Annotated in this window: 150 protein-coding genes and 1 riboswitch (1 of these 151 cut by a window edge); of the genes, 84 read left to right on the top strand and 66 right to left on the bottom strand. The window is 61.5% G+C overall.

The genetic code is table 11. From position 1 onward, the window contains the following. Positions 1-326: 326 nt before the first annotated feature. Entirely contained in the window at positions 327-1,631 is a 1,305-nt protein-coding gene (locus tag H559_RS20920; RefSeq protein ID WP_051279693.1) for an ATP-binding protein, read from the bottom strand. Positions 1,632-1,720: 89 nt separating this feature from the next. After that, positions 1,721-2,440: a two-component system response regulator RstA gene (rstA, locus tag H559_RS0116575; RefSeq protein ID WP_028453595.1), complete on the bottom strand. Its 720-nt coding sequence runs from the start codon at positions 2,438-2,440 to the stop codon at positions 1,721-1,723. Positions 2,441-2,666: 226 nt separating this feature from the next. Here rstA and H559_RS21980 point away from each other — a divergent pair, with 226 nt between their 5' ends. Continuing rightward, the gene (locus tag H559_RS21980; RefSeq protein ID WP_028453594.1) at positions 2,667-3,629 is read left to right on the top strand and encodes an AraC family transcriptional regulator; all 963 of its coding nucleotides are present in this window, start codon (positions 2,667-2,669) and stop codon (positions 3,627-3,629) included. Between the two features lie 36 nt (positions 3,630-3,665). Here the strand turns inward: H559_RS21980 and H559_RS0116565 are convergent, their stop codons facing one another. Further along, on the bottom strand, positions 3,666-4,592 hold the full coding sequence (locus tag H559_RS0116565; protein WP_028453593.1) for a LysR family transcriptional regulator: 927 nt from the start codon (positions 4,590-4,592) through the stop codon (positions 3,666-3,668). A 170-nt stretch (positions 4,593-4,762) separates the two neighbouring features. On the opposite strand from H559_RS0116565, the gene gshA reads away from it, so the two are divergent. The 7 genes from gshA to ptsP all read left to right on the top strand — a co-directional run bounded on the left by gshA (position 4,763) and on the right by ptsP (position 11,085). Beyond that, positions 4,763-6,040: a glutamate--cysteine ligase gene (gene gshA / locus H559_RS0116560; RefSeq protein ID WP_028453592.1), complete on the top strand. Its 1,278-nt coding sequence runs from the start codon at positions 4,763-4,765 to the stop codon at positions 6,038-6,040. Continuing rightward, complete coding sequence (locus H559_RS0116555) at positions 6,037-6,369, top strand: DMT family transporter (RefSeq protein ID WP_028453591.1); 333 nt, start codon at positions 6,037-6,039, stop codon at positions 6,367-6,369. Before gshA ends, H559_RS0116555 begins: the two co-directional genes overlap by 4 nt. 130 nt (positions 6,370-6,499) lie before the next feature. After that, positions 6,500-7,447 carry a glutathione synthase gene (gshB, locus tag H559_RS0116550; RefSeq protein ID WP_028453590.1) on the top strand — a complete coding sequence of 316 codons (948 nt, stop codon included), beginning with the start codon at positions 6,500-6,502 and terminating at the stop codon, positions 7,445-7,447. Beyond that, positions 7,438-8,484: an FAD:protein FMN transferase gene (locus H559_RS0116545; RefSeq protein ID WP_028453589.1), complete on the top strand. Its 1,047-nt coding sequence runs from the start codon at positions 7,438-7,440 to the stop codon at positions 8,482-8,484. Before gshB ends, H559_RS0116545 begins: the two co-directional genes overlap by 10 nt. A 113-nt stretch (positions 8,485-8,597) precedes the next feature. After that, entirely contained in the window at positions 8,598-8,999 is a 402-nt protein-coding gene (locus H559_RS0116540; protein ID WP_028453588.1) for a PTS sugar transporter subunit IIA, read from the top strand. Positions 9,000-9,017: 18 nt separating this feature from the next. After that, positions 9,018-9,290 (top strand): HPr family phosphocarrier protein, encoded by a 273-nt coding sequence (locus H559_RS0116535; RefSeq protein WP_028453587.1) that lies wholly within the window; start codon positions 9,018-9,020, stop codon positions 9,288-9,290. 67 nt (positions 9,291-9,357) lie between these two features. After that, a complete protein-coding gene (gene ptsP / locus H559_RS0116530) occupies positions 9,358-11,085 on the top strand; it encodes a phosphoenolpyruvate--protein phosphotransferase (RefSeq protein WP_028453586.1) in 1,728 nt (575 codons plus the stop codon). 56 nt (positions 11,086-11,141) lie between these two features. On the opposite strand, the gene H559_RS0116525 is transcribed toward ptsP, so the two are convergent. From H559_RS0116525 to H559_RS21970, 6 genes are read right to left on the bottom strand one after another with little or no spacing between them, the layout of a single operon-like run. Further along, a complete protein-coding gene (locus H559_RS0116525; protein ID WP_051279692.1) occupies positions 11,142-11,567 on the bottom strand; it encodes a type IV pilin protein in 426 nt (141 codons plus the stop codon). A gap of 56 nt (positions 11,568-11,623) precedes the next feature. Next, positions 11,624-16,420, bottom strand: coding sequence for a pilus assembly protein (locus tag H559_RS20910; protein WP_051279690.1), 4,797 nt, complete (start codon positions 16,418-16,420; stop codon positions 11,624-11,626). 15 nt (positions 16,421-16,435) lie between these two features. After that, complete coding sequence (locus H559_RS22425) at positions 16,436-16,960, bottom strand: pilus assembly PilX family protein (protein WP_081413120.1); 525 nt, start codon at positions 16,958-16,960, stop codon at positions 16,436-16,438. Between the two features lie 11 nt (positions 16,961-16,971). Further along, positions 16,972-17,784: a PilW family protein gene (locus H559_RS0116515; RefSeq protein WP_028453584.1), complete on the bottom strand. Its 813-nt coding sequence runs from the start codon at positions 17,782-17,784 to the stop codon at positions 16,972-16,974. Positions 17,785-17,795: 11 nt separating this feature from the next. Further along, the gene (gene pilV / locus H559_RS21975; protein WP_028453583.1) at positions 17,796-18,476 is read right to left on the bottom strand and encodes a type IV pilus modification protein PilV; all 681 of its coding nucleotides are present in this window, start codon (positions 18,474-18,476) and stop codon (positions 17,796-17,798) included. Between the two features lie 9 nt (positions 18,477-18,485). Further along, a complete protein-coding gene (locus H559_RS21970) occupies positions 18,486-19,019 on the bottom strand; it encodes a GspH/FimT family pseudopilin (protein WP_211230961.1) in 534 nt (177 codons plus the stop codon). A gap of 312 nt (positions 19,020-19,331) precedes the next feature. Here H559_RS21970 and H559_RS0116500 point away from each other — a divergent pair, with 312 nt between their 5' ends. Together H559_RS0116500 and H559_RS0116495 are read left to right on the top strand one after the other, a co-directional pair. Then, positions 19,332-20,009, top strand: a complete 678-nt coding sequence (locus tag H559_RS0116500) for an energy transducer TonB (RefSeq protein WP_028453582.1) — start codon at positions 19,332-19,334, stop codon at positions 20,007-20,009. A 112-nt stretch (positions 20,010-20,121) separates the two neighbouring features. Further along, the gene (locus H559_RS0116495; protein ID WP_028453581.1) at positions 20,122-20,787 is read left to right on the top strand and encodes a class I SAM-dependent methyltransferase; all 666 of its coding nucleotides are present in this window, start codon (positions 20,122-20,124) and stop codon (positions 20,785-20,787) included. A 74-nt stretch (positions 20,788-20,861) separates the two neighbouring features. Here the strand turns inward: H559_RS0116495 and H559_RS0116490 are convergent, their stop codons facing one another. Then, positions 20,862-21,728: a lysophospholipid acyltransferase family protein gene (locus H559_RS0116490; RefSeq protein ID WP_028453580.1), complete on the bottom strand. Its 867-nt coding sequence runs from the start codon at positions 21,726-21,728 to the stop codon at positions 20,862-20,864. Continuing rightward, complete coding sequence (locus H559_RS0116485) at positions 21,725-22,591, bottom strand: lysophospholipid acyltransferase family protein (protein WP_028453579.1); 867 nt, start codon at positions 22,589-22,591, stop codon at positions 21,725-21,727. The genes H559_RS0116490 and H559_RS0116485 overlap by 4 nt, the downstream gene beginning before the upstream one ends. 80 nt (positions 22,592-22,671) lie before the next feature. Between H559_RS0116485 and metK the strand changes: the two genes are divergently transcribed. After that, a complete protein-coding gene (metK, locus tag H559_RS0116480; protein ID WP_028453578.1) occupies positions 22,672-23,841 on the top strand; it encodes a methionine adenosyltransferase in 1,170 nt (389 codons plus the stop codon). A gap of 79 nt (positions 23,842-23,920) precedes the next feature. After that, the gene (locus H559_RS0116475) at positions 23,921-27,154 is read left to right on the top strand and encodes a DEAD/DEAH box helicase (RefSeq protein ID WP_028453577.1); all 3,234 of its coding nucleotides are present in this window, start codon (positions 23,921-23,923) and stop codon (positions 27,152-27,154) included. Between the two features lie 93 nt (positions 27,155-27,247). Here H559_RS0116475 and modC read toward each other — a convergent pair whose 3' ends face one another. From modC to modA, 3 genes are read right to left on the bottom strand one after another with little or no spacing between them, the layout of a single operon-like run. Beyond that, complete coding sequence (gene modC / locus H559_RS0116470) at positions 27,248-28,318, bottom strand: molybdenum ABC transporter ATP-binding protein (protein ID WP_051279686.1); 1,071 nt, start codon at positions 28,316-28,318, stop codon at positions 27,248-27,250. After that, positions 28,315-28,989, bottom strand: coding sequence for a molybdate ABC transporter permease subunit (modB, locus tag H559_RS0116465; protein ID WP_028453575.1), 675 nt, complete (start codon positions 28,987-28,989; stop codon positions 28,315-28,317). The genes modC and modB overlap by 4 nt, the downstream gene beginning before the upstream one ends. Then, the gene (gene modA, locus H559_RS0116460; RefSeq protein WP_028453574.1) at positions 28,989-29,729 is read right to left on the bottom strand and encodes a molybdate ABC transporter substrate-binding protein; all 741 of its coding nucleotides are present in this window, start codon (positions 29,727-29,729) and stop codon (positions 28,989-28,991) included. The genes modB and modA overlap by 1 nt, the downstream gene beginning before the upstream one ends. A gap of 167 nt (positions 29,730-29,896) precedes the next feature. Here modA and H559_RS0116455 point away from each other — a divergent pair, with 167 nt between their 5' ends. Then, on the top strand, positions 29,897-30,220 hold the full coding sequence (locus H559_RS0116455; protein WP_028453573.1) for a rhodanese-like domain-containing protein: 324 nt from the start codon (positions 29,897-29,899) through the stop codon (positions 30,218-30,220). 79 nt (positions 30,221-30,299) lie between these two features. Here the strand turns inward: H559_RS0116455 and blaOXA are convergent, their stop codons facing one another. Beyond that, positions 30,300-31,097 carry a class D beta-lactamase gene (blaOXA, locus tag H559_RS0116450; RefSeq protein ID WP_028453572.1) on the bottom strand — a complete coding sequence of 266 codons (798 nt, stop codon included), beginning with the start codon at positions 31,095-31,097 and terminating at the stop codon, positions 30,300-30,302. 177 nt (positions 31,098-31,274) lie between these two features. Then, positions 31,275-32,237, bottom strand: coding sequence for a magnesium/cobalt transporter CorA (corA, locus tag H559_RS0116445; RefSeq protein ID WP_028453571.1), 963 nt, complete (start codon positions 32,235-32,237; stop codon positions 31,275-31,277). 236 nt (positions 32,238-32,473) lie between these two features. Between corA and mgtE the strand changes: the two genes are divergently transcribed. From mgtE to ahcY, 7 genes are all read left to right on the top strand, one after another. Further along, positions 32,474-33,910 (top strand): magnesium transporter, encoded by a 1,437-nt coding sequence (gene mgtE / locus H559_RS0116440; protein WP_028453570.1) that lies wholly within the window; start codon positions 32,474-32,476, stop codon positions 33,908-33,910. Between the two features lie 229 nt (positions 33,911-34,139). After that, the gene (locus H559_RS0116435) at positions 34,140-36,137 is read left to right on the top strand and encodes a ribonucleoside triphosphate reductase (RefSeq protein ID WP_028453569.1); all 1,998 of its coding nucleotides are present in this window, start codon (positions 34,140-34,142) and stop codon (positions 36,135-36,137) included. 287 nt (positions 36,138-36,424) lie between these two features. Next, positions 36,425-36,610, top strand: a complete 186-nt coding sequence (gene nrdD / locus H559_RS0116425) for an anaerobic ribonucleoside-triphosphate reductase (protein ID WP_028453567.1) — start codon at positions 36,425-36,427, stop codon at positions 36,608-36,610. A 73-nt stretch (positions 36,611-36,683) separates the two neighbouring features. Beyond that, positions 36,684-37,394 carry an anaerobic ribonucleoside-triphosphate reductase activating protein gene (locus H559_RS0116420; RefSeq protein ID WP_028453566.1) on the top strand — a complete coding sequence of 237 codons (711 nt, stop codon included), beginning with the start codon at positions 36,684-36,686 and terminating at the stop codon, positions 37,392-37,394. A 106-nt stretch (positions 37,395-37,500) separates the two neighbouring features. After that, the gene (locus tag H559_RS22950) at positions 37,501-37,956 is read left to right on the top strand and encodes a hypothetical protein (RefSeq protein ID WP_028453565.1); all 456 of its coding nucleotides are present in this window, start codon (positions 37,501-37,503) and stop codon (positions 37,954-37,956) included. A 7-nt stretch (positions 37,957-37,963) separates the two neighbouring features. Further along, positions 37,964-38,536 (top strand): GNAT family N-acetyltransferase, encoded by a 573-nt coding sequence (locus H559_RS0116410; protein WP_028453564.1) that lies wholly within the window; start codon positions 37,964-37,966, stop codon positions 38,534-38,536. Positions 38,537-38,583: 47 nt separating this feature from the next. Beyond that, positions 38,584-38,661, top strand: a riboswitch (S-adenosyl-L-homocysteine riboswitch). A gap of 68 nt (positions 38,662-38,729) precedes the next feature. Next, complete coding sequence (gene ahcY, locus H559_RS0116405; RefSeq protein WP_028453563.1) at positions 38,730-40,130, top strand: adenosylhomocysteinase; 1,401 nt, start codon at positions 38,730-38,732, stop codon at positions 40,128-40,130. A 109-nt stretch (positions 40,131-40,239) separates the two neighbouring features. Here ahcY and H559_RS0116400 read toward each other — a convergent pair whose 3' ends face one another. The 4 genes from H559_RS0116400 to rsmD form a co-directional block, all read right to left on the bottom strand. After that, complete coding sequence (locus H559_RS0116400; RefSeq protein ID WP_028453562.1) at positions 40,240-41,304, bottom strand: tetratricopeptide repeat protein; 1,065 nt, start codon at positions 41,302-41,304, stop codon at positions 40,240-40,242. 61 nt (positions 41,305-41,365) lie between these two features. Beyond that, complete coding sequence (locus tag H559_RS0116395; protein ID WP_028453561.1) at positions 41,366-41,617, bottom strand: YfhL family 4Fe-4S dicluster ferredoxin; 252 nt, start codon at positions 41,615-41,617, stop codon at positions 41,366-41,368. 87 nt (positions 41,618-41,704) lie between these two features. Next, complete coding sequence (locus H559_RS20895) at positions 41,705-42,148, bottom strand: ion channel (protein WP_051279684.1); 444 nt, start codon at positions 42,146-42,148, stop codon at positions 41,705-41,707. Positions 42,149-42,151: 3 nt separating this feature from the next. Then, positions 42,152-42,715 (bottom strand): 16S rRNA (guanine(966)-N(2))-methyltransferase RsmD, encoded by a 564-nt coding sequence (gene rsmD / locus H559_RS0116385; protein ID WP_028453560.1) that lies wholly within the window; start codon positions 42,713-42,715, stop codon positions 42,152-42,154. Between the two features lie 66 nt (positions 42,716-42,781). On the opposite strand from rsmD, the gene ftsY reads away from it, so the two are divergent. The 6 genes from ftsY to H559_RS23360 all read left to right on the top strand — a co-directional run bounded on the left by ftsY (position 42,782) and on the right by H559_RS23360 (position 49,320). Next, positions 42,782-43,888 carry a signal recognition particle-docking protein FtsY gene (gene ftsY, locus H559_RS0116380; RefSeq protein ID WP_028453559.1) on the top strand — a complete coding sequence of 369 codons (1,107 nt, stop codon included), beginning with the start codon at positions 42,782-42,784 and terminating at the stop codon, positions 43,886-43,888. A gap of 75 nt (positions 43,889-43,963) precedes the next feature. Continuing rightward, positions 43,964-44,506, top strand: coding sequence for a GNAT family N-acetyltransferase (locus H559_RS20890; protein WP_051279682.1), 543 nt, complete (start codon positions 43,964-43,966; stop codon positions 44,504-44,506). Next, positions 44,503-45,162, top strand: a complete 660-nt coding sequence (gene ftsE / locus H559_RS0116370; RefSeq protein ID WP_028453558.1) for a cell division ATP-binding protein FtsE — start codon at positions 44,503-44,505, stop codon at positions 45,160-45,162. Before H559_RS20890 ends, ftsE begins: the two co-directional genes overlap by 4 nt. A 32-nt stretch (positions 45,163-45,194) precedes the next feature. Beyond that, on the top strand, positions 45,195-46,097 hold the full coding sequence (gene ftsX, locus H559_RS0116365; RefSeq protein WP_028453557.1) for a permease-like cell division protein FtsX: 903 nt from the start codon (positions 45,195-45,197) through the stop codon (positions 46,095-46,097). 10 nt (positions 46,098-46,107) lie between these two features. Continuing rightward, entirely contained in the window at positions 46,108-46,656 is a 549-nt protein-coding gene (gene hemG / locus H559_RS20885; RefSeq protein WP_051279678.1) for a menaquinone-dependent protoporphyrinogen IX dehydrogenase, read from the top strand. 222 nt (positions 46,657-46,878) lie between these two features. Next, positions 46,879-49,320, top strand: coding sequence for a methyl-accepting chemotaxis protein (locus H559_RS23360; protein ID WP_051279676.1), 2,442 nt, complete (start codon positions 46,879-46,881; stop codon positions 49,318-49,320). Between the two features lie 4 nt (positions 49,321-49,324). On the opposite strand, the gene H559_RS0116350 is transcribed toward H559_RS23360, so the two are convergent. The 4 genes from H559_RS0116350 to H559_RS0116335 form a co-directional block, all read right to left on the bottom strand. After that, a complete protein-coding gene (locus H559_RS0116350) occupies positions 49,325-49,831 on the bottom strand; it encodes a DinB family protein (protein ID WP_028453556.1) in 507 nt (168 codons plus the stop codon). Positions 49,832-49,860: 29 nt separating this feature from the next. Next, positions 49,861-50,976, bottom strand: a complete 1,116-nt coding sequence (locus H559_RS0116345; protein ID WP_034641831.1) for a DUF4034 domain-containing protein — start codon at positions 50,974-50,976, stop codon at positions 49,861-49,863. An 83-nt stretch (positions 50,977-51,059) separates the two neighbouring features. Further along, on the bottom strand, positions 51,060-51,956 hold the full coding sequence (locus H559_RS20875; RefSeq protein WP_051279674.1) for a Rossmann-like and DUF2520 domain-containing protein: 897 nt from the start codon (positions 51,954-51,956) through the stop codon (positions 51,060-51,062). A gap of 4 nt (positions 51,957-51,960) precedes the next feature. Further along, positions 51,961-52,467: a hypothetical protein gene (locus tag H559_RS0116335; protein WP_028453554.1), complete on the bottom strand. Its 507-nt coding sequence runs from the start codon at positions 52,465-52,467 to the stop codon at positions 51,961-51,963. A gap of 503 nt (positions 52,468-52,970) precedes the next feature. On the opposite strand from H559_RS0116335, the gene H559_RS0116325 reads away from it, so the two are divergent. Further along, entirely contained in the window at positions 52,971-55,583 is a 2,613-nt protein-coding gene (locus H559_RS0116325) for an autotransporter outer membrane beta-barrel domain-containing protein (RefSeq protein WP_162143347.1), read from the top strand. Positions 55,584-55,764: 181 nt separating this feature from the next. Here the strand turns inward: H559_RS0116325 and H559_RS0116320 are convergent, their stop codons facing one another. From H559_RS0116320 to H559_RS0116310, 3 genes are all read right to left on the bottom strand, one after another. Then, positions 55,765-56,274, bottom strand: coding sequence for a ClbS/DfsB family four-helix bundle protein (locus H559_RS0116320; protein ID WP_028453552.1), 510 nt, complete (start codon positions 56,272-56,274; stop codon positions 55,765-55,767). Positions 56,275-56,365: 91 nt separating this feature from the next. Beyond that, positions 56,366-56,815, bottom strand: coding sequence for a hypothetical protein (locus H559_RS0116315; RefSeq protein ID WP_028453551.1), 450 nt, complete (start codon positions 56,813-56,815; stop codon positions 56,366-56,368). A 25-nt stretch (positions 56,816-56,840) separates the two neighbouring features. After that, positions 56,841-57,302 (bottom strand): hypothetical protein, encoded by a 462-nt coding sequence (locus tag H559_RS0116310; RefSeq protein WP_028453550.1) that lies wholly within the window; start codon positions 57,300-57,302, stop codon positions 56,841-56,843. 209 nt (positions 57,303-57,511) lie between these two features. On the opposite strand from H559_RS0116310, the gene H559_RS0116300 reads away from it, so the two are divergent. Beyond that, the gene (locus tag H559_RS0116300; RefSeq protein WP_028453549.1) at positions 57,512-57,886 is read left to right on the top strand and encodes a PDZ domain-containing protein; all 375 of its coding nucleotides are present in this window, start codon (positions 57,512-57,514) and stop codon (positions 57,884-57,886) included. Positions 57,887-59,162: 1,276 nt separating this feature from the next. Here H559_RS0116300 and H559_RS22850 read toward each other — a convergent pair. The 5 genes from H559_RS22850 to H559_RS0116280 form a co-directional block, all read right to left on the bottom strand. Further along, positions 59,163-59,657, bottom strand: a complete 495-nt coding sequence (locus tag H559_RS22850) for a hypothetical protein (RefSeq protein ID WP_155845469.1) — start codon at positions 59,655-59,657, stop codon at positions 59,163-59,165. 89 nt (positions 59,658-59,746) lie between these two features. Further along, on the bottom strand, positions 59,747-62,566 hold the full coding sequence (locus H559_RS0116295) for a valine--tRNA ligase (RefSeq protein WP_028453548.1): 2,820 nt from the start codon (positions 62,564-62,566) through the stop codon (positions 59,747-59,749). Positions 62,567-62,769: 203 nt separating this feature from the next. Further along, positions 62,770-64,251, bottom strand: a complete 1,482-nt coding sequence (locus H559_RS0116290) for a hypothetical protein (RefSeq protein ID WP_028453547.1) — start codon at positions 64,249-64,251, stop codon at positions 62,770-62,772. After that, positions 64,244-64,684 carry a DNA polymerase III subunit chi gene (locus tag H559_RS20870; RefSeq protein ID WP_051279672.1) on the bottom strand — a complete coding sequence of 147 codons (441 nt, stop codon included), beginning with the start codon at positions 64,682-64,684 and terminating at the stop codon, positions 64,244-64,246. The genes H559_RS0116290 and H559_RS20870 overlap by 8 nt, the downstream gene beginning before the upstream one ends. A 144-nt stretch (positions 64,685-64,828) precedes the next feature. After that, positions 64,829-66,301 carry a leucyl aminopeptidase gene (locus H559_RS0116280; RefSeq protein ID WP_028453546.1) on the bottom strand — a complete coding sequence of 491 codons (1,473 nt, stop codon included), beginning with the start codon at positions 66,299-66,301 and terminating at the stop codon, positions 64,829-64,831. Positions 66,302-66,447: 146 nt separating this feature from the next. Between H559_RS0116280 and lptF the strand changes: the two genes are divergently transcribed. The 15 genes from lptF to H559_RS0116205 all read left to right on the top strand — a co-directional run bounded on the left by lptF (position 66,448) and on the right by H559_RS0116205 (position 83,222). Then, positions 66,448-67,509, top strand: a complete 1,062-nt coding sequence (gene lptF, locus H559_RS0116275; RefSeq protein WP_028453545.1) for an LPS export ABC transporter permease LptF — start codon at positions 66,448-66,450, stop codon at positions 67,507-67,509. A gap of 184 nt (positions 67,510-67,693) precedes the next feature. After that, on the top strand, positions 67,694-68,773 hold the full coding sequence (lptG, locus tag H559_RS0116270; RefSeq protein WP_028453544.1) for an LPS export ABC transporter permease LptG: 1,080 nt from the start codon (positions 67,694-67,696) through the stop codon (positions 68,771-68,773). 83 nt (positions 68,774-68,856) lie between these two features. Then, a complete protein-coding gene (gene galE, locus H559_RS0116265; RefSeq protein WP_028453543.1) occupies positions 68,857-69,870 on the top strand; it encodes a UDP-glucose 4-epimerase GalE in 1,014 nt (337 codons plus the stop codon). A gap of 207 nt (positions 69,871-70,077) precedes the next feature. Further along, complete coding sequence (locus H559_RS0116260) at positions 70,078-71,364, top strand: flippase (protein WP_028453542.1); 1,287 nt, start codon at positions 70,078-70,080, stop codon at positions 71,362-71,364. Beyond that, entirely contained in the window at positions 71,361-72,389 is a 1,029-nt protein-coding gene (locus tag H559_RS20865; protein WP_051279668.1) for a glycosyltransferase family 2 protein, read from the top strand. The genes H559_RS0116260 and H559_RS20865 overlap by 4 nt, the downstream gene beginning before the upstream one ends. Continuing rightward, on the top strand, positions 72,386-73,477 hold the full coding sequence (locus tag H559_RS21965; RefSeq protein WP_028453541.1) for a glycosyltransferase: 1,092 nt from the start codon (positions 72,386-72,388) through the stop codon (positions 73,475-73,477). Before H559_RS20865 ends, H559_RS21965 begins: the two co-directional genes overlap by 4 nt. 232 nt (positions 73,478-73,709) lie before the next feature. Beyond that, positions 73,710-73,937, top strand: coding sequence for a TM2 domain-containing protein (locus H559_RS0116245; protein WP_028453540.1), 228 nt, complete (start codon positions 73,710-73,712; stop codon positions 73,935-73,937). Further along, entirely contained in the window at positions 73,909-74,241 is a 333-nt protein-coding gene (locus tag H559_RS20855) for a DUF2752 domain-containing protein (protein ID WP_051279665.1), read from the top strand. The genes H559_RS0116245 and H559_RS20855 overlap by 29 nt, the downstream gene beginning before the upstream one ends. A gap of 86 nt (positions 74,242-74,327) precedes the next feature. After that, a complete protein-coding gene (locus H559_RS0116235; protein WP_028453539.1) occupies positions 74,328-75,134 on the top strand; it encodes a glycosyltransferase in 807 nt (268 codons plus the stop codon). Then, a complete protein-coding gene (locus tag H559_RS20850) occupies positions 75,131-75,973 on the top strand; it encodes a glycosyltransferase (RefSeq protein WP_051279663.1) in 843 nt (280 codons plus the stop codon). The genes H559_RS0116235 and H559_RS20850 overlap by 4 nt, the downstream gene beginning before the upstream one ends. After that, positions 75,966-77,096: a glycosyltransferase gene (locus H559_RS20845; protein WP_051279661.1), complete on the top strand. Its 1,131-nt coding sequence runs from the start codon at positions 75,966-75,968 to the stop codon at positions 77,094-77,096. The genes H559_RS20850 and H559_RS20845 overlap by 8 nt, the downstream gene beginning before the upstream one ends. Next, positions 77,093-78,553, top strand: coding sequence for an undecaprenyl-phosphate galactose phosphotransferase WbaP (gene wbaP, locus H559_RS0116220; RefSeq protein ID WP_051279659.1), 1,461 nt, complete (start codon positions 77,093-77,095; stop codon positions 78,551-78,553). Before H559_RS20845 ends, wbaP begins: the two co-directional genes overlap by 4 nt. 4 nt (positions 78,554-78,557) lie before the next feature. Next, positions 78,558-78,884, top strand: a complete 327-nt coding sequence (locus H559_RS0116215) for a low molecular weight protein tyrosine phosphatase family protein (protein WP_028453537.1) — start codon at positions 78,558-78,560, stop codon at positions 78,882-78,884. Between the two features lie 110 nt (positions 78,885-78,994). Beyond that, on the top strand, positions 78,995-80,314 hold the full coding sequence (gene argA, locus H559_RS0116210) for an amino-acid N-acetyltransferase (RefSeq protein ID WP_028453536.1): 1,320 nt from the start codon (positions 78,995-78,997) through the stop codon (positions 80,312-80,314). A 94-nt stretch (positions 80,315-80,408) separates the two neighbouring features. Next, complete coding sequence (locus H559_RS0116205) at positions 80,409-83,222, top strand: EAL domain-containing protein (RefSeq protein ID WP_155845468.1); 2,814 nt, start codon at positions 80,409-80,411, stop codon at positions 83,220-83,222. Positions 83,223-83,319: 97 nt separating this feature from the next. Here the strand turns inward: H559_RS0116205 and H559_RS20840 are convergent, their stop codons facing one another. From H559_RS20840 to H559_RS0116175, 6 genes are all read right to left on the bottom strand, one after another. Beyond that, positions 83,320-84,285, bottom strand: coding sequence for a septal ring lytic transglycosylase RlpA family protein (locus H559_RS20840; protein ID WP_051279655.1), 966 nt, complete (start codon positions 84,283-84,285; stop codon positions 83,320-83,322). Positions 84,286-84,354: 69 nt separating this feature from the next. After that, entirely contained in the window at positions 84,355-85,467 is a 1,113-nt protein-coding gene (gene rodA, locus H559_RS0116195; protein ID WP_028453534.1) for a rod shape-determining protein RodA, read from the bottom strand. Then, a complete protein-coding gene (gene mrdA / locus H559_RS20835) occupies positions 85,460-87,460 on the bottom strand; it encodes a penicillin-binding protein 2 (RefSeq protein ID WP_081413114.1) in 2,001 nt (666 codons plus the stop codon). Before mrdA ends, rodA begins: the two co-directional genes overlap by 8 nt. Further along, complete coding sequence (gene mreD, locus H559_RS0116185) at positions 87,457-87,963, bottom strand: rod shape-determining protein MreD (protein WP_028453533.1); 507 nt, start codon at positions 87,961-87,963, stop codon at positions 87,457-87,459. The genes mrdA and mreD overlap by 4 nt, the downstream gene beginning before the upstream one ends. Continuing rightward, positions 87,963-88,856, bottom strand: a complete 894-nt coding sequence (mreC, locus tag H559_RS0116180) for a rod shape-determining protein MreC (protein WP_028453532.1) — start codon at positions 88,854-88,856, stop codon at positions 87,963-87,965. The genes mreD and mreC overlap by 1 nt, the downstream gene beginning before the upstream one ends. Before the next feature lie 69 nt (positions 88,857-88,925). After that, entirely contained in the window at positions 88,926-89,966 is a 1,041-nt protein-coding gene (locus H559_RS0116175; protein WP_028453531.1) for a rod shape-determining protein, read from the bottom strand. 235 nt (positions 89,967-90,201) lie between these two features. Between H559_RS0116175 and gatC the strand changes: the two genes are divergently transcribed. The 10 genes from gatC (at position 90,202) to H559_RS0116125 (ending at position 98,401) form a co-directional block, all read left to right on the top strand. Beyond that, the gene (gatC, locus tag H559_RS0116170) at positions 90,202-90,489 is read left to right on the top strand and encodes an Asp-tRNA(Asn)/Glu-tRNA(Gln) amidotransferase subunit GatC (RefSeq protein ID WP_028453530.1); all 288 of its coding nucleotides are present in this window, start codon (positions 90,202-90,204) and stop codon (positions 90,487-90,489) included. A gap of 79 nt (positions 90,490-90,568) precedes the next feature. Continuing rightward, positions 90,569-92,014 (top strand): Asp-tRNA(Asn)/Glu-tRNA(Gln) amidotransferase subunit GatA, encoded by a 1,446-nt coding sequence (gene gatA, locus H559_RS0116165; RefSeq protein WP_028453529.1) that lies wholly within the window; start codon positions 90,569-90,571, stop codon positions 92,012-92,014. A 21-nt stretch (positions 92,015-92,035) separates the two neighbouring features. Next, positions 92,036-93,463: an Asp-tRNA(Asn)/Glu-tRNA(Gln) amidotransferase subunit GatB gene (gene gatB / locus H559_RS0116160; protein ID WP_028453528.1), complete on the top strand. Its 1,428-nt coding sequence runs from the start codon at positions 92,036-92,038 to the stop codon at positions 93,461-93,463. A 53-nt stretch (positions 93,464-93,516) separates the two neighbouring features. Beyond that, a complete protein-coding gene (locus H559_RS22420) occupies positions 93,517-93,792 on the top strand; it encodes a hypothetical protein (RefSeq protein ID WP_081413113.1) in 276 nt (91 codons plus the stop codon). Beyond that, complete coding sequence (locus H559_RS22415) at positions 93,789-94,253, top strand: PIN domain-containing protein (RefSeq protein ID WP_081413112.1); 465 nt, start codon at positions 93,789-93,791, stop codon at positions 94,251-94,253. Before H559_RS22420 ends, H559_RS22415 begins: the two co-directional genes overlap by 4 nt. 878 nt (positions 94,254-95,131) lie before the next feature. After that, complete coding sequence (locus H559_RS0116145; RefSeq protein ID WP_028453526.1) at positions 95,132-95,668, top strand: CbrC family protein; 537 nt, start codon at positions 95,132-95,134, stop codon at positions 95,666-95,668. 11 nt (positions 95,669-95,679) lie between these two features. Continuing rightward, positions 95,680-96,570: a histone deacetylase family protein gene (locus tag H559_RS0116140; protein WP_028453525.1), complete on the top strand. Its 891-nt coding sequence runs from the start codon at positions 95,680-95,682 to the stop codon at positions 96,568-96,570. A gap of 85 nt (positions 96,571-96,655) precedes the next feature. Next, positions 96,656-97,366 carry a substrate-binding periplasmic protein gene (locus tag H559_RS0116135; protein WP_155845467.1) on the top strand — a complete coding sequence of 237 codons (711 nt, stop codon included), beginning with the start codon at positions 96,656-96,658 and terminating at the stop codon, positions 97,364-97,366. Positions 97,367-97,451: 85 nt separating this feature from the next. Beyond that, positions 97,452-97,904, top strand: coding sequence for a bacteriohemerythrin (locus tag H559_RS0116130; protein ID WP_028453523.1), 453 nt, complete (start codon positions 97,452-97,454; stop codon positions 97,902-97,904). Between the two features lie 161 nt (positions 97,905-98,065). Then, the gene (locus H559_RS0116125) at positions 98,066-98,401 is read left to right on the top strand and encodes a YkgJ family cysteine cluster protein (protein ID WP_028453522.1); all 336 of its coding nucleotides are present in this window, start codon (positions 98,066-98,068) and stop codon (positions 98,399-98,401) included. Positions 98,402-98,548: 147 nt separating this feature from the next. Here the strand turns inward: H559_RS0116125 and H559_RS0116120 are convergent, their stop codons facing one another. The 7 genes from H559_RS0116120 to H559_RS20825 all read right to left on the bottom strand — a co-directional run bounded on the left by H559_RS0116120 (position 98,549) and on the right by H559_RS20825 (position 107,310). Beyond that, on the bottom strand, positions 98,549-100,258 hold the full coding sequence (locus tag H559_RS0116120) for a putative bifunctional diguanylate cyclase/phosphodiesterase (protein ID WP_028453521.1): 1,710 nt from the start codon (positions 100,256-100,258) through the stop codon (positions 98,549-98,551). 62 nt (positions 100,259-100,320) lie between these two features. Beyond that, positions 100,321-101,085 carry a peroxide stress protein YaaA gene (yaaA, locus tag H559_RS0116115; RefSeq protein ID WP_028453520.1) on the bottom strand — a complete coding sequence of 255 codons (765 nt, stop codon included), beginning with the start codon at positions 101,083-101,085 and terminating at the stop codon, positions 100,321-100,323. A gap of 88 nt (positions 101,086-101,173) precedes the next feature. After that, positions 101,174-101,794, bottom strand: coding sequence for a response regulator transcription factor (locus tag H559_RS0116110; RefSeq protein ID WP_028453519.1), 621 nt, complete (start codon positions 101,792-101,794; stop codon positions 101,174-101,176). Beyond that, positions 101,778-104,087: an ATP-binding protein gene (locus H559_RS20830; protein ID WP_162143346.1), complete on the bottom strand. Its 2,310-nt coding sequence runs from the start codon at positions 104,085-104,087 to the stop codon at positions 101,778-101,780. Before H559_RS20830 ends, H559_RS0116110 begins: the two co-directional genes overlap by 17 nt. After that, the gene (locus H559_RS0116100; RefSeq protein WP_028453518.1) at positions 104,080-105,081 is read right to left on the bottom strand and encodes a 2-hydroxyacid dehydrogenase; all 1,002 of its coding nucleotides are present in this window, start codon (positions 105,079-105,081) and stop codon (positions 104,080-104,082) included. The genes H559_RS20830 and H559_RS0116100 overlap by 8 nt, the downstream gene beginning before the upstream one ends. A gap of 14 nt (positions 105,082-105,095) precedes the next feature. Further along, on the bottom strand, positions 105,096-105,347 hold the full coding sequence (locus H559_RS0116095; RefSeq protein WP_028453517.1) for an RNA-binding protein: 252 nt from the start codon (positions 105,345-105,347) through the stop codon (positions 105,096-105,098). A gap of 52 nt (positions 105,348-105,399) precedes the next feature. Further along, positions 105,400-107,310, bottom strand: coding sequence for a lytic transglycosylase domain-containing protein (locus H559_RS20825; RefSeq protein ID WP_051279650.1), 1,911 nt, complete (start codon positions 107,308-107,310; stop codon positions 105,400-105,402). A gap of 266 nt (positions 107,311-107,576) precedes the next feature. Here H559_RS20825 and glyQ point away from each other — a divergent pair, with 266 nt between their 5' ends. The 6 genes from glyQ to H559_RS0116060 are packed head-to-tail and all read left to right on the top strand — an operon-like array spanning position 107,577 to position 113,174. Next, positions 107,577-108,464 carry a glycine--tRNA ligase subunit alpha gene (glyQ, locus tag H559_RS0116085; protein ID WP_028453516.1) on the top strand — a complete coding sequence of 296 codons (888 nt, stop codon included), beginning with the start codon at positions 107,577-107,579 and terminating at the stop codon, positions 108,462-108,464. A gap of 32 nt (positions 108,465-108,496) precedes the next feature. Continuing rightward, complete coding sequence (locus H559_RS0116080; RefSeq protein WP_028453515.1) at positions 108,497-109,018, top strand: hypothetical protein; 522 nt, start codon at positions 108,497-108,499, stop codon at positions 109,016-109,018. A gap of 5 nt (positions 109,019-109,023) precedes the next feature. After that, positions 109,024-111,093 (top strand): glycine--tRNA ligase subunit beta, encoded by a 2,070-nt coding sequence (gene glyS, locus H559_RS0116075; protein ID WP_028453514.1) that lies wholly within the window; start codon positions 109,024-109,026, stop codon positions 111,091-111,093. 20 nt (positions 111,094-111,113) lie between these two features. Beyond that, positions 111,114-111,650 (top strand): D-glycero-beta-D-manno-heptose 1,7-bisphosphate 7-phosphatase, encoded by a 537-nt coding sequence (gene gmhB, locus H559_RS0116070; protein WP_028453513.1) that lies wholly within the window; start codon positions 111,114-111,116, stop codon positions 111,648-111,650. 59 nt (positions 111,651-111,709) lie between these two features. Beyond that, on the top strand, positions 111,710-112,462 hold the full coding sequence (locus tag H559_RS0116065) for a lysophospholipid acyltransferase family protein (protein WP_028453512.1): 753 nt from the start codon (positions 111,710-111,712) through the stop codon (positions 112,460-112,462). Beyond that, complete coding sequence (locus tag H559_RS0116060; RefSeq protein ID WP_028453511.1) at positions 112,449-113,174, top strand: M48 family metallopeptidase; 726 nt, start codon at positions 112,449-112,451, stop codon at positions 113,172-113,174. Before H559_RS0116065 ends, H559_RS0116060 begins: the two co-directional genes overlap by 14 nt. A gap of 82 nt (positions 113,175-113,256) precedes the next feature. Here the strand turns inward: H559_RS0116060 and H559_RS20820 are convergent, their stop codons facing one another. Continuing rightward, entirely contained in the window at positions 113,257-113,964 is a 708-nt protein-coding gene (locus H559_RS20820) for a glycine zipper 2TM domain-containing protein (RefSeq protein ID WP_051279648.1), read from the bottom strand. Between the two features lie 266 nt (positions 113,965-114,230). On the opposite strand from H559_RS20820, the gene H559_RS22845 reads away from it, so the two are divergent. Then, entirely contained in the window at positions 114,231-114,395 is a 165-nt protein-coding gene (locus H559_RS22845) for a hypothetical protein (RefSeq protein WP_155845466.1), read from the top strand. Positions 114,396-114,523: 128 nt separating this feature from the next. Here H559_RS22845 and H559_RS0116035 read toward each other — a convergent pair whose 3' ends face one another. From H559_RS0116035 to H559_RS20815, 3 genes are read right to left on the bottom strand one after another with little or no spacing between them, the layout of a single operon-like run. Next, entirely contained in the window at positions 114,524-115,846 is a 1,323-nt protein-coding gene (locus H559_RS0116035; RefSeq protein ID WP_028453510.1) for a deoxyguanosinetriphosphate triphosphohydrolase, read from the bottom strand. Between the two features lie 23 nt (positions 115,847-115,869). Next, entirely contained in the window at positions 115,870-117,510 is a 1,641-nt protein-coding gene (locus tag H559_RS0116030) for a putative bifunctional diguanylate cyclase/phosphodiesterase (RefSeq protein WP_028453509.1), read from the bottom strand. Positions 117,511-117,516: 6 nt separating this feature from the next. Further along, positions 117,517-118,896, bottom strand: a complete 1,380-nt coding sequence (locus tag H559_RS20815) for a cyclic di-GMP phosphodiesterase (protein ID WP_051279646.1) — start codon at positions 118,894-118,896, stop codon at positions 117,517-117,519. Positions 118,897-119,121: 225 nt separating this feature from the next. Here H559_RS20815 and H559_RS0116020 point away from each other — a divergent pair, with 225 nt between their 5' ends. The 6 genes from H559_RS0116020 to H559_RS0115995 all read left to right on the top strand — a co-directional run bounded on the left by H559_RS0116020 (position 119,122) and on the right by H559_RS0115995 (position 125,556). Next, positions 119,122-120,210, top strand: coding sequence for an ABC transporter ATP-binding protein (locus H559_RS0116020; RefSeq protein ID WP_028453508.1), 1,089 nt, complete (start codon positions 119,122-119,124; stop codon positions 120,208-120,210). 11 nt (positions 120,211-120,221) lie between these two features. Next, positions 120,222-121,163: an ABC transporter permease gene (locus H559_RS20810; RefSeq protein ID WP_034641813.1), complete on the top strand. Its 942-nt coding sequence runs from the start codon at positions 120,222-120,224 to the stop codon at positions 121,161-121,163. An 8-nt stretch (positions 121,164-121,171) separates the two neighbouring features. Further along, positions 121,172-121,951, top strand: coding sequence for an ABC transporter permease (locus H559_RS0116010; protein ID WP_028453507.1), 780 nt, complete (start codon positions 121,172-121,174; stop codon positions 121,949-121,951). Positions 121,952-122,078: 127 nt separating this feature from the next. Continuing rightward, positions 122,079-123,137, top strand: coding sequence for a polyamine ABC transporter substrate-binding protein (locus H559_RS0116005; protein WP_028453506.1), 1,059 nt, complete (start codon positions 122,079-122,081; stop codon positions 123,135-123,137). A 194-nt stretch (positions 123,138-123,331) separates the two neighbouring features. Then, a complete protein-coding gene (locus H559_RS0116000; RefSeq protein WP_028453505.1) occupies positions 123,332-124,390 on the top strand; it encodes a polyamine ABC transporter substrate-binding protein in 1,059 nt (352 codons plus the stop codon). 59 nt (positions 124,391-124,449) lie between these two features. After that, positions 124,450-125,556, top strand: a complete 1,107-nt coding sequence (locus tag H559_RS0115995; protein WP_051279644.1) for a VanZ family protein — start codon at positions 124,450-124,452, stop codon at positions 125,554-125,556. A gap of 23 nt (positions 125,557-125,579) precedes the next feature. On the opposite strand, the gene H559_RS0115990 is transcribed toward H559_RS0115995, so the two are convergent. Next, complete coding sequence (locus tag H559_RS0115990) at positions 125,580-126,173, bottom strand: 6-pyruvoyl trahydropterin synthase family protein (protein WP_028453503.1); 594 nt, start codon at positions 126,171-126,173, stop codon at positions 125,580-125,582. 190 nt (positions 126,174-126,363) lie between these two features. Between H559_RS0115990 and H559_RS0115985 the strand changes: the two genes are divergently transcribed. The 3 genes from H559_RS0115985 (at position 126,364) to H559_RS0115975 (ending at position 137,793) form a co-directional block, all read left to right on the top strand. Then, on the top strand, positions 126,364-132,219 hold the full coding sequence (locus H559_RS0115985) for an alpha-2-macroglobulin (RefSeq protein WP_081413108.1): 5,856 nt from the start codon (positions 126,364-126,366) through the stop codon (positions 132,217-132,219). 14 nt (positions 132,220-132,233) lie between these two features. After that, positions 132,234-134,570 (top strand): penicillin-binding protein 1C, encoded by a 2,337-nt coding sequence (pbpC, locus tag H559_RS0115980; RefSeq protein ID WP_211230960.1) that lies wholly within the window; start codon positions 132,234-132,236, stop codon positions 134,568-134,570. A 517-nt stretch (positions 134,571-135,087) separates the two neighbouring features. Beyond that, positions 135,088-137,793 carry a chitinase C-terminal domain-containing protein gene (locus H559_RS0115975; RefSeq protein ID WP_245579390.1) on the top strand — a complete coding sequence of 902 codons (2,706 nt, stop codon included), beginning with the start codon at positions 135,088-135,090 and terminating at the stop codon, positions 137,791-137,793. 374 nt (positions 137,794-138,167) lie between these two features. On the opposite strand, the gene H559_RS0115970 is transcribed toward H559_RS0115975, so the two are convergent. The 4 genes from H559_RS0115970 to phoB all read right to left on the bottom strand — a co-directional run bounded on the left by H559_RS0115970 (position 138,168) and on the right by phoB (position 142,541). Next, a complete protein-coding gene (locus H559_RS0115970) occupies positions 138,168-138,989 on the bottom strand; it encodes a hypothetical protein (protein WP_028453499.1) in 822 nt (273 codons plus the stop codon). A gap of 225 nt (positions 138,990-139,214) precedes the next feature. Beyond that, complete coding sequence (tal, locus tag H559_RS0115965; protein ID WP_028453498.1) at positions 139,215-140,297, bottom strand: transaldolase; 1,083 nt, start codon at positions 140,295-140,297, stop codon at positions 139,215-139,217. Positions 140,298-140,504: 207 nt separating this feature from the next. Then, positions 140,505-141,791: a phosphate regulon sensor histidine kinase PhoR gene (gene phoR, locus H559_RS0115960; RefSeq protein ID WP_051279640.1), complete on the bottom strand. Its 1,287-nt coding sequence runs from the start codon at positions 141,789-141,791 to the stop codon at positions 140,505-140,507. 63 nt (positions 141,792-141,854) lie between these two features. Then, complete coding sequence (gene phoB, locus H559_RS0115955) at positions 141,855-142,541, bottom strand: phosphate regulon transcriptional regulator PhoB (RefSeq protein ID WP_028453496.1); 687 nt, start codon at positions 142,539-142,541, stop codon at positions 141,855-141,857. Between the two features lie 177 nt (positions 142,542-142,718). Here phoB and H559_RS0115950 point away from each other — a divergent pair, with 177 nt between their 5' ends. The 9 genes from H559_RS0115950 to prfA all read left to right on the top strand — a co-directional run bounded on the left by H559_RS0115950 (position 142,719) and on the right by prfA (position 153,372). Continuing rightward, the gene (locus H559_RS0115950; protein ID WP_028453495.1) at positions 142,719-143,093 is read left to right on the top strand and encodes a gamma-butyrobetaine hydroxylase family protein; all 375 of its coding nucleotides are present in this window, start codon (positions 142,719-142,721) and stop codon (positions 143,091-143,093) included. Between the two features lie 64 nt (positions 143,094-143,157). Beyond that, entirely contained in the window at positions 143,158-143,895 is a 738-nt protein-coding gene (gene ubiE, locus H559_RS0115945) for a bifunctional demethylmenaquinone methyltransferase/2-methoxy-6-polyprenyl-1,4-benzoquinol methylase UbiE (protein WP_028453494.1), read from the top strand. Continuing rightward, complete coding sequence (locus H559_RS0115940; protein ID WP_034641809.1) at positions 143,895-144,476, top strand: ubiquinone biosynthesis accessory factor UbiJ; 582 nt, start codon at positions 143,895-143,897, stop codon at positions 144,474-144,476. The genes ubiE and H559_RS0115940 overlap by 1 nt, the downstream gene beginning before the upstream one ends. Beyond that, positions 144,476-146,005 carry a ubiquinone biosynthesis regulatory protein kinase UbiB gene (ubiB, locus tag H559_RS0115935; RefSeq protein ID WP_028453492.1) on the top strand — a complete coding sequence of 510 codons (1,530 nt, stop codon included), beginning with the start codon at positions 144,476-144,478 and terminating at the stop codon, positions 146,003-146,005. The genes H559_RS0115940 and ubiB overlap by 1 nt, the downstream gene beginning before the upstream one ends. 340 nt (positions 146,006-146,345) lie before the next feature. Next, positions 146,346-149,111 carry a phosphoenolpyruvate carboxylase gene (gene ppc, locus H559_RS0115930; protein ID WP_028453491.1) on the top strand — a complete coding sequence of 922 codons (2,766 nt, stop codon included), beginning with the start codon at positions 146,346-146,348 and terminating at the stop codon, positions 149,109-149,111. Further along, a complete protein-coding gene (locus H559_RS0115925) occupies positions 149,104-149,655 on the top strand; it encodes a hypothetical protein (RefSeq protein WP_155845465.1) in 552 nt (183 codons plus the stop codon). Before ppc ends, H559_RS0115925 begins: the two co-directional genes overlap by 8 nt. A 66-nt stretch (positions 149,656-149,721) precedes the next feature. Then, a complete protein-coding gene (gene murB, locus H559_RS0115920) occupies positions 149,722-150,738 on the top strand; it encodes a UDP-N-acetylmuramate dehydrogenase (RefSeq protein ID WP_028453489.1) in 1,017 nt (338 codons plus the stop codon). Between the two features lie 202 nt (positions 150,739-150,940). After that, positions 150,941-152,194: a glutamyl-tRNA reductase gene (gene hemA, locus H559_RS0115915; protein WP_028453488.1), complete on the top strand. Its 1,254-nt coding sequence runs from the start codon at positions 150,941-150,943 to the stop codon at positions 152,192-152,194. A gap of 101 nt (positions 152,195-152,295) precedes the next feature. After that, positions 152,296-153,372 (top strand): peptide chain release factor 1, encoded by a 1,077-nt coding sequence (gene prfA / locus H559_RS0115910; RefSeq protein WP_028453487.1) that lies wholly within the window; start codon positions 152,296-152,298, stop codon positions 153,370-153,372. 81 nt (positions 153,373-153,453) lie between these two features. Here prfA and H559_RS0115905 read toward each other — a convergent pair whose 3' ends face one another. After that, the gene (locus H559_RS0115905) at positions 153,454-154,650 is read right to left on the bottom strand and encodes a hypothetical protein (RefSeq protein WP_028453486.1); all 1,197 of its coding nucleotides are present in this window, start codon (positions 154,648-154,650) and stop codon (positions 153,454-153,456) included. A gap of 153 nt (positions 154,651-154,803) precedes the next feature. Here H559_RS0115905 and H559_RS0115900 point away from each other — a divergent pair, with 153 nt between their 5' ends. Continuing rightward, positions 154,804-155,682, top strand: a complete 879-nt coding sequence (locus H559_RS0115900) for an AEC family transporter (RefSeq protein ID WP_028453485.1) — start codon at positions 154,804-154,806, stop codon at positions 155,680-155,682. 9 nt (positions 155,683-155,691) lie between these two features. On the opposite strand, the gene yedF is transcribed toward H559_RS0115900, so the two are convergent. Together yedF and selD are read right to left on the bottom strand one after the other, a co-directional pair. Then, complete coding sequence (gene yedF / locus H559_RS0115895) at positions 155,692-156,042, bottom strand: sulfurtransferase-like selenium metabolism protein YedF (RefSeq protein WP_051279638.1); 351 nt, start codon at positions 156,040-156,042, stop codon at positions 155,692-155,694. Positions 156,043-156,055: 13 nt separating this feature from the next. Next, positions 156,056-157,099: a selenide, water dikinase SelD gene (gene selD / locus H559_RS0115890; protein WP_051279636.1), complete on the bottom strand. Its 1,044-nt coding sequence runs from the start codon at positions 157,097-157,099 to the stop codon at positions 156,056-156,058. Between the two features lie 49 nt (positions 157,100-157,148). Here selD and mnmH point away from each other — a divergent pair, with 49 nt between their 5' ends. Further along, positions 157,149-158,207 (top strand): tRNA 2-selenouridine(34) synthase MnmH, encoded by a 1,059-nt coding sequence (mnmH, locus tag H559_RS20805; RefSeq protein WP_034641807.1) that lies wholly within the window; start codon positions 157,149-157,151, stop codon positions 158,205-158,207. 67 nt (positions 158,208-158,274) lie between these two features. Here the strand turns inward: mnmH and phoU are convergent, their stop codons facing one another. The 3 genes from phoU to H559_RS0115870 all read right to left on the bottom strand — a co-directional run bounded on the left by phoU (position 158,275) and on the right by H559_RS0115870 (position 160,925). Beyond that, positions 158,275-158,982 carry a phosphate signaling complex protein PhoU gene (gene phoU, locus H559_RS0115880; protein WP_028453482.1) on the bottom strand — a complete coding sequence of 236 codons (708 nt, stop codon included), beginning with the start codon at positions 158,980-158,982 and terminating at the stop codon, positions 158,275-158,277. 282 nt (positions 158,983-159,264) lie between these two features. Further along, positions 159,265-159,921 carry a ribose-5-phosphate isomerase RpiA gene (gene rpiA / locus H559_RS0115875; protein ID WP_028453481.1) on the bottom strand — a complete coding sequence of 219 codons (657 nt, stop codon included), beginning with the start codon at positions 159,919-159,921 and terminating at the stop codon, positions 159,265-159,267. Positions 159,922-160,322: 401 nt separating this feature from the next. Continuing rightward, positions 160,323-160,925 carry a MarC family protein gene (locus H559_RS0115870; protein ID WP_028453480.1) on the bottom strand — a complete coding sequence of 201 codons (603 nt, stop codon included), beginning with the start codon at positions 160,923-160,925 and terminating at the stop codon, positions 160,323-160,325. A 151-nt stretch (positions 160,926-161,076) separates the two neighbouring features. On the opposite strand from H559_RS0115870, the gene H559_RS0115865 reads away from it, so the two are divergent. Further along, positions 161,077-162,153, top strand: coding sequence for a tetratricopeptide repeat protein (locus tag H559_RS0115865; protein WP_028453479.1), 1,077 nt, complete (start codon positions 161,077-161,079; stop codon positions 162,151-162,153). Between the two features lie 108 nt (positions 162,154-162,261). Here the strand turns inward: H559_RS0115865 and H559_RS0115860 are convergent, their stop codons facing one another. From H559_RS0115860 to gltB, 4 genes are all read right to left on the bottom strand, one after another. Beyond that, the gene (locus H559_RS0115860) at positions 162,262-163,356 is read right to left on the bottom strand and encodes a tetratricopeptide repeat protein (RefSeq protein ID WP_028453478.1); all 1,095 of its coding nucleotides are present in this window, start codon (positions 163,354-163,356) and stop codon (positions 162,262-162,264) included. Then, a complete protein-coding gene (locus H559_RS21960; protein WP_051279634.1) occupies positions 163,353-164,819 on the bottom strand; it encodes a sensor domain-containing diguanylate cyclase in 1,467 nt (488 codons plus the stop codon). The genes H559_RS0115860 and H559_RS21960 overlap by 4 nt, the downstream gene beginning before the upstream one ends. Before the next feature lie 240 nt (positions 164,820-165,059). Beyond that, a complete protein-coding gene (locus tag H559_RS0115850; protein WP_028453477.1) occupies positions 165,060-166,484 on the bottom strand; it encodes a glutamate synthase small subunit GltD family protein in 1,425 nt (474 codons plus the stop codon). 62 nt (positions 166,485-166,546) lie between these two features. Beyond that, the gene (gltB, locus tag H559_RS0115845; protein ID WP_028453476.1) at positions 166,547-170,980 is read right to left on the bottom strand and encodes a glutamate synthase large subunit; all 4,434 of its coding nucleotides are present in this window, start codon (positions 170,978-170,980) and stop codon (positions 166,547-166,549) included. 260 nt (positions 170,981-171,240) lie between these two features. On the opposite strand from gltB, the gene H559_RS0115840 reads away from it, so the two are divergent. From H559_RS0115840 to H559_RS0115830, 3 genes are all read left to right on the top strand, one after another. Further along, the gene (locus tag H559_RS0115840; protein ID WP_028453475.1) at positions 171,241-172,863 is read left to right on the top strand and encodes a methyl-accepting chemotaxis protein; all 1,623 of its coding nucleotides are present in this window, start codon (positions 171,241-171,243) and stop codon (positions 172,861-172,863) included. A gap of 95 nt (positions 172,864-172,958) precedes the next feature. Next, entirely contained in the window at positions 172,959-173,726 is a 768-nt protein-coding gene (locus H559_RS20795; protein WP_051279630.1) for a formate/nitrite transporter family protein, read from the top strand. Between the two features lie 137 nt (positions 173,727-173,863). Beyond that, positions 173,864-174,916: a tetratricopeptide repeat protein gene (locus H559_RS0115830; protein WP_028453474.1), complete on the top strand. Its 1,053-nt coding sequence runs from the start codon at positions 173,864-173,866 to the stop codon at positions 174,914-174,916. A gap of 214 nt (positions 174,917-175,130) precedes the next feature. On the opposite strand, the gene H559_RS0115825 is transcribed toward H559_RS0115830, so the two are convergent. Beyond that, entirely contained in the window at positions 175,131-176,594 is a 1,464-nt protein-coding gene (locus tag H559_RS0115825; RefSeq protein WP_028453473.1) for a glutamate synthase subunit beta, read from the bottom strand. Next, positions 176,595-178,713 carry the final stretch of a glutamate synthase-related protein gene (locus tag H559_RS0115820; RefSeq protein WP_028453472.1) on the bottom strand. The gene runs 2,528 nt beyond the window's last position, so 2,119 of the gene's 4,647 nt are visible here — the last part of the coding sequence; the start codon falls outside the window, past its right edge; its stop codon occupies positions 176,595-176,597.

The following is a 178,713-nucleotide window of genomic DNA, read 5'->3' as shown; positions in this document are numbered from 1 at the left end:
GCGGAAGCTACGGAAGCAGCGGAGGCCTTCTTGGCTTGAGCCTTCTGAGCAGCGGAAGCAACCGAAGCCTTCTTGGCGTGTTTTTCAGTCTTTACAGCGGAAGCATCGGCAGCCTGGGCGCCAACGGTTACGAACAGCGCGGCAACGAGTGCGGACAGCAGCTTGGTCATTTTTTATCTACTCCGAAAGAAACTGGGTAAGTTGTGTGGAGCGGATTATGGTGATTCGCTAATGTTTGTGTTGTCGTGCTTGGTACCGCGCTGTAACTGAATGTAGTTGAAAGACGTAGTTTGCTTAGGGTTTTAGCTTATAGGACTACGCAACGGTTACAGCTGGGTGCTGCCATCGGCCAGCGGCGTGGGCCAGGCCAGCGTAACGCGTGCGCCACCCAGTGGCGAAGTTTCGATGCGGACTTCGCCATTGTGCCCGCGCATGATCATGGCAACGATCGACAGGCCAAGCCCGAAACCGCCGGTCGCCAGATTGCGGCTGTTTTCCATGCGCTCGAAGGGCTGCAGCAGACGTTCGCGCGCATGATCGGGTATGCCGGGCCCATTATCGTCCACATGAATCTGCGCCACGCCTTCGGCCCATGCCAGCGTCACGGCGGTGGTGTCGCCGCCGTAGCGGTGCGCATTGGAAAGCAGATTGCTGACTGCGCGGCCGAGGTAATAGCCATCAAATTCCAGCATCGGCTCGCTGAAAGCCGTGGTATTGGTCAGTGCAGGGGCAGGGTTGTTCTGTGCGAATTCGTTACAAAGAACTGCCAGCCGTGCGTGGATGTTTTGCAGTTCCAGGTTCAGGCGCAGCTGCGCACGGTCGAGGGTAGACATGGTTAGCCACTCTTCCAGCAGGCGGTCAATCTGGCCAAGATCGCGTTCCATTGCCGCGATCTGCGCGTCCAGGCTGGCGCCGGCCTTGAGGGCTTCCATGCGGTAGCGGATGCGGGTCAGTGGTGTGCGCACGTCGTGCGATACGGCGTCGAGCATCGCGCGGCGCGAGGCGGTCAGTGTCTGGATGTCATTGGCCATGCGGTTGAAGGTCACGCCCAGTGGAGCCAGAGCCGAGCTGTCGGCCAGTTCGACGCGCGAGGTGAAGTCGCCATTGCCGAGCCGGCGGCTTTGCCGGATCAGCTGCAGCACGTCCCGCCAGAACGGACGCATCCACAGCCAGGTGGGCAGGCCGAGCGCCGCGCACATCAGCGCCATCGCCAGCCAGTCGATCCATGACATGCCGTCCAGCCGCGACAGATAGGGAATGGGCCCCAGCACCACCATCAGTTCGGTCTGGTGGATGCGGTGGATGTACAGTTCCTGGTCGGCAAGCAGAATGATGCCACCGCCCAGCAGCGTGGCCTTGTTCTCCGGCGACAGCAGATAGGTGTCGAGGCTTTCGATCTGTACCGGTACCGGCAGCTTGCCGCGCAGGCGGGCCGCTTCATCATGCCAGATCGAGCGCGGCAGATCGCCCAGCTCTTCTTCAATGATGGTGACCGTGGTCTTGAAAATGTCCGACAGGTAGCGCTGGTTGGTCCGGTCGATCAGATGCTTGTAGGCGCCGCCGATCAGCGTGGCGGAAATCAGGAAGCAGACTACGACGGTGAGGTAAAAGCGCAGGAATAGCTGGCGCATGGCAAGCCTCGATAGGGCCGGGGTTCCGGGGGATTGCAAAAACGGGGAGCCGGCAGGCTCCCCGTTCTAATACATGCAAGGGTACTGACTTACTCCTGCCACCAGACATCGGTCGCAAAGAGATACCCCTTGTGCCGGATGGTCTTGATCTTGCGTGGCTCGTTCGGGTCGTCGTCGAGTTTCTTGCGCAGGCGCGACACCGCAACGTCGATGCTGCGGTCCAGTCCGTCATATTCGATGCCGCGCAACTGCTTGAGCAGATGGTCGCGCGAGAGGATGTCGCCCGCGTGGCTGGCCAGCTCCCACAGCAGGTCGAAGTCGCCGGTCGACAGGCCCAGCGGCTCGTTGTGATAGGTGGCGGTGCGATTGCGGGCGTCGATCTGCAGTTTGCCGAAATTCAGCGTCGAGCGCTCCTGGCCACCTGCGCCTGCTGGTGTGACCGGCTGGGTGGTGGCGCTGCGCAGGTGTGCGCGGATGCGCGCCAGCAGCACCGAGGGCGGCGTGGTCTTGACCACGTAATCGGTCGCACCGATTTCGAAGCCCAGAATCTGGTTCATGTCGCTGTTGAGCGAGGTCAGCAGCACGATGGGGCCGCCCCAGAATTCGCGCAGCTCGCGACAGAGTGTCAGGCCATCCTTGCCCGGCAGCATGATGTCGAGCAGCAGCAGGTCAGGCGGATTCTCGCGCACCGAGTCGATCAGCTGGCTGCCATCGCCCTGCACGTCAACAGTGAATTCGAAGGAGCGCAGGAAATTGCTGATCAGCTCGGAAAGCTCGGGGTCGTCTTCTACAAACAGGATTCGGGTCATGGCTGCTACCTGGGTCGGTGGACGCGGCGGTACTCGTTGCCGTAATGCCGTCAGCTTGCCGCAGCCCGTCGCCAAGTGCAAGGCCGCAGCGCGTGCTTGCCGCATTGCAGCAGGCCGATGGCCGGAAAAACGTGCCGGACAGCCCGGCGGATGCGCAAGGCCGGAAAAGTCGACCCCGATGCCTTGTCCGATAATCGCGCAAGGAAACGACACCGGATACAAGCCCATGAGCTTTGCCACTGTACTGCGGCAGGACTGGAACCAGCCCGCGCTGCAATCCGCCCGGGCCCGGGCTACGCCGCTGCTCGACGGCTGCAATCCGCGCGGGCGCCGCATCCAGCGGGTGATCGATTACATCGAGTCACGGCTGGATGCCCCGCTGCAGCTCGACGAACTGGCGAGCCTGGCGTGTTTTTCCCCCTGCCATTTCGACCGCGTTTTTCACGCGGCTACCGGCGAGCCGCCGTTCGAGCACATCCGCCAGCGGCGCATGTTGCGTGCCGCCCAGCGCGTGCGGCACGAAACCGATACGCCGATTCATGTCATCGCGCGTGACTGCGGCTTTTCGTCCGACGCCGCCTTTGCCAAGGCGTTCCGGCGCCAGTTCGGCATGTCGGCGCGCGACTGGCGGCGTGGTGGCTGGCGCGGCTACATGGACGCCAAGCTGGGTATTGTGCGCGAGGGTAATGCCTGTGTGCCCCAGCCAAGCGAAGAGGGGCGTGCCGGGCTGGCCGCCCGCGTCCGTCTGCAGACGCTGGCGCCGCAACGCGTGGTGTACCGGCGCTGGATCGGCATGGACAAGAATGGCCTGGAAGCGCGGGTACGTGATTTTGCCGCCGAGTTGGCTGGCTATGGCCTGCTGCCGGATGGCGCGCACTGCCTGGGCGTGATGCAGGATGATTTCGGCCTGGTCGGACCGGAGCAGTTCGTGTTCGAGCTGGCCGTTCCCGCCGGGCCGGTGCCGGCCGGCCTGCCTTCGCGCGATCTGCCCGGCGGCCTGTATGCGGTGGTCGAGGCGCAGGGCTCGCCGGTCTGGTTCCAGTGGCTGTATGAAGACTGGCTGGAGCGCAGCCCCTATACGCTGGACTGCCAGCGCCCGCATCTGGAATGCCATGTGCGCGACGCAGACGGTCTTCATCTGCACTGGCTGGCATTGCCGGTACGACGCAGTGGCAGGGTATACGCCTGAAGTAATTTATTATGAATGGCTGCAGCTTTATATCCATCAGGGTATATAGGGGAGTGCCAGCTCGTCACTGCTGCGGGCGCTGCCGGTGAATTGCCGGCACTCATCCAGAAAGGCGCGCATGCCGGCGGTCTGGAATTTCTGCCGGTGCCACAGGAAGTGGAACTGGCGGCCGAGGTCCAGCTCCGGCGTGGCCAGCGCAACCAGGCTGCCGCGGCGGAAGGCTTCGCGCAGCGCCAGTTGTGAAATGCAGCCGATGCCAAGGCCGGATTCGACCGCGCGCTTGATCGCCTCCGTGTGCTCCAGTTCCAGCCGGATATTCAGCCGCGACAGATGATGGCGCATCGCCTGCTCGAAGGTGTCGCGTGTGCCCGAGCCGTGCTCGCGCAGAATCCAGGCCTCCTGCAGCAGCTCCTCGATGCTGGCGCTGCCCTTTTTGGCCAGCGGATGCTGCGGGCTGCAGAACACGACGAGCTGATCGTTGATCCACGGCTGCACGACCAGATCGGGGTGCTGGCAATCGCCCTCGATCAGACCGAGGTCCAGCTCGAAGCGCGCCACCTGCTGGATGATGGTGGCGGTGTTGTGTACCGCCAGCTGCACGCGGCTGTCGGCGTGCTGCTGCATGTAGTTGCCGATCATCAGTGTCGCCAGATAATTGCCGATGGTCAGCGTGGCGCCGATGCTCAGTGCGCCACAGTCGTTCTGGCCTAGTAGCAGGCCTTCGATTTCTGCAGCCTGATCCAGCAGCGCACTGGCGCGCGGCAGCAGTTGCAGGCCCAGCTCGTTGAGGCGCAGTGCTTTGCCCACGCGGTCGAACAGCTGGCATTGATACTGTTTTTCCAGCTCGCCCAGCGCGGTGCTGGTGGCAGACTGCGAAAGGCCAAGGTCTTCGGCGGCGCGCGAGACGCTGCCACGCCGGGCGACGGCAACAAATACCTGCAATTGGCGCAAGGTGTATTTCATATCTGCGTTTCCGCTGGAATCGAATAACTTATTCGATAATGCCGATATTCTAGGCAGTCTGGCGGCAGCTGCCAATCACTGACGCCGATTTGTGTCGACCTGCAAGCAAGCCTTGAATTTGCTGCGGTCGCCACAATCTAGCGAAAATTCCCAAGCCTACCGGAGCCGCCATGAGCGTGCCGCATCTGACCACCGCCCTGACCGGGCCGCTGCTTGATCTCGAACGCAAGATTCTGGCTGCCCAGCCGGAAATCGAACACTGGTTCCGCAATCAGTGGCAGGAGCACACGCCGCCGTTCTACGGTTCGGTCGACCTGCGCAACGCCGGTTACAAGCTGGCGCCGGTGGACATGAACCTGTTTCCGGGCGGCTTCAATAATCTGAACCCGGAGTTCCACCCACTGGCGGTGCAGGCGGCGATGATGGCGCTGGAAGGCTATTGTCCGGACGCGCGCCGCATCCTGCTGATTCCGGAGAACCACACACGCAATCTGTTCTACCTGCAGAACGTCGCCGCGCTGGCGAAAATCCTGCGCCAGGCCGGCATGGTCGTTCGTGTGGGCAGCCTGAACCCGGAAATCACTGCGCCTACCGAGCTGGATCTGCCCGACGGCGGCAAACTGACGCTCGAGCCGGTGGTGCGCAATGGCCGCCGGGTTGGCGTGGGTGATTTTTCGCCGTGCGTGGTGCTGCTGAATAATGACCTGTCTGCCGGCATCCCGGAAATCCTGCAGGGGCTGGAGCAGACGCTGCTGCCGCCCTTGCATGCCGGCTGGGCCGTGCGGCGCAAGACGACGCATTTTGCGGCCTACGACCGCGTGGTGGCCGAGTTTGCCGAGCTGATCGATATCGATCCTTGGGTGATCAATCCCTATTTCGAGCACGTCGACGGGCTGGATTTCCATGCGCGCGAAGGCGAGGAAAAGCTCGCCGCGACGGTTGACGCGATGATCGAAAAGATCGGCGCGAAATACGACGAGCACGGCATCGATCAGGAGCCCTTCGTGATCGTGAAGGCCAATGCCGGCACCTATGGCATGGGCATCATGAGCGTGAAATCCGGTGCCGAACTGGTGGGCCTGAACCGCAAGCAGCGCAACAAGATGTCGGTGGTGAAAGAGGGGCTGGAAGTGCACGACGTGATCGTGCAGGAAGGCGTGCCGACGTTCGAGAACATCAATGCGGCCGTTGCCGAGCCGGTGGTCTACATGCTCGACCGTTTCGTGATCGGCGGCTTCTACCGCGTGCACACGGGGCGCGGCATTGACGAAAACCTGAACGCGCCGGGGATGCATTTCGTGCCGCTGGCCTTTGCTTCGCCGCTGAGTACGCCCGATTGCGATGGCTCGCCCGATTGCGAGGCCAACCGTTTCTATGCCTACGGCGTGGTGGCGCGGCTGGCTCTGCTGGCCGGTTCGCTGGAGCTGGAAGAGGGTGAGCTGTTGTGAGTGTGACGCTGCAGGCGTGGCTGGCTTTGCTGGCGGCGGCCGTGTTTGAAATCGGCTGGCCGCTGGGCTTCAAGCTCTCGCAGACGACAGGCAACAAACTGCTATGGATTACGGTCGCCATCATCTGCATGGGGCTGAGTGGTGTACTGCTGTGGCTGGCGCAGCGCCAGATTCCGATCGGCATCGCGTATGCGGTCTGGACCGGCATCGGTGCGGCAGGCACGTTTGCGATCGGCGTGCTGTGCTTTGGTGACGCCGCCACGGCCGGCCGCATGGCCGGTGCGGCGCTGATTGTCGCTGGCGTGGTCTTGCTGAAAATTGCCGGGTAATACGTGTTTGGGTATTGCTGCTTAGTCGTTTAAATGAGATGGCTTCGGGCATATACCTTGTTATTTTTGTGGCTTGTCGCCCGCGCGTTGGTGCGAGGGAGCACCCGCAGCATTTGAAAAGGACCGCATCATGCGCATTCTGGTGGTCGCCGACCCGCTGGCCGGTTTCAAGATACACAAGGACTCCACGTACGCGATGCTGCGGGAAGCCGCCGCGCGCGGCCATGAGCTGTTTACCTGCGAAGCGCGGGAATTGTCGCTGCGTGACGGCGTGGTGCTGGCACAGGCTCATGCGCTGACCTTCACGGTCACGCAGGAATACAAGCACTGGTTTGCATCCGGCGCAGCGCAGCCGCTGGCGCTGCGCGATGTCGATGCGGTGATCATGCGCACCGACCCGCCATTCGATCAGCAGTATTACTATGCGACGCAGCTGTTTACGCTGGCCGAGATGCAGGGGGCGAGAGTCTTCAACCGCGGCCAGGCGCTGCGCGATTTCAACGAGAAACTCGCCATCCTGCGTTTCCCCGAATTCATTGCGCCAACACTGGTCAGCCAGGCAATAGAACAGATCCGCGACTTTGTGCGCGAGCAGGGCGACGTGATCGTCAAGCCGCTCGACGGCATGGGCGGCACGGGGATTTTCCGGGTGACCCCCACCGACCCGAATCTCGGCAGCATTCTGGAAACACTGAGCGATAACGGCCGCCGCACGATCATGGCGCAGCGCTATCTGCCGGCCATCAAGGATGGCGACAAGCGCGTGCTGCTGATCGATGGCAAGCCGGTGGACTGGTGCCTCGCGCGCATCCCGCAAGCCGGCGAAACGCGCGGCAATCTGGCTGCCGGCGGTACCGGCGTCGCCCGGCCTCTCTCCGCGCGAGATCGCGAAATCGCCGAGGCTCTGGGCCCGCAACTGGCGGCACAAGGGCTGCTGCTGGTTGGCCTCGACATCATTGGCGAGCATCTCACCGAGGTGAATGTCACCAGCCCGACGTGCTTTCAGGAAATCAGCGCGCAATCCGGCATCAATGTTGCCGGCCTGTTTGTCGACGCGCTGGAAGCCCGATGCGCCTGAGTGCGCTTCTCTGGCAAGGCCTGCTGCTGGGGCTGGCGCTGCTGCTGGCGGGGTGCGGCGGGCCCGAGCTTTACCAGCAGGAAAGTTATGTCTTCGGCACCCGCGTGCAGATCAGCATTTATGGCATGCCGAAAGCGGAAGCCAGCCGGCATGCCGCCGCAGTGCTGGCTGAACTGGATCGGCTGCACGCCAAACTGCATGCCTGGCAGCCTTCCGAGATTACCAGGCTGAACGCGGCGCTGGCGCAGGGCCAGGTCTATACGGTAGATGCCGAATTGCTGGACATGCTCAAGCGCGCGCAGGATATGGCGGGCCGTAGTGATCAATTGTTCAATCCGGCGGTCGGGCACCTGGTTGAGGCTTGGGGTTTTCACCGCGACAATTTTGCACCGGTACGCCCGGACCCTGCCCAGCTCGCCAGGCTGGTGGCGGCCAGGCCATCCATGGACGACCTGACTTTTGATGATTTGCAGGTGGGAAGCCGCAACCGGGAGGTTGCGCTTGATCTGGGCGGTTTTGCGAAAGGCTGGGCGCTTGATTTGGCGTCGTCCTATTTGCGGACGCATGGCGTCAAGAATGCACTGATCAATATCGGCGGCAATGTGCTGGCGCTGGGGAAAAAAGGTGACGAGTCATGGCTGGTCGGCATCCAGCACCCTCGCCAGCCCGGCGCAATGGCCAGCATCGCGCTGGGTGACGGTGAAGCCATTGGTACTTCCGGTGATTACCAGCGGTTTTTCGAGCAGGATGGCAAGCGTTATTCTCATCTGATCGATCCGCGCAGCGGCGAACCTGCACGTCAGCTGGCCGCAGTGACGGTCATTGCGCCGCCCTCACCGCAAGCCGGAACGGTGTCGGATGTTGCCGGCAAGCCGCTGTTTATCGCCGGGCGCGAGTCTGCCATGCGCTATGCCGGGCGCTTCGGCGTGAAAGACATTGTGCTGATGGATGTGGATGGTGCTGTTTTTTTGTCAGCCAGCATGCAGCAGCGAATAAAGTGGCTGATTGCACCTGATCGTGTCTATCTTTTGAAGTGACTGTGGCGTCTGGTTGTGTGTATTTTCCACGTCGGGTCTTGTGGATTGTCATTACTGGCGTGTGTATTAACGATATGATTGATAACAATAGGCTTACGCCAGAAGGGAAGTGAATGGTCGGCATTATCATCGTTACGCATTATGCGCTGGGGGAGGCTCTGATTACCTGTGCCCAGCACATCATGGGACGCCCATTGCCTCAGTTAAGACAACTGGCTGTCAGCAAGGCTGACGACCCGGATGAAGTCGTGCGCCGCGCCCGGGAATTGATCGCCGAGCTGGATGATGGCAGTGGCGTCCTGCTGCTGACCGATATCTTCGGCGGCACGCCCTCCAATGTGGCGAACCGGCTGATAGTTCCCGGCCGCATCGAGTCCGTGGCAGGGGTTAATCTTCCGATGCTGGTGCGAGCCCTTACTTACGGGCATCAACCCATCGAGATCGTGGTCAGCAAGGCTCTGACTGGTGGCCTGGAAGGCGTGCTCTACATGCTGCCGCCCAGCCCGCAGGAATAAGCAGACAGGAAACAAGCAATGCCGCAACAGGAAGTCGAAATCATCAACAAGCTGGGGCTGCATGCCCGTGCATCAAGCAAATTCACCCAGCTGGCGAGCCAGTTTCAGTGTGAAGTCTGGATCAGCCGCAACCAGAAGCGCGTGAATGCAAAATCGATCATGGGCGTGATGATGCTGGCCGCCGGCAAGGGTAGCCGCATTCTTATCGAAACATTCAATGGCCCGGATGAAGCCGATGCCTTGCTGGCGCTGACCGGGCTGGTCGCTGACCGCTTTGGTGAAGGCGAGTGATTGCTGTAACGGAAAACGTGTAAAGATCGGGACAACCCGGCATGCACAGTGCGCAGGAGGAGAGGGTATGAGCATTACCTTGCATGGTATCGGCATCGGGGGCGGCATCGCGATCGGGCGAGCACATCTGGTGAGCCATGCCGACATCGAAATTGCCCACTATCAGCTGCAGCCGGAAGAAATTCCGCAGGAGCAGGCGCGTTTCGACGAAGCAATTCGCACTACCCGCAAGGAACTGGAAACGCTCTGGGGCAGTATTCCCGAAAATGCGCCGGCCGAACTCGGTGCATTTCTGTCGCTCCATATCATGCTGCTGAATGATCACACCCTGTCGCGCGAGCCCCGGCAAATCATCGAGGTCCAGCGTTGCAATGCGGAATGGGCGCTGAGCCAGCAGCTGGAAATCCTGCTCGCGCAATTCGACGAAATCGAGGAAGAATACCTGCGCGAGCGCCGATCGGATGTCGAGCAGGTTGCACAACGAATTTTCAAAACGCTGGCTGGCTATGACGCGTCGGCCCATACCCCTGTCTCTGCCGGCGAAGATGCCATCCTGGTCGCCCATGACCTCAGCCCGGCCGACATGGTGCTCTTCAAGGACACCGAGTACCTGGCGTTCATTACCGATGTCGGCGGCCCGACTTCGCATACTGCAATACTGGCCCGTAGCCTTGATTTGCCTTCGGTACTGGCTCTGCGCCACGCCCGTGAGCTGATTGATGAAGACGAGCTGATCATTGTCGACGGGATCAACGGAGTGGTGATCGTCGATCCCGATGAATCCATTCTCGCCGAGTACCGTGTTCGCCAGCTGGAGTGGCAGGCGAAGCAAAAAGCCCTGCAGGATATCCGCACCCGCAAGCCGGTGACGGCTGATGGGGTTGAAGTCGAGCTGTTTGCCAACATCGAACTCCCGGAAGATTGTGCGCTTTCGATTGAAAATGGCGCGAGCGGAATCGGTCTCTTCCGCTCGGAATTTCTTTTTCTGCGTGAAGAAGACCTGCCGACCGAAGAAGAACAGTACGAAGCCTACCGTGCGGTGGCCGAGGCCATGCAGGGGCAGCCAGTCATCATCCGCACCGTCGATCTTGGCAAGGACAAGATTCCGAAATGGCAGGAAGAAAGTGACTCGCCCAACCCCGCACTGGGGCTGACCGGGATCCGCCTGTGCATGGCCGAGCCCCAGATGTTCCGTACTCAGCTGCGGGCATTATTGCGCGCATCGGCCCATGGCAAAATCAAGCTGTTGCTGCCCATGCTGTCCCATGTTGCCGAAGTGAAGCAGACCCGGCGACATCTGGACGAGGTGAAGGCCCAGTTGCGCGAAGAAGGCATTCCTTTCGATCAGGACATCGAACTTGGCGGAATGATTGAAGTCCCTGCTGCCGCGATTGCTGTGGCGCATTTCCTTGAACATGTCGATTTCATTTCCATCGGCACAAATGACCTCATCCAGTATTCGCTGGCGGTTGACCGCAATGATGATGCGGTTTCCCATCTCTACGACCCGCTGCACCCTGCGGTGTTGCAGTTGCTTAGGCACATCATCGAAACGGCTGATCGCCTTGGCAAGCCGGTGTCGATGTGCGGCGAAATGGCCGGGGATCCTCAGCTGACGAGGTTGTTGCTTGGCTTGGGCTTGCGCCGTTTTTCCATGCTGCCCATCCAGTTGCTGAAAGTGAAACAGCGCTTGCTGGATGTCAGCCTGAAAGATCAGGAGGCAGTTGTTGCAGAGATGCTGAAGGTTTCCGATAACGATACGCTCAGAGGCTTGCTGCAGCGGCTGAATGAATAGAAAAGGGGGCTTTGAAGCCCCCTTCATTTGGCAATGCTTGTTTGCCCGAGAAATTTTTACCACTTTTTCTCCGCATCGCTGATTGATCCATTGTCATCCTTGTCCCAGCCCTTGATTCCAGTGTGGGTGAGAGTGAGTATCCCATTGCCTGATTGAGGGCCCTTGGGGGTTGCTTGCAAAGTGAATGTGTTATCGTTGCAGGTTCCGTTGACAACCGCGATGTCGTAAAACTTGGTTGCGCCATCAATGGGGGATTCGGCGTAGAAAAGCGTACAGGTGCCACTGGGTTTGTAAGAGTTATTTTGCGTATAGATGCGCTCCAGCATCTGAGCGTTTTGCAGTAGAACACTTTGCGCATCGCCTCGGCGTGTTTTCTTCACGTGTTCCATATAACTGGGGACGGCAATGCCCGCCAAAATGCCAATGATGGCAACCACGACCATGACCTCAATTAATGTAAACCCTTGAGCATACGTTTTCATAATTATTATCCCTGTCAAATGTAAGCCGGCCGGTGCCCCGGCCGGCTTAATGGTACTTATTGAATGATTTCAGTCCAGTTGACCGGAATCACAACTCTTGAATCACACACATTGATTTCTCTTGCTTTGCCGGTTGGTTCGACATCAATTGCTTTTTCGCAGGGTGACTGTGATTTTTTGCCGTTGTAATTACGGCCAAAGCCTCGTTCGTCATTCAGCCCGGAAGGTTTGCTTCCCTTGACCGTCGTGGTGCCATTCGGTGCACTGGTTGTACTCAGAAGACCAACGTTTTTGATGCCGCTGAGCTTGTCCCCAGAGTTGTTTGCCATTGGGAAACGTTGTCTGCTCTGACCTCCGTCATCCAGATTCAGAACCATCACACTTGAGCGAGCAGTAAAGCCGCAGACGCTATTTGCTGCGTTTTCCGGTATCAGCGTGTTGAACAGCACTGTTCCACCTGCAATCCGGGGCATTCCGACATGGCGCTCTTCTAAAAGAGGGAAATCAGCGTACCAACCATATTCGACAGGTGGCGTCACAAATGAGTCTGAGTCAGTACATTTGCTGCCAAAAGTTCCACCTGCATTTCGCGGGAGTATGCAGCGGAAGTTCTCAACATCGCTCAACGCAACAGTTTTTCCGGTCAACGTTGTGAGTGCGGGTAAATCAGCGCTTCCATAAGAGGCGATTCGCTGCTCCAGCAACTGGGATTTTGTGATGGTGGTGAATGAAGATTGTGTAGCTGTCTCGGCGGTGCTGCCGTTGAATTGCTCTTCGGTATCAACGATGCCATAAAACGAAGCAGTATCCGATTGCCCAGTGCAGCTTGAGCCAGCCTTATCGCAGTCTTCAACAAACTTGCCTGTGCCAAAATAGACCATGAGGCGTTTGTTGTTAATACTCAAACCTGCTTCGGCCTTGCGTTCCCAAGAAACAGCCGGTGGCATCACGATGGGTTGTGCTCCATCTGGGCGTGTCGCCTTGAAAAGAGGCGTGTTGTTACGGCCTAGTTTCCAGTTGGCCGGGTTGGTGTCCCGCACGTCGAATTTCCAGAGGTTACCCAGCATATCGCCAGCATAGATGACATCGGCAGTGCCATTGTCATCAAGGTCCGCAGCAACAGGAGCTGACAAGCCATTGAATCCAGTGCCAGCCAGTGCAGCCGAAATAGTGATTTTTCGTGCTGTCGTTGAATCCCAGCCATTCGTGCCGGGGCCCGTCGCCTGCAAGAAGTACAACACAGCCACTCCACTTGCAGGAGAAGGCTCAATACCCTGGAATCCATTGCCGGTGATGGCATACCACTTGCCATCATTCATTTTAGTCAGCAGTGGGCTGCCCGGCTGATAGCCCATTTCTGGATCACCTTGACTAGTATCTGTACTGTTGAAATACTCCCAGCGCGTGACTTTGGGAATTTCGGAAGAGCCCACGTCGTTTGGCTTCGTGATGTCGAGGGCAAAAATACCTTTCCCGCCGAAGCCCGCGCTGGCCACAAGGTAAGTATGCCAGTCGCTGCCAGTCCAGCCGGTATCGGTTGTCTTGACATCCTGTACTGCGGCCCGTCCATTCAGATAGTACTCATGGCTGTACGCCGGATCTTCCAGCTTGCGCAGCTTGTCAAAAATGAACGAGGGAACATAGCCAAAGCGTTCCATTCCGTTCCATTGCTGGTTGATTCCAGGGGTTACATCGTCCAGAAAAGCATGGAATACACCGCCATTAGCTCCGGCGTAAACAAAATTCAGCCGATCTTTATACTGATTTGCAAATGCCTTATAACCCGCATCCTGATAGTAATCGGGATCGGGGACCGGGCCTACGCTATATGGTTGGGCATCAAGGATGTCGGCGATATAGTTGGACTGCGTACCACTCTGCTCACGCCGGCGCATTTTATTCGTGCCAGTTCCTTCGTTGGTATTGTCACCACGGATATAGTTGATGCGGTCAATCATGACCTGATCCGCTGTACGGGTGTCAGTTGCCGGGTAATTCTTGACTTTCAGCGCATCTTTCTGGCTGGCAGACATGTAGAACGAACCTGCGCCAGGCTCGAAAGCTGTTCCCTTGCGGGCGTATGGATCCGAACTCGGCCCAGGGTTCCAGGTTGCCAAGACGCGTGTGCCGCCAAAACCGGACCAAGGTTGCAACTTATCTGCGCTTGCGGCCTCCCAGTATGGAACACCCAAGGTTAGGTCATTCGTGCTGAGAGGCAATGCAGACAGGTTTCCGCTCCACTGATCAATTTTATAAGCAGTACGATAAATACGGAACTCCGTATCTTCCGATCCGCCACCAGATGAGCTGCCAACAGGTGCGCTGGAGCGACTGACAGCATCCAGGCGAGAGAATGCTCGATCAAGTTGTGACTTCAGGTTGAGTGGATTGGTTACCAGGAAGTAATTGTCTGGAATGCCATCACCATCGCTGTCCCACTCGCTTAGATTGTCCAGTTTGTCACGATTGACATTGCCTTCTGCCTCATCATCAACAAAGCCGCCGTATTTTGCGGCATACCAGAGTGGCGTTTTCAGGTCGGTGACGGTCGAGCCGGTGCTGCTGGGGCTGAAAGTGCGGGTGTCTGAAAGCGCTGTCAGGTTGCCTTGCGGGTTGATGGGATCGCCGGATGGATTGCCCGTTCCTGCCGGTTTGGCATCCATCCAGTATTTGACATCCTGGCCACCCTGGTCTTTCACGACTAGGTAGACGCCATCCTTGGTTGTACCGGAAATCACATAGCCCATGTGCTGATCAATTCCGCCTGCGGCATAAATCGAGTCAACAACGACCTTGATGGTGTTGTCGGCCTGCAGTGTAATGGTGTACTGGGCGATGGCATCCATGTCATGGTCACCACCGTATTCGACATCTTCAAAGTTGATGCGGAATACATACTGCGGCCGACCGCCATTAACGCTGGCGCTGAAGGGGAAGCCGGTAACGTTGTAAATATTGTCGATGTAGTAGTCGACAATCTGGTTGACAGGGCGGTAACTCGACGAGCTTCCTGTGCCGCTGCCGCCTTGGGATGGCGACTTGGCGAATGGAATGATTGTAACGATCTTGCCATTGACCGGAATCTTGATTGAAGGCAGAGGCGAGGCCAGCGCAATCGCCATGGTGTTAACAAGCTGCTTCTCGCCATCCGTGCCGCTGCTGCCTGCCGGATTGATGTCGTTGGTGCGGGCAAATTCGGCAACTGCGGCGGTCATGTAGCTGCCGAGTTTGGCTGGCTCATCGGGCAGGCCGCGTAAATTACTGAAAGTGGTGGCGGTTTTCGGGGTTGGTGCTCCATCGCTGGTGGATCCATTGCTGCCGATGATTACCGATCGTGCTCCGCCAAATTCAGCACTCCATTGGGCATCAAGCAGGCTGACCGGGCTGAGGGTTTTGCCGTTGATGCTGGTTGATGCCATGTAGTCACCATCCCAGTTCGGATTGATGTCCGAAATCAGGGTAATGGCAGGCTTGGCGCACACGCTGTTGCGCGCCTTGCCGGTGCCGGAGTCGATGCCGTATGGGTCTGCCCAGCTCGTAACCTCGGGCAATCCCAGTGTTGCACCTTTGGTGTCCGTTTTGAAAGCACTTGTTGGTGATGATGCACCCGACAAATAGCGCACGGCCTCTAGCATCATTTCGCCTATGGGGTTACCCCAGCCGCTACAATTTCCATTAGCCAACTGTTGTGCAAAGGCATTGCCATAGCTACACGCGTCATCTGCGCCACCGCTGACAAAATACTCGAACGAATCTCGGAAACCCTGGATCCGCAGCTTGTCGATGGTTTTGATGATGCCGTTCGTGGTTTTGAACGTGCCATTGTTCAGATCGATTTCATCGTCGATCTTGCCAATATTTTTGCGCAGCACACCGCCTTGCAGGTTGTTGGAGTAGCTACCAGTGAGTAGACCAAAGCGCATTGCATCAGAATCGCCATACTGTTGCAGTAGGCCGATAGGCTTGTAAGTGTTGCCATACTTCTTGCATTCATTTTCCAGCAGACCTGTTACGCAGGCCTGCACCCGTACGGTGTAGTCAGTTATGCTGCTGATGGTTGGTCCGTTATTACCATTGTCATACTTGCTGCCAGCAACCGGGCGTTCAATACTGACCCACTGCCAGATGCGACGGTCGCTGTTGATAATCTGGCGAAGCAACGGCGGGTTGTTGAAGCTGTTGGCGCAGCCACCCGGTGCGCAGAGTGTGGTGTTGGCAAACAGGTGCCGCCTGCCGCTGTTTGGTATACCTAGTGGTGTATAGTCCTGAATGTCATATCCGTCGTTGGATACATCCTTATACTCCTTGCCCCATGAGTGAGCATCCTGCGGGATGAAGGCTCGTTCAAGAATGGTATCAGTCGCAGTATCGGTCGAGCGCTTGCCACCATACAGTACGCGACGAATGGCATCCATTCGGGATGTGGTGAGGTAGTTCAGGTAGTCTCCACTCCAGGGGGCACCACTGTTATTCGGGCATTTCTTGTTATTGGTTTTCTCCACCGGTTCAAAGCGGCTGTTGTTGTAGCGATAGCATTTATAGCTGTCGAAATAGCCGTAATAATCGATCTTGAATTTGCCGGGGGCTGCGGTGGATTCACCCGGTTTCAGGATGTAGCCGCGGTAGCCGACGTCATAAATGCCATCGCCATCCAGATCGGAAGCGTCGTTGTAGGCCTCGTAGAACAGTTTGTGATCGCGGCTGAGTACCAGAAGATTGAGTGGCGGCTCATTGGACGATACATAGAGGGGGCGGAAAGGATCCCGGCCGCCTTGCGAGTATTGAGGTGCTGCCGCTACAGCCGAGCAAATCAGGAGGAGCGTCGGGCTGATGTATTTGATATGGTTATTCATGATGAAGTCTCCTGACTAGCTATCACAAGCGCGAACAACTGATCGCAATAAGACAGAACTCTCAGCGCTGCTGCCCACTCCATGCGACCAAACTTCGTAAAATGTACAGTCGGTACTGGTGCCTGCCGGGGGCGTCATTTCCTTTATGGCCCAGCGTGGTTGTACTGCTACGCCTGATATGTAGATTGTTTTTGTTAAATTGCTGCCTTCTTTGTCATTGCAATTGGCATCATCGATTGCGCATGTTGTTGTGCTGGTTGCAACCCAGTTTTCTCTCGGTTGCAAATTCGTTGTTATATTGACCCAGCCCGGTTTCGAACCAAAGGACAATGGGTCGTCGACCAGTCTTCCCTGGGCCCTGGTCATTGCCAGTTCTGCCATTTGAAATGCTTGACTGCGCACTCGTTCATTGCCGGCTAGTCGTTCACGCATGGTGGCACTGCGCACCGCGTAGACTACGGCTATCGTCATGGCCACTAGGAATATCAGGCTGGTTATGAGTACAAAGCCATTTGTTCGCGCGAATCGTCGATTTATCATGGTATGCCGCCTTATTTGATTTGGTTGCGTAAATACACGGCAGTTTTAAAAGTTCGATACAGGCGGGTGTCATTGGTGTTTAATGTGATTTGATTGTTGTCGCAATCAAGATAATTTCTCGCTGGCGTCGTTCCGTCTGCTTTTTTTCCAGCTTTAATAAGTCCTGCGTCATTGTTGCGGATTACCACGCACATTTTTACTGAGAAAACTTTACTGCCATCAAGATTTCCTGTTGTTGCGGGTGAGATGTATTGGTCCGCAATTTGATCGCCATTGTTGTCTATTCCGTATTCGAATTTTAAATTCTTCGCGCTGTAGTCACTGGGTATGTTTTCGGAAAGAACTTGCTCTTGTGATCCATCGCCTCCCAGTGGGGCACAGACTAATTTTGATTCTGAGTTGATGTAAATGCTGTATGCATATTCTTGTGATGTTTTTAGTTCTGGATAGCTGGCATTCCCGGTTGTGTCATTTGCACAGCTGAAGATATTACCTTGAGGGTCACCATAAAATCGGACATCCATGCTCTGCTCTGTTCCGTCAATGATTTCTCGATTCTGCATATTTCCTCGAGTCGTATTGAAGGTTTGCGTCATGTTTGCGCTGTCCCGATAGCCAGCCTGAAATGCCATTCGTTGTACCATGGCCATGATGAAGCGACCCTCATCGCCCAGCCTTGCTTGGGCTGCTTGGGTACGAAAAGTTGCTCGGGTTTCTATATATACATTGGCAACTGCCAGTGTAAGGATCATTGCAAGGGCAAGGCCTACCATTAACTCTGTAATTGTGAAGCCGGAGTGTTTCTTGAGAAGGAGCGATGTCATGGTGGTCTCCTTCACAGCGTGGTCGCAAAGCGGGTTAGGGGAGGGGCTTCTTCGTTTTCTGATGTTGCCGGGTCGTCTTTGCGGGCTTTTTCGTCTTCCCACCAGATTTTGATTACATAAGGGGCGGCTACATACATGGCATCGTTTGGCAAAAGGCAGCCTGGCCCGCCCTCTGTCGCGCTATATGCGGGGTCTTGTGGATCAAATATCGGCGTGGTGCCATCATCAGGTGAATTGTCCTTGCAAATTATGGCTCCGCCGGTTGACCCTATTGGTAATGATGCCTTTACAAGATCCAGCCAACGTGCGACGTCTATTTTTGCAATAGCCCGGTAGCTATCATTGAGTGGCGACATCGGATTGACATATCCGCTGGGGTCCGCGCAGCCATACTCACCCGGGTTAAGCAAAGCATATGAGCATTTAAGTTGAGCATAATCTGGCGCCAGTGGTATAGGATTGCCATTTTCGTCAAGGGCTTGCCCCCCTTCGATTTTTGCTGATTTGCTGTTGCGGTTTACCCGGATTTCTTCTGCGAGGCTGTTAGCCAGGTCAGTAGCCACTGAGCGTAAATAGGACGAATGTGCAGCCCTAAGCGAATAAGCTTGCAGCGATGCCAAGCCGAGGATGCCGAAAGCCAAGATGATCAAGGCAATCAGGACTTCAATCATGATGATGCCGTTTTGCTTCATGGCGGCCTCCTAATTGCACGTATTGCCTTGATTGCGGCTGATACTGCCAAGACGATCAACGATGACTTGCCTTTCTGTGGCGCCTTTGGTGCAGAAGCGTATGGTCACCGGCGAAGTTCCCTGGCTAATCGTAGAACGAAACGTAATCGAGGTGACTCCACTGGCCGTGGCGCTATCCATGCTGCCCAGGGCCTGGGTTGTGCGAAGGATATTCGCATCATCACCGCTATATGCAGGTGCTTTCCCATTGTCAAAATAAACGATCCAGCCAGTGCGCCAGTCTTCATTCCCGGCGGGGGTGCAGGTTGGCGTATCAGCCGCGGGGTTGGCGCTATTGCATACGGTGACCATCCTGCCGCGCTTGACTGCTTCGGATTTGGCGAGGCTCAGGCTGTTCATGAGCTCTTCGCTGGCCCCAGCTAGGCGTCCATTGCTGGTGAAGATGCTGTAGTTGGGAATGGCGATGCCCACTATGACGGCGATGATGGCAATTACTGTCATCACTTCCATCAGGGTAAAGCCTAGGGCGCTGGTTTTTCTCATGATCGTTCCTAGAACAAGCGGGGCATGCTGATCATTGTGCAGCCCAATGTGAGTAATCAGCTTCGAGTTAATCCAATAATTCATACACTTGCCCGGTATCGCAAGGTCATGCTGTTCAGTCGGGCTTGTGGGGCGGATGGGCGGTGCATGCCGGTTTTGCGAGGCTTGCAGCGCAAACATACCCCATTGTTAGTAAAGTAGAATATGTTGATTATTTGAGTGTTGTAGGTGACCACGCAAGTAAGGTAATAACCGGATGTGTGCCGAACTCTTCTGGCTATGCTTGGAAGGCAAATTGATTTATGGTGTGTTGTGGCTTCCGAATTAACCTCTGTCGACCCGTTTGTCGCGCAGCTCAATCCGCGCTGGTATATCCAGCCGCGGCAGCGGCTGGCGGTTGCATTGATCTGGGCACTGCTGCTGCATCTGCTGCTGTTTTCCTGGCTGGAATTCGGTAACTGGACAGCCCAGTCTGCAGACTTTATCCAGACTGTACGACTTGCTCCAGCGCGCGCCGGGCAGGGCAGCAAGGAGCCTCTCCCTTTTTCCATTGTTCAGCCTTTTCCGGTTCCTGCCCTGCTTTTGGGGCGTGCCGAATCCTTGGCGACTGAGGCGCCAGCAGAAACCGGGCTGGCTGTTGTTGCCTGGTCCGGTAGCCTTGCTCCGGCCTGGCCCGAAATACCTGACTGGCTGAGGCCGCCGGTTTTTGCCGAGGACGAGGTCGAGCAGGTTGCCAGGGCCATTGATCTGCCGGACTGGCAGCTAGAGGAGGTTTTGGTTAGCGGCATATTCCTTGAAGCAACGCTGACCATTGACGAAAAGGGCGTAGTGACCCGGGTGGAAATCACCCGTTCAATGCTGGACGAGGGGCGCACGCAGCAGCTGGTTGCCCGCCTTGGCGCCCTGCATTTTTATCCGGCGATGAAGGATGGCCGGGGTGTCAGCAGTTACAAGCAGATTCAGCTCAGTACCTTTACCGACGTGCCTTAGTTGCCAGAACGACTGTTGCTGCATCCGCAGGCAGTCTTGCCGGATGGCAATGACTGGCTGGCATGGTGCTGGGTATACTCCGTACCTCTCCTGATTACGCGACATTCTTGTCATGAGCCGCTCGACCCTTGCTGTTTCCGCCCTGCTTGAGGATTACCTGCGTCAGAACACGCTGCGCGAGCCTGCGCCACTGCGCGAGCTGCGCGAGGAAACGGCTTCGCATCGCCTGGCGAAGATGCAGTTGGCACCCGAGCAAGGAGCCTTGCTGGCCCTGCTGTTGCGGCTGATCGGTGCGCGGCGCTATCTCGAAGTGGGCACCTTTACCGGCTACAGCTCGCTGACTGCCGCGCTGGCGATGGGAGAAAACGGCCGTGTGGTGGCCTGCGATGCGAGTGCCGAGTTCACCGCAGTGGCCCGCGAGCATTGGCAGCGAGCCGGCGTGGCGGAGCGGGTAGAGTTGCGTCTGCAGGATGCCCTGCGCTCGCTGGACGAGCTGCTGGCGGAGGGGGCTGCCAGTACGTTTGACTGCATGTTCATCGATGCCGACAAGCCGGCCTATCCGGATTATTACGAGCGCGGCCTGCAACTGGTACGCCAGGGGGGGCTGATCATTCTCGACAATATGCTGCTGGGCGGGCGGGTCGCCGAGCCGGCGCCGGGCGAGCCGGCCGGAGTGCGGGTAGTACGGGCACTGAACCTGTCCTTGCGTGACGATGAACGGGTTGAGTGCTGCCTGCTGCCGGTCGGCGACGGTCTGACGATTCTGGTCAAGCGCTGATCATGTGGATGAGAGTGTTGGTGGGTATGTGGCCGTAGCCTTCTTTCTGAAAGGGCTATGGTTATATACCCCACTTAGTTATAGAGCGAGGCCTCGCCTTCCGGGCGGGTCTTGAAGCGGCGGTGCAGCCAGTAATACTGGCTGGGAGCCAGCATGATCTGCTCTTCGATAAAGGCATTCATGCGCCGTGTGTCCGCTTCGACGTCATCGGTAGGAAAGTTCTGCCATGCCGGAAAAATCCGGCAGACAAAATGATTGCCCTCAAGGCGGGTAATCATTGGCACGACCACTGCGCCGGTCATCCCGGCCAGCCGGCCCAGTGCAGGTATGGTGGCGGTCGGAATGCCGAAGAAGGGGACGAAAATCGATTCCTTCGGGCCAAGATCCTGGTCGGGAAGGTAATAGAAGGGAATGTTCTGTCGTAAGGCCTTGATGATCGGGCGCAGGCCGTCGCCGCGGCGGATCAGCATCGGATTGCGGAATCGCCTGCGGATTTCCAGTGTGATCACGTTGAAAACCCCGCGCTGTGACGAATACATGCTCGCGCCGGGATGATCCATCAGATAGCGCAGCCCGCCAAAATCCAGCCCCAGAAAATGCGGGCTCAGGAAAATGAAGGGTTTCTGCTCTGCCAGATCGGCAATGTGTTCGAAGCCCTCGACCCGGATCAGCGCTCTCAGCTCGCTTTCGGAGCTGAAATAGAGCTTGCCATAGGCAAGCAGCGTCGCTGCCAGTTCACGGAAATGCCGGCGTAGTACGCGCTCGTGCTCGCCTGCCGGCCAGCCCGGGAAGCACAGCTGCAGATTGCGCAGACCCACCTTGCGGCGCCGGCCAATCAGCCGGTAAAGCAGTTCGCCCAGCAGAGCGCCTTTGAAGCGCAGTACCGGCATCGGCAGCAGGTGCAGCAGCCACAGCAGGGCCAGAACGGCGTAGCGGCTCATGGCTGCTCCTCCGGTAGTGGTGCGCCGGCGGGACGTTTGTAGCGGTTGTAGCTCCACAGGTATTGCGCCGGGATCTGGCGGATGAGGTCTTCCATATTGCGGTTCAGCAGTGCAGCATCGGATTGCAGATCGCCGCTGAGTTCGCCTGCGAAGGGTTGCACGTGAAAGCGGTAGCGACCGCTGCCTGTGCGGGCGGTGTAGCACGGCAGCAGAATCGCGTTGCTGCTTTTTGCCAGCTTGGCCCAGAGTGTCATCGTGTAGGCGGGTTTGCCGAAAAACGACGCCCACACGCCGTCGCCGCCGCCAGGGGTCTGGTCGGGCAGCAGGTAGGTGACACCACCGTTTTTCAGCGTTTTCAGCAGCACCCGTACGCCTCGCGCATCGGCAGGTGCCGGAGTCGAGCCGCCCCGGCTGCGCGAATGGATCATCAGTGGTTCCAGCCAGGCTTGTTTGGGAGGCCGGTAGAGTGGTGCCAGCGGCCGTGCTACCCAGTCGGCAATGCAGACACCGGTCAGCTCGAGCGCACCCAGATGCGGCGAGAGGAAAATCAGTGGCCGGCCGGTAGCCAGCGCGGCTTCCACGTGTTCCCAGCCCTCGCGCTCGACCCGCCTGGTCAGCTCAGGGATCGGGCGCAGCCAGTGCGCCAGCACTTCCAGCCCGCCACGACCATGCTCGCGAATACTTGAGTGCAACAATCGGTTATAATCGCTGTCATTCCCCGCAAGACCGCTTTGCAGCAGGTTCGCCCGCAGTTTGCGGCGATAGCCGGGCGAACTCCACCAGACCAGCCAGCCAAGTGCGCTGCCGATTGCCTGCAGCCATACGAGCGGTATTCTGGCGACGAGTTTGCAAAATGCCAGCATGGGGGCACCGGTTTGATTGAAAGCGGCTATTTTAAGCCAGCTCGCCCTGTGCGAGCCATGTCATTAAAGGACATTGCAGAATGAAAGACTTCCTGTTTACTTCCGAATCGGTGTCCGAAGGGCACCCGGACAAGGTGGCCGACCAGATTTCCGATGCGATTCTGGATGCCATCCTCGCGCAGGACAAGCACGCGCGCGTGGCGGCCGAAACGCTGGTGAATACCGGCCTCGTTGTTCTCGCCGGTGAAATCACCACTACCGCCAATATCGACTATATCCAGATCGCGCGCGACACCATCAAGCGCATCGGCTATGACCACTCCGACATCGGTTTTGATTACAAGACCTGCGCGGTGCTGGTGGCCTACGACAAGCAGTCGCCCGACATCGCCCAGGGTGTTGACGAAGGCGCCGGCCTCGATCTCGATCAGGGCGCGGGCGACCAGGGCCTGATGTTTGGCTATGCCTGCGACGAAACGCCGCAACTGATGCCGGCGCCGATCTATTATTCGCACCGTCTGGTGCAGCGTCAGGCCGAGCTGCGCAAGGATGGCCGCCTGCCGTGGCTGCGCCCGGACGCCAAGTCGCAGGTCACGCTGCGTTACGACGGCGACACCGGCCGCGTGAAGGAAGTCGATACCATCGTGCTGTCGACCCAGCATCACCCGGACATTTCCCACGCCCAGCTGTCGGAAGCCGTGATCGAAGAGATCATCAAGCCGGTGCTGCCGAAGGAATGGATCACTTCTAATACCAAATTCCTGGTCAACCCGACGGGCCGTTTCGTCATCGGCGGCCCGATGGGCGATTGCGGCCTGACTGGTCGCAAGATCATCGTTGACACCTACGGCGGCGCAGCGCCGCACGGCGGTGGCGCGTTCTCCGGCAAGGACCCGTCCAAGGTTGACCGCTCCGCTGCCTATGCCGGCCGCTATGTGGCGAAGAACATCGTTGCCGCCGGCATTGCCAAGCAATGTCTGGTGCAGGTTTCTTACGCGATCGGCGTTTCCAAGCCGGTATCGATCATGGTTGATACCTGGGGTACGTCCAAGCTCTCCAATCAGGAAATCGTCAAGCTGATCGAAGAGCACTTCGATCTGCGTCCGAAGGGCATCGTGCAGATGCTCGACCTGCTGCGCCCGGTGTATACCCGCACTGCAGCCTACGGTCACTTTGGTCGTGAAGAGCCTGATTTTTCATGGGAGCGCACCGACAAGGCCGCCGCCCTGCGCGCTGCAGCCGGTCTGTAACGCCGCATTGGTACTTGTAGCATGATGGCAGGGCGGCTTACGGGCCGCCTTGTCGTTTTCTGATTCGCTGGAAGATTGCATGCCCTTGCCGGAACGTCCCGAACTGCTGAAAGCCCTGGCTCTGCTGCCTGCCGTGATGGTCACGCGCGGGCGCGATTATCTGCGGCAGGGCCGCGTGCAGATCGATGCCGTGTCGGCCCGTGGCGCCGATGCGCTGGTGCATGGCACGCACACCTACCCGGTGCACGTTGCGTTTCGTCAGGGGCGGGTGATCAGCGCGGTGTGTGCCTGCCCGGTGGCGCACGACTGCAAGCACATTGCGGCCACCCTGCTGCAGTTGCTGGAAAGCCAGCCCGAAGGCGTGGCCGACGAATCTGCCGCCGCCGAAGCCGCACAGGCCAGACAGCTGCGGGCAGCCCGGCACTGGCTCGACAACCTGTTGCAATCGCTGCCGCAGGCGCACCGCAACGAAGAGCACATCCGCTATGTGCTGACTCCCGGTAGCGAGCGCGGCTTGCCGGTATTGCGGCTGGAAGCCCAGGTGCAATACCGCCTCAAGAATGGCAAATGGTCCACGCCCAAGCGGCCGAATCTCGACAAGGTGCTGTCGAATTATCAGGTGCCGGCCTATGTGCAGCCGGATGACATCTCGCTGTTCCGCCTGCTCAGCAGTGGCAGCTTCTATCGCGCCGATCCGCTGAAGCAGCCCCTGCCGCTGCATGTCGGCGCGATGGTGCTGCAATTGCTCGCTCAAAGCGGGCGCTGCCAGTTGCAACAGCAGGATGGCCCGCTGCTGCACTGGGCCGGTCCGCGCGATGTTCGTATCGACTGGCAGGGCGATGATGCCGGTATGCAGCCAAAGCCCTTTATTGCAGAGGGCTGTGAGCTGATACCCTTTGATCGGCCGTGCTGGATCAATGCGGAAACCGGCGAGTGTGGTGAGGCTGTCAGCCCGCTCGATGCAGTCCAGCTGCGCGCGGTGCTTGCCGCGCCACCGCTGCCGGAGGCCGTGTGGGTCGAGCTCGCCAGCTGCAAGACGGCCGAATGGGGCAAAACCGGCCTGCGCCTGCCTGCCAGCGCGCGCGAGCGCATCATCAGTGGCGTAGCACCGCAACCGCAGCTGGCCGTCAGCCGCCCGCCGGGGCTGGCTGCCGACGTGCTGCTGTTGCAGCCCGGATTCGCCTATGCGGATGCAGTCATCAAGCCGGTGCCCAAGCAGCCGCTCAATCACCTGCCCGACGGCCGGCTGCTGGAGCGCGAGCTGGCTGCGGAAGATGCCTGGCTTGCCGCACTGCCCGACAGCTATGTGTGGGAATGCCCGGCGCTGGCACCGCTGCTGCACCAGCTGGGCCCGGAGGACCGCGCGCTCAGTGCGCCGGCTGACGTGCTCGCCTTTCTGCAGCACGGCGTTGCCGCGCTGGAAGCGGCCGGCTGGCAGGTGACCCTTGCCGGCGATGCCGCCCTGCGCGTGCTGAGTCCCGAAAGCTGGTGGGCCGAACTCGACGAGGACGGCGAACAGGAAGACTGGTTCGGCCTCGACATGGGCATCGTCGTCGAGGGCGAAAAGATCAGCCTGCTGCCGCTGCTGGTCGATGCTATCCGCAAGGCACCGGCCGATTACCAGCTCGCCGCGCTGGGCGAGGCGGACAGCCTGCTGCTGCCGGCGGGCGGCGGGCGCTTTCTCAAGCTGCCCGGCGAGCGCCTGAAGCCCATACTGGCCACGCTGACCGAGCTGTTCGATGCCGAAGTCCGGACCGATGCGCCGCTGCGCCTGCCGTTCAGCCACGCCGGGCGGCTGGCCGATCTGGGCGACTTTGCCTGGTCGGGCGGCACGCGCCTGCGCGAGCTGGGCGACCGGTTGCGCAGCTTCCAGGGCATTACGCCGCTGGCCGCGCCGGCAGGCTTCCAGGCCACGCTGCGCCCCTATCAGCAGCAGGGTCTGAGCTGGCTGCAGTTCCTGCGCGAATACGGGCTCAACGGCATCCTGGCCGACGATATGGGGCTTGGCAAAACCGTGCAGGCGCTCGCGCACATCGCGCATGAAAAAGCCGCCGGCCGGCTCGACCGCCCCTGCCTTGTCGTCGCGCCGACCAGCCTGATGTTCAACTGGCAGCGCGAAGCCGCACAATTCGCGCCGGATTTGCGCGTGCTGCTCTTGCACGGCAATGACCGCAAGACGCTGTTCGGCGATATCGCCGCGCACGATCTGGTGCTGACCACCTACCCGCTGCTGTGCCGCGATGCCGGCATCTTGCAGGAACAGGCCTGGCACCTGCTGGTGCTCGACGAAGCGCAGGCGATCAAGAATCCGAAATCGCAGTCGGCCGTGGTGGTACGCGAACTCTCTGCCCGCCACCGCCTGTGCCTGACGGGCACGCCGATGGAAAACCATCTGGGCGAACTGTGGGCGCTGTTCGACTTTCTGATGCCGGGGTTTCTCGGTGCGGAAAAGACCTTCAATGCGCTCTTTCGCGTGCCGATCGAAAGGCAGGCCGATGGCGAGCGCCGTCAGCAGCTTAGCCGCCGCGTCGCCCCCTTCCTGCTGCGCCGCACCAAGGAACAGGTGGCAACCGAGTTGCCGCCGAAAACCGAAATCATCCGCATGACCGAATTGCAGGGCGCCCAGCGCGATCTCTACGAAACCGTGCGGCTGGCACTCTCGGAAAAGGTGCGGCAGGAAGTTGCCGCCAGGGGCTTCAAGCGCAGCCAGATCGTGATTCTGGATGCGCTGCTCAAATTGCGCGAAGTCTGCTGCGACCCGCGGCTGGTCAATCTCGCCCAGGCCAGAACGGTGCAGCAATCGGCCAAGCTCGAGATGCTGCTGGAATTGCTGCCCGAATTGCTGGAAGAGGGCCGCAGGATTCTGGTCTTTTCGCAGTTCACCCGCATGCTGGCGCTGATCGAGGATGAGTTGAAACAACGCCAGATCAGCTATGTAAAGCTTACCGGGCAGACGAAAGACCGCGCCACGCCGGTCGAGCGTTTCCAGAATGGCGAGGTGCCCGTATTCCTGATCAGCCTGAAAGCCGGCGGGGTGGGCCTGAACCTCACCGCGGCCGACACGGTGATCCATTACGACCCATGGTGGAACCCGGCCGTCGAAGACCAGGCCACCGACCGCGCGTACCGCATCGGGCAGGACAAACCGGTGTTTGTTTACAAGCTGGTGTGTGCTGGCAGCGTCGAGGAAAAAATGCAGGCCATGAAGGATCGCAAGAAGGCGCTGGCAGACGGCGTTTACGGCGAGGCCGGCGAGCGTGCCGCCCAGCTCGAGGCGGGTGACCTGTCCGCGCTGTTTTCACCGCTGGAGTAATCCGGTGAATGCAAGGGGTATTGCTTCGTAGCCTTTTATTCTAAATGGCTGTGGCTTTATATGGCTGTAGGTATGTCCATCTGCCGCTGTGGTTTACAGCAGCGCCACCGACTTGATCTGCGCCCACACCTGCTGACCGGCTGCGAGTTGCAGGATGTCGAGTGACAGCCGCGTGATGCGCGCCAGCAGCAGGCTGCCGCCAGCGTCGAGTTGCACGAGCACCTGCCCCGGCTGGCTGGCTGGCCTGATGGCGGTGACGGTGGCGGGGATGCGGTTGACGATGCTGCAGTCGCGGGCTTCGCTGCGGGCCAGGCTCACATCGCGCGCGTGGATGCGCACGCGGCGGGTCTGGCCGCTTTGCAGCTCGCCAGCGGCGACTTTCAGCTCGCCACCAGCAAAGCGCAGCGTCGCCAGCTGGTATTGGCTGTCGACGGCCGTGACACAGCCCTCCAGCACGGCGCTGGCTTCCAGCTCGAAAGCGGCAGGCAGGTCAAGCCGCGCCAGCGTATCGGCCAGCGGCCCGCTGGCGGCAACCTGGCCGGCTTCGAGCAGCACGAGGTGATCGGCCAGGCGACAGACTTCGTCGATGCTGTGCGTGACATACACCACTGGCATGTCGAGCTCACTGTTCAGCCGTTCCAGCCAGGGCAGCACCTCATCCTTGCGGCGGGCATCGAGCGCCGACAGCGGCTCGTCCAGCAGCAGCAGTTGCGGCGAGGTGAGCAGCGCGCGCGCAATCGCCACGCGCTGGCGTTCGCCGCCGGACAGTTGCGCCGGCGCGCGTGCAAGTAGCGGCCTGATGCCGAGCAGCTCAATCGCCGCCTCCGGCGCGATGCGGCGTTGCTGGTCGGGAATGCGCCGGTAGCCGAACAGCAGATTGGCGCGAACATCCAGATGCGGGAAAAGGCTGGCCTCCTGGAACACATAGCCGAGCGCGCGGCGGTGTGCGGGCAGGAAAACCCTGCGCGCGTCGTCCTGCCAGCATTCGCCATTCACATGCAGGCTGCCGGCGCCGCGCTCCAGCCCCGCCAGCATGCGCAGGATGGTCGTCTTGCCCGCGCCCGACGGCCCGAACAGCGCCGTCACACCGCGCCCCGGCAGCGTCAGGTCGGCGCGGGTGCAGTGTGCGGCGCGCGTCAGTGTCAGATCGGCCCTGATCGTCATGCCGCCGCCTCGCGCCGGTTGAGCAGATTCAGCGCCAGCAGCACGGCAAAGCTGAAAACCAGCATGCCGGCGGACAGCCAGTGCGCCTGCGCGTATTCCAGCGCTTCAACATGATCATAAATCTGCACCGAAATCACCCGCGTTTCTTGCGGGATATTCCCGCCTATCATCAGCACCACGCCGAATTCGCCGACCGTGTGCGCAAAGCTCATCACCGCAGCGGTGATGAGGCCGGGGCGCGCCAGCGGCAGCACGACATGCACGAAGGTATCGAGTGGCGAGGCGCGCAGCGTGGCGGCGACCTCCAGCGGGCGCGGGCCGATCGCGCGGAAGGCCTGCTGCAGGGGTTGAATGGCAAAGGGCAGCGAATAGAGGATCGACGCGATCACGAGGCCGGCAAAGGTAAAGGGCAAAAGCCCCAGCCCCAGAACTTGGGTGAGCTGGCCGAACGGCCCGTTCGCGCCGAAGGCGATCAGCAGGTAGAAGCCGATAACGGTCGGCGGCAGCACCAGCGGCATCGTCACCAGCGCGGCGGTAATCCGCGCCAGCCACGAGCGGCTGCGCGCCAGCCACCAGGCCAGTGGAATGCCAATCGCCAGCAGCAGCAGCGTCGTGACGCTGGCCAGTTCCACGGTCAGGCGAATCGCCGACCAGTCATCAGGGCTTAACATCAGAAGCGGTAACCGTACTGCTGCATCACGGCACGAGCAGCGGGTGTTTTCAGGTAGTCGAGCAGTGCGCGGGCGCCGGCACTGTTGGCGCCGGGTTTCAGCAGAATCGCGTCCTGGCGGATGGGCTGGTGCAGCGCGGCCGGCACAATCCAGACTGATCCTGCGCGCAACTTGCCGTTTTCCATGATCTGCGACAGCGCGACAAAGCCGAAGTCGGCATTGCCGGTGGCGACGAACTGGTAGGTCTGCGCGATGCTCTCGCCCTGCACCAGCTTGGGCGCGAGCGTAGCGTCGAGTTTCAGTGCCTGCAGTGTTTCCATTGCCGCCTGGCCGTAGGGGGCGGCTTTGGGGCTGGCGATGGCGAGTTTGCGAAAATTCGCCAGCTTCAGCACCGCGCCATCCTTGTCCACCGCACCGTCGACCGGGCTCCACAGCGCGAGCTGGCCGGTGGCATAGTTGAAGCGCGTGCCAGTAATGCCCAGGCCTTCCTGTTCCAGCTTCAGCGGCGTGCTGTCGTCGGCCGCCAGCAGCACCATGAAGGGCGCGCCGGCCCGGATCTGCGCGTAGAATTTGCCGGTCGCGCCGGAGGAAAGCTGCAGCGTGTGGCCGGACTGTTTCTCGAAACCGGGCGCGAGTTTCTGCATTACCGGCATGAAGTTGGCGGCAACGGCGACGGGGATGGTGTCGGCGTGAGCGGCAAGCGGCAGCAGTGCGCAAAACAGCAGGACAGGCAGGCGCATGGCGGAAATTCCGGGGCAAAGCCATACCCTAGCCGCAGATGCCATTGGCCGCAATACGCAGGATGGCCGTAGTCGGATGGTGGACGCGCGCGGCTTCGGGTAAAGTTGCGTCTTCATGAACGGGGCGGCCTGCGGGCTGCCCCGTTGTCATTTGCAAAGGAATAACCATGCAGCATCTAAGCCCATTGCAGCTGGCCGAATGGCTGGCCGACGAAACCCGCAGCAAGCCGGTGCTGCTCGACGTGCGCGAAGGCTGGGAAGTCCAGCACTGCGCGCTGCCGGGCATCACGCACATTGCCATGGGCGAAATCCCCGCCCGCCAGCAGGAACTCGACCCCGATGCACCGACCGTGGTGATCTGCCATCACGGCGTGCGCAGTTATCAGGTGGCGATGTTTCTGGAACGCAGCGGCTTCGAGACGGTGATCAACCTGACCGGTGGCGTCGCCGCCTGGGCCGACGAGGTTGATCAGGCGTTCCCGCGTTACTGAGTCTGCGGGTGGCAACCCGGGTTGCCGCAGGGTATGGGATTGAAGCCTTTTATATTGATTGGCTGCAGGGCTATACCCTTCAGTTTCCCAGAATGCCCAGCGCCTGCAGGCTGGCTCTGGCCAGTTCGATGCGCCTGGGCAGTTCATCGGCGCTGGTGATGTCCATGTTCAGCGCGAAGGGGTAAACCCGCCCGTCGCGCTCGACCCAGCCGACGAACCAGCCGGTGCCGGGTTTGCTGCTGGTGGCCCAGCCGGTCTTGCCGTAGAGCACCCAGCCGTCACCGCTTTCCAGTCTGCTGATGTCGCGCACCGCCGCCTGATATGCGGCCGGATAGGGCAGGGAGCCTTGTGCCAAGTGCGCAAGGAAGCGGGTCTGCTCGATTGCGCTGATTCTCAGCGCGCCATCCAGCCAGAAGCGCTCGAGATCCTTGCCGGTGCTGGCGTTGCCATAGCCGAGCCGCCGCAGCTGCTTTTGCTCGGCCGGCAGGCCGATGCGCCGGGCCAGCTCCTGATACGCCAGCACATTCGACGTGCTGATTGCCTGGCGCAGATTCATGTCCTGCTTCCAGCTGGGAAGAAACGCCGGCTGGCCCGCGTAGCGGAAGAACACTTCGTCGACGCCGGTTACCGCGCCGGTGTCGAGGGCGATCAGGCTGTGCGGAATCTTGAAGGTCGACGCCGGGATGAAGCGGGTGCTGGCCCGTGCGGCATCGTGGCCGGTGAGCGTATTGCTGGCTGGATCAAGGACGACGAAGGTGCCGCGTACGCCGGCCTGTTCGAACAGCGCGGCGATCTGCGGATCTTCTCGGAATGCGGGCGCCGGGGCGGCATTGGCAAGGCCGAAGATGGCCAGTGCCAGCAGGAGCAGGGTTTTCATGGGTGTGCACTGCGCAAGAGATGAACCCATGCAGCATAGCGTTCTAGCAGCCCGCCTGACTGTAAACAAATGCCCTTGTGTCGGGGTGTTAAATGCAAATTTTCCGGGTATATGGCTGCAGCCATTTGAAGTCAGGCAACGTGGCGGGATGGGGTATGACCTATCCCGCCCGGCAGCTTACAGCCAGCCCTTGCGCTTGAAGAACCAGTAGGGGGCGATGCCGGAGATCACCATCAGCACCAGCGCGGCCGGATAGCCCCAGTCCTGCGCCAGTTCCGGCATCTTGGCGAAGTTCATGCCGTAGATCGACGCGACCAGTGTTGGCGGCAGGAACACCACGCTGGCAATCGAGAAGATCTTGATGATCTTGTTCTGCGCCAGATTGATCAGACCCATCACCGCATCCATCAGGAAGTTGATCTTCTCGAACAGGAAGGCGCTGTGGTTGTTCAGCGATTCCAGATCGCGCAGGATTTCGCGCAGATTGTTTTCCTGCTCGGTGCCCAGCGTGCGGCTGCGCAGCAGGAAAGAAAGCGCGCGGCGGGTGTCCATCAGGTCGAGTCGCACCTTGCCGTTGGTGTCTTCGTGGCCGGCGAGCTCGGCCAGTGCCTCGCCCATCAGCTCGTCCGTCATTTCGCGGGTGCGGTCGAGCACGCGACGGCTGACCTCGTCGAGCTTGGCGTAGATGTCTTCGAGCACATCGGCGTCGTATTCGACGGCGGCGTCGTAAATCGCCAGCAGAATGTCCTGTGCCGTGGCGACAAAGCCGGGCTGCACGCGCGCGCGCAGGCGGAAAAGCCGGATAACGGCGAGTTCTTCCTGGCGGATGGTGAGCAGCCGCCCCTCATTCAGCAGGAAGGAGACGGTGACGTTGGACGATTCCGCGCCGTCGTTGTGCAGGAAAAACGAGCTGATGTGCAGCCCGTTGTCATCCATGTAGCAGCGGGCGGATTCTTCCAGATCGAGCAGCTCTTCGTCTTCGGGCAGCTCGAGGCGGAAAACGCGCTGCACCAGCTCGCGCTCTTCGTCGGTGGGGTCGACCATGTCGACCCACAGCACCTCGGGGCGCTTCAGGTCGTCGGGGGTCAGTGCGGGTACCTGCATCAGGCGGCCGGCACTCAGTACGAATGCATTCAACATTGTTATTTTCCCCCTGGCAGGCCGCAGACAAGCAGCCTGTAATCCGTTTTCCAGACTATGCCTGGAAAAATGCATGACAAAGATACGGCACGCACTTTGATTTTCATCTGGCGTTTTGCGCCGGGCAAGGCCCGGCCTGGTGCGGCGCGGCGATTATACGCGCAGACTTGTCATCGATGGCTGTTAAAATCGCTTAATCCCTTGCTCCTTTTCCCTTCTTTCTGCGTGGACCCTGCATGAGCGAAACCAGCCGCACTTCTTCCGACAGCCTGCAGCAGACCCTGCAGCAGGTGATGCGCCTGCTGGAGCGCCACCGGCTGATCGAGGGCATGGTGCACAAGCAGGACATGCCCAAGCATGATCTGGTGGAAAAGCTGGTGCACAAGCAGAACGTCGCCGAGCTGGAGAAGAAGCTCGCCAGCCTTCACCCCGCCGATATCGCGCATATCCTTGAAGCCCTGCCGCTGAATGACCGGGGAATGGTCTGGCAGCTCGTTGCCAGCAAGGATGAGGGTGAGGTACTGCTGGAGGTCTCCGATTCGGTCCGTGAGTCGCTGCTGGCGGACATGACCACGCACGAGATCCTGGCGGCCGCCAGCGAGCTCGATGCCGACGAGCTGGCCGATCTGGTGCCGGACCTGCCGCAGGCGGTGCAGCAGGAGCTGTTCACCACGCTCGACGCTGACGAACTGGCGCAGGTGGAAACGGCGCTGACCTTCCGGGATGACGAAGTCGGCGCGCTGATGGATTTCGACATGGTGACGATCCGCGATGACGTCACCCTCGAAGTCGTGCTGCGCTATCTGCGGCGCTTCAGTGAATTGCCCACGCACACCGACAAGCTTTTCGTCGTGGACGAGCGCCGCCACATCAAGGGCGTGCTGCCGCTGGAGCACCTGCTGCTCAATGACCCCGAGAAGGGTGTTGCCGACGTGATGGCGAGGGACGTGGTGGTATTCCACGGCCATGACGACGCCGGCGAGGCCGCGCAGGCGTTCAGCCGCTACGATCTGGTGTCCGCACCGGTGCTCGACAGCAATGGCGTGGTGATCGGTCGCCTGACTGTGGACATGATGGTTGACGTGATCCAGGAAGAATCCGAGGCCGAAGTGCTTTCGCTGGCGGGTTTGAAGGATGAAGACCTGTTTTCCAGTGTGTGGTCGTCATCGAAAAACCGCTGGCCCTGGCTGGCGCTCAATATCTGCACGGCCTTTCTCGCCAGCCGCGTGATCGGTGCCTTCGAGGCCACCATTGCACATCTGGTGGCGCTGGCCACGCTGATGCCGATTGTGTCGGGTATCGGCGGTAATACCGGCACGCAGACGATCACGCTGATCATCCGCGGCATCGCGCTGGGGCAGATCAATGCCGGCAATGCGCCGCGGCTGATCATCAAGGAAATGGGCATTGCGCTGCTCAATGGCCTCTTGTGGGGCAGTGTGCTGGGGCTGATTGCCTGGCTTTTGTACCGGCAGGTCGACCTCGGACTGGTGATGATGGGCGCGATGGTGCTGAACCTGCAGGTGGCGGCACTCGTCGGTATCTGCGTGCCGCTGGCGATGCAGCGACTCGGCCGCGATCCGGCCTACGGTTCCTCGGTGCTGCTGACTGCCATGACCGACAGCATGGGCTTTTTCATCTTTCTGGGGCTGGCGACGGTCTTCCTGATGTAGCGGATCCGGGCGACTGTTTCCTGTGCGCCACACTGATTTGTAAGCTGAAAAAGGCGTATCCGCTGCCAGCCGGCGTGGATGCTGGGCAGCCGGAGCATACCGTCAAGTTAGGGTTTTCTCTCTTCTGTCAGGGTTTGATCTTGGTCAATGTCTACATCATGTAGTGTCGCGATCAATCATTAAACACAATATATTGTGCCTGAACGCAAACGCACTCAGGAGCACAATCATGGCTGGACACCCCGAATATGTCGTCAAACGTGACGGGCGCACGGTCCCTTTTGACGCCACCAAGATCGCCAAGGCACTGGCGCAGGCCGGCATGGCAACGGGGGAGTTCAACGAGGCCAAGGCACACCGTCTGACCGCGCTGGTGATCGAGCAGCTGCCATCTGATGCCGCGCCGACCATCGAGCAGATTCAGGATAGCGTCGAAGAGATGCTGCTGGCGCTGGGCCACCTGAAAACCGCGCGTGCCTACATTACCTACCGCAGCCAGCGCGCCCGCGTGCGTGCCGACGTGCGCACCGTCGTCGATGTGGAAAGCTCGATCAACGAATATCTGGATCAGTCGGACTGGCGCGTGAATGCCAACGCCAACCAGGGCTGGAGCCTCGGTGGCCTGATCCTGAATACGTCCGGCAAGGTGATCGCCAATTACTGGCTCAACCATGTATATCCGCCGGAAATCGGCAACGCGCACCGCTCGGGCGCCGTGCACATCCACGATCTGGACATGCTGTCCGGCTATTGCGCCGGCTGGTCGCTGCGCAGGCTGCTGCACGAAGGCTTCAACGGCGTCCCCGGCAAGGTTGAAGCCAAGCCGCCCAAACACTTCTCCGCCGCCATCGGCCAGATTGTCAATTTCTTAGGCACACTGCAGAACGAGTGGGCCGGTGCGCAGGCATTTTCTTCCTTTGATACCTACCTGGCGCCCTTCATCCGTGTCGACAACCTCAGCTACAGGCAGGTCAAGCAGTACATCCAGGAGCTGATCTACAACCTGAACGTGCCCAGCCGCTGGGGTACGCAGACGCCATTCACCAACCTGACCTTCGACTGGATCTGCCCGGAAGACCTGCGCGAACAGATCCCCTACGTCGGCGGCGAAGAAATGCCGTTCAGCTACGGCGAGCTGCAGACCGAAATGGACATGATCAACCGCGCCTACATCGAAGTGATGATGGAAGGCGACGCGATGGGGCGCGTGTTCACCTTCCCGATTCCGACGTACAACATCACCAAGGATTTTGCCTGGGATCACCCGAACACTGACCTGCTGTTCGAAATGACTGCCAAGTACGGTCTGCCTTACTTCCAGAATTTCGTGAATTCCGATCTGGAGCCGCAGATGGTGCGCTCGATGTGCTGCCGCCTGCAGCTCGATCTGCGCGAACTGCTCAAGCGCGGCAATGGCCTGTTCGGCTCGGCCGAGCAGACCGGCTCGCTCGGCGTGGTGACGATCAACTGCGCACGCATCGGCTATGAGTTCAAGGGCGACGAAGCCGGCATGTTTGCCCGCATCGACGAGCTGCTCGAACTGGCGCGCACCAGCCTCGACATCAAGCGCAAGGTGATCCAGCGCCTGATCGATGGCGGCCTCTATCCGTATACCAAGCGCTATCTGGGTACGCTGCGCAATCACTTCAGCACCTTTGGCGTGAACGGCATCAACGAAATGATCCGCAACTTCACCGGCGACCAGTACGACATCACCACACCCGAAGGTCATGCCTTTGCGGTGAAGCTGCTCGATCACATCCGCGCCAAGATCGTCGACTTCCAGGAAGAAACCGGCAATCTCTACAACCTGGAAGCCACGCCGGCCGAAGGCACGACCTACCGTTTTGCCAAGGAAGACAAGAAGCGCTATCCCGGCATCATCCAGGCCGGCAACACGGATCAGCCGTATTACACCAACAGCTCGCAGCTGCCGGTGGGCTTTACCGACGATCCCTTCGATGCGCTGACGCGCCAGGAAGAGCTGCAGCGCAAGTACACCGGTGGCACCGTACTGCACCTGTACATGAGCGAAGCCGTTTCCAGCGCGCAGGCCTGCAAGGCGCTGGTGAAAAAATCGCTGGCCGGTTTCCGTCTGCCCTACATCACCGTGACGCCGACCTTCTCGATCTGCCCGAAACACGGCTATCTGAGTGGTCACCACGAGTTCTGCCCGAAGTGCGATGCGGAGCTGATCGCAAAAAAACAGGCGCAGTGCTGTGATTGATTGACGGCCAGAACCCAACGCAGAGGCGCAAAGACGCAGAGAAAACAGGGTGGCGATTTGTATGCCACCTGGCACAGGCCCGAGCGAGGGGCCGTCAGCAGGGTGAAGTGCAGCGCAGGCTCCCAAAGGAAGTACCCTTGGGGTGAACCGGAATTTACCGAGGTAAATGAGGATTCCGAGCAGCACATGAGCCCTGATCACGGCGCCGCAGCCGGGCAAACCACTGATTTTGTTGAGCCCATTGGGGAGGGCGCAAGTCCTCCCCTTCTTTTTCAGGAGCCAGAACCATGACCGATCTGTCCGTACAAACCAATTTCAAAGTCGAGCTGAAAGACGAAGAACGTACCCGCTGCGAAGTGTGGACCCGCGTGATGGGCTACCACCGCCCCGTCACCAGCTTCAACGTCGGCAAGAAGGGCGAATTCGCCGAGCGCAAGTTCTTCGAGGAAAGCCGCAGCGGCTGCTGCCAGTAATTGCATTTGTTAATGGGTATTGCCATGTAGCCATTTATTTGAAAGGGCTGCGTGGTAATACCTGGAGTATGTCATGTCAAGCGCACCACCCAGACTCGGCGGCCTGATTCCGTTTTCCAGTTGCGACTGGCCGGGTCAGTTGGCGGCCGTGATTTTCATCGCCGGTTGTCCGTGGCGCTGCCGCTACTGCCATAACCCGCACCTGCAAAGCCGCGAAGAGCAGGGCGGGATACCGCCATGGCCGGATCTGCTGGCCTGGCTGGCGACCCGGCGCGGCCTGCTCGATGGTGTGGTGTTTTCCGGTGGCGAAGCGCTGATCGAGCCGCGCTTGCCGGAGATGATCGCGGCCGTGAAGGAGCTGGGCTTTGGCGTCGCGCTGCACACCGGCGGCGCCTATCCGGCCCGGCTGAAAGCCTGCCTGCCGATGCTGGACTGGGTGGGCTTCGACGTGAAGGCGCTGTTTGCCGACTACGCCCGCGTCACCACGGTGGCCGGCAGCGGTGCGGCGGCCCGGCAATCGCTGTCGCTGCTGCTGGATGCCGGTGTCGCTTTCGAATGCCGCACTACCATTCACGCCGGCCTGCTCTCTGATGCCGACCTGCTGGCGCTGTCCACCGAGCTGGCCGCGCTGGGTGTGCAGGATTACGCGCTGCAGCACTTCCGCCCGCACGGCTGCCATGATGCGGCGCTGTGCAGCCAGCCGCATTCCGCCAATTACCCGCTGCCAGCCACGCTGCAGCAGGTGGAAAGCCGCTTCCGGACGTTTGCGCTGCGGCAGGCCTGAGCCGCTGTCGGGTTTGCCCTGTCGGGCGAGTGTTTCGACATCGATCAAGACGGCTCATTGCGGTATCGGGTCTAATGCAGTGATCGTGTCATTACCGGAGTCCGTCATGCCGCTTGTTGCCCGTCTTGCTTCCCCGCCCGAATTCCGCAAACTGGCCGATCTGTACGCCGCAGCAGGCGAGACTCCGCCGACGATGGCCGATATGGTGCTGCTGGCCGAAGAAGATGGCGCAATCCGCGGCGCGCTGCGCGTGGTGATGGCGCGCGGGCTGATGCGGCTCGATGGCGTGATCGCGCCAAACGACGAAGTACTGGCGCTGCTGTTGCAGCAGGCCGGGCGCTGGATTGGTCGCGAAGCCTGCTGGGTGCTGGTCAGCAAGCAAAACATGCCGGTGTATGCGGCTGCGGGCTTTGAAGAGCAAGGGTTGGTGCCTGATACCCTGCAGCAAGAGGCGGCAGCGCGCGGACTGGTCGCACTGCTGCGCCCGGTGCCGGAAGAGGCTGAAAGTACCGAAGCCATCGCGCTGGATGCGAGTGCGGCAGCAGGTCAGACGCTGCATTGAGTGCGCGATGATTGCACCGCTCTTCGCTACCGAACGCCTGGTCTTGCGTCCGCTGCAGTCCGCTGATGCCGCAGGGCTGTATGCGCTGTTTGCTGATGACCGGGTGACCGAGCATTATGATCTGGCATCGCTGCGTTCACTTTCCGAAGCCATATCCCTGCTGCAGCACTTTCTGAATGGCAACGCCAATCCGGTCGCCAGCGGCTTTCGCTGGGCGATCACGCGCAAGGGGCAGCCAGAGCAGCTGCTTGGAACATGCGGGGTGCATAGTCCGAATGCCGCTTTTCACAGTATTGCCATCGGTTATGACTTGTTGCCCGATGTCTGGGGGCAGGGCCTTGCCCGTGAGGCCGTCAGTGGCATGCTGGACTACTGTTTTTCCAGTCATTTTCCATTCGAGCTGAACCGGGTGACGGCGACGACCGATCTGGTCAGTCCCCGTTCGATTGCCTTGCTGCAGCGCCTTGGTTTCAGCGAGGAAGGTATCTTGCGCCAGTTCGGTTACTGGAAAGAGGCGTTTCACGATGTGCGCCTGTTTGCCCTGTTGCGACAAGACTGGGAGTGCCAGCAGTCAGTCTAAGCAATTGTTGCCTTTAAAAAAACGATCTCTTTGCGCTAGAATGCCGTCCATCCGAGGAGCGCTGCAGCCTTAGGCATGTCATGCCGATGGTCAGGCTCGGAGACCATCAACGGCGCTCACCCTTTTCGTGTAAACCCTGCCGGGTTTCGATGACGGGTGGGCCGCATCGACCCGGCCACATTGGAGTTTGATCGTGGCCGAATTCAAAGATTATCACGTTGCCGACATCAGCCTTGCCGCCTGGGGCCGCAAGGAACTGAACATTGCCGAAACGGAAATGCCGGGCCTGATGGCCGTGCGCGAGCAGTTCGGCGCGCAGCAGCCCCTCAAAGGCGCACGCATTGCTGGCTCCCTGCACATGACCATCCAGACTGGCGTGCTGATCGAGGCGCTCAAAGCCTTGGGCGCTGACGTACGCTGGGTGTCGTGCAACATCTTCTCGACGCAGGATCATGCCGCTGCCGCCATCGCTGCGGCTGGTACGCCGGTGTTTGCCTACAAGGGCGAGTCGCTGGAGGAGTACTGGGAATTCACTCATCGCATCTTCGACTTTGGCAACGGCGAATACGCCAACATGATCCTGGATGACGGCGGCGACGCGACGCTGCTGCTGCATCTGGGCGCTCGTGCCGAAAAGGATCTGAGCCTTGTTGCCAATCCGACCAACGAAGAAGAAACCGTCCTCTACGCCGCCATCAAGGCGCAGATCGCCAAGGACCCGAGCTGGTACTCGACCCGTCTGGCTGCCATCATCGGCGTGACCGAGGAAACCACCACCGGTGTGCATCGCCTCTATCAAATGCACGAGCAGGGCAAGCTCGCCTTCCCGGCTATCAACGTCAACGATTCGGTGACCAAATCCAAGTTCGACAACCTGTACGGCTGCCGCGAATCGCTGGTTGACGGCATCAAGCGCGCCACCGACGTGATGATCGCCGGCAAGGTTGCCGTCGTGCTCGGCTACGGCGACGTGGGCAAGGGCTGCGCGCAATCGCTGCGCGGTCTGGGTGCGACCGTGTGGGTGACCGAAATCGATCCGATCTGCGCCCTGCAGGCGGCGATGGAAGGCTACCGCGTGGTACGCATGGACGACATCGCCGGCGAAGCTGACATTTTCGTCACCACCACCGGCAACGTCGGCGTGATCACGCATGACCACATGAAGGCGATGCACCACAATGCCATCGTGTGCAACATCGGCCACTTCGACAGCGAAATCGAAGTCGCGTCCTTGCGCCAGTACAACTGGGACAATATCAAGCCGCAGGTTGACCACATCGAATTCCCGGATGGCAAGCGCATCATCCTGCTGGCTGAAGGCCGTCTGGTAAACCTCGGTTGTGCAACCGGCCACCCGTCCTTCGTGATGTCCAACTCGTTTGCCAACCAGGTGCTGGCGCAGATCGAGCTGTTCACCAAGCGCGAGCAGTATCCGGTCGGTGTGTATGTGCTGCCGAAGCACCTGGACGAAATGGTGGCGCGCCTGCATCTGCAGAAGATTGGCGCCAAGCTGACCGTACTCACTCCGGAGCAGGCTGCCTACATCGGCGTACCGGTGGAAGGCCCGTACAAGCCGGCACACTACCGCTACTAAGCAGTTGGCAGGTCGCTACCTGCCCCGCAGAAATGAAAAATACCACGGCTTGCCGTGGTATTTTTCATGGGTATGACTCTGAAGCCATTATGAGATAAAGGCTTTGTGCTTATACCCTGATCTTGCTTTTGCTGTAGCGCAGCAGCAGGCCAGCCTGGCGTGCCAGCATTTCCGTGTAGTAGGTACGGCTGACCGGATTGTTGCGGTTTTCGTCCTGCATGGTCTTGCGCATGGCGAAATGCTGCTGCCAGTGCCGGAATTCGCGGCGGACATCGCCTTTCTTGTGCAGTGCTTCGGCGAGCATGCGGTGCGCCTCGACCACCAGATGGCGTGAACGCATGTCGAGGGCGAGGTCGAGCGCCTGCTGCAGATAGTATTCGGCGACGAACAGGTCGCCGTGGGCCAGCGCCGTTTCGCCCAGCCCCATCAGGTTGACGGCCCGCCCCCAGGGATTGTTGATGCCGGTGCTCAGCGTCAGGCTGCGGCGGAAGTGCGCGCTGGCTTCCATGGCCCGCCCTTCACGCTGGGCGATGATGCCCTGGTAGTAGTACAGCTCGGGCTCGAATTCGCAGTCGGTCAGTTTCAGCAGCTGCGCCTGCACTTCGCTCAGCCAGGCGCTGCCCAGTGCGAGCCGTTGCTGGCGGATCGCATTGGCCGCCAGATTCAGGTACAGGCACACCAGTGTATTGCCGTTGGTGAGGCGCGGAGCCTGTTCCAGTGCCAGATCAAGATTGCGCCCGGCCTGTGGTTCATCGCCGTAGGCGAAAGCGATCTTGGCTAGGCCGATGTGGGCGACTGCAATCGCCTGTGGCCAGTCGTCCCGCAGGCCGCGCTCGAGTGCGAGCAGATAGCGCACGCAGGATTGCGCGTACATGCCTTCGCTGAAGGCCGCATCGCCGGCGATGAACAGCGCTTCCAGCCAGATATCGGGTAGCTGCCGCTCTTCAGCCAGTGCCATCAGTGCTTCGGCGGCGGGAATGCTGTGTTCGCTGGTGGCGTGTGCGCGCTGGATGCGGGCCAGGATCAGTCTGGCTTCGATTTCGCTCGCCGGATCGGCAAGGCGCTGCGCGAGCAGCAGGCCGCGCTCGGCCAGCTGGCGGGCTTCCTGCTGGTTGCTGAGCACCTGCGCGGAGGCAATGTCGAGCGTCTGCCGCAATTCATGGAAAAGGTTCATTGCCAGGGCCTGAGCATGAAAAAGGCCGGCATGCGCCGGCCGGGAATCTGCTGATCGGCGATCAGGCCTGACCGGAGATGATCAGGTATTTGGCCATCAGCTCGTCCTTGTTTTCTTCGTGCGCCGGGTCGTGCGGGATACAGTCCACCGGACAGACTTGCTGGCATTGCGGTTCGTCGTAGTGGCCGACGCATTCCGTACAGAGGTTGGGGTCGATCACATAGATCTCTTCGCCTTGCGAAATGGCGTTATTCGGGCACTCCGGCTCGCAAACATCACAATTGATGCATTCGTCGGTAATCATCAGTGCCATGGATATATGTCCTCTGTATTCTTGATAAAAGATAATAAAAACAAGCGATTAGCCATTTGCTCGTATTGTCCCATGTTCTGCCTCTGCTTACAACTGCTGGTCTTGCTGCGGCTTGATCATGGTCATGCGGGAAAAGACGGCGAACAGGATCGATGCAAACAGGCCCAGCATCAGGCTGCCGTTGATGGCTTCGAGCGGCCCGAGCAGACGCAGTTCGCCCTTGAGCACCATGTCGCCGTAGCCGAGCGTGGCAAAATTGACAACCGAATAGTAGAACGCGCTCTCGAAGGTGGCGAAGTCCTCATAGAGCCAGAACACCACCGCCCAGACGCCGGCCTGCAGCAATGATGCGGCCAGCAGGGCCAGCATCACGGCATACAGCACGCCGACAAAGTAAGCGAAAGAGGGGCTTCCGTCTGCGCCGGTGTCTGCATGCCGGCGCATGAGGGAAGCAAACCAGGCCATGCCGAAGCTCAGCAGGCCGATATTGATTGCAAACACGATGGCGGCAAGCAGGATGGCTCTGAACATGACTTATTTTCCGGAATCGGTACCGGTGCGGCGCAGCAGCGCGTGCTGCACCTGGCCGGCACGGCCTTCGCGCAGTGTTTCCCAGCCTGCCAGATCGGGCCATTGCGGGCATTCGGCATACACCAGCCCGCCGTCTTTCAAGAGCGGCACAATGGCAGGCAGCAACTCGGGCAGCAGATTGGCCGCATAGGGCGGGTCGAGAAAGATCAGGTCGAACTGCTCGCGGCAGCTGGCAACGTAGCGCTGCGCGTCACCGGCGATGATCTCGACATTGTTGGCTTGCAGCAGTGTCTTGTGTTCGCGCAACGCGGCGACGGCCTCGCGCGCCATTTCCACCATCACCACGCGAGCGGCGCCGCGCGAGGCGGCTTCCAGCCCCAGCGCGCCGGAGCCGGCAAAGAGGTCAAGGCAGTGGACGCCGCTGCAGTCTTGCCCCAGCCAGTTGAATAGCGTTTCGCGCACGCGGTCGGGCGTCGGGCGCAGGCCGCTCTGGCTGGGAAATTTCAGCATCCGCCGCTTCCACTGTCCGCCAATGATCCGTACCTGATTTTTAAGCTGTGCTGACATGCCTGCCTCGCGGTAAAATCGCGCCAAATCAGACATTTTCCTATCCAAGGACGTCCCGAACAAGCCATGTTCAGTTTTTTCCGCAAAAAAACGGCCGATACGCCGCAAGAACACCAGCCCGCGACGGCTCCCGAAACTCCTGCTGATGCAGCGCCTGTGGCTGCGGCCGAGCCGGCAGCCCCTGTCGCTGACGTCCCCACTGTGCCGGCGGCCGCAAGCGTGGCCGACACCTTTGTTCCTGCGCCGCAGCCGCAGGAAAAGCCGAAGTTGTCCTGGGCCGAGCGCCTGAAGGCCGGCCTTGCCAAGACGCGCGACAAGCTGGGCAAGAGCCTGGCGAGCGTCTTTGGCGGTGGCAAGATCGACGAAGACCTCTACGAAGAGCTGGAAAGCGTCCTGCTGACCGCCGACATGGGCGTCGAGGCCACTACCTTCCTGCTCGATGACGTGCGCGAGCGCGTGTCGCTCAAGGGCCTGAAGGACGCGCAGGAGCTGAAGGGTACGCTGAAAGACGCATTGGATGACCTCATCGCGCCGCTGGAAATACCCCTTGATGTATCAGGTCACAAGCCTTTCATTCTGATGGTTGCCGGCGTAAACGGTGCCGGAAAGACCACAAGCATCGGCAAGCTGGCCAAGTATTTCCAGGGCCAGGGCAAGAGCGTGCTGCTGGCGGCGGGCGATACCTTCCGTGCCGCTGCGCGCGAGCAACTGGTGGTGTGGGGCGAGCGCAACGGCGTGCAGGTGATTGCGCAGGAGTCCGGCGACTCGGCTGCTGTCGCCTTCGATGCCGTGAACGCGGCCAAGGCGCGCGGTATCGACGTGATCATCGTCGACACCGCCGGGCGGCTGCCGACGCAGCTGCACCTGATGGACGAAATCAAGAAGGTCAAGCGCGTGGTGCAGAAGGCCGAGCCGACCGGGCCGCATGAAATCCTGCTGGTGCTCGATGCCAACACGGGGCAAAACGCCGTGAGCCAGGTGAAATCCTTCGATGACGCACTGGAGCTGACCGGCCTTGTGCTCACCAAGCTCGACGGCACGGCGAAGGGCGGTGTAATTGCTGCCATTGCCAAACAGCGCCCGGTGCCGTTACGGTTCATCGGTGTGGGCGAAGGCATCGACGATCTGCGCCCCTTTGTCGCGCGTGACTACATCGACGCGCTGTTTGATTGATGATTGATTGACCGTGCGCGGCAGAATCGCCGCGCGGCGTGAAGACCAGACTATTCAGGTACGGAGGATTTGCAGTTGTCCCAGCCCACCTTGCTTGCCTCCCGCCTGATCCTGCGCCCACTGCTTGAAGCCGACGCCGCGCCACTGTCCCTGCTAGCCAACGTGCCGGAAATCGCAGCACGAACCCGCCACAGCCTGATCACGCCGGACGATGTGCTGGCGCTGATCAGTGAATTGCGTCAGCCCTATTGCCCCGAGCGCGTGTTTGCCGTTTGCCGCAAGAGTGACCGCCAGTTGATCGGCTGTACCGGGCTGGTGCTGGGCGAAATGGAAGCCGATGCCGGCTACTGGATTGCCAAAGACCAGTGGGGGCAGGGCTATGCGACGGAAGCCCTGAAGGCGACCGTCGATTTTGCCTTCCAGCGCTACGAGCTGTGGCAGCTTACCGCGCACCACCTGCTCGACAACCCGGCCAGCGGCCGTGTGCTCGGCAAGGCGGGCTTCGAGCTCACCGGTTTTCGCAATGTCGAGCACGGCGGCCGGCAGGTCGACGCGCTGTTTTACCAATTACTGCGGGCGAAATGGATCGCACGCCCCGACAAGGAAGGCTTTCTGTGAGCACCATCCAGTTCCAGCAGGTCACCAAGGACTATGCCGGCGGCTTTACCGCCGTGAAGAACCTCAGTTTTGAAATCGCCAGCGGCGAGCTGGTATTTCTGGCCGGCCACTCCGGTGCCGGCAAGTCGACGCTGCTCAAGCTGATCGCCGGCATCGAGCAGCCCACGAGCGGCACGGTGCTGGTGAACAAGCAGAATCTGGCGCGGCTGAGCCGCTCGTCGCTGCCCTATGTGCGCCGGCATATCGGCCTGATTTTCCAGGACCACAAGATCCTGTTCGACCGCAGCGTGTATGACAACGTCGCGCTGCCGCTCGACATCATCGGCTTTGACGGCCGCGAGGCGAAGCGCCGCGTGCAGGCCGCGCTGGACAAGGTGGGGCTGGCCGGAAAGGAAAAGCTCAATCCGGTGGCGCTGTCGGGCGGCGAGCAGCAGCGCCTGTGCATCGCCCGCGCCGTCGTGCATCGCCCGGCAATCCTGCTGGCCGACGAGCCGACCGCCAATCTGGATCGCGATTACGCCAACGACATTCTGGAACTCTTCAAATCCTTTCATCAGGTCGGCGTGACCATCGTGATTTCCGCGCACGACGAAAGCCTGATGGCCGATTATGGCCGCCGCATCCTGCGGCTGAAGCACGGGCAATTTACCGCCTGATATACGCCAAACCCTATCGAGTTGCAGCCCTTATGAAACATTGGTTCCGTTTGCATACCCTGGCTTTGCGTCACACCCTGCTTGGCTTGCTGCGTCATCCGCTGTCCAGCCTGCTCAATCTGCTGGTGATTGCGATTGCTGCTGCGCTGCCGCTCTTGCTGTGGCTGGTGCTGGCCAGCCTTGCCAGCGTGAGCAACCGCCTGCCGGTCGAGCCGCAAATTTCGGTGTTCCTGAAAAATGGCCACGATGTGGCAGCCACCAAGGCGCTGGAGCAGGAGCTGGCCGCGCGCAAGGGAATGGCGAAGGTGCGCTTCGTGCCGCGCGACGAAGCTTTGCGCCAGCTCGAAGGCGCCACCGGCACGACCGACCTGCTGGCCGGCTTGGGCGAAAACCCGCTGCCCGATGCCTTCGTGCTGACGCTGCACGGCACTGACGCGGCACCGGTCGAGGCGCTGCACGCCGAGCTGGCCAGACACCCGCTGGTCGAGGAAGTGCAGGTCGATTCGGCCTGGGCACAGCGGCTGGAGCGCCTGGTGGCGCTCGGACGCAGCGTGTTCGAGGTGCTGGCCGGCCTGCTGGCGCTGGCGCTGGCGCTGATTACCGGCAACGCCATCCGCATGCAGATCCTCACCCGGCGCGAGGAAATCGAGGTTGCCCGCCTGATCGGCGCGACCGATGCCTTCATCCGCCGCCCCTTTATCCACTTTGCAGCTGTCCAGGGCGTACTGGGTGGCCTGCTGGCCTGTGGCGTGGTTGCCTTGTTGCTGGCCCGTCTTAACCCGGCGGTGAGCGAACTGGCGCAGGCCTACGGCCAGCAGTTCGCGCTGCAGCTGCCGGACTGGCGCGTGCTGCTGGCGGTCTGCGGCGCCACGACGTTGCTGACCTGGTCGGGCGCCTGGGTGGCTGTCTGGCGCCACCTGCGGCAATGGCGCTAGGTCAAACCGGATGAGCAGGGTACTGGTGCTGCTGGCCACACGCCACGGCCACACCCGGCGCATCGCCGATTTCATCCTTGCACAGTCGCCCGTCCCGCCCGAGTGCGAATGGCATGATCTACTGGCCGGCGTGCCGCAGCCGTCGTTGCCACTGGTTGCCTACGAACGCATCCTGATTGTCGCCAGCGTGCGCTACGGCCATTTCCCGCCCGCGCTGACTGCCTTCGTGCGCCAGTATCGCGCGCAGCTGGCCACACTCGATGTAGCACTGGTCGGTGTGAATCTCGTCGCGCGCAAGCCGGGCAAGGACACGCCCAGCGGCAATCCCTACCTGCGCAAGCTGCTGGTCACGCTGGATTGGCAGCCCGCCCGCTGCATCGCCGTGGCCGGAGCGCTGGCCATGCCGGCCTATCCGCGCTGGCAGCAGCTCATCCTGCAACTCATCATGCGCCTGACCGGTTCACCCGTGACGCGTGCAACCGTGCGTGACTACACCGACTGGGAGGCGCTCGCGCAGTGGTCGGCCGGCTACTGGCAAGCAGCCATGCCGGCGCGCTGATTCCTGTTTTCTGTGGGTATGTGGCCCTGGTCATTGTCTGTATTGGGCTGTGCAGATATCCGTGCATTGGTATATTGATCTGCCCGCAGTCACTCAATGCCGCCGACATGGCGGAAATGACAAGTGGTGTTGATATTGCCCCCTGCTGTGCTAATCATGGTAATGCTGCCTATTTCAGACAGCTTTGTGTAACTGTGATGTTAAAATTGCGAGGGGTTCAGCATGCTGCTCACCATCCGGATGCGTCTTGTGGCAACCATTGCCTTGATGGCTGTTCTGTTACTGGGCATCGGCTTCATGGGTGTTAACAGCCTGGCGGGCAGCAATGCCTCCCTCAAGACCGTTTATGAAGACCGTGTGGTGCCACTGCAGCAGCTCAAGCTGATTTCGGATGCCTACGCCGTTGCCGTCATCGATGCGGTCAACAAGGCCAATGCCGGCCTGCAGGATTCCGGTACGACGCTGCGGCAGGTGAACGAAGCCAGTGCCGCGATCGAGCGCGAATGGCGCGCTTACATGTCAACCACGCTGACCCCCGAGGAAGCCAGGCTGGCCAGCGAGGCCGAACGCCTCTATACGGCGGCCAATGCCGGTGTGGCCGGCCTGCGGCAGTTTCTTGAGGCGCATCCCGGCAATGTGGCTGGTCAGCTGGGCGAATTCGATGGCCCCCTGTACGCCGTGATCGATCCCATTGGCGGCAAGATCGGCGAGCTGATGAATCTGCAGCTGGCTGTGGCCAAGGCCGAATACCTGGCCTCGCAGCAGGCTTTCGAGCAGGTGCGCCAGCTGTCGCTGCTGCTGATCGGTGCCGGCCTGCTGCTGGCCATCGGCTCGGGCTGGCTGCTGATCCGCGCGATTTCCGTTCCGCTGGGTGATGCGGTAGCAGTGGCCCGCAATATTGCCGGCGGACGGCTGGACAATATCATCACCGTACGCCGGCGTGACGAAACCGGTCTGCTGCTGGAGGCCATGCAGCAGATGCAGCAGTCGATCAACGGCTTTGTCGCTGCCCAGCAGGACATGGCCGCCGCACATGCCGTCGGACAGGTCAGCTCGCGCATGGATGCCGCACACTATCCGGGTACGTTTGGCGTGATGGCCGGGCAGGTGAACGCGCTGGTGGAAGATCACCTGCAGACCACGCAGACCGCCATCGGAGTGATTGCCCGCTACGCGCAGGGCGATTTCAGCGCCGACATGCCGCAGCTGCCGGGCGAGAAGGCGCAGATTACCGCCAGCATTGCCGAAGTCAAACGCGCACTGCTGGCCATCAGCAGCGACATCCAGCGTCTGGCCGAAGCCGGTGCCAGCGGCAATTTCGCCGAACGCTGCGATGCGGAGCACTACCAGTACATGTTCCGCAGCATGCTGGACAATCTGAACCGCCTGATTGACACCTGCGATGTCGGTTTCAACGATGTACTGCGCGTATCCGAAGCGCTGGCACGCGGCGATCTCGGCCAGACCATCACCGCCAGCTATCCCGGACTGTTCGGCTGCACCGCGGACGGCGTGAACGCCACCGTTGCTGCACTGACGGCCATCATCGCCGATGTCGAGCGGGTAGTCAGCGCAGCGGCACGGCAGGGCGATTTCGGTCAGCGCCTGACTGTCGAAGGCCGGCAGGGCTTCACCTTGCGGCTCGCCAGCCAACTCAATGAACTCTCCAGCATGACCGATACCGGCCTGCGCGACGTGATGCGTGTCGTGCAGGCGCTGGCCGATGGTGACCTCACGCAGCGCATCGAGCGTAATTATCCCGGCCTCTTCGGCGAAACCGGCGAAGCGGTGAACAGCACGGTCGAGAATCTGCGCGGGCTGGTGGGTGGCATCCAGGAGGCCGTGGCAGTGATCCGCCAGGCCTCCGGCGAAATTGCGCAGGGCAATGCCGACCTGTCGCAGCGCACTGAAGCCCAGGCTGCCAATCTCGAAGAAACCGCCGCCAGCAGCGAGGAGCTCACCGGCACGGTGAAGCAGAATGCCGAGAACGCGCGCCTGGCGAGTCGCGAGGCGCAGGAATCGGCCCGCATCGCCGGCGAAGGGGCGGCGGAAGTGGGCGAGGTGGTGCAGACCATGCAGGCCATCGAGCAGGCATCAAAACGCATGTCCGACATCATTGCCGTGATCGACGGCATCGCCTTCCAGACCAATATCCTGGCGCTCAATGCGGCCGTCGAGGCGGCGCGTGCCGGCGAGCAGGGACGCGGCTTTGCCGTGGTCGCCGCCGAGGTGCGCAGCCTCGCACAACGCTCGGCCGTGGCCGCCAAGGAAATCAAGGACCTGATCAGCGCATCGGGCAATGAAGTGGCCCGGGGCAGCGAGCGCGTGCGCCTGGCCGGTACCACCATGCAGCGCGTCGAGGCCAGTATCGACAAGGTCAAGTTGCTGATTGGTGAAATTGCCGCCGCATCGAACGAGCAGAGCGCGGGTATCGGCCAGGTCAATCAGGCGGTCACGCAGATGGACGAAGCCACGCAGCAGAATGCCGCGCTGGTGGAAGAAGCCGCCGCCGCCGCGGAATCGCTGCGCCAGCAGGCTGAATCACTGGCCGAATCGGTGAGTGTGTTCAAGCTCGCCGGTACGGGCTCGCAAGCCGCGGCCAGTCTGCTCCGCCGCGCGGCCTTGCCCGTGCCGGCAGTCAGCCTTCAGGTGCGGCCAGCCTGAGCAATCAGTCTGGCATGAGCAGCGGCAGCATCGGCAGATCGGTGATGCCGATGTCGATGCCGGCCTGCATCAGTAGCGTGCCCACCTGGGCGCGGTGGTGCGTCTGGTGATTGAAGAAGTGCTGCACCTGTACCCAGCGCGGGATGGTCTGGGTGAATTTGTAGAGCACGCTGCTCCAGGTCACCGGCTCATTCAGCCACTCGCTGCTCAGGCCATCGGCCCAGGCGACGATGCGTGCGTCCAGCTCCAGCCGCGCCGCGTGCAGTGCGGCGAAATCGGCGTGAATGTCCTCGCCCAGCGGCGGCAGTTCGGGTTTGATTCCGGTAAAGCGCTCCATCCAGTTCAGGTCGGCCCAGAGGATGTGATTGAGCGTGTGATGGATGGACTGGAAAAACGCGCCGCGATCGGCCTTGCGCTCGTCGTCACCGAGCTGCAGACAGGCGTCGAACAGCTTCGCGTTCTGCCACTGGTTGTAGGCCGCCATCAGCTGCGGCATTGTGCCGTTGAACATGCAAATTCCTCATGCGGAGATTTTTTCGCTTACAGGTCCAGATCCTTGTTCTGGCTGCGCTTCTTGATGGATTCGATTGCGCTTTTTGCATCCTGCTGGGCCTGTTCATCCAGTCGCTTCCGCTCGGCAGGATCCATGGCCTGCTGTTCGATATTGGCCTTGCAAATGTTGTAGGCGCCTTCGGCACCACTGCGGTCACTCCAGGCACTCAGATCCAACTGATTGCCCAGTCTGTTCAGTAACTGCTCGGCCACAGCGTAATCTTCCGCCTGGCAGGCGAAATAGGCGTAGGCCGACATATTCCAAGCACTCGAATAGCGTTTCAGCAGATCGTCGAAAGCCGGCTTCATCAATGGCCATCTAGCCTTGCTCAGCTTGAACAGCTCTCCTTTGGTCTGAGCTTGGTCGAGATACCAGTAAGCACGGGCATAAAGGCTGATGCCGTCCTTGTTGGCGGGGTTCTTGACCGCTCCTTCTATGAATCGGTCGATTTCCTCATAACTGCCTCCCCATTTCGGGGTCAAGCCGTAAATGGCGCCAAAGTAAATCGGATAGTAGCCAGGGTGCCGTTTTATGCCTTCCAGTGCAATCGCCTTGCGTTCAGCTACACCGCCATCATTGGCCAGTAATGCAATTTCCAGCATCCTGCTGTACCACCACGGTGTGCGTTTTCCCGTTTCGCCAAGTTGCTCCAGTTCCTTGCGGGCCTTGCCTGCCATCTGATGCACTGCTGGCCACTTTGCTTCGGCGACGGTGTTTGCCATTCCGCTGCCGCGGATATCCCATGCCTGAATGTTATACATCTCGGCTGCATAGATTGCTGCTGCCGTTGACTTGGGAAAAGCCATGCGCCATTCGGTCAGGAATTCTTCCTTTTGTGCCCAGTAGGTGCTGCCCTGGCGATTGTAAAACTGATTCCCCATGTCTCCTTCTACAACCGATAGCTTCCAGATTCCGCTAGGTGTGCGGATATTTGGCAGCAGGAAAGGGCTGTAAAACTTCTCAACGGCAGCAAAGTCACGCTTGCTCATCAAGAAGCGGAATTCATTGACAATCAGTGCGCGTGCATCGGTTTCGCTGGTGGCAAATGCCGTAGAAATAGGTGCAAGCAATACGGTACTGAGAAAAAGAAGCACAAGTCGCATGATGTGGTCCCGAGAGGGAGAAACAGATGAATTACTGTAGCAGGACTTTCCTTAGGCTTTCAATCATTATGGGTTTGGTGATTTCATGGCCGCGGTGGTACAAGCACTATTCCTGCTGAGGTAGCGGATTGGGATGTCAGCGTGTCGACCATCTGCCTGTAGAGCTGGTCAGTCAGGTGCTGGCGTGCTAGTGGCAAGGTTGCAATTCCCAGCCGGGTATAGCAGGTGGACAGCTGTTCAGTCGAAGCAAGGGCATGAAGGTGGCTCTGTACCGTCCCGGCGTCGCCGCGCACAATCGGCCCGGTAAGCGCCGCCGCCGGGCCCAGCCGGCCAATATTCGCCAGCGTCTGCGTCATCAGTCCGTGCAGCAGCGGCAGTGCTTCTGCTTCATTCATTCCGGCCAGCGCTGCCGTATCGAGGGCGAGCTGGCTAAGCGTCACCAGATAATTCGACGCCACGCACAGCGCCGCGTGATACGCCGCCTTGCCGCCGGGCGCGAGGCAGAAGGGCTCGCCGCCAATTGATCGTACCAGCGCCTCCAGCCGTTCGCAGGCCAGCGCATCGCCCTCCAGCGCGCAGCGCGTGCCGGGAAAGGTCTGTGCGGCGAGCGCCGGATCGGCGAAGGAAAACACCGGGTGCAGGCTGGCCATCTTGGCCCCTTTGGCCTGCAGCGGTGCCAATAGCGCCGCCTCGCCCGCGCCGCTGCAGTGGAACACCACGTCGCCGGGGCGAATCGCGCTGGCGGCCGTCAGCTGCCTGGCCACATCGGCAATGGCACCGTCGGGGACAGCGATCAGCCAGAAATCGGCAGGTGGCAGCGTTGCCAGCGTCCCGATTTCACCCGCGCCGATGAATTCACGCGCGGCCTCGGGCGAAGCTCCGCCGGCGATGCCGAGCAATTGGTAATCGCCGCTGGCGACCAGCAGGCGCGCCAGCGTCTTGCCAAGCCGGCCGGGGCCGATGAGGTTGAAGGTGGGCATGAAATCACCAGACTGGTTTGAATTTGCGACCGTGGATGCGCAGCACCTCGCCCGATGGCGTCGGGTAGCGCACGGCGAGGTAGAAGGCGTGTTTCGGCACCGTGATCGTTCCCTCGCAATACACCTCGTTCTTGCCGCTGACCTTGCAGGGCAGCGCGGCAGCGACGGGGGCCTGCGTTTGCGCATCCAGCAGCAGCACGGCGGCGGGAATGTACTGCTTCTTGTCACGCAGCAGCAGTTCCAGCTTGCGCGGGCCGGAGCGCAGCAGCCTGATCGGCTTTTCCATCACATGCGGCGTGAGGAGGTTGTTGCTCGGGCGGACAAACTCGACGTGCTCGAAGTAGCGCTGCAGCGACAGCGGCACATCACCGGCCGCCATGACGGCGCGTGGTGCATCGATCACCTCGCCACCGGTGGCTGCGGCCGTTTCCAGATAGGCCGGATCGACGCGGGCATGGGCAAGGTTGCAGCCGAACAGGGCTGCCGATAATGTGGCCGCAATGCAATTCACGGATTTCCCGCCTGATTCAAGTGGAGTGCGTGCCGCAGGGCGGCAGGAAAGTAATAGGCATGGGCTGGCAGCTCGGCCTAAAGCCGCGCTGTTGCGCTGGAGCGCAGAAAGTCCTGCTTTGGGGTTTAACTGCGTGCGCCTGCATTGACACCTCCGTATACCAGTATATCTGGCGATGCTTGGTATCCGATTTTGCGGTCAACTTCACATGGCGTTTCCAGCTGGTGCCGATTTCATCGTCAGATTACAGCACGCAAGAACGGATTAACGGAAGACCTTCAGGGGTGGTGGAATTGCTGCGCGGGTATCCGCTCTAGAGCGGGGAAGATGATAGGTTAATTTCTTTCCTTGTTTGTTTGAAATCATTGCAACAAACGTAAGTGTGTGATCTGATGGCCATATGAGTATCCTCGGGTTGCACGCTGATGGCTGGCGCAGCGAAAGGCTGTCTGCAAAGTGATCGGCTGCATCAGATTACAGTCCAGTGCCAAAGAGGCAGATGCATGACAAATTCATTGAATCGCAGTTTCAAGCTGGTGTGGAGCGACCTGCAGCAGGGATGGGTTGCGGTTTCCGAACTGACCAGAACCAGGGGTAAAACAGCCCGCGGGCCAAGAACTGGCATCACTGGATTGGCCTTGCTTGTTGCGATACTTCCCATGTCGGCAAACGCAGTTTCCTCTCTCGAGCAGAGTGCCTCAACAACAATATCGGGGATAACGATTCGGGATGCTCGTGTCGATATTGGTGCAGATGGGCAAGCAATTGACACCGTGGTTGATCCAAATACATTTCTGCCTGCTTATAAAGGCGGGCAAGCTTTGAGGGCTGTCATCCGTGCTGGCGAAACTATGACGGTTTACAAAGGCGACCCTGTTGTTGGAATAACAATTGAGGAGAATGGCACATTATCGATGACTAAGGGAGGTACGGCCCTTGATGTTATCCAAAGTTCCGGCGCAATCATCTATTTTTCTACTGATAGCAATGTTTTCGGTGTCAATTCTTTGGGGAAATTTTCCATCGATGCAAGCACGCATACAGCAAATAGTGTGCTAGTGGAAAAGGGATCTTTGGTTGCGAGTGTAGGGAGTGCCAACGACACGACCATCCTGAAGGAAGGTAAGTTATATGTGTGGGTGAACGGCACGGCGAACCGAAGCACGGTTGGTGGCGAGATATGGCTCGCAGAAGGGGGAACCGCAGTGCAAACGCATGTGACAGAAAGTGGCCGCATGCTACTGATGGACGGAGCGGTGGCCAGATATACCGATGTGGATGGCTTGCTGGATGTATACGACGGCAAGCTCGTTGATACAACCATCAGCACCAAAGGAGGTATTTCATTTCGTTCAGGCGGCGCGATCCTGCTTGAGGGAAAAACGCTTATTTCTGGGAATGTTTACGGGAATGCCTTATACCCCAATCCGAAATTGATCAACAATGGTGATTTGATATTCAGTTATGCCGATGGTCGCGGGCTTGGTGCTGATATTACCGGTACTGGCAGCCTGACACTTGCCGGAGGAGGGGGGCTCACGATAAGTGGTTTGCTGACCTATACCGGCCCAACCATCATCAATGATGGCAGCTGGTTGTCGCTGATCGGTAAAGATACGTCGTTGAAGGGGAAGGTAACCGGCCAGCAGGGCTCCCGACTAAGCCTGGATAGCGGGGCGCAGCTAACCGGGAAAGTCGATACGGTATCACTGGACGTGATGTATTCCGGTTCACGCTGGACGATGACAGACGATTCGACTGTTGATCAGCTGAGGCTTTCTTCCGGTGTCGTCGATTTTCAGGCGCCGACAACGGCTTCATTCATCCCCAAGACATTGACCATGAAATCCCTGCAGGGGGACGGTGCTGCTGTGATTGTTCTCAATGCCGTGCTGGGAAACAGCAGTTCAGCGAGCGACAAACTGGTCATTGATGGAGGAAGAGCGAGTGGCGCAACACAACTAGCCATCCGCAATGCTGGTGGTTTGGGTGATGCAACCACGGGTAATGGCATCAATGTGGTGAAAACACTGAATGGTGCCGTAACCGACCCGGGGGCTTTTTTCCTGGCAAGGCCGGTATTGGCTGGCGCTTATGAATACTCGCTGAACCAGATCGGGCAGGACTGGTATCTCTCCTCTTTCAATAAGGCGGGCCGGCAGTCATACCGTGCTGAAACGTCGCTTGATTCTGCGATGCCATCGCTTGGCCTGCAGTATGGCAACGTCCTGCTTGACAGCTTGCGGGACCGCCTCAATGGCAGCCGAGAGGGCGTGAATGCAGACAGCCGCCTTGCATGGGGGCGCGTGATCGGTGTTCATGCGGAACATGATGGCGCGGCAGGCGGTACAGATGATGCATCGCCCCGTTTCAAGAGCAATATCTCGGCGATTCAGGCCGGTGTAAATGTTACGCAGCACAATAGCGGGGATTATTCCGATCTGGCCGGGGTTTACTTTGCCCTTGGGCAGAACAATGGGCAGGTAGATCACCAAGATGGCGGCCGTGCCGGGTCGGTGAATCTGGATGGCTATTCGCTTGGCGGCTATTGGACCCGCAGCTGGAATAATGGATGGACGCTTGATGGTGCGATCCAGGCAGGCTGGAACAAGATCAAGTCCAACTCGGTGAATGACCTGCATTTCAAAACGGATGGCTGGTCTTGGGGTGGTTCCCTGGAAGCGTTCCGTTCCTATTCGTATGGGGATGGGTTTTCACTCGAGCCGCAATTCCAGCTGACCTATCAGCATCTGAATTTGAAGAGCGGCAATGATTCTTTAGCCGAGATCGGCTTTGAGGATGCGGATAGCCTGCAGGGGAGATTGGGCCTGCGTCTGGCAAAGAACCTCGACACTCGTTCCTTCATGCTTTGGGCGCAACCCAGTCTGGTGCATGAATTCATGGCTGATCCGACGACCCATTTCAGCACACCGACACAGGGGGATGTGAACTTCCATTCAGATTTGAGTGGAACCCGCATCCGTTTGGATGTGGGTGTGGATGGGCAAATCAACCGGGACACTGATTTTTCTGTGTCGCTGAATTATCAAAGCAGCGTATCAGGAAATGATGCATCCGGTTATAGCGGTAAAGTCATGCTGAAGACCCGCTTCTGAGGGGGGGGGCTGGCAATTTGTCGCTGGAGGCTGCAGCGGTGCTCATGACACGGGCGAGGCTGCAGCTGCACTGGGCTGCCGATAATGTGGCCGCAATGCAGTTCACGGATTTGCCACTTCATTCTCTGGCATGCCGTCTGGCGATGCAATGCCGGCACCACCCGCCTACGGGCATTCAGCTTCACAGCCCCTGGGTTTTCATCCACTGCCGCAGTCGGGTGCGGGCATTGGCATACGGTGACGAGGTGTTTAGCTGGATCATCCGGCCGAGCGTGTGCTTGCCATACCAGGGCGTGCCATAGAGCGTGGCATTGCTTTCCCTTTCCACCCGGGCCACGATGCGCGCGTGAGCGTCGTCGAACTGCCGCAGCAGGGCGGGATACGGCAGGTGAGCGTGGTCAGCATAAAATTTCTGCGCCAGCCGCCCGAGTTCGTTCCACTTGTAGCCCGTTTCGGGCAAGTCGGCGTGCAGGCCCTTGTCGCCGGCTTCGCACCATTTCAGTACCAGCAGTTGCCAGCCCAGCAGGTAAGCGACCAGATCGGCTACGCTCATCAGCGTGCCGGCGGCATGACCAGGCAGCGTCGCTTCGCGGGCGCGGGCTGGAGGTACGGTAGCGAGATCAGTGGCCAGCCGCCGGTAATTCAGGAGGATGGCATCCAGCAAAGCCTGTTTGTTATGCGGCACTGCCATGCCGGTTTCTCCTGCGCGTGCCTGTCATGGGGCGACGACGGGCTGGAAAATTGTAGCGCAACTCGTAGTGGTGCCATGTACGGTTCATGGTTCAGGGCATTTCCGGGTGTTCGAGCAATTGCAGCAGCAGGTTGACTTCGGTCCGGAATGCCCGGCACAGGTAGCGCCCCAGCCGGTTTGCGGTATCCGGTGCGATCTCGCAGCGTGCCAGTGGCACGTAAAAATCCAGCCATGCCTCGACCTGCCAGCGCGTTTCAAGCCGGTAAATCTGCAGGCGCGGCATGGCCTTGAGTTCATTGTCCTGCTCCTGCTGCAGGTGGATGATGCCGTCGGCGGTCCGCGCGGCGGCATAGCCGTGCGCCCGGCTCCAGCGCTCCAGCCTTGCACCGAAATCATCGTGCGGCGCGATCAGGAATACGCTGCGTGCCTTGCTGCCGCGCAAGGCCGCGCGCAGGGCAAGCAGCGTTGCCCAGACAATGAGCGGCAGCAGCACGAGAACAATCAGGACATTCAGGAGGGCGAACAGGTCGGTATCGGGCATGGCGGTTTTCCGGTGAATGTCGTGCTCAGGCCAGCAGCGGTGCGCCAAGGGCCTGCAGCAGGCGGTTGAGCTCCAGCCGGCGCTCGTTCAGCATCGCGACGGGAAGAATCTCGACCGAATTGCCCTCCTTGCCGAGCGGATGTCGTACCGCTTCATCCAGCGCCAGTTCGGCCGTGAAAAGGCCGGCGCTCAGGCGGACATACGCTTCCAGCTGCCAGCCACCCCGGACTCGTCGTGCTTCCAGTCGCGCCGCGCCGAACCAGAAGCCATGCCCGCGCTGATAGACGTGCCGCCCGTCGTCACGGTGCTGCAGCGCATAGCCATACCGCCCGCACCAGTCCTCCAGCAGCGGCAGGAAGGCAGCAGTCGGCGGCACCGCGATGCAGGTGCGCGAACGCCGGCGCGATGCGCACCAGGTGCGGCCCGCCAGATTGGCCCAGGCCAGCAGCAGGATGACTGCAAGAACGAAAAGGTAGTGCAGAGACATGGGGGAGCAATGACAGCGGCGATGCGCCCATCTTACCGCCGGGCATCGCCGGCGTTGACGGCGCGCGGCCGGAGCTTGATGCAGCGCATGCCCGCGCCGGAGCAGGCCACAGGCTGGCTACGCTTTTTCACATTTTCTAACAGCTTGCCAGCGGGCTCGCCGCCTAAGCTGCGAGCCATCCTGATTGCTTCCCTGAAGGAGCCCACACGATGCGTCGCCATGCATTCACCCTTGCCCTGATTCTGCTGCTCGGCTTGCCCGGCGTCGGCCTCGCGGCTGAAAATGCCTGGTTCGGCTTTGACGTTTCCGCTGAGACCGAAGGCGTCAACATCCTGAACCCGACCGTGCGTTCGCTGACCATCGAAGGCATCGACCGCGATTCCCCCGCCGCCGCCCGAGGCCTGCAGAAGGGTGACCAGATCATCGAAGTACAGGGCATCCGGGTGGCCGGCAGCAAGGCCAGTGCACTGGAAGACGCGGTGCCCGCCAAGCCCGGCCTGCCGCTGCATCTGAAAATCAGGCGCGGCAGCACCCCGCCCTTTGCCGTCACCCTCATTGGAGTGGCAGAGCCGGGCGGTGGATGATTGCCGGCGGGGGGACGGGGCCGCCCACGCGCTTGGGAGACTCGCTACGGTTAACTCGGCTAGCGACAGGTTTTATGTGCCTGCGGCACGGTGTTTTCATTCCGGTTCCGCCCGGCGGACGGGTTCATTTCTTTTGCCTCGCCAAAAGAAACGAACCAAAGAAAAGGCGAGCCCGGTCCGCCGGCCCTTCGGGCTGCCCTGCGATGCTCGCAAGTCACAGCGCGGGTTCGAAACTCGGGCTTCGCCCTCAAACATCTCACCCGCGAAACCCTGCGGCTTGCTGCGCTTCTCGGCGGCTTCAGGGCGGGGCGTGCTAATTGGCTGTGAGGTGATTCGTTGGGCTGAATGCAATGAAGCCCAGCATGATTGCGACTGTCCTGTTGGATTTTGCTATCGCTCAACCCATCTTACTTCGATAGGTATATAGCTGAAGCCCTTTAAGGTATTTGGCTGTGGGCTTATCACTACATGGGTATGCCGGGATGTGTTTAGCACGCGATGCCCTCGCAGCCGCCGAGAAGCGCAGCGATCAACAGGGTTTCGCGGGTGAGATGTTTGAGCCCGAAGGGCGAGTTTCGAACCCGCGCTGTTGATTGCGAGCATCGCAGGGCACCCCGAAGGGGCGGCGGAGCGGGCTCGGCTTTCGGGTGAAGGGGGCTTTGCCGAGACAAAGCCTCCTTCCCGTGCGCGCGGCGGAACGCGCATGCAAACACCGCGCCGCAGGCGCAGAAAACCTTGCAGGCTTCAGATTGAACGCAGCGGTTTGATGTGATTCATGCGGCGCAATTCGCTTCGCTCATTGACGCCCTACGAGTGCGCCGTACGCGGTGAATGAAATGAAGCCCGACATGATTGCGGCTGTCCTTCTGGGTATATGGTTGCAGCCATTAAAGATATTTGGCTATGGCCTTATCGCTGCATGGGTATGCCGGGATGCATTTAGCACGCGATGCCCTCGCAGCCGCCGAGAAGCACAGCGATCAACAGGGTTTCGCGGGTGAGATGTTTGAGCCCGAAGGGCGAGTTTCGAACCCGCGATGTTGATTGCGAGCATCGCAGGGCAGCCCGAAGGGCCGGCGGACCGGGCTCGGCTTTCGGGTGAAGGGGGCTTTGCCGAGTCAAAGCCTCCTTCCCGTGCGCGCGGCGGAACGCGCATGCAAACACCGCGCCGCAGGCGCAGAAAACCTTGCAGCTTTCAGAATGAAAATATTGTTTGATTTGACTCATTCGGCGCAATGCCTGCGGCAATTGCGCCCTACGGCGCTTGTATGGTCAGTTATAGAGTTGCATCGCCAGGTTTGTTTTTGGCAAGAAATTGTACGAGTTTTTCAATGAATTTCGCTTCTAACTCCGAAAAATGAGCTTCTTCCCCTTTAGGGGTTGAGGCTGCTTTTTTCCGTAATCGATAAAGAAAAACACCCGCACCTAGGGATGTTATGCCACCCCCAATTGCCAGCACCGGTACCCAGACAGGGGTTGATGAGATGATGCCGGCAGACATTAGCATCCCTGTAATTCCTGATGCACCAATTGTGGTACCGAAAATTCCAGGTCCGCCAATTATGGCTGATGCAGCACCAGAAATGAGAGTGGCTCCTGCGCCCAAAGCTGTGCCGCCCAAACCAAGCAAAGTACTAATAGCACTAGTGCTTAAGTAAGTACCAGCTACATATCCGCTGCTTGAAGTTACGATCATTCCCCCCGCAGCATGAGGAACGATTGTTCCTCCGGCAGCAAGTGCTTGTGCGATAAGTAACAATGGAATCGGCATAAACACCTCCTAGTGCACAAGTTTACATACAGGAGTAATTCACTCTCTAATACTACTAAAAAAGCCGCTGTTGCGGCTCTTTTAATCGGTTACTTCAGCTTTTCCAGCTGCGCAGCCAGCTTCGCCAGCTTCTCATTCAACTCCGCCAGCTGCGCGCGGTCTTTTTCGACCAGGTGCGCGGGGGCTTTGTCGGTGTAGCCGGGCTTTTCCAGCTTGGCGAGCAGCTTGTCGCGGGCGTCGGTCGTCTTGCCGATTTCCTTGGTGACACGCGCCGTCTCGGCGGCCTTGTCGACTTCGACCACCAGCATCATGCGCGTGGTCCCGGCGACGGCGACCGGTGCGTCGTCTTCCGGCAGCCTGGCGACGATGTGCACTTCGGACAGCTTGGCCAGTGGCTTCAGGTACGCCACGAACTGCGAAAGCGTCTCGTCACCTTCCAGATACAGCGGCGCTTTCACGGCGGGCGACAGGCCCATTTCGCCACGCAGGTTACGTGCGGCAAAGGCCAGCGACTTCAGCGTGTCCACCGTGGCGTTGGCATCCGCGTCGACCTTCGAGAGATCCGCCACCGGCCACTGCGCGAGCATCAGCGAGTCGGTGTCCTTCTTGCCGGCCAGCGGCGCGACGGTTTGCCACAGCTCTTCGGTAATGAAGGGCATGATCGGGTGAGTCAGACGCAGGATGGTTTCCAGTACGCGGATCAGCGTGCGGCGGGTGGCGCGCTGCTGTGCTTCGCTGCCGGTCTGCGTGCTGACCTTGGCCAGCTCGATGTACCAGTCACAGTACTCGTTCCAGACGAATTCGTAGATCTGCTGCGCGGCGAGGTCGAAGCGGAAGGTGTCCAGCGCGTGGGTGATGTCGGCTTCGGCCTGTTGCAGGCGGCCGATAATCCACTTGTCGGCAAAGCTGTAATCGAGCTCGGCGCCAGCTTCCAGACCGCAGTCCTTGCCTTCGACATTCATCAGCACGAAGCGCGTGGCGTTCCAGATCTTGTTGCAGAAGTTGCGATAGCCCTCGCAGCGCTTGCCGTCGAAGTTGATCGAGCGGCCCAGCGAGGCCAGCGAAGCGAAGGTGAAGCGCAGCGCGTCAACACCATAAGCAGGAATACCGTTGGGGAATTCCTTCTCGGTCTTCTTGGCGACTTGCGGTGCCTTTTCCGGGCGGCGCAGGCCGGTGGTGCGCTTTTCCAGCAGCGGGGCGAGCTCGATGCCGTCGATCAGGTCGACCGGGTCGAGTACGTTGCCCTCGGATTTGGACATCTTGTTGCCTTCCGCATCGCGCACCAGGCCGTGCACGTACACGTGCTTGAACGGCACGGTGTCGCAGAAGTGCGTGGTCATCATGATCATCCGGGCAACCCAGAAGAAGATGATGTCGTAGCCGGTAACCAGTACCGAGGACGGCAGGAAGGCTTTCAGGTCCGGCGTCTGTTCCGGCCAGCCAAGACTGGAGAACGGCACCAGTGCGGAAGAGAACCAGGTGTCGAGCACGTCGTCTTCGCGGCGCAGCGTTTTGCCCGGCGCTTGTGCCTGCGCTTCGGCTTCGTCGCGGCCCACATAGACCTTGCCGTCTTCGTCGTACCACGCCGGAATCTGGTGGCCCCACCACAGCTGGCGGCTGATACACCAGTCCTGGATGTTGTTCAGCCAGGCGTAGTAGGTGTTCACCCAGTCACCCGGAACAAACTCGACCTGGCCGTTCTTCACCACGTCGAGCGCCTTGTCGGTAATGCTGCGGCCGTCCTTGGTCGGCTTGGTCATCGCCACAAACCACTGGTCGGTGAGCAGCGGCTCGATCACCGTGCCGGTGCGGTCGCCGCGCGGCACCATCAGTTTGTGCGGCTTGGTGTCGAGCAGCAGGCCCTGTGCTTCCAGATCGGCCAGCATCGCCTTGCGTGCCTGCGCGGTGGTGAGGCCGGCGTAGGCCGCCGGCAGCGCGAAACCGTCGTGCTGGGTACCGTCGAAGCTGAACACCTGCGCGTTGGCGAGGATGGTCGCCTGCAGGCTCATCACGTTGATCAGTTTGGTATCGTGACGCTTGCCGACCTGATAGTCGTTGAAGTCGTGCGCCGGGGTGATCTTCACAAAGCCGGTGCCGAATTCCTTGTCGACGTATTCATCGGCAATCACCGGAATCTGGCGGCCGGTCAGCGGCAATTCGACTTGCTTGCCCAGCAGATGCTGATAACGCTCGTCGTCCGGCGCGATGGCGACGGCCACGTCACCCAGCAGCGTTTCCGGACGGGTGGTGGCCACAGTAATGAATTCGTCCGAACCGACCACGGGGTACTTGATGTGCCACATGCTGCCGTTTTCTTCCTCGGAGATCACTTCGAGGTCGGAGATGGCGGTGCCGAGCTTGGCATCCCAGTTCGACAGGCGCTTGCCGCGGTAGATCAGCCCGTCGTTGTACAGGCGCACGAAGGCTTCGACCACCGCCTTGGACATCTTGTCGTCCATGGTGAAGTATTCACGGCGCCAGTCCACCGAGGCACCCATGCGGCGCATCTGGCGGGTGATGGTGTCGCCCGATTCCTTCTTCCATTCCCAGACCTTTTCCAGGAAGGCCGGGCGACCCATGCTGTGGCGCTCCTGGCCGGCGGCGGCCAGCTGGCGCTCGACGACGATCTGCGTGGCGATGCCGGCGTGGTCGGTGCCCGGCAGCCACAGCGTGTTGTCGCCCTTCATGCGGTGATAGCGTGTCAGGCCGTCCATGATGGTCTGGTTGAAGGCATGGCCCATGTGCAGCGTGCCGGTGACGTTCGGCGGCGGCAGCTGGATGCAGAAGGACGGTGCATCCATGTCCATGCTGGGCGAGAAGTAGTTCGCGCCTTCCCAGCGCGGGTACCAGTTGCGCTCGATGTCGGCAGGTTCGAAGGATTTGGCGAGGTTGTCGAGGGCTGTGCTCATGGGCTCAAGTCGCGGAAATGGCAAAATAACCGCAGATTATAGCGTGTGAGGCTGGCAGCCGGAGCGATCAGGCGCGAGTTATTGATACATGGTTGTGTATGCGCCTGCAGCCCTTTCAAGGAAAAGGTTGCGTGGATATACGTGGCAAATCACGACCTGCCTGGCCGGCGCTTGCAGGGCCGAATCCATGCAATTCTTCGATTTTATTCTTCGCCGAGCAGGCCGCGATCCTTCAGTTCGCCCTGCACCAGCGCGACGATGCGCTCGCCGATTTTGGCTTCCAGCTCGTTGCAGACTGCGTCGGTAAGCTGGCGCAGCGTGTCGCCATAGAGCGAGCTCATCAGCTTGGCGAAGTGCTGGCGCGTGAGCTGCTCGACCTCGGCCGTGATTTCGACGGCGAGGTGCGCGCCGACCATGGCGGAAATGTCCTGCACGTCGGCGTCGCTGAGGCGCACCGGCTCGTTTGGTGCTGGCGGTGGCATGTCATCCAGATGCGGTTCGCCGAACAGCGCCTGCAAATCTTCCTCTTCCGGGCCGGGCTCGATGCTCAGGATGTCGCCGCTTTCCGGGTCTTCCCAGATCAGCATGGCCGGCAGGTCGGCCTCCCTCGGAGCGTGCGGCGGTGGCGTGATCCGCTGGGCGGCCAGTTCCAGCATGGCGTCGTCAGCCGGTGGCGTTTCCGCCGGCGTATTCAGCGCCCAGTAGGCCGGGTCGAGCTGGCTGGCTGCGGCGGCGGTGGCGGCCGGCGCATGCATGGCGGGAAAACCGCTGCCGGATGTTGCATCCGCCGGCGTGGCAAGGTCGATGGCGGGTTCGTCCTGCAGGTCCGGTGTGCCGAGCGACCAGTAGCCTTCGTCCAGCACTTCATGCTCGTGCGGCAGATCGGGGAAGGCTGGCGTGACGGGCGGAGCCGCTTCGGGGATGGCCTCGATCAGCGGTGCGGGCGGCGGCGTGATGTCTTCTTCGGCCACCGCTGCGCGGCCTGCACCGGGCGGGAAGGCGTCAATGCTGATTACTTCTTCGGGTATGTTGCTAAAGCTTTCGTTTTTGTTGGGCTCTAGTGGAATACCCCATGAGTCAATGGCGAGCTCATCGCTGGCTGGTGCTGTTGCGACCGGCTCGGGCTGGGACATCAGCTCAAGGTCGAAGGCCAGCGTGATGTCGTGCGGCTCTTCGATGGCTGGTGGTTCCTGCGCGACAGGAGTTGTCACGACGGGGCTGCTCAGTGCATCCAGATCAAGCAGCGGCAGGTCCATGAACAGCGCGGCACCGGTGGCTGGCGGTACGGGAGCTGGGCTGTTCTCGGCTGCCGGCTCGGCCGCTTCGGCCTCGTCGGCGTCCAGCACCGGTGGCGGAGGCGGGCGCAGGAATTCCTCCGGGTCGAACATCAGCCCGCCCGGCGGCAGTGCCGGTTGGGCGGCTGGTGCTGGCCTGCTGGCAGCGGGCTGTGGCGGGATGGTTTCAAGCGGGTCGAACATCAGGCCGCTGTCGGGGCCGCGGCTATCCAGAGTCAGCACCGGCAGCGGCACTTCGTCCTGCAGCACCGGGATTTCCGGGGCGATGGTTTCCTGTGTGAGGACGGGGATGTCGTCCTCCTGTTTCGCACTGCCGCCGCGATGACGCGCCATCAGGGCGTTCATCTTGTTGAAAAGCGGGTTGATGCTGTCGTCTTTTTGCTCAGCCACGGTGCGATGGCTCCTGCAGGTCGATGGCGCGCGGGGTGAGTCCGGCGCTCTTGTAATCCATCCAGCGCGCCCGTGCGCGGATGCGCTCGTCATCATCACGGTCGACGATTTCGATCAGGCGCTCGCACCCTGCCGGCGGCGTGATGGCTGCGCCGCTCCAGTTGAAGACCACCGGATTGGCCGGCAGCAGTGCCGCGCGGTGGTCGACGATGACGGGAGTATCAGCCGCGCGCGGATCGTCGGCCGCACAGTGCGGCAGGAAACCGGTCTGGGGAACGCTCCAGAGCAGACGGTCGAGCTCGTGCGCGTCGTGCTGGCTGGCGGCCAGCACGCTGATGCGCAGATTCTGCGCCAGCGCCTTGCCGACGAGCTGGCACAGGGCCGTCTCGCGGCTGCGGACGTTGAAGTAAAAGCTCAGGTCGACCGTCGTCATGCTTACCTGGTTGCGGCGGATTGATCGGGGGCACCACCCGGCGTGCCGGGCGGTTGTGCCAGTGTAACGGCAAAATGGGGCGCTGCGGGTTCCGGCTGGCTGCCTGGCGAAGCCGTACAGGCGGTGGGCGGCCCCGCAGTGCGCTTACTTGCTGCCGTACTGACGCAGGTAGCTGACCAGCAGCGGCACCGGCCGGCCGGTGGCGCCCTTGGCCGCGCCGGATTTCCATGCCGTGCCGGCAATGTCCAGATGCGCCCAGCGGTAGTCTTTCGCGAAACGCGACAGGAAGCAGGCGGCGGTGATCGAGCCGGCCGGGCGGCCGCCGATATTGGCCATGTCCGCGAAATTGGATTTCAGCTGTTCCTGGTAGTCATCCCACAGCGGCATGCGCCAGGCCTTGTCGTCCGCTGCCTTTGCTGCGGCAAGCAGTTCGTCCGCAAGTGCGTCGTCGTTGGCAAAGAGGCCGCTTGCCACACTGCCCAGCGCGATGACGCAGGCGCCGGTGAGCGTGGCGATGTCGATGACGACTTCCGGCTTGTACTTGCCGACAAAGGTCAGCGCGTCGCAGAGGATGAGGCGGCCTTCGGCATCGGTATTGAGGATTTCGATGGTCTGGCCGGACATGCTGGTGACCACGTCGCCGGGTTTGCTGGCGTTGCCGGCCGGCATGTTTTCGCAGGCGGCAATCACGCCGACCAGATTAACCGGCAGGCCCAGCTCGGCGACTGCACGGAAGACGCCCAGCACGGTGGCGGCACCGCACATGTCGTACTTCATTTCATCCATGGCTTCGCCCGGTTTGAGCGAAATGCCGCCGGAATCGAAGGTGATGCCCTTGCCCACGAGAGCCACTGGCTTGTGCGATTTCTTGCCGCCCTTGTAGTTCAGCACGATCAGCTTGGGTGCTTCGCTGGAGCCTTTGGCTACACCAAGGAAGGACCCCATGCCGAGTTTTTCCAGCTCGGCCTGCTCCAGCACTTCGCAGTCAAAACGCAGCTCCCTGGCCAGCTCGCGGGCCGTGTCCGCCAGATAGGACGGGGTGCAGATATTGCCGGGGGTGTCGCCCAGTTCGCGGGTGAGATTGATGCCGTGGCCCAGGGCCAGCCCGGCCGCCAGTCCCTGCTCGATGGCGGCGCCTTCGCTCTTCTTGGCGTGGCTGAGGTGGATGTGGCCGAGTTTTCTGGCCGCTTCTTTTTCGGATTTCCAGTTACCGGCGCGGTACTGTTCGGTTTTCAGTGCCTGCACGAAGGCCTGCGCCTGCGCTTGGAAGTCCGCTTTTTTCGGTGCTGCATGGGCGAGGTAACTCGTCGCGGATGCCGGATCGGCTGCGGCCAGCGCCCTGGCTGCGGCACGGCTGGCGGTCAGCAGGTCCTCTTCGGTTTCGCCGGTCTGGACCAGCAGGGCTTTTCTGGCAGGCAGTGCACCGGCCAGCAGCAGCAGGGCAGTGCTGCCCGGCTTGGCGGCAACGTCGCCCGCGGCGACCAGTTCGCTTAGGCGTCCGCCGAGGGCGGTGTCGAGTTCCTGGGTGATCGCGGGCAGGGTCGTGCCGCAGACCGGCAGGATGAGGCAATCGCTACCGTCCACCACGGGACTGAGCTGTTTTATGGTAAATTCCACGGCGAACTCCTGATCGGATGCTAAGCAGTAATATGGCGGCTGGCCCCGGCCAGCCGGTAGCGGATGCGCCGGCAAGCGCCGGTTGCGGCTCGCGCCTGTCGCTGGATTATCGTCCCTCCCTTTTTCCAAAGTCAAAAACGGACTGCATGCTTTTTCGCAAACGCCTTGTAAACGAAATGGTCTGGGTCGCGCTGGGGCTGTTCATCGTCCTGCTGCTGATCGTGCTGACCACGCAGATCGTGCGCCTGCTGGGCGAGGCGGCGGTCGGCGCACTGGCCTCCAGTGCCGTCTGGGTGGTAATGGGCTTTGCGGCCGTGCGCTATCTGCCCGTGCTGCTGTCGCTGATGCTGTTCGTGAGCATCCTTGCCGTCATGACACGGCTGTGGAAAGACCATGAAATGGTGGTCTGGTTTGCCTGTGGCCGCTCGGTTGCCGATTTCATCCGTCCGGTGCTCGGTTTTGCCGTTCCCGTGGTGCTGCTGATTGGCAGCATGTCGCTTTTCGTTTCTCCCTGGGCCTCGCAGAAAAACCGCGAATTCCGCGAAGCCGCGCTGGCCAAGCAGGACATGACGCAATTGTCGCCGGGGGTCTTTCGCGAGGCCGGCAGCGCTGACCGCGTGTATTTCGTCGAGAATTTTTCGGGCATGGCGCAGGCCGGCAACAATGTCTTCATGCAGATTCGGCGTGGTGACAAGCTCAGCTTCATTCTGGCCGAGCGGGGCGGGCTTTATCTTGACGAGCAAGGCGACCGCTGGGTATGGCTCAAGGGGGCGCATGCTTACGAGGCCGTGCCGGGGACGCTGAATTACGATCTGCTGCAGATGGAAAGCGGCCGTGTGCGCATCGAAGACCCGGCTCGTCCGGCGGTCAGCCCGGCCAACCAGGCGCAGCCGACGCGGGCGCTGCTGGGCAGCAAGATTCCCGAGCAGCAGGCCGAACTGCATTGGCGGCTGGCACTGCCGATCGCCTCGCTGATTCTGGCGCTGGCAGCGATTCCGCTGGCATTTTTCAATGCGCGAGGCGGGCGCATGATGAACATCCTGTTTGCCGGCGTACTGGCTTTCCTTTACTACAACTGCATGAACATCGCCCAGTCCTGGCTGGCGTCCGGCAAGATTCCGGGCTGGGTGGGCATGTGGCCACTGCATCTGCTGGCTGCCGGGCTTACTGTCTGGCTGTACTGGTGGCGTTCACGGCTGCGGAGATAAAGCACATGATCCCGGATAATCCATTAGGCGGTCCTGCGAACCTGCGCGCGTGCTGGCGGGCGCTTCGCGGCGTCTTGACGCCCGTGCTTCGCGCCCGTAGGCCGGGCTATGGGCTTGTCGCCCGTGCATCAATCCACTCGCGCATCACCTTCCCATCATCGCGCGCCCTGATGGATTACCCGGGATGATGCGTCTTGCCTGGTATCTGACCCGAGAGGTTGCCACCTATATTTTTGCCGCGCTGATGGTGCTGTTGTCGCTGTTCGTCTTTTTCGACCTGATTGGCGAACTGGGCAATATCGGCAAGGGCGGCTACAGCTTCGCCGCCGCTACCTGGTATGTGCTGCTGGAAGCGCCGGCACACGTGTACGAGCTGCTGCCGGTGTCGGTGCTGATCGGCGCCGTGTTTGCGCTTTCGACGCTGGCCGGCAATTCCGAAATCGTCGTGATGCGTGCAGCCGGTGTGTCGCTGGCACAGTTTGCGCGCTGGCTGGCGCTCGTCGGCCTCATCTTTGCGCTGCTGACCGTACTGATCGGCGAAGTGCTGGCGCCGGCGGCCACCGCCGAGGCCAACCGCCACCGCATGAAGGCGACCAAATCGGTGCTGGCCGGCAACTTCCGCTCCGGCATCTGGGTGAAGGATGGCGGGCAGATCGTCAATATCGCTGCCATGCTGCCGGATCTGTCGCTGCGGGATGTCCGCATTCTCTACCTTGGTCGTGGCACGACGCTGGATCGTCTGCTGGAAGCGCGTGCAGCACAGTATGGCGGTGACGGCACATGGAAGCTGTCTGACGTGCGTGAAACGCAGTTCCTGCCCGATCAGGCCGGTACGACGCTGAAAACCATGCCGGGTGCCGTCTGGAAATCCGAAGTGTCGCCCGACATGCTGGCCGTGCTGATGGTCAAGCCCAACGACATGTCGGTGATGGCATTGATGCGCTATCTCGATCACCTGGATCAGAACAAACAGCGCACGCAGCGCTATGATCTGGCGCTGTGGAGCAAGATTTTCTATCCGCTGGCCTGCATTTCGATGATCCTGATCGCGCTGCCATTCGCGCTGCTGCAACGGCGCAGCAGCAATGTTGGCGTACGGATTTTCCTCGGTATTCTGCTGGGGGTCGGTTTCAACTTCCTGAACCGGGTGGTGATGCATGTGGGTGACCTGTATTCATTACCACCGATGCTGATTACTCTTTTGCCCTCGGCGGTCCTGTTCGGGCTGGCAGGATGGATGCTGTGGCGCGTGGAACGCGCCTGAGTCAGATCAGGGCGCGCGTAGAGGGCGCCTGAATTGGATTGGATTGCGCGTAGAGCGCACCTGATTGTTAAGGATACGCTGCAATGTATGTGCTGCTGACCGGCGGTGCCGGTTACATAGGTTCGCATACCTATCTGGAATTGTGTGCGGCAGGGTTTACCCCCGTCATTTTTGACAACTTCAGCAATGCGAAGCCCGAAGTGCTGCGCCGGCTGGAAGACCTTTCCGGCAAACCGGTGGCCTGCATCGAAGGGGACGTGCGCGACCGCGCGGCGCTGGATGCTGCGTTTGCCGCCTACCCGTTTCGCGCCGTAGTGCATTTTGCCGGGCTGAAGGCCGTGGGCGAGTCGGTTGCCATGCCGCTGATGTACTACGACAACAATGTTGTCGGCACCGTCCGGCTGCTGGAAGCCATGGCGGCGGCGAATGTCACGCAACTGGTGTTTTCCAGCAGTGCTACCGTCTATGGCGATCCGGCCAGCGTGCCGATCCGCGAAGATTTCCCGCTGTCTGCGACCAATCCCTATGGCCGCTCGAAGTTGATGATCGAAGACATGCTGCGCGACTTCATGAACGTGAATCCGGGCTGGGATGTGGCGCTGCTGCGCTATTTCAATCCGGTTGGCGCACACCCGTCCGGTCGAATCGGCGAAGATCCACAGGGAATTCCGAATAACCTGATGCCCTTTGTGACGCAGGTAGCCGTTGGCAAGCGTGCGCAGCTGTCGGTATTCGGCGGCGATTACCCGACGCACGACGGCACCGGCGTGCGCGACTATATCCATGTGGTCGATCTGGCGCGCGGGCATGCCAAGGCCCTGCAGAAGCTGCAGCAGCACCCGGGCCTCCTGACCGTGAATCTGGGGACCGGTGTGGGTTATTCGGTGCTCGACATGGTCAGGGCATTTGAAAAGGCATCCGGGCGACCCATTCCCTACCAGATCGTCGATCGCCGCCCCGGTGATGTGGCCGCCTGTTACGCCGACCCGGCTTCGGCGCGCGAGCAGCTTGGCTGGGCGGCAGAAAAGACACTGGACGACATGTGCGCCGATTCCTGGCGCTGGCAAAGCGGCAATCCGGACGGCTACGCCGGCTGAAACCCGTTACACGTGCAGCAATGCCCCGGCGTACAATCCGGGGCATTGTCGTCTGTGCCTCCTTGCCAGGGTGTTGAACCACACTCGGCGCAGCCGGTAGACCCCATGTAAAGCAAAGAAACAGGCCTCTGGCTTTACGGTTCCCGGTTCGCACCGGGCTTTGCCCCGTGCTTGATTTGGAGACGCTGGTTTTTCCAACAGCAGCTTATGTCGCTCGATTCCCGCCTCAAATCCACCATTTATGCGCTCTATCTGATCCAGGGGCTGAATTATCTGGTGTCCTTCGTTACCTTTCCGTTTCTGGCGCGCACGCTCGAGCCAGCCGGTTTCGGGGTGATGAACTTTGCGTTTGCCATGGTCCAGTACGGCGTACTGCTGACCGATTTCGGCTTCAACCTGTCGGCGGTACGCGACATTGCCCAGGTGCGCGATGACCCCCGAGCCGCTGCGCGCGTGTTCTGGCGGGTGACATGGGCCAAGACGCTGCTGATGGGGGGCTCGTCGCTCATCCTGCTGTTGCTGACATTCACGCTGGGCAGCTGGCGCGCGCACGCGGATGTCTTTCTCGCCAGCCAGCTCTACATCCTGAGTTCCGTGCTGTTCCCGATCTGGTATTTCCAGGGCTTCGAGAAAATGCAGCTGGCCTCCGCCATGATGGTCGTTGCGCGGGTCATGACGCTCGGTTTCCTGCTGTTCTGGGTGGACGGGCCCGAGGATGTGCTACTGGCCGTTGTGCTGCAGGCTGCGCCGCAGGTACTGGCTGGCCTCTTCTGGTGCGCGACTGGCTGGGGCGTGAGTCGCCCGCCTTGGCTACGGGTCAGCCTTGCCGAATTGCGCGAGGCATTGCACGCCAGCTGGCCATTCTTTCTGTCGGCGATTTCGACCAGCCTGTACACAACCTCGACTGCCGCCCTGCTGGGGAGTTTTGCCGTTGCGGCACAGGTGGGCCTGTTTGCTGCCGCCAGCAAGCTGATTTATATCGCGCAGGGCTTGCAGGGGCCGCTGGTGCAGGCCACCTACCCGCGCATTGCACAGCTGGCCGCCCACGACAGGCCTGCCGCGCTGGCGCTGATCCGCCGCGCCTGGAAACTGCAGGGCGGAATCGGCCTGCTGATGGCGCTGGGACTGGTGCTGGTAACGCCTGTCATCGTCTGGATTCTGGGCGCCGAGTATGGTGGAACGGAGCCGGTGCTAGTCGTGATGGCGCCGGTCATCCTGCTTGGTGCGCTCTCCTATGTCTACGGGCAGCAAACGCTGCTGGTTTTTGGCTACGAGCGCTATTTCAGTCGCGTACTGGTGGCGGCAGGCCTGCTGAATGTGGTGCTGATGCTGCTGGCACTCTCGCCCTGGGGGCTTCCGGCGCTGCCTGGCATTGCGAGCCACCTGCCCGAGCCGGCGGTGCGCGCCGCGCTGTGCGTGCTGGCGGTGGAAGCCTTCATCGTTGCGGCCTTCTGGTGGCGTGCGCGCCGGATTCATGCGGAGATTGCGGGATGACGGATACGCTCGTCAGTTTTGTGCTGCCCTGTTTTAATGCTGAAAGGTATCTGCAGGAAACCATTGATGCCATTTGCCTGCAGACGTATACCCATTGGGAGTGCGTGGCACTTGATGATGGCTCGACCGATGGAACGCTGACGATTCTGCAGGCGGCCGCTGCAAGAGATTCCCGTTTCCGCATCATCAGTCGCGAGAATCGCGGCCTGATCGCCACGCTCAACGAAGGTGTCGCAGCGGCAAAGGGCGAGTGGATTGCCCGCATCGATGCCGACGATATCTGTATGCCCGAGCGACTGGAAAGGCAGCTGGCGCGCTTGCAGCAAACCGGCGCCGACATCTGCGGCGCCTGGGTGCGTTTCTTCGGAGATCGCCAGGGCGAGTGGCATCTGCCGACGACGAATGCCGGCATTCGCTCGATGCTGCTCTTCAATGCCGCGCTTGCGCACCCGACCGTGCTCGCACGGCGCAGCCTGCTGCTGGCGCACCCCTATCCGGCGAACGCCCGCCACGCCGAGGATTACGCGTTGTGGTGCGAGCTGGCGCTGGCCGGTGCGACCTTTACCGCCGTTCCCGAGGTGCTGCTCGCCTACCGCACGCACGCCGGCCAGATAACCCAGGGCAAGCGCGACGAACTGCGGGTCACCGCCCAGCGTGTACGCCAGGCTTATGCGCAAAGCGCATTGCCGGTATCGCTGCAGCCGCTCGCCGAAGAATTCGCTGCGCTGGCCGAGCCGGGCAGGGTGCTGCAAGCAGCCGAATTCCGCGCCTTCGTCGACATCCTGCGTCAGCTGGCCGTGATGCTTGAAGGCGCGCGCGGCGTACTGGGCGAGGTCTGGCTCGATGCGCTGCAACGGACAAAGGGTGTCAATCTGGGCTTCCTGCCCGGGTTGATGCTGCTGCATGCTGCGATGCCCCTGCCAGCTTCGGAGTTGCCCAAATGGCGCAGGCAGCTGCTGCGTCTGACCCTTAGCGACTGGCTGTGGCAGAAACTGAAGCCGGGGCAGAAAGGGGGGCGCACATGAAGGTCGCCATCTTCCTGCGTGATCTGGGTCTCGGCGGCGTCGAGCGCTGCGCGGTGCTGGTGGGCGAAGGTCTGGTTGCGCGCGGCTTCGACGTCACGCTGGTCTTGCTTGGCGGCAATCGCAATCTGTGGGCTTCGCGCATCCACGGTGTGAAGGTTGTCGATCTGTCCGGCGAGTGGCGGCCACTCAAGCCGCTGACATGGCTGCGTGGCTGGCGCGCTGCACGACGCATTGCCATTGATCACGATGTGGTGATTGCAGGGACCTTCCTGCTGCCGCTGTATATGGCTTATGCGGCAACGCGAGGCCTGGGCAAGCGGGTGCTTGCCTGGGTGCACGGGCCGATGTACGAGCTCGACGACTTCGCCCGCATGAATCCGGTTCACCGTTTCGCCTGCCAGTACATCTATCGCCGGCTTGGCGAACTGGTTTTTGTTTCGCTGCACGCCCGCGATTCACTGGCCCGCTGGTTGCGCCAAGAACCGGGCAAGGGCTGGCAGGTACTGCCCAATTTCATCGATGATGATGCGGGGGCTGCGTCACCAGCGGCTGCTCCGGTGGCAGTCCGGGGCTCTGGCGATCCGCTGCGCCTGCTCTTTGTCGGCCGCATTGCCGTAGAAAAGCAGCCACAGCTGTGGCTGGATACGCTGGCCGCACTCGCCGCGAAAGGCGTGGCAGCGGCCCTGACCATCGTGGGCGACGGCCCGCTGGAGGGCTGGCTGCGTGCTGAGGCCGGGGCGCGCGGTCTGGGCGACAGACTGACATTCGCGGGTCGGCAGGATCATGTCACACCCTATTTGCACGATGCCGATGTGTTGCTGCTGACGTCGAGCTTCGAGGGGTGTCCGCTGGTGGTGCTTGAAGCCATGGCGCTGGGCTTGCCGGTGGTCTCGACCAATGCCGGTGGTGTCTACGAGCTGTTCGGTGAGCGCCGCTGCGACTTCGTGGTGGAAGAGGCCAGTGGCGAAGCGCTGGCCGCGCTGATTGTCGCGCTGGACCGGCCAGTTCTGTCGGCATTCCTGCTGGCGCGGGCACGCCACTATGCGGCGGCGGCGACGCTGGAGCAATGGGCTGCGCTGCTGCGCTGATACCCCCTGCGGCTGCGGTCGGTGTGAGGCGCATCACTGGCATGGCGTTGTCATTTTGTGCTGCGACAGCATTCCTTTCGGGCTGGACAGCAGGAAAGCAGAATTACCGGGTTTTCCTGTAAATAATTGTTATTTAATTACAACAATTTCCTCCCGCAGCGTTTGCAAGCGGGCAGATTTCACCCAGAATCTTACGTTCTTTGAATTGTTTTCCATGACTGGAGATAAGACTGTGAGCGATCAAACTGGTGCAGTTTCTGACAAGCAATGGCTGACGACCCTGCTGCTGGCCTTTTTCCTGGGCAGCCTCGGTGTGCATCGTTTCTACACCGGCTACACCGTGATCGGTGTGGTTCAACTGCTGACTCTCGGCGGTTGCGGCATCTGGGCGCTGATTGACATCATCCTGATTGCCATCGGCAAATTCACCGATGCGCAAGGTCGCCCGCTTGCACGTTAAGCCGTTCGACGTGCTGCTAGCGCTGGCGCCGGCATTCCTCGGGATGCTGGCGCTTTTCTTTCCAGGCGCCCTCCTGCAGTATGGCCCGCCCTGCCTGTTCAACAGCGTCTTCGGCTGGGAGGACTGCTGGGGTTGCGGCATCACCCACGCCATCATTGCCCTGCTGCACGGTGATGTGGTCGCAGCCTGGGAGCACAATCCGCGCAGCCTTATCGTCCTGCCTCTGCTGATGCTGGTCTACACGCGGCATCTGCATGGTCTGCTGAAGCGGCGCGATCGCACCATCATCAAGCCAGCCACCTGACATCGCAGTCGCACAGACTGTTACTGCTGCATGGCGAAGGGTGCCTGAAAGACCGTTAAAATGCGGTTTTGCCCTGTCGTCCCGCCATGAACCGCGCCGCCTTACTGATTCCGCATTACAACAACCCTCAGGGGCTGCTCGCGTCGCTGGCATCGGTGGGCCCTGATGAACCGGTGGATGTCTTTGTCATCGACGATGGCAGCACCCGCGCGACGATCGACGAAGCCGCTGCGCAGGCCGTGTTTCGCGCACGGGGCGAGCTGCATTTTCTGTATCTGCCGGTAAATGCCGGCATCGAGTACGCACTCAATACCGGGCTGGAAGCGATGCTGGCCGCCGGATACGAATTCTGCGCGCGGCTGGACTGCGATGACCTGAATGTATCCGACCGCATCCGGCGCCAGATGGCGTTTCTGGATGCACACCCGGAGGTGTATCTGGTCGGTAGCGCCGTCACCTTTTTTGACGCCTCGGGTGACCGCTTCACGATCCGCCAGCCGCAAACGCACACTGAGATCGTGCGGCAGATGCACAAGGACAATGCCTTCACCCATCCGGCGGTGATGTTCCGCATGGCGGGCGTGCGCGAAATCGGCCTGTATCCGCTGGATTGCAAGGCGGCAGAAGATTTTGCGTATTTCTGGCAGTTCGTTACTCGCTACCAGACGGCCAACCTGCCCGACGTGCTGGTGAAAAGCGAATACAACGACAGCGGCATATCGCTGAGCCGCCGCCGCCAGCAGCAGGCGATGCGCCTCAAGCTGCTCGCGCGCCATTTCGACTGGAAACCGGCCTCAGTTCTGAACATGGGCAAGGCGTTGGCCTCATTCGCGCTGCCCTTATCGGTGACGCGGGGCATCAAGAAACTGCTAGGCCGCAAGGATTGGGCATGACCGAACAATTGCACCGTCAGCCCGTGCTGCTGCTGATCCCGCATTACAACAACCCGCAGGCGCTCAATGCCTCTCTGGCATCGATTGGCGTCGACGAGCCCTGCGACGTGCTGGTCGTCGACGACGGCAGCACGCGCGCGCCGATTGACGAGGCCGGCGCGCGTGCGGCGTTTAAGGGGCGCGGCGTGCTGCGATTTCTCGGATTGCCGCAGAACAAGGGCATCGAGGGGGCGCTGAACGCGGGCCTGCAGTGGGCCCAGTCGCGCAGCTATGAATTCATCGCCCGGCTGGATTGTGGTGACCTGAATGTATCTGACCGCATCCAACGCCAGTTAAGCTTTCTGGAGCAACACCCCGAGGTGTATCTGCTCGGCGGTGCCGCGCGCTTTGTCGACCAGCAGGGCGTCGAGCAATTCGAATTGCGCCATCCCGAACGCCATGAGGACATCGTGCAGACGATGCGCAAGAACTCGGCTTTCGTCCATCCGGCGGTGATGTACCGCACCGCAGGGCTGGCAACGACCGGGCTGTATCCGCTGGATGCGCCGGCGGCCGAGGATTACGCGCTGTTCTATGCCTTTGTGCGGCACTTCAGGGTGGCCAATCTCGCTGATGTGCTGATCCATTACGAACTCGATCCGGGCGGCATTTCTCTCTCGAAACGTCAGAAGCAGCTTGCCTCGCGGCTGAAGGTGCAAAAGGCCAACAGCGACGGCTCGCTGGCGGCGCTGGCCGGCCGGCTGCGTACGCGCGGGCTGATGCTCATGCCCTATGGGCTGGTGTTCCGGCTGAAGGCCGCATTGCGGCGCACCTCGCGCAAGGCCACGAACGATGACTGAGCTGCCTGCGGTATCCAGCCGCCACCATATCGTGCACGTGGTTGAATCGTTTGCCGGCGGCACGCTGTCGATGGTGACGGTGATGGCCAACGGTCAGGCTACTGATGGCCATCGCGTGACCGTCATCCACTCGCAGCGCGAAGATACACCGCTTAACTGGCGAGAATTGTTCCACGCGGAGATCCATTTCATTCACGTGCCGATGTGCCGTGCGATCAATCCGCTGCAGGATTTCCGCGCTGGGCGCGCGCTGGTGCACTGGCTGACGGAGCTTTCTCCGGATGTGGTGCACCTGCATTCGAGCAAGGCCGGTGCGCTGGGGCGCCTTGCCAGCCTGTTCGTCAGGCTGCCACGCACGCGCTGGTTCTTCTCGCCGCATGGCTTGTCCTTTCTGCAGCGCGAAGCGGGGCGGATCAAGAATCTGGTGTTCCTGCTGCTGGAGAAGCTGCTGGCGCATATTCCGGTGAGCTTTATCGCCTGCTCGGACAGCGAGGCTGCCAAGATTCGACGTACCCTTGGGGGTACGGTGCTGGTAGTCAATAATTCTGTAGATTTGGCGGCAATACCCCGTTTGAATAATGGCGGGCAGCGCCTGCGCATCGGCATGGCCGGGCGGGTGACCACCGCGCGCAATCCCGAGCTGTTTGCCCGCATCGCCACCGCGCTGACCCAGCCCGGCGTCGAATTCGTCTGGATCGGCGGCGGTGAGGGGGCCGGCGAGGCGGCGCTGAAGAAGGCCGGTGTTACGTTGACTGGCTGGCAAACGCGTGCGCAGACGCTGGCACAACTGGCCACGCTGGATATCTACCTGCAGACCTCGCGCTGGGAAGGGCTGCCGGTGGCGGTGCTCGAAGCGATGGGCGCCGGCCTGCCGGTGCTGGCGACCGATATCGACGGCAACCGTGATCTGGTGGAAAACGGCATTACCGGCTGGCTGTGCCGCGATGCCGACGATTTCATCGCCCGCCTGGCGGAGCTGATCGACCATCCGCCGCTGCGCCGCGTACTCGGTGCAGCCGGACGTGCGAAAATCGAGCGTGGCTATACGCTGGCCACCATGATGCGTACGCTGTACGCCGCCTATGGCCTGCTGGCACAAGGCAAGAAAGAGGATACCCCGTGAGTAGTGAAAAACACCTGCAGCCCGAACGGGCCAAACCCTGGCTGGCGCTGGCCGACCTGACTGCCCTGCTGCTGTCGTTCGCGCTGGCTCTGCTGCTGCTGTGGCTGACGCGCTATCACCGCATCAGCGCCAGCTTCGCCATGTGGTGGCAGTGGGAAGGGCAGCAGCAGGCGCTGGCCTTTCTGGGGCTTTCGCTGATTACGGTGGCGAGCTTCTGGGGGCGCGGACATTACAGCCTGCGCATGCCGTTCTGGGATGAACTCGGCGCGGTACTGCGCTGGTTGTTCATCGCAGCGCTGTTGAATGGCATGCTGGTGCTGCTGGGCAAGTACACGGTATCGCGTTTCCTGTGGCCGGTATCCTGGGGGCTGGCCATGCTGCTGCTGCCGGTGTTCCGCGGCCAGATGAAGCGCTTGCTGCTCAGGCTGCGCATCTGGCAGCTGCCGAGCGTAATTCTCGGGTGCGGCAGCAATGCGCAGGATGCCTGGCATGCCCTGCACAGCGAGCGCCTGCTCGGTTTCGAAATCCAGTCCTTTGTCGCCATTGATCCGGCAGCGCCCGGCAGCCTGGAGCTGGGCGAGCGCAGTGTGCCGGTGGTGCGCCTGACTCCCGAGCAGCTGCTGGGCTGGCTGAACGAGCAGGGCAAGCCGCACGTGGTGATCGCGCTGGAGGCCGAGGAGCTGGCGCGTCTTGGTTCCCAGATCGAGCAGCTGAGTCTGAGGTACAAGGACATCCACGTGATCCCGCCGCTGGGCGGCCTGCCGCTCTTTGGTGCGATTACCAATCACTTTTTCAGCCACGAAGTGCTGCTCTTGCGCGTGACCAACAATCTGACGGTCAAGCCGCTGATGCTGCTCAAGCGCGCGTTCGATCTGTTCGGCGCTACCTGCGGCCTGCTCGCGCTGGCGCCGCTGTTCCTGTATGTGGCCTGGCGCATCAAGAAGGAAGGCGGGCCGGGTGATGTGTTTTTCGGCCACGTTCGTGTCGGCATGAACGGCAAGCCGTTCAAGTGCTGGAAATTCCGCACGATGGTGCACAACTCGCAGGAAGTGCTGGATAAACTGCTGGCAACAGATGCCGACGCACGTGCCGAGTGGGACAAGGATTTCAAGCTGAAAAACGACCCGCGCATCACCCGGATTGGTGCATTTTTGCGCAAGACCAGTCTGGATGAAATTCCCCAACTGTGGAATGTGCTGCTGGGTGAAATGAGCCTGGTCGGCCCGCGCCCGGTCATTGAAGCCGAGCTGGAACGCTACGGCGAGCGTGTCGATTTCTATCTGGAAGCACGCCCGGGGCTCACCGGGCTGTGGCAGGTGTCGGGGCGCAACGATACCACCTACGATGAACGCGTGGCGCTGGATGCCTGGTATGTGAAAAACTGGAACCTGTGGTACGACATCGCGATTGTCTGCAAGACGGTCAAGTCGGTGGTGGCCGGGCGCGGGGCATACTGAGCGGATGATCCGCGTGCTGTTCGTCTGCAGCCGCAACCGCCTGCGCAGCCCGACCGCCGAGCAGGTCTTTGCCGGTCTGCCGGGGGTGGAAACCGCATCGGCCGGGCTGGCGCCCGATGCCGAGCTGCCGCTGGATGCCGATTTGCTGGCCTGGGCGACGCTGGTTCTGGTGATGGAGAAAACGCACCTGCGCCGGTTGAAGCAGCGCTTTGCGCGGCAGCTGCAGGGCAAGCGTGTGGCGTGTCTGGACATTCCTGACAACTACGCCTTCATGCAGGATGAGCTGGTGCAGCTATTGCGAGCCAGAGCCAGTCGATATTTACGGCTTTGATGGGTATTTGCTTGTATCCATTGCAAATAAATGGCTGTGGATTTATGGGTGTGTATGTATGTCGGCGCGTGCCGGCGTGCGCGGGTGGATTTTGAAAGGCAGGTATTGCTATGCATGATTTCGTCGAATGGTTCCGTCAGGCCGCCCCCTACATCCACGCCTTCCGTGGTCGCACCTTTGTGATCGCGCTGGGCGGCGAGGTGGTGCGTGATGGCAAGTTCGCCACGCTGACGCACGACATCAACCTGCTGACCAGCCTTGGTGTGCGGCTGGTGGTGGTGCACGGTGCCCGCCCGCAGATTGACGCCCGCATGGCGGAAAAGGGGCTGGAGCCGCAATACCTGCACGGCCTGCGCGTCACCGACGCCGAAACCCTCACCTGCGTGATCCAGGCCGTCGGCCAGGTGCGCGTCGAAATCGAATCGTGGCTGTCGATGGGCCTGGCCAATTCGCCGATGGCCAATGCCGACATCCGCGTATCGGCCGGCAATTTCATCACCGCGCAGCCGATGGGTGTGCGCGACGGCATCGATCTGCAGTACACCGGTGAAGTGCGCAAGGTCGATACCACGGCGATCCGCTACCGGCTCGATGATGGTGAAATGGTGCTGCTCTCCACACTGGGTTATTCGACTACCGGCGAGGTGTTCAACGTGCCGCTGGAAGATGTGGCCACCAAGACCGCGATTGCGCTGCGTGCCGACAAGATGCTGTTCCTGTTCGGGCAGGACGGTGTCGTCGATCTGAAGGGCGAGCTGCTGAACGAGCTGACCGCGCTGGAGGCCGAGCAGTTTCTCGCCGAGCACCCGGATGCCAACGAGGACATCCGCCTCTACCTGCCGTGCGCGATCCGCGCGGTGCGGCAGGGGGTGGCGCGGGCGCACCTGATTTCGCATCATGTCGACGGCTCGCTGCTGATGGAGCTGTTCACGCATGACGGCATCGGCACGATGATTTCGCGCGAATCGCTGGAAACATTGCGCGAGGCGACCATCGATGATGTCGGCAAGCTGATCGCACTGATCGAGCCGCTGGAAGACCAGGGCGTACTGGTCAAGCGCGGCCGCGAGCTGATCGAGCGCGAAATCCACCGCTACTCGGTGCTCGAGCACGACGGCAAGATCATCGGCTGCGTGGCCATGCACCCCTTCCCGGACAGCAATATGGCCGAAATGGCCTGTCTGGTCGTGCATCCGGACTACCGCGAACAGGATCGCGGCGAGCAATTGCTGCGCCACATCGAGCAGCGCGCGCGCCAGCAGGGCATCCGCCAGCTCTTCGTGCTGACCACGCGCACCGCCCACTGGTTTCTCGAGCGCGGCTTTGTGCAGGCCACCGTCGATGCGCTGCCGATGGAAAAGAAAGAGCTTTACAACTACCAGCGCCGCTCGAAAGTGTTCATCCGGCAAATTACAAAGACGGGTGGCTAGGCTGTCAGCCAAAGCTCTGCTACCCTCGGGGGAATGTCAATAATGCCCGCGCCGGACCCTCGTGCCGGCGGGTCGAGCCCAGGCGGAGATCCCCTTGCGACTGCGATTACCCGGTTCCCTGCGCAGCCGTATGTTGCTGTTGTCGCTCTTGCTGCAATGCGTGTTGCTGGCTGCCGTGTATCTCGGTGCCGAAGCGGTGTGGCAGCGTGCTTCGCGCGAGGCCTTGCAGCAGCACACGGCAACGATGTCACGCATGCTTGGCACCGCGGTTGCCAGCCTGTGGAGCGAGGGCGAGCGCGATCATCTCTCGGCCATGCTGGAGGCGTTCCGCGCACCGGACAACGTCGATTATCTGGTCGTGCGCGACAACGCAGGCGCGATCATTGCCGTGCGGGGCTGGGATGTCCGCCAGCCCCTGCCCGAGCCAACTCAGCTCGAATCCGGTTCCGACATTCCGCAGCTGCTGCATGTGCGCACACCGGTGCGCCTGGGCTATGCCCGCATGGGCGAGCTTTACTATGGCATGTCGACCCAGGGTGTGATGTCCAGTCTGCAGGAAACGCTGTCGCTCAATCTGCTGGTGCTGATGGGCGGGCTGGCCATCAGCGCGTCACTGTTGCTGTGGCTTGCATACTGGATGACGCGGCAGCTCAACCGCCTGGTGGGGGTTGTCGAGCAGGCCGCGGCCGGACAGGACTTCCAGTTGCCGGAAACCGTCGGGCGCGATGTCGATTCGCATCTGCTGACACGCTTCCATGCGCTGGCAGGGCAGATCCGTGAGCGCGTGCGTTCGCTGCAGCACAGCGAGGCGCGTTTTCATGCACTGGCGGATTACACGTTTTCGACCGAGCTGTGGCTTGATCCGCACGGCAAGCTGCTGTGGGTGAACGCCTCGGTCGAGCGGCTGACGGGCTACCGTGTTTCCGAGTGCGCACTGCTGGACAATTTCCCGGTCGGCCTTGCGGTTCCGGACGAGCGGGCCCGGCTGGCCGAAATGTTGCGCCGGGCGCTGAGCGAACGCAGCAGCGGTGCCGATTTCGAATTCCGTGCCGTTCGCCGCGATGGCGCAACATTCTGGGCCGCTGCATCGTGGCAACCGCTGTATGACGCGCAGGGCGAATGGCTGGGCGTGCGGGCGAGCCTGCGCGACATCACCGAGCAGAAGGAAGATCGCCTGGCACTGCGCCGTACGCTGATCGAGATGCAGCAGATCCAGTCGCTCGGCGAGAGCTATCTGCAGCGTGCAGAAGCCGAGCGCTCGCGCCTGATGGCACTGCTGTCGGCCATGCGCTTCGGTGTGCTGTTCGTGGATGACGAGAACCGTATCATTTTCCACAATCCGGCCTTTTCGGCCTTCTGGGGTCTCCCCGCCGATGTGCAGCTCAATGGTCGCCCGCTCGGGCAGGTGTTGCAGCTGGCACAGAATCAGCCGGCGCTCAACGATATGGCGGTCTACTACCTCGAAGAGCTTGCCCTCTCGGATGACCGCGTCGATTTCGGCATGCTGACCATGAACGATGGGCGCGTGATCACGCAGTATTGCTACCGCGTGCTTGATACGCAGGGTCACACCAATGGCCGGATGTGGATTTACGAGGATGTGACACAACAGCGTGTCATGGCCGAGCGCATGACAAGTCTGGCCGAGCGGGATGCGCTGACCGGTCTTTACAACCGTCATCGCTTCCAGCAGGAACTCGAGCGTCTCTTTGTCGAAGCCGAACGCCATGGTCGGCCACTGGCACTGCTGTATTTCGATCTCGATGAATTCAAGTTTGTGAACGATACCTTCGGTCATGGCAGCGGTGATGAATTGCTGGTGGCGATCGCGCAGGAAATCGGGCGGCTGGTGCGGCACGATGAAATCCTTGCCCGCCTTGGCGGCGACGAGTTCGCGATTCTGGTGCCGGGCTGCGATGAAGAGGCCGCCGGCCTGATGGCCGGGCGGATTGTTGCGGCTATCGGGCAGATCCAGTTCCGTACCGGCAGCCATTCGCTGCACCCCTCTTCGTCGCTGGGCGTGGCCATCTATCCGCAGCATGCTGCCACCCCGGCCGATCTGGTTGCGCATGCCGATGCGGCGATGTACCAGGCCAAGGGGGCCGGCAAGTCCACCTGGCGCATCTACCGTGCCGATGCCGACCAGTCACAGCATGCGCTGGCGCGGCTGTCGTGGAAGGAGCGGATTAGCCATGCGCTTGAACGCGACGGCTTCGAGTTGCACTTCCAGGGTATCTATACCGCACAGACGCGCGAACTGGCGCATCTGGAAGCCTTGTTGCGCATGAAGGATGCCGAGCGTCCGGGCGAACTGTTCATGCCGGCCGGCTTCATTCCGCATGCGGAAAAAACCGGCAAGATCATCGAGATCGACCGCTGGGTCATCAGCAGGGCGATCAGCCTGCTGGCCGAGAAACCCGATGCGCCATCGATTGCCGTGAATGTGTCCGGGCGGTCGTTTGATGAACCGGGTCTGCCCGAGTTCATCGCCCGCGAACTGCGCCGGCAGGGTGTCGATCCGGCGCGGCTCCTGGTCGAGCTGACCGAAACCGCCGCGGTGTCCGATCTGCGCGATGCGCAGCGCTTCATCGATGCACTGCGCGCAACCGGCTGCAAGGTCTGTCTCGATGATTTCGGCGTCGGCTTTGCCTCGTTTGCCTACCTGAAACAGCTGAAGGCCGACGTGCTGAAGATCGACGGTCTCTTCGTGCGCGATCTGCCGAACGACCGTGACAGCCAGATATTCGTGCGCGGCATGGTGGCGATGGCGCATGACATGGGCAAGACGACGGTTGCCGAGTTCGTCGAAAACCAGGCCATTCTCGACATGCTCATCGAATTCGGCATCGATTACGTGCAGGGCTACCATCTGGATCGCCCGCAGCGCGATCACCCCGGCTTGCGCTAGATGGGGGTATTGCCACCAGGCCCTTTGATTGAAAGGGCTTGATGGTAATACGGGGTTGTTATTTCTGCCTGGCAGCGGGCTGCATGCCAGCAGCCAGCTAGCGGGCGATCACCGCCTGCAGATTGTGGCTGCCCGTCAGCCGTTCGGCGGCGGCCAGTGCGGCCTGACGGTCGGCAAAGGGGCCGAGGCGCACGCGCCAGAGGTTGCCTGCCTGTTTCATTCCCAGTCGCGCCAGATCCTGCTCACCCAGTTCGCGCGCCAGATGCTGGCGGAAATTGTCGGCATTGGCCTGCGAGGAGAACGCGCCCAGCTGCAGATAGACACCTGCGCCATCCTCGCTGACCGGCACCGTTGCCGGGGCCGCTTCAGGCGCGCGCGGTACGGGTGTCACGCGCGCAGCCTGCTGCTGCAGCGCGGCCGGCGCATCGCCGGGCAGCAGGCTTTCCACGCGCACCTGGCTGCTGCCCTGCCCGGCGTAGCCCAGGCGGCAGGCGGCCAGGAAGGACAGGTCGATCACGCGGCCTTTCTTGAACGGGCCACGGTCATTGATGCGCACGATCACGCTGCGGCCATTGCTCAGATTGGTGACGCGCGCATAGCTCGGTATCGGCAGGATGGGACTGGCGGCCGTCATGGCAAACATGTCGTAGATTTCGCCATTCGAGGTTTTCTGGCCGTGGAACTTGCGGCCATACCAGCTGCCTATGCCTTCCTCGCTGAGCTGACCGGGTGCCTTGAGCGGTGTGAACGACTGGCCGAGTACGGTGTACGGATTGTTCGCCCATTTGTGCAGCGGCTCCCAGCGGGGCTGGGCATCGGGGATCTGGTCAAGGTTGGCCGGCCAGTCGGCCGCCGGGCCGTCATCCTTGTAAAAGCCGCCGCCCTTGCTGGCGGGCGGCTGGTAACTGCAGCCGTAAGTACGGCTGTCGGTGCCGCTGCTGCCCGCGTCAGGGCCGGGAGAGGGCACGGGGGTCGGCCGTTGCGTGACGGGGGCGGGGGGCGTGCTGCTGCAGGCAGCCAGCAGCAGACCCAGCAGAACCGGATGGAATACTGTTTTTTTCATGGTATTGCCCTGCAGCCTTTCAATTGAAAGGGCTATGAGTCAGAACGTGGCCGGGTATGTCGTTGTGCCTCAGCGCTTCATCAGCTTGCGGTCGCGCTGGATGCTCATCAGAATGCCGAAGCCGGCCAGAATCGACACCATCGATGTTCCGCCATAGGACACCAGCGGCAGCGGTACGCCCACCACCGGCAGGATGCCGGACACCATGCCCATGTTCACGAAGGCATAGGTGAAGAAGGTCATCGCGATGGCGCCGGCGAGCAGTCGCCCGAACAGGGTCGACGCGGTATTGGCGATCATCAGGCCGCGGCCGATCACCAGCAGGTAGAGTACCAGCAGCAGGCCGTTGCCGATCAGGCCGAATTCTTCGCCGAAAACGGCGAAGATGAAGTCGGTGGTGCGCTCCGGAATGAAGTCGAGGTGCGTCTGAGTGCCGTTGAGCCAGCCCTTGCCGGTAACGCCTCCCGAGCCGATGGCGATCGTGCCCTGGATGATGTGGTAACCCGCGCCCAGCGGGTCTTCCATCGGGTTGAGCATGGTGGCGATGCGGCGGCACTGGTATTCGTGCAGGATGTTGATGCACCAGTCCCACTGCAGCACCACGTATACGAGCGTGCTGCCCGCCGCCGCCATCAGGCCCAGCAGGCGCCACGATAGCCCGGCAAAGAACAGCACGTAAAAGCCCGAAGCGCTGATCATCAGCGCGGTGCCGAGGTCGGGCTGCTTGAGGATCAGTGCGACCGGGATGGCGAGCAGGATCGCTGCACCGGCAAAATGCTTCCAGTTCAGCGTGGCCTCGAAATGGTGGAAAAACCATGCAATCGTCAGCGGCACGGCGATCCGCATCAGCTCAGACGGCTGGATGTGCGTGATGCCGATATTGAGCCAGCGCTGCGAGCCGTTCACCGTCTTGCCGACCAGCTCGACCAGAATCAGCAGGATGACGCCCAGAATGTAGCCGGGCAACGCCAGACGCATCAGCGTGGCCTGCGAAATGTTGGCGATCACCCACATGCCGCCAATGGCCACGCCCATGAACACGATCTTGTTCATTACCTTGTCGGCGTCCTGATTGGATGCCGAGAACAGCAGCACGGCCGACAGCGCGAATACCAGGCAGGTGAAGAGGAACAGCCAGGCGTCCACCGGCTGGCGGATGCGGTTCCAGAGTTGCTTAATCACCGGTGGGCTCCTCCTCGGTCACGCCGCTGGCCGGTGCGGCTCGCTGCACGGCCGATGCCACGCCGCTGGCGGTGGCTGGCGGTGCGGGCAGCTTGCCGGTCAGATAGTAGTCGAGCGTGGCGCGCGCAATGGGTGCCGCAGCCTGTGCGCCGAAGCCGCCGTTTTCCACGATGACCGCCAGCGCGATTTTCGGCTGCTCGACCGGGGCGAAAACGATATACCAGGAATGGTCGCGCATGCGTTCGCCGATCGCGCCGGCATTGTACTTGGCGCCTTTGAGCGAGAAGACCTGTGCGGTGCCTGTTTTCCCGGCCGAGGTGTACTGGGCGCCGGCAAAAACGCGTGTTCCCGTGCCGTACTGGTTTACGCCGACCATGCCCTTGATGACACGCTCGAAATGTTCGGGTTTCCAGTCGATGCGGCGGCTGGGCGTGCTGCCTACCGCGCGGCTCTTGCCGGTGACCGGATCAATGACTCGGGCCACGACGTGCGGGGTGTAGACCGTGCCGCGGTTGGCAATGATGGCAGTCGCGTGGGCCATCTGCAGTGGCGTATAGCTGTTGTAGCCCTGGCCGATGCCGATCGATACCGTTTCGCCCGAGTACCAGCGCTGCTGTTCGGGCTTCCTGAAGCGCTTTTTCTTCCACTCGGGGCTGGGCAGAATGCCGCTGCGCTCGCCGGGCAGGTCGATGCCGGTCTGCCGGCCAAGATCAAATTCGCTGAGGTATTTCGCGATATTGTCAATGCCCATCTGCACGGCCAGCTGGTAGTAATAGGTATCGCTCGACAGGGCGATCGAGCGGTCGAAGTTCATCGAGCCATAGCCACCGGGCTTGGAGTCGCGGAACTTGTTGTTGCCGTACATGAAATAGCCGGGGTCCGAAATGGTCTGGTGCACGAGCGGAAAATCCCCGTGCAGTGCGGCTGCCGCCATGAAGGGTTTGAAGGTCGACCCCGGCGGGTATTCGCCGCCCAGAGCGCGGTTGAGCAGGGGTTTGTCGGGCGATTCGTTCAGTTCTTTCCAGCTTTCCGAATCGATGCCGTCGACAAACAGGTTCGGATCGAAGCCGGGCTTGGAAACGAAGGCCAGCACGCCGCCGGTGCCCGGGTCGATGGCAACCAGCGCGCCACGGCGCTTGTCGAAGAGCTTCTCGACCACCTCCTGCAGCTTGATGTCGACCGTCAGCTGCAGATCCTGGCCGGGCTGGGGGGACTTGCGCGACAGGGTGCGGATCGCGCGGCCGCCGGAATCGATTTCAACCCTCTCGAAGCCGGTGACACCGTGCAGTTCTTCTTCATAGCTTTGCTCGACACCCAGCTTGCCGATGTGGTCGGTGCCGCGATAGTTGGCAACGTTGCCACCTTCTTTCAGGCGCTCGATATCCCGGTCATTGATGCGGCCGATATAGCCGATCAGATGGCTGGCCAGTTCGCCCTGCGGGTACTGGCGGAAGAGTCGAGCCTTCACCTCGACGCCGGGGAACTGGTAGCTGCTGGCGGCAAAGCGCGCGACTTCTTCATCAGAAAGCCGGATCTTGATCGGCAGCGATTCGAAATCCCTGGTTTCCTCCATCAGCTTCTTGAAACGGCGGCGATCCTTGGGCGTGATTTCGATCAGCGCATTGAGCCGGTCGATGGTCTCCTGCAGGCCGCCGGTTTTCGATGGCGTGATTTCGAGCGTGTAGGCCGAATAGTTGTGTGCCAGCACCTCACCGTTGCGGTCGCGGATGATGCCGCGCGGCGGCGAGAGGGGGACTAGCGAAATGCGGTTCTGTTCGGCCAGTGTCATGTAGCGGTCGTGCTGCAGCACCTGCAGCCAGAAGAAACGCGCGAACAGTGCGCCGAAGAGCGCAATTACCACCAGCAGTGCGACGCCAAGCCGGATCTGGAAGGTATAGCGGTCACGGTGCTCGTTGCGCAGGCCCGTACCGCCGAGCTGGCGCTGGTTCACCCCGCGGCGGGTGCGGAACAGCGAACGGCTGATGGATTTCATAACTCGTCGGAAACCGGCTTGCGCTGGTGCATCAGCATCAGGTTGGACAGCGGGGTCCACAGGACGGCAGCAATCGGCGCGCCGGCAAAATAGCCCGCACCGGGGAAGGCATCACCCAGCAGCATGCGCGTTGCCAGCATCAGCGCCTGCGAGAGCACCAGCAGCACCAGGGTGATCAGCGCCTGCTGCCAGAAGGGGAAAATCGCGAACTGGCGCTGGCGGGCCAGTACCAGATAGGCAATCACCCCGTAGGCCAGTGCATGCTGGCCCAGATAGCTGCCATCGGCCACGTCCATCATCAGGCCCAGTGCGAAGGCCCAGCCCACGCCGATGCGGCGCGGCTGGTGCAGCGCCCAGTACACGATCATCAGCGCGACAAAGTCGGGAGTGAGGCCCTGCAGTGCAGCCTGCCAGGGCAGCAGATTGCCGAGAAAGGCCAGTACAAAGGTGAACAGGATGAAGCCGAAGCTGACCGGGCGCAGCAGCTGTGAGGAAATGGGCATCAGTGTTTCTTCCTGGAAGCCTGTGCGGGAGCCGATGCCGTTTCCGGGTACGGCGCCTGTGCCGGCGCGCCATTGATGGCCAGCAGGTAGCTGTGCTGCTCGAACTGCGCCAGCGGCACACAGAAAATGCGCGCAAAGGCGCTGCCATTCTGGCGCTCGACTTTGGTTACGCGCGCCACCGGCAGGCCGGCGGGATAGATGCCGTCAACGCCCGAGGTGCTGAGGATGTCGCCTTCCCGGATATCGACGCTGGCGGGCATGTAGCGCACTTCCAGCGGCTGGTTGCGGCCCATGCCGTAGACGATGGTGCGCAGCTGGTTGCGCTCGACCATCACCGGCACCAGATGATCGCGATCGGAAATCAGGCGCACTTCGCTGGTCAGCGGGTGCACGCGGATGATCTGCCCGGCCACGCCGCGGTGGTCGACGACGATCTGCCCCGGCTTGATGTCGGCATCGCCGCCGCGATCGACGATCAGGCGGGCGGTGAACGGGTCGCGGCCGTTATACAGGATCTTGACCAGCTGGCGGCTGACCGGCTGGCTGGCCGCTGCGTTGTTGAGTTCGCGCAGCTGGGCGTTTTCGGCCTCCAGCGCGCGCGCGCGGATGGCCAGTGCGCTGGCTTGCAGGCGCTCTTCGTTCAGCCGGCGGTTTTCGGCCAGCAGATCTGTCTGGCGGCGCAGGAAGTCGCTGGCCTGCATGGCCGAGTCGATCGGCGCGGTGGCCAGCCATTGCAGCGGATAGACGAGCACGGTCAGCTGCTGGCGCAGCTTGTCGAGCAGGTGCAGCCTGGCATCGCTGATCAGCAGGACAAGCGAGAGGGCCGAAAAAACCATAAGCCGCGTAAGCGGCTTCGGACCCTGCTTGAAAAAGGCGGGTTGATTGGCGTGCATGCGATTCAACGTGGGTATTGCCCTGAAGCACTTATATTACAAGGGCTGCAGGGCAATACATTGGGGTGTTTAGTCGTTGGTGAAGATGCCGCTGGCCTTGTCGAGCTTGTCGATGGCCATGCCCGAGCCGCGTACCACGCAGGTCAGCGGATCGTCGGCAACAATCACCGGCAGGCCGGTTTCTTCCATCAGCAGGCGATCCAGGTCACGCAGCAGCGCACCACCACCGGTCAGCACCATGCCCTTTTCGGCAATGTCGGCGCCCAGTTCCGGTGGGGTCTGTTCCAGCGCCTGCTTCACGGCGGAAACGATCTGGTTCAGGGGTTCGGTCAGCGCTTCGAGGATTTCGTTGCTGGAAATGGTGAAGGAGCGCGGGATGCCTTCGGCCAGATTGCGGCCCTTCACGTCCATTTCGCGCACTTCGGCGCCGGGGAAGGCCGAGCCGATGCGCTTCTTGATTTCTTCGGCGGTGGTTTCGCCGATCAGCATGCCGTAGTTGCGGCGGATGTAGTTGATGATGGATTCATCGAACTTGTCGCCACCGACGCGCACGCTGTTGGCATACACGATACCGCCCAGCGAGATCACGCCGACTTCGGTGGTGCCTCCGCCGATGTCGACCACCATCGAACCGGTCGCTTCTTCAACCGGCAGGCCGGCACCGATGGCCGCGGCCATCGGCTCCTCGATCAGCTCGACCTTGCGCGCGCCGGCGCCCAGTGCGGACTCGCGGATCGCGCGGCGTTCGACCTGGGTGGAGCCGCAGGGAACGCAGATGACAATGCGGGGAGGGGAGGCAAACAGGCGGGAGGGATTAACTTTCTTGATGAACTGCTTGAGCATCTGCTCGGTGATGGTGAAGTCGGCGATCACGCCGTCCTTCATCGGGCGGATCGCATTGATGCTGCCCGGCGTGCGGCCCAGCATCTTCTTCGCTTCGGCGCCCACGGCCAGAATGGTTTTCTTGCCGGAAGGACCGCCTTCCTGCTGGATGGCAACGACGGAAGGCTCGTCAAGCACGATGCCCTTGCCCTGCATGTAGATCAGCGTATTGGCGGTGCCAAGGTCAATGGCGATATCGTTGGCGAAGTAGCCGGAAAGTCCAAACATCGGGTTTCTCGCAATGGAAATGGGAGGTTGCGATCAGGGTGGCCGGAATGCCGTCCACCGGGAATCTTGAATAAGCTTGTAGCGCGGTTTGTGTTGCAATGCAACATCGCGGCGCGCCGCCCGTCGTCTTGTTTTCCGCCCCGGATTTGCTGGCGCACCGGTTTGGGAGAAACAAACCGCGTATGATACCCTAATGCGTTGACGTTATTGAAGGCTTTGGCTGGGAATTTATACCATGTCACTCTCTCTGGAAGATGTAAGCCGCATTGCCCGCCTGTCGCGCATTGCCGTGACCGCCGATGAACTCGCGGCGACCCAAAATCAGCTCAACCGCATCCTGCATCTGATCGACGAAATGCGCGCCGTTGACACCACCGGCATCGAGCCGATGGCGCACGCCCAGGATGTCTTCCTGCGTCTGCGTGACGACGCCGCCACCGCCCCGGATCGCCGTGCGGCCTTCCAGGCTGTCGCACCGGCGGTCGAGAATGGCCTCTACCTCGTGCCGAAAGTCATCGAATAATCAGTTTCAACTGGGTATGCATCTGCAGCCCTCTGATTCGTTTGGCTACAAATCAATACCTGATCAGGTTTAATCAATCATGAAAACCGTCAAAGAATTATCCGCCGCACTGGCCGCCGGCCAGGTGTCGGCGGTCGAGCTGGCGCAGGACTACCTCGCCCGCATCGCCGCGCTCAATCCCAGGCTCAATGCCTTTATCACCGTTGATGGCGAAAAAACCCTCGCGGAAGCCCGCGCCGCCGATGCCGCGCGCGCCGCCGGCAATGCCGGGCTTTTGACCGGCGTGCCCGTTGCGCACAAGGACATTTTCTGCGCGGAAGGCTGGAAGACTACCTGTGGCTCGAAGATGCTCGACAATTTTGTGTCGCCCTACGACGCTACCGTGATCGCGAACGCCAAAGCCGCCGGTCTGGTAACGCTGGGCCGCGCGAACATGGATGAGTTCGCGATGGGCTCGTCGAACGAAAACAGCTTCTACGGCGCGGTGAAAAACCCCTGGGATCTGAACGCGGTTCCCGGCGGTTCATCGGGCGGCTCGGCCGCGGCGGTTGCGGCCGGCCTCGCGCCGTTTGCCACCGGCACGGATACCGGCGGCTCGATCCGCCAGCCCGCATCGTTCTGTGGCATTACCGGCATCAAGCCGACCTACGGCGTGGTGAGCCGTTACGGCATGATTGCCTATGCGTCTTCGCTCGATCAGGGCGGTGCATTTGCGCATACCGCGGAAGACTGCGCACTGTTGTTGAACGTGATGGCCGGTTTCGACGACAAGGATTCCACCAGCCTCGAACACGCCAAGGAAGACTACACCCGCGACCTCAACCAGCCGCTGGCTGGCGTCAAAGTCGGCCTGCCGCGCGAATACTTCGCCGAAGGTCTGGCTGGCGATGTCGCCGCCGCCATCGAAGCCGCGGTCACTGAACTGAAAAAGCTCGGCGCCACGGTCGTTGACGTGTCGCTGCCGAACACCAAGCTGGCGATTCCGTCCTACTACGTGATCGCGCCGGCGGAAGCCTCCAGCAACCTCAGCCGCTTTGACGGCGTGCGCTACGGCCATCGTGCGGCGAACTACGACGGCCTGGCCGACATGTATGAAAAGACCCGTGCCGAGGGCTTTGGCTGGGAAGTGAAGCGCCGCATTCTCACCGGCACCTATGTACTGAGCCACGGCTACTACGACGCCTACTACCTGCAGGCGCAGAAGATCCGCCGCATCATCGCCAACGATTTTGTCGCCGCGTTCAAGGACTGCGACGTGATCCTCGGCCCGGTGGCGCCGACCACCGCGTGGAATCTGGGCGAGAAGTCCGACGACCCGGTGGCGATGTATCTGGCCGACATCTACACCTTGGGCGTGAACCTCGCCGGCCTGCCGGCGCTGAGCATTCCGGTTGGCTTCGGCAGCAATGGCCGTCCGGTTGGCCTGCAGATCATCGGCAACTATCTGGGCGAAGCGAAGATGCTCAACGTCGCGCACCAGTTCCAGCAGGCGACCGACTGGCACGCTAAAGCTCCAATCCTATAAACCGGCACGAGGACAGCAATCATGAAATGGGAAGTCGTCATCGGGCTGGAAGTGCACACCCAGCTCACCACGCAATCGAAGATTTTTTCCGGCGCCAGCACCGCCTTCGGTGCCGCGCCGAACACGCAGACCGCCGTTGTGGATATCGCCCTGCCGGGCGCGCTGCCGGTGATGAACAAGGCAGCGGTCGACAAGGCCATCCAGTTCGGCCTGGCCATCGGCGCCAAGATCAACCAGAAGTCGGTGTTCGCCCGCAAGAATTACTTCTACCCCGATCTGCCCAAGGGCTACCAGATCAGCCAGTTCGAACTGCCGGTGGTTGAAGGCGGCGCGATCACGATCAATGTCGATGGCGTCGAGAAGGTCATCAACCTCACCCGCGCGCATCTGGAAGAAGACGCCGGCAAGTCGGTGCACGAAGACTTCCACGGCATGAGCGGCATCGACCTGAACCGCGCCGGCACGCCGCTGCTGGAAATCGTCTCCGAGCCGGAAATGCGCAGCTGGCAGGAAGCTGTGGCCTACGCGAAAGCCTTGTATTCGCTGGTAACGTGGATCGGCATCTGCGACGGCAATATGCAGGAAGGCAGCTTCCGCTGTGACGTGAACGTCTCGGTGCGCCCGGAAGGCCAGCAGGAATTCGGTACCCGCCGCGAAATCAAGAACCTGAACTCGTTCAAGTTCATGGAGCAGGCGATCAAGTACGAGGTGAACTGGCAGATCGGCGAAATCGAGGAAGGCCGCAAGATCCAGCAGGCCACCATCCTGTTCGACCCGGATACCGGCGAAACCCGGATGATGCGCTCGAAAGAGGACGCGCACGACTACCGCTACTTCCCCGATCCCGACCTGCCGCCGCTGGTGATCGCCGACGAGTGGATCGAACGCGTGAAGGCTACGCTGCCGGAACTGCCGGTGGCCATGCAGGCGCGCTTCCAGTCGCAATACGGCATCCCGGCGTATGACGCGACCACGCTGACCAGCTCCAAGGAAATGGCAGCGTTCTTCGAAGCGGTGGTTGCCGCCGGCGCGGATGCCAAGCTGGCATCGAACTGGATCATGGGCGACGTGTCGGCCACACTGAACCGCGAAGAGAAGACCATCGCCGAGTCGCCGGTGTCCGCCGAGGCGCTGGCACTGCTCATCAAGCGGGTGATGGACAACACGATCAACAACAAGACCGCCAAGGACGTGCTGAAGAAGATGTGGGAGTCGGGTGATTCCGCTGACACCATCATTGAGCGCGATGGCCTGAAGCAGGAAACCGACACCGGCGCGATCGAAGCGATCGTCGACGCGGTGCTCGCCGCCAACCCGAAGGCGATTGAAGAATATCGCAGCGGGAAGGAAAAGGCGCTCAATGCGCTGGTGGGTCAGGTGATGAAGGGGTCTGGGGGCAAGGCCAACCCGGGGATGGCGTTGGAGTTGTTGAAGAAGAAGGTGGGTTAATTTCGCGAATTTGTGATGCCTCTTTGTACAGAGGCATCTATCAAGGAGGTTGTATGGATGTAAAACAGGCAGTAAAGATCGCCAAGGATTATGTATTAGAATTGTTTTCTGACGAGGAGCTCGTAAATGTAGGCTTGGAAGAGGTCGAGTTAGTCCAGCCAGATGATGAGTGGGTGGTAACAATAGGCTTCTCTAGACCTTGGGATGCGCCATCAAATACATTGGCCGCAATTGCGTCGGGTGGCCCACGTAGAGCATTTAAGGTCGTGACTATTTCTAATTCATCACATAATGTTTTGTCTGTTAAAGATAGGATTCTTAAAAATTGAAGTTAGGTTCGATCATTCTCGATACTAATCTTCTTCTGTTGTATGTTGTCGGAAGTGTCTCTCGATCTTATATTGCAAAACATAAGAGGCTGACGAGTTTTACCGAGCAGGATTTTGATGTACTGTCAAACATCGTTCGGAATTCAGATAGTGTCGTGTTGACCCCTAATATCTTGACGGAAACGTCGAATTTAGCGGCAAATATTGCGGACCCTGCAAAGACAGAGATATTTGTTTTTCTTGGTTGTGTTATTGCTGAGTTAAAAGAAAGTTATATCGCTAGTTGCGAAGTTAGCTCGAAGTTTGATTTTTTGAGGCTCGGCTTGACTGATGCTTCTTTGGTCGAAGTGTCGTCCCCGGAATTGATTGTTATTACCGCCGATTTGGATCTGCATTGTGCCATTCAAGGTCGAGGTGATTATTCGATTAATTTTAATCACATCCGAGATGGTTATTTGTAGCTCGTAGGATGGGTGGAGCGTAGCGATACCCATCACAAGATGTAATCGCTGCATGAACCCAACCGCCGACCATGTTCGGCGGTTTTGTTTTATGTGCCTGCGGCACGGTGTTTTCATGCCGGTTCCGCCCGGCGGACGGGAAGGAGGATTTGTCTCGGCAAATCCCCCTTCACCCCAAAGCCGAGCCCGGTCCGCCGGCCGCCTGCGGCGGCTGCCCTGCGATGCTCGTGGCGCTCAGCGGCTGGCTCAAACTCGGCCTGCGGCCTCAAGCAGTCGCCAGCCGAAACCCTGATCACCACTGCGCTTCTCGGCGGCTTCAGGGCGGGGCGTGCTAATTGGCAGCTATGGTGATTCGTAGGGTGGGTTAGCCAACGGGGTAACCCGCCATTCAATGACGGGTATGCAGCTGTAGCCTTTTAAATTATTGGGCTGTGTGGTTATAACTATATGGGTATGCCTAAATGTGTTTAGTGCGCGATGCCCTCGCAGCCGCCGAGAAGCGCAGCAGGCCACAGGGTTTCGCGGGTGAGATGTTTGAGCCCGTAGGGTGAGTTTCGAACCCGCGCTGTGGTTTGCGAGCATCGCAGGGCACCCCGCGCAGCGGGGCGGCGAAGCGGGCGCGCCTTCGGGGTGTCGGGGGGCTTGGCAAGACAAGCCCCCTGACGTGCCGCAGGGCACCCCCGGCATGCTAACACCGCGCCGCAAGCGCATAAAACCTAATGTGGATGAATTAAGCCGTCGGATTGCTTCCGAAGGTTTTGTTTTCCTGTGCCTGCGGCACGATGTATTTGCGCCGTGCCGAAGTGCAGGCAGGATGGCTTGCTTTGCCATCGCGCTTGTTGCCCAATGAGCGCTTTCCCGTTTGCAGGCCCTAGACCATGCCGCCTCTGCTCCGTTTCCGCTACCACCCCGACCCGCTGGCCACCGGCGCGATTGTTGCCAGCAACAAGCCATGCGTCTGCTGCGGGCAGGCGCGCGGGTTTCTGTATGCGCTGGCGCCGTACTCCGTGCACGACGATCTGGCGGAGGCGATCTGCCCGTGGTGCATTGCCGATGGTGCGGCCGAGGCGAAGTATGCGGCGAGCTTTGTCGACGATTATCCGCTATTGCAGGCGGGGCTGCCGCTGGCGGTGGTGAACGAGGTGTGCGGGCGCACGCCGGGCTATCCGAGCTGGCAGCAGGAGGTGTGGCAGCATCACTGCGGCGATGCCTGTGCCTTTCACGGAGAGGCAGGCCTCGCCGATGTGGAGTCGGCCAGCGCTGCGAGCATCGCGCTCTTCGCGCAGGATTACCCCTTCTGGCGTGGCGGCTGGGCCGCTTTTGCGGCATCGTACGTGCCAGGTGGCTCGGTCGCGCTGTACCGCTTTGTCTGCCTGCACTGCGGTGTGACACGCTTCGGTCTGGATCTGGCCTGAGCGCAGCTGCCATGAAAATCTTCCGCTCCGACCACTACCCGCTGCCGCTGCCGGCGGGCCACCGTTTCCCGGTGATCAAATACACCATGCTGTATGAGCAGGTAGCCCTTTTTGCGAAAGGGCTGTGTGTTGATACCCCCGTTGCCACGACCGACGAGCTGCTGGCGGCGCACACGCCGAACTATGTGCAGCGGCAACTGGCCGGGCTGCTGACGCCTGCCGAAGAACGCGTAATCGGCCTGCCGTGGTCGCCCGAGCTGGTGCTGCGCTCGCGGGCGTCGACCGGCGCGACGATTGCCGCGTGCCGTGCGGCGCTGGCCGAGGGCTGTGGGGTGAGTCTGGCCGGCGGCACGCACCATGCCTATGCCGATCACGGCAGCGGCTTCTGCGTGTTCAACGATTCGGCGGTGGCGCTGCGCGTGCTGCAGCGCGACGGCGCGATCCGCCGCGCGCTGGTGATCGATCTGGACGTGCACCAGGGCAACGGCACCGCACACATGCTGCGCGATGATCCTGCGCTGTTCACGTTTTCCATGCACGGGCGCAACAATTTCCCGTTCACCAAGGAAGCCAGCGACTGGGATATCGAACTGGACGACGGCTGCGACGACGCGGGCTATTTTGCGCTGCTGGCCGGTACACTGCCACAGCTGTTCGCGCTGGCCGCGCCCGATCTGGTGATCTATCTGGCCGGCGCCGACAGCTACGCCGGCGACCGGCTGGGCAAGCTGAATCTCAGCCGTGCCGGGCTGGCCGAGCGCGACCGTCAGGTGTTCGCTGCGTGCCGGCGCTTTGGCGTGCCGGTGGCGGTGACGATGGGCGGCGGCTACGCCGAGCCCATTGCCGAGACTGTCGCGATCCAGGCGGAAACGGTGCGGCAGGCGGTGGCACTGTTCGGCTGACATTGCCGTTTGCCGTTTGCAGCTGGCCAGCAACAGGGCAGCTGCTAGCCTGAAGCATGTGCTGCAGCCACTTCAGGAGGAATTCATGGCCCTTCGTCCCATGCTGAGGCTGCTACTGTGTTGCTTGCTGTGCTGGCCGTCGTGGCTGGTGGCTGAGCCGCTGCCGATTGTTTCCGGCCCAGGCTACCCGCCATTTGCCGATCCGCAGCTGCCCGGTGGCGGCCAGGCGACCGAACTGGTACGTGCCGCAATGGCAAGAGCAGGCCTGAGTGCCGAGTTGAGCTGGCGCCCCTGGCAGAATGGCTATCAGGCGACGCTGGCGGGTGAATTTGCCGCAACCTATCCATATATCACCACGGCTGAGCGTGAAAAGCTGTTTCTGTATTCCGCGCCGCTGTTCGATCTGAAGTTTTACGTGTTCGGTCGGGCTGGCAGCAAGCTCGATGGCGCCCGCCCGGAAACCCTGCGTGGCCTGCGCTATTGCCTGCCGCATGGCTGGGCACATCTGGCGCCAATCGAGCAGATGCTCAAAGCGGGCGAACTGACCTATGCCCATCCGTATGACATGCGCTCCTGCATGAAAATGATTGCGCTGGGGCAGGCGGATTTCACGATTACCGACCGCGAACAGGGGCGGCAGGCGTTGCGCGAATTGCCGGCTTCGCTACCGCAGCCGCAGCTATTGGGGCAGGAAATGGGCAGCCTTTCGCTGCATCTCATCATCCCGCGCAACCGTCCCGATGCCGAAGCGCTGTTGCGGCGTTTCAATGCCGGGCTGGCGGCCGTATCGCGCTAGCTGCGTGACTTGATTCAGATCAATATTTCCCCTGCGGCTTTTGTCACAGTTTCCCCTTCCTACAACAAGAAAGAAGGGGAGTTACATGGACAAGCTGATCGAGTGGTCGGACGAGCTGTCAGTCGGCATCCAGGAAATCGACGAGCAGCACAAGGTGCTGGTGAATCTGCTCAATGAATTGCATGACGCCATCCGGCACCACCACGGCAGCGCGGCGTCGGCGGAAATCCTGAACCGGCTGGCCGACTACACGCGCATCCATTTCACGGTGGAGGAAAGCCTGATGCGCATTCTGGGCTACCCCGACTACGAGGAGCACAAGGGCCATCACGAGGCGCTGGTCGCCCAGATGCAGTCACTGCAGCAGCGCATGGCTGCCGGCGAGACGGTGACCTTCGAGCTGCTGCACTTCCTGCGCAACTGGCTGACCAACCATATCCTCGAAGGCGACAAGCGCTATACCGAGCATTTCCTGTCGCGCGGCGCCCAGCGCAGCTGGCAGAAGAAGGGCTGGCTGGAGCGTTTCTGGTCACATTAAGCGCGAAAAAGGGGGGCATGTATGCCTCCCTGAGACAGACATTTCATTGGCTATGGCGGCATACATGGCCGGGTAATTTGCGCTGCGGCGGGCGGCTTGCTTCAGCCTTGCCGCTTTGTTTTAATGCCGCGCTGTTGATCGTGTGTACTCCGTTCTGCAGCATGAGCCATCCCTGTCTCTCCTGTGGCGCGTGTTGCGCCAGCTACCGTGTTTCCTTCTATTTCGGCGAAAGCGATGGCGTGCGTGGCGGCACCGTGCCGCAGGCGCTGGTCGAGCCGGTCAGCCCGTTTCTGGTGGCGATGCGTGGTACGACCAGCCATCCGGTCAGGTGCGTGGCGCTGGATGGCAAGGTTGGCAGTGCGGTGGCCTGCCGCATCTACGAGCAGCGCGCCAGCACCTGTCGCGGGGTCGAGCCCGGCGACGAGCGCTGCACGACAGCGCGTGCCCGCCACGGCCTGCCGCAGCTGACCGGCGCAGAACGCCTGATGCCGGCCTGATGGGCCTGATCGTCCGCCGGGGGAGCATACGACCAGGCGGCTACAGTGGCGGCAGTCATCCTGTGCCTTGCTGGCCATCGTGATGGTCTGTGCTGACCGCTGCCGCTGAGTCCTGCGACTGAAATGGTGTGAGCCCGGCGAGGTGGACTAGCCGCCTTCGCTGGCCAGCTCAGTGAACAGGCGCTGCAGGCGGGGCAGGTCTTCGCTTACCCAGCGGGCCACGTCGTCGGCCGGCAGGGCGCGGCTGAAGAGATAGCCCTGCCCGAAGGTCACGCCGTAGCTGCGCAGATGACGCAGTTGTGGCACGGTTTCGATACCCTCGGCGGTGGTGGTCAGGCTGCTGGCGGCGGCCAGCCCGACAATCGCCCGCGTGATGCTGCAGGCTTGCGCGCTTTCTTCCAGTGCGCTCACGAAGCTGCGGTCGATTTTCAGGTTGTCGAGTTCGAAGCGGTGCAGCATCGACAGCGAGGAGTAGCCGGTGCCGAAATCGTCGAGCGCGACTTCGATGCCGGCTTCGTCGAGCGCCAGCAGCGTCTGCTGCACCATGCCGGAATCGGAGACCAGCGAGCGTTCGGTGATTTCCACTTTCAGCCGGCTGGTCGCCACGCCGACATTGTCGAGCATCACGCGCAGGAGGCCGACAAGGCCCGGGTCCTGCAGCTGTTCGGGCGGAAAATTGACGCTGACGCGGCTGCTGGCCGGGATCAGCCCGGCGGCAATCCAGCGCTCGTGGCTGACCAGGCTTTTCTGCAGCATGATCCAGGTCAGCTGGCTGATCAGGCCCTGGCGTTCGAGCACCGGAATGAAGTCGTCGGGATTGACGATGCCGCCGGCGCGCGGCCAGCGTACCAGTGCCTCGAATCCCGCCAGCCGGCCGTCGTCGAGATGGAGTATGGGCTGGAAATGCGGCTCGAAGGCGGCATCCTCGATGGCGCGCAGCAGCTCGCTTTCGAAACGCAGGCGCCGGCTCAGCTTGTCTTGCGTGCTGGGGTCGTAGTGCACGTACTGGTTGTCGCCGTGTTCCTGCGCCAGCGCGGCGGCGCTCTCTGCCGCGCGCAGCAGCTGTTCCTCATTGCTGGCAATGACCGTGCTGTCGGCGGCGCCGATGGCAACGTGGACGCTGACCAGGTTGTCGTCAATCTGGATGGGCTTGCGCAGCACTTCCAGCAGGCGCTTGAAAATGGCCGGCAGGTCGTCGGTGGTGGCGACCATTTCCAGCAGCACGGAAAACTCCATGTCGGAAAACTGTGCGACCAGATCCCAGGGGCGGATTTCGCTGGCGATGCGCTCGCCCAGCGTGCGCGCCAGTTGCGTCATCTGGTCGTGGCTGAGCAGTTCGGCGTAGCCCTGGGCCAGATGCGTGCGCAGGTTCAGTACGGCAACCACGTGATTGCGCGCGTGGCGCAGGCGCGAGAGCGAACGCTCCAGCCTGTCGAGAAACAGGATGCGGTTGGGGAGCCGCGTGTACGGGTCGAGCACCTTGTGCTCGGTGATGTCGGTGAAGGAGCCGGCCATTTCCACGGCCCGGCCTGCTTCGTCGCGCAGGCAGCGTGCCCGCAGCAGCACCCAGCGCCACGAACCATCCTGGTGCTGCAGGCGGTGTTCGCATTCGAACAGCGGGGTGATGCCGGAAATGTGCTGCTGCAGTGCCTGGCTGACGCGGGGGTGCTCATCGGGATGCACGCGGTTCAGCCATTCATCAATACCGTTACCCAGTGGCGCGCCGTCCGCGATGCCCAGCATGCTGCGCCAGGGGCTGCCGAACTGGGTGGCATCCTGCTGCATGTCCCACAGCCACAGGGTGTCATTGCTGGTGGCCAGCAGGAGATTGAGGCGGGATTCTGCTGAGCTGTTCATGGCCAGTACGGATGCAGAGAGGGTAATCAAGCCTAGCTGCGACTGCCGTGATCTGCAAGCCTTCAGTCAGTGATGTTGCGGCGGAAAACCCAGCGTACGGCATCGCTGGCAGACTCGTCCAGCGCATAGCCATCCAGATCGAAAGCGCGCAGCTGTTGCGGCTCGCGAATGCCGTTCTGCGCGGCATAGCGCACCATCAGGCCGCGCGCGCGCTTGGCGTAGAAACTGATGATCTTGTACTTGCCGTTCTTGAAATCCTCGAATACCGGCGTGATCACCGGGCAATCCAGCAGGCGTGGTTTTACCGCCTTGAAGTACTCCTCGCTGGCGAGGTTGATGATCGCCCTGGGCTGCAGGGCGGCAATGGCATCGGTGATGCGCTCGCCCCAGAAGGCATAGAGATCCCTGCCTTGCGGGTTGGCGAGCCGCGTCCCCATTTCCAGCCGGTAGGGTTGCAGCAGATCGAAGGGACGCAAGAGGCCGTACAGCCCCGAAAGAATGCGCAGGTTGCGCGCCAGATAGTCGCGCTGCGGCGCGTTGAGCGTGGCGGCATCGAGGCCCTCATACACATCGCCCATGAAGGCAAAGACGGCGGCGCGGGCGTTGTCTGGCGTGGCTTCAGGCTGCCAGCTCTGGTAGCGGCCGGTATTGAGGACGGCCAGCTCATCAGAAATGTGCATCAGTTCCGCTAGCTGCGCCGGGCTCAGGTTGCGCAGGATGGCGATCAGCCGCGCCGCATCGGGCATGAAATCGGGCTGGGTGGTGGCGGTTTCCGGGCAGGGCGAGGTGTAGTCCAGCGTTTTCGCTGGCGAAATGAGCATCAGCATGGCGGGTATTGGATGGGTATGTAGCCAGAGCCATTCATTTTAAATGGCCCTGGTCATAAGGGGTGTGATGTATGTCAGTAGCTGGAACTCAGCCTTCGACGCCGGCTTCGCGCAGCAGTGCGGCGAGCTCCATTGCGGTTTTCACGGCCATCTTTTCGAGGATGCGCGCGCGGTGCACTTCGACGGTTTTCATCGAGATGCCGAGGTCGTCGGCAATCTGCTTGTTCAGCCGGCCGGTGAGGATCAGCTTCATCACTTCGCGTTCGCGCGGCGTGAGCGTTTCCAGCCGCTGGCTGACCGAGGCGCGTGTCTGCCACTCGCCACGGCGGGTGAGGTCGTCGGCCAGACAACGCTCGACCAGGTCGACCATGTCATTGTCGGAAAACGGTTTTTCGATGAAGTCGGCCGCGCCTTCCTTCAGCGCGGCCACTGCCATCGGCACATCACCATGGCCGGTAAGGAAAATCACCGGCGGGCAGTAGCTGTAGCTCTTCAGCTTTTCGAACAGCTCCTGGCCACCCATGCCGGGCATGCGTACATCGAGCACCAGACAGCCGAAATCATCCGGCTGGTAATCGTTCAGCAGCGCTTCGGCACTGGCAAAGGTGCTCACCGAGTGATTGCGTGTCGAAAAAAGCCAGGAGAGGGCGTCACGCAGGGCATCGTCATCATCGACAATGCCGATACGGCGTTCAGGGTTCGCGGGCATGGCTGTCCTCGGAAAGGGGTACGGTAAAGTGGAAGCGGCTGCCGCCGCCGGAATTCGATTCTACCCACAGACGGCCCTGATGGTGCTCGATGATGGAGCGGCAGATGTTCAGCCCCATGCCCATGCCGGTTTCCTTGGTGGTGTAGAACGCTTTGAACAATTGTTCCAGTTGTTCGGCGCTGATGCCAGTCCCCTGATCACTGATCGTGACCTGCAGCATGCTTTCTGCCCGCCGGGCGGTGACGCTGAGGCGGCGTTCGCGCGGTGGCGTGTCGGCCATGGCTTCAATGGCGTTCTTCATCAGGTTGAACAGCACCTGCTCCAGCATGACCGGGTCGGCGAACACCGGCGGCAGCGCCGGGTCGCAGCTGATGTCGAGCTGGATCTGGTTTTTCTTGACCTGCGCGGCGAGCAGCACCTGCACGGTGGCGAGCAGCTGGTCGATGGCGCAGGCGCTGCGGTGCGGTGCGCGGCGCTGCACGAATTCGCGGATGCCGCGGATGATCAGGCCGGCGCGCTTGGCCTGCTCGGCCATTTTTTCGATGGCCTGGTCAAGCTGGCGCAGATTGGGCTCGGCCTGCGTGAGCAGGTTGCGGCAGCCGGTGGCGTAGCTGGCAATCGCGGCCAGCGGCTGGTTCAGCTCGTGCGCCAGGCTGGAAGCCATTTCACCCATCGAAATCAGGCGGCTGGTCTGCTGCAGCTGCTCGTTCTGCTGCTGCTCGCGCTGCTGTGCATCTTTCAGTGCGGTGGTGTCGGTGATGATTTCCAGCCAGACCAGTGAGCCATCGACCCAGATGCTCGGGCGGCTCTTGATCTGGTACCAGTGCTGGCCGTATTCGTCGAACCATTCGCCCGGCAGTGCGGCGGTCTGCTCGCGCGGCAGCAGCGGCAGCACACAGCAGCGCTCGTGTTCTTCGGGGAGGTTGAAGGCGGTGTTGTACTGCGGGTTGGACAGCAGCAGTTCGCCGCTTTGCGCATCAGAGACGACCACGGCGGCATCCAGACCGTTGAGCACGGTGACAAAGCGCTCGTGCGAGGCCTGCAGCGCTTCGCGCTCGCGCTGCAATTCGGTGATGTCGTAGAAGGAGCTGATCCAGCCGATGTGCTGACCTTCGCCATCGACCAGCTTCGCCGCGTAGATGCGAGCGTCGAAGCGCTCGCCATTGCGGCGCTGGAAACGGCACTGGAAGCCGCTGCTGCCACTTTCGCCGGCGAGAATGCGGCGGTTGATGGCAAGGCAGGCGTCGAGTTCTTCCGGTGGCCAGTAGGGCATGATCTGTTCGGCGGCGAGCAGCTCTTCGGCGCTGTAGCCCGTCATCGAGCAGAAGGCGCGGTTTACAAAGGTCAGCCGGCCTTCCAGATCCATCACGCGCGTGCCGGTGACCAGCGAATCTTCCATGGCCATCCGCATCGCGGTTTCGCGCCGCAGCAAGGCTTCGGTTTTCTGGCGTTCGCGGATGTGGCGCCGCATGGCCCAGGTCGAGGCCAGCATCAGCAGCGACAGGCCGATCAGCGCGACCAGCAGCGCATTTTGCCGCCAGTCGCCATGTTCACGATAGACGCGCGCCTGCAGCATGAAATGCTCGGGGCCGACATCAAGCTGGATCTGTTGTGCGAGCTTGTCCGGGTCCTGGCGGCGGTCGAACTTGTGCGCGAGTACGCTGCCATCGGGACGTACCAGGCTGATCTGGTAGCGCTGTCCGATCCACCACGGCACCTGCTGGCCGAGCAGGCGGTTGAGGTCGAACTGGGCAATGAGGAAATGCCGCCCGGCATAGGGCAGCTTCACAGGGACAGTCAGCGCGATCAGCGAGTTTTTATTACCCAGATCGGTGATTGGCATGCTGTAGACCGATTCATCGGCCAGCAGCACGGCGGAGCGCTGGGCAATCAGGTTGCGGTGTGACAGCGGAGCTTCATTTCCGGCCGGATTGAGCGGCGTGCGCCAGCGCGTCTGGCCGGTTTCATCCACATAGGCAAGGCTGACCAGCTCGGGGGTGTTCTGGATCAGCGAGAGTGTCCGTGCAGTGAAATCCGCCGAAGTCAGGCCATTGGCGGCCAGTGTGGCGGCGAGACTTTCCAGCTCGTGCCGCGTATTGCTCATCTGCAGCTGGATGGCCTGTTTCTGCCAGAGCAGATCCTGCTCCATCAGTTCCGAGCGGCTGTTGCGGTCGGTGTAGTAGCTGATGACGAGAAACAGGCCGAGGCCAAGGGTGAAAAGCCCGGCGAGAAAGGAGGGCAGCGTCAGCACCCACCGCCCCAGCCGGGGCGATGGGGCCGGCAGTTTACGCACCGGCGCGGACCTCGTTGACGAGCGGCTTGCCGGCGGCAAAGTCGGCCACATTGCCGAATACCGTGCCGGCGATGTTGGCGAGCGCCTCGGTAGTGAGATAACCCTGGTGCGAGGTGATCATCACATTGGGGAAGGTGGTCAGGCGGGCGAGGATGTCGTCCATCAGCGCTTCGCCGGAGAGGTCTTCGAAGAAGACGCCTTCCTCATGCTCGTACACATCCATGCCGACACCGCCGATCTGTCCGTCTTTCAGTGCATCGAGCAGCGCCTGGCTGTCGACCAGCCCGCCGCGGCTGGTGTTGATCAGCACCACGCCGCGTTTCATGCGGGCGATGCTGGTCGCGTTGACCAGATGATGGGTGTTGGCCATCAGCGGGGCATGCAGCGAGAGAATGTCGGCTTGCGGGAAAATCTCGTCGAGGCTGGCGTATTCGAAGCCCAGCTCGGCGGCCAGCGCGGCGTTCGGGTACAGGTCGTACGCCAGCACCCGGCAGCCGAAGCCGCGCGCGATGCGGATGCAGGCCTGGCCGATCTTGCCGGTGCCGATCACGCCGAAGGTCTTGCCATGCAGCGTGAAGCCGACGAGGCCATCAAGCGAGAAGTTGCCGTCGCGTACGCGGTTGAATGCACGGTGCGTCTTGCGCGTGAGCGTCAGCAGCAGGGCAAAGGCATGCTCGGCGGTGGCTTCCGGCGAATAGGCGGGAACACGGACGACGCGGATGCCGTATTTTTCTGCCGCCGCCAGATCCACATTGTTGAAACCGGCGCAGCGCAGTGCCACCAGCTTTACGCCCAGCTGGGCAAGTTGCTCGAGCGTGCAGGCGTCAACACGGTCGTTGACGAAGGGGCAGACAACATCGAAGCCGGCCGCCAGTGGCACGGTGCTGCGGCTTAGGCGGTCACCAAAAAAGGCCAGTTCGTAGCCGTGTGCTGCATTGGCTTCGTTCAGGGCCTGCTCGTCATAGGGTTTGCTGTCGAAGACCGCAATACGCATGTGTTTATCTCCGCTCATTCCTTGAACATGCTGGCGTGACTGGCGCCCAGGGTATGGCCCTGCCAGTGATGGCCATTGAGCTTTTCGATGACGGCATGGACTGCCGCATCACCCGCATCCAGCCGGAACAGGGCGGCTATGCGCTCACCCAGGCCGGGTGCCAGCGTAATGTCGTGAGCGGCGTGCAGTCCGAGATCCTTGTGCAGCAGTTCGGTAACGGAGTCGACGGTGGTATCCGGCGGCAGATTGGTGATCATGATTTGCATGGCTGGCACTCCAGAGTGGTGAGCGGTTAGCGTGCGATACAACGGCGGCCATTCAGGGCGCGCCGTCGTTGACCGGATTGCCCTTGGCCGCGATCGGCTGCAGGCGGGCTTTCAGGCGGGTTTCGCCCTGGTTGAGCAACTGCGCGTAGACCGTGGCATTGGCACTGACCCGTTTGACGTATTCGCGCGTTTCGGTAAACGGGATGGTCTCGATGTAAATCGTAGCATCCAGCGGCTGGCTGGTCTGCCATTTGCTGGCATTGCCGGGGCCGGCATTGTAGCCGGCGGTCGAGAGAATCTGGTTGCCGGCAAAACGTCCCTGCAGATAGTTCATGTAGGTGGTGCCGAGTGCGACATTGACCTCGGGATCGGTCACCTGCGAGGGCGTGAAATCGCTGATTCCGGCACGCTTGGCCGACCATTTGGCGGTGGCCGGCATCAGCTGCATCAGACCGGCCGCGCCGGCGCTCGATTTGGCATCCATCACGAAACGGCTTTCCTGACGGATGATGCCCAGTACCCAGGCCGATTCGAGATCATTGTCAGCCGCGTAGGTCTGGATATGGTTGCGCCATGGGGACGGGTAGCGCAGATTGAAGTCGTGCTGCGCCCTGGTGCGGTCGGCCGTATAGATGCTGCGGTCATTCCAGCCTTCGCGGCGGGCCAGCTCAGAAGCGGCGAGGTACTGTGCATCGGTATTCAGGCTGCGGACTGCCCAGTTCCACTCGCGGGCACCTTCCACCTTCCAGTTCTGTGCATACAGCTCAAGTGCGCGCTTGAAGCCCGGGATGTTGCGGACCTGCCGGATGTCGTCTTCGCTGACGCGGCTGGCAGGCGGCAGCTGCAGTGGCTGGCCGAGTTCCTCGCGTGCCAGCAGGCTGTAGTAATCGGTGCCGCCGGTGAGCTGGCCGAATTGCGCTGCGGCATCAGTACTGCGGCCCAGCCCCTGCAGTGCTCGGCCCCGCCAGTAGCGCCAGGCGGTGTCCTGCTGCTGCTCGGCCGGCAAGGCGTCGATGCGCTTGAGCACAGTTGCCCAGTCCTGACTGCGCAGCGCAGCGCGTACCGACCAGGCGCGATCTTCGTCATTCAGGCCGTCGAGCGAGCCGCGCGCCAGCCATTGTGATGCTTGCGGGTGCAGCTTGCGGGCGGCGGTCAGGCCGAGCTGCTGCCAGGCAAAGCGCTGGTCGGCTTCCGGCCAGTCTGCGCCAATGGCGGCGAGCTGGCTGGAGGCGGAATCGGGGTCCTTGCGGCCGAGCACTTCCAGTGCAAACAGGGCCAGTTCGCGGTTCGCGCGTTGCGTGGTGTCGAGGTTTGCCAGAGTCTTTGCCGGATTGGCTGCCGCCTGTTTCAGTGCCTTGTCACCCAGCGCGGCTGGGTTGCCGACTCGCGCGGCCAGCTGCCTGGCAAAGTCGGGCCGGTTGGCCGCCAGCGCCAGACGGATGCGCTCCCACGCGTCGGCCTGGGTCAGTTCGCCGCTGGCAAAGAGCGCTTCGAACACCGGATTGCAGGCATCGGCCTGGGCCTTGTCGCTGAACCACAGTGGGCGGGCAGCAGAAACGGGCGCAGCCTGCTGCTGGGCGAGACCCGCCTGCGCGCGCAGGCATTGCAGTTCGGCGTTCGGTGCATCGTACTTGCCGTATTCCGTCACGAAACTGTCCCAGCTGCCACGGCGGCCAAGTTCCTTCAGCCACTCCGCCCGGAAGCGCTCTGCCAGCGGCGTGTTGTCGTAGCGCTTCAGAAAGTCACTGGCATCCGCCTCGCTGGCTTCGCGCAGTGTCGTGCTCAGCATGTAGTAGCGCGGGTACATCTCCAGCGTGTCGCCCTTGCTCTGGGCGACCAGTGTTTCCAGTGTCGCCACATCCCTGGTTCTGGCTGCATTTTTCAGGGTATCCAGATCAATGCCTGCATGGGCGCTGGCCGCAAGAATAAGGGAGGGGAGGGTAATCAGGTATTTCATCATCATCGGAATGCGTCTGTCGCCAAGCGTGAAGGGTCGCCAATCGGTTGCGGGCTAGAATACGCTAACTGACGCCATTCTGTCTGTGTGCCGATGTCACAATTTGGCGGCAGGCCGGGCCGGGCTGCCGGACGGCGCTGCGCCTGCCTGTGTGCCGGGTTTTGTTGGCCAGACGGGGCGCCTTGCCGGTCCGCAATTCCCCGCGGGGAGCAAAAGCAAGTAGAATCGGTGGGTTAAACCATTGAATATGCCGCAAACGGCGGACCATAACTATGCTGACCTTTCAGGAAATCATCCTCACGCTCCAGAACTACTGGGGCCGCCAGGGCTGTGCCTTGCTGCAACCCTATGACATGGAAATGGGTGCCGGCACCAGCCACACCGCAACCTTCCTGCGCGCCATCGGCCCGGAGCCGTGGAACGCCGCCTATGTGCAGCCCAGCCGCCGCCCGAAGGATGGCCGCTATGGCGAAAACCCGAACCGCCTGCAGCACTATTACCAGTTCCAGGTGGTGCTCAAGCCGAACCCGGACAACATCCTTGATCTCTATCTCGGCTCGCTGAAGGAACTGGGTATCGACCCGACCGTGCACGACATCCGTTTCGTCGAAGACGACTGGGAAAACCCGACGCTGGGCGCTTGGGGTCTGGGCTGGGAAGTGTGGCTCAACGGCATGGAAGTCACCCAGTTCACCTATTTCCAGCAGGTCGGCGGCCTGGACTGCAAGCCGGTGCTGGGTGAAATCACCTACGGCACCGAGCGTCTGGCGATGTACCTGCAGGGCGTGGAGAACGTCTACGACCTGATCTGGACCAAGTATCCGAACGGTCAGGTCGTCACCTACGGCGACATCTACCACCAGAACGAAGTCGAGCAATCGAAGTACAACTTCGAGCACTCCAACGTCGAGCTGCTGCTCAGCCTCTTCAACAGCTTCGAAGGCGAAGCGCAGAAGCTGCTGGAAGCCGGCATTCCGCTGCCGGCCTACGAAATGATTCTGAAGGCCGCGCACACCTTCAACCTGCTGGATGCGCGCGGCGCGATTTCGGTAACCGAGCGCGCGGCCTACATTGGGCGTATCCGCAATCTGGCACGCGGTGTGGCGCAGGCCTATTACGCCAGCCGGGAGCTGCTTGGCTTCCCCATGTGCCAGAAGTAAGCGCGCGACCAACCGTCTGAAGGAGCCTGCCGATGCGTGCTGCCCTGCTGCTGATCCCCGCCCTGCTGCTGGCAGGTTGCGGCAAGTTCGACGATGGACTGGAGGGGCCGGCGCCCGTGCCCGGCACCAAGGCAGACTGGCGCGTGTACGGCAACAAGCCTGATCACGACATTCTGGTGGATGTGAATTCGATCAGCCACTACGACGATTACGCCTCTGACAGCTACGTCTATTCGTGGATGTGGCAGAAGTACAAGGCCGATAGGGTTGACCCGAAGCCGGAAGCCGGCTCGGAAGACTACGGCCTCTACTACTCGAAGGCGGAATACCGCGACAAGTACAGCCGGCAGGCCATTGACTGCCAGAGTGGCAAGATGGCGCTGATTGCGGTGGAAACGCGGGACAAGGATGACGATCTGGTCGAGCGCTTCGATGTGCCCGGCTACCAGTGGGATTTCCAGCAGCCGGCCCCCGGCAGCTATGGCGAAGATTATGTGCGTCAGATCTGCAAGATCATGGCAGAGAAAGACGCGAAAAAAGACAAGGAAGAGTAAGCGAAATGAGCGAAACGCTACTGATCGAACTGTTTACCGAAGAACTGCCGCCCAAGGCGCTGCCGAAGCTGGGGGCCGCCTTTTCCTCCGCAATTTCTGAAGAGCTGGTCAAGCTCGGTTTTGCTGCTGCGGGTACGGAGTGCACCAGCTATGCTTCGCCGCGCCGTCTGGCCGTATCGATTCCAGGCGTACTGGCTGTGCAGCCGGACCAGCAGATCGAAAAGAAGGGGCCGGCGGTGGCCAGCGGTTTCAAGGATGGCCAGCCGACGCCGGCGCTGCTGGGCTTCGCCCGCGGCTGCGGCCTGGCGGCGGATCAACTGGATCAGCTGGAAAAAGGGAGCGACGGCAAGCAGGAGGTGTTCATCTTCCGTTCGCAGAAACAAGGCGAGCCACTGGCGGCTGTGCTGTCCGGCATCATCGAAGCTGCGCTGAAAAAACTGCCGGCGCCGAAAATGATGCGCTGGGGTGATCGCGACGGCATGTTCATTCGCCCGGTGCACGGCCTGACCGTATTGCACGGCGCAAACGTGGTTCCGGCGAAAATCCTGCATCTGGAGTCCGGTCGTGTGTCGCGCGGCCACCGCTTCCTCTCTGCCGGTGAAGTGAGCTTTGCTCACGCCGATGAATATGCAAGCAAGATGCGCCTTGAGGGCAAGGTCGTTGCCAGCTTTGCCGAGCGCCGTGCGCAGATCGGCGAGCAGCTGGCTCTTGCCGCTGCGAAGCTGAATGCGACCATCGCGGCTGATGCGGCGCTGTTTGACGAAGTGACCGCGCTGGTCGAGTGGCCGGTGGTGTTGCAGGGCGAGTTCGAGGCCGATTTCCTCAAGGTGCCGCAGGAATGCCTGATCCTGACCATGCAGCAGAACCAGAAGTATTTTCCGTTGCTGGACGCCAATGGGCGCCTGATGAACCAGTATCTGCTGGTGTCGAACATTGATCCTGCCGACCCCTCGCACGTGGTCAACGGCAATAGCCGCGTGCTGCGCGCGCGCTTGAGCGATGCCAAGTTCTTCTTCGAGCAGGATCAGAAACAAAAGCTCGACGCTCGTGTCGGCAAGCTGGCCCATGTTGTTTATCACAACAAGATCGGCTCGCAGCTCGAACGCGTGACGCGTCTGGAAACCATCGCCGGCGAAATCGCCAAGCTGTTGGGCTCCGATGCCGCGAAGGCGACCCGTGCCGCCTATCTGGCCAAGGCCGACCTGCTGACCGATATGGTCGGCGAGTTCCCGGAGCTGCAGGGCATCATGGGCCAGTATTACGCGCGCATCGACGGTGAAGATACCGAGGTGGCGTATGCGGTTGAAGCCCATTACAAACCAAAGTTTGCTGGCGATACCCTGCCGGAAGGTGCGGTGGCGCAAGCCGTGTCGCTGGCCGACAAGCTGGAAACCCTGGTTGGCATCTGGGGCATCGGCCTGATTCCGACCGGCGACAAGGATCCGTTCGCGCTGCGTCGCGCTGCACTGGGCGTGTTGCGCATGCTGCTGCAGCTGCCGCTGAATGTGCGTCAGCTGCTGACGATTGCCGCCTCGACCTTCCCGACGGGCGTCGTTGCGGCCGGTACGGTCGACGGTGTGTATGGTTTCATGCTCGACCGGCTGAAAAATTATCTGGCTGCCGACTATCCGGCGGCCGACATCGATGCCGTGCTGGCGCAGCGCCCGGAACAACTGGATGAGGTGCAGGCCCGTCTGGCGGCCGTGGCCGAATTCAAGGCGCTGCCGGAAGCGGCTTCGCTGGCTGCCGCCAACAAGCGCATCCGCAACATCCTGAAGAAGGTCGAAGGCGACCTGCCGCAGCTCAATGCCACCCTGTTTGCGCAGGATGAAGAGCGTGCACTGGCTGCGGCCAGCGAGGCCGTTGCCGCACAGGCAGCACCGCTGCTGGCTGCCGGTGACTACGTCGGCGCATTGACCGCACTGGCGGCATTGAAGGCACCGGTGGATGCCTTCTTCGACGGCGTGATGGTGATGGCTGACGATCTCGCGGTGCGCGGCAACCGTCTGGCCCTGCTGAATCAGCTGGCTGGCCAGATGAATACGGTTGCCGAACTGGCGCTGCTGGCGGAGTAAGGGCGATGGGAACGACAGCCATGAAACTGCTGGTGCTCGATCGTGACGGGGTGATCAATCACGACAGCCCCGATTACATCAAGTCACCGGAAGAATGGCTGCCGATCCCGGGCAGCCTTGAGGCGATCAGCCAGCTCACGCGAGCCGGCTGGACGATCGTGGTGGCTACCAACCAGAGCGGTGTTGGTCGCGGCATGTATGACGTGGCCATGCTGAACCAGATCCATGCGCGCATGCATCGCAAAGTCGGGCAGGCGGGCGGGCATATTGCCGCCATTTTCTTCTGCCCGCACACACCAGAAGCCGGCTGCGAGTGCCGCAAGCCCTCTCCGGGCATGCTGACCGACATCCAGCGCCGCTACGGCGTGCCGGCCGGCCAGCTGGTGATGGTCGGCGATTCGCTGCGCGATCTGCAGGCAGTCGCTGCGGTCGGCGGCCGTCCGGTGCTTGTGCGTACCGGCAATGGCCGCAAGACCGAGGCCGGTGGCAATCTGCCCGAAGGCACACTGGTGTTTGACGATCTGGCTGCGGTAGCGGCCGATCTGCTGCAGGACTGAACGATATTTTCCGGGGCGCTGTACCGCAGCCCCCTGCGACTGAACCGGAGACTTTTCCTATGATCTGGCTGCGTTCCGGCCTCTACTGGCTCGGCATGATTGTCACCCTGCCGTTCTATGCCCTGCTGGCGACCTTCCTGCTCTTGCTGCCGCCGCTGCCGCGCTACCGCATCATGGCGAGCTGGGCGAAAATCATGATCGTCTGGCTGCGGATCACCTGCGGGCTGAAGCATCGTGTCGAAGGGCTGGAACACCTGCAGATCGCCCCGGCGGTGATGCTGTGCAAGCACCAGAGCGCGTGGGAGACCCTGTCGCTGCAGCTCATCATGCCGCCGCTGGTGTGGGTGCTGAAGCAGGAGTTGCTGAAGCTGCCGTTTTTTGGCTGGGGTCTGCGCTGCCTGTCGCCGATCGCCATTGATCGCAGCAAGCGCTCGGAAGCCGGCAAGAAACTGATGGAGCAGGGCCGTGACCGCCTGGCCAAGGGCTTCTGGATCGTCATTTTCCCCGAAGGCACCCGCGTGCCGCCGGGCGAGCGCGGCCGCTACCAGCAGGGCGGTGCGCGTCTCGCGCTGGATCTGGGCGTGCCGGTGGTGCCGGTGGCGCACAATGCCGGCGAATTCTGGCCGCGCAATTCCTTTCTGAAGTATCCCGGCGAAATCACCATGATCATCGGTGCACCGATTGCGACCGCTGGCCGCAGCTCGGCCGAAGTCAACCGCGAAGCGGAAGCCTGGATTGAAGGCCAGATGGACCGCATCAGCGGCGTGGGTCCCTGCCATCCGGCCAATGCATCCGTGCATGGCGGCAGCTAGCCGTACGCTGGCGCTGGACGTCGGGCAGGGGAGAACCCTGCCCTTGCTGTGGACACGCTCCGCGCAGCGTCGCACCGTGCAGCTGCTGGTGCGCCCGGACGGGCGGATTGAAGTCAAATCCCCGCACAAGCTGGCCTGGAGTGCCATCGAGCCCTTCGTGCTGAGCCGGCGCGAGTGGCTCCTGCAGGCGCTGGAGAGGATGCAGCAGCGCGCCAGTGCCCACGCCGAACTGCAGAAAAACCTGCAGCAGGATGGACTGACCCGCGTCAGCTGGCTGGGTACCGAACTGCCGGTGCGCACGGCGAGCCGCACCCGCCTGTGCGACGATGCGCTGGAACTGGCCGGCGGCAGCGACCCGGAAGTGCAGCAACTCAATCTGCAACGTTTCATGCAGCGCAGCGCGCGAACGTATCTGGCCGGACGGCTTGCCGTGTGGAGCGAGCGCATGGCAGTGGTGCCCACGGCCTTCGCCCTTTCGTCCGCACGGGGGCGCTGGGGCAGCTGCTCCAGCACCGGCGCGATCCGGCTCAACTGGCGGCTGATGCAGGCCGCTCCCGCCGTGATTGACTACGTGGTGATCCACGAACTGGCTCACATCACCGAGCTGAACCATTCGCCGCGCTTCTGGGCCATCGTCGCCACGCATTGCCCGGACTGGAAACGCCTGCGCGATGAACTCAAGGTGCACGGATCACGCTACATGCTGGTCTGAGAAATGAACAAGGGTATTGCTCTGCAGCCATTTCATTGAATGGGTTACAGGCCAATACCCTCCGTTATGGTGGTTTGGTGCCTCAGTAGGCGTAGCCGGCTTCCAGCGTGTTGTCGCTGCGGCGGCGCACGTCATCACCGACCGCATAAGCCGGAGCCTGCGGATAGGTAAAGACCTCGCTGTGGCCATCACGGAAGGCGACGGTGACATCGTAAACGGTCGTGCTGCGCACCTGTTTTTCCACCTGTGTGCCCAGCAGTGCGCCGCCCAGTGCACCAACCACACGGGCTACCTGCTTGCCGCGGCCCTTGCCGACCTGGTTGCCGATGGCGTAACCCACGCCGCCGCCGACCACTGCGCCGATGGGCGAAGCCTCTCCTGCCACGGTCCGCGGCTGGATATCGACGACCTTGCCACAGCTCAGGCAGCTGATCACGCGAGTCGGCTCGGGTGTCGGCAGCGGGCTTGCTTCGGGATAGGGCGTGGGTCTGGCGGTCGGGCGTGGAGTCGGACGTGCGGTGGGGCGCGGTGTTGGCCGTGCCGTAGGGCGCGCGGTCGGAGTACTGGTCGGCACTGCCTTCGCTTGCTGAATCGACTCCGCAGTTGGCACCGGAGTCGCTTGTGCGGACACTAGCGCGACTACGGCAGGCGTCGGTGTCACTGTATTGGTGCTGGCGGCAGCTGCCGGGCTGCCGATCCAGCCGAACTGGTGTGCGACGACTGCGGCGGATGCCACGATAACGGCGCCGGCAGCGGCTGCCAGCAGCAGGGATTGGGTGTTGTTTGCCATGATGGGGCTCCTTCTGGCCTGTTCATGCCTGCATCATCGGCGTTTCTGCCTGAATGCCGGATGAATTGCCGACCGGCTGCAGCCCGCGTGTGAGTCGTTTCACAGCCGTCTGGCTGCGTTTTGTGACCGGGTGGCCGCCGCGCATGAATCGATGGATTTATTTGCGCAGGCGGGATTGAGTTTTGCAGCTGACGGGCCGATATTGGGTGTAAGGAAGTTGTTTATTGTTCACGCACAGGAGGTGCATCATGGTCAGGATATTTTCGATGGCTGACGGCCAGCCGGAAGCAGAGCCAAAAAAGATGCAAGAGCCGCAGCATCAGCTGGTGCGTGATTATTGCGAACCGCAGCCCGCATTGCGGCTGCTGGATGTCAATGAAGCGCAGGCAGGGCAGGGGAAGCCGCTCACCCCGCCGCCACTCTGGTTCTAGGACCGGGCAGGCTCCAAAAACAAACAGCGCCGGATTCCGGCGCTGTTTGTTTTTGTGCTGCTTTCAGAATACTTTGGCATGTATGCCAATGAAGCCATTTTCCAGTAATGGCTGTGTTCGTATATCTGTTACCTTCCCATGCCGCCCACCTGCTGGGCGAGGTAGGTGGCGTAGTTGTCGGTCATGCCGCCGATGAAATCAAGCACACGGCGGTAGGTTTCATACAGTTCCCACTCGCGCTTGGGCGCGTTGTATTCCATCAGGTCGAGCACCCGCTTCATGCGGAACGGCATCTGCGGCGCGACCTTCAGCTGGTAGGCCGCATTGCAGAAGGCATCGAGCAGGATGTCGAGGCAGGTGAACGAGCCGACCTCGATCTCGATCTTGCGCCGCTCGTTGAAAATGCGGTCGCGCGCCAGCTGCTTGGCTTCGTTGATGCCCTGGCGCATGCCCAGCGGACAATCGTTGAGCAGGTCTCCCTGATAGCTGCCGTTCATCAGCCGCTCGTACTGCGCCATGAAGGTGTTGGCCACGTCCTGCACGCAGCGCTCGATGGCCTTGCCGCGCAGCAGCGAAATCTTGCGGCGCACCGATGGCGCAGCGGCGACTTCGAGCGCCAGCAGGTCGCGGTCGCCGCCGCAGATTTTCAGCAGGATGGGCTCGACGATTTCATAGGCGAGCATGCCGATTTCAATGCCGTCTTCGAGGTCGAGAATCGCGTAGCAGATGTCATCCGATGCTTCCATCAGGTAGGACAGCGGGTGGCGCGCCCATTTGCCAGGCGCCAGCTCTGGCAGGCCGAGCGCCACGGCGACTTCCTGCAGGATGGCTTTCTCCGACTGGTAGCAGCTGAATTTGCCCTTGCCGCCGGCGTGCTCGCTGGTCCACGGGTATTTCAGCGTGGTGCCGATGGTGGCATGGGTCAGGCGCAGTCCGCCTTCGAAGCGGTGATTTTCCAGCTGCGTGATGATGCGGAAACCCTGCGCATTGCCTTCGTAGGTCATCAGATCGCGCCGCTCGTCGGCGGTCAGTTTCTGCATCAGGTAGGCGTGCTCGTCGCGGCGGAACCAGTCACGGATCGCGTATTCGCCGGCGTGGCCGAAGGGCGGGTTGCCGATGTCGTGCGCCAGGCACGCCGCCTGCACGATGGCGCCCAGATCGAAGGGGCTGATGCCGGCCGGCAGCCGGTCAGCCAGCCGCTCGCCGATCAGCACGCCCAGGCTGCGTCCGACGCAGGCGACTTCCAGCGAGTGCGTGAGGCGCGTGTGCACATGGTCGTTTTCCGTCATCGGGTGCACCTGCGTCTTGCGTCCCATGCGACGGAAGGGCGAGCAGAACACGATGCGGTCGTGATCCTTGTGATACTGGCTGCGACCGGTGGCGGGGTCGGCATTGCCGTGCGACTCGGTGCCCAGGCGCTGGGCGCAGAGTAGTTGGTTCCAGTCCATCATGGGCGTAGGCGTCCGGTGGCGGTTCAGCGGGGTGAAGGCAGGGTCTGGTAATACTCGGTGATGCGCTCGGGAGCGAGCGGCTTGCTGTAGTAATAGCCCTGGATGACGTTGCAGCCCATTTCTCGCAGTTGCAGGGTGGTGGCTTCGTCTTCGACGCCCTCGGCGATCACCAGCAGCTGCAGCCGGTGTGCAAGCTCGATGACGCTTTGCACGATGTCGGCGTCGCGCTGCGAGCGGCGCATTTCCTGGATGAAGCTGAGGTCGATCTTGACCTCGTCGATCGGCAGGCGCTTGAGGTAGGTGAGCGAAGAAAAGCCGGTGCCAAAGTCATCCAGCGCGAGCCGGCAGCCCAGCGACTTGATCTGTTCGAGCACGCGCAGTGCCGAGTCGATGTCGTCGATGATCGCCGATTCGGTCACTTCGAACACCAGGCGCTTGCCGGAGATGCCCCAGATTTCGCAGGCATTGGCGATAAAGGATGGCAACTCCGGGTCACGCAGGTTCGATGGCGTGAGATTGATGCTCAGCGTGCCGGGAATGCCGGCTTCGATCAGCTGGCGGAACTGGCGCAGGGCGGCGTTGATGATCCACTGCGATACCGAGCTCATCAGCCCGAGGTGCTCGGCAACGCGCAGCAGCTGGTGCGGCGGCACCTGCCCGAGCTTGTCATCGTGCCAACGCAGCAGGGCTTCCATGCCGTGCATGATCGTGCCGTCGGCAGTGAGCTGCGGCTGGAACACGATCTGGAAGCGGTTGTTGAGCAGCGCTTCGCGCAAGGGAATTTCCAGTTGCTTGATCAAGAGGCCCAGCCAGTCACGTCCCGGGTCGTAGAGGCCGATGCCGTTCTGCGTGAATTCGTGTGCGGCCTGCGCCGCCGCACTCAGCAATGCGGCGGGTTCGCTGCCGTGATCGGGGGCGAGCGCAATGCCGATCTGCGGATGCAGGCGCACATTCAGTCCGCCAAGGTCGAGCCCTTCTGCCAGCAAGGCCATGGCACGGTGCGCGGCGAGCATGGCGTGGCCGCTGCCGGAGAGGTTGGGCAGCAGCATGCCGAGTGTATGGCGGTCGATCAGCAGCAGGCTGTCATAGTGACGCTGCATGTTGCGCAGGCGCTCGGCAGCGCACAGCAGGGTGTGATCGGTGCAGCTGCGCATGGCCGAGCCGAAATCGACGTGCAGCAGCGCGGTGACCTTGCCGGTTTCGGTGCGTTCGCGCGCCTGTGTCAGCAATTGTCCCAGTGCACTGGTGTTGGGCAGCCCCGTGCCGGGGTCGAGCGTGTGGCTGTGCCGGACGGCGTGCAGCCGGGGCGTGGCGTAGGTGAGCTGCACGGCGAGTGTCTGCAGTGCGAGGTGGTCGATGCTTGCCTGCAGTTGCGGGCCGCAATGCGTGCTGACATGTTCATGCCAGGCCAGGAAAATCGGGGAGGCCAGCAGCAGACTGCCCGTGCTCAGGCGCGGCCAGAGCTCCGGGTCGTGAATGCCCTGGTGCATGCGGCGGAAGAAGTCGAGATAGATCGCATGGTCGTGGCTGTCGAAGACTCCGGCATCGGCAAGAATCTGGGCAATGCGAGCAGCCAGCGGCTCATCAGCGAGCGGATGCCGCTGGAGGTGGTCGGCCAGCGAGGCCAGAGGCAGGGCGAGGGTGCTCGATTTCAGTCGTGACATGCAGAATCAGCCCTGGAAGTATTCGGATGGATCAATCCCGTAGCTGCCATGCGGCAGCTCGCGGCGGATGCTGATGGGGATATTGGCCATGGTCGTCGGGTTGCTCATCAGATCGAGCACCTGTGGTCTGGCGTGCGGCAGCTTGTCCGGGCCGAGAATCAGCAGCACCTTGGGTTTGAGCCGGCGGGTGCGGCTCTGGCTGATGACGATGCCGACGTCGCCGCAGGACAGCTCGACCAGTGTCCCCACATGGAAAATGCCGATGCACTGTGCAAACTGCTCGACCAGCGCGGGATGGAAATAGCGCTCGCTCCATTTGTAAAGCAGCTGCAGTGCTTCGTAAACGGTTTTGCTGCTGGAGTAGGCGCGGTCGCTGATCAGCGCGGTGAAACAGTCGACGATACCAGCCATCGCCCCGAAGAGTCCGATGGCTTCGCCCTGCAGCTTCATCGGGTAGCCGCTGCCGTCGTGACGCTCGTGATGGCGGGCTACGGTATCGAATACATCGGGGTGCACGCCTTCAAGCTGGTTCAGGATGTCGAGGCTGTGCTGCACGTGCGTTTTCATCAGCATGAATTCACCCGAAGTGAATCGGCCTTCACGCTGCAGCAATTCGTCCGGCAGGCGCAATTTGCCGATGTCGAGCATCAGTGCGGCAAGCCCCAGGTTGTGCAGATCCTCTTTCGGATAACCAAGGTGACGGCCGAAAGCCAGCAGGTATACGGCCGAATCGACGGCGTGGCTGTAGCTGTAGCGATCGCGCTGGCGCAACTGGGTCAGCCAGATCAGTGCATTGGGGTTGCGGACGATCGAGTCAACCATCGAATCGACTACTTCATGGATGGCTTCGGTGCCCGGTTGCAGATCGGCCCGGATGGAAGCGGCGAACTGTTCGACCCGTTCTTCCGCGCTGCGGTGGATCTCGGTGGCCTCGGGCAGTTCCTGCTCGACGCTGCGTACATCGTCATACAGGATGATGGGCTCTTCGCTGGGAGGTGTGTTGCCGCCAAGTTTGGTGTGACGGCGTCGCCAGAAACTGAAGAAATTGCGCAGTTCGCGCAGGATGTTGAGCCGCTCGCGGCGCTCGGCCTGAACCTGGGCTTCGCGCTGGGACACGCTGAGCCCCCGCAGGGGCAGGGTGGACTGATCGTGCTCCTTCCAGCCCGCAGCGTAGCGGTCGGCCAGATGGCGCCATTGCTGCAGACCGCCATTGGAGCGCGAGAGGTCGACATCGACGAACTGGCAGTACTCGACGAGGTCGTCCAGCTGCTGCTGGGTTTCCAGCAGAAAGCCCTGCAAGAGAAACGGGGTGTCAAGCCATGGGCGGTCGAGTTCGGTGATGAACAAGCCGAAAGCCAGGTCAGTGACGCTGATGCGTAGTTCCAATTTCAGGCCGCAGTCAAAAGTGATGGAGTCGGATGGGTGTATGCCATGCAACGATTATAACCGTCACGGCACAGGAAAACTGTCATTATCTGTTACGCCAGAGTATGCGGAGTGTCCGTGAGCAAAACTTTGCTTATCGGCAGGTAATCCGCAAAAAGACTGGATTTTTACCCCCTTGACAGGTGTTTTTGTTAGAATGGGCGCCGTTTTTTCGTGAGGAAAATCATGGCCCTTCTCGAGATCCGTGACGTCGTCAAACGTTTCGGCGATTTCACCGCAGTCAATCATGTCAGCCTGGCGGTGGAAGCTGGTGAATTCTTTACTTTGCTTGGGCCTTCGGGTTGCGGCAAAACCACGCTGCTGCGGATGCTGGCGGGCTTCGAGCAGCCTGATTCCGGTGAAATCGTGCTGGACGGGCAGAATGTGGCCAGCGTGCCGCCGGAAAAGCGTCCGGTGCATACCGTTTTCCAGAATTACGCGCTGTTTCCGCACATGACGGTGGCGCAGAACATTGCCTTTCCGCTGAAAATGGCTGGCGCAGCCACTGATGAAATCAATCGCCGTGTGGCCGAGCTGCTGGAAGACGTACGCCTGCAGGATTTTGCCAAGCGCTACCCGCATGAGCTCTCCGGTGGCCAGCGTCAGCGCGTGGCGATTGCCCGTGCGCTGGTCAACCGCCCCAAGTTGCTGCTGCTCGATGAGCCGCTCTCTGCGCTGGATGCCAAGCTGCGCGAACAGATGCAGATCGAGCTGATCACCCTGCAGAAGGAAGTCGGCATCACCTTTGTGTATGTGACTCACGATCAGGGTGAGGCGCTGGCGCTGTCACACCGCATCGCGGTCATGAATCAGGGCCAGGTCGAGCAGCTTGATGCCCCCGAGCAGATTTACAGCTATCCGAAGTCGCGCTTTGTGGCCGATTTCATCGGGCAGTGCAATCTGCTTGACGCCAGCGTGACGGAAGTGGGCGCTGAGCGCATGACTCTGGAGATTTCTGGGGTCGGTGCCTGCCACACCCTGCCGGTGGCCGGCGCGCAACCTGGCCAGAAGGGCTGCCTTGCGCTGCGCCCGGAAAAAATCAAGCTGGGTGCCAGCCTGCCCGCCGACGATAGCGACGAAGTACATTTCAAGGGGCGCGTGCATGACTGCCTCTACCTCGGTGATGTGACGATCTATATCGTCGAGCTGGATAACGGCATGCTGGTCGAGACCATGCTGCCGAATTCGGCACCGGGGCGTGCCAAGTTCTTCGACGACAACGATCTGGTTGAACTGGCCTGGCGCTTCGATGCCGGCCATTTCATCCTGGCCTGAGAGAGCCCGCCATGTCGAAACCTGTTTACGGGCTGGGCGGGCGCTACGCCAAGTGGCTGATTTCCGCGCCGCCGCTGCTGTATCTGCTGCTGTTCTTTGCCATCCCGGCGCTGATCATGGTGTTTGCCGCCTTCCGCTTTCCCGGCGACTATGGCGGCCTCGTGCCGCTGGTCGACGTCAATCCGGATACCGGTGCGCGTGAACTGCTGCTCACGGCGGAGAACTGGCGCGATTTCCTGACCTTCGAGAATTTCGGCCGCTTCTTTGAGGATTCGATTTATCTCGAACTGTTCCTCAAATCCTTCTGGTACGCAGGGCTGACAACGCTGATCTGTCTGGTGCTGGCCTATCCCTTGTCGTGGCTAATCGCGCGTAGCGGCAAAAAGACCCGTGACCTGCTGGTGCTGCTGGTTATTCTGCCGTTCTGGTCGAATTTCCTGATCCGCGTCTATGCATGGATGATCATCCTGGGCCCGCAGAGCTATTTCAGCCGGGTACTGAACGGCTTTCTGGGTATTTTCGGAATCGAGCCGGTTTCCTTGCTCTTCAGCCAGTTTGCCGTGATCATCGGTCTAGTGTACGTACACCTGCCGTTCATGGTTCTGCCGCTCTATGCCAATCTGGAAAAGCACGACATGTCGCTGCTGGATGCCGCTCAGGATCTGGGTGCCAACGCCTGGCAGCGCTTCTGGAAAGTAACCTGGCCGCTCAGCCTGCCCGGTGTCTGGGCTGGTGTGGCGCTGGTGTTCATTCCGGCGCTGGGCATGTTTGCGATTCCGGATCTGCTGGGTGGCACCAACAGCATGATGATCGGCAATCTGATCAAGCAGCAATTCCTCGACAGCCGTGACTGGCCGTTCGGTTCGGTGCTGTCGATCATGCTGACGCTTTCCGTGCTGCTGCTGGCAGCGGTCGCCGCATGGGCGGGCAGCCGCCACAAGAAGAAGGATTGAGGCGCGTTATGAACAAGGTTTCCCGCTGGGTATGGGGTGCGGCAATTGGCGTGTACGCCTTCCTGTATCTGCCGCTGGCGATTGTGGTGCTGTTCTCGTTCAATGATTCCAATCTGAACGCGGAATGGGTTGGCTTCACGCTGAAATGGTACGTGATGCTGTTCAATGACGAGGTGATGCTGGAGGCAGCACTCAATACGCTGGGGATCGGTTTGGTCACCTGCGTGGTGGCCACCGTGCTGGGCACCTTGGCCGGCTATGCCATGTACAAATGGCGGCTGCGACTGCTGCCGGTGCTGGTGCTCACGCCGATTGCCATCCCCGAGATTCTGATGGGTGTGTCGCTGCTGATCTTCTTCGTCATGCTGAACATGACGCTGGGGCTGGTGTCGATCACGCTGTCACACATCGCGTTCTGCATCGGCTTTGTCGCGATTGTCGTGCGCTCGCGGCTGCAGGGCATGGACGAGTCGCTGGTCGAGGCCGCGCGCGATCTGGGCGCCTCGCCGGCCATGGCGTTCCGCAAGATCACGCTACCGCTGATCATGCCCGGCATCATCGCCGGTGCCCTGATGGCGTTCACGCTGTCGATCGACGATTTCGTGATCAGCTTCTTTACCGCCGGTGTCGGTTCCAACACCCTGCCGCTGGAGATCTACTCGCGCGTGAAGGTGCCGATGAAGCTCAACCCGGAAGTCAACGCCGTGTCCACCCTGCTGATGCTGCTGACCCTGTCGCTGATTCTGATCGTGAGCAAGGTTGCTCCCAATGCATTGCGGGCAGAATAGCGCCTGATGACGCCATACTGGCGGCCAGCAGGGGTAGATGCCTTTGCTGGCCGTTTTGTTTTGTTGGTTTTGCCCTGTTTGTTTCTGGATCGTTTTTCTACTAACTGGATTGCCCGGAGGATCTGACATGAAGAAATGGTTGGTGATGCTGGCGCTGCTGGCCGGCCAGGCGCACGCCGAAGACGTACTGAATCTCTTCAACTGGAATAATGCGGTGGCACCGGCCACCATCAAGAAGTTCGAGGCCCAGTGCAAGTGCAAGGTCAAGGAAACCTATTTCGGCTCGATGGAAGAGGCGCTGGCGAAGCTCTCTGCCGGCGCCAAGGGCTTTGACGTGATCGGCCCGTCGAATTACGGCATCCCGCCACTGGCCCGGCAAGGTCTCCTGCTGCCACTGGACAAGAGCAAGCTGCCCAATCTGAAGAACATCAATCCGGCCTTTGCCAATACGGCGCTGGATGTGAACAACCAGTATTCCGTACCCTATGATTTCACAGTAACTCTTGTCGGGTATAACGCTACAAAGCTGAAAGAGCTTGGGTTGCAGGCAGATACCTGGTCAATTGTTTTTGATCCGGCGATTCTGGCCAAGATTCGCGGCAAGGTCACCGTGCTGGACGATCCGCGCGAAGTGATCGCAGCGGCGCTGCGCTACAACGGCTATTCCGCCAACTCCACCAACCCGGACGAGCTGAAAAAGGCTGTGGCGACGATCCGAGCCGCCAAGCCCTACTGGGCTGCGTTCAACAGCCAGAGCTACATCAAGGAACTCACGGTCGGCAATATCTGGGTCGCGCTGGGGTATTCGAACGACATGTTCCAGGCACGCCAGGATGCGCAGGCTGCCAAGCGTCCATTTGAAATTGCCTATGGCCTGCAAAAGGAAGGCAACGGCATGACGGCTGACAGCTTCGTGATCAGCAAGCATGCGGCCAAACCCGAACTCGCGCTGCGCTTCATCAACTTCATGCTGGAAGGACAGAATGCCGCCGAAATCACCAACAGCATCGGCGCTGGCAATCCGAATACTGCAGCGCTGCCGTTTATCCGCAAGGAACTGCTGAGCGTGCCGGCCATCAATCCGGACAAGGCACAGGCCGCCAAGCTGGAGCAGCTGAGTGACCAGGACGGCAAAACCCGCCGTGCCTGGAACAAGGCCTGGACCGAGCTGAAACTGGTGCGCTGAGTGTCTTTCCCTGCCGTGTTGCAATTTCGCTGTGCAGCTGCGCGGCGTCATTGCAACACGCCGATGCACAGTCCGGCTTTTGGCCGGCAAAGCGTGGCATAATCCGCGCGAACCGGCTTTGACGCCGGCCGAGTAGGCTTGCCTGTCAGGCGCAAGCCGAGCTGCATACAAAACTTGTCTGGGGTCGCGAAGAAATGAAAAAACTGCTGCTGGCGCTGATGATGACCATGGGCGCAGCCCATGCTGCCGACACGCTTCATGTTTACAACTGGAACAACTACATCGCGCCGGAAACGGTGAAGCGCTTCGAGGCGGACTGCAAGTGCAAGGTGGTGCAGGATTACTACGGCTCGATGGAAGAAATGCTGGCCAAGCTGTCGGCCGGTGCCAAAGGCTATGACGTGGTGGTGCCGACCGGTTTTGCGATCCCGCCGCTGGTGAAGCAGAACCTCGTGCAGCCATTGGACAAGGCCAAGCTGCCGAATGCCAAGAATGTAAATCCGGCCTTCCTGAACAGCCAGTTCGACAAGGGCAACCAGTATTCGCTGCCGTATTCGTTCACGACCACCCTGCTTGGTTACAACGAAACCGAGCTGAAAAAACTGGGTATCGATCCCACGTCCTGGGCCGTGATCTTCGATCCGAAGGTGCTCGCCAAGATCAAGGGCAAGGTCACCGTACTGGATGACAGCCGCGAACTGTTTGCCGCCGCGCTGATGTACAACGGCTTCTCCGCCAATTCGGTGAACCCCGATGAATGGAAGAAGGCCGCCGAGACCATCAAGGCTGCCAAGCCGTTCTGGGCTGCTTTCAATACCCAGTCCTACATCAAGGAACTCACCGTCGGCAATATCTGGGTGGCGCATGGTTATTCCAACGACATGTTCCAGGCACAGCAGGATGCCAAGGCCGCCAAGCGTGCCTTCGCGCTGAACTATTCGCTGCAGAAGGAAGGCAACACGCTTTCCGTCGACAACATGATGGTGCTGAAGAATGCGCCGCGTCCGGATCTGGCGCTCAAATTCGTCAACTTCATGCTCGACGGCAAGAACTCGGCCGACCTGACCAACATGATTGGCTCGGGCAACCCGAACTCTGCCGCTGCTGCGTTCGTGAAGCCGGAAATCAAGGCGATTGCCGCCGTATTCCCGAATGCCGAAGCGCAGAAGAAACTGCAGCAGCTCAATGCACTGGAAGGCAAGCAGCTGCGCGAGCTGAACAAGCTCTGGACCCAGGTCAAGACTGCCCGCTAAGCGTCTGATCTCCTGAGTCAAGGAAAGGCGCGTCCCGGTGGCGCGCCTTTTTTGATGCCATGACTTCGCTTCCCCCGATCAGCTATCTGGCCCGCCGCATTACGCCGACACGCATGGCGCCGGCGTTTACGCTTGCCTATGTGCTGGTGCTGCTGATCGTCAGTTTCTATCCGTTTACCGACTGGCACTACAGCGGGCAGCCGGTGTTTGCCTTCTACACTTTTCCGCTGCCCTACTATTTCACCCTGTTCGATAACGCGATCAACGTGCTGGCTTATGTGCCGCTCGGTGCCGGCCTTGTGCTGTGCCTGCGCGGCGGTGCGCGCGGTTTCGTCCTGGCCGTGCTGGCCGGCAGCGGCCTTTCTGCCGGCGTGGAATTCATCCAGCAATTCCAGCCAGACCGCATTGCGTCGAACATGGATATCCTCAGCAATGGCTGCGGTGCCCTGCTGGGGGCGCTGGCGGCATCGGTACTGAGCGGGCGGCGCTGGCAGCGCTACTGGCTCGTTTATCGCCACAACCGCTTTGCCCCCGGCCGCTGGGCCGAATGGGGGCTGGTGTGGCTACTGTTCTGGTTCATCACCCAGTTCGACCCTTCGCAGCCTTTTCTCGGCGTCGTGGTCGAGCCGGCCGGCTTGCCGCAGCCCTTTGATTCACCGCTTGCCGATCCGGAGCTGTTCCTGCGCCTGCTGGAAGGTGCGGGCATCATGCTCAACCTGCTGGGGGTCGCGCTGTATGTGTCGGTGCTGGTGCGCCATACCTGGCAGGGGCCGCAGGCCATGCGCCGCGTGCTGGGCCTCGGGCTGCTGGTGAAGCTGGCCTTCGCCGGCATGTTGCTCAAGCCGGCGATGTTCTTCGCCTGGCTCAATGGCAGTGTGGTTGTCGGGGCACTGGCCGGCACCGGGCTGCTGTTGCTGCTGTGGCGCTTGCAGCGGCGCTGGCGCGCGCTGCTCGGCCTGCTCTCGCTGTGCGCGGCGACGCTGGTGAGCTGGCTGTGGCCGCTGACGCCGCAGCTCTCTGCCATGCTGCCGCTTTTTCGCTGGCAGTACGGGCACTTGCAGCACTTCAACGGCCTGTCGGCCATCATTACCGACCTCTGGCCCTATGTCGCGATGCTGATTCTGATGGGTGTGTGGGTATCGGGCTCTGGCGATCAGGATATATAGGTCTTGGCGCTATACCTTGCGAATTAGCCGATCTGGCGCGGCGGAACCGGGTTCGTGAACTGCTCGCCGGCGAGCAGCTTGCGATAGAGATCCGGGTCATGCCATTCGGCCTGGCACTGTTCTGAAAACACGATGTCTTCCAGACGGATTTCACCCATGCGCGGGTTGTAGGCATCTGCGCGGAAGGCCTGTGCGTAGCCGGTTTCGGTTTCGTGCGCGATGACCGAATGCAGGGTGATGTCGGCTTCGCCATTGGCCATCACGGTTTGCTGCAGGATGCGGTCGATGATCACGAAAAAGAGCCGCGCAAACTGCTCGGCCGATGGCGATACCGGCATGGCGATCCAGCGCGCCGAAAACTGCCGGCACAAGCGGATGTATTCGGCATCGTCGCGATCCCAGTAGCAGATCGCGTGGTCAAACGCATCGATTACATCGCGGATATTGCCCTTCATCAGACCGAAGTCGTACACCATATGGCCGTTATCCAGCGCATTCGCTTCCAGCAGCACTTCCACCTTGTAGCTGTGGCCGTGAATGGACGTGCTGCAGCGCAGCGAGCTGCAGTTGCGCACGATGTGGGCGCTTTCGAATTTGAAAAGCTTGCGGATAAGCATGGGTTTACCTCGGATTGACCGGCGATTTTAGCAGAAGGGCGCAGCCACGGCAGGCCGGCATGGCACCGGCTGGCGGGCGCTGCGGGTGAAGCGCATCACCCTTTTTCACATGAAGCTGCAATTCATCTGCCAGGTGTCAGATAGAAGGCATAGAATTCTAAAATTCGACTGACGTGGCTAGAAATCAATCATGGCGCGACTCCAGAGCTGCACGTTGTTCCTGTGTCAATTCCTTGGCAAATGCTGGGCCGCACTGGCCTGGCTGGCTGCCGCCCTGTTCGGCCACTGGCAGGCACCGCGCTGGCTTGCCTGGCTGGCGGGCAGAATGGGCCAGGCGGGCCGCTGGCTGCGGGCGCGCCCGCGCATTGCGGCGATCGTGCTGCTGTGCAGTGCGGCTGTCGCGGCGGGGGGCTGGTACGGCTGGAAGTGGTATGAAAGCCAGCCCAAGCCGCTGCTGGTCGAAGTGCAGCTGACTGCGCCGGAGCCGACCGACTATGAAGTCGAGCGCCCCAGCCCGAATCCGCTCGTCATCGAGTTTTCCGAAGCCGTCGCGCCGCTGGACCAGATCGAAAAACCATTCGAGAACAGCGACAGGAGCAAGGGCATCGCGCTCAAGCCCGACATCGCTGGCCAGTGGCAGTGGGAAAATGACCGCCGCCTGGTATTCACGCCCAAATCCGACTGGCCGGTGGACGAAACCTTTACCGTGGATATTGCTCGCAGCGGTGCGCTGAAAGCCGATGTGAAGCTGGCTGATTACGCACCCGAATTCCATTCTGCAGCCTTCACTGCCAAGCTGGTCGAGGCCAGGTTCTATCAGGATCCGCAGGATGCCAATCTGAAAAAACTGGTGGCGCAGATTCATTTCAGCCATCCGGTAACCGCATCTGACGTCGAGGACGCGCTGGAGCTGTCGCTGGGCAGCGGGCTCGACTGGCAGGCGGCTGGCAACAAGCCATTCAGCGTCACCTTTGACCGTCAACGCGTGAATGCCTACGTGCATTCCGCTCCGCTGTCCGTGCCGCGCGAGGACAGTACGATTGCGCTGGAACTGGGCCGCAGCGTGCGTGCGACGAGCGGTGGCAACAAGCTGGCGGAAGCGGTGAAGGCGGAAGTCACCGTGCCTGGGCTGTATTCGCTGCGCTTTGCCAATATGGCCATGTCGCTCGTTGACAACGAGCGTTATGAGCCCGAACAGGTGCTGGTGTTCGAAAGCAATGTGCCGGTCGCAGCCGAAGCATTGCAGGGCAAGGTGCAGGCGTGGCTGCTGCCGGAATTCCATCCTGATACTCCGGCGGCGGAACGCAAGCAGCCGGAAAACTGGGGCATGTCGCGCGTGAGCCGCAAGGTGCTGGACGCAGCGGAAGCCTTGCCGCTGAATTCTGTTCCGGGCGAGGAAAAGTACAACCAGGCGCACGGCTTCAAGTTTAAGGCACCCGTTGGCCGCTACATCTATGTGACGATTGCCAAGGGAGTGCCCGGGTTCGGCGGTTATCAGTCCGGGCAGGCTGTCGCCGGGCTGATCCGGGTCGAGCCCTATCCGAAAACGGTGAAGCTGCTCTCGCAAGGTGCGCTCTTGTCGCTTTCGGGCGAGCGCAAGATCGGTTTTGTCGCGCGCGGCCTCAAGGGCGTGCGCGTGGAAATTGGCCGCGTGCTGCCGGGACAGTTGCAGCATCTGGTAGAGAACAGCAGCTCGTTCGCGAAGCCGGAGCTGTCGCAGAATTTTGCCGACACCCTGACCGAGCGGCTGGTCGACAATCGCACCCTGCCGGTCGTCGAGCCTGGCAAGGCGGTGTACGACAGTGTCGACATGGGGGCTTATCTCAACGGCGCAGCCGGCAACCGGCGCGGGCTGTTCCTGGTGCGGCTGAGCGAGTTTGACCCGGCCCGCCCGAAAAACGAATCCAGCGAACCGGTCGATAACCGCCTGATTCTGCTGACCGACCTCGGCATTCTGGCCAAGAAGGGAACCGATGGCACGACGGATGTCTTCGTGCAGTCGATTGCCAGTGGCCTGCCGGTGGCGGATGCCCGGGTGGACGTGATCGGCCGCAACGGCCTGGCGGTGCTGAGCGTGCAGACGGATGCCAGTGGCCATGCCCGCCTGCCGGTGCTGAAGAATTACCAGAGGGAAAAAGAACCGCTGCTGATTCTGGCCAGCCGCGGTGAGGATTTTTCCTTCCTGCCGCTGACAAGGGCGTATGAGCGCCTGCTCGATATGTCGCGCTTTGATGTGGGCGGCATTGAAAACGCCGCGACGCCGCAGCAGCTCAGTGCGTTCGTATTCAGCGACCGTGGTCTGGTGCGCCCGGGCGAAACCGCGCATCTGGGTCTGATTGTGCGCACTGCCAGCTGGAAGGGCGAGCTGGCCGGCTTGCCGCTGGAAGTCGAAGTGACCGATCCGCGCGGTTTGCCGGTCTACAAGCAAGCGGTGAAGCTCGATGCCACCGGCTTTGATACCGTTGATTTTGCCAGCAGCGATACCTCGGTCGCCGGGGAATACCAGATGGGCGTTTATCTGGTGAAAGATGGCCAGCGCGGAGAGCAGATCGGCAGCGGCACGTTTACCGTGCGCGATTTCGAGCCGGACCGCCTCAAGGTCAATGCAACGCTGGGCAAGGGCAAGACGGAGGGCTGGCTGAAGCCGGAGGAGGTGACCGCACAGGTTTCCGTGCTGCAACTGTTCGGCGCGCCGGCCGCAGGCCGCCGTGTCGAGAGTGAGATGGTGCTGAGCCCGACGATTCCGGCCTTCAAGGCCTGGCCGGGCTATCACTTCACGCCCATGGGCAAGTTTGACCAGCCGGTGACTGAACAGCTGGCCAGCACCACGACCAATGATGCCGGTGACGCGAGTCTCGCGCTCAATCTCACGCGCTTTGCGCGTGCGACCTATCGCCTGCACCTGACGACGCGCGCATTCGAGCCCGGCAGTGGCCGTGGCGTGGCGGCGGAAGCGGCCGTGCTGGTGTCGTCTGCACCCTATCTGGTCGGCGTGAAGCCGGATGGCCCGCTCGATTACATCGGCCGTGGCGCGAAGCGAAGTGCCAGCTGGCAGGCTGTGGCGCCGGACCTGAAGCCGCAGGCGGTGGATGGCCTGAAGCTGGCGTTCGTCGAGCGGCGCTTTGTGTCGGTGCTGATCAGGCAGGGCGATGGCACCTACAAGTACGAGTCGCGCAAGAAAGAGGTACTGCGGGATGAAAAACCGCTGAACCTCCCCGCCGCGGGCAGCAATCTGCAGTTACCCACCGCTGAGCCGGGCGACTTTGCGCTGATCGTGAAAAACGCCGAGGGAACCGAGCTCAACCGCCTTGAGTACAGCGTGGCGGGTGACGCAAACCTCAGTCGTTCGCTGGAGCGCAATGCCGAGCTGCAGATCACGCTCGACAAGAAGGGCTATGCCGCAGGCGAAACCATCTCCCTGAACATCCGGGCACCGTATACCGGTGCAGGCCTTATTACCATTGAGCGTGACCGGGTATACCACCATGTCTGGTTCAAGGCCGACACCACCAGCTCGGTACAGAAGATCGTCGTGCCGGAAGGGCTGGAAGGCAATGGCTATGTGTCAGTGCAGTTCATGCGTGACCCGGCCTCGACGGAGGTCTTCATGAGCCCGCTGTCCTATGGTGTCGTGCCGTTCGAAGTGAACCGTGACCGTCGCAAGCTCGATGTCACCGTTACTGCGCCGCAGGAAGCCCGGCCAGGGCAGACGCTGAGCTTCAGGGTACAAAGCGCACAGCCCAGCCGCATGGTGCTGGTGGCCGTTGACGAGGGCATCCTGCAGGTGGCGCGCTTCAAGACACCACAGCCGCTGGATCACTTCTTTCAGAAGAAGGCGCTCGACGTGCAGACCACCCAGATTCTCGATCTGGTGCTGCCGGAATTCTCGCGCCTGATGCAGTCTGCTGCGCCGGGCGGGGATGCCGAGGGGGCGCTTGGCCGTCATCTGAACCCCTTCAAGCGCAAGCGCCAGCCGCCGGTGGCCTACTGGTCCGGCATGCAGGACGTCGGCCCGCAGGGCAAGGCGCTGAGCTGGACCGTGCCGGATACCTATAACGGCAAGCTGCGCGTGTATGCCGTCGGCGTGACGGCGGATCGTATCGGCGTCAAGGAAGTCGGTGTCGTCGTGAAGGGCGATCTCATCCTGTCGCCGAACGTGCCGCCAGCGGTAGCACCGGGTGACGAATTCACGATCAGCGTTGGCGTCTTTAACAACATGAATCAGGCCGCGAAGGTCAATCTGCAAAGCAAGCTGGGTGCCGGACTCGCGCTGGTGAAAGGGCCGGCGGTGCTGGAAATCGGTGCGCAGCGTGAGCAGGTGGCCGAGCTGACCGTGCGCGCCACCGACAAGCTGGGCGATGCGCAGGTGGCCTTTGTGGCCAGCAGTGGCGGCAAGCAGGGGCGTGCGGTGGACAGCATCAGCGTGCGGCCGCCGGTGGTCTATCGAACCTCGCTCAATCTTGGCAGCTTCACCGGCAGCACGCAGACCCTGGCATTGAGTCGCCAGCTGTATCCGGAACACCGCAAGGTTGATGTCTCCGCCAGCGCTTCACCGCTGATCTGGGCCAATGGTCTGGCGCAGTATCTGGATGGCTACCCCTATGGCTGCACCGAGCAGATTGTCAGCAAGGCTCTGCCGGCGCTGCTGCTCGCATCTGAGGGCGAGCGCGCCAGTGGCCAGTCGCTCAAAGTGTTCCAGTCCACCTTGCGCACCTTGCGCGAGCGCCAGAACGACGACGGCGGCTTTGGTCTCTGGGCGGCCAATCCGCAGGGCAGCGACATGGCCTCGCTGCATGCGCTGCAATATCTGCTGGAAGCGCGCGAGCGCGGCATGCCGGTGCCGCCGGAAATGCTCAGAAACGGGCAGGACTGGCTGGCCCAGCGTGCCAGCGGCGAAAGCAGCGGACTGGCCGGGGCCCGCGAGCGCGCCCGCGCCATCTATCTGCTGACCCGCATGGGTGAAACCACCAGCGGCCTCTTGGCCAGCCTGCAGCAGGAGCTGGACAGCCGTTACGCCAAGCGCTGGCAGAAAGACCTGACTGCGGCCTACATCGCCGCCAGCTACAAGCTGCTGAAGCAGGATGCGCTGGCGACAAAATTGATGCAGGGCGTGCCGTGGTCTGGTGAAGGCCGGAAGATCGCCAACACGGACGAGCGCGATGTGTACTACGACCCGCTGCTGCACGATGCCGGCAAGCTCTACCTGACTGCGCAGCATTTCCCGACGGAAGTCGGCAAGGTGCGGCCGGATGTCCTCACACGCATCGGGCAGGAGGTATCGGCGCAGCATTATCAGTCGCTCTCGGCGGCCTACCTGCTGCTGGCCTTGTCGAGCTTTGACGCCGCCGCCCGCCGCAATGGCCTGGTGCTTTCCGCCAGCGAAACGCGCGCGGCCGGTGCGGTGCCGCTGGCGCTGGGGTCCGGTCCGCTTGGCAAGGTGGCACTCTCGCCGCAGGCCACGGGTGTCAGCCTGCAGAAGCAGGGCGAGGGCAGCGCATTCTATGCGCTGGCCGAATCGGGCTTTGACCGCAAAGTACCCGCTGACAATCTGCAGCAGGGCATGGAAGTTACGCGCGATTACCTCACGCTGGACGGCAAGGAGCTGAAAACGCCGAAGATTGGCGACGAATTCCTGATCCGCCTGCGTGTGCGTAGCACCGCCAAGCAAGGTGTCGATCAGGTTGCGCTGGTGGACATGCTGCCGGGCGGGGTTGAGGTGGTGTATCGCGCCCCGGCCTCTGCGGAGCAAGCGCCGCAGGGTAATACGGATGAGGGTATGGAGGAGGGTGAATCCGGGCCCCCGGCCTGGCAGGCTCCGGTCGGTGAAGCCAAACAGTCAAACTGGAATCTGGACTACCTGGATGCCCGTGAAGACCGCGTCGTGCTGTATGGCAGCGTCGGACCGGAAGCGCAGACCTTCGTCTACCGTGTCCGCGCCACGCATGCCGGCAAATACACCGCCCCGGCGCCGTTTGCCGAAGCGATGTACCAGCGCCAGATCCAGGCGCGCGGCGCAAGCCGCAGCCTGCAGATCATCAAGCCTTGACCCTGCGGGCCTTTTTGCGGCGCAGCCCTGCCGGGCTGCGCCGTTTTCATCGCCTGAAATGGCCGTGCGTGCTACTGCTGCTGGCCTTGCTGTTGCTTCGCCTCTGGCCACACGCCCCCTTGTCGCACTGGCTACCCGGCTCGACGGCGGTGATGTCGCGCGACGGCCAGTTGCTGCGCCTCACGCTTGCCAGCGACGAACGTTATCGTCTCTGGATTCCGCTGGAGCAGATGTCGCCACAGCTGGTCGAGTCGGTGCAGCTGTACGAGGATCGCTGGTTCTTCTGGCATCCGGGTGTCAACCCCGTGGCCCTTGTGCGCGCTGCGGTGGCGACCTACACCGGCGGCAACCGGCAGGGCGGTTCGACACTGACGATGCAGCTCGCGCGCCTGATGTACCGGCTCGATACGCGTACGCCGGCCGGGAAGGCCGAGCAGGCCTTGCGCGCGGTCTGGCTGGAACTGCGTTACAGCAAACACGATCTGCTCGAGGCCTACCTCAATTTCGCACCTTACGGGCGCAATATCGAGGGTGTAGCGGCGGCGAGCCTGATCTATTACGGCAAGCCTGCCGACCGGTTGACCCTGCCCGAGGCGATGACACTGGCCGTGATTCCGCAGGCGCCGAACCAGCGCGCCGGGCGCGGCGATTCGCTCACTTTGGCACGGCAGCGCCTGCTGGCGAGCTGGATTGATGCCGGCAAGCCCCTGTCCTCTACTGATCGCCAGCTGCTTACCCTGCCGGTGCCCGCACGGCAGCTGCAGCATCTGCCGTTTCGCGCGCCGCATCTGGTCGAGCAAGTGCTCGGCGAAGCGCAGCGCGAGGGTGTGCCACCCGCTCGGCTGACCAGTACGATTGATGCCGGGCTGCAGCAACTGGTCGAGCGGCAGGTGCAGCGCTATCTGGCGCAGGTCAGCGGCCGTGGTGTGCACAATGCCGTGGTGATGCTGGTTGATACACGCGACATGGGCGTGCGGGCGATGGTGGGCTCGGCCGACTATTTCAATGCCGATATTGCAGGGCAGGTGAATGGTACGCAGGCCAAGCGCTCGCCCGGCTCGACGCTGAAACCGCTCCTCTACGGGCTGGCGCTGGATCAGGGCCTGATTCATCCGCGCAGCATTTTGAAGGATGCGCCGACGGCATTCGGCCCCTTCCAGCCCGAAAACTTCGACGGCCGCTTTGCCGGCCCGGTGAATGCGACCGAAGCCCTGACGCGCAGCCGCAATGTGCCGGCGGTGTGGCTGGCCAATCAGTTGCGTCATCCGAACCTTTACGACACGCTGCAGCAGGCTGGCGTGTCGCAGCTCAAGTCCGAGCAGCATTACGGGCTGGCACTGGCCCTGGGCGGGGGCGAGCTCAGCATGCAGGAACTCGCCGGCCTCTACGCGATGCTGGCCAGCGACGGCCAGTTGCGCCCCTTGCGCCTGACGGAGGATGCCCCGAAAGCAGCAAGTGGCACGCGGCTGCTGTCACCGCAGGCGAGTTTTCTGGTGCTCGACATGCTGCAGCAGAATCCGCGCCCCGATGGTCTGGCTCCCGCGCGGCGCGACGGCTGGCCGATTGCCTGGAAAACCGGCACGTCATGGGGATTTCGCGATGCATGGACGGCTGGCGTGGTTGGCAATTACGTGCTGGTGGTGTGGCTGGGCAATTTCGACAGTCGCAGCAACCCGGCACTGGTCGGGGTCGAAATGGCTGCGCCGCTGTTTTTCCGTATTGCCGATGCATTGCCGCTCGCGCGACCCGCAGACCGTCCTGCGCCTCGCCTGCCGCCATCCGGTCTGACGCGTGTCGCCATCTGTGCCGACAGTGGCGACCTGCCCAACCAGTGGTGCCCGCGCACCGTGGATAGCTGGTTCATTCCGGGGAAATCGCCGATTCGCGTCAGTACGCTGCACCGGCAGGTGGAGATCGATATCCGCACTGGCGAAGTGGCCTGTCCGCCTTATATCGCCGGTACGACGCGTTCGGAGGTATTCGAATTCTGGCCAAGCGATCTGGCCCGGGTATTCAGGGAGGCGGGTATGCCGCGCAAGCCTCCTCCAGTCAACCGCTGCGGGGCAATACCTGCGGTTCCCGATGCACCACCCCGCATCACGTCACCCCTGCGCGATGTGGTTTATACCTTGCGCAGAGACCGCCCCGACGAAACGATTGCCCTGCAGGCAACCGCCGCTGCCGATGCGCGCACGCTTTACTGGTTTGCCGACAAGGCTTTGCTGGGAAGTACGCCCGCCCGTGGCGCAGGGTTGCCCTGGCGGCCTGATCGTGCCGGCATTTTTGCGCTGACCGTGGTGGATGATCTCGGGCGCAGCACCGGGCGGCAGCTTACTGTCGACTACAAATAATTACCAAATATAAATATATAAGAAAGCATGTGGTAATTTTAGTGCTGATGCGATTGTTCATTCCGACCCCGGTGCTGTGTATTTTTTCGCACTAGATCTGCATGACAGTGAACTTTTTCTGCACGGAAACTACGAAAAAACACTCCGAATTTCCTACATAAGAAGCTGCTAATTGTGTATTTTCTAATGCGCTCAATAATGCTTAATGTGATGAATAAAATGATTAAATTCTTGTGGTCGCGGTGTGCGTTCAGATGTAGTGCACTAAATGGCTGTAGTCTTTCTATTTTGTAAGAAATAGGGTGAAAAGCTTAGACAAAAACTTTGTTACATCCGTGTTGACAAGCTTGCAGCGTTCAGCGGTAATTGACTCGCGACTGGAATAGCAAGCCCCTCACAGGTCCAATACACACAGTAATAAACGCCGAATTCTTACAGATTTGGCGTGCACTACGAGAAGGGGCTGGGCCGGTTGCCCATGATGGGTTATCGCCATAACTTGATGAGGAGCTCTTCGATGTCCCCGTTTAACCTGAAAGCAATGGCTGTTCTGCCGGCTGCCATGCTCGCTGCCTATGCCTACGCCGCTCCGGCCTGGCAAGAAGGCAATACCTACAATGCTGGTACTGTCGTTAGCTATAACGGCAAGGATTACCAGGCTCTGGTTACCCACACCGCTTATGTGGGCGCCAACTGGACTCCGTCCTCGACCCCGACCCTGTGGAAGGAAGTGAGCGGCGGTTCTGCCACTCCCACCCCGACCGCTACTCCGACGGCAACGCCGACCGCTACCCCGGTTCCGACTGCCACTCCGACTGCTACTCCGACGGCCACCCCGACCAGTACCCCGACTGCTGCAGGCAACTGCTATGCCGCATGGAAGTCCGGTACTGCCTACACTGGCGGCCAGAAGGTGACCTACAACGGTCGCAACTACGAAGCCAAGTGGTGGACTACCGACGCGCCGAGCAACAGCGAATGGGGCCCGTGGAAAGATCTGGGTGCCTGTGGCGCAACACCGACACCGACGGCCACTCCGACCGCTACCCCGACGCCGACTGCAACTCCGACTGCAACTCCGACGCCGACAGCCACTCCGACTGCAACACCGACACCGACGGCCACTCCGACTGCTACCCCGACGCCGACGGCTACTCCGACTGCTACCCCGACACCGACTGTGACCCCGACCGTTACCCCGACACCGACTACGGTTCCGGGCGGCAACTGTCAGCCGGATGGCCTGGTTTCCAGCGTTGCCAATGTACCGTACTGCACCGTGTACGATGCTGAAGGTCGTGAAAAGCTGGGCAATGGCCTGCAACGTCGCGTCATCGGCTACTTCACCAGCTGGCGTACCGGCAAGAACGGCCAGGTTGCCTATCTGGCCAAGGACATCCCGTGGGGTGATCTCTCGCACATCAACTATGCCTTCGCCCATATCGACAGCAATAACCGCGTTTCCGTGAACGAAACCGTTCCGGGCAACGAAGCCACCGACATGGAATGGCCGGGCGTAGCTGGTGCCGAAATGGATCCGACTCTGCCGTACAAGGGTCATTTCAACCTGCTGAACAAGTACAAGAAGCTGAACCCGGGCGTGAAGACTCTCGTGTCGATCGGCGGCTGGGCTGAAACTGGCGGCTACTTCGGTGCTGATGGCAACCGCGTGAATTCCGGTGGCTTCTACACCATGACCACCAATGCCGACGGCTCGATCAACCAGGCTGGCATCAATGCCTTTGCCGATTCGGTTGTTGCCTTCCTGAAGAAGTACAACTTCGACGGCGCGGATCTGGATTACGAATATCCGACCACCATGGCCAAGGCCGGCAACCCGCTTGACTGGGCTGTGTCCGAGCCGCGCCTGAAGGGTCTGCAGGCTTCCTACCGCGAACTGCTGAAGGTGCTGCGCACCAAGCTGGACGAAGCCAGCGTGAAGGACGGCAAGTACTACATGCTGACCATCGCTTCGCCGTCTTCCGGCTACCTGCTGCGCGGCATGGAAACCTTCCAGGCTGTTCAGTACATGGACTACGTCAACATGATGACGTATGACCTGCACGGCGCCTGGAACGAGTTCGTTGGTCCGAACGCTGCTCTGTTCGACGATGGCAAGGATGCCGAACTCGCCAAGTGGTCGGTGTACTCCACTGCCGCTTACGGTGGCATCGGCTACCTGAATACCGACTGGGCTTACCGCTACTTCCGCGGCTCCCTGCCGGCAGGTCGCATCAACGTGGGTGTGCCGTACTACACCCGTGGTCACAAGGATGTCGTCGGTGGTACCAATGGTCTGTGGGGCACTTCGCCGAAGTCCACCAACTGCGGCCCGGGCCTGACCGAGTGCGGCGTTGGCGCCATGGGCATCGACAACATCTGGCATGACAAGGATCAGAACGGCAACGAAATGGGCGCCGGTTCCAACCCGATGTGGCACGCCAAGAACCTCGAGAAGGGTATTGCCGGTTCCTACCTCGGCATGTACGGCCTGAAGGCTTCCGATCTGGTTGGCAAGTATGACCGCTACTACGATGCGACCCTGGTTGCGCCGTGGCTGTGGAATGCCCAGAAGAAGGTCTTCATCTCGACTGAAGATGAGCAATCCATCCAGAAGAAGGCCGAGTGGATCAACGCCAACGGCATCGGTGGTGCGATGTTCTGGGAACTGGCAGGCGACTATGACTGGAATGCTGCCAAGGGCGAATACCAGATCGGTTCGACCCTGACCAAGCTGCTGGCATCCAACTTCCGCTCCGCTTCCCCGATGGGCGCAACCCGCTCCAAGGTGGCCATGCCGGCTGAGGCTGTGAAGCTGCAGTTCGATATGACCGACTTCAAGCTCGGCGATCAGAACTATCCGCTGAATCCGAAGCTGAAGATCACCAACAAGGGCGCCGAGGCTATCCCGGGTGGCACCAAGATCCGCTTCCAGTATCCGGTATCCGCTCCGGGCGCAATGACCGATCAGTCCGGTGCCGGCCTGAAGACCGTTGCTACCGAGCATACTGGCAACAACGTTGGCGGCTTCAAGGGTGACTTCCACACTGCCGAGTTTGCCATCCCGTCCTGGCAGTCCATCGCCCCGGGTGCAAGCATCGACATCACCCTGAACTACCACCTGCCGATTTCCGGTCCGAGCAACTACATCGTGACCATCAACGGCAAGCAGTACGCAGTAAGCCAGGAATATCCGAACAAGCCGGTTGCCAAGCTGCAATAAGCAAGAACGGATGACATACCGGGATGAATAATCCCGCTGACGGGCAGGTCGCAAGACCTGCCCGTTTTTTCATGCCCGGCTGATTTGCAGGTTTGGCTGGGCGCGCGCCGCGAGTGCGCTGACTGTACTGCATGTCATTACCTGTTTAGTGGGTATGATCTTTTTCCGCGTATGGCGTAGCGCTGTAATGCGCAATCGTCACTGGCATGGCGCCGTTCGGGATCACGCGGGCCAAAGCCCGGCAGGATGTGTTCGTCGTGAGGTGGCAATCAGTTACCGCGAAATTTCGTTCGCATGCGACTGCCTGCTGCGTGCCACATGCCACATGCACCAGCGTCCGGCGTGAAAGGGGCTTCCTCGCTGCGTGGATTTGCCTATGCCTCTTTTCCAAGAAAGCAATAACGGTTGTCGCGACAAGCCAGATGCGCCATCGTCGTGCACATCAGCGCGGGGGCCAGCAAGTTGAGTACCGGAATCAAGGCCAGAACCAGCAGAAGCAGCCCGATCAGCAACATGGGGCGCCAGCGCCAGCGCACCGCCAGCAGGGCTGCGCGGGTTTCGGGCAGCGCCCGGATCACGGCGCCATACAGCAGCAGCAAATTCAGCATGGCCATGATGGTGAGCAGAACAAACCAGGACGCCACAGGCAGCAGAAAACAGAACAGCAGGATCAGTAAAATCCAGCCAAGCTGTTTGGCCAGGTGCTTGCCGTTGAATGCCATGCAGTCGGGCAGGCTGGCAAAGGGGGCGGGATAGCGCAGCAGTACCTGACGCAGCGCGCGCGGCAGCATGGTGACCGGCAAGGCCAGCAGTACCAGGCACAGGGTGCCGAAGGCAAACAGCAGCACGTAGAAGATTGCTGATGCCGCGCCGATCAGGATTAACAGCCATGCCAGCTGCAAGAATGCGAACCCGTTGATCGAGCTACCCATATTGCCGCCAGCCCAGGTGACGCCGCCACCAAGCACCGCGCAGAGCCCCATGATTCCGCTCAGCCCGGCAATCTCCACCGGGGCGCTGTAATAGATCCAGATCATGATCGCGGTGGCGATGAAGATCAGCAGGATCGAGGGCAGCAACAGGCGCGGGCGGATGGCGTCGCGTGCACCAAGTCCGAGGCAGACGCCCGCTTCACGGCTGGCGAGTACCCAGCGGCGGATAAATGGGCGCTGGAACAGTTTCCTCAGCATTTCCATGACGAATCCTTCTCGATGATTGGCGTGCTTTGACTGGTCGCTGCGACAAGCCGTGTTGCGAGAGTGCATTGGTGGGTATTTCTCGCTAGGCTTTGTTTTGCAAAGGCTGTGAGAGTATACCCATTAGTTTCGCCCGGTTTCAGCTTCGGGGTAACTGGTGTTGCGTAAAGTTGGGCAACAAAAAACCCGCAGCAGGCTGCGGGTTTTTCTTGGGCTGGACCGGAATTACTTGGTCAGTTCCATCAGCTTGGCGAAGGCTTCGTCGAATTGCTTCAGGCCTTCCTGTTGCAGTTGTTCGCCGGCCAGGTTGTAGTTGATACCCAGCTTGCGAACAGTAGCCAGAACGGCAACGGCGTCGTCGATGTTGGTGTCCAGCGTGTTGGCAGCAACACCATGGTCACGGAACAGGTCCAGCGTTGCATCCGGAACGGTGTTCACGGTTTCCGGGCCGATCAGGTCAGCCACGTACATCACGTCGCTGTAAGCCTTGTTCTTGGTGCCGGTGGACGCCCACAGCAGGCGTTGCGGATGAGCGCCCAGAGCCTTCAGTGCTTCGAAGCGGGTGCCGTGGAACAGCTTCTTGTAGTGCTGGTAGGCGACCTTGACGAAGGACTTGGCAACCTTGCCACGCAGGGTCAGTGCTTCTTCGCTGCCGATGGCTTCCAGCTTCGGGTCGATCAGGCTGTCCACGCGAGACAGGAATACAGAAGCGACCGCGCGAACGCCGTCAACCGGCAGACCGGCAGCAGCACGGGCTTCCAGGCCGCGGATGTAGGCGGTCAGAACGTCATCAACGTGTTTCAGGTTGAACATCAGGGTGATGTTCACGTTGATGCCGGAAGCGATCAGTTCTTCAAAGGCGATGCAACCAGCGGCAGTTGCCGGAACCTTGATCATGGCGTTCGGGCGGTTGATCGCGGCCCACAGACGCTTGGCGTTGTCGATGGTGCCTTGCGCGTCGTTGGCGAGCGTCGGGGAAACTTCCAGGCTCACATAGCCGTCCTGGCCCTTGCTGTCCTTGTACATGGCCATGGTCAGGTCGCAGGCGGCTTGTACGTCCGGTACTACCAGAGCTTCGTAGCGCTGTTCGGCGGTCAGGCTGGCGTCTTTCTTCAGCTCGTTCAGCGGCTCGATGTAGAGCGGATCGCTGGAGATGGACTTGTAGAAGATGGCCGGGTTGGAGGTCACGCCAGCGATGGCATCTTCGGCAAACAGCTTCTGCAGGGTGCCGGCCTGGATCAGGCCGCGGGACAGGTTATCCAGCCAGATGGTCTGGCCGAAAGGACGGATGGCAGCAATTCTACTCATGGAAGTCGGACCTTGTGACAGTTGAATGGATGGGGTGATACGGCCTGCCCCGTTTGATCAGTGTTCGGGCGAATTATGCGGCGAAAGCGGCCGCAAGCCTTTGCGATGGCGCAAAAACTGTGCCGCCAGCCGCGCTTGCCTATTGTAGATGCAATAATCTGTCGCATTGCAAATAATATGCAATCCGCTTACGGGTGATTTTGCAGCTTAATCCAGTGTGCGCTGGGCCGGAAATTTCACGGCGAATTCGCTGCCTTCACCGAGTTTCGACTGGATGACCATCTGCGCCTGATGGCGCTGCAGGATGTGCTTGACGATGGCAAGCCCCAGCCCCGTGCCGCCGGTGTTGCGCGAGCGGCCGCGGTCAACGCGGTAGAAGCGTTCGGTCAGGCGCGGGATGTGCTCGGGCGCAAGGCCGATGCCGGTGTCGCGCACGAAGAAATGCCCTTGTTCGCCGCGCAGCTCCCAGCCCAGCGTGATGCTGCCGCCCGCCGGGGTGTAGCGGATGGCGTTGGAGACCAGATTGCCGAATGCGGAGTGCAGCTCGTCATGGTTGCCGATCAGCTTGGCGCGCGCAATCGCGCCGATACTCACGGTATGCCGCCCTTGTGACAGCCCCTCGGCCTCGGTGAGCAGCTGCTGCAGCAGTTGCGGCACGTCGACTTCCTCTTCGCGCAGTTGCTGGCCGCTCTCCAGTCGCGACAGTGTCAGCAGGTCTTCCACCAGGCGCTGCATGCGCTGGGTCTGGTCATGCATCAGTTGCAGATGCTGGTTGCGCGTGCCGGCATCCAGATCGGGCATGTCCTGCATGGTTTCGATGAAGCCACCGACAACCGTGAGTGGCGTGCGCAGTTCGTGCGACACATTGGCAACGAAATCGCGGTGAACGGTCTGCACGCGGTCGAGCGAAGTGATGTCGCGGCTAAGGAGCAGCTTGCGTGTCGAATCGAAGGGCACCAGCTGCACCGAGAGAACCTGCTCCTGCGGGCGCGTCACCCGCAGCATCAGCGGGTGGCTGAAATCCTGGTTTTTCAGATAGTCACGCAGCGGCGGGTGCCGCACGAGGTGGGTGACCTGCTGGCCCACGTCGGCCAGCTGGTTCAGGCCCAGATGGTGGCTGGCGGCCGGGTTGCACCATTCGATGCGGTCGTATTCATCCAGAATGATCACGCCGTCGGGCAGCGCCTCGCCCGCACTCATGAAGCGGTCTACCGTGGCAGACAGGCGCTCCTTGGCTTTTTTCTGATGGCGGACCTGATCGTAGAGGCGGTCGAAGACATCCTGCCAGAGCAGCAGGCTGCCGGGCACATTGTCCACGCGCGGGTGCTGCAGCCAGTAGTGCAGCCGGCCCAGATTGTAGAGATGGAACCACAGGCTGATCAGGGTAACCGCCAGCGCAAAGCCCAGGCCCCATTCGACGCCGGCAACCGCGCCGGTGAAGAGTGCCACCAGTGTGACGAAAAGGTAATAAATGACTGAACGCAGCCAGACCATGAAATGTACGCCTTGAGGCCCGATGCGAGGGGCCGGTGATAAGCGCCGAGGATACCGGTGCTGCTAGTTGGCCGACAAGCGATATCCGGAGCCGCGCACGGTCTGGATCAGGCCGTCATGGCCGGTGCCTTCGAGCGAGGAGCGCAGGCGGCGGATGTGGACGTCGACGGTGCGCTCTTCCACGAACACATGGTCGCCCCAGACCTGATCGAGCAGGTGGGCGCGGCTGTGCACGCGTTCGGCATGCGTCATGAAAAAGTGCAGCAGGCGGAATTCGGTCGGTCCCAGATCCAGCGGTTCGCCATTGCCGGTAACGCGATGGGTAACCGGGTCGAGGCGCAGGCCCTTGATTTCGACCGGGTCGTCGGTAGCCTGCGGCGCGCGGCGGCGCAGCACGGCCTTGATGCGCGCCTGCAGTTCGCGCGGCGAGAAGGGCTTGGTGATGTAGTCATCTGCACCGGTGTCGAGGCCGACGATCTTGTCCTGTTCGTCCGAGCGGGCGGTGAGCATGATCAGCGGAATCGATTTGGTACGGTCATCGCCGCGCAGCTGGCGGGCGAAATCGATGCCGGACATGCCAGGCAGCATCCAGTCGAGCAGGATCAGGTCGGGCAGGGCGTTGCGCACGATATTCTTGGCATTTTCTGCCGTATCGGCGCGCATGACATGGTGCCCGGCCTGGGTCAGATTGAATGCAATCAGTTCCTGGATGGCCGGTTCGTCTTCAACCAGCAGGATGTTGGCGGGCATGGTGGGGCAACCTCGGGTGGGGTTATACAGCGATGTTGCGAGAATAATGCCGCAATGTGAAGTTAATATGACAAGTCGCTGACAGGCTGTCGTGCAACGCGGACTGCAACAGTGGCGGTATTGCAGGGTATGATTACGCATTCCCCGATTTTCCGCTGTCAAAACAGCATTGCGACCATGGCCGGACTGACTCCCGACACCCCTATCCCGGAAGAAATCACCCTTGAAGCACAGTCACGCCAGCTGGTGCTGGCGTATGCAGACGGCACCCGTTATGCCTTGCCCTGCGAGTTCCTGCGCGTCTACAGCCCGTCGGCCGAGGTGCGCGGGCATGGCGTGGGCCCCGGTGTGCTGCAGACCGGCAAGCGTGACGTTGCAATCATCGATGTGTTGCCGGTGGGCAACTACGCGGTCAAGCTGGTGTTCGACGATGGTCACGATTCCGGCCTGTATTCCTGGGAGTATCTGCACGAGCTGGCAACAAAGCACGATGCCTACTGGCAGCTCTATCTCGAGCGCCTGGCCGCTGCCGGCGCTTCACGTGATGCCTGATGGGGTATTGCTCCAGGGCCAAATATTTTAAAAGCATTCAAGGGTATACCCTAAGGTTCAAATCATGAGCGACCAGCAAACCCATTTTGGCTTCAAAACCGTCAACGAGTCGGAAAAGGCGCACAAGGTCGCCGAAGTATTCCATTCCGTGGCGCAGAAATATGACGTGATGAATGACCTGATGTCCGCCGGGCTGCACCGGGCATGGAAATTCTTCACCATCGAAACCAGTGGTGCGAAAGCGGGTGACCGCGTGCTCGACATCGCCGGCGGTACGGGCGACCTGTCAAAGGCGTTTGCCAGGAAGGTCGGCAAATCCGGCCAGGTCTGGCTCACCGATATCAACAGCTCCATGCTGGGCGTTGGTCGTGACCGCCTGCTGGATGCCGGTTTTGCCGTACCGGTGGCGCAATGCGACGCCGAAAAGCTGCCCTTCCCGGACAACTATTTCGATCTGGTTTCGGTCGCCTTCGGCCTGCGCAACATGACGCACAAGGATGTGGCGCTCAAGGAAATGCACCGCGTGCTCAAGCCCGGTGGGCGGCTGCTGGTGCTGGAATTCTCGAAGGTATGGGCGCCACTGAAGCCGGCCTACGATGTGTATTCGTTCAAGCTGCTGCCCTTCATGGGCAAGCTGGTCGCCAACGATGCGGATTCTTACCAGTACCTGGCCGAATCGATCCGCATGCACCCCGATCAGGAAACGCTGAAAACCATGATGCTCGACGCCGGCTTCGGCCGTGTCGACTACCACAACATGACCGGCGGCGTGGTTGCACTGCACAAGGGAACCAAATTCTGATGCTGCTCGCCACCGCGCTCAACCGTCTGCTGAAGCATGCTCCCGAGCGGCGCGCCGAGCTGGCGGGGCTGGCCGGCCGCACGGTGAAAATCACCGTGCCGCTGACGACTGCCGTGCTGGTGGTGACGGCCGATGGCCGGCTGGCGCACAGTCATGCCACGCCCGAGGCCAGCATTACCCTGCCGCTGGATTTCTTCTATACCCGCATGACCGACCCGCAGGCGGCGGCGCGTCAGGTACTGCTGGACGGCGACGCCGAGCTGGGTGCCGCTCTTGGCAATGTGCTGGGCAAGCTGCGCTGGGATGCGGCGGAAGACCTGTCGCAGCTGGTCGGCGACGTGGCTGCGCGCCGCATCGTCTGGCTTGCCGGCAAGATCGGCGGCATTCCGGGCGCGCTGGGCTCGCGGCTGCTGGTGGCCTGGGTCGAATATCTGCGTGATGAGGCGCCCATGCTGGCGAACAAGCCCGATGTCGAGCGGCATTATGCCGCGGTCGATGCGCTGCGCGACGACATGGCGCGGCTGGAAAAGCGCCTGCAGCGGCTGGAATCCACTGTCAAACAGCAGGAAGGCAATAACTGATGCGGGTGCTGCGTTTGCTGAAAATTGCCCGTGTCGTTGTGCGCTACGGGCTGGATGAATTCCTGCTTGGCCATGAACGCGTGCGCGGCCTGTCCCGGCTGGTGCGCGGCCTGTGCTTCTGGCGCGATCTGTCTGCCCCGCGCGGCGAGCGTCTGCGCTGTGCGCTGGAAGACCTCGGGCCGATTTTCGTCAAGTTCGGCCAGGTGCTCTCCACCCGCCGCGACCTGATGCCGCCGGACCTCGCCGACGAGCTGGCGAAGCTGCAGGATCGCGTGCCGGCCTTTTCCGGCGATGTCGCCGTCGCCGTTATCGAGGCCGAGCTGAAGCGTCCGCTGGACGAGCTGTATGCCGAGTTTGACCGTACGCCGGTGGCCTCGGCGTCGATCGCGCAGGTGCACGCGGCGCGTTTGCCGGACGGGCGCAAGGTGGCGGTGAAGGTGCTGCGCCCGGGCATTCTGCCGGTGATCGAATCCGATCTGGCGCTGATGCGCGTGATGGCCGGGCTGGTGGAAAAACTCTTTGTCGACGGCAAGCGACTCAGGCCGCGCGAGGTCGTGGCGGAATTCGACCGCTATCTGCACGACGAGCTCGACCTGATGGTCGAAGCAGGCAATGCCTCGCAACTGCATCGCAATTTTGTCGGCTCCGAGCAGCTGATCGTGCCGGCAGTGCATTACGACTGGACGTCGCGCCAGGTTCTGACGCTGGAATGGATGGATGGCATTCCGGTCGGGCGCATCGACGAGCTGCGCGCCGCCGGCATGGATCTGAAAAAGCTTAGCCGTTTCGGTGTCGAGATTTTCTTCACGCAGGTGTTCCGTCATGGCTTTTTCCATGCCGACATGCACCCGGGCAATATCCTAGTGGCGGCGGACAACCGCTATATCGCGCTGGATTTCGGCATCGTCGGTTCGCTGAACGATCACGACAAGCAGTATCTGGCGATCAATTTCCTCGCCTTTTTCGAGCGCGACTACAAGCGCGTGGCCACTGCCCACATCGAATGTGGCTGGGTGCCCAAAGACACGCGCGTCGAAGAACTCGAGGCCGCTGTCCGCACGGTGTGCGAACCGTTCTTCAACAAGCCGCTCGCGCAGATTTCCTTTGGCGTGGTGCTGTTGCGCCTGTTCGAGGTCTCGCGCCGCTTCAATGTCGAAATCCAGCCGCAGCTGGTGCTGCTGCAGAAGACCCTGCTCAATATCGAAGGACTGGGGCGCCAGCTTGATCCGGAGCTCGATCTGTGGGAAACCGCCTATCCCTTCCTGCGGCGCTGGATGAACGAGCAGATCGGCTGGCGCGGCCTCCTGGCCAATCTCAAGCACGAGGCGCCACAGTGGGCGACGCTGCTGCCGGGCCTGCCGCGCAAGCTGGGCGAGATGCTGAATCAGAACCCTTCCGAGCTGCTGCTGGCCGGCTACAGGGGCCTGATGTGGGAACAGAAAAAGCGCAATTACTGGCTGGCGCTGATCGCGTTGCTGCTGGGCGGTGGTGTGGCCATCCTCGGCTATCTGGTGAGTGTCATTACCTGAAGAGCCGGTCGGGGGCGTTAGTTTTCATTGCGTTACGTTTGCAAAACGGCACCAACCTGGTGCCGTTTTGCATGGGGCGCAGGAAGCATGTCGGCAGTGAAATTGCTTTCATGCTTGGGGTATGTGTCTGTGGGCATTTTATTTCTTTGTCTCCGAGGCAATACCCTGTTTATTCTTTGCTGATGGCAGAGTTGTGTGGTCTTTCCGTGCTGTGCGGGAAAGGCACTCTTGCCAAGTTTAAGGAAATGTAATAACGCCATTTAGCTGAGCAAGGGTAGCTTCTTCTGCTAAAATGTAAGCCATTTTTGTCTGACTTTGCCATTCACTTAACTGGACTGCCATGGCCGTACTCGAACCGATTGCCGAGAAAGACTTGCCGCTTACGCGCGACCTTGACCTGTTGGCTGAGCTGCTTTCTGACACCATCCGTGAGCAGGCGGGCGCCCTGACCTCCGACCAGATCGAATCCATCCGCGACATGGCCGTGCGCTATGTGCGCGAGCACGATGCGGCTGCAGGCCAGGCCCTGTCGCGCACGCTGTCGTCGCTGGAACTGTCGAGCACCATTTCGCTGGTTCGCGCGTTCAGCTATTTCTCGCACCTCTCCAATATTGCCGAGGATCTGCACCACAACCGCCGCCGACGCGCGCACAAGATGATGGGCTCGGCACCGCAGCGCGGCAGCCTGGCGGCAGCGATCAATGACCTGACCTCGCGCAACATCAAGGCGTCCGAAATCCTGGCGCTGCTGAACGAGACGCTGATCGCGCCGGTGATGACCGCGCACCCGACCGAGGTGAAGCGCAAGACCATCCTCGACAGCCACCGCGCGCTGGCCGAGCTGCTGACCGAGCGTGACCGCGTGCAGATGACGCCGGACGAGCTGAAAGCCAATCAGGATGCGCTCGAGCGCGTGATGCAGACGCTGTGGCAGACCCGCGAAATCCGTACCTTCAAGCTGAAGGTGCAGGATGAAATCGAAAACGGCTCGACCTATTTCCGCAATACCTTCCTGCACGAAATTCCGCGCCTCTACATCGATCTGGAAGACAAGCTGTCCGAGCTGTCCGGCCAGCCGGTCGAACTGCCCAATTTCATGCACGTCGGCAGCTGGATCGGTGGCGATCGCGACGGCAATCCGTTTGTGACCGCTGAAGTACTGAAGTACGCCGTATCGCGCCAGGCCGGCGTGGTGCTGGATTACTACTTCCAGCAATGCCAGAAGCTGGAGAACGAACTGTCGATGTCCGCGCGTCTGGTACAGGTTGACCAGTCGCTGCAGCAGCTGGCCGAGCAGGCGACCGACGACGTGGCCCGCAAGGGTGGTGGCGAGCCTTACCGCCTTGCCGTTTCCGCCATCCGCGCCCGCGTGTTCGCGACCGCCGCCAAGATCGGCACCTTCCACCACACCCTGCATGACGTGGCGCATGCCGCGCCGTACGAGCTGCCGCAGGAGCTGGCCGCTGATCTGGCCATCATCGCCAATTCGCTGAAGGCCCACGGCGCCGCCAAGATTGCCGCCGGCCGTCTGCGCCGCCTGCAGCGCGCGGTGAGCGTGTTCGGTTTCCACATGGCACCCGTCGACATGCGGCAGTATTCCGGCATGCACGAGAAGATGATCGCCGAGCTGTTCGATCGCGCCGGTCTGGAAGACTACCTGTCGCTCGACGAGCGTTCGCGCCGCGTAGTGCTGCTGCGCGAGCTGGCCAGCCCGCGCCCGCTGATCTGTCCGTACGACGTCGAATACAGTGAGGATGTGCAGAAGGAACTGAACATCCTCAAGGCTGCCGCCGAAATCCAGGCGCAGTACGGCGAGGAAGTGCTGCCGAACTACATCATTTCCAACTGCGATTCGGTGTCCGACATTCTGGAAGTCGCCGTGCTGCTGAACGACGTCGGCCTCGTGTCGCTGGCGCCGCAGGTGCGCAGCAAGGTCAACATCATTCCGCTGTTCGAGACCATCCCCGATCTGCGCGGCAGCGATGTCATCATGACCGAGCTGTTCGCCATTCCGCAGTGGCGCCAGCTGCTGGCCTGCCGCGATGGCGTGCAGGAAGTCATGCTGGGCTATTCCGATTCCAACAAGGACGGCGGTTACCTGACTTCCAACTGGGAGCTCTACAAGGCCGAGCTGAAGCTGGTTGACGTGTTCAACAAGGCCGGCTTCAAGATGCGCCTGTTCCATGGTCGCGGTGGTACCGTTGGCCGTGGTGGCGGCCCGGCTTATGACGCGATCCTGGCGCAGCCGGCCGGTTCCGTGAACGGCCAGATCCGCATCACCGAGCAGGGCGAAGTGATTGCCGCGAAGTATGCCGACCGTGAAGTGGGCCGCCGCAACCTGGAAATCCTCGTTGCCGCCACGCTGGAAAGCAGCTTCCCGCCGCCGTGTCCGCCGGATTTCGATCCGCTGCCGCGCCGCGAACTGATGGAAAAACTGTCGCTGCGCGCCTACCAGTCCTACCGCGATCTGGTGTACGCAACGCCCGATTTCGTCACTTATTTCCGTGAATCGACACCGATCGGTGAAATCCCGAACCTGAACATCGGCTCGCGCCCGTCGGCTCGCAAGGCCACCAACAGCATCGCCGATCTGCGTGCGATTCCGTGGGTGTTCTCGTGGTCGCAGTGCCGCCTGATGCTGCCGGGCTGGTACGGTTTTGGTACCGCCATTTCCGAGTACCTGAAGGAAAATGGCGAGGAAGGCCTCAAGACGCTGCGTCACCACTACAAGACCTGGCCCTTCTTTACCAGCTCGATTTCCAATATGGAAATGGTGCTGGCCAAGTCCGACATCGCGATTGCCGCACGCTACTCCGAGCTGGTGAACGACCAGCAGCTCGCGCAGCGCATCTTCAGCCGCATCAAGGATGAATGGCAGCGCGCGGTTGACGCCGTACTGGCGATCACCGAGCACACCGAGCTGCTGGGCGACAACCCGATGCTGGCCCGCAGCCTGGCCAACCGTCTGCCTTACCTCGATCCGCTGAATCACCTGCAGGTCGAATTGCTCAAGCGCATGCGCTCGGGCGATGAAAGCGAAGATGTGGCTCACGCCGTTCACCTCACCATCAACGGTATCGCGGCAGGTTTGCGCAATAGTGGTTAAGCACTGCAAGGCACGGCCGGCCATTCCGACAGGAATGGCCGGCCTCTTTACCCGCAAAGGTCAGCGTGCTCGCGTGCGCTGGCCTTTGTCGCTCTGCGCCTTGCTCCTGGCGGTATCCGCGCAGGCCAAAATTCCCAGCCATTTCAGCGACCAGATGGAAGCGCAGCTCTCGTGCCGCGGTGAATGGTCGACGGACTACTGGCGCAGCTATTTCCGCCAGTATCTGGGCCAGCCCCTGCGTGTCTGGGGCGAGGCAGAATGGTACGACGCCGAGAAAACCCAGCTGGCGGGCAACCAGACACTGGAGGTCTGGGTCGAGCTGCCCGAATCCGGTGTACGCATGGTCGGCGCGCTGGTGAAGGGCAAGGTCGACGACGTGCGCAAGAATATCGAGCAGCGCCTGGGTTACACCTTTGTCGAGCTGCCCGGCCCCTATCCGCGCTACCTGTCGAAAACGGGCAGCGTACTGGTGCCGGTGACGGGAACAAGCGAAGAGCAGGTGAAGTGGTACTGCGCGCGCTGGCATCTGGGTAACCGCCCCTGAGCGTGCGGCGGCGGCACTCCAACTCATAACACGCAGGCTGCCCGTGCGGCCTGACTGGCATTCACAATGACTGAGCTCCTTTCCGGTTTTCCCCTGCAGGCCTGCAATACGCTGGGCGTGCGGGCCAGTGCGCAATGGTTTGCGCGCATCCGCAGCCATGCCGACCTGCTGGCCGTGCTGGCCGATGACCGCGTGGCGGGCCTGCCGCTCTACGTGCTGGGCGGCGGCAGCAATCTGGTGCTGGGTGGCGATGTGGCCGGCGTGGTGCTGAAAGTGGAAATCCCCGGCCGTCGCCTGGTGCGCGAGGACGACGAGGCCTGGTATGTGGCAGCCGGCGGCGGCGAGAACTGGCACGACTTCGTGCAGTGGACGCTGGCGCAGGGCTATGGCGGCCTCGAAAACCTGTCGCTGATTCCGGGCACGGTCGGTGCCGCGCCGGTGCAGAATATCGGTGCTTACGGCGTGGAAGTGCAGGACTGCTTTTTTGAACTGACAGGGTATTCGCTCTCAACCAAAGAAACGCGAAGGTTTGACAAGCATACCTGCCGTTTTTCCTATCGCGACAGCGTTTTCAAGCAAGAGGAAGCTGGTCGCTGGCTGATCGGCGAGGTGGTTTTCCGCCTGCCGAAGCGGGCAGAAATCCGCACTACCTACGGCGATATCGAGCGCGAGCTGGAGGTGTCAGCGCTGCCGCGCACGCCAGCCGGTGTCGCGCAGGCCGTCATCAATGTGCGCCGCCGCAAACTGCCCGACCCGGCAGTGATCGGCAATGCCGGCAGTTTCTTCAAGAATCCGCTGGTCAGCGCGGCGCTGTTCGAGCAATTGCAGCTCGAGCATCCGGCACTGGTTGCCTATCACCAGGCGGACGGCAGCTACAAGCTGGCCGCCGGCTGGCTGATCGACCAGTGCGGCTGGAAAGGCCGCCGGCTCGGGCCCGTCGGCATGTATGAAAAACAGGCGCTGGTGCTGGTCAACCACGGCGGCGCCACCGGCGCGGATGTGGCCGCGCTGATGCAGGCGGTGCAGGCGGATGTGCAGGAGCGCTTTGGCGTTGCGCTCGAAGCCGAGCCGGTCTGGTGGTAAGAGCCTGTCCAAAGTGGGCTGTGCGTCGGCGCTACGGCCTTAAAAACAAGCATGAAATGTTCATTGACCTCGTGTCAATTCCGCTTCCTCACTTGTTCTTGCCTTGTATCGCACTAGCTCGCCTGCCTTTGAACAGGCCCTGGCCACTTGTGCGGCCGCTTTCAGGGTAAAATGGCCGCCTTCTGAAATCGCGCGACACCTGATGAAACTGATTGTGCTGGGCCTGAACCACCACACCGCCCCGCTGGCGGTGCGCGAGCTGCTGGCCTTTGGCCCGCACGAGCTGGGTGGCGCACTGCAGCAGCTGGTTTCCTGTAATGGCGTGCACGAGGCGATGATTGTCTCGACCTGCAACCGCACCGAGCTGTATTGCAATGCCGAGAATGGCGAGGTGCTGGTCGACTGGCTGGCCAGGCTGCGGCATCGCCAGCCGGCCGAGCTCGACGGCTACCTCTATCTGCACGAAGGGCCGGACGCCGTGCGCCATGCCTATCGTGTCGCCTGCGGGCTGGATTCGATGGTGCTGGGGGAAACGCAGATTCTCGGTCAGCTGAAAGATGCCGAGCGCACCGCGCGTGATGCCGGCTCGCTGGGGCTGCTGCTCAATGGCCTGTTCCAGCGCGCCTTTGGCGTAGCCAAGGACGTGCGCTCGCAGACGCGCATCGGTGCCGCATCGGTGTCGATGGCGGCGGCGACAGTCAGGCTGGCCGAGCGGATTTTCCCCTCGGTGTCCGAATGCAAGGTGCTCTTCATCGGCGCCGGCGAAATGATCGAGCTGTGTGCCACGCACATGCACGCGCAGAAGCCGCGCGCCATTGCGGTGGCCAACCGCACACTGGAGCGCGGCGAGAAACTGGCCGCCACACTGGGCGGCGAAGCGATGCTGCTGTCCGAGTTGCCCGCACGCATTGCCGAATTTGACATCGTGATTACCTCGACCGCCTCGTCGCTGCCAATCGTCGGCAAGGGCATGATGGAGCGCGCGATCAAGGCGCGGAGACACCGCCCGGTCTTCATGGTCGACCTGGCCGTGCCGCGCGATGTCGAGCAGGAAGTCAGCAAGCTGGAAGACGTGTACCTCTTCACGGTCGATGATCTGAGTGAGGTGGTGCGGGAAGGGCTGGAATCGCGCCAGAGCGAAGCGGCCGTTGCCGAGGGCATGGTGCAGGAGCGCATTGAGGAATTCAGCCAGTGGCTCGCCAGCCGCGCGCTGGTACCGACGATCCGCGAACTGCGCGACCACGCGGAGCGCATCCAGCGCAAGGAGCTGGAGCGTGCGAAAAAGCAGCTGGCATCGGGAAGCGACCCCGAGCTGGTGCTGGAAGAACTCGCACGCCAGATGGGCAACAAATTCCTGCACGCCCCGCTCGCGGCGCTCAATGCCACGCAGGGCGAGCAGCAAGCCGAGCTGGTTGAAGCCGTGCGGCGGCTATACCGCCTGCATGAGCCGGATTAGCTGCCGGGCTATTTGAATATGCTGCAGGAGCGAGCATGCTCCTGCATTGAATCCCTGTGCCACGACGTCTCTGCGTCGCGGTTTTGAAGGCTGAAGAAAACATGAAACCCAGTATTGCCGCCAAATTGGCCCAGCTTGCCGACCGTCTTGAAGAAGTCGGTATGCTCCTGTCCAGCGAAGACGCCACGCGCGACATGGATCAGTATCGCAAGCTCACGCGCGAGCATGCGGAGCTGACCCCCGTGGTCGAGCTGTATCACCAGTTCCGCCAGGTTGAAGCCGACCTCGCCACCGCGCAGGAATTGCTCGCCGACCCGGACATGAAGGACATGGCCGAAGAAGAGATCGCGGCCGGCAAGACGCGCATCGAGGAGCTCGACATCGAGCTGCAGAAGGCGCTGCTGCCGAAAGACCCCAACGACGAGCGCAACATCTTTCTGGAAATCCGCGCCGGCACCGGCGGCGACGAATCGGCGCTGTTTGCCGCCGACCTGTTCCGCATGTATTCGCGCTACGCCGAGCGCAACCGCTGGCAGGTCGAGATCATGTCGGCCAACGAATCCGATCTGGGTGGCTACAAGGAAATCATCGCGCGCATCGCCGGTTTCGGCGCCTACTCGCGGCTCAAGTTCGAATCGGGCGGGCACCGCGTGCAGCGCGTGCCGGTGACGGAAACGCAGGGCCGCATCCATACGTCCGCGTGTACCGTTGCCGTGATGCCGGAAGCCGATGAGGTGGGCGAGGTGGACATCAATCCGGCGGACCTGCGCATCGACACCTTCCGCGCGTCCGGCGCGGGTGGCCAGCACATCAACAAGACCGATTCGGCCGTGCGAGTCGTTCATTTGCCGACCGGCATCGTGGTCGAGTGCCAGGACGACCGCAGCCAGCACAAGAACAAGGCGCGCGCGCTGGCCGTGCTTGCCGCGCGCATCAAGGATGCGCAGCTGCGCGAAATCCAGGCCAAGGAAGCCGCCGAGCGCAAGAGCCTGATCGGCTCGGGCGACCGCTCCGAGCGCATCCGCACCTACAACTTCCCTCAGGGCCGGATGACCGATCACCGCATCAACCTGACGCTCTACAAGCTCGACTTCATCATGGACGGCGATCTGGACGAGCTGACCCAGGCGCTGATCAACGAGCAGCAGGCCGAGCTGCTGGCGCAGCTCGGTGACTGATCCCGCCGTGGCGCATGCCCGATGATTTGCAGGAAACAACAAAGCCTCCGCAAGGAGGCTTTGTTGTTTAACGACACGGATTTATTGTGCCTGCAGCCGGTTCAGCAGGGTCTGGCTGTCCTTTTCGATGGTGGCCAGCCGGTCACGGTAACTGCTGAAATCCGGTGGTGCCATGCAGGCCAGCATCTTGCCGGCCGGATTGTCAAAATGCAGGATCGATCCCCCGTCTGCGCAGACGGGCTTTTCCGGCAGGTCGCCTGCCGCGATGCCTGCGGGCAGGGGGATGCCGAGTGTCCGCAGGTGCTGCTGGTATTCCTGTCGCCCGAGATTCAGCGTTGCATGCGGCTTCAGTGTGCTCATCAGCGCGACATCCAGTTTTTTCCGCTCTGCATCTGGCAGGGTGTCCAGATCGGGATGACGGATGGCGTAGGCAAACCACTGGAATTCGCCCAGTGTCACTTGTCCCAGCAAGTGTTGCAGTTGCCTGCTGTTTTCCAGGGACTGTCGCGTGGCAGTCAGATCGGCGCGCTTGAGCTGCGGATGTGCAGCCAGCAGTTCGCCCAGCAGGCGGTTGCTGCGCTGGAGCATGGCGGTGGTCACCATCAGATTGATCAGCGTGCGCGAGCCGTGTGCGGCGCGCAGCCAGAATTGCCGCTCGGCATACCAGAGCGCCAGCGCCCCGGCAAAGTTTCCTGCTTCGGCTGCGTCGCTGATCTGGCTGGAGTGCAGCACGTTGAGCTGCAGCGCTGACGTGTAGCGGGGAATGGGCGCGGTGACGTCCGCCGGCAGCAGCTCGGCGTAGGCCGGGCTCAGCAACATGTCCTGATAGCGCTGCAGTGCGTCCTTTTCGCGTTCGCGCAGGCTGGCGAGCATTGCCGCATGCTGGCGCAGCTCCGGCAGGCAGCTGGGTGCCTTGTTGCCACATAGCCCTTCCGGCAAGGGTAGGGTGCGTGGTTTGAGGTTCAGCGTTTTCAGCGCCGCTTCGTACTGTTTCGCGTGATTGCCGCCGGGCTGGCTGGCGATCTCGGCAAATCTTGCTTGCACGGCAGCGGCCACTGCCAGGCGCTCGGGCACATTGGCGTCGAGCGCGACCAGATCGAGATAGCCATTATCCTTTGTGGCGACGGCGGGCAGCTGCCAACCCAGCCATTGCTGGGTAGCGCTGTCCAGCGGCTCGTCGAATTGCGCGTTGATGAAAAAGGCCGCGACTGGCGTGCCGAGCAGCAGCAAAAGCAGCAGCAGCGTCTGCCAGGGGCCGGGGAAACGGAAAGAAGGCATGGTGCGTCGCAGAATGGCGGGTGGAGCGGGCAGACTACTATTGCACTGACAGTGCCGGCAAGCGGCGAGGCGTGATGGCGTGCGAAGCGTCACAAAAAGCGCCGGAGGCGCGTGCTATGGTGTTCCGGCTCATCTTCCGCGATCTGGCTGCCCATGTTCTACGCCATCTTTTCCATCATCGCGCCCGTGCTGCTGATTGCGCTGATCGGCTGGGTCTATGCGCGCTTTCGCGCGGTGGACCTCACTGCCCTGAACCGCCTGAATGTCGAGTTGCTGTCACCCTTGCTGGTGTTCACCGCGATGACACAGCGCAGCGTGGCCTGGGGCGACTATCTGCCGCTGCTGCTGGCGGTGACGCTGATTACCTTTGGTGGCGGGCTGGCGGCCTGGCTGGTGGCGCGGCGGCTTGGTCTGAACGCGGCGGCGTTTGCCGTGCCGCAGATGTTTACCAATACCGGCAACATGGGCTTGCCGCTGTGGCTGTTTGCCTTCGGCCCGACCGAGTTTCCGGCGGCGGTGGTGGTGTTTGTCTACCTGAACCTGCTGCACTTTACCGTTGGCGTGCGGCTGTTTGATCGCAAGGCCCCGCTGCATGCGCTGCTGAATGTGCCGATGGTGTGGGCGCTGCTCGCCGGCTTGCTGGTGCAGTATCTGCATATACCCATGCCGATATGGGTATTCAAGCCTATGGAAATGCTTGGCTCCATGGCAATACCCTTGATGCTGTTTGCGCTGGGGGTGCGGATGGCGCAGTTTCGCGTCACGCGCTGGCGCGATGGCCTGCTGGCTGGCCTGATGTGTCCGGCGATCGGGCTGGCGCTGGCCTGGCTGCTGCTCAGACTCTGGCCGCTGCCAGCTGCGCAGGCCGGCATCCTGCTGCTCTACGGCGCCTTGCCGCCGGCGGTGCTCAATTACCTGTTTGCCGAGCAGTACCGGCAGGACCCGGAGCTGGTTGCTGCCATCGTCGTTGCCGGCACGCTGCTCTCGCTAGTGTTCGTGCCGCTGGCTTTGGCACTCGGCATGCCGCATTGAACCGGCAGGCTACAGCGTAATCACCTTCGCGGCCTGCGCCTGCGCTTCGACGATGCGCAGCATATTGCCGATTTCACCGGCAGCAACCTGATCCATCAAGCCGTAGAAATCCAGACAGGTGCGGCAGGCGATGACGGGAACGCCAGCGGCGGCAAGTTCGGTCAGCTCGGCCAGGCAGGGCGAGCCGTGGGCGACGAGCTTGACGCCGCCAGCATAGAACAGGATCGCCTGCGGCAGCTGGCCGAGTTCCAGCAGCGTGCGCAGGTAGTTGCTGGCGAGTTTGTGGCGCAGCGCCTCATCGGCGTGGCCGAGGCCGTCGTGGTTGAACACCAGGGCGGTGCTGGCGAAATCGTTGCTCATGGTTTCCTGATCCTTATTCCGTAACGGCGATGACCGGCGCGCCGGCCTGCATCCGCCCGACCACGCGAGCCGCGGCAAAGCCCTGCGCGTGAAAGCGTGCCAGCACGTCTTCGACACACTCCGGTGCGACGGCAGCCAGCAGGCCGCCGCTGGTCTGGGCATCGGCCATGATGCGGCGCTGCCAGTCGGGCACTTGTTCGGCAAATTGCACGTCCGCGCCGAAGCTTGCCAGATTGCGACCGATGGCACCCGGCCCGATGCCCTGCTGTGCAAGGGCGATGGCCGCGGGCAGTACGGGGAGCTGGCTGGCGCTCAGCGTGGCACCGAGGCCTGCGCCACGGCAGAGTTCAAGCAGATGGCCAAGCAGGCCGAAGCCGGTGACGTCGGTCAGCGCATGCACGCCATCCAGCCCCGCCAGCTCGCTGCCGATGCGGTTGAGCTGGGTGGTGGTGTCGATCAGCTGGCGGTAGCCGTCTGCGTCCAGCGCGCCTTGTTTCATGGCGCTGCCGAGGATGCCGATGCCGAGTGGTTTGCCAAGCACCAGCACGTCGCCTGCCTGCGCCTGGCTGTTGCGCTTCACCTGATCCGGGTGCACCAGACCCAGCGCGACAAGGCCGTAGATCGGCTCGGGGGAGTCGATTGAATGCCCGCCCGCCACAGGAATGCCGGCGGCTGCACACACACTGGCACCACCGGCCAGAATCTGCTGGATGGCTTCCATTGGAAGGGTATTGACCGGCATCCCAACAATGGCAAGGGCCATGATGGGGGTACCCCCCATGGCATAAATATCCGAAATCGCATTGGTCGCGGCGATGCGGCCAAAATCGAAGGGGTCGTCAACGATGGGCATGAAGAAGTCAGTCGTGGCGACCAGCGCCTGCTCATCGTTCAAGCGGTAGACCGCGGCATCGTCGGCGGTCTCGGTGCCGACCAGCAGATCGGGAAAGGCCTGCATTTGCGGCATGCTTTTCAGCATGTCGGCCAGGACCGCCGGGGCGATCTTGCAGCCGCAGCCGCCGCCGTGGGAAAGCCGGGTCAGACGGATGGTTTCCATGGAAGTCCCCTCGTTTACAATGGGGGCATTATCCGACGTTTGGCGCCCCATGAAAAATCAGCTGGCTACCCTGGACGAGATTGACCGCTTCGACTGCATCATCGACGTGCGCACGCCACTGGAATATGCCGAAGACCATATCCCCAGCGCCATCAATGCACCGGTGCTCAGCAATGAGGAGCGGGTTGTCGTCGGCACGATGTACAAGCAGGTGTCGCCCTTCGAGGCGACGAAGCTGGGCGCGGCACTGGTGGCGCAGAATATTGCGCGGCATCTGCAAACCACCTTTGCCGACAAGCCGATCAACTGGAAGCCCCTGATCTATTGCTGGCGCGGCGGCAAGCGATCAGGGTCGATGACGGCATGGTTCAACCTGATCGGCTGGAAGGCGCGTCAGCTCGACGGTGGCTACAAGGCTTACCGCCATCAGGTGCTGGCCCGCCTCGACGGCATGCCGGGGCAATTCGATTATCGCGTGCTGGCCGGGTTGACCGGTTGCGGCAAGACGCGCCTGCTGCATGCGCTGGCGCGCTGTGGTGCGCAGGTACTCGATCTGGAGGCACTGGCCCGGCATCGCGGCTCGCTGCTTGGCGCGCTGCCCGGCGAAGTGCAGCCCAGCCAGAAACGCTTTGACAGCGAGTTGCTGCAGGTGCTCGCCGGTTTCACGCCGGAGCGGCCGGTATTTGTCGAGGCGGAGAGCAAGAAGATCGGCCAGCTGCAGCTGCCCGCGGCACTGATGCAGGCGCTATCAAGTGCGCCATGCATCCGTGTCGAAGCAGAGCTGGATGACCGCGTCGATTTTCTGTGCACGGATTATGCAGGGCTCTTTGCCGAGCCGGAGCGGCTCAAGAAGCTGCTGGGCTTTCTGGCGGCCACCTATGGCCGGCAGACGCTGGCGCGCTGGGAGGCGCTGATCGATGCCGGTGAGCGGGCCACGCTTTTTCGCGAGCTGATCGAGCTGCATTACGACCCCGCCTACCTGCGCAGCAGCCATGGCCTGTATCCCGGTCTGGCGCGTGCCGGATCCTTTGTATTTCGCCCGAATGCCAGCGATCTGCAGGCGGATGCGCAACGGCTGCTGGAGCAACTGGGGAAGCAAAGCGCCTGAGCGGCGTGCGCAAAACAAAACCCGGCCAGTTTCCTGAGCCGGGTTTTCTGTGTGCGGATGCAGCGGATCAGCGCGTGCCTTGCGCGACCTCGTCGACTTCTTCCTGACTCTTGTGGCGCACATCCTGCCCCTTGACCAGATAGATGACCTGCTCGGCCACGCTGACCGACAGATCGCCGATACGCTCGATGGCCTTGGCGATCCACAGAATGTCGAGCATCAGCGTGATGGTGCGCGGGTCTTCCATCATGAAGGTGATCAGCTGGCGCTGCAGCGCGCGGTATTCGGTGTCGAGCTGGCTGTCCATGCGCTTGACTTCGCTGGCGGTAACCGCGTCAAGGCGGGCAAAGGCGTCGAGCGCTTGCGCCAGCATGTCGAGCGCGTGGTCGGCGATGTGGTTCAGGTCGTTCAGGCGCGGCACCTGCATCTTGCCGCCTTCGAAAATCGTCTTGGCGCGCTGGCAGATGCGGGCGGCCTTGTCGCCGATGCGTTCCAGGTCTTCCACCGATTTGATCACTGCCATCACCAGACGCAGGTCGCTGGCGGCCGGCTGGCGACGGGCGATCATGTGCACGCACATGTCGTCCAGCTTGGTGTGCATGGCGTTGACCTGGTCTTCCTGCTCGATGACGTGGTTGATGATGGCGGTGTCGGCAGAGGCGAGGGCTTCCATCGCCTGGCGCACCTGCTGTTCGACGAGGCCGGCCATGCCGAGGACCTGCGAGCGGATGGCTTCCAGCTCGGCGTCAAATTGTTTGGAAATGTGTTCGGCCATGTGCGGTTCTCCAGCAGGATTAACAGGCTGATGAAAAATGAATTCGGGTTTCGGCGCGTGGCCCGGGAAGGTCAGGCGCGCAGCGGTTCTGTTTTGCCATCATGCCGGCTCGAACACGCGGGAACGCGCACAAGCAGGCTGCCAGTAAAGCAGTAAAGGCGCAAAAATAGCAGGTTTTTGTTTCAATCGTGTTGCAAGTTCCGAAATCCATGCGCAGCAACGGGGGCCAGGCCCCCGTTGTCGTGATTGTAGCCGGCACCGCACCGGCTTGCCGGATGCTGATTACTTCAGCGTTTTCACGCCGCTGGCGGTGCCCAGCAGCAGGACATCGGCGCGGCGGTGCGCGAAGATGCCGTTGGTGACGACGCCGACGATTTCATTGATTGCGCTTTCCAGCTTGTTGGCTTCAGTGATTTGCAGGCCGTGCACGTCAAGGATCACGTTGCCGTTGTCGGTTACAACGCCTTCGCGGTAAACCGGGTGGCCTCCGAGCTTCACCAGCTGGCGGGCAACGTGGGAGCGCGCCATCGGAATCACTTCCACCGGCAGCGGGAATTTGCCCAGCACGTCGACGAGCTTGGATTCGTCGCAGATGCAGATGAACTGTTCGGCCACGGCCGCGACGATTTTTTCGCGCGTCAGCGCGGCACCACCGCCCTTGATCATCTGCAGCTGGTGGTTGATTTCATCGGCGCCATCCACGTAAACCGGGATGTTGTCGACGGCATTGAGGTCGAAAACGGGAATGCCGTGCTTTTTCAGACGGGCGATGCTGGCTTCCGACGAGGACACGGCGCCCTGGATGCGGCCCTTGATCTCGCCCAGCGCATCAATGAAATAATTGGCGGTCGAGCCGGTACCCACGCCGACGATGCAGTTGTCGGGTACAAATTGAATGGCGGCGCGGCCGACGGCTTCTTTCAGTTCGTTCTGATTCATGCGAGTCCTCATGGCGTGAGCTGGCTGGGTAGTGGCAAGCCGATTTCATCTGCAGGCCGCCTGCCACGGGCAAACCCCGCAGCACGCGCCCAATGCAAAAAACCGGAAAACCTGCCCCCTTGGCGTTTCAGGCATTCCCCCCGGCGTGGCCAGGGAAAACGGAGCACAGGCTGATTTCAGCAGCCTGCCAGGCAGCGGCGCTGCCTCATTCCTGACGCATTGTAGCGCGCAGCCTGCCGGCCAGCTTGCCCCGCGTCAAACAGCGCGGCCTTGTCTGCGCCAGAATCATGCCCCGCGTGCGCCACTCTGACCGGGAAGGCGGATGATGTGGCGTGAATAGTCTGGGTATGTGCTCATAACCATTTTCAATGAATGGCTGTGGCAATATGGGGTGGTGGGTATCAGTGCAGTGCCAGCAGCCACTCGCGGATACCGTCAAGCAGCATCTGCACGGCAATCGCGGTGAGGATCAGCCCCATCAGCCGCTCGAAGGCGGTGGTGACGTGCTCGCCCAGCACGCGGCTGATCTTTTCGCAGAAGGCCAGTGTGAGTGCGCAGACCAGCATGGTGAGAAACAGCGCCGCGACCCAGTACCAGACTTTCTCGGGGCTGCGCGCCACCAGCAGCAGCACGGTGGCAAGTGCCGAGGGGCCGGCGAGCAGCGGTATCGCCAGCGGCACGATATAGGGCTCGCCACCGTGCGTGTCGCCGAACACGCCTTCCGGGCGCGGGAAGACCATGCGCAGCGCGATCAGGAAGAGGATGACGCCGCCGGCAATGCCGAGCGAAGTCTGCGAGAGGTGCATGATGGCAAGAAATTTGCCGCCAAACAGCATGAAGGTCACCAGCACCAGAAAGGCGACGCTCACCTCGCGGGCGATCATGCGCAGCCGCCGCTCGCGTGGCACCTGCTTCATCAGTGACACGAACAGCGGAATGCCGCCAAAGGGGTCGGTGACCATCAGCAGCAGGATGAAGGCTGAGAAAAAGGCGGCAGAATCCATGCCTGCAGTGTAAACGGCCGGACCCGGCCTGGCATCAGGATATTCCGCAGGCAGGCCGCTGCCGCCTGCGGGCAACAGGACGCGGGCCGGTGCAGGCAATAAGGTGCAGGATGTGTCATGCTGTCATGATTGATTGCCAGCGGGCCTGCACATGATGACGCTACCCAGTCCCGAACACGCGGCGCGCCTGCGTGCCATCGACGAGATCCTGTTTGTCCAGCCTGCCGAGGCGCGGGATCTCTGCGTGCGCCTGCTGGGAACGGCGCGCAGCGACCCGGCCTGCTTCATCCAGGCCGCGCTCAAGCTCTCCTATATCGAAGACCAGATGGGTGAAACCGGGCTGGCGCTGACCATGCTGGAAGAGGCGCTGGGGCTGGTCGGCGAGCCAGGTCTGGCCTCGTATGAGGCTTCGCTGCTGGAGCAGATCGGCCGCTGCAACTATACGCGTGGCCTCTACACGCAGGCGCTCGCTGCCTGGGAGCGCAGCCTGCGGCTGTCGGAAGCCAGATCCGATTTGCTGCTGTGCCAGGTGCAATCACTGATGGGACTGGGGCAGATCTGTGATGCGTTTGGCCAGTTCGCGCGTGCCGCCGAATTGCACCGGCTTGCCGATGGCCTGGTCGGGCAGGTGCGCGATCCCTACCTGGCTGCCGCCATCAAGATCAATCTGGCGACCAACCTCATCCGGCTCTCGGAGTTTGCCGAAGCGCAGTGGCTGCTGGATGAAAGCCTCGGCATCTGTCGCGAATATCACTTTCCGCACCATGAAGCCGAAACGCTCATGCGACAGGCCGAGCTGGCCATGCACGCCCACAACGATCTGGATGAAGCGCAGAATCTGCTGGAGATGGCGCTGGAAGTCCTCGTCGATACGCCGTACCACTGGGGCGAAGTCAACATTCTCGGCAGCCTTGCCGAAATCCAGTTCCGCCGCCGCCAGCACGCGCAGGCGCTGGAAACGGCCCAGCGTGCGCTGCTGGTTGCCCGCAGCGATGGCCTGCGCCAGCTTGAGGCGCGTCTGACCGCGCAGGCGAGCATGTACGCCCACCTGACCGGCAATAGTGAGCTTGCGGAAATGTACCGGCAGCGCTCCAGCCTGCTGCAGGGCCGCATCGAGCAGGAGGCGCGGCAGAATCAGCTGCTGATGCAGGCCGACCGGCTCGGGCACGAGTTCGTTTTCCGCAATGCCGCAGTGGCGGCCAGCCCCGCAGCCGCTGCCGAGAAATAACTAATGCTTGCCGCCGGGCTTTAAATACGTTGTGGCGTATATTGATGTGGCCCTTTTAATAAAAGGGCTTCGGCTTCATACGTTGCCTTTGAGGGGTCTGATGCTGGGTCAGCTTGACCAGGCCGGCATGCGCAGTGGCTGCAACTGCCGCTGCAGCACACGGGCGCGGCTGTCGGCTTCGAGCTGCTGCAGGCGCTGCAGCTGGGCCGGCGTTGGCCGGCTGCCGGCCGGATTGGCGCCTGGCCGGCTTTCCAGCGCGTCGATCAGGCGCAGGTAGGCCAGCGCCTGGTAGTGCTCATTCTGCTGGCTGGCCAGCTCGGCCAGCAGCTCGGCAGACTGGACGACCAGGGGGGCGATCTGGCTCTGCTGGCCCATTTCCAGCGCGGCTTCAAGGCAGCGCTGTCCGCTGGCGGTGTCGCCCAGCTGCAGGTGAGTGCGCCCCAGCGCCAGCAGCGAATGGGCTCGACCCCACAGATTGCGGTTGTTGTCGTGCAGCGTGAACGCGACGTCAAGTTCTGCCAGTGCGGTGACGTAATCACCGCGCGCATGATGCACGAGGCCGCGGTAATTGATGACTTCCGCACTCCAGACCCGGTTGTGTACCGGGCCGGCCAGCAGCTGTTCGGCTTCATCGAGCACGGCCATCGCACGATCGAAGATGGCGCAGCGATAGGCATCACCAGCCACATTCAGCAGTGCTTCGCAGACCAGATGGTCGTCGCCCAGCGGGCGTGCCAGCCGCAGGGCAAGCTCGTGGTAGCGCAGCGAGCGCGGGTGGTCGCCTTGCGCGACATAGAGCTGGCCGACGCCGAGGCAGATGCGCGCACAATTGCGCATGTCGTGATTGGCGCGCGCGAGTTCGAGCGTGCGGGACCAGATGTCGAGCGCGCGGGCCGCATCGCCGCAGGCGTAATGCGAACGCCCCAGCTCGACCATCGCCTCGACGCGCGCATGTTCGTCGCCAAGCTGACGATAGAGATCGGCGCCCTGCAGGAAGGCGCGCTGCGCCTGGCGGAATTTGCCCACATGCTGCCAGGCATGGCCAAGCGTGACCCGGGCCAGGGCGATCAGGGGCTGGTAATCGAGCTGGCGCGCGCGCTGCAGCAGTCTTTCGATGACGCGCGGGCTTTTGGGCGAGCCGTGTGCGGCTTCGCGCGCCAGCGGCCCCAGCTCGGCCTGCAGCAATGCAACCGGGTCCATCATGGCGCATGGTCTCCATCGGAAACACAATTGCCGCCCTGACGCTTGGCAAGATACATCGCCAGATCTGCGCGCAGCAGCAGGATGTCCATGGTGTCATCGGCTTGCGCGGCGGCATGGCCGATGCTGGCAGTCACCTGCAGCCCGGCCTTGAGGCTGGCCCAGTCGCAGCCGGCGATGCGCTGGCGGATCTGTTCGGCCAGCCGCAGCGCGGTCTCGGGCGTCATTCCGGGTAGCAACAGCGTGAAGGTGCTGTGGCCGTAACGCACGAGCGCGGCGGTATCGCTGTAGCCTTCCGAGAGAAAATGCGCCAGAGCGACGAGAATGTCGTCGCCGGTACGCTCGCCGAATGCGTCGGCATGGTCTTTCAGGCGGTCGCAGTCGATCAGCAGCAGGCTCAGCGGCATGCCTTCGCGGGTGGCCTCCAGCATTTCCGGCAGGCGTTCGTTCAGGTAGAGGCGGTTGGGCAGGCCGGTGAGCGGGTCGCGATAGGCGCTGGTTTCCAGCAGCTGCAGTTTCTGGCGCTCAAGCTCGGCCTCGGTGCGCAGCTGTGCGACTTCCAGTTCGGACGTCATCAGCTGCAGCTTCAACTCAAGGCCATGCAGGCGGGCAGGCGGTTTGGACTGCGCGCTGACTGCCCGGCGCTGTGCCCGCAACTGCCGGCGCAGCTGCACGGCGGCCTCGATCTGGCCGGTCTGTTCCAGTGCGACGGCCAGGGTGTCTTTCAGCGTACAGGCGAGCGGATCGCTGGCATCAGCCAGTGCGTCGCCTTCCTGCAGCAGGGGCAGGGCTTCTTCGGGTTCGCCATGTTGCAGCGCGATCTGTCCCAGCTGCAGCAGTGTGCCAAGCCGGGCTCGGCCGCTCTGTACCGGCAACAGCTGTCGCAGTTCTTCTTCTGCGGCAGGCAGATTGCCTTCCAGCAGGTGCAGTGCGGCCAGCTGCTCGTGCCAGCGGCTCGCTGCGCCGGGCGGAATGGCATCGCGCAGGGCCAGTGCCTGCTGCCTGGCGAGCCGTGCGGTATCCGGTGCTGCAATCGCATGGGCGTCAGCAGCCAGTGCCAGCAGGCATAAAGCCTGCAGCTCGGGTGATTCGGCCTGCCCGGCGAGTGTCAGTGCGTGTTCGTGCAGGCGCAGAGCGCGGTGTCCGTCATTATGCAGGCGATGCCAGTTGGCGATTTCCAGCCAGGCCTCGGCCATCAGCAAGGGATCGTCGGCCGCTTGCGCCAGGCTTTGCGCATCAATCCAGTGGCGCAGCGCCTGTCGTGGCTCGCCACTGCGCCAGAGCTCCATGCCGTGCAGCAGCGCAATGCGCGCGAGCGCTGCGTGTTCTTCGCCGGCCAGCTTGCGGGCTTCTGCGAGGAGGGGGCCGATGGCATTGCCGCCGATCAACTCGGATTCGGCGTGCTGCAGCAACGCGGACAGTCTGGCTGCGGCTGGTGCGGCTGCGGTGGCAAAGGTGGACGACATGGCTGGGCGCCTGAAAATGTGAACCCCGGACAGGGGCAAGCAGGATGATGCCCCTCGGACAGCGCGCCGGCAAGCCTTGTATGACAGGCCGGCAGCTGTGGCCGGGCCGCCACGGAGCGCTACCGGCCGGGATTCCAGATACATATATGTGTATATGCTTGCAGCCATTTCAACGGATGGGCTGTGGGTGTATACCCGTAAAAAAGCCCCGCCAGGGCGGGGCTTTTGCAGTGGAATGGCTTACCACACGCCGAGGAATTCCAGAATCCCTTCAGCGGCCTGGCGGCCTTCGTAGACGGCGCGTACCACGAGATCGGCGCCGCGCACCTGGTCGCCACCCGCAAAGATCTTCGGGTTGCTGGTCTGGTGCTTGAACTGCTGCGCGAACGGCGCCACGGTGCGGTTCCAGTCGTCGGTGGCCACGTTGGCCGCATCGAACCAGGACAGTCGCTCGGCCTGGAAGCCGAATGCCACGATCACGTGATCACAGTCGATGCCGCGCTCGGAGCCCGGCACCACTTCCGGACGACGACGGCCCTTCTCGTCCGGCGCGCCCAGCGCAGTGGTGACGAGCTTCAGCTTCAGCGAACCATCGGCGTTCTGCTCAATGCCGACCGGCTGGCTGTTCCACTGGAATTCGACGCCTTCTTCCTTGGCGTTGGCCACTTCGCGCTTGGAACCCGGCATGTTTTCTTCGTCACGGCGGTAGGCGCAGATCACTGACTTGGCGCCCTGACGGATCGAGGTGCGGTTGCAGTCCATTGCGGTATCGCCACCGCCCAGCACCACCACGCGCTTGTCTTTCATGGAGACAAAGGCTTCGTCGCCCAGCGTGCCCATCGAGTTGCGCACGTTGTTGATCAGGAAGGGCAGGGCTTTCAGCACGCCCGGCAGGTTTTCACCGTCAAAACCGCCCTTCATGTACTTGTACGCGCCCATGCCCATGAATACGGCATCATAATCGCGCAGCAGCTCGTCGATGCTGATGTCGCTGCCGGTGTCGCTACCAATCTGGGTATTCAGGCGGAATTCCACGCCCATTTCTTCCATCATCTGGCGACGGCGCGCAACGATCTCCTTCTCCAGCTTGAATTCCGGGATGCCGAAGGTCAGCAGGCCACCGATTTCTTCGTAGCGATCAAACACGACCGGCTTCACGCCGTTGCGCACCAGAATGTCGGCACAGCCGAGGCCCGCCGGGCCGGCGCCGATCACGGCTACCTTCTTGTCCGTCCATTCACGGCCGGAGAGATCCGGGCGCCAGCCGGCCTTCCAGGCTTCGTCGGTGATGTACTTTTCCACCGAGCCGATGGTCACGGCACCGAAGCCGCCCTGGTTCAGCGTGCACGAGCCTTCGCACAGACGGTCCTGCGGGCAGACACGGCCGCAGATTTCCGGCAGCGAGTTGGTCTTGTGCGAGAGCTCGGCCGCTTCGAACAGCTTGCCTTCATTCACCAGCTGCAGCCATTGCGGGATGTAGTTGTGAACCGGGCATTCCCACGAGCAGTAGGGGTTGCCACAGGACAGGCAGCGGCCAGCCTGTTCCTTCGCCTCGTCGGAAGCCAACGATTCGTAGATTTCCTTGAATACGAACTTGCGCTTCTCCACTGGCACCTTTTCGCCGGGATTGCGCGCCAGATTCAGAAACTGGAATACGTCAGACATGTCGTCTTTCCTTTTCGCCTTGGCACGCGGCACAGGCTGGCTGTGCCGCGTGGCGGGGTGTTTTAGTCTTTCAGCAGATCGTCGAGCTTGGCCGCCTTGGGCTTGACCAGCCAGAAGTAGTCGACCGCCTCGTCGAAATCGGCCAGCAACTCGGCCGCACGGCTCGAGCCGGTGTACTTCAGGTGGGCTTCCAGCTTCTCGCGCAGGTAGGCACGTACGGCACCGTAGGCTTCGCCATTGATCAGGTTGATATCAATGAGTTCGTTGTTGTAGCGGTAGGCAAACTTCTCGCTGCGGTCGTAAACCAGTGCAAAACCGCCGGTCATGCCCGCGCCGAAGTTGTAGCCGGTTTCGCCCAGCACGATCACCGCACCGCCGGTCATGTATTCGCAGCCGTGGTCGCCCACGCCTTCAACAACCGCCGTGGCGCCCGAGTTGCGCACGGCGAAGCGCTCGCCGGCCATGCCGGCAGCAAACAGCTCGCCACCGGTTGCGCCGTACAGGCAGGTATTGCCCGCAATCACAGCATCGCTGCTCTTGAAGCCGCTATCCCTCGGCGGGTATACGATGACCTTGCCACCCGACATGCCCTTGCCCACGTAATCGTTGGCATCGCCTTCGACCTTCAGCGTCAGGCCCTTGGCGTTCCACACGCCGAAGGACTGGCCGGCGGAGCCGGTGAACTTGATGGTCAGGCAATCATCCGGCAGACCATCGGCGCCGTGCACCTTGGCGATTTCACCGGACAGGCGCGCGCCGATCGAGCGATGGATGTTACGGATCTTGTATTCCAGCTTTTGCGGGGTCTTGCTCTGGATGCCGGCAATGGCGTCGCGCACCATTTCTTCGGCCAGCTCGCCCTTGTCAAACGAGGGGTTGGAGCTTTCCACACAGAAGCGCGGTTGCGAGTCCGGAATGTCGCCCTGGCTCAGCAGTACGTCGAGTTCCAGCTTTTCCTGCTTGCCGGTCTGGCCGTCGAGCAGTTCGAGCAGATCGGTGCGGCCGATCAGCTCTTCGAAGGAGCGCACGCCGAGTTTCGCCATCCACTCGCGGGTTTCACGCGCGATGAAGGTAAAGTAATTCACCACCATGTCCGGCAGGCCGATGAAGTACTTGCTGCGCAGCTTGATTTCCTGGGTGGCAACACCGGTCGCGCAGTTGTTCAGGTGACAGATGCGCAGGAACTTGCAGCCCAGCGCCACCATCGGGCCTGTGCCGAAGCCGAAGCTCTCGGCGCCCATGATGGCCGCTTTGATGACGTCCAGGCCGGTCTTCAGGCCGCCATCGGCCTGCACGCGCACGCGGCCGCGCAGACCATTGGCACGCAGCACCTGCTGTGCTTCGGTCAGGCCCAGCTCGAACGGCGAGCCGGCGTACTTCACGGAAGCCAAGGGCGATGCGCCGGTACCACCGTCATAGCCGGAAATGGTGATCAGGTCGGCATAGGCCTTGGCCACGCCGGCAGCAATCGTGCCCACGCCCGGCTCGGCAACCAGCTTGACCGATACCAGCGCCTGCGGGTTGACCTGCTTCAGGTCGAAAATCAGCTGGGCCAGATCTTCGATCGAGTAGATGTCGTGGTGCGGCGGCGGGGAGATCAGCGAGATGCCCGGCTTGGAGCAGCGCAGCTTGGCGATCAGCGGGGAGACCTTGTCGCCCGGCAACTGGCCTCCTTCACCAGGCTTGGCGCCCTGGGCCACCTTGATCTGCAGCACTTCGGCGTTGACCAGGTAATGCGGGGTGACACCGAAGCGGCCCGAGGCGATCTGCTTGATCTTGGACATCTTGATGGTGCCGTAGCGGGCCGCGTCTTCGCCGCCTTCGCCGGAGTTGGAGCGCGCGCCCAGGCGGTTCATGCCTTCGGCCAGTGCTTCGTGTGCTTCGGGGCTCAGCGCACCCAGCGACATGCCGGCGGAATCGAAGCGCTTGACGATGCTGTCGAGCGATTCGACTTCATCGACGGAAATCGACTTGGCCGGATCGATCTTCAGCTGCATCAGGTCACGCAGCATGGCGACCGGACGGGTGTTCACCAGCTCGGCGTACTTCTGGTATTCCTTGTAGTCGCCGCCCTGAACTGCCTTCTGCAGCTGCATCACGACGTCCGGGTTGTAGGCGTGGTATTCCTCGCCGAATACGTACTTCAGCAGGCCACCCTGCGCAATCGGGCGCATCGGGTTGAACGCCAGCTTGTTGAGCTTGGCCTGGTCTTCCTGGAAGTCGGCAAAGTTTGCGCCACCGATGCGGGATACGGTGCCGCACAGTGCCAGATTGATGACTTCTTCACCCAGACCTACGCCTTCGAACAGCTGGGCGCCTCGGTAGGAAGCGATGGTCGAAATGCCCATCTTCGACAGGATCTTCATCAGACCCTTGTTGATGCCCTTGCGGAAGTTGTTGGCGGCCTTTTCCAGCGGCAGGCTGATCTGGCCTAGTTCGATCAGTTCAGCGATGGTGTGGTAGGCCAGATACGGCAATACCGCGGTCGCGCCATAGCCCAGCAGACAGGCGAAGTGGTGCGGATCGCGTGCGGTGGCGGTTTCCACGATGATGTTGGTGCGGCAACGCAGGCCGGCGTTCACCAGCGCGTGGTGAGTGGCACCTACGGCAAACAGCGCCGGAATCGGCAGGCGCCCCTTGGCGATGTTGCGATCAGAAAGGACGACGATCACAACCTTGTCGTCACGCACGGCGCCCAGCACGTCGGCGGCCAGTTTTTCCACGGCCGCTTTCAGCGTGGTAGTGGCGGCGTCGAAGCTGATGTCGAACGATTGCGACTTGAAATCGGGGTCAGTCTGCGAAGTGAGCGTCGCGAACTTGTCGGTGGAGAGTACCGGCGAAGACACTTCGATACGCTTGGCGTGCAGCGGCGCGTCTTCGAACAGATTGCGTTCCGGGCCGAAACAGGTGTTCAGCGACATCACGATCGCTTCGCGGATCGGGTCGATCGGCGGGTTGGTAACCTGGGCGAACTGCTGGCGCAGGTAATCGAAGGGCGAGCGTACCTTCTGCGAGAGTACTGCCATCGGGGTGTCGTCACCCATGGAGCCGATGGCTTCCTGGCCGGCTTCGGCCAGCACGCGCAGGATCTGGTCGCGTTCTTCGAAGGTCAGCTGGAACTGCTTCTGGTAGGTCAGAAGCTCGTTCTTGCTCCACGCTTCCAGTGGCGCCTTGTCCTCGGCATTTTCGAGGTGACGGGCTTCTGCCTTCAGCCATTCGCGGTAAGGCTGGGCGTTCTTCAGCTGGCCATCGATGGTGTCGGTGTCGAGGAATTCGCCGGTTTTCAGGTTTACGGCGACAATCTGGCCCGGCTTTACGCGGCCTTTCTTGACGACGTCTTCCGGCTTGTAGCCCCATACGCCGATTTCCGAGGCGATGGTGATGTGGCGGTCTTTCGTGATCACATAGCGCGCCGGGCGCAGGCCGTTGCGGTCGAGCGCACAGCCGGCGTAGTCGCCAGCAGCCCAGACGATGCCGGCCGGGCCGTCCCACGGCTCCATGTGCAGCGAGTTGTATTCGTAGAAGGCGCGCAGGTCGCGGTCATTGGTGTCGACGTTCTGCCATGCCGGCGGTACCAGCATGCGGAAGGCGCGGAAGACGTCGACGCCGCCCATGATCAGGCCTTCGAGCATATTGTCCATCGACATCGAGTCCGAGCCATCGGTCTGCACGATGGGACGGATGGCGTCCATGTCGAGGTTGTCGGTCGCCAGGATGGCCTCACGCGCCTTGGCCCAGTTGCGGTTGCCGTGGACGGTGTTGATTTCGCCGTTGTGCGCCAGGAAGCGGAACGGTTGCGCCAGCTTCCACTGCGGCCAGGTATTGGTCGAGAAGCGCTGGTGATAGACGGCCAGTGACGATTCGAAACGTTCGTCCTTCAGGTCGAGGTAGAACACCGGCAGATTGTCCGGTGTCACCAGTCCCTTGTAGGAGAGCACGTGCGGGTTCAGCGTCGGGATGTAGAAAGCCGCATCGGACTGGTTGGCTTTCTCGGCCAGACGGCGGGCCTGATAGAGCTTGCGGGCAAATGTCACATCATCCATGCCTTCAGCGGCATTGACGAACACCTGTTTGATCTTCGGCAAGATGCGCAGAGCGGATTCGCCGCATGCTTGCACATTCACCGGTACGTCGCGGATGCCGGCGCAGACCAGACCCTGCGATTCGATTGCAGTGCGAAGGTTGGCGAGCGATGCGTCGTCGCTGTGGAAAACCAGGCCGGCCGCATACAGGGCGCCCAGTGTGTAGCCATTTTCTGCGGCTACGGCACGCAAAAAACCGTCCGGTTTGCGGAACAGCAGTCCACAGCCGTCACCCGACTTGCCGTCGGCGGCGACCGCACCGCGGTGCGTCAGGCACGCCAGCGATGAAATCGCGGTGGAAACCAGCCAGTGACTCGGCTTGTCGTCCATCTGCGCGATGAGACCGAAGCCGCAACTGTCCTGCTCAAACTGGGGGCGGTACAGTGTGCCCTGCAACCAGCTCTGTCTATCCATTTCTGAGACACCCTTGCGGAAAATCAAGCGAAAGGGCTTGATTCTATCCGTTTCAGGTGCTAATCCGCAACCGGAAATCCCCGCCGCCCGGCAATCAGGAAAAACCCTGAAGCCACGCCGACACTTGCTTTCTCGCTTGTCAGGAAATGCTTTTCTCTCGAAATTGTTCATACTGAGCCAAGCAGCGTGGAAGCTTTATGTGGCTTCGAATGCTGTACGCATGAGCTCGATCCTGATCGGGCATGATCAAGGGGGCTGGTATGCTCAAGTTCAGCGATCTGAAAATCTGGGTAAAGCTATTTCTTGCGATCTGGACGCTGCTTTTTGCTGCCTGGGGAGCCATGATTGCCTGGACTGCCAGCCAGCAAAAGCAGCAGGCACTGGAACAGGCCCGCGACTTCGCCGGAAGTGCCTATGAAATGACCATGGCCGGGCTCACCGGCATGATGATTACCGGAACAATCGATCAGCGTGCCGTCTTTCTGGAGCAACTCAAGGAACTCAATGAACTGCGTGATGTACAGGTTATCCGCGGAGAAGGTGTCAGCAAGCAATTCGGTCCGGGAAAAGGGGCGGAGTCTCCCGCTGATGCGGAAGCCGGCAGGGTGATCCAGGCCAGGGAAGCAAGCTATGTGCTGGACAGTGATGTGAAAGGGCCGTACTTGCAGGCGACAATCCCCATCATTGCCCGCGCGAATTACCTCGGAAAAAACTGCATCAGTTGCCACATGGTGCCTGAAGGATCTGCGCTGGGCGCGGTCAGCATGAAGGTGTCGCTGGACAAATCCAGCCGCAAGACCAGCAGTTTCACGCTGCAGATGATTGCCGTCGCCTTTGGTCTTTCCGTGCCATTGCTGCTGTTCGTGTATGTCTTCATCCGCCATTTTGTTACGGCTCCGCTCGCTGCCATGACCCTGGGCTTGCGGGCGATTGCCGCAGGCGAAGGCGACCTGACCCGGCGTCTGCAGATCGGTGGGCGCGATGAAATAGGCATGGCATCCGCAGTGTTCAATCAGATGATGGAGCAGTTTCAGTCCCTTATCGCACGAGTCGCCGATTCTGCCGGACAGGTTGGAGGTGCTACTCGCCAGCTGGTGACCAATACACCACGCGCTGCCGAAAGTGCCTCCTTGCAACGTGAGAAGTCGGCCGCAACGGCAAGAGCGGTGGATGATATGGTGGAAAAAGTGAGCGACATTGCATCCAGCGTCATGCAGTTGGAGCAGGAGGCTGAAGCAAGTCGTCGCATCTCGCAGGAGGGAGAGGCAAGTCTCGCCTGCCTGGCTGAGCGGATTGGCCGTGTTGCGGTGTCTATGCGGGACATGGCATCCGCCATCGCCGATTTTGTAAGCAGTGCTGCGACAATCACTCACATGACGCAGCAGGTGAAGGAAATTGCAGGGCAAACCAATCTGCTGGCACTGAATGCCGCCATCGAAGCCGCCCGCGCGGGTGAACAGGGCCGCGGGTTTGCTGTCGTAGCAGACGAAGTGCGCAAACTGGCGGAAAAATCAGCTGCGGCTGCGCATGAGATCGATCAGATCACCCTGTCGCTGCGCGGGCGTTCCAGCGAAGTTGAGGCGGTCATGGGCGAGGGGCTGGCGCATCTTGGCAGCAGTGAGGTTGCACTGGGCGATGTAGAGCAAGTTCTGGCACATGCGCATTCTTCGGTTGAAAAGGTAAGCCAGGCCGTGCACCAGATCGTCGCCGCAACGGACGCGCAGCGGCAGAGCGGTGCGCAAGTTGCCGCGAACATGGAAGCAATAGCCCACAGTGCTGACGTGGCCAGCCAGATTGTTTCCCAGACGGTGCTGGCAACGCGCGATCTTGAACTGCTTGCTGGTGAGTTGCAGCAGATTGTCGCGCGGTTCAGGGTTCACTAGGTTTCCTGACCCTTGATCCTGCTTGTGTCCGTGTCGTACCTGCGGGTTGACACAGTTTGTGCTGCTACAATTGCGACACTTGAAAAGGAGGCGCCATGTTTGACCGTTCTTACGTGGAAAAGGCGGCCGATAGCGGGCTGACCAAGATCACCCTGCTGCAGACCGACCCGCTGCGCTACACGCTGCGCTCGCTGCTTGCCGGCATGTATCTCACCATCACCGTCTTCACCTACTGGGCGCTGGTAAACAATCTGCACGACAGCCCGTTCGGCAAGGTACTGGCGTCGGCCTTTTTCGGTGTGGGGCTCACCATCATCGTGTTCACCAATGCCGAACTCTTCACCAGCAACACGATGTACATGGCGGTGTCGACGACAGAGGGCAAAACCGGCTGGAAGGAAACCGCCTTCCTGTGGCTGGTCTGTTATTGCGGCAATCTGGTCGGTGCGCTGATTGTTGCCGGCCTTCTGCTCGGCGCGGGTGCCATCGCGGCGCTGCCGGTCGACCATGCACTGTATGACGGTGCGGCGCACAAGGTGCACCAGTCGGCGCAGGTGATTTTCTTCAAGGGCATTCTGGCCAACTGGGTCGTGTGTCTGGCCGTGCGCCTTGCCCTGCGCTGCAAGGAGGATGTGGCCAAGATCATGGTCATCATCCCGGTGGTGTTCATCTTCCTGTATCTGGGCTTCGAGCACTCGATCGCCAATATGGGCACTTTCGCGATTTCGCTGCTGGGCAACGGCTCGATCAGCTACGGCGAAGCCGGCCACAACCTGCTGTGGAGCACGCTGGGCAATATTGTCGGTGGTGCGCTGTTTCTGGGTCTGCCGTTTGCCTATATCAACCCGACAGAAAAAGAATGAGAGCTTGTGCTTGCGTGAAAATGCCCGGTTTCCGGTGACGACTGGCAAGAGGGAAAAATGCCTTTACCCCGTCTGACTGGCGGGAGCATGATCGGAATGGGTGAGCCCTGCCCGTTATGAAGACTCTGGAGTCTGGTATGGCGAATTCTGCCGGATTTGTTGCTGATCTGCATGCGCAGTATGCCGACGCAGTTAGCAGTTTTAGCCGTGATGGCGAGCGGACGGTGGCCATCCTCGAGGGGCTCCTGCCGGTGGCGCGCGGCAATGGCGAGGAAGAGCTGGTGGCGAATGGCTGGGTGCTTCTGGCGCGTTGTCTTGTTGATCTTGGCCTGCCAGCACGGGCCCATCGCGAGCTGGATGCGTTGCAGAACTGGCTGGTGCTGCACCCGCGCTGGCTGGCCCAGCTGGCCGAGTCGCATGATTTCCGCGCCCAGATTTACCTTGCCGGCAATCAGCTGGCGGAAGCCGAAGCGCAATGGTTGCACTGCCTTGATTATGCGTTGGCGCGGCAGGCGGTCACGCTGTATTTTGCGGCTTCCCTCGGCTTGGGGGATGTGGCCCGGCTGGAAGGGGCTGTCGAAGAGGGGCTGGCCTGGCATGTGCTGGCGCTGGATTTTTCCCGCATCCTGGGGGATGACAATCTGCAGGCGCGTGGCGTGCTCTATGTGCTGGCCGATCTGGCAGCCTTGCGACAGCATGGGGCTGTGGTCGAAATGAGCCTGCGCAACGAGCCTTTGCTGCAGCGCTGCCATGAAACATCCTGGCTCGCAGATCTCTACACTTATCGGGCCCGTGCCTTGCTGGCGCTGGGTGACAGGCAGAGGGCCGACGCAGCACTGGAACAGGCCGGGCATCTGGCCGGTGAGCACGGCTTTGCCTGGAGCCGGGCCAATGCGCTGCTTGGTTTGGCGAGAGCCCAGCTGGAGCAGCACAACCCGCTGTTTGCCCGTGTACTGCTGGACGAGATCGGGCAGCTGATGGAAAAATTGTCCGGCAAGTCGCCTGTTCAATCCTTGCGTGTTGAATTTGATGAATTGCAGCAATGGTGCGCTCAGGCTCAGGAGGGGGGGCGGGCGGCCGAAGTCGCGGCTCCGGAAGCAAGGACGAATGCTCCGCGCGAAGCTGTTTTTTCCAGTCGGCGCCTCCAGGTATGGCACGCACTCAATCTGGAAAAATGCCGACTGTCCTGATCGCTACGGGCGGAACAATCGCATTGTGATGCGCCGGTACTGGTCAGGTTTCGTCTCGGCATTGCACCGCAGGCCCTCTGCATGGACTGGGCAAACGGCAGGAATACTGAAGAAGCACGATGACCAGAAAGCAAAAAACCAGCCCGAAGGCTGGTTTTTTGTTGGGTATTGCCATGCAGCCCTTTTAAGTAAAGGGCTATAGGTATATACCTGCTTAGCGCGGCAGGGTGGAGCTGCCCATCAGGAAGGCATCGACCTCACGCGCGGCCTGACGGCCCTCGCGGATCGCCCACACGACGAGCGACTGTCCACGGCGCACATCACCGGCAGCGTAGACTTTGGCCACGTTGGTGGCGTAGCAGCCTTCACCGTCGGTCGTTGCCCTGGCATTGCCGCGACCATCCTTTTCCACGCCGAAGGCGTCCAGCACGCTGGCGACCGGATTGGTGAAGCCCATGGCGAGGAAGACCAGATCGCATGGGATCTCGAATTCGCTGCCCGGTACCACCACCGGCTTGCCCGACGACCAGTCCAGTTTCACCAGTTTGGCAGCCTTGACCTGACCGTTTTCGCCCACGAATTCCTGCGTCTGCACGGCGAAATCGCGTTCGACACCTTCTTCGTGGCTGCTGGATGTGCGCAGTTTGACCGGCCAGTACGGCCAGGTCAGCTGCTTGTTTTCCTCTTCCGGCGGCATCGGCATCAGTTCCAGCTGGGTAACGCTGGCCGCGCCATGGCGGTTGCTGGTGCCCACGCAATCGGAACCGGTGTCGCCACCGCCAATTACCAGCACGTGTTTGCCGGCGGCGTTGATCGGGTTGGCTTGCCCGCCTGCGACCTGCTTGTTCTGCGGAATCAGCAGTTCGAGTGCGAAGTGGATGCCCTTTAGTTCGCGGCCCGGCACTGGCAGGTCGCGCGGCACTTCCGCGCCACCGGCCAGAATCACGGCGTCGAATTCGGCGTTGAGCTGTTCCGGCGTTACAACCGTCTTGGCATCATTGACGATGCCCTTGGGTATGTCGCCAGAGCCAACGATGGTATTGGTCTTGAAGACGATACCTTCGGCGGTCAGCTGTGCCAGACGGCGGTCGATCACGTCCTGGCCCAGCTTGAAGTCCGGAATGCCGTAGCGCAGCAGGCCGCCGGCTTTGTCGTTCTTCTCGAACACTGTCACGTCGTGACCGACGCGCGCCAGTTGCTGCGCTGCCGCCAAGCCGGCCGGGCCGGAACCGACAATCGCTACCTTCTTGCCGGTTTTCACCTGTGCCGGTTGCGGTGCAATCCAGCCGTTTTCCCAAGCGGTGTCGGCAATGAAGCGCTCGATCGACTTGATGCCGACCGGGTCGCTGTTGATGCCGAGCGTACAGGCTGCTTCGCACGGTGCCGGGCAGATGCGGCCGGTGAACTCGGGGAAGTTGTTGGTGCTGTGCAGCACCGAAATGGCTTCCTTTGCACGGCCCTTGTAAACGAGGTCATTCCAGTCCGGAATGATGTTGTTCACCGGGCAACCGTTGTTGCAGAAGGGGATGCCGCAATCCATGCAGCGCGCCCCTTGCGTTTTCGCTTCGTCAGCGCTCAGCGCCGGGACGAATTCGCGGTAGTGCTGGATGCGCTCGGAAACCGGCGCATACCCTTCCTTGACGCGAGCAAATTCCATGAAACCGGTAGGCTTGCCCATTTATGCAATCTCCTTGGCCTGATTGGCTGCCGCTGCGGCCATTTCCTTCAGCGCGCGGCGATATTCGTTCGGGAACACTTTGACAAACTTGGCGCGGTAGTTCGCCCAGTCGGCCAGAATGGCTTTCGCGCGAGCGCTGCCGGTGTATTCCGCATGCTTTGTGATCATGGCCTTGAGTTGCGACTCGTCGCTCATGCCGCGATGCTGCGGTTCCAGCTGGCTTTGTTCGGTTTCCGCAACGACGCGTTCCAGCGCAACCTGCGCCATATTGCAGCGGCCATCGAAGTCACCGGCTTCGTCGAGCACATAGGCGATGCCGCCTGACATGCCTGCGGCGAAATTGCGGCCGGTATTGCCCAGCACCACGACGGTGCCGCCGGTCATGTATTCGCAACCGTGGTCGCCCACGCCTTCGACAACGGCGACGCCGCCGGAATTGCGCACGCAGAAGCGCTCGCCACCGACGCCGGCAAAGTAGGCTTCACCGGCAATCGCGCCGTACATCACGGTGTTGCCGACGATGATGTTTTCCGACGTGTTGCCACGGAAGTCGGCGTGCGGACGGATCACGATGCGGCCGCCCGACAGGCCCTTGCCGACGTAATCGTTGCCTTCGCCAACCAGTTCCAGCGTCACGCCGCGGGTCAAAAAGGCGCCGAAGCTCTGGCCGGCGGTGCCGGTCAGGTTCACATGGATGGTGTCTTCCGGCAGACCGGCGAAGCCGTAACGCTTGGCCACTTCGCCGGACAGCATGGCACCCACGGTGCGGTTGACGTTGATGACCGGCAGGTTGATTTCAACCTTCTTGCCTTCAGCAAGTGCTGGCTGAGCGAGCTCGACCAGCTTCTGATCCAGCGCTTTTTCGAGTCCGTGATCCTGCGTTTCGGCGTGCAGACGAGCAACGCTTTCCGGCATGGACGGGATGTGGAAAATCTTGCTGAAATCCAGACCCTGCGCCTTCCAGTGTTCGATGCCGGCGCGCTTGTCCAGCAGGTCGGCGCGGCCGATCAGGTCGTCGAACTTGCGGATGCCCATCTGCGCCATGATTTCGCGTACTTCTTCGGCAATGAAGAAGAAGTAGTTCACCACGTGCTCCGGCTGGCCGGTAAAGCGGCGGCGCAGTTCCGGATCCTGCGTGGCGACGCCGACCGGACAGGTATTCAGGTGGCACTTGCGCATCATGATGCAGCCTTCAACGACCAGCGGTGCTGTCGCGAAGCCGAATTCGTCGGCGCCCAGCAGCGCGCCGATCACCACGTCGCGACCAGTCTTCATCTGGCCGTCTACTTGAACACGAATCCGCCCGCGCAGCTGGTTCAGTACCAGTGTCTGCTGGGTTTCCGCCAGACCGAGTTCCCACGGCGTGCCGCAATGCTTGATCGACGATTGCGGCGATGCACCGGTGCCGCCGTCATGACCGGCGATTACCAGGTGATCGGCCTTGGCCTTGGAAACACCAGCTGCAACCGTGCCGACGCCGACTTCGGAGACCAGCTTCACCGAGATGCTGGCCTGCTTGTTGACGTTCTTCAGGTCGTGGATCAGCTGCGCCAGATCTTCGATCGAATAGATGTCGTGGTGCGGCGGCGGGGAAATCAGGCCAACGCCCGGCACGGAATGACGAAGGTAACCGATGTACTCGGACACCTTGTGGCCCGGCAACTGGCCGCCTTCGCCCGGCTTCGCGCCTTGCGCCATCTTGATCTGGATCTGGTCGGCATTGACCAGATATTCGGTGGTCACGCCAAAGCGGCCGGAGGCCACCTGCTTGATCGCCGAGCGCAGGCTGTCGCCTTCCTTGAACGTGTAATCACGCACGATGCGCGACGGCCCGATCACTTCCGACAGGGTCTGGCCAGCCACCAGCGGCTTGAAGCGGGTGGCATCCTCGCCACCTTCACCGGTGTTGGACTTGCCACCGATGCGGTTCATCGCAATCGCCAGTGTGGTGTGGGCTTCGGTCGAAATCGAGCCCAGCGACATCGCGCCAGTCGCGAAGCGCTTGACGATTTCCTTGGCGGATTCGACTTCTTCCAGCGGCACAGCGTTGCCGGCAGGCAGAATTTCAAACAGGCCGCGCAGCGTGAGGTGACGCTTGGACTGGTCGTTGATCAGTGCC

Origin of the sequence: Chitinilyticum aquatile DSM 21506 (assembly GCF_000430805.1) — a bacterium.
GTDB classification, from domain to species: Bacteria; Pseudomonadota; Gammaproteobacteria; order Burkholderiales; family Chitinibacteraceae; genus Chitinilyticum; species Chitinilyticum aquatile.
This window is presented reverse-complemented; position numbering and strand designations above follow the sequence as displayed.

Excerpts from the sequence above, each read along its gene's own strand:
- H559_RS20920 (WP_051279693.1), bottom strand. The coding sequence starts at position 1,631 with ATGCGCCAGCTATTCCTGCGCTTTTACCTCACCGTCGTAGTCTGCTTC.
- rstA (WP_028453595.1), bottom strand. The coding sequence starts at position 2,440 with ATGACCCGAATCCTGTTTGTAGAAGACGACCCCGAGCTTTCCGAGCTG.
- H559_RS21980 (WP_028453594.1), top strand. The coding sequence starts at position 2,667 with ATGAGCTTTGCCACTGTACTGCGGCAGGACTGGAACCAGCCCGCGCTG.
- H559_RS0116565 (WP_028453593.1), bottom strand. The coding sequence starts at position 4,592 with ATGAAATACACCTTGCGCCAATTGCAGGTATTTGTTGCCGTCGCCCGG.
- gshA (WP_028453592.1), top strand. The coding sequence starts at position 4,763 with ATGAGCGTGCCGCATCTGACCACCGCCCTGACCGGGCCGCTGCTTGAT.
- gshB (WP_028453590.1), top strand. The coding sequence starts at position 6,500 with ATGCGCATTCTGGTGGTCGCCGACCCGCTGGCCGGTTTCAAGATACAC.
- H559_RS0116545 (WP_028453589.1), top strand. The coding sequence starts at position 7,438 with ATGCGCCTGAGTGCGCTTCTCTGGCAAGGCCTGCTGCTGGGGCTGGCG.
- H559_RS0116540 (WP_028453588.1), top strand. The coding sequence starts at position 8,598 with ATGGTCGGCATTATCATCGTTACGCATTATGCGCTGGGGGAGGCTCTG.
- H559_RS0116535 (WP_028453587.1), top strand. The coding sequence starts at position 9,018 with ATGCCGCAACAGGAAGTCGAAATCATCAACAAGCTGGGGCTGCATGCC.
- ptsP (WP_028453586.1), top strand. The coding sequence starts at position 9,358 with ATGAGCATTACCTTGCATGGTATCGGCATCGGGGGCGGCATCGCGATC.
- H559_RS0116525 (WP_051279692.1), bottom strand. The coding sequence starts at position 11,567 with ATGAAAACGTATGCTCAAGGGTTTACATTAATTGAGGTCATGGTCGTG.
- H559_RS20910 (WP_051279690.1), bottom strand. The coding sequence starts at position 16,420 with ATGAATAACCATATCAAATACATCAGCCCGACGCTCCTCCTGATTTGC.
- H559_RS22425 (WP_081413120.1), bottom strand. The coding sequence starts at position 16,960 with ATGATAAATCGACGATTCGCGCGAACAAATGGCTTTGTACTCATAACC.
- H559_RS0116515 (WP_028453584.1), bottom strand. The coding sequence starts at position 17,784 with ATGACATCGCTCCTTCTCAAGAAACACTCCGGCTTCACAATTACAGAG.
- pilV (WP_028453583.1), bottom strand. The coding sequence starts at position 18,476 with ATGAAGCAAAACGGCATCATCATGATTGAAGTCCTGATTGCCTTGATC.
- H559_RS21970 (WP_211230961.1), bottom strand. The coding sequence starts at position 19,019 with ATGAGAAAAACCAGCGCCCTAGGCTTTACCCTGATGGAAGTGATGACA.
- H559_RS0116495 (WP_028453581.1), top strand. The coding sequence starts at position 20,122 with ATGAGCCGCTCGACCCTTGCTGTTTCCGCCCTGCTTGAGGATTACCTG.
- H559_RS0116490 (WP_028453580.1), bottom strand. The coding sequence starts at position 21,728 with ATGAGCCGCTACGCCGTTCTGGCCCTGCTGTGGCTGCTGCACCTGCTG.
- H559_RS0116485 (WP_028453579.1), bottom strand. The coding sequence starts at position 22,591 with ATGCTGGCATTTTGCAAACTCGTCGCCAGAATACCGCTCGTATGGCTG.
- metK (WP_028453578.1), top strand. The coding sequence starts at position 22,672 with ATGAAAGACTTCCTGTTTACTTCCGAATCGGTGTCCGAAGGGCACCCG.
- H559_RS0116475 (WP_028453577.1), top strand. The coding sequence starts at position 23,921 with ATGCCCTTGCCGGAACGTCCCGAACTGCTGAAAGCCCTGGCTCTGCTG.
- modC (WP_051279686.1), bottom strand. The coding sequence starts at position 28,318 with ATGACGATCAGGGCCGATCTGACACTGACGCGCGCCGCACACTGCACC.
- modB (WP_028453575.1), bottom strand. The coding sequence starts at position 28,989 with ATGTTAAGCCCTGATGACTGGTCGGCGATTCGCCTGACCGTGGAACTG.
- modA (WP_028453574.1), bottom strand. The coding sequence starts at position 29,729 with ATGCGCCTGCCTGTCCTGCTGTTTTGCGCACTGCTGCCGCTTGCCGCT.
- H559_RS0116455 (WP_028453573.1), top strand. The coding sequence starts at position 29,897 with ATGCAGCATCTAAGCCCATTGCAGCTGGCCGAATGGCTGGCCGACGAA.
- blaOXA (WP_028453572.1), bottom strand. The coding sequence starts at position 31,097 with ATGAAAACCCTGCTCCTGCTGGCACTGGCCATCTTCGGCCTTGCCAAT.
- corA (WP_028453571.1), bottom strand. The coding sequence starts at position 32,237 with ATGTTGAATGCATTCGTACTGAGTGCCGGCCGCCTGATGCAGGTACCC.
- mgtE (WP_028453570.1), top strand. The coding sequence starts at position 32,474 with ATGAGCGAAACCAGCCGCACTTCTTCCGACAGCCTGCAGCAGACCCTG.
- H559_RS0116435 (WP_028453569.1), top strand. The coding sequence starts at position 34,140 with ATGGCTGGACACCCCGAATATGTCGTCAAACGTGACGGGCGCACGGTC.
- nrdD (WP_028453567.1), top strand. The coding sequence starts at position 36,425 with ATGACCGATCTGTCCGTACAAACCAATTTCAAAGTCGAGCTGAAAGAC.
- H559_RS0116420 (WP_028453566.1), top strand. The coding sequence starts at position 36,684 with ATGTCAAGCGCACCACCCAGACTCGGCGGCCTGATTCCGTTTTCCAGT.
- H559_RS22950 (WP_028453565.1), top strand. The coding sequence starts at position 37,501 with ATGCCGCTTGTTGCCCGTCTTGCTTCCCCGCCCGAATTCCGCAAACTG.
- H559_RS0116410 (WP_028453564.1), top strand. The coding sequence starts at position 37,964 with ATGATTGCACCGCTCTTCGCTACCGAACGCCTGGTCTTGCGTCCGCTG.
- H559_RS0116400 (WP_028453562.1), bottom strand. The coding sequence starts at position 41,304 with ATGAACCTTTTCCATGAATTGCGGCAGACGCTCGACATTGCCTCCGCG.
- H559_RS0116395 (WP_028453561.1), bottom strand. The coding sequence starts at position 41,617 with ATGGCACTGATGATTACCGACGAATGCATCAATTGTGATGTTTGCGAG.
- H559_RS20895 (WP_051279684.1), bottom strand. The coding sequence starts at position 42,148 with ATGTTCAGAGCCATCCTGCTTGCCGCCATCGTGTTTGCAATCAATATC.
- rsmD (WP_028453560.1), bottom strand. The coding sequence starts at position 42,715 with ATGTCAGCACAGCTTAAAAATCAGGTACGGATCATTGGCGGACAGTGG.
- ftsY (WP_028453559.1), top strand. The coding sequence starts at position 42,782 with ATGTTCAGTTTTTTCCGCAAAAAAACGGCCGATACGCCGCAAGAACAC.
- ftsX (WP_028453557.1), top strand. The coding sequence starts at position 45,195 with ATGAAACATTGGTTCCGTTTGCATACCCTGGCTTTGCGTCACACCCTG.
- hemG (WP_051279678.1), top strand. The coding sequence starts at position 46,108 with ATGAGCAGGGTACTGGTGCTGCTGGCCACACGCCACGGCCACACCCGG.
- H559_RS23360 (WP_051279676.1), top strand. The coding sequence starts at position 46,879 with ATGCTGCTCACCATCCGGATGCGTCTTGTGGCAACCATTGCCTTGATG.
- H559_RS0116350 (WP_028453556.1), bottom strand. The coding sequence starts at position 49,831 with ATGTTCAACGGCACAATGCCGCAGCTGATGGCGGCCTACAACCAGTGG.
- H559_RS0116345 (WP_034641831.1), bottom strand. The coding sequence starts at position 50,976 with ATGCGACTTGTGCTTCTTTTTCTCAGTACCGTATTGCTTGCACCTATT.
- H559_RS20875 (WP_051279674.1), bottom strand. The coding sequence starts at position 51,956 with ATGCCCACCTTCAACCTCATCGGCCCCGGCCGGCTTGGCAAGACGCTG.
- H559_RS0116325 (WP_162143347.1), top strand. The coding sequence starts at position 52,971 with ATGACAAATTCATTGAATCGCAGTTTCAAGCTGGTGTGGAGCGACCTG.
- H559_RS0116320 (WP_028453552.1), bottom strand. The coding sequence starts at position 56,274 with ATGGCAGTGCCGCATAACAAACAGGCTTTGCTGGATGCCATCCTCCTG.
- H559_RS0116315 (WP_028453551.1), bottom strand. The coding sequence starts at position 56,815 with ATGCCCGATACCGACCTGTTCGCCCTCCTGAATGTCCTGATTGTTCTC.
- H559_RS0116310 (WP_028453550.1), bottom strand. The coding sequence starts at position 57,302 with ATGTCTCTGCACTACCTTTTCGTTCTTGCAGTCATCCTGCTGCTGGCC.
- H559_RS0116300 (WP_028453549.1), top strand. The coding sequence starts at position 57,512 with ATGCGTCGCCATGCATTCACCCTTGCCCTGATTCTGCTGCTCGGCTTG.
- H559_RS22850 (WP_155845469.1), bottom strand. The coding sequence starts at position 59,657 with ATGCCGATTCCATTGTTACTTATCGCACAAGCACTTGCTGCCGGAGGA.
- H559_RS0116295 (WP_028453548.1), bottom strand. The coding sequence starts at position 62,566 with ATGAGCACAGCCCTCGACAACCTCGCCAAATCCTTCGAACCTGCCGAC.
- H559_RS20870 (WP_051279672.1), bottom strand. The coding sequence starts at position 64,684 with ATGACGACGGTCGACCTGAGCTTTTACTTCAACGTCCGCAGCCGCGAG.
- lptF (WP_028453545.1), top strand. The coding sequence starts at position 66,448 with ATGCTTTTTCGCAAACGCCTTGTAAACGAAATGGTCTGGGTCGCGCTG.
- lptG (WP_028453544.1), top strand. The coding sequence starts at position 67,694 with ATGATGCGTCTTGCCTGGTATCTGACCCGAGAGGTTGCCACCTATATT.
- galE (WP_028453543.1), top strand. The coding sequence starts at position 68,857 with ATGTATGTGCTGCTGACCGGCGGTGCCGGTTACATAGGTTCGCATACC.
- H559_RS0116260 (WP_028453542.1), top strand. The coding sequence starts at position 70,078 with ATGTCGCTCGATTCCCGCCTCAAATCCACCATTTATGCGCTCTATCTG.
- H559_RS20865 (WP_051279668.1), top strand. The coding sequence starts at position 71,361 with ATGACGGATACGCTCGTCAGTTTTGTGCTGCCCTGTTTTAATGCTGAA.
- H559_RS21965 (WP_028453541.1), top strand. The coding sequence starts at position 72,386 with ATGAAGGTCGCCATCTTCCTGCGTGATCTGGGTCTCGGCGGCGTCGAG.
- H559_RS20855 (WP_051279665.1), top strand. The coding sequence starts at position 73,909 with ATGCGCAAGGTCGCCCGCTTGCACGTTAAGCCGTTCGACGTGCTGCTA.
- H559_RS0116235 (WP_028453539.1), top strand. The coding sequence starts at position 74,328 with ATGAACCGCGCCGCCTTACTGATTCCGCATTACAACAACCCTCAGGGG.
- H559_RS20850 (WP_051279663.1), top strand. The coding sequence starts at position 75,131 with ATGACCGAACAATTGCACCGTCAGCCCGTGCTGCTGCTGATCCCGCAT.
- H559_RS20845 (WP_051279661.1), top strand. The coding sequence starts at position 75,966 with ATGACTGAGCTGCCTGCGGTATCCAGCCGCCACCATATCGTGCACGTG.
- H559_RS0116215 (WP_028453537.1), top strand. The coding sequence starts at position 78,558 with ATGATCCGCGTGCTGTTCGTCTGCAGCCGCAACCGCCTGCGCAGCCCG.
- argA (WP_028453536.1), top strand. The coding sequence starts at position 78,995 with ATGCATGATTTCGTCGAATGGTTCCGTCAGGCCGCCCCCTACATCCAC.
- H559_RS20840 (WP_051279655.1), bottom strand. The coding sequence starts at position 84,285 with ATGAAAAAAACAGTATTCCATCCGGTTCTGCTGGGTCTGCTGCTGGCT.
- mrdA (WP_081413114.1), bottom strand. The coding sequence starts at position 87,460 with ATGAAATCCATCAGCCGTTCGCTGTTCCGCACCCGCCGCGGGGTGAAC.
- mreD (WP_028453533.1), bottom strand. The coding sequence starts at position 87,963 with ATGCCCATTTCCTCACAGCTGCTGCGCCCGGTCAGCTTCGGCTTCATC.
- mreC (WP_028453532.1), bottom strand. The coding sequence starts at position 88,856 with ATGCACGCCAATCAACCCGCCTTTTTCAAGCAGGGTCCGAAGCCGCTT.
- H559_RS0116175 (WP_028453531.1), bottom strand. The coding sequence starts at position 89,966 with ATGTTTGGACTTTCCGGCTACTTCGCCAACGATATCGCCATTGACCTT.
- gatC (WP_028453530.1), top strand. The coding sequence starts at position 90,202 with ATGTCACTCTCTCTGGAAGATGTAAGCCGCATTGCCCGCCTGTCGCGC.
- gatA (WP_028453529.1), top strand. The coding sequence starts at position 90,569 with ATGAAAACCGTCAAAGAATTATCCGCCGCACTGGCCGCCGGCCAGGTG.
- gatB (WP_028453528.1), top strand. The coding sequence starts at position 92,036 with ATGAAATGGGAAGTCGTCATCGGGCTGGAAGTGCACACCCAGCTCACC.
- H559_RS22420 (WP_081413113.1), top strand. The coding sequence starts at position 93,517 with ATGGATGTAAAACAGGCAGTAAAGATCGCCAAGGATTATGTATTAGAA.
- H559_RS0116145 (WP_028453526.1), top strand. The coding sequence starts at position 95,132 with ATGCCGCCTCTGCTCCGTTTCCGCTACCACCCCGACCCGCTGGCCACC.
- H559_RS0116140 (WP_028453525.1), top strand. The coding sequence starts at position 95,680 with ATGAAAATCTTCCGCTCCGACCACTACCCGCTGCCGCTGCCGGCGGGC.
- H559_RS0116135 (WP_155845467.1), top strand. The coding sequence starts at position 96,656 with ATGGCCCTTCGTCCCATGCTGAGGCTGCTACTGTGTTGCTTGCTGTGC.
- H559_RS0116130 (WP_028453523.1), top strand. The coding sequence starts at position 97,452 with ATGGACAAGCTGATCGAGTGGTCGGACGAGCTGTCAGTCGGCATCCAG.
- H559_RS0116125 (WP_028453522.1), top strand. The coding sequence starts at position 98,066 with ATGAGCCATCCCTGTCTCTCCTGTGGCGCGTGTTGCGCCAGCTACCGT.
- H559_RS0116120 (WP_028453521.1), bottom strand. The coding sequence starts at position 100,258 with ATGAACAGCTCAGCAGAATCCCGCCTCAATCTCCTGCTGGCCACCAGC.
- yaaA (WP_028453520.1), bottom strand. The coding sequence starts at position 101,085 with ATGCTGATGCTCATTTCGCCAGCGAAAACGCTGGACTACACCTCGCCC.
- H559_RS0116110 (WP_028453519.1), bottom strand. The coding sequence starts at position 101,794 with ATGCCCGCGAACCCTGAACGCCGTATCGGCATTGTCGATGATGACGAT.
- H559_RS0116100 (WP_028453518.1), bottom strand. The coding sequence starts at position 105,081 with ATGCGTATTGCGGTCTTCGACAGCAAACCCTATGACGAGCAGGCCCTG.
- H559_RS0116095 (WP_028453517.1), bottom strand. The coding sequence starts at position 105,347 with ATGCAAATCATGATCACCAATCTGCCGCCGGATACCACCGTCGACTCC.
- H559_RS20825 (WP_051279650.1), bottom strand. The coding sequence starts at position 107,310 with ATGATGATGAAATACCTGATTACCCTCCCCTCCCTTATTCTTGCGGCC.
- glyQ (WP_028453516.1), top strand. The coding sequence starts at position 107,577 with ATGCTGACCTTTCAGGAAATCATCCTCACGCTCCAGAACTACTGGGGC.
- H559_RS0116080 (WP_028453515.1), top strand. The coding sequence starts at position 108,497 with ATGCGTGCTGCCCTGCTGCTGATCCCCGCCCTGCTGCTGGCAGGTTGC.
- glyS (WP_028453514.1), top strand. The coding sequence starts at position 109,024 with ATGAGCGAAACGCTACTGATCGAACTGTTTACCGAAGAACTGCCGCCC.
- gmhB (WP_028453513.1), top strand. The coding sequence starts at position 111,114 with ATGAAACTGCTGGTGCTCGATCGTGACGGGGTGATCAATCACGACAGC.
- H559_RS0116065 (WP_028453512.1), top strand. The coding sequence starts at position 111,710 with ATGATCTGGCTGCGTTCCGGCCTCTACTGGCTCGGCATGATTGTCACC.
- H559_RS0116060 (WP_028453511.1), top strand. The coding sequence starts at position 112,449 with ATGGCGGCAGCTAGCCGTACGCTGGCGCTGGACGTCGGGCAGGGGAGA.
- H559_RS20820 (WP_051279648.1), bottom strand. The coding sequence starts at position 113,964 with ATGGCAAACAACACCCAATCCCTGCTGCTGGCAGCCGCTGCCGGCGCC.
- H559_RS22845 (WP_155845466.1), top strand. The coding sequence starts at position 114,231 with ATGGCTGACGGCCAGCCGGAAGCAGAGCCAAAAAAGATGCAAGAGCCG.
- H559_RS0116035 (WP_028453510.1), bottom strand. The coding sequence starts at position 115,846 with ATGATGGACTGGAACCAACTACTCTGCGCCCAGCGCCTGGGCACCGAG.
- H559_RS0116030 (WP_028453509.1), bottom strand. The coding sequence starts at position 117,510 with ATGTCACGACTGAAATCGAGCACCCTCGCCCTGCCTCTGGCCTCGCTG.
- H559_RS0116020 (WP_028453508.1), top strand. The coding sequence starts at position 119,122 with ATGGCCCTTCTCGAGATCCGTGACGTCGTCAAACGTTTCGGCGATTTC.
- H559_RS20810 (WP_034641813.1), top strand. The coding sequence starts at position 120,222 with ATGTCGAAACCTGTTTACGGGCTGGGCGGGCGCTACGCCAAGTGGCTG.
- H559_RS0116010 (WP_028453507.1), top strand. The coding sequence starts at position 121,172 with ATGAACAAGGTTTCCCGCTGGGTATGGGGTGCGGCAATTGGCGTGTAC.
- H559_RS0116005 (WP_028453506.1), top strand. The coding sequence starts at position 122,079 with ATGAAGAAATGGTTGGTGATGCTGGCGCTGCTGGCCGGCCAGGCGCAC.
- H559_RS0116000 (WP_028453505.1), top strand. The coding sequence starts at position 123,332 with ATGAAAAAACTGCTGCTGGCGCTGATGATGACCATGGGCGCAGCCCAT.
- H559_RS0115995 (WP_051279644.1), top strand. The coding sequence starts at position 124,450 with ATGACTTCGCTTCCCCCGATCAGCTATCTGGCCCGCCGCATTACGCCG.
- H559_RS0115990 (WP_028453503.1), bottom strand. The coding sequence starts at position 126,173 with ATGCTTATCCGCAAGCTTTTCAAATTCGAAAGCGCCCACATCGTGCGC.
- H559_RS0115985 (WP_081413108.1), top strand. The coding sequence starts at position 126,364 with ATGGCGCGACTCCAGAGCTGCACGTTGTTCCTGTGTCAATTCCTTGGC.
- H559_RS0115975 (WP_245579390.1), top strand. The coding sequence starts at position 135,088 with ATGTCCCCGTTTAACCTGAAAGCAATGGCTGTTCTGCCGGCTGCCATG.
- H559_RS0115970 (WP_028453499.1), bottom strand. The coding sequence starts at position 138,989 with ATGGAAATGCTGAGGAAACTGTTCCAGCGCCCATTTATCCGCCGCTGG.
- tal (WP_028453498.1), bottom strand. The coding sequence starts at position 140,297 with ATGAGTAGAATTGCTGCCATCCGTCCTTTCGGCCAGACCATCTGGCTG.
- phoR (WP_051279640.1), bottom strand. The coding sequence starts at position 141,791 with ATGGTCTGGCTGCGTTCAGTCATTTATTACCTTTTCGTCACACTGGTG.
- phoB (WP_028453496.1), bottom strand. The coding sequence starts at position 142,541 with ATGCCCGCCAACATCCTGCTGGTTGAAGACGAACCGGCCATCCAGGAA.
- H559_RS0115950 (WP_028453495.1), top strand. The coding sequence starts at position 142,719 with ATGGCCGGACTGACTCCCGACACCCCTATCCCGGAAGAAATCACCCTT.
- ubiE (WP_028453494.1), top strand. The coding sequence starts at position 143,158 with ATGAGCGACCAGCAAACCCATTTTGGCTTCAAAACCGTCAACGAGTCG.
- H559_RS0115940 (WP_034641809.1), top strand. The coding sequence starts at position 143,895 with ATGCTGCTCGCCACCGCGCTCAACCGTCTGCTGAAGCATGCTCCCGAG.
- ubiB (WP_028453492.1), top strand. The coding sequence starts at position 144,476 with ATGCGGGTGCTGCGTTTGCTGAAAATTGCCCGTGTCGTTGTGCGCTAC.
- ppc (WP_028453491.1), top strand. The coding sequence starts at position 146,346 with ATGGCCGTACTCGAACCGATTGCCGAGAAAGACTTGCCGCTTACGCGC.
- murB (WP_028453489.1), top strand. The coding sequence starts at position 149,722 with ATGACTGAGCTCCTTTCCGGTTTTCCCCTGCAGGCCTGCAATACGCTG.
- hemA (WP_028453488.1), top strand. The coding sequence starts at position 150,941 with ATGAAACTGATTGTGCTGGGCCTGAACCACCACACCGCCCCGCTGGCG.
- prfA (WP_028453487.1), top strand. The coding sequence starts at position 152,296 with ATGAAACCCAGTATTGCCGCCAAATTGGCCCAGCTTGCCGACCGTCTT.
- H559_RS0115905 (WP_028453486.1), bottom strand. The coding sequence starts at position 154,650 with ATGCCTTCTTTCCGTTTCCCCGGCCCCTGGCAGACGCTGCTGCTGCTT.
- H559_RS0115900 (WP_028453485.1), top strand. The coding sequence starts at position 154,804 with ATGTTCTACGCCATCTTTTCCATCATCGCGCCCGTGCTGCTGATTGCG.
- yedF (WP_051279638.1), bottom strand. The coding sequence starts at position 156,042 with ATGAGCAACGATTTCGCCAGCACCGCCCTGGTGTTCAACCACGACGGC.
- selD (WP_051279636.1), bottom strand. The coding sequence starts at position 157,099 with ATGGAAACCATCCGTCTGACCCGGCTTTCCCACGGCGGCGGCTGCGGC.
- mnmH (WP_034641807.1), top strand. The coding sequence starts at position 157,149 with ATGAAAAATCAGCTGGCTACCCTGGACGAGATTGACCGCTTCGACTGC.
- phoU (WP_028453482.1), bottom strand. The coding sequence starts at position 158,982 with ATGGCCGAACACATTTCCAAACAATTTGACGCCGAGCTGGAAGCCATC.
- rpiA (WP_028453481.1), bottom strand. The coding sequence starts at position 159,921 with ATGAATCAGAACGAACTGAAAGAAGCCGTCGGCCGCGCCGCCATTCAA.
- H559_RS0115870 (WP_028453480.1), bottom strand. The coding sequence starts at position 160,925 with ATGGATTCTGCCGCCTTTTTCTCAGCCTTCATCCTGCTGCTGATGGTC.
- H559_RS0115865 (WP_028453479.1), top strand. The coding sequence starts at position 161,077 with ATGATGACGCTACCCAGTCCCGAACACGCGGCGCGCCTGCGTGCCATC.
- H559_RS0115860 (WP_028453478.1), bottom strand. The coding sequence starts at position 163,356 with ATGATGGACCCGGTTGCATTGCTGCAGGCCGAGCTGGGGCCGCTGGCG.
- H559_RS21960 (WP_051279634.1), bottom strand. The coding sequence starts at position 164,819 with ATGTCGTCCACCTTTGCCACCGCAGCCGCACCAGCCGCAGCCAGACTG.
- H559_RS0115850 (WP_028453477.1), bottom strand. The coding sequence starts at position 166,484 with ATGTCTGACGTATTCCAGTTTCTGAATCTGGCGCGCAATCCCGGCGAA.
- gltB (WP_028453476.1), bottom strand. The coding sequence starts at position 170,980 with ATGGATAGACAGAGCTGGTTGCAGGGCACACTGTACCGCCCCCAGTTT.
- H559_RS0115840 (WP_028453475.1), top strand. The coding sequence starts at position 171,241 with ATGCTCAAGTTCAGCGATCTGAAAATCTGGGTAAAGCTATTTCTTGCG.
- H559_RS20795 (WP_051279630.1), top strand. The coding sequence starts at position 172,959 with ATGTTTGACCGTTCTTACGTGGAAAAGGCGGCCGATAGCGGGCTGACC.
- H559_RS0115830 (WP_028453474.1), top strand. The coding sequence starts at position 173,864 with ATGGCGAATTCTGCCGGATTTGTTGCTGATCTGCATGCGCAGTATGCC.
- H559_RS0115825 (WP_028453473.1), bottom strand. The coding sequence starts at position 176,594 with ATGGGCAAGCCTACCGGTTTCATGGAATTTGCTCGCGTCAAGGAAGGG.